Here is a 179,102-nt window from a genome sequence, read left to right as displayed (position 1 = left end):
CGACGACGCCACAGCGCACTCGCAGGACGACCCCCGATCAGCCGACTGCGACCAACCTGATGACCGAGTACAGCTAGCCCGTGGGCGCGATTGCTGCCGCCAGCTGTTGCGGCAGGTAGTTGAGCATCAGTGGTGCCAGGCCCATGAACGGCGTGCCGAAGACGGTCACGGGAGACGGCTGAGTAGAAATGGGGCTGGTGAGGGCTACCGTCCCCGTAAGAGGGTGGGGCGGAACAAGAATGCCGTCGAAGGGCAGGTGCAGGACGATCTGCGCGGTAAAGCTGATCGGAGGAAGTGGCGACGGCAGTGCATAAAACACCGGCACCGGAACCGTCATATCCACGACGGTTTCGCCATTGAGGAAGCCGTTGGCCACGACGGCGGGAGCGTTGACGAGTGCGCCGAGGGCCCCCACGCCGTCGCCGGCCAACAGCGCCTGCTGGACCGCCGTCGCGGCGTCCGCCATCCCACCCAGCGTCGCGAGTGGCGCACCGGCCATGGCGTAGGTGATGACCAACGGTAACCCGAAGAAGGCGCTGAGCGATCCGGTCGGAGGGTTCGCTACCTGTAAGACAGCGGTCGCCGAAATGCTCGGAATAGTAAGGGTATTGAGCACGTTAGTGAAATTCTGCGCCATCTGCCGAGGGATGGACGGGGGCATCAGATTGGTGAAATACTGCGCCTCTTGCCCCGGGATATTCGCGAGGGTGAACAGGTTCCCCAGTGGGCCAAGCAGGGTCGGATTCACCGTGGCGTTCACCGTGGGGGGGATAACAGACACGAGACTGATCGATGGCGTCCCCGGGTTGACTCCTGTGACAAGGAGATTCGCGAACGCCTGGGCGACGTCCTGCACCGCGCCGAAGTAATCGCCAGCCAGGACGGCCTGCAGGGCCACCTGCAGCTGCGCGCCGAACGCGGGCAGGCCGGCCCAGACCCCGGTGGCCGCGGCGTAGAGGTTGGTGGCGAATTCCTGGGCGAAGCCGAGCTGCGTGGTGATGAATTGCTGGATATAGAAGGCCGGGTTGAAGGCCAGGAGTTGCTGGATGCCGGACTGGATGGCCGCCGGCAGGTTGGCCAGGAAGGCGGGGAAGTTCTCGAGGGTGTTGGTGAGCGCCGTCGCGATCTGCTGCCAATAACCCAGCTGGTTGACCAGGACCTGCCGCAGGAGCGGGAACGGGTCGGCGGACCAGGCGGTGAAGAGGCTTTGCAGGTTCGCCGACGTATTGACGATCAGTTGGCCATACGCGCCCCCGGGGACGGCGGCGGCCAGGCCGGACGCAGCGGTTCCCGTGGACAGGCCGGTCGCCAGCAGGCCCTGCTGGGCGTTGGCGAGCTCGGTGCTCAGGTAGGCCGCCGCGCCGCCGTTGAGCAGGCCGACGAACTCGTCCTGGAACGCCACCGCTTGGGCGCCGAGGGCCTGGAATTCGCGGCCGAACCTGCCGAACACCTCCGAGACTGCGATCGACACCTCGTCGGAGGCCGCGGCGGCGACCCCGGTCGTGGGGGCCGCGGCGGCGGCGGTGGCCTCAACGAGGTTGGTGCCGATGCCCGACAGGCGCTCGGCTGCGGCCGTCACTAGCTCCGGTTCTGTGATCACGAACGACACGGCCGTCTCCCCTCGCGTCGGGCCAACCCCGTCATGCCGGGCAAATCCGAGCGTACTGTGACCGGGGCCACACGTGGTCCGAAACGACCCGATAGGTCTAGGTGGCGGAGGGGTGGCTCGGCAGCGAGAAGTGCTCGGGCGGCACGTCGGGGCCGCTCGGGGATTGCGTGGACAGCGGCGTCGTGATGCCGTCGACGACCGAGGTGACGTTGCCGGTGAGCCGCTCGTAGTTGAGGGTCCCGTGCTGGAAATTCTGCGTAATCTGCAGGGGCTCTTGGATTTCCGCGCTGGTCGGCAGCCCGAGCGGCCCGCGTTCGTAGCTCAGCGAGGCCCAAGCGTCGTAGATGGCCCCGGTCACCGGCTGCGGGCCGATCTCGGGCGACCAGTACATCGCGCCCTTCGCGAAGGTGGCAAAGCGGGCGTCGCCGTCCGCGCTGTCTTCCGGAGAGGTGGGTGCGCCCAGGACGCTGTTCATCCCGCCCATCGCCAGCCAATGGTCATAGATCGCCCCGCCCTTCAGCGCGTTGATCAGCTCCTCGGGCGGATCGTTGAAATGCGATGCGATGTCCCGGATTTCGTCCATCAGGGCGTAGGCGGCGTTGCCGGGACAGTCGGTGTTGCCGACGTCGCGGTGGGTGAAGATGGTGGGCAGGTTGGCGATGGTGCCGGCGGCGAAGGTGGTGTAGTGGCTGCCGGCGGACTCCAGCGCCACCGTGCCCTTGGGGTCGACGCCGTCCATGCCCAGCCGCCACCCGAGCAGACGGCCCAGGGTCCGCAGCTGGATGGGCGTGGGCGGCACGTCGTCGAAGTTCCCGATCATCGCCACGCCCCAGGTGTTGCGGTTGAAGCCGCCGGTGTGAAAGGCCTCGACGGCCTTGGTGAGGCCCCCGGCGCTGCCCTCGAACACCTGGCCGTACTTGTCGACCAGCGCGTTGTACGCGATGTCGCACCAGCCCAAAGTCTTGCTGTGGTAGGTGTAGATCGCCTTGACGATCCCGGCCGATTCCAGCGGGGAGTAGTCGTTGCTGCCGGCGGTGTGGTGGACGACGGCGGCGCGAATCCCGTTGTCGTACTGGGGACTACCACAGCGCAGCGATTCGTCGGCGCCCCACTCCGCGCGGCTGATGATCGGGGGCGGCTGCCCCGGCATCATGACCCCGGTCGGGGGCGTCCAGTGCGTCCGGGACGGCGTTTGCGGCGGGGAGATGAGGATCGCGGAGATGTTCTGCCCGAAGGGCTGTTCCCTGCTGACCGGCTTGTACCCCAGGCCCTCGGGGGCCGTCGCGGTGCCCGGCTGCGTCACCGGCGCATCGAGGGGGCGGGTGACCGCGATCTGGACGGTCGTGGTGGTGCCCACGAACACCGGGTCGGTGCTGCGCGGCCCCTCGGTCGGCTCGGCCGGGCGGGCCGATACGGCCGCGGCGTCGTCGCCCACCGGCGCGGCGTCGGGAGCCGCCGTCTCGTACTCGGTCTGATACCAGGGTCCCCACGAACCGTCGGGGCGCTTGGCGCGCACCCGGGTGGACGTGCCCGCCAGGTCGCCCGTGAGCGCGACCAATGAAAACGGCGTGCCCTGGCTGAGCTCGCGAACCGTGACCCCGCCCCCGAGCCCGATCAGCGGCTGCTCGGCGAGCTGGGTGTCCTGGCTCCGCGGCGGCTCCGCCGCGCGGCGGTCGTGCGTCGCGTCGCCCACCCACGAGACGATGACGACGGTCGCCGCGATGGCGGTGAGCAACATCGTTGGCGCACGACTGCGGGACGACACCAGCTGATGTTACGTGTGTTTCTGGTGTTATTTATGAGGCGACACGATGCTGACGCCGAAAAGTCCACGAAAACCTGTTCGACGGCACCGCAGAGGGGCTCTGCGGTGCCGTCAGGGGACAGGTTCCTCCCGGTTGTGTGGGGTTCTAGTGGGGCAGAACCGGCGCGGCGGCACCGGTCAGGGCGCCGGTAGCACCCGCGGCGGCGGGTAGCGCCCCCGCGGCGGCCGGCAGCGCACCGGCGGCGGCACCCGGCAGGGCGCCCGCGGCACCCGGCACGGCGCCCGCGGCACCCGCGGCGGCCGGCAGCGCACCCGCGGCAGCACCCGGCAGGGCGCCCGCGGCACCCGGCAGGGCACCCGCGGCACCCGGCAGGGCGCCCGCGGCGGCCGGCAGCGCACCGGCGGCAGCGCCCGGCAGGGCCTTGGCCGCGCCCGGCAGCGCACCGGCGGCGCCCGGCAGCGCACCGGCGGCGGCCGGCAACGCGGCACCCGGCGCACCACCGGCGGCACCCTGCTGGACACCCTGCATGATGGCCGGCATCACCAGGCCCTTGAGCAGGTCGATGGCCTGGCTGGCGCCCAACTGGTTGGCGGCCTGCATCAGGTCGTTGACCAGGCCACCACCGCCCGAGCTGCCCCCGGTGCCCCCGGTGCCCCCGGACGCGATCGGCGAGGCGCCGCCCAGCGTGGACGGGTCACCGAGGATCGGGTAGGTGCCACCGGCGCCCGGGTCCAACCCGGTCGTCGAGTCGATCGGCACCTCACTGGGCGACAGGGTGGGACTGCCGACGCCGGGGGTGACGCCGGCCGGGCTGGTCAGCGCCGGGTTGAGCCCCGCGGCCGGCGTCGTGGGCACCGCACCGGGCGTGGTGACGCCGGGCGTGGTGGGCGGCAATCCCGGGTTCGACAAAGCCGGGCTCGTCAGGCCCGGGCTGGTCAGCGCCGGACTGGTCAAGCCCGGACTGGCAAGACCGGGGCTGGTGAGGCCCGGGCTGGTCAAACCCGGGCTGGTGAGCCCCGAGGTGCCCAGGCCCGGACTGGCCAGGCCCGGGGTGCTCGCCCCGGTGGCCCCGGTCCCGCTCAGGGCGGGCACGGGCGGCAAGTTGATCCCGAACTGCGACAGGCCCTGCGACAGCGCGCCCATCAGTTCGCCGGGCAGGTCGGACATCACCGCGGCCTTCTTGAACTCGTGGTGCTCGGCCGGCTTGCTGTCGGCGGTGGATTCGTAGACAAGGAAGTATGCGCAAGGACTCGCCACTGCCACGGCGGCGACCGCGCTCATGGCTGTCGAAAGCTTGCGTCGGCGTCGGTTCGGCACGGAAGTCTCCTCAAATCTGGACAACTATTGAAACTGCGTTGTGTCGGCGCGCCCCTTCCGTCCTATCCGGCATGAAGCACACAGAGTCGATGGTACGAGTGGGATTGCTGTGACTAGAGTGCTGATATTGAATCGTGAGGTAATTGCGACTCCGACTGTGACCGGGGCGGCGAGGCCCCGAAAGTCGTTGTCATTTGGGTTAACCCGCACCGCATGGCCTCGCCAAATGGGTTAGACCGGCGCGGTCGGATACCCTAAGCAACCGATGACCGCTCGTTTCGATCTTTTTGTCGTCGGTTCCGGATTCTTCGGCCTGACCATCGCCGAGCGCGTGGCTACCCAACTCGGAAAGCGCGTGCTCGTCGTCGAACGGCGCCCGCACATCGGGGGCAACGCGTATTCCGAGGCCGAGCCGCAGACCGGCATCGAAGTGCACAAGTACGGCGCGCACCTGTTCCACACCTCTAATAAGAGGGTCTGGGACTACGTCCGCCAGTTCACCGAGTTCACCGACTACCGCCACCGGGTGTTCGCGATGCACAACGGCCAGGCCTACCAGTTCCCGATGGGGCTGGGCCTGGTGTCGCAGTTCTTCGGCCGGTACTTCACCCCGGACGAAGCGCGGCAGCTCATCGCCGAGCAGGCCGCCGAGATCAACACCGCCGACGCGCAAAACCTGGAGGAGAAGGCGATCTCGCTGATCGGACGGCCGCTCTACGAGGCGTTCGTCAAGGGCTACACCGCCAAGCAGTGGCAGACCGACCCCAAGGAACTGCCGGCGTCCAACATCACCCGGCTGCCGGTGCGCTACACCTTCGACAACCGGTACTTCAGCGACACCTACGAGGGCCTGCCGGTCGACGGCTACACGGCCTGGCTGAAGCGGATGGCCGCCGACGACCGCATCGAGGTCAGGCTCGACACCGACTGGTTCGACGTGCGGGACCAGCTGCGCGCGGACAGCCCCGACGCGCCCGTCGTGTACACCGGCCCGCTGGACCGTTACTTCGACTACGCCGACGGCCGGCTCGGATGGCGCACCCTGGACTTCGAGGTGGAAGTCCTCCCCATCGGGGACTTTCAGGGCACGCCGGTGATGAACTACAACGATCCCGAGGTGCCCTTCACCCGGATCCACGAGTTCCGGCACTTCCACACCGAGCGGGACTATCCGACCGACAAGACCGTGATCATGCGCGAGTACTCCCGGTTCGCCGAGGACGACGACGAGCCCTACTACCCGATCAACACCGAGGCCGACCGCGCCCTGGTGGCGGCGTACCGGGCCCGGGCGAAGTCCGAGACCGCGTCGTCGAAGGTGCTGTTCGGCGGGCGGCTCGGCACCTACCAATATCTGGATATGCACATGGCGATTGCCAGCGCACTGAACATGTACGACAACGTCCTCGCGCCGCACCTGCGCGACGGCAAAGACCTAGTGGAGGAAGGTGCGGGGGGATGACCGCTGTGAGCCTGCTTTCCCGAATCATCTTGCCGCGTCCGGGTGAACCGCTCGACGTCCGCAAGCTGTACCTCGAGGAGTCGACGACCAACGCGCGGCGCGCGCACGCCACCTCGCGGACGTCGCTGGAGATCGGCGCGGAGTCCGAGGTCTCGTTCGCGACGTACTTCAACGCGTTCCCCGCCAGCTACTGGCGGCGCTGGTCGATCTGCCAGTCAGTGGTGCTGCGCGTCGAGTTGACCGGGTCCGGCCGCGTCGACGTCTACCGGACCAAGGCCACTGGGGCCCGCATCTTCGTCGAGGGCCGCGAATTCGCCGGCACCGACGACCAGCCCAGCAAGGTTCAAGTGGTCGAGATCGAGGTGGCGCTCAAGCCGTTCGAGGACGGCGGCTGGATCTGGTTCGACATCACCACCGACAGCAAGGTCACCCTCGTCGGCGGCGGCTGGTATGCGACCGAGCCCGCCCCGGGCACGGCCAACATCGCGGTGGGGATTCCCACGTTCAACCGTCCCTCCGACTGTGTCAACGCGCTGAGCACGCTCACCGCAGACCCGTTGGTGGACGAGGTGATTGGGGCGGTCATCGTCCCCGACCAAGGCGTCCGCAAGGTGCGCGATCACCCCGACTTCCCCGACGCGGCCGCCCGGCTGGGCAATCGGCTGTCCATCCACGACCAGCCCAACCTCGGCGGCTCCGGGGGCTACAGCCGGGTGATGTACGAGGCGCTGAAAAACACGGATTGCCAACAGATCCTGTTCATGGACGACGACATCCGCATCGAGCCGGACTCCATCCTGCGGGTGCTGGCGATGCACCGCTTCGCCAAGAGCCCGATGCTGGTGGGCGGCCAGATGCTCAACCTGCAGGAGCCGTCGCACCTGCACATCATGGGCGAGATCGTGGACCGGACGAACTTCATGTGGACCTCCGCGCCGCACGCCGAGTACGACCACGACTTCGCCGAATATCCGTTGAACGACAACAACGATCGAAGCAAGCTGCTGCACCGCCGCATCGACGTCGACTACAACGGCTGGTGGACGTGCATGATCCCGCGGCAGGTCGCCGAGGAGCTCGGGCAGCCGCTGCCGCTGTTCATCAAATGGGACGACGCCGACTACGGCCTGCGGGCTGCCGAGCGCGGCTACCCGACCGTCACGCTGCCCGGCGCGGCGATCTGGCACATGGCCTGGAGCGACAAGGACGACGCCATCGACTGGCAGGCCTACTTCCACCTGCGCAACCGGCTGGTGGTCGCGGCCATGCACTGGGACGGCGACGTGACCGGGCTGGTCCGCAGCCACCTCAAGGCGACGCTCAAACATCTTGCCTGCCTTGAGTATTCGACGGTGGCCATCCAGAACAAGGCGATCGACGACTTCCTGGCCGGCCCCGAGCACATCTTCTCCATCCTGGAAAGCGCGCTGCCGCAGGTGCACCGTCTGCGCAAGGAGTACCCGGACGCCGTCGTGCTGCCGGCGGCGAGCGAACTGCCGCAGCCGATGCATCGAAGCAGGGCGATGAAGCCACCGGTGAACCCGGTCTCCATCGGTTACCGGTTGTCCCGCGGCATTTTTCACAACATGACCAAGGCCGACCCGGCGGCCCACGTGCGCCCGGAGTACAACGTGCCCACGCAGGACGCGCGCTGGTTCCGGCTGTGCACCGTCGACGGCGTGACGGTGACGACCGCCGATGGGTGCGGGGTCGTCTACCGGCAACGCGACCGCGGCAAGATGATCTCGCTGCTGCTCAAGTCGCTGCGCCGGCAGCGCCAGCTGCTGAGCCGGTTCGACGAGATGCGCCGGGTGTACCGGGAGGCGTTGCCCGTGCTGTCGAGCAAGCAGAAGTGGGAAGCGGCGTTGCTGCCGCCGCACAACGAGCCCAAACATGGCTGAAACGGCCGCTCCGCGCGGCGAAGTGGCCGCGCTGGTGGCCGTCCAGTCGGCACTGGCCGATCGTCCCGGCGTGCTGACCGTGGCGCGGGGGCTGTCGCATTTCGGGGAGCACAGCATCGGCTGGCTGGCCGTCGCGGTGCTCGGCGCGGTCCTGATGCCGAGTCGTCGCCGCGATTGGCTGACGGTGGGGGCCGGCGCGTTCGCCGCGCACGCCGCCGCCGTGTTGGTCAAGCGGGTGGTGCGCCGCCAACGGCCGCATGATCCGGCCGTCGCGGTCAACGTCGGCACCCCCAGCCGGCTGAGCTTTCCCTCCGCGCACGCCACCTCCACCACCGCCGCGGCCATCCTGATGGGCCGGGTCACCGGGCTGCCGCTGCCCGCGGTCCTGGTACCGCCGATGGCGCTGTCGCGGATACTGCTGGGCGTGCACTATCCCAGCGACGTGGCTTTCGGCGTCGCCCTGGGCGCCGCCGTCGCGGGGATCGCGGGGCGAGCGGGAGAGGTGTGTGCCCAATGAGCGAAGACGTGGTGATCGGACCGCCGTCGAACCTGATCGTCGGGGTGATCAAGGCGATCCGGCCGCGGCAATGGGTGAAGAACGTGCTGGTCCTGGCCGCGCCGTTGAGCGCGGCGGGCCGCGGCCACCGCTACGAGTACGGCCAGCTCGGGCTTCAGATGGCGGTCGCCTTCGTGGTGTTCAGCCTGGCGGCCTCGGCGGTGTACCTGATCAACGACGTGCGCGACGTCGAGGCCGACCGCGAACACCCCACCAAACGATTCCGCCCCATCGCCGCCGGCGTGGTGCCCGAATGGCTGGCCTACACCCTGGCCGTCGTGCTCGCGGTCGCATCGCTCGGCCTGGCCTGGTGGCTGACGCCGAACCTGGCGCTGGTGATGGCGGTCTACATCGCGATTCAGCTGGCCTATTGCTTCGGCCTCAAGCACCAGGCCGTGATGGACATCTGCATCGTGTCCTCGGGGTTCCTGTTGCGGGCCATCGCCGGGGGCGCGGCCGCCGAAACCCGGCTGTCGCAATGGTTTTTGCTGATCATGGCGTTCGGGTCGCTGTTCATGGCCGCCGGCAAGCGCTACGCCGAGCTGCAGCTGGCCGAGCGCACCGGCGCGGCGATCCGCAAGGCGCTGGAGAGCTATACGGGCACCTACCTGCGCTTCATCTGGACGATGTCGGCGACCGCCGTGGTGCTGTGCTACGGGCTGTGGGCCTTCGAGCGCGACCACGGTTCGGCCGGCTGGTTCTCGGTGTCGATGGTCCCCTTCACCATCGCGATCCTGCGCTACGCGGTCGACGTCGACGGCGGGCTCGCGGGGGAGCCCGAGGACATTGCGTTGCGTGACCGGGTGTTGCAGCTGCTGGCGCTGGCCTGGATCGCGACAGTTGGGGCCGCCGTTGCCTTCGGCTAGCCCCCAGCTGAAGGCGTTGGGGGCGGGGGTGCTGCGCCGGCGGCCGGTGATCAGGCGGGCCGGCCGCCCGCCGTTCCCCTACGTCACCATGGTGCGGGTCAGCCTGTGGATCAGCGTGGTGGTGGTTGCCGCGCTGTTCGCCTGGGGCGCCTGGCAGCGACGCTGGATCGCCGACGACGGGCTGATCGTGCTGCGCACCGTGCGCAATTTGCTGGCCGGCAATGGCCCGGTCTTCAACGCCGGCGAGCGGGTCGAGGCGAACACCTCCACCGCATGGACCTACCTGATGTACGTGGGCAGCTGGGTCGGCGGGCCGATGCGGATGGAGTACGTGGCGCTGGCGCTGGCCCTGACGCTTTCGGTGCTCGGCGTGGCCTTGTTGATGCTGGGCGCAGGCCGCCTGTACGCCCCCAGCCTGCGGGGCCGCAGGGCGATCATGCTGCCGGCCGGGGCGCTGGTCTACATCGCGCTGCCGCCGGCGCGTGACTTTGCCACCTCCGGCCTGGAGAGCGGCCTGACGCTGGCCTATCTCGGGCTGCTGTGGTGGATGATGGTGTGCTGGGCGCAGCCGGTGCGGGGGCGCGCGGAGGGCCGGGTGTTCATCGGCGCGCTGGCCTTCGTCGCGGGCTTCAGCGTCCTCGTCCGGCCCGACCTGGCGCTGATGGGCGGGCTGGCGCTGATCATGATGCTCATCGCCGCGCGCACCTGGCGGCGCCGCGTGCTGATCGTGGTGGCCGGCGGCTTCCTGCCGGTGGCGTACGAGATCTTCCGGATGGGCTACTACGGGCTGCTGGTGCCCGGGACGGCCCTGGCCAAGGACGCGGCCGGCGACAAGTGGTCGCAGGGAATGATCTACCTCTCGAACTTCAACGGTCCGTACGCGGTCTGGGTACCGGTGGTGCTGCTGTTGGCGCTCGGTGCGCTGCTGGTGGTGGCGCGTCGCCGCCCGTCGTTCCTTCGCCCCGCGCTGGCGCCCGACTACGGCCGGGTGGCGCGGGCGGTGCAGAGCCCGCCGGCGGTCGTCGCCTTCGTCGTCGTCAGCGGCCTGCTGCAGGGCTTGTACTGGATCCGGCAGGGCGGCGATTTCATGCACGCCAGGGTGCTGCTGGCGCCCCTGTTTTGTTTGCTGGCACCCGTGGCCGTGATTCCGGTGCCGATCCCCGACGGCGCGGATTACTCGCGGGAGACGGGTAACTGGGTGGCCGGCGCCGCCGCCGCGCTGTGGCTCGGAATCGCCGGCTGGTCGCTGTGGGCAGCAAACTCCCCCGGGATGGGCGACGACGCCACCCACGTCACCTACTCGGGAATCGTCGACGAGCGCCGCTTCTACGCGCAGGCCACCGGGCACGCGCACCCGCTGACCGCCGCGGACTACCTGGACTACCCGCGGATGGCCGCCGTGCTGACCGCCCTCGACAACACCCCGGACGGGGCGCTGTTGCTGCCGTCCGGCAACTACATCCAGTGGGACCTGGTGCCGATGCTCCAGCCCGCGCCCGGTGACCCCAACGCGCCGCAAAAGCCGCAGCATGCGGTGTTTTTCACCAACCTCGGGATGCTCGGCATGAACGTCGGCCTCGACGTCAGGGTGATCGACCAGATCGGTCTGGCAAACCCACTGGCCCAGCACACCGAGCGGCTGAAGCACGGCCGGATCGGGCACGACAAGAACCTTTTCCCGGACTGGGTGATCGCCGACGGCCCCTGGGTCAAGTTGTATCCCGGCATTCCGGGCTATTTGGACGTGAATTGGGTTGCGCAGGCGGTGGCGGCCCTGAAATGCCCTGAGACCCAGGCGGTGCTCAGCTCGGTGCGAGCGCCAATGACCTTGCACCGCTTCGTCTCCAACGTCGTGCACTCGTTCGAGTTCACCAAGTACCGAATCGATCGCGTTCCGCTCTACGAGCTCGCGCGGTGCGGGCTGCCGGTGCCGGAGGCAATTCCGCCGCCTCCGCGGGAGTAGGTCAGGCGGACCGAAATTTTTTTCTGCGGGTGCCGAATTCGGCTCCGCCGGCGTGTCCGAGGACATTGCCAGCAATCTCACATCTGTGCTCTCACCAGTGCGCACCCGCGGCCAAGCACATGCGGAAACGCGATTCTCCATGTCGGTGTTTGGCCCCAAAATCGTTGGGTAGGAGCGCCAAATCGCGGTTTGCCCGAGCGGCTCGATGAGAGGGGATGCGCCCGGGTGTGGTTGACTACACGAGCACTGCTGCGCCCGACGCGTATGCAGTCGGACCCAATTCGGGGATGCGTCCAATCGGAGAAATGCGCCGAAAGGCCGAAAGAAGGATGAGGAAGCAAGGATGACGCTTGTCGACAGGTTTCGCGGCGCCGTGGCGGGTATGCCACGACGGCTCGTGGTGGGGGCCGTTGGCGCGGCCCTGCTCTCGGGTCTGATTGGCGCCGTGGGGGGCTCGGCGACCGCCGGGGCGTTCTCGCGCCCGGGTCTGCCGGTGGAGTACCTGCAGGTTCCCTCGGCCGCAATGGGCCGCGACATCAAGGTTCAGTTCCAGGGCGGCGGGGCCAACGCGCCGGCGCTCTACCTGCTCGACGGCATGCGCGCGCAGGACGACTTCAACGGCTGGGACATCAACACCCCGGCGTTCGAGTGGTACAACCAGTCGGGCATCGCCACGGTCATGCCGGTCGGCGGCCAGTCCAGCTTCTACTCCGACTGGTACAAGCCCGCCTGCGGTAAGGCCGGCTGCACCACCTACAAGTGGGAGACCTTCCTGACCAGCGAGCTGCCGTCGTACCTGGCCTCCAACAAGCAGGTCAAGCCGACCGGCAGCGCTGCCGTCGGTCTGTCGATGGCCGGTTCGTCGGCGCTGATCCTGGCCGCCTACCACCCGAACCAGTTCGTTTACGCCGGCTCGCTGTCGGCGCTGCTGGACCCGTCGCAAGGCATGGGCCCGTCGCTGATCGGCCTGGCCATGGGCGACGCGGGCGGCTACAAGAAGGACGACATGTGGGGCCCGTCCAGCGACCCGGCCTGGCAGCGCAACGACCCGTCGCTGCAGGTTGGCAAGCTCGTCGCCAACAACACCCGCATCTGGATCTACTGCGGTAACGGCAAGCCGTCCGACCTCGGTGGCGACAACCTGCCGGCCAAGTTCCTCGAGGGCTTCGTGCGGACTTCGAACCTGAAGTTCCAGGACGCCTACAACCAGGCGGGTGGCCACAACGCGGTGTTCAACTTCGACGCCAACGGCACGCACGACTGGCCGTACTGGGGCGCGCAGCTGCAGGCGATGAAGCCTGACCTGCAGTCCACGCTGGGCGCCACCCCCGGCGCCGGCCCGGCTACCGCCGCGGCCGCCGGCAACCAGGGCACCGGCACCGGCACCTAAACACCACGGCAATGCGACTGGCGGCGGGCACCTTTCGGGGTTCCCGCCGCTAGTTGTTTGCGGCCGGTGTGATCTGTTTCACTACCCGCGGGACGGGACGCTGGCGTCGCTGGCTAATGTGCAGACAGCGACTAGACGATGGAGGGTGGACATGAGGGTCGTGCGGGGTCTGGCAACGTTGCTGATGGGCATGGTTCTGGCCCTCGGGGTGGGGGGTCCCCTCGGGAAGGCCCGCGCGGCGGGCTACGAGACCCTGATGGTGCCGTCGGCGGCGATGGGCCGCGACATCCCGGTGGCCTTCCTGGCCGGCGGCCCGCACATGGTGGTGCTGCTGGACGCGTTCGACGCCGCCCCCGACGTCAGCAACTGGGTCACCGCCGGCAACGCGATGAACACGCTGGCCGGCAAGGGCATTTCCGTCGCGGCGCCCGCGGGCGGCGCCTACAGCATGTACACGAACTGGGAGAACGACGGCAGCAAGCAGTGGGACACCTTCCTGTCCAGCGAGCTGCCCAACTGGCTGGCCGCCAACAAGGGCCTGGCGCCCGGCGGCCACGCCGCCGTCGGCGCCTCCCAGGGCGGCTACGCGGCGATGGCGCTCGCATGCTTCCACCCCGACCGCTACGGCTTCGCCGGCTCCCTGTCCGGGTTCCTCTACCCGTCGAACACCACCACCAACGGTTCGATCCTGGCCGGCCTGCAGCAGTTCGGCGGCGTCGACGGCAACGGCATGTGGGGCGCCCCGCAGCTGGGCCGGTGGAAGTGGCATGACCCCTGGGTGCACGCCGCGCTGCTGGCGCAGAACAACACCCGCGTGTGGGTGTGGAGCCCGACCACGGACGCGGCCAGCGACCCCGCCGCCATGATCGGCCAGGCCGCCGAGGCGATGGGCAACAGCCGGATGTTCTACCAGCAGTACCGCAGCAACGGCGGGCACAACGGCCACTTCGACTTCCCCGGCGGCGGCGACAACGGCTGGGGCTCGTGGGCCGGGCAGCTGGGCGCCATGTCGGGCGACATCGTGGGAGCAATCCGCTAGTCCGGACGCCGGTACCGTGTAGGGAGCGCAGCGGAGGGCGGCACGGCCGCTTTCCTGGTACCGAGCTGCGATCGACCGACTCTGCAGCAGGAGAACATGACCACGAGCGCGCGGCGTAAACGCCACCGGACCCTCGCCTGGATCGCCGCGCTTGCGGTGGCCGGCGTCGTGTTGTTGGTCATCGTGGCCGTGGTGATGCTGCTGCGCGGCCCCAAGACACCGCCCAGCGCGGTGCCGCCCGGCGTCCTGCCGCCGAGCTCCACGACCACGCACCCGCACAAGCCGCGGCCCGCTTCCCAGGACGCGTCGTGCCCGGACGTGCAGTTGATCAACGTCCCGGGCACCTGGGAGTCGGCCCCGCAGGACGATCCGCTGAACCCGGCGCAATTCCCGAATGCGTTGCTGCACAAGGTGACCGCGGACATCGCCCAGCAGTTCCCCTCCTCCAGGGTGCAGACGTTCACCACCCCCTACACCGCGCAGTTCCACAATCCGCTGAGCGGCGACACGCAGATGTCGTACAACGAGAGCCGTGCGGAAGGCACCCGCGCGACCGTCCAGGCGATGACCGACATGAACAACAAGTGCCCGCTGACCAGCTACGTGCTGATGGGGTTTTCGCAGGGCGCGGTGATCGTCGGCGACATCGCCAGCGACATCGGCAACGGCCGCGGGCCCGTCGATGACGACCTGGTGCTGGGTGTGACGTTGATCGCCGACGGTCGCCGCCAGGACGGGGTCGGCAACGACATCGGGCCCAACCCGCCCGGCGAGGGCGCCGAGATCACCCTGCACGAGGTGCCGGTGCTGTCGGGCCTCGGGCTGACCATGACCGGCGCCCGGCCGGGCGGCTTCGGCGCGCTGAATGCCAAGACGAACGAGATCTGCGCGCCGGGCGACCTCATCTGCGCCGCGCCGAACGAGGCGTTCAGCGTGGCCAAGCTGCCCGACACCCTGAACACCCTGGCCGGCGGGGCCGGGCAACCCGTCCACGCGCTGTACGCCACCACCCAGTTCTGGAATCTGGACGGGGCGCCGGCGACGGATTGGACGCTGAATTGGGCGCGCGGGCTGATCGAAAACGCGCCACATCCCAAACATGGGTGACACCCCCGCGACCTAGGCGAATCCGTGACGCGATCGGCGGTACCTTGTGATTTGGTCTGCCGCGAGGCGGCACTTAACATTAAGAGAAAATTAAGAGCAATTAGAGCTTCGTTGCGGCCGCAAGGACCGGCGCTCCCGGGCGCGGGCCGTTCTAAGCCGGCTCGTGTATAGAGGACCCGTCGGCGCGGCCGGCACCAAAGTGGTCGGCCACGCCGACCGACACAGGTTGTGACAGGAGAGGGCGGCATGGCGTACCACAACCCGTTCATCGTGAATGGAAAAATCAGGTTCCCGGACAACACGAACCTGGTTCGTCACGTTGAGAAGTGGGCGAAGGTTCGCGGCGACAAGCTGGCCTACCGGTTCGTCGACTTCTCCACCGAGCGGGACGGTGAATACCGCGACATCTCGTGGGCCGAATTCAGCGCCCGTAACCGCGCCGTCGGCGCCCGCCTGCAACAGGTCACCCAGCCCGGTGACCGCATCGCCATCCTGTGCCCGCAGAACCTCAACTACCTGATCGCGTTCTTCGGGGCGCTGTACTCCGGCCGGATCGCCGTGCCGCTGTTCGACCCGAGCGAGCCGGGTCACGTCGGCCGGCTGCACGCCGTCCTGGACGACTGCACGCCCTCGACGATTCTGACCACCACCGAGGCCGCCGAGGGCGTCCGCAAGTTCATCCGCGCCCGCGCGGCCAAGGAACGGCCGCGCGTCATCGCCGTCGACGCGGTGCCCAACGAGGTCGCGTCGACCTGGCAGGAGCCCGAGGCGGACGAGACCACCATCGCCTACCTGCAGTACACCTCCGGTTCCACCCGCACCCCGACGGGCGTGGAGATCACCCACCTGAACCTGCCCACCAACGTGCTGCAGGTGCTCAACGGCCTCGAGGGCAAGGAGGGCGACCGCGGGCTGTCCTGGTTGCCGTTCTTCCACGACATGGGCCTGATCACCGCGCTGCTGTCGCCGGTGCTCGGCCACAACTTCACCTTCATGACCCCGGCCGCGTTCGTGCGCCGTCCCGGGCGCTGGATCCGGGAGATGGCGCGCAAGCCTGACGACGCCCCGGACTGCGAGGTCTTCACCGTCGCGCCGAACTTCGCCTTCGAGCACGCCGCAATGCGCGGCGTCCCGAAGGAGGGCGAGCCGCCGCTGGACCTGAGCAACGTCAAGGGCATCCTCAACGGCAGCGAGCCGGTGTCGCCGGCGTCGATGCGCAAGTTCTACGAGGCGTTCGCGCCCTACGGCCTGCGCGAGACAGCCATCAAGCCGTCCTACGGCCTGGCCGAGGCGACGCTGTTCGTCTCCACCACCCCGATGGACGAGGCGCCCCGGGTCATCCACGTCGACCGCGACGCGATGAACAACCAGCGCTTCGTGGAGGTCCCGGCCGACGCGCCGAACGCCGTCGCCCAGGTGTCCGCGGGTGTCATCGGCGTCGACGAGTGGGCGGTGATCGTCGACCCCGACACGGCCAGCGAGCTGCCCGACGGTCAGGTCGGTGAGATCTGGCTGCATGGCAACAACCTGGGGATCGGCTACTGGGGCAAGGAGGAAGAGACCAACCACACCTTCCGCAACATCCTGAAGTCCCGCATCAGCGAGTCACACGCCGAGGGCGCCCCCGACGACGGGTTGTGGGTGCGCACCGGCGACTACGGCACCTATCACGACGGCCACCTCTATATTGTCGGCCGCATCAAGGACCTGGTCATCATCGATGGCCGCAACCACTACCCGCAGGACCTCGAGTACTCGGCGCAGGAAGCCAGCCGCGCGCTGCGGACCGGCTACGTGGCGGCCTTCTCCGTGCCGGCCAACCAGCTGCCGCAGGAGGTCTTCGACAACCCGCACGCCGGCCTCAAGTACGACGCGGAGGACAGCTCGGAGCAGCTGGTGATCGTCGCCGAGCGCGCCGCCGGCACGCACAAGCTCGACTACCAGCCCATTGCCGACGACATCCGGGCGGCCATCGCCGTGCGGCACGGGGTGACCGTGCGCGACCTGCTGCTGGTGCAGGCCGGCACCATTCCGCGTACCTCCAGCGGCAAGATCGGCCGGCGCGCCTGCCGCGCCGCCTACCTCGACGGAAGCTTGCGCAGCGGCATCGGTTCCCCGACCGCCTTCGCCGGCGCTAACGACTGAACCAGGAACCATGGCTGATATAGACGATCCCCAGGACCAGCAGGAGAACCTGCCCGCCAAGAAGACCGAGCTGCGCGCCGGCGACGATGCAGAGCGGAGCGATGAGGAGGAGCGGCGCAAGTTGACGGTCCCCGAGATGCGCGAGTGGCTGCGCAACTACGTGGCCAAGGCCACCGGGCAGTCGCCCGATTCGATCGACGAGTCGGTGCCGATGGTCGAGCTGGGCCTGTCGTCGCGCGACGCCGTGGCGATGGCCGCCGACATCGAGGACATGACCGGTGTCACCCTGTCGGTCGCGGTGGCGTTCCAGCATCCGACCATCGAATCGCTGGCGACGCGCATCATCGAGGGCGAACCCGAACGGCCCGACGACGACGTCGAGATCGTTGACTGGTCGCGCAAGGGGCCCGCGGAGCGCGTCGACATCGCGATCGTCGGCCTGTCCACTCGGCTGCCCGGCGACATGAACAGCCCCGAGGAAACCTGGCAGGCGCTGATCGAGGGCCGCGACGCCATCACCGACCTGCCCGAGGGCCGCTGGGAGGAATTCCTGGAGGAGCCGCGGCTGGCCGAGCGGGTCGCCAAGGCCCGCACCCGCGGCGGCTACCTGAAGGACATCAAGGGCTTCGACTCCGAGTTCTTCGCGATCGCCAAGACCGAGGCCGACAACATCGACCCGCAGCAGCGGATGGCGCTGGAGCTGACCTGGGAGGCGCTCGAGCACGCGCGCATCCCGGCGTCGAGCCTGCGCGGCGAGGCGGTCGGCGTGTACGTCGGCGTCTCCAACCACGACTACGGCTTCTTGGCCATCTCCGACCCGACCGTCGCGCACCCGTACGCGATCACCGGCAACTCGCCGTCGATCATCGCGAACCGGGTGTCCTACTTCTACGACTTCCGCGGGCCTTCGGTCGCGATCGACACCGCGTGCTCGAGCTCGCTGGTGGCGATCCACCAGGCCGTGCAGGCGCTGCGCAACGGCGAGGCCGATGTTGCGGTGGCCGGCGGCGTGAACGCGCTGATCACGCCCGCGGTGACGCTGGGCTTCGACGAGATCGGCGCGGTGCTGGCCCCCGACGGCCGGATCAAGTCGTTCTCCTCCGACGCCGACGGCTACACCCGCTCGGAGGGCGCCGGCATGCTGGTGCTCAAGCGGGTCGACGACGCGCGCCGCGACGGCGACCAGATCCTGGCCGTGATCGCCGGCACCGCCGTCAACCACGACGGCCGGTCCAACGGCCTGATCGCGCCGAACCAGGACGCGCAGGCCGACGTGCTGCGCCGGGCCTACAAGGACGCCGGCATCGACCCGCGGACCGTCGACTACATCGAGGCGCACGGCACGGGTACCGTCCTCGGTGACCCGATCGAGGCCGAGGCGCTGGGCCGGGTCATCGGCAGGGGCCGTCCGGCCGACCGTCCGGCGCTGCTGGGCGCGGTGAAAACCAATGTGGGGCACATGGAGTCGGCCGCCGGCGCGGCCAGCATGGCCAAGGTGGTGCTGGCGCTGCAGCACGACAAGCTGCCGCCGTCCCTCAACTTCGCGGGCCCCAGCCCGTACATCGACTTCGACGCGATGCGCCTGAAAGTCATTGACAAGGCGACCGATTGGCCGCGCTACGGCGGCTACGCGCTGGCCGGGGTGTCGAGCTTCGGCTTCGGCGGCGCCAACGCGCACGTGGTGGTGCGCGAGGTCCTGCCCCGCGACGTGGTCGAAAAGGAGCCGGAGCCCCAGGCCGAGGCCAAGGCGGCCACCGAAGCGGCCGAAACACCTACGTTCGAGGCGCATTCGCTGCGGTTCGACGACTTCGGCAACATCATCCCCGACGCCTCCGCGGCGGCCGAGGAGGACGAGCCAGACCTCCCCGAGATCACCGAAGAGGCACTGAGCCTCAAGGAGGCCGCGCTGGAAGAGCTTGCGGCGCAAGAGCTTCCGCCGCCGGTCATCCCGCTCGTCATCTCGGCGTTCCTGACGTCGCGGAAGAAGGCCGCGGCCGCCGAGCTCGCGGACTGGATGGAAAGCCCCGAGGGCCAGGCGTCGTCGCTGGAATCGATCGGGCGGTCCCTGTCTCGCCGCAACCATGGTCGCTCGCGCGCGGTGGTGCTGGCGCACGACCACGAGGAGGCCATCAAGGGCCTGCGCGCGATCGCCGAGGGCAAGCAGCGGCCGAACGTGTTCAGCGTCGACGGGCCGGTGAGCAACGGACCGGTGTGGGTGCTGGCCGGCTTCGGTGCGCAGCACCGCAAGATGGGCAAGAGCCTGTATCTGCGCAACGACGTCTTCGCGCAGTGGATCGAAAAGGTCGACGCGCTGGTCCAGGACGAGCTCGGCTACTCGGTGCTCGAGCTGATCCTCGACGACTCGCAGGACTACGGCATCGAGACCACCCAGGTCACCATCTTCGCGATCCAGATCGCGCTGGGCGAGCTGCTCAAGCATCACGGCGCCAAGCCCGCCGCGGTGGTCGGACAGTCGCTGGGCGAGGCCGCGTCCGCCTACTTCGCCGGCGGCCTGTCGCTGCGCGACGCCACCCGGGCCATCTGCTCCCGCTCCCATCTGATGGGCGAGGGCGAGGCGATGCTGTTCGGCGAGTACATCCGGCTGATGGCGCTGGTGGAGTACTCCGCCGAGGAGATCAAGACGGTGTTCTCCGACTTCCCCGACCTGGAGGTGTGCGTCTACGCCGCGCCCACGCAGACGGTCATCGGCGGCCCGCCCGAGCAGGTGGACGCGATCATCGCCCGCGCGGAATCCGAGGGCAAGTTCGCCCGCAAGTTCCAGACCAAGGGCGCCAGCCACACCTCGCAGATGGACCCGCTGCTGGGCGAGCTCGCCGCGGAACTGCAGGGCATCAAGCCGATGAGCCCGACGTGCGGGATCTACTCGACCGTGCACGAGGGCAGCTACATCAAGCCCGGCGCCGAGCCCATCCACGACGTCGACTACTGGAAGAAGGGGCTGCGCCACAGCGTCTACTTCACCCACGGCATCCGCAACGCCGTCGACAGCGGACACACCACCTTCGTCGAGCTGGCCCCCAACCCGGTGGCGCTGATGCAGGTGGGTCTGACGACGGCGGACGCCGGCCTGCACGACGCCCAGTTGATCCCGACGCTGGCGCGCAAGCAGGACGAGGTCGAGTCGATCGTCTCGACCCTGGCGCAGCTGTACGTCTATGGGCATGACCTGGATCCCCGGACGCTGTTCACGCGCGCGGCGGGCCCCCAGGATTACGCGAACATCCCGCCGACCCGGTTCAAGCGCAAGGAGCACTGGCTGGACGTGCACGTCGCCACCAGCAGCGGCTCGGTGCTCATGCCCGGCAACCACGTCGCGCTGCCGGACGGCCGCCACGTCTGGGAGTACGCGCCGAAGGGCTTGACGGACCTCGCGGCGCTGGTGAAAGCCGCTGCGGCCGAGGTCCTTCCGGACGCGCAGCTGACCGCCGCGGAGGAGCGGGCCAAGCCGGGGGAGGGCTCCCGGCTGGTGACCACGCTGACCCGGCATCCCGGCGGCGCGTCGGTTCAAGTGCACGCGCGCATCGACGAGTCGTTCACGCTGGTGTACGACGCGCTGGTGACCCGGGGCGGCGCCGAGTCGGTGCTGCCGGCGGCGGTGGGCGCCGGCACCGCGATCGCGGCTCCGTCCAACGGGGCGGCGGCAGTGGAGGCTCCGGCCGACGGCCCGGAGGAGGAGGCCCTCGGCGACAGCCTGACCAACCGGTACATGCCGGCCGGCTTCACCAAGTGGTCACCGGACTCCGGCGAGACGATCGCCGACCGGCTGGGCGCGATCGTCGGCGCCGCCATGGGCTACGAGCCCGAGGACCTGCCGTGGGAGGTGCCGCTGATCGAGCTGGGCCTCGACTCGCTGATGGCGGTGCGGATCAAGAACCGCGTCGAGTACGACTTCGACCTCCCGCCCATCCAGTTGACGGCCGTGCGCGACGCCAACCTCTACGCCGTCGAGAAGCTGATCGAGTACGCGGTCGAGCACCGCGACGAGGTCGAGCAGCTGGCCGAGCACCAGAAGACGCAGACGGCGGAGGAAATCGCGAGGGAGCAGGCCGAATTGCTCAGCGGCGCCACGCCCGCGTCGGTGGCGGCGCCGGCCCCCGACCCGCAGGCCGAGCCGGAGACGCAAGCGCCACCGGCCTCCGACGTTCCGATCCCGCCGCCGCCGACGAACCCGTCGGGCCCCGGTGTGAACGGGGGACAGCCGACGGTGTCCGGGGTGGCCGAAGCGCTCAACCAGGAGGCGGTCGCCAAGGCGCTGAACTCCGACGTGCCACCGCGTGACGCCTCCGAGCGGGTCACCTTCGCCACGTGGGCGATCGTGACCGGCAAGTCGCCGGGCGGCATCTTCAACCCGCTGCCCAAGCTGGACGCCGACACGGCCGCCAAGATGGCGGAACGACTGTCGGAGCGCGCCGAGGGTCCGATCTCCGCCGAGGACGTGCTGACGTCGCAGAACATCGAGGCGCTGGCGGAGAAGGTGCGCGAGCACCTGGAGGCCGGGGTGGTCGACGGGTTCGTCCGCACGCTGCGGGCGCGCCCGGAGGGCAGCGCGAAGCCGCCGGTTTTCGTGTTCCACCCGGCGGGCGGCTCGACGGTCGTCTACGAGCCGCTGCTCAACCGGCTGCCGGCCGACACCCCGATGTACGGCCTGGAGCGGGTCGAGGGGTCGATCGAAGAGCGCGCGGCGCAGTACGTTCCGAAGCTGATCGAGATCCAGGGCGACGGGCCGTACATTCTCGCCGGCTGGTCGCTCGGCGGCGTGCTGGCCTACGCCTGCGCGATCGGCCTCAAGCGGCTGGGCAAGGATGTCGAATGGGTCGGGTTGATCGACGCTGTCCGCCCCGGCGAGGAGATCCCGCAGACCAAGGAGGAGATCCGCAAGCGCTGGGACCGCTACGCCCGGTTCGCCGAGAAGACGTTCAATGTCACCATCCCGGAGATTCCCTACGAGCATCTCGAGCAGCTCGACGACGCGGGCCAGGTGGAGTTCGTGTTGGAGGCGGTCAAAGCGAGCGGCGTGCAGATCCCGGGCGGGATCATCGAGCACCAGCGCACGTCGTACCTGGACAATCGGGCGATCGATACCGCCCAGATCCAGCCGTACGACGGGCACGTCACGCTCTACATGGCCGATCGCTACCATGACGACGCGATCATGTTCGAACCGCGCTACGCCACCCGCAAGCCGGATGGCGGCTGGGGCGAGCACGTGACCGACCTCGAGGTCGTGCCGGTCGGTGGCGAGCACATCCAGGTCATCGACGAGCCGATCATCGCCAAGGTGGGCGCGCACATGACCCAGGCGCTGAACGGGATCGCTGCTAAAACCAGCCAGAGAAGTTAGGTGGGCGAGTAGTGACCGAAACCGTGCCGGCTCCCGTTCAGCACACCACCGCGGAAAAGCTGGCCGAGCTGCACGCTCGCCTCGAGCTGGCCAAGGAGCCCGGCGGCGAGAAGGCCGCCGCCAAGCGGGACAAGAAGGGCATCCCGAGCGCCCGCGCTCGCGTGCACGCGCTCGTCGATCCGGGCAGCTTCTTCGAGATCGGCGCGCTGGCCAAGACGCCGAACGACCCGAACGCGCTCTACGGCGACGGGTGCGTCACGGGTCACGCCATGATCGACGGCCGGCCGGTCGGGGTGTTCTCCCACGACCAGACGGTGTTCCAGGGCACCGTCGGTGAGATGTTCGGCCGCAAGGTCGCGCGGTTGATGGAGTGGTGCGCGATGGTCGGGTGCCCGATCATCGGCATCCAGGACTCCGGTGGCGCCCGGATCCAGGACGCGGTGACCTCGCTGGCGTGGTACGCCGAGCTGGGCCGTCGCCACGAGGCGCTGTCCGGGCTGGTGCCGCAGATCTCCCTCATCTTCGGCAAATGCGCCGGGGGAGCGGTGTATTCGCCGATCCAGGATGATCTCCTCGTCTCGGTGCGCGACCAGGGCTACTTCTTCGTCACCGGGCCCGACGTGATCCGGGAGGTCACCGGCGAGGAGGTCACCCTCGACGAGCTCGGTGGCTCCGACGCCCAGGCCCGCTACGGCAACATCCACCAGGTGGTCGACTCCGAGGCGGAGGCGTTCCAGTACGTCCGCGACTACCTGTCGTTCCTGCCGTCCAACTGCTTCGACAAGCCGCCGATCGTCAACCCCGGGCTGGAGCCGGAAATCACCCCGACCGATCTGGAACTCGACGCCATCGTGCCGGACTCCGACAACGCGGCCTACGACATGCACGAGATCCTGCTGCGCATCTTCGACGACGGCGACTTCCTCGACGTCGCCGCGCAGCACGGGCCCGCCATCATCACCGGATACGCGCGCGTCGACGGCCACCCCGTGGGCGTGATCGCCAACCAGCCCATGCACATGTCGGGGGCGATCGACAACGAGGCGTCCGACAAGGCGGCGCGGTTCATCCGGTTCTGCGACGCGTTCAACATCCCGCTGGTCTTCGTGGTGGACACGCCCGGGTTCCTGCCGGGGGCCGAGGAGGAAAAGCGCGGCATCATCAAGCGCGGCGGCCGCTTCCTCTACTCGGTCGTGGAGGCCGACGTGCCGAAGGTGACGATCACCATCCGCAAGTCCTACGGCGGCGCGTACGCCGTGATGGGGTCGCGGCAGCTGACCGCCGACTTCAACTTCGCGTGGCCCACGGCGCGGATCGCGGTGATCGGCGCCGAGGGTGCCGCGCAGTTGCTGATGAAGCGGTTCCCCGACCCGACCACCCCCGAGGCGCAACAGATCAAGAAGGACTTCATCGAGGGCTACAACCTCAACATGGCGATCCCGTGGACCGCCGCCGAGCGCGGCTTCATCGACGCGGTCATCGACCCGCACGAGACGCGGCTGCTGCTGCGCAAGTCGATGCACCTGTTGCGGGACAAGCAGCTGTGGTTCCGCGTCGCCCGCAAGCACGGCCTGATCCCGGTCTAGTTCCTACCGCGAGCAGACGCAAAATCGCACTTTTCATCCCGAAATCGTGCGATTCTGCGTCTGCGCGCCGGTGAACGCGCCGTCGACCAGCTCGTCGAACCGCTCCAGCGCCTCGTCGGAGTCGGCGTCGATGCCGCGCAACGGGCCCCGGTCGGCGAGGTAGCGCAGCGCGTAGAGCCGCGCGACGAGCGCCTTGCGTTCCCCGCCGCCGGTCTCCCGCTCCCACGCGGCCTGCTCGGTGAGCAGCGCACCCGCGTAGACGTCGCCCATGAACTGCGCCAGCGGGAACAGCCGCGCCTCGGCCACCCCGCCGCCGAGCTTGCCCCACGCGGTGATCGCCGCGTCGAGGTCCTCGATGCGGCTCGCGACCAGGCGAGTGGTCTCGTCGTCATCGGAGACCGAGACGGCGTCGCGCAGCCGCGCCAGCAGCGCCTCGTGCGCGGCGGCCCGCTCGATGCCGCGCCGCACGTCGAGGCACAGGATGTTGTCGGGGCCCTCCCAGATGGTGTTGACCTGCGCGTCGCGGAGCAGCCGGGCCACCGGCCACGTCTCGATATAGCCGTTGCCGCCGTGGATTTCGATGGCGTCCGACGCCGCGGTGATCCCGAGCCGGCACACCTTCAGCTTGGTCACGGGCACGGCGATGCGCTGGCGCACGCCGCGCGGCTGGCGGTGGTTGGTGGCGCCGGTGCCGTCGAAGACCAGCGCGAGCGCCGCCTCGACGTCGACGATCATCTCCGCGAGCTTGCGCCGCATCAGCGGCTTGTCGATGAGCGCCCCGCCGAACGCGTGGCGCTGCCGGGCGTAGCACAGCGACTCGACCAGGGCGCGGCGGGCGTTGCCGAGCCCGAACTGGGCGATGCCGAGCCGCGCGGCGTTGGTCAGCTCCATCATCCGGCCGAGCCCCTTGCCGTCGGCCGGGCCCGCATCCGCGCCGGGTTCGCCGGACAGCAGGAACGCCTCGGCGTCGACGAACTCGACCTCGCCGGAGGCCACCGAGCGGGTGCCGAGCTTGTCCTTGAGCCGGCGCACCCGCACGCCGTTGCGCGAACCGTCGCGGCGGTCGCGCAGCACGAGGAAGTTGGCGACGCCGCGGGACGAGTCCGGCGCCCCCTCGGGCTTGGCCAGCACCACGAACGCCTCTCCCGCGCAGTTGGAGGCGAACCACTTGAACCCGTTCAGCAGCCACGCGTCCCCGGCCCGCGTCGCCGTCGTCTCGAGCGCACCCAAATCCGAGCCACCGGTGCGTTCGGTCAGCAGCTGGGCCGTCTCGCCCGCCCATTCGCCGGAGGCGAACTTCGCCAGCACGTGCTCGGCCACGTCGGGCGGCGCGTAGGCGGACACCAGCGACTGCACCATGCCGCCGCCGGTGCCCAGCGCGCAGCCCATCCCGATGTCGGCCTGGTTGAGCAGGTAGTTCGACGCGAACAGCGCCAGGCCCGAGCTCACCTGGGCGCCCCGCGCCGCGTCGCGCAGGGCCTGCTGCGCGTCGAGCACCGCGCGCTTGGACTGCGTGAACGACTCCGGCATGACGACGCGGCTGACGTCGTGTCCCCACCGGTCGTAGCGCTCCAGCCGGGGCGGGTTGCGGTCGGTCTCCTCGGCCCACCGCGCCACCGGGCCGCCCATCAGGTCACCGATGCGGGCCAGATGCGGCTCCAGCACGGCCAATTCGTCGGGCTGCAGGTAGTAGGCCATGGTGAACTGCAAGCTGGGATCGGTCAGGTACCAGTTGAGCCCCACCGCTCCGCGGTAGTTGTCGGTTTCGTAGCGCTGCGATTTCTCCGGCGTCGAAAAGGGCAGCCGGTCGGCGGGCTCCAGGTCATACGCGCTCATGCCGCGACGGTATTACAGCCCCCGCACGCAGGCCGGTCCCGCCACGAAAATCAGCCGGAAATTACCGATCCGGACCTCGTCGCCGTTGGCCAGCACCGCCGAGTCGACGGGTGCCCGGTTGAGGTAGGTCTTGTTCAGGCTGCCGAGGTCGACGACGTGGAATTTGCCGTTCTCCCTTCGGAACTCGGCGTGCCGGCGGCTGACGGTGATGTCATCCAGGAAGATGTCGCTGGCCGGATGCCGACCCGCGGACATGACGGGGCGGTCCAACTGGAACTGCGAGCCGGCGTTGGGTCCCCGCTTCACGATGAGCATGCCTTGCCCGCTGCCCAGCGTCTCCATCTCCTCCAGCGCCGCCTCGGCGACCGCCGCCGACGCGTCGAACTCGTCGGCGTGCAACGCCGAGGTCATCTTGCCGGTGGCGTCCTCGCGCACGGGCTCCATTACGCGGCTCGGCGAAGATCCGGGGTGGCTTCTGGCGCTTGGGATTCCGGGCGGTGCGGAGCCGGCACCCAGCCGACGTAGGTCAGGTACAGCCCGACCAGCGCGAAGGCCACGCAGGCCGCGATCCACCACGCTTGCGCACCGACCATGCCGTTGGCCGCCGAGACGAAGGTCTGGGGAAACGCGAACAGCAGTAGCCCGCGCAGCACGATCAGCCAGCCCAGCAGCGACACGATGATGGCCGCGGTGCCGCGCCAATACGGGTGTGCGGCGACGACGAAGAGGCCGAACAGCAGGATGAAGGCGCCGCTCACCCACGTCCACAGCGAGTTCGCCTCGAACTGCGACAGCAGCGTCTGCATGTCGGAGGCGCGGGCCACCGCCGTGGCGTCGGCGATGACCAGAAACGGTCCGAGCGCTCGGGCGAACACCCGCGTCCGCTCCCGAGCCTGTGGTGAAGCGTCCATTGCCGTGCCTCCGTTCCGACCTCCTGTATCGGAACATCGCGCGCCGGCGCCGAGCTAGGGACCGAAGTCCCGTCCGCTCGGGGCGTTCGTCCCCGGTGGCTCGTCGGTTATGCCGGCACCAGGAATTCGGACGTGTAGAACTCGGCTGGATTTTGCGAGTTCGGGTTTGCGCGCTCGACAATCACCCAGACGCCCGTGGTGCCTTGTCGAAGGCTGTCTTGAACGGTCACCGTGGCGTTGCCGGCCCCGTCGGTGTCCATTCCGGTAAACGCGGTGCCGGGGTCGCCGGGACCGCAGGTGGCCGACGAGGGGCGCGGTTCCTGGATAAGGCCGACGTCGTAATGGGTGCCCGGCGCGTTGGGGATCGTCATGTGCACCTGCGCGACGGCCCGCGATCCCGAGGTGCTGATGAGCGCGGAACCGGACCCCAGCGCCGCCCGCGGGATCCAGGCCGCCTCGTTCACCCTGCTGAAATCGCAGCGGCGCAGGTCAGTGTCGAGAACCACCGTGGTGCCGCCCTGTCCGGCGGCGTCGGCGATGGCGAAAGTAGCCGCCGGCGAGATGGCCACGGCGAGCGCCGCGACGGAGGTACCTAAGCGTGTCAGCGTGTGCATCGGGCCACCTTTTAACGCAAGTGTTAGTTACCCCACAGGGGAAATAGGTATTGACCCGCAGTTCGACGAATTAAACATTCCGCGCGTAATTACTCGAACGTCAATTTCCGGCAATTATTCGACGGATGACAAATTGATGGCACGGGATATTCAAACCCGTTGCAATAGCGCTATTTCGCGTTAGCTACGGCTTGATTCGGATCTCGCCCGGCGACCACAAGCCGCTGCGGGTCGCGGTGCCCAGATCGAGCTGCGCGGGCCGGGCGTCGGCGATGGTGTCGAACTTACGCAACGAGCCCCAGTCGCGGCCCCAGTCGCGGGACAGATAGGTAGACATCACGTGCGCACGCAGCAAAAGGTCGGTGATGCCCAGCAAGCCGCCGTTGACGCCGTCCTCCCAGGTGTCGGTGTCCTGCTTCTTGGCGTTGTAGTCCGGCGTGATGCGGAACTTCGGGATCTCGGTGACCCCGTTGACGTGCAGCATCGGCTGCTGGCACGGGAAGGCCAGGCCGACGGCCCAGTCCAGGAGCACCGGCTGCGACGAGCCGACGTACTCCTGCAGCGAGCGCAGCTCCGGCACCCGCGGCGGGGTCACCGCGATCCAGTCCTCCGGCGTCAGAGACAGGTCCTCGGCCACCAGCCGCACCGCGACCGCGTCCGGGGGGATCTGGGACCGGGCGAAGCGCAGGTTGCGCCACACCTTCGGCTGCTCCCCGTACAGGTCGTAGGGCACCAGCCGCCCGGCCGGCAGCACGTCACCGCCGGGACCGCGCCTGCCGTATTCGAGGACGACCGTCTGCCCCGAGGTGTGGCCGTGCAGCACGCTGTTGCCCGTGATGGTGCCGGCGGCGGTCACCACCACCAGCGGATGCCCGTCGTCGGGCTTGGGCAGCTGATACCACGCCGACGTCAGCTTGCTCTGCTGTTGCGGGCCGGTGGTGTAGCTGCCGGCCACCGGGACACGATCGGGATCCAGTCCGTAGGGCAGCGGCGCCAGCGACCCGTTGACGCCGGGCGCCGTCAGCTTGGTCGGCCCATACCAGTCGTAGTCGGTGCCCGGTTGCGGCACCGCCGTCTCGCGGACCGCCTCGGCCAGGGTGCGCTCCGGTATCCCGTTGGGCGAGAAGCCCATCGGGTTCACCCCGCCCAGTGGGCCCAGCGGTCCGAAATTGTCGGGTAGCGGCGCCATGAAGCCGGCGTTGCTGTCGGGCTCGACGAGAACGTCGTCGGCCAGCGCGCAGCCACCGGCGAATTCCCGCACGTTCGACCAGCCGTTGGAGTAGGTGGGGTACTGCCGCACGATCCCGGCGACCATCGAGGCGACGAACACCAGCGCCATGAACCCGGCCGCGAGCGGCACCGGCGCCCCCGTCACCGCGCGAGCCAGCCGGCCCTCGCCGCGATCCCGCGGCGCGAAGTGCAGCCAGGTCGCCCAGAGCGCGGCGATCACGAAGAGAGCGAAAAAGACTGTGCTGACGGTGATTCCGGCGAGCTTCGGCATGGCGCTGTTGAACGGCACACCGTAGCTGGACACGTACCACCAGCCGTTGAAGGTGGCGAAACACAGCGCCAGCACGAACAACACCGCCGCCGCGAACGCCATGCGGTTGCGCGACCAGCGCAGCACCTCGTGCGACACCAGCACCGTGGTCAGCGCGCACATGGCCGCGCCCACCGCGGCGAACAGCCCGAAGTGGTGCACCCACTTGGTCGGCGTGAACATCAGGAAGAACATGGTCGCGAAGATGACGCCCATCAGCCGCCACGCCGGCCCGCGGGCCACGCCGGGAATCCGCTTGCGCCGCAACATGATGAACACGGCGGTGAACAGGCACAGCGCGGTGATCAGGAAGCCGAATCGCCGCGACACCGCGCCGTCGACGGTGGGCAGGAACAGGTAGTAGTAGCGCAGGTTCTCGGTGTACCACGCCTGGCTGGGACCGATCGCGGTGCGAATCCTGGTGGCTTCCAGCACCGTTGACAGGGTCTGGTCCGCGAAGACGACGGTGAGGACCACGAAACCGGCCGCCAGCATCGGGGCGACCAGCGGCCAGGTGCCGACCAGGCGGTGCCGATGGACCAGGATTCGCACGATCGGGCGGCCACCGGCGATCAGTGCGGCCACCGCGATGAGGCCGGTGGGCTGCACGGCCAGCGTGAACGCGGCGGTGATGACCGCCAGCGCCGCCGGGGTCAGGCGGCTGTATCGCATCGACCGCTCGATCAGCACGTAGGTGACCAGCGAACCGAGCGCGATGATCGGCTCGGGGCGCAGGCCGTTGTTGAACGGCATCCACGCGGTCAGCAGGACCATGCCGGCGGCCCAGTTAGCGGCGGCGCTGGAGGTCACCGCCGGCCCCAACCGGGGCAGGACCTCCCGCGACAGCAGCAGCCAGCACACCAGCCCGGCGACCAGATCGGGCAGCCGCATCCACAGGCTGTGGTCGCTGACGTGGGTCATCAGCGCCAGCAGGTTGTAGTACCAGCCGAACGGGTCCTCCGGGCTGCCGAACCAGCGGAAGTAGTTGGACATGTAGCCGGCGCGGTCGGCGACGCGGGCCATGCCCAGGATGTAGCCGTCGTCGGAGGAATTCGCGCCGATCAGGTGCCACAGCAAGAAGCCGAATATCACCGCGGCGTCGACCAGGGTGAACTTGCGCCAGTTCTGCGGGATCCAGCGGCGCAAGCGCCGGCCGTCCAGCTGATCGAGCCGCCACAAGGCGACCAGCGCCACGATGGTCGACAGGATCGCCAGCACCATCGCCGCCAGCTTGAGCGTCGTCGGCGTGGTGGAGAACCGGGTGTCGATGGTCGCCGAGAACCGCAGCCCCGCCGGCGCCGGGCCGGTCAGGTCGGTGAACACGCCCACGATCTGCGGCCGCAGGTTGGGGTCGGCGAAACCGCCGCCCACCGGCTTGCCCGCCGGGTCGGTCAGCCCGACGAAGTGGGCGAAGGTGCCGGCGCGGGTGGAGGTGATGTCGATGCGCTGGCAATTCGGGGAGGCCGCCTGGTCGCGGGGCACGCTGGCGATCACCACGTTGCGGTCGGTGACGTCGACGCGCTGGCTGCTGGCGACGACGAACAACGCGTTGAGGGCGGCGTCCTTGCCTTTCTTGGGCGCGGTGCTGAGCACCACCCCGCCGTCGGGTGGCAGCCCGGCCACCACGGAGCACGGCACGCTCGCCGTCACGTCGACCGGCGTCAGAGAGATCAACGGCGCGGTGACGCTGTTCAGTTGGCCGTTCTGCGGCCAGTTCAGCATCGCGGTGGTCTGCACGACCGGCAGCAGCGGCGTCGCGACCGACAAGACGAAACCGAGCAACCCCGCGATCGTCGCGACCCAGCGCGTCACGCGCACGCTGTCGCGGGCCTCGCCCCGCGCGGCGGCCGCCTGCTGTTCGTGGTTGATGACGCTCACGGCAGCGCCCTGATCGGTCCCTGCCGGCTCCAGCCGCGCACGGTGACCGCACCCTGTTCGACGACGGCGGGCGGCGCCTGGTCGGCCGGCACCAGCGGGAAGTACTGCTCGACCGATCCCCAGTCGCGGTACCAGTCGCCCCGCAGGTACGTCGAGATCGTCGAGGTCCGCAGCATCGCCTGGGTGAACAGGAACGGGCCGCCGGCCTCGCCGGCCTCCCACCCGTTCGACGACGCCGCCGTCTGTTTGTGGTCGGGCAGGATCCGGTACTGCGGAAGTTCGGCGACGCCGAGGTGTTCGGAGAACGGCCGCTGGCACGGGAAGTTGGCCGCGGTGGCGATGTCCATCAGCACCGGCGTGCGCGACCCGATCAGCTGCTGCAGGCTCTGCAGCACCGGGACGCGCGGCGGCGTGAACGCGAACCACTGCTCGGAACTCAGGTTCGGGTCGTAGGCGACGATGCGTGCCACGTTTGCCTCCGGCGGCGCCCAGGTCAGCGGGAACCGCAGGTTGCGCCACGCCGGTTCGGGCCCGATGTCGATCGGCTGCACCTCCGCGAGCGGCTGGGTGGAGCCGTCGGGGCGCGCGACGCCCCACTGCAGTTTGAGCTGTTGCCCGTAGGTGAAGGTGCCATCCTCTTTATACGACCAGATGGCGCCGGCGGCCGAAACCACCACCAGCGGCCGGTCCGGCGTGCGGGGCGGCAGCTGGTACCAGGCCGACGTCGCGGTGGCGGCCAGCGAATTCTCGCCGTAGCTGCCCATCACCGGCGTGCGGGCCGGGTCGAGGCCGAACGGCAGCGCGGCGTGCGACCCGTTCACCCCAACCGGGCCGCGCCCGCCGGCGGTGCCCGCGGAGTCGCTCATGGTGGCGTTGGGCTTGTTGGGCGACGCGTCGGAGTTCACCACGCCCGGCTTGGTGACCACCGGGTAGGACCTCAGGTCGTCGCCGACGCCGTCGGGTTTGAACCCGACCGGGTTGACGCCGCCCAGCGGGCCCGCGGGCCCGTACTGCTGTCCCGGAACCGGTTGCAGCAGGCCGGCGTTGGGGTCCGGCTCGGCTAGCACGTCGTCGCCCATCGCGCAGCTGGCCGGTGAGAGGCCGCTGGTGATCGCGGCCAGGTTGGCCTTGGCGGTGGTGTAGAGCGGGTAGCGGAAGACGGCGCCCTTGGCCAGCGAGCCGACCTCGCCGAGCACCATGATCGTCGCCACGACCAGCAGCGGGGTGGAGGCCAGCACGCGGTTGCGCCGGTTGTCCTTGACCTCGGTGTGCCCGGCGTAGTCCATCCGGAAGTGCTGCCAGCCGGCGAGCAGGCCGGTGATGATCGACAGCGTCAGGAACATCGACGTCACCGGGTGGCTGGCGATGACGGGTTGGATGTCGTACCACGGCACCCCGTAGTTGCCGACGTAGAACCAGCCGTTGATGCCCGAGGTCGCCCACGCCAGCACGAACAGCAGCGCGGTGACGTACAGCGTCAGGTTGCGGCGGCTGTGCAGCCCGATCCGGGCGAACGCGAACGCGGTGACCGCGCCCAGGGCGCCGGCCAGCCCGGCGAACGCGCCGAACTGCACGGCCCACTTCGTCGGCGTGAACGTCAGCAGCAGCAGGCCGACCGCGGTGGTGCCGATCAGCCGCCACGCCGGGCCGCTGGCCAGCCCGGGTACCCCGCCGCGCCGCAGCAGCACGACCAGCATGCCGAACAGGCACAGCAGCAGCACCAGCACCGCGAACCGCCGCGCCATCGAGCCGTCCGGGTTCGATTCCACCGTGAGGAAGTAGTAGCGCAGGAAGTCCTGGTACCAGGCGATGGTCGGGCCGACCTTGTATTTGATGCGCGCCGACTCCGCGACCGTGGCCAGCGTCTCGCTGCGGAACACCACCACCAGGATCAGCGCGAACGACGCGGCCAGCACCGCCAGCGGCGCGAGTAGCCCGTCGGTCGCCCGGCGGCGACGGATCCCCTGGGCGACGGCGCGGGCCCCGGTCAGCAGCGCGGCGACGGCGATCAACCCCTGCGGGGCCAGGGCCGCCGAGAGCATCGCGACGAAGATCGCGACCGCGGCGGGGGCGATCGCGCGCAGGGCGATCGCGCGTTCCACCAGCATCCAGGTCACCACGACCCCCAGCGCTATCAGCGGCTCGGGTCGCAGGCCGTTGTTGAAGGGCAGCCAGGCGGCGACGAACACCGCGCCCGCGGTGAGCACCGCGACCCGGTTGCCGCCCAGGCCGCCGCGACCGGGGCCCAGCCTGCGCAGCATGCAGTGGCCGATGATGAGCCAGCACGCGATGCCGGCCAGCAGGGCCGGGATCCGCATCCATACGCCCGCCGTGCTCACCGACGCGAACTTGGCGAGCACCGCGAGGTACCAGTCGAACGGCGCGTCGGTGGTGCCGAAGAAGCGGTAGTAGTTCGCGACGTAGCCGGCCTTGGGCGCGACCCGGGCGATGGTCAGGTTGTAGCCGTCGTCCGACGACGTCGCGCCGATCACGTGCCAGATCAGCAGCGTCCCGATCACCCCGACGTCGGCGATCCACGTCGCGGCGCCGGCGCGCGGCCACGAGGGCTTGCGGACTCGCGCGCCGCGGCTGCGCCGATCCAGCACCGCCATGGCGGCGATGGCCACCAGGACCGCCAGCGTGCCCACGGCCATCACCACCGCCTTCAGCGCGGTGGGCGCCGTGATGAACCGGGTGTCGACGTCCACGCGGGCCGAAAGTCCGGGCTGCGCGGGCACTTTCAGGTCGGTGAAGATCCCGCCAACCTGCGGCTTCTTCTCCGACGGCAGGACGCCGGAGGCGCCGGGGATGCCGACGAAGTCCGCGCCCGCCGCGCCGGCGTCGGCCCACAGGTGCAGGACGCTGCAGGCGCCGGCCGCCACCGCCGAGCGCTGCGCGACCGCGGCCACGGTGTCGCGGAACGCGACGACGACCACATCCTTGTCGGCCCGCACGAACAGGCCGTTCTTGCCGGTGTCCACGCCGCCGGCGGGCAGCGTGGACACCACCAGCCCGCCGGCCGGGGGCAACGTGGCCATCGCCGGGCACGGGATGGAGATGTCCAGGGCGCGGGGGGCGCCGGACACCAGCGGGGCGGTGAGCTGGGCGACGTGCCCGTCCGTGGTGCCCTGGGGCCACAGCACGGTCGCGGTGGTCTGCCGCACCGGAAGCAGGGGAACGACGAGGCACAACAGCAGACCGACGAGTCCCGCGACGACGGCGATCAACCGTGGGATGCGCGGCGATCGCTCATTACGGTCGTGGGGCACGAGGCTCGATGGTAAGGGACGGGGCTGAGTGACTTGAGGACGCAGGGCCGCCTCGGCGGCGCGGTGATTTGCCGCGACCCGCGCACGAAATAAACTCAGACCCCGGAGCGGCCCCGATGACCCAGGAGGCTGGCGGCGCGATGACGAATGCAGGTCTCGGGTTCGGTGTCTTGGGACCGTTGCTGATGACCAGCCACGGGGTGCGGGTCCCGGTGGGCGCGCCGAAGCAGCGCGCGGTGCTGGCGATGCTGTTGATCAACCGCAACCGGCCGGTGTCCGTCGACTCGCTGATCAACGCGGTGTGGGACGAAGACCCGGTGCCCGCCGCGCGCACCAGCATCCAGGCGCACGTGTCGAACCTGCGCCGGCTGCTGCGCAGCGCCGGCGTCGACCCCTACCAGGTGCTGGCGAGCGCGCCGCCCGGGTATCAGCTCAGCGTCGCCGACGCCGACTGCGACCTGGGGCGCTTCAGCGCCGCGAAGGCCGCCGGCAACCAGGCCGCCGCGGCGGGACGCTTCGACGAGGCCAGCCGGCACTTCTCGCTGGCGCTGGGCGAGTGGCGCGGGCCGGTGCTCGACGACCTGCGCGACTTCGCGTTCGTCGACGCCTTTGCGACCGCGTTGATGGAAGAGAAGGTCGCCACCCACACCGCGCGCGCCGAGGCCGAGATCGCGTGCGGGCGGGCCGGCGAGGTGATCGCCGAGCTCGAGGCGCTCACCGCCGAGCATCCGTACCGCGAACCGCTGTGGGCGCAGCTGATCACCGCCTATTACGTCACCGAGCGTCAGTCCGACGCGCTCGGCGCCTACCGGCGGCTCAAGACGGCCCTGGCCGAGGGGCTCGGCATCGACCCGGGCCGCACCGTCAGTGCCCTGCACGAGCGGATCCTGCGCCAGGAGCCGTTGGGCCTGAAACGGGCCGAACTGACCACGCACAAGCGCGGCGTCTACCGGCAGGAGCCCTCCACCGCGGGGATCCAGCTGGCCGGGCCGGCGCTCGCCGGGCTGCGCGACCAGACCGGGCGGCTGCACACGCTCACGGGCGCGATCACCCGGATCGGACGCTTCACCGACAACGACGTCGTCCTGGACGACACGGACGTCAGCCGCCACCACGCCGTCATCACCGACACCGGAACCGGCTTCATGATGACCGATCTGCGGTCCACCAACGGGGTGGAGGTGCAGGGCCAGCGCATTCGTGGCAGCGCCGCGCTGGCCGACGGCGACCGCATCCGCATCGGCGGCCACGAGTTCACCTTCGAAATGCGCTCGGGCTGAGGCTATTTCGTAAGCCGCTTGGCAAGCGTGGGCAGGCCCGGACCGTCGAGGTCCGCCAGGGCCGCCGGCCGGCCCGTCATCGCCATCAGCAGCGCCTCGCCGGGGCCGGTGACCTCGGGCCCGCGGCCGTGTTCCCAGTCGATGTCGTTGGCGCGCAGGCGAAGTCCCCGGATCCGGCGCCCGGCGCCGAGCCTGGGGTTGCCGGGTACCAGGCCCAGCACCCGCTGTAGCCGGTCCTCGGGGACGGCTCGCGGCCGGCCGAGCGAGCGCCGGATGTCCTGGTGGTGGATGGTGCCGTCGACCAGCGCGATCATGCCGCCGAAGCCCGCGGTCAGTCCCTTCGGCGTGAGGTGGTCGCGCAGAAATGCCAGCAGCTGCTGGGGGGTGAGCGCGGCGAACTCGTCGACGCCCACCTCGTTGGCGCGCACCACCCAGCCCTTCGCGAACCGCCGCAGCAGCCCCGCGGCGCCCAGTTCCTCGTAGCTGATCACATGCGCCACAACGTCTTTGACGGTCCACTTCGAGCACAGGGTGAGTGCCGCCCAGTCCTGCGGGCTCAGGGTGGTCAGAAAGTCGGCGAGGTCGGCCCGCTCGGCGCGCGCCATCGTCATCAGCGTCTCGGTCATGGCTGGGTCCCGACGCTGAGCAGGCGCGCATACCGATCGAGATACAGCGGCCAGCCCGCGTCCCCGTCGACGCCGTCGGCGACCGACTCCCAGCCCGTGCCGTGCCGGTCCAGATGGCGGTGTTCGAGCTCGACGCGGGTGCGGCCTTCCGACTCGGCGGTGAAGCGGACCTCGACCTCGCTGGCTTTGGACGGATCGGCCTCCAGCTGCCAGGTCGGGCCGATGTCCCACGTGAACGTCACGCGGTGGGGCGGCTCATAGACCAAGACCCGCGCCCAACGGCACTCGCTGCCGTCGACGCCGCGGTCGTAGATGTGCCCGCCCACCCGCGGCTCGAACACGGTCTCGGTGATCGGAACGGCAAGCAGGTTGTGCTCGCGCGGCTTGAAGTCGCCGAAGCGCTCGGTGAAGACGGCGAACGCTCGCTCGATCGGTGCATTGACGACGACGTGGTGCGCGATGTTCGGTGTCCGCGTCATGTCGGTTCTCCCTCCCTCTCCTCGACGGTTTTCGCATAGGCGGCCAGTGCCTGGGCCCAGAACCGGTCGAGTTCGGCGCGCAGCGCCTCGAGGCCGGTCGGGTCGAGCTGATAGACGCGCCGCGTGCCGGCGGCACGGTCCCGGACCAGCCGGGCGGACTTGAGGACCTTGAGGTGCTGCGACACGGCGGGCCTGCTGACCGGCAGATCGCGGGCCAGCTCCCCGACGGCCGCCGGGCCCTGCGCCAGGCGCTCCACGATCGAGCGCCGGGTCCCGTCGGCCAGCGCCAGCCAGGCGTCGCCGACCGCTTGGTAAGTGGTCACGAACCGTAAGTCTAGGCTTACTGAAGCACCGCAGCAAGGCCGCTTGGCGGCCCGGACGCGTCAGGCTACCCTGACAAGGTGAGTCTTCCCGACGCGTGGGAGCAGGCCCAACGCGCTTGGCTCCGGCTTGCCGCGCGCAGCGGGCGCCCCAGCGGCGACGGCCTGGACGCGCTGTCTGACATCGGCGTGGTGCGCCGCATGTTGGACCAGGCCGAGCTGGCCGCGGTGCGGACCGCCCGGCGGGCCGGAAAGTCCTGGGCCGAGATCGCCACGGAATTGGGTGTCACGCGCCAATCCGCGTGGGAACGCTGGCGAGACCTCGACGACTCCCCGCGCGGTGCCGAGACGGCGGTTGGCGACGCGGCCGCCGAGGCGGTGAAGATGCGCGTGCGCGAGGCGCCCTGGTCCGCGCGGGTAACCGTGCCCAATGTCGTCGGGCTCGAGTGGACGGCGGCTCGTGAGGCGCTCAACGACAAGGGTCTGATCGCCATGAACGCCCAACCGGACTTCCCCTCGGCGCCCGGGGACGGCGCCTGGATCGTCACCGATCAGAGTCCCGAGTCCGGCGCGCGGGTCAAATCGGGCTCCGCGGTCCGGCTGTGGCTCAACGGTGACGGAGGTGCGGGCGTCCGCGAACCACGCCGTCCGCGACCCACGCCCGTATCGGCGCGGGAGATGCGGCCCGAGCCTCGCGACCAGGCGGTGGGTTAGACCGCGCCGCAAGAATTTCGCAATCGGCGCGCGCCACACTCCGAGGATGAGCGCCCATCGCTACGCGCAGCGGCTTCTCGCCGGGGGCCTAGTGTCCGGCATCCTCGCGGTGGCCGGGCTCGGCCTGTCCGCGGGCACCGCCCAGGCCAGGCCCCGGGGACCGTATCAATGGTGCCCGGGCCAACAGCTGCCGGAGACCGACGTGGTCTGGGACATGAACGTCTGCCACACCTGGTACTGGGTCGACTACGGATTCCAGGCCAACCGCGGTCATTTCGTCTACGAGGGCGACACCCCGCCGCCAGACTTGGGCTGCATCCCCGGGCTGTGCCTGCCGGGCCTGTGACGACGACAGAAGGAAAAGCCATGAGCACTTTGAAGCGGATGATGGCCGCCGCCGTGCTGTCGACCGGCGTGGCGATGGCCGGCCTCGGCGCCGCCCCCGGGATCGCACACGCCGATGCCTGGGCGGAAGGGCCCCATCAATGGTGTCCGGGACAACCCCTGCCGCAGGCCGACATCCAGTGGGACATGGGCTTCTGCCACACCTGGTACCTGCTCGTGGGCGGCCCGAAGGGCAACGTCGGTGGCCGCTGGAACACCATCTGGGACGGCGCCAATCCGCCGGCGCCGGTCCGAAAGCCGCCGGGAAACTGTGGCCTGTTCTGGTGCCCTGAGCCGCCGGGAAGCTGACGGACGACGCTAGGTCCGGCGAAGCGGGCCCGGGTTCCACAGGCCGCTGCGCGTCGCGAGCCCCAGCTGCAGTTCGGCGGGCTGGGCGTTGGGGTAGTACGGCGTCAATCGTTGCAGCGAGCCCCAATCGCGGGACCAGTCGTCCTTCAGATACGTCGCAATCGTGGTCGCCTTCACCAACAGCTCGGTGACGCCCAGCGGGCCGCCGCCGTTGTTGTCCATCACCGGCGAGTTCGCCTCGGCGCCGAATCGGTCCGGCAGGATCCGCCACTTCGGCGTCTCGTCGACGCCGTTTTGATGGCCGAAGGGTCGCTGGCAGGGGAACGCGAGGCCGACGAGCCAGTCCAGGAACACCGGGTCCGACGAGCCCACCACGTCCTGCAGCGTGCGCAGCTGCGGGATCCGCGGGGGCGTCAGCGCGATCCAGTGCTGCGGCGCCAGGTCTTCGTCGTCGGCGACCAGCCGGATCTGGGTGGCCGCAGTGGGGATCGCGGACAGCGCCAGTCGCAGGTTGCGCCAGGCGGGCGACGCGCCGACGTCGGCCAGTTGGAACGACCCGCCGGGGTGTCCGCCGGCCGCCTGGTCGTCGGTGGCCCACTGCACCTGGACCTCGCGGGGGTCGAAGCGGCCGGCCGCGCTGACCACCAGCAGCGGCCCCGCCTTGTCGCGGGCGGGCAGCCGGTACCAGCCCGACCGCAGATGGGCGGGCAGCTGGATGCCCGACCGCCAGCTGCCGAGCACCGGCGTCCGCGCCGGGTCGAGGTTGTAGGGCAGCTGGGCCGCCGAGCCGTTGATTCCCGGCGCGGGGGTGGTGCCGCCCTCGGTGCCGGCCTCCGCGCCGGTGATCAGCTTGTCGTCGTTCACGAAACTGCGGTCGCCGGGCCGTTCCATCACCGGGTCGGCGCGGACGTCGGCGGGAATACCGTTGGGGGTGAACGCTTCCGACAGGCCCGCGCCCAGCGCGTCGGCCACCGAGGCGCTCACGGGTGCCAGCATGCCGGCGTTGGGGTCCTGCTCCACCAGTACGTCCTCGGCCAGGCCGCAGGACTTGCCCGCCAGCGCCTCGAGGTTGGAGCGGCCCACCGTCCACGCGGGGTACTGGTCGGTCATCGCCAGGGTCAGCGACGCCACCTCGAAAACCACCAGGATCCACGTCGCAATTGCCAACGGGGACTGGACAATTCCGGCGATACGCGCGCCCAGGCGGGTCTTGGGTGCGCCGTTGTCGGGATCGACGAAATGGAACCACGCCGCCAGCAGCAGCACCAGCAGGGTCAGCCCGAGCAGCGCGGTGGCGAACGCGTAATGCCAGGCCGGGAACGAATTCGACCAGGGCACACCGAAATTGGAGACGTACCACCAGCCGTTGACGCTGGCGAACGACAACGCCACCAGGAACAGCACCACGGCGGCGAACACGGTGCGGTTGCGCCGTGACCGCATCGCCAATGCCGTCACCGCGACCGCGGCGAGCGCGCCGAGCGGCCCCGCGAGGCCGGCGAACACCCCGAAGTGGTGGGTCCATTTGGTCGGCGTGAACATCATCGCGATGAACGAGATGATGGTGATGCCGGCGATGCGCCGGCTCGGCCCGGCGGCGGTGCCCGGAATCTTGCCCTTGCGCAACGACATTGCGACGGTGATCCCGAGCGCCAACACCAGCGCCAGCACCGCGAAGCGGCGGGCGACGGACCCGTCGGGGCTGGCCATGAACAGCCGCTCGTAGCGGAGGTGCTCGTCGAACCAGCTGAGGCTGGGCCCGACGGCGCGCTTGAGAGCGGTGGCCTGGATCTCGCCGGCCAGCGTCTGGTCGCGGAAGATCAGGATCGCGGTGACCGTGACCGCGGCCAGCAGCGGCGCCACCAATGGCAGCGCACCGAACAGTTTGGATCTGCGGTGCAGGATCGTCCGCAGCGGCCCGATCGCGACCAGCAGCGCGCCGATCGAGGCGATGCCCGTCGGCCCGGAGAACAGGGTCAGCGCGCCGATGATGCAGGCGATGGCCACCGGCAGCAGCCGGCTGGTGGCCACCGCGCGTTCCACCGAGCACCAGGTCAGCAAGATGCCCAGGGCGATGATCGGCTCGGGGCGCAACCCGTTGTCGAGCGGCAGCCAGACCGCGAGGAACATGCCCGCCGCGGTCCACGCCGCGGCCCGGTTCCGCTTGACGGCGTCGCCCAGCCGGGGCATCACTTCGCGGCTGATCACCCACCAGCACGTCAGCGCCATCGCCAGGGTGGGCAGCCGCATCCAGATGCTGGTGGTGCTGACGTGGGCCCACACGGCCAGTAGGTCGTAGTACCAGCCGAACGGGGCCTCGGGGGTGCCGAACCAGCGGTAGTAGTTGGCCATGTAGCCGGCGTGCTCGGAGACCCGGGCCATGGTCAGGATGTAGCCGTCGTCGGAGGTGTTGGCGCCGACGAAATGCCACCACACCAGCACGGCGATGACGAGGGCGTCCAGGCCGCCGACGGACCACCAGCGCGCCGGCAGGAAGCGGCGGTGCCGGGTCCCGTCGGCGGTGTCCAGCACGTGCAGGGCGACGAGGGCGAGGGCGGTCAGGACCACCCCGAGGATCATCGCCGCCATCTTCAGCGTGGTGGGGCTGCTGCTGTAGCGGGTGTCGACGGTCGCCGAGAAGCTCAGGCCCGGCGGGGCGGGCCCGCTCAGGTCGGTGAAGACGCCGACGATCTGCGGCCGGAAGTCGTAGCCGCTCTTCTCCCCGCGCAGCGGCGCGCCGGGATGCTCGGCGTTGGGGCCCTGCGTCAGGCCGACGAATTCGGCGGTGACCCGATCGGCGTGCGCGGTGAAGGTCAGCCGCTGGCAGGCCGGGCTGAGCACCTCGCTCAACGGTGCGGTGACCACCGCGACGTTGCGCACCACCAGCACCAGGTAGTCGTTGGCGCGCTGGATGAGCAGGCCGCGGTCGACGGCCTTGGGGGCCTGCTTGGGCACCGTGGACAACAGCACGGTCTTGCCCGCGTTCTGCGGTCCTGCCAGCCCGGCGGCGGCCTGGCAGGGCACGGAGACGTTCAAATCGGTGGCGACGTAGCCGATCAGCGGGGCGTCGACGCTGTTGAAGGTGCCGTTCTGCGGCCAGTTGAGCTGGGCGGTGGTCTGGTTGACGGGCAGCAGCGGCGTGAGGATCGCCAGCAGGGCGCCGAGCAGGCCGGCGACGATAGCAACCACCCGAGCGATCCGGTGGTTACCTCCCGCGTCGTCCACGGGGGTAGATGGTAGTTCCAGCCGCTACGCCGTCGGCTTGCGGATGGCCAGCACGAACGGCCCGGCGCTGTCGACGACGAAGCGGGGATCGGCGAACAGGGCCGCCGGGAGATCGACGGTGTACCGCCGAACGTTGGGCTGGTTGGGGTACACGTCCTGCGCCAGCCGCAGTGTGTAGTTGCTGTTCGCCCCGCGGCGCATGAGGAAAACCGTCGGCGGGGGCCACGGGGAGGTGTCCAGCGCGTGGATGAACTCGTCGGCGGTCTTGAGCTTGGACCACTTCTCGATCTGGGCGGCGCGCAGGTCGAACTGCGCCAGCGGGTTGGCGTAGTGCGACGTCAGCCCCTGGAAGCCCCAGTACGGGTAGTAGGACAGGAAGCTGTAGTCGGCCGTCATCACGACGGTCTGGTCGCGCGGCTTGCCGGTCACCTTTTGGATGGCGGCGTCGATGACGGAGTAGAACTTTTCGGAACTTGGCGGCCGCCGGTCGCCGCGCTGGCCGTGGCCGTCGGTGTCCGTGTAGGCGATGGTCAGGTCCGGGCGGAGCACGTCGGGGATGTCCTGGCTGAACGCGATCGCCCCGGCCAGCCCGATCGCGGCGGCAACCGGCACGATCGCGCGGCCGCGCGGGGCCAGCGCCGCGACGGCCTCCATGAAGCCGAACACCCCGGCGGCCACCAGCAGCACGCTCAGCGTCGGCTGCAGCCGGAAGGACAGCAGCGTGGTCCGCGCCAGCGTGGTCAGCATCGACAACAGCGACCACAGGTACACGGCGAGCACGCCGATGGCCAGGGCCCCCGCCCGCACCGAGGTGGCCGCCCGGACCACCAGCCAGAGCGTGCCCAGCATGCAGAGCGCCCCCAGCAGCGAGAACTGCAGCATGGGGAAGGTCAGCTCGGCGCCGTCGGCCGGCAGGTAATGAAAGGCGCTGCCGCTGTTGCTGACCGGGCTGCGGGCCGCACGCAGCACGAACGGCAGCCAGGTGATGCACGCGAGGGCCGCCGCGATGACGGCGATGAGGGCCAATCGGCGCAGCGGGTCGAGCGCCGCCCGCAAGCCGTCGCGCCGCCAGCGCGCGCCGGCCAGCAGCAGCGCCATCAGCGTGACCGCGAACGCGCTGAAGGCCAGCAGCAGGGAGTACCAGGTGGCCGCCCAGCCGAGGAACAGCCCGGCGCCGACCACCGCGGCCCAACCGCCGCGCCCGCCGGCCCGCAGTCCCGACCACGTCAGCACCATCGCCGGCGGCAGCAGCACCGTGATCATCGCGGCGTACGGCTCCGGCGAGCTGTAGGCCAGCGTGACCGCCGCGGTCGCGGTGGTGACGATCAGCGCGTATTCGAAGCGGATCAGCCGCCACCACAGCACCAGGGCGACGGCGACCGCGATGGTGATCGAGGTGATCGCCCACGGCTTGTACATCTCCCAGGCCGGCGTGCCCGTCAGCGCCGCGACCCGACCGCCGATCCAGAACCAGCCGGGCGGGTAGAAGGTCGGCAGCCCGAGGTAGGTCATGTCGTGCAGGGCGGGGCTGTCCGCCAGGCGGGTCAGGTATTCGGTGCGGAACTGCTGGTCGACGGAGATGCCGAACAGATACAGCTTGGTGGCGCCCAGCGGCATGCCCAGGGTCACGACGGTGAACGCGGACAGGAACACCAGCCCGCCCAGCCGGGCCAGGACGCGACGCCCCGTGCGCCACAGCCAGCCAACCGCGACGAGCCCGGCCAGGCAGCCGACCTGCCCGACGGTGGTCAGCGCGTGCAGCTGGTTCGACGACGGAAAGGCCGGCCATTGCACGCCGGCGATCGCGATCAGCGATGGCACCGCCACGATCACGGCGACCGCCACCCCCGCGGCCATCTGGCCCAGGGTGGCCAGCGCGTTGCGCACGCTCAGATCGGCAGCTTGCGGAAGATCCTCCGCGGGATGTGTCGCAACACCATCATCACGTAACGGAATGCTGCTGGCGCCCAAACCAATTCCTTACCTTGTGCCGCCGCGGTCACCGCGAGGTTGGCGACGTACTCCTTGTCGACGGTGAGCGGCGCCTCCTTGGCGCCCGTCGCCTGCCAGTGCGCGATCGTCGTCGACGTGCGAACCTGGCCGGGCCTGATCACCAGGACCCGAACGCCGAACTCGCGCAGCGCTTCCCCGAGTCCGAGGTAGAAGCCGTCGAGGCCGGCCTTGGTGGAGCCGTACACGAAGTTGGACCGCCGCACCCGCTCCCCGGCCGCGCTGCTCATCGCGATGATCTGGCCGAACCCCTGGGCGCGCATCTTCTCGCCCAGCAGCACACCCACGGAAACCGCTGCGGTGTAGTTGATCTCGGCGGCGAGCACGGCCTTGCGCTGGTTCTGCCACAGCTCTTCGGCGTCCCCGAGTATGCCGAACGCCACGATCGCGACGTCGACATCGCCGCCGGCGAAGGCCTGGTCGATGACGGCCGGATGCGTGTCGGTCTTGGTGCCGTCGAAGTCGATCCATTCGACCGACTTGGCGCCGGCCGCGGTCATCGCGGCGACGGCGTCGGCCTTGCGCGGATGGTCGGGCAAGTCCGCCAGCACGATTCGCGCGTGCGCGTTTTGCAGGTAGCGCTCGCAGATGGCCAGCCCTATCTCGGAGGTGCCCCCGAGCAGCAGGATGGTCTGCGGGTTTCCCACGGCGTCCAGCACCATTTAGAGCAGCTCCAAGCGTCGGGCCATGTCGGAGGCGAACACCCCCGTCGGATCCACCTTGCGGCGCACGGCGATCCACTCGTCGATGCGCGGATACATGGCGTGGAAGGTTTCGGCGTTCGTGCGCGAATCCTTGGCGGTGTAGACCCGGCCGCCGAATTCCAGTACGCGGCGGTCGAGTTCGTTGAGGAACTCGTTGAGCCCCGGCTTGATGGGGAAGTCGACGCACACGTTCCAGCCCGGAATGGGAAAGCTCAGCGGGGCCTGATTGCCCGGGCCGAACAGCTTGAACACATTGAGAAACGAGTAGTGCCGGGACTTTTGGATGTCGCGGATGATGCCCTTGAACTCCTCGACCGCGGTGGTGGGCACGACGAATTGGTACTGGCCGAAACCGGCGGGGCCGTAGGCGCGGTTCCATTCCCCGAACATGTCCAGGGGGTGGTAGAACTGCGTGAGGTTCTGCACCTTGCCGCGATAGGTTCCGGATTTCCGGTACCACAGTTCGCCGATCGGCCCGAACGTGTACTTGTTGGCCAATCCGTTCGGGAAGACGTCCGGGAACGTAAGTAACTGCGGCGCATCGAATTTCAGCGGATTGCGCTGCAGCTTCTTGGGCAGTTGATCCAGCTTCGCCAGCGAGCCGCGCGAAATCGCCGCCCGGCCCAGTTTCGGTGGCGCGCTGATCGCGTCGAACCACGCGCTGGAATAGGTGTAGTCGGACTCGCTGCCGTCGCTGTGAAACGCGATGGTTTCCTCCAGGCCGGCGGTGACGTCGCCGTCGGCGATGAAGTACGCGGTCTCCGTCGGCGTCATCTCGACGGTGGCCCGCAGGATGATCCCGGTGAGGCCGTTGCCCCCGACCGTGGCCCAGAACAGCTCGGAGTCCGCACCGGTCGGGGTGAGGTGGCGGACCTGGCCGTCGGCGGTCAGCAGGTCCATGCTGCGGACGTGGTTGCCGAAGCTGCCGGCGCTGTGGTGGTTCTTGCCATGGATGTCGCAGGCGATCGCGCCGCCGATGGTGACCTGGCGGGTGCCGGGCAGCACCGGCACCCACAGGCCGAAGGGCAGCGCGGCCTTCATCAGCTGGTCGAGGTTGACCCCGGCATCGAGGTCGGCCAGCCCGGTGTCGGCGCTGATGGTGTGAATGGTGTCCAGCTCGGTCATGTCGATCACCAGACCGCCGCCGTTTTGCGCGTTGTCGCCGTAGGACCGGCCCAGCCCGCGGGCGATCACGCCGCGCCCGCCCGCGTCGGCCGCGTTGGCCACGGCTTTGGCGATCTCGTCGGCGTCCGGCGTGGAAAGCACGGTCGCCGCCGACGGCGCGGTACGCCCCCAGCCCGCGAGCCGCTTGGTGGTGAACATCGTCAAAGAGGGTACCGCCTGGTTCGGCGACGATGCGGGACGCTTGCGTCCCGCTGAGAAGGCGGACAATCCGATCTGGCCAGGTCGGTCAGCGGATGCGGAAGATAACGGCTCGCTGCACGATGAAGTTGATCACCGTCGCGGTGCCCTGCGCGATCACGAACGCGACGGGTATCGCCCAGCTTCGGTAGTGCAGAAGCGCGAGGCTGAGGTGGTTGAGGCCGACCTGCACCGAGAAGGTGATGGCGTAGAGGACCATGACCGCGACGAACCGCGCGGTGCTGGGCGCGGCCTGAAACGTCCACCGGCGGTTGATCAGGTAGGCGGTGATGGTGCCGACGATGAAACTCGTCGCCTTGGCCAGGTCCACCTGCACGCCCACCACCTTGTAGAGCACCAGGTAGAGGCTGAAGTCGACGATCCCGGCCAGACCGCCGGTGACGACGAAACGCATCACCTGTGTCGTCAGACCCAGGTGTGGACGCGCGGGAACGGCGCCAGGTTCTGGGGGGATCATTGCGGCGAGTCTATCGGGACCGCCGCCGCCGGCATGGGCGAGTTAGCGGGGCAGCTTCACCGAGATCAGCTCGACCTGGTTCTCGCCCTGCGGGGTCGTGTACGTCACCGTGTCGCCCGCCTTGTGCCCGGCGAGGGCCTGGCCCAGGGGGCTGCGGGCGGTCAACGTCTCTGCCTCGCGGCCGACGGGGGTCTCCTCGACGATGGAGATCACGTGCATCGTGACGACCTCACCGTCGGGGAATCGCAATGTCACCTCGGTCCCGCCGGGCAGCGTCTCCGAGTCCTCCGAGGGCGTCGGGCCGCTGCGCAGGCGCCGGTCCAGCTCGTTGATCCGGTCGGCGAGGACGACGAGCTCGTCCGCGCGCTGGATCGCCTCGGCCGCGTCGCCGTGGTCACCGACCATGCCACGGTCGTTTTTGACCTCGACCTCGAGGCGATCGCGCCGCTGCTTGAGCCGGTCCAGCTCCGCGGCGAGGTTTTCCCGCGCCGCGTCCACCGCCGACTTGGCTTTTTTGCTCACGTCAGTCGACCCGATCCTGTCTGCCGTCACCTGCTGACCTGTAGCGCTACAGTGTTGCACCACCGTCAGGCAGCCGCCACCTTACGCGCACGCAAACTTTGTTGTTTTACACATACCCAGTAGGACGCCGCGTTACGCCCACCCTCCAGCGGTCACCGGTCCCGCGATGAGGGTGACCACATTGTTGCGGCTTTCCCGCGCCTCGATGCGCGACACCCACACCCGGCCGCCGGTCGCCAGCGCGACGATGCGCTCGGCCGTCTCGAACGCCCAGGCCGCCGAGCCCTCCATGCCGGTGTTCTCCATGATCCGCAGGTCGACGACGCCACGCTCGGCCAGCAGTTCGAACAGGTCGCGCTGCGGGTCGTCCTCCGCGATCAGCGTGGTGTGGTCGAACTGGTAGCGCAGTGCGGAGCGGATTTCGCCGACGGCGCCGACGTCCACCACCAGGCCGGTACCGAGTTCGGTTTGGGCACAAGCGAACTCGATTTCGAACGTGCGCTCGCAGCCGTGCAGGAAGAAGCGCTTCCCCGGATTGGCCCACGAGCGATGGCAGCAGGGCAGCTCGCCGAAGTGCTTGCGCATGTGGTATCGCGCGGTGCGGCCGTTCGGTGCGTCGGCGCGGTGCATGGTGGCGACGTAGACGTCGTCCTCGAAAGCGATGTGACTCATGCCGGCAGCGTCGGGCCGGCGCCTTGACGGATCCTTGAAGGATTCTTGGCACCGCTTCAACTAACGCTGGAAAGAGCAGGATCCCATCGGGTTTGGTGCTGCACTCATGCCGGGTCGGCGAGGGATTGAGCCGAGCACCCGATTACGGCGTCCCCGAACACATGAAGGGGAAACCGCAAGGTGGCTTCTGCATGGCCTCCGGCGGCGGTGCATCGGGTCCATCCCATGTCGTGGGCCCCACGTTTCCGTGCCCGTAGTAGACGCTCCACCAGGTGTGGCAGACGTTCTTGTCCCAGTTAACTCCCGCGCCCGAGAACGGGCATCCCGAGCCGGGCCCTTGGGGATGTCCGTCCTTCTGGCCCGGACAGCATGTCCACGGCCCAAAGTAGGGCTCGGCTTGGGCGGTGGCGGCTCCCCCGCCCACAAGCGCCAGGGTGATGCCGCCTGACAGCAGCGCTCCACCGAGCATCCTCTTCACGGTGCGATAGTGCGACACGGTTGCCTCACTCCCTTTACGAGACGACGCCGACGATCAGTATCGGCCCACGCTGGAACCGTCGGATCGGTAATTGTCTACTCGAAACCATTACATTGCGGCGGTTTGCTACCGATCCCAACAAACGGCAATTCTCATTCCGGCGCCGGTCTGTCGGAGCCGGGCTACACCCAGTACGGCACCCGGGCGCGGTATTGCCGCATCGCGAAGGCGGCCAGCACCCAGCCGACGGCCGTGAGCACCAGGACCACCACCCAGTGCCGCAGCTCCTGGTGGCCGCCCAGCAACGGGGTCCGAACGATGTCGAGGTAGTGCAGCAGCGGGTTGAGCTCGATGATGCTCGCCCAGCGCCCCGCGCCCTGCGCCCGCAGCGTCTCGTCGTTCCAGATGATCGGCGTCATGTAGAACAGCAACTGCACGACCGAGAACAGCAGGGGACCGATGTCGCGGTAGCGGGTCGCCAGGATGCCGAAACACAGTGACACCCAAATGGAATTGAGCACGATCAACCCCAGCGCCGGGATGACCGAGAGATCGGCCCACGACCACGGCTTGGGGAAGATGATCGCGACGACGACGTAGATGGCGATGTTGTGCGCGAACAGGATCATCTGCCGCCACACCAGCCGGTAGACGTGCACGCTCAGCGGCGTCGGCAGCTGCTTGATCAGCCCCTCGTTGGCGACGAACACCTCGGCACCCTCGAGGATGGCGGCGTTGATCATGTTCCAGATGATCAGCCCGAGCGTGACGTAGGGCAGGTGCACCGCCAGATCGAGGTGGAAAAGCTTGGAGTACAACGCGCCCAGCGCGACGGCGGTGGTGCCGGTGGCGATGGTGATCCAGAACGGTCCCAGCACCGAACGGCGGTAGCGCTGCTTGATGTCCTGCCAGCCCAGGTGCAGCCACAGCTCGTGCCGGCGGAAGCCGTCGAGCAGGTCGCTGCGGGCGCGGGCAAAGGTGCGCGACTGCGCCGCCGCGTCGATGAATGTCATGCCGACCCTCCCGGCTTCCCGAAGCGCTCGCGACGACCCAAGCGCCGCAACCGAATCCACTCGACCAGCCCCTTGGCGTCGCGGCGGGTCACCAGAAAGAACCAGCCGAACCGGACCCACTCCTGGAACAGGAGCTTGCGCAGGCCGGGTTGCGCCATCAGGTAGCCGCGGTTGCGGTAGGTGAAGAATCGCTTGGCGGCGTCGTCGGGGTACTGGGTGTGCATCCGGCCGCCCAGGATCGGCTTGAACTCGTCGGATCCGCACGGGTGCAGGTAGACCGCGTCCAGGCAGGTGCCGAACGGCAGGCCGGACCGAACCAGCCGGCGGTGCATCTCCACCTCGTCGCCGCGAATGAACAGCCGCAGGTCCGGAACGCCGATCGCCTCCAGCGTCGACGCCCGGAACAGCGCGCCGTTGAACAACGACGCGATGCCGCGCAGCAGATCCTGGCCCTCCTCGGTGCGCAATTCGCTTGCGCGCCTGCGCCATACCAGGCCGCGCCGCAGCGGGAACGCGAGCCGCTGGGGGTCGTCGGCATTGCACACCATCGGCGACACCTCGGCCAGGCCGTACTTCTCGGCGCAGGCCAGCAGCGTTGCCAGGACGCGCGAGTCCTGCGGGCGTCCGTCGTCGTCGGCCAGCCACACCCAGTCGGCGCCCTGCGCCAGCGCGTGCAACATGCCGAGCGCGAAACCTCCCGCGCCGCCCAGGTTTCGGCGCGAGCCAAGGTAGGTCGTCGGAATCGGTTGTCCGGCCACCAGATCCCGGACCCGGCCACCGTCCGCGAGGCCGTCGTTGTCGACCACGATCAGGTGATCGGGCAGCCGGCTTTGCGTGCTGAGCACGTCCAGCGACTTGGCCAGCTCGTCGGGGCGCCGGTGGGTGACCACGACGGCGAAGACGGTGTCGGTCACGGCTGTCCGGCGGTCTCGGCCAGCACCTCGCGCACGTGCCGGGCCGCGTCCTCGCCCTCGTAGGCGCGCACCACGTCCTCGATGCCGCCGGTCATGCGGACGACGCCGTGGTCGATCCACATCGCGGTCTTGCAGAGCCGGGCCAGAAATTCGTTGGAATGGCTGGCGAAGACCAGGATTCCGGAGCGCTCCACCAGCTTCTGCAATCGGGTCTGGGCCTTCTTCAGGAAGTCGGCGTCGACGGCGCCGATGCCCTCGTCGAGCAGCAGGATCTCGGGGTCGATGCTGGTGACCACGCCCATCGCCAGCCGGACCCGCATCCCGGTGGAGTAGGTGCGCAGCGGCATCGACAGGTAATCGCCCAGCTCGGTGAACTCGGCGATCTCGTCGACCTTGGACACCATTTGCTTGCGGGTCTGCCCCAGGAACAGCCCCCGGATGATGATGTTCTCGTAGCCGGAGATCTCGGGGTCCATGCCGACGCCGAGGTCGAAGACCGGCGCGACCCGGCCGGTGACCTTCGCCCACCCGCGGGTGGGCTCGTAGATGCCCGAAAGGAGCCGCAGCAGAGTCGATTTCCCGGCCCCGTTGTGACCGACGAGCCCGACCCGGTCGCCCAGCTCGAGCGTCATCGTGATGTCACGCAGCGCCTCGATGACGACGACGTTGGAGTTGTTGCGACCGATCGTGCCGCCCGCCTTGCCCAGGAAAGCCTTCTTCAGCGAGCGCGACTTGGCGTCGAAGATGGGAAATTCGACCCACGCGTCGCGCGTCTCGATGTGAGGCCCCGGCACCGTCGGCTGCTTACAGGTACTGACCGTGTCCGGAGCCGCCGCCCGGCTTGCCGATGCCCGGGGGCAGCGCGCCCTGGCGCATCTGCTCCAGCTGCGCGCGCGCGGCCATCTGCTGTGCGAACAGCGCCGTCTGGATGCCGTGGAACAGGCCTTCCAGCCAGCCGACCAGCTGCGCCTGAGCGATGCGCAATTCGGCATCCGAGGGCGCGACGTCCTCGCTGAACGGCAGGGTGAGCCGGTCGAGCTCCTCGCGCAGCTCCGGCGCCAGGCCCTCTTCGAGCTCGCGGATGCTCGTCGCGTGGATGTCGCGCAGCCGGTTGCGGCTGGCCTCGTCCAGCGGCGCCGCGCGCACCTCCTCGAGCAGTTGCTTGATCATGGTGCCGATGCGCATCACCTTCGCCGGCTGCTCGACCAGGTCGGTCAGGGAGCGCTCGTCGGAGTCGTCCTCCGCGTCACGCAGCGCCATGACCCGCGGGTCGACGCCGCCTATGACCTCGATGCCGTCGGCGTCGGGGCCGTCGTTGCCGTTAGTCAATCCATTCACCATCCTCGTCGGGGACTTTAAGGGTGCGGCGCCGCGGCGTCTGGGCGCCACTCGTAGATTCGAGCCCCACCGTTGTCGTAGATCATCGTCCACGACGTCGATTTATCCAGAGACACTAGCCCGTCAGGCGTGGCAAACCCTCTGACGTTGGGCGTGCTAGTCAAGATGTACCTGATATTGAGCGCTTTAATCGCCTCGACGACCTTCGGATCGGATTCGCCTTTGCGCGCCGAGGTCCAGAAGATGTAGCGGTAGTAGCCCGGCCCGGTCTGCTGCGGGAAGTCGTAGTGCGTCCACAGCGGGTGCAGGTCGGCCACCGCGTACATCCACGTGGTGCCGTCGACGTTCGAGTCGCCGATCAGCGTGTCGCGGGCGCCGGGCAGGGTGGCCAGGTAGGCCATCGCCATCAGGTCGCGCTGGTCGATCATCACCGAGTCGTATTTGTCGCCGAACAGCACGATGTGCCGGTAGAGGTAGTGCCGGGCGGTGAGCACGGTGGCCAACAGAAGAAGGACCGCCGTGGCGGCGGTCCAGACCGGGGAACGCAACTGTTTGAACCGGCCGGTGACAAGCCTGGCCGCCCCGACCACCACCGCGACGATCGCGAACAGCGCGATGGCCGCCATCGGCGTCACGAGCATGGTCACCACCGCCGTCAGGCGCCGCGGGTCGTTGTAGAAGAACTGGCTGAACTCCTCGATGGCGCGACCGACGGGGTTGCGAAACGGCGCCCCCGAGTAGATCGTCGCCACGGTCAGCACCAGCCAGACGGCCGGCGGCCACCAGATCCGCTTGTACAGCAGGATCGCCATGCCCAGGTAGATCAGCACCAGCAGGCCGTACTGGGTGGGGAAGTCGTTCAGGTGGCGGGTGTGCAGCAGCAGCGCGTCGATGATGCCCTGCTTGACGCTCTTGAAGCTGGGGAACGCGTGCCCGGCGATGATGTCGGCCTGCCGAAGCACCCCGAGGAACTGCGGGGCCAGGATCAGGCCCGTCGGCACCGCGACGGCGGCGAGGGTCAGCGCGTCGGCGAGGCGGCCGCGCACCGGATGCCACACGGCGTCCAGCAGCCACCAGGCCAACAGGAACAGGATGACGATAAACCCGCCGGTCAGGTGCACCGACAAGATGCCCACCAGCGCCAGCACGGCCGCCGGAACGCGGTCGCGGTGCCGCAACGTCGAGGCGATCAGGACGAACGTCGGGATCGCGACGCCGTAGGCGGCCAGGTTGGGCATCGCCGCGACGCCGAACTCGACGTAGGGGACCGAGGTGAACGACGCCGACAGCGCCGCGGCGGTGGCCGAGACGGCCGCCGTGCGCCACTGACCGCCGATCGGGCGCAGCAGGAACCAGGTGAGCGTGGCGGCGCTGGACGGAAACAGCCACACCGACGCGGCCAGCGAGGTCACGGTGTAGCCGGTGGTGGGCGCCGCCCCGGTGAGTTGGCAGTAGATCGCGGTCAGGGCGTGGAAGACGGACGGGTAGTACAGCGGCTGGTGCGTCTCGACGTTGCGCAGCTCGCCCATGTGCGTGGACGACGCCTGGCCGGTGTCGAGGATGTAGCGCACCTCGTTGGCGTGCCAGGCCGCGTCCCAGGTGCTGGGGATCGACTGCCAGTGCGTGAGCCCGCGGTAACCCGCCCACATGATCAGCGCGGCGCCCAGTAGCACGCCGGCGGCCACCAGCGCCGCCGGCCAGCCCCCGATTCCGCGGGCCTCGGCTTCGGCGTCGCGGTAGCGGGCCAGCAGCAGCTGCAAACCCGTCGCCGCCAGGCACACCACCACGAGCGTGGCCAGCGCAGTCCAACCGTTCCAAGGGATTCCGAGCGCACCGAAGGGGATAATCGCCAGCGCCACAACGCCATAGGTCAGCGCCGGGCCAACCGCGATGGCCACCGGCCAAGTTAGCTGGGTGATGCGCGCGACGATCACACCCGGTGCGATCTGCAAGAACAGTGCGATCAGCGTTCCGGTCCACAGGCCCACTCGACTAGTATGGCTGCCCGGGTGACCCGGCTTGCCAATGCCTGAGGGGCACCCGCTACCGTCACAATTTTCGCGGAATTGCGAAGCTCTAAGGTGGCTGGCATGGCTTACGACGTCGCCCGGGTGCGCGGACTGCATCCCTCACTGGGTGACGGGTGGGTGCATTTCGACGCGCCCGCCGGCATGCTCATCCCGGATTCCGTCGCGACCACGGTGTCCACGGCGTTCAGACGGTCGAGCGCCACCACCTCCGGCGCGCACCCGTCCGCGCGGCGCAGCGCCGCGGTGCTCGACGCGGCGCGGGCCGCGGTGGCCGACTTGTTCAACGCCGACCCGGCGGGCGTCGTGCTGGGCGCCGATCGCGCCATCCTGTTGTCGTCGCTGGCCGAAGCGTCGTCCTCGCGGGCCGGCCTGGGCTACGAGGTGGTCGTCAGCCGGCTCGACGACGAGGCCAACATCGCCCCGTGGCTGCGGGCCGCCCACCGCTACGGCGCCAAGGTGAAGTGGGCCGAGATCGACATCGAGACCGGCGAGCTGCCGACGTGGCAGTGGGAGAGCCTGATCGGGAAGTCGACCCGGCTGGTCGCCGTCTCGACGGCGTCGGCGACGCTGGGCACCGTCACCGACCTGCGGGCGATGACCAAGCTGGTGCACGACGTCGGCGGCCTGGTGGTGGTCGACCACTCCGCGGCCGCTCCGTACCGGTTGCTCGACGTCAAGGAGACCGACGCCGACGTGGTGGCGGTGAACGCCCTCGCCTGGGGCGGGCCGCCGGTCGGGGCGCTGGTGTTCCGCGACCCGGGACTGATCGGCACGTTCGGCACCGTCTCGACCGACCCCAACGCGACCGGGCCGGCCCGCCTCGAGCTCGGCGCCCACCAGTTCGGTCTGCTGGCCGGCGTGGTGGCCAGCGTCGAGTACCTGGCGGCACTCGACGAGTCCGCGCGCGGCACCCGCCGCGAACGCCTGTCGGTGTCGACCCAGTCCGCCACCGCGTACCTCAACCGGGTGTTCGACTACCTGATGGTGTCGCTGCGGTCGCTGCCGCTGGTGATGGTCATCGGACGGCCCGAGGCGCGGATCCCGGTCGTCAGCTTCGCCCTGCAGGACGTCCCGGCCGAACGCGTCGTGCAGCGCTTGGCGGACAACGGAATCCTGGCCATCACCAACGAGAGCTCACGCGCGCTCGACGTGCTGGGCGTCAACGACGTGGGCGGCGCCGTCACCGTCGGGCTGGCGCACTACTCGACGACGGCCGAGGTCGACCAGCTGGTGCGCGCGCTGGCGTCGCTGGGCTGAGCGCGCCGCTAGACGGTCAGCACGATCTTTCCGGTCACCTTGCTGTCGACCAGCTGTCGGTGCGCGTCACCGGCCTGCTGGATGGGCATGCGGGCGCCGATGATCGGCCGCACCCGGCCCTCGGCGATCAGCGGCCACACCGATGTCCGCACCGCCTGGACGATCTCGGTCTTGCTGTTCGGCCCGGTCACCGGCCGGGCGCGCAGCGTGGTGCCGATGACCCGCGCCCGCTTGGCCAGCAGCTTGCCGATGTTGAGCTCGCCCTTCAGGCCGCCCTGCATGCCGATGATGACCAGCTGCCCGTCGGTGGCCAGGGCGTCGATGTTGCGGTCCAGGTAGGCCGCCCCCATGATGTCGAGGATCACGTCGGCGCCGCCGCTGTCCCGTACCCGCGCGACGAAGTCCTCGTCGCGGTAGTTGATGGTGATCTCGGCGCCCAGCTCGCGGCAGAATTCGAGCTTCTCCGCCGACCCGGCGGTGACGGCCACCCGCGCGCCCAGTGCCGTCGCGACCTGGATCGCGTGGCTGCCGATGCCGCTACCGCCGCCGTGCACCAGCAACACCTGGCCCTTGCCCAGATGGGCGGTCATCACCAGGTTCGACCACACCGTGCACGCCACCTCCGGCAACCCGGCGGCGTCGACGAGGTCCACCCCCTCGGGAACGGGCAGCACCTGGCCGGCGGGCACGGCGACGTATTCGGCGTAGCCCCCGCCGGCTAGCAAGGCGCAAACCTCTTGTCCCGCAGACCAATCCGCGACGCCCTCGCCCGCGTCGGCGACGACCCCCGACACCTCCATGCCGATGATGTCGCTGGCGCCGGGCGGCGGCGGGTACTTGCCGGCGGCCTGCAGCACGTCGGCGCGGTTGACGCCGGCCGCGGCCACCTTGATCAGCACCTCGCCGGGGCCGGCGGCGGCGTCGGGCACTTCTTGCCAGGACAGTTGATCGGAGGATTCGGCGACGATCGCGCGCATGACGGCGACGTTACTAGTCACCGTTACCCTTATCAGCGGTGGCGTGGCAGAGCGGCCTAATGCACTCGCCTTGAAAGCGAGAGACGGCTAAAACCGTCCGGGGGTTCAAATCCCTCCGCCACCGCCAACCGAGTCAGTGCAGGGTCGGCGCGTAGCGCAGCACGGCGCCGACGCCGTCGGCCGGCGCGACGCGCTCGCCGGCGTGCAGCAGCGACGCCCCGACGGATATCGCGAACAGCGGCAGCGCCTCGTCGGCCCGCAGCGTCTTGGCGGGCGCGGCGCCCTGCTCGGACAGCACGTTCTCGTTCGGCGCGATCGTCGTCAGGCCCTCGTCGGCGACGACGGTGGCGTCGCCGAGATCCCCGACGATCAGCGTCTCGACCGCGCCCTGGCGCAGCGCCGAGCAGACAGCGTCGAGACCCTCGGCGGCCAGCCCGGATTGGCGGCCGAGCTCGGCGGTGAAGCGCTCGGCGGCGGCGTCGATCGTGCGCAGTTGGCGGTTGACGAACTCGGCCTCGATGGCGTCCTCGACCTCGCCGAAATCGTGGCCGCTGTGCCGCGCCCCGACCTCGAGCGCCACCGCGCGATCCCGCAACCGCTCGGGCAACGTGCTCAGCAAGTCCGAGCGCGACCGCACCTCGCCGACGACGAAGATCACGTCGATGCCCTTGTCGTCGACGAGCTCGCCGACGCGGTCGGCGACGGCGCGCACGTTCTTGCGGGCGGCCTCGTCGCTGCGGAGCTGCGGGTCGCCGTATCCGGCGGTCTCCGCTCCGGCGGCGTGGTGCACCGGCTGGCCGCCACCATCGACGGTTTCCGAGCGCAGCGTGCCGCCGATGTGCGTGGTGATGTCGGCGCCGCTGTGGTCGACAACCACCAGGAGGTAGTCGGGGTGATCGAAGCTGTACTCGAGAATCGGTACCAGATAAGGCAATTCGGACACGCGGACGATGGTGGTCGCGGCGGGCCGTGCCAGATGCTCGTTGATCACCACGCCGTCGGCGCTGGCGACCACCGCGCGGCCGCTTCGGCCGATCGGCGGCCGCAGGTTGAGCACCGCGTCCCCGATGGCGTCGACGACGGCCCGGTCGGCGCCCTGGTTTTCGAGCCCTTCGCGTACCGCCCGCCACTTCAGCTCGAGCTGAGCCTCGGCGTCGTGCGTGTCATGCGAGTCGTCGAAGTAGACCGACGCGAACGGGGCGGGCGCGTCCAGCAGCCTACGGAAGCGGTCTGAATCCATGCGTAGTTGGTTGCCCCGCCAGTCGGGAGGCAAACACTAGTAGCTTCGATCGCCCTCGCTGCTGTCGAAGAAGTGCCAGTCGCCGTCGTGTTCGACTTCCATGCGCCAGCCAAGTTCGTTGCCCTCGACCGCGTCGTCGGCGAACCACGCGTGCGCCTTGTCGGCGCTGTCGATGTCCTTGGTCGCGACGACGTCGCCCTTCGGGTTGAGCACTCGGTAGGTAGCCATGTCGGCAGTGTTCCCACCGCCGGGCGGGCTCAACCGGTCGGAATCTCGGCGGCGATCGTGTCCATCAGGGCCGTGTAGCGGCGGATTTCGGGATCACGGCCGGGCTTGCCGCTGCTGATCACGCCGGCTGCCAGGCTGCGCTCCGGGTCGGCCCAGATCGCGATGTTGGCCAGGCCCAGGTTGCCGAACGCCTTCGGCGCGTTGCGCCCGAACGGCCCGAAGCGCTTGGTGCCCAGCATGTATCCGGTGCCCCAGCGGGCCGGCTGCAGGCCGACGGCGAAATCCGGCCGCAGCCGCCGGCACTCCTGGACCGCGCCATACATCCGCTCCGGGCTGATGATCCGCACCCCGTCGAGTTCCCCACCGCGGCGCCACATTTCGGCGAAGCGCGACAACTCGTCGGCCGTCGAGATGGTGTTCGACGAGGGCACCACGGTGGACAGGAACGCCGGGCTGTTGGTGTAGGGGATGATCTCGTGCACGGTGCCGCCGATCGCCTTGCGGAAGATCGCCGCGATCACGGGCGGCAGGGGCTTCCCCGTGGGGTGGCTCGGCGCCACCAACGGAATGTCCTCCTTGGCGACGCCGAAGTTGGTCCACCGGAAGCCCAGCGGGTCGAGGATCTCGGTGGCCAGGATTTCGCGGATGTCCTTACCGGTGGCGGCGTAGACGATTTCGCGCATCAGCGGGCCCCAGGTCAGCGCGTGGTAGATGTGCACCAGGCCCGGCCGGTACAGCGGCCGCAGCTTGCCGAGCTGTTCCTGCGCGTACTCGTGGTCGTCCGCCCGGCGCAGGTCCGGCTTGGGTCCGGTGGGGAACGGGACGCCCGCGCTGTGCGTGAGCACGTGCCGGATCGTGGTGCGGTGCTTGCCGTGGCTGGTGTAGCTGGGGATGTACTCGCACACCCGGTCGTCGAGCGAGAAGTGCCCCTGCTCGACGAGCATGTGCACGACCGTCGCGGTGATGCCTTTGGCCGCCGAGTACACGCAGAACGGTGTGTCGGTGGTGACCGGCTTCTTCTCGGCGTCCGGCGGGTCGGTGGGCGCATTGCCCCAGCCGTGGCCGATCGCGCGGTTCAGCACGACGCGGCCGCGGTGCCGGATGGCCACCTGGATGGCGGGATGGAAGCCCGCCTCATACCAGTGCCGGGTGGCCCGCCAGATGCGTTCGACGGCCGCGCTGTCGATCTGGGAGTGGTCCTCGTCGCCGATCGCCGTCACGGCGTCCAGGTCGGCCGGGACGCGGATTCTGCCGTCGGGAGTCACTTCAGCGAGGGTAGCGGAGCCGCGCGCGCTACTCCCCGGTGAACTGCGGCGGGCGCTTGGCGAACGTCGCCGAGATGCCCTCGGTCAGGTCCTTGGACGGCAGGAACGCCGCGTTCCAGGCGGCGACGTAGCGCAGGCTCTCCGACACCGCCGCGATGCGCTGCTGGTCGAGGACGTCCTTGATGCCGTTGACCGTCAGCGGCGGGTTGGCCGCGATCTCGGCGGCGGTGGCATGGGCGGCGGCCAGCGTGGCGTCGGCGTCGGGGTAGACGTCGTTGACGAGGCCGATCTTCTCGGCGCGGGCCGCGTCGATGTCCTTGCCGGTCAGCGCCAGTTCCCGCAGGTGTCCGTCGTTCAAGATCAGCGGCAGGCGGGCGAGGCTGCCGACGTCGGCGACGATGGCGAGCTTGACCTCCCGCACGGAGAACTTGGCGTCGGCGCTGGCGTAGCGAATGTCCACCGCGGAGATCAGGTCGACGCCGCCGCCGATGCACCAGCCGTGCACCGACGCGATGGTAGGCGTCCGGCAGTCGGCGATGGCCGTGATCGCGCCCTGCATGCGCTTGACCTCGCGGTGGAATTCCGCGCGCGGCCCGGCCAGCGCGTCGCCGGACAGCAGCGGGGCGAACGACCCACCCATCGCGGGCACGTCCAGGCCGTAGCTGAAGTTCTTGCCCGATCCGGTGATGACGATCGCCCGCACGTCGCGGTCGGCGTCCAGCGCAGCGAACACGTCCGGCATCTCCGACCAGAACGCCGGCCCCATCGCGTTGCCCTTGCCCGGCCCGATCAGCGTCACCTGCGCAACGTGGTCCTTCGTTTCGACGGTGACGGATTCGTATGTTTCGCCCATCGGCAGACCGTAGCGTGGCAAACATGGCTCCCGACTTGCGACCCGGACCTCATTCCCCGCCCACCGACGAACTGCACAGCGCCGAGGACACGCTCGGCGTGTTGCAGCGCGTGCTGCACCCGATCGCCGCCGACGACCTCACCCGGCAGACGCCGTGCAGCGAGTTCGACGTCGAGCAGCTGACCGCTCACCTGCTGAAATCGATCGCCGGGCTCGGCGGCATGGTGGGCGCGGAACTGCCGGAGCGCGACGACGGCGATTCGGTGGAGCGGCAGATCATCGCCGCGGCCCGGCCGGCCCTGGACGCCTGGCACCGGCGCGGCCTGGACGGCACCGTGCCGTTCGGCAAGAGCGAGCTGCCGGCGAAGAGCGCGTGTGGCATCTTTTCGATCGAATTCCTGGTCCACGCTTGGGATTACGCCGCCGCGGTCGGGCACCGGCTCGACGCGCCCCAACCGCTGTCGGAGTACGTGCTGGGCTTGGCGCGCCAGATCATCAGGCCGGAACTGCGCGGCGGCGCCGGGTTCGAGGACCCGGTCGAGGTGCCCGCCGACGCCGGCGCCCTCGAGCAGCTGGTCGCGTTCACCGGCCGCGACCCGGCGCAGCGCTAGCCTCGCGACGGTTCACGCGCCATTGAGTGTGCGATGAGGGCTTCGTCAGTGCGTTCAGGGCGCAATTCGGCCCGGAATCCCGCCCTGGGCTCACACGGAAAGCCGTAGCCGCACACTCAAAGCCGTAGACGCACTCTCAAGCGGGAGGGCCTACACCCGCTCGAGGTAGAAGTAGTAATACCGGCCGTTATCGAGCACGCCCTTGCCGTTCATGATGCCCATCACGGCGTCGTCGTCGATCTTCTTGAAGTGATCGTGCACGGGCTGGCCGTCATAGACCATCGTGGCGGTGATCTCGCCGCGGAAGTCCTCCAGCCACAGGCTGGCCTCGCCCTTGCCCATGGCCTTGTTGGAGAACTTGTTCCCGTCGGCGTCCAGGCAGACCAGCGGCTGCACGTCGGCGGCCGAGGTGAACGTCTTGCCGAACCAGCCCGCCTTCTCCAGCTGACCGTTCATCTTGTGGCCGGTGCGGAACTCGCCGCCCTTCCACTCGCCGATCATGCCCTCGATGGTCGCCGGCTCCAGCGTCGCCCAGAAGTCGTCCAGCTCGGCGTCGGCGATGCTGTCGGCGCGCTCCTTGAACTCGGTGAACGTCTTGCGGGCCAAGCTCATTGGTTCTCCTTGATCCAGTCGCGGGCAAACGCCAGCAGGGCGTCGTTCTCCTCGGGTGCCCCGACGGTGATCCGGACGCCGTCCGGCGCGAACGGCCGGACCACGATGCGCGCGTCGGCGGCCCGCGTCACGAAGTCGGAGGTGCGGGCACCCAGCGGCAGCCACACGAAGTTGGCCTGCGACGGCGGCAGGGCGTACCCGGCGTCGCGCAAGCCGGCGGAAACCCGGGAGCGCTCGGCGACCACCGCGTCGGTGCGGGACAGCAGCTCCTCGGCCGCGTCCAGCGAGGCGATGGCGGCGGCCTGCGAGATGCTGGTCACGGCGAACGGCACGTAGACCTGGTCCAGCGCCGTGATCAGGTCGGGGTGGCCGACGGCATAGCCGACGCGCAGGCCCGCCAGCCCGTATGCCTTCGAAAAGGTTCGCAGCACAACGACATTGCCGCGGGCGCGGGCCAGCTCCAAGCTGTTGGGCGCCATGCCGTCGCGGATGTACTCGACGTAGGCCTCGTCGATGGCGATCAGGATGTGCGGCGGCACGGCCTCGACGAACCGGGCCAGGGCGTCGGGGTCGACGACCGTGGACGTCGGATTGTTGGGGTTGCAGACGAAGATCAACCGCGTCCGGTCGGTGACCGCGGCCAGCATCGCGTAGAGGTCGAAAGTGTGGTCTGCCAGCGGCACCTTGACCGCGACGGCGCCGGCGACCTGCACCATGGGCGGGTACAGCTCGAAACTGTGCCACCCCATCACCACCTCGTCGCCGGCCGAGGCGCTGATCTGGATGAGCTGCTGGCACAAACTCACCGAGCCGCAACTCACCGCGACCTGCTCGGGCGCGAAGTCCGCACCGAGATGTTTCGCCAGCGCCGCCTTGAGCAGCAGGTTGGCGCTGTCGGGGTAGCGGTGCACCGTGTCGGTGGCCCGTTCGATGGCCGCGCGGACGCTGGGCAGCGGGCCGTGCACCGTCTCGTTGCTGGCCAGCTTGATCGAACCCGGCACCGTTTTACCGGGTACGTAGACCGGAAGCCCGGACAGCTCGGGTCGCAGGCGGGCGGTCACTTCGACAGCATATGTCGGCGCTGTGTACGCTATGCCTCCGGCGGTTCGGGGACACCTGGAGGGGTTCGGGTACCCTCAGGAAGTTCGATGGAGGCGTGCCAGAGCGGCCGAATGGGGCTCACTGCTAATGAGTTGTCCCCCTCAAAGGGGACCGGAGGTTCAAATCCTCTCGCCTCCGCGGAGTCCTTTCGGGGGCGAGACAATTGAAGACAGGCGCCCGTAGCTCAACGGATAGAGCATCTGACTACGGATCAGAAGGTTAGGGGTTCGAATCCCTTCGGGCGCGCTCATATCCGGCCTAGTTCAAATCGTTAAGACGGAGTTGGTTGTGGCCGCGGATATTCGGCTATAACCTCCGGCCCATGATGACGATCAGCAGTGCGGAAACGATGGGTATCGGTGGCGGCGCGGGCGGTGGGCGCTTCGGTGGCGGCGCCGGTGGCGGCCGCTTCGGCGGTGGCGCGGGCGGCGGCCGCATGGGCGGTGGCGCCGGCGGTGGCCGTTTCGGTGGCGGCGCCGGCGGCGGGCGCTAGCCTCTTACAACCTTCCGGCTCGGGACGGGCGAGTCCAAGGCCCGTCCCGAGCTGAAGTATGTCTGCCCGCCTAGGTGATCGGGCCCGCCGGCCCGCCGTCATCGGCATCGCCCAGCAGATCGAGTTGCATCCACGCGACGTCGTGCCAGCTGCCGTGCTTCCATTCGACCCGGCGGTACAGGCCGGCTTCGGTGAACCCGAAGGATCGATGAAAACCGTTGCTGGCCGGGTTGGGTTGGGTGATGCCGGCGATGGCCCGCCGGTAGCCGCGCTCGGCGAGCCGGCGCAGCAGTTGCGTGTACAGCGCGCGGCCGCCGCCGGCGCGGTGGTGCTCGGCGTCGACGTAGATCCCGGTCTGCGCCGCCCATCGGTAGGAGGCCACGCGATAAAGGGCGTGTCCGTAGGCGTAGCCGATGACCCGGCCGTCGTGTTCGAGGACGAGCCATTCGTGGGTCTCGCGAGCCGCGGCGATCCGCCCGGCCATCTCGTCGACGGTCGGGACTTCGAGCTCCCAGCTGATCGCCGTGTCCAGGACGTAGGGGCGGTATATCGCCACGCAGGCCGGCGCGTCCTGTGGGCCGGCCGGACGGACCAGGCCGATGCTCGGTTGCATGTCGGCTGCCCTGGCCCCTACACCGGCGTCCAGTCGTCCCAGAACTCGGAGAAGTCGAGAGTCGTCTTCGGGATCGGGGCGGCGCGGATGATCTCGCGGAAGTGATCCTGCCATCCCCACCACAGGCAGATGATGAAGACGTACTGGTACCAGCTCAGCTGGTAGCCATCCGGGATGGCCGAACCCTTGTTCTCCGGCGAGAAAACCGCGACCGCCAACAGGCCGATCGCGGCCGAGGCGGGAAGCTGGACTTTTCCGGTGCGCCAGATTTGCACGCCCGCGGGGCGGGGGCCATAGGGCGTCAGCTCGAACCCCTCGGGCAACTCGTCGTCGTGGCCGTGGTTCCAGCGATGAACGCCGTACAGGACGTCGGCGATGTCGGGACGGCCGTCGGGCAGATCCGACTTCACCGCGATGGGGAAGCGGCTGCGCTCGAAGTCGATCGCCGGGGCCGCCATCGCACCGAAGATGTCCAGCGAATCGCGGATGGTGCGCTTGAACCGGGTGGCGATCCCGACCTGCGCATAGCGCTTATTCGCGGTGGCATCGACGGCGTTGCAGGCGTGGACCATCGCCGTGTCCCACTCGCGCCGCTCCCAGTGGTCGAGTGAGCGCCTGACCGAGTCCCCGACATCCACGCATGGAGGCTATCCGCACAGCCCCGCTATGTCTGCACTATGGGCGCGGCTGGAACGGTCGCCGCGGGGGAACCGTCACGGTCTGGGTGACGGTGCTGGTTTCGGTGCTCGGTGACACCGTGACCGTGCTGGGCGGGACGGTCGTGGTCGCCGTGTCCGTGGGCGTGTCGGTGCTCGGCGGCGGCGCCGTCTCGGTGACGGTCTGCGTCGGCGCGCCCCCGCCGCCGCCGTGGTGCCGAGGCGTCTCCGCCGTCGTGGTCGGCGCCGGCGTGGTGGTGACGGGCGTCGTGGTCGTGGTGGTGCTCGGAGCCTTCGGCGCGGGGGAGCCGGCCACCAGGTTGACCACCGCGTACGCGGCGAGACCGAGCACGATCACCGCGAGCGCGCCGGCGGCGACCAGCGCCGCCGGGCGGCGATACCAGGGCGTCGGCGGCTCGGGCGGCTGCGGCGCCGGTTCGTCGTAGTAGCCGCCGTATGCGGCCTGGGTGGGCTCGGAGTAGAAGTCGGGATTCTCGCGGTACGGCACGGGGGGAGATGTTAGTGGGTCAGGGTTGCGTGTCGATAAGCGTCAGCGCCCGCTCGAACAAATGCACCGTGGCGGCGTGCAGTTGGTCGCCGACCTCCTTTTCCGCCTTGCCCGCGCACGCCCGCGCCAGCGTGCCCTCGATCACGATGCCGAGCTTGAAGCAGGCCAACACCGTGTACCAGGTGATGTGCGACAGGTCGCGGGTGGTGTTGGCGGCGTACCGCTGGAACAGGTCATCGGTGCTGGCCAGGCCGTCCTGCCCGCCGAGGGCGTGGCCGAACACGCTGGACCCGTCGGGCTGGCGCCACGTGGCAAGCAGCCAGCCCAGGTCCAGCAGGGGGTCGCCGATCGTGCACATCTCCCAGTCGACGATCGCGACGACCTCCGGGCCGGTGCGCGAAAACATGACGTTGGCGGCGTGGTAGTCGCCGTGCATGATCCCGGGCGTCCACGTCGTCGGGCGGCGGCGCTGCAACCAGGCCGACACTTGCTCGATGCCCGGGATCTCCGGCCCGGGGTAGCCGTCGTACTCGCTGTAGGAGTCCAGTTCCGAAAGCCAGCGCGGCACCTGGCGCTCCAAAAAGCCCTCCGGCTTGCCGAAATCCGCCAGACCCACCGCGACGTGGTCGACGGCACCCAACTTCGCCAGGGCGTCGGCCATCGACAGCCCCATCCCGAACCGCACCTTCGGGTCGCCCGCGTGCAAGGGCGGCAACCCCTCGCCGGCGTTGAAGCCGTCGACCGGTTCCATCAGGTAGAAGACCGCGTCGCCGAGCACGGCGGGGTCGTCGCAGGTGGCGATCAGGTGCGGATGCGGCACGTCGGAGCCGGCCAACGCCGCAAGGACTTTGGTTTCCCGCAGGATGACGCTGTTGCTGCGCGGCCGCAGATGTCGTGGCCCGCGCCGCAGCACGTAGGGCCGGCCGGCCCGGGTGAACCGCAGCATGACGTTTTGCGTTCCGCCGGTGATGGTGGCGACGTCCTCGAGCGGTCCCTCGCCGAGCCCCTGGTCGGACATCCATCCCGCTACGGCGTCGAGGTCGACGGTCATGCAAAGCAGCCTAGGTCACCCGCCACGGGCGGCGGGTCGCGCCGGAGGCTGGAACAATAGTGTGCGGAACTAACGGACTTCGGGCTTGAAGGGGATGGCGATGCCGCGTACCGACAACGATTCCTGGGACATCACTCAAAGCGTGGGAGCCACCGCGCTGGGCGTCGCCGCGGCGCGTGCCGCCGAGACCGAGAGCGCGAACCCACTCATCAACGACCCCTTCGCGCGGGTGTTCGTGGATGCCGCGGGCCAGGGGATGTGGAGCATCTACGCGGACCCCAAGCTGCTGGCCAAGGCGGTGGAGCTGGAGCCGGACGTGCGGGCGCGGATACAACTGATGATCGACTTCATGGCAACGCGCACAGCGTTTTTCGACGAGTTCTTTCTCGGCGCGGCCGACGCCGGCGTCCGGCAGGTGGTGATTCTGGCTGCCGGGCTGGACGCCCGCACCTGGCGACTGCCCTGGCCGGACGGCACGGTCGTCTACGAGCTGGACCAGCCCAAGGTGCTGGAATTCAAGTCCAACACGCTGCGCGAACATGGCGCGGACCCGAAGGCGCGGCTGGTCAACGTGCCGATCGATCTGCGCCAGGATTGGCCGAAAGCGCTGCGGGACGCGGGTTTTGACTCCTCGCGGCCGGCGGTCTGGTCGGCCGAGGGGCTGGTCCGTTACCTGCCGGCACAGGCACAGGACCTACTGTTCGAGCGCATCCACTCGCTGAGCGCCCCAGGCAGCTGGCTGGCGTCAAACGTGCCGGGCGCGGGATTCACCGACCCCGACTTGGTCCGGCGCCAGCGCGAGGACATGCAGCGCATGCGCGCGGCGGCCGCCAGGCTGGTCGACACCGAGGTCACCGACTTCGACGACCTCTGGTATCCCGAGGAACGCACACCCGTCGACGGCTGGTTGCGCGAGCACGGCTGGGACGTGGCGACGGCGACGTTTGCCGAGTTGATGGCCCGCTACGGTCGCAGCATTCCGGAGGGTACCGGGCACGTGATGCCGCCGACGCTGTATGTCTCGGCGCAGCGGCAGGCGTGAAAGCCGCGGCGGCGCAGCCGATTAGCCCGACGAAGTCGCCCGCATCGCCTCCACGTCCTGCTTGATCGCAGCGATCGCGTCGACCGGCGTGAGGTCCTGCCCTTCGCTGTTTTGACCGAGCTGCGGCCAGCCCGCGCCGTCCGGCCCGCGCAGCTGGTCCCAGATGTCGCGGACCTTGCTCAGCAGCTCGGCTTGCTCGGCGTCGGTGAGTGCCATCAACCATCCTCCGTTCGCACTGATGCCGCAGGCGGCGGCAAACTCTTCCGGTGTCAGACCGTCGGCGGAGTTCATGTCGCAGTTTCCGAAGGGTGGACACCCCTGCGGCAGGTTCGGGCTGAAACCCGTGCCGTCGGTGTACTGGTGCGCGACCTGGCCGGGCAGGTCCGGGTCGGAGCCGTACCCGGCGCCGATGACCCGCAAGCCGTCGGGCCGGGTCCGCCACATGTTGAAGAAGTCATAGGCGTTGGCGTAACCGATGATTCGCGCGGGATCGCCGGCGTAGTCGGACAGGTTCCAGTACAGACTGTTGATCCAGCTCGAACCGTCGCCGGGCGGATTGCCGCCCGACTCCACGTCGAGCATCAAGGCGACCCGCGGATGCAGGCCGCCGCCGGCGTCGATCATCGAGCGCACCGTGTTGGCGTTGTCCAACCAATTCGGGCGGACATAGGTGTAGACGATTCCAAACGTCAGGCGCCCGCTGTCCAAGGCCGTGCGCATCCACGCGTAGTTGGCCGCGAAGTTGTGATCCTGATAGGTGCCGTCACTGGCGCGGATCGAAAGCACCCGGTAGGGATACGAATCATTCACGGGCACTTGAAATTCGGAGACGTCAGCGAACAGGGTGTCAGTCACCGCACATCAATCCCCCTTTACCGCAACGCCACTCGCCATGCTACAGATCCGGGCGGTAATGTCGCGGCCATGGGTGATCGGCCCGCCCGGGTGAGCGACGTGCATCGGATCGCCGCGTCGATGCCCCACGTCAAGCGGTTGGAAGGCCCGAAGGGCAACCCGATCTATCAGGTGGGCGGCAAGTCGTTCGTCTTCTTCCGCACTCCCCAGCCCGACGCGACCGACCCGGACACCGGCGAACGCTACGCCGACGTGATCATGCTCTGGGTGGAGTCGGACAGCGACAAGCTCGCGCTCACGCAGGATCCCGCGTCGCCGTTCTTCACCACCAGCCATTTCGACGGACACCCCTCGGTGCTGGTGCGGGCCAGCCGACTCGCCGAGATTACGACGACGGAACTGGCCGAGTTGATTCAAGACGCGTGGCTTTCCCGCGCATCGAAGAAGCGAGCCGAAGCCTGGCTCACGGGGGGCAACATCGGCCAGGTTTAGACATAAGTCGAACGGGTAACGCTAGGCGCACGGGAATTTTCTCGAACACAATGGAGGTCACCATGCGTGGACGCGGAGTGATCGGCGCGATTGTCCTGGTGTGGCTGCTCATCGGAGTTTTCGCGGCGTTCCAGCGCGACTACTTCAAGGGTGATTCAACAAACTGTGTCACTGCGGGAAATATCGCGTTGACAGTAATTGCCGGGCCGTTGAACTATGCGGGTGTTAATCCGAAAGTCAAGGATTGCAAAGTTCCGCAGCCCAGCTCAATGTCCAGCAGCCTAGTACCCCTCATGTAAAGGAAATTGTCATGATCATCCTCGGCATCGTCTTGCTTGTTCTTGGATTCATCTTCGGCATCCATTTGTTATGGGTGCTCGGCATCATCCTGCTCGTCATCGGCGCGGTCCTGTGGATCCTGGGTTCTGTCGGCCGCCCGGTCGCCGGCAGGCGGTATTGGTATTAGCCCACGGCCCGGCTACCGGATCGCGTGACCGCCCGGCGGTCACGCGATCTTTTCACAGGACACGCATAGGAACGCCATAGCGTCGGCTCAGTCCGCCGCGGATACTGGACCCTGTGACACAGTCGCGAGCGTCCGTAGAGCGGGTAGTCATGTGTCGAGCCGACGGCAATCCGATCAATGTCCTCGTCGTTGACGACGAAGCGGTGTTGGCCGAAATGGTGTCCATGGCACTGCGGTACGAGGGCTGGAACATTTCCACCGCCGGCGACGGGTCCTCGGCCATCGCCTCGGCGAGGGCGCAACGGCCCGATGTGGTCGTTCTCGACGTCATGCTCCCGGACATGAGCGGGCTGGACGTGCTGCACAAGCTCCGCGAGGAGAACCCCCAGCTGCCGGTGCTGTTGCTGACGGCCAAGGATGCTGTGGAAGACCGCATCGCCGGGCTGACCGCGGGCGGCGACGACTACGTGACCAAGCCGTTCAGCATCGAAGAGGTGGTGCTGCGGTTGCGGGCGCTGCTCCGGCGTACCGGCGTCACGACGGTCGACAGCGGGGCACAGCTGGTGGTCGGCGACTTGGTGCTGGACGAGGACAGTCACGAGGTCACGCGCGCCGGCGAGCCAATCTCCTTGACCTCCACCGAGTTCGAGCTGCTGCGCTTCATGATGCGCAACTCCAAGCGCGTGCTGAGCAAGGCGCAGATCCTGGACCGGGTGTGGAGCTACGACTTCGGCGGCCGATCCAACATCGTCGAGCTCTACATCTCCTACCTGCGCAAGAAGATTGACAACGGTCGCGAACCCATGATCCACACGCTGCGCGGCGCGGGCTATGTCCTCAAGCCAGCCCGCTAGGACGCGGCGGGTCTGGTCACTTCGGCTCCGGCTGTTGGTCGGGCAGATCGTCGTTCTCGCCGTCGTGTGCGTCGGCATCACCGCGGCCACCGAGCTGGCATTGTTGCACCACCTGGTGGCGCAGCTCGACGGGCAGCTCGCCGGGGCTTCCTATCGGTCGGCACTGATGTATCCGGAGCCGAAACGTCCCGGCTGGCGCCATGAGTCGCACTTCTATTACCCGCGGCCGGGCCCCGGTCCGCGGTTCCTCGATGCCCCGGGCCAGCCCGCCGGGATGGTCGCCGCGGTGATCAGCAACGGCAAGACGGTCGACGCCGGATACCTGACCAGCGCCGGTTCGCGGGCCGCGCTGACGCCGGCCGCGCAAACGCAACTGGAACACATTGCCAACAGCCGCAACGCCGTAACGCTCGACCTCGACGGGCTCGGTCGCTACCGCGTCGTCGCCGCCCCGAGCCGCAGCGGCGCGGACATCATTGTCACCGGCCTGTCGATGTCGAACGTCGACGCCACCATGATGCGGATGCTGGTCATCCTCGGGATCGTCACAGTGATCGCACTGGTGGCCGCGACCACCGCCGGCGTCGTGATCATCAGGCGGGCCCTGGCGCCGCTGCGCCGCGTCGCGCAAACCGCGAGCAAGGTGGCGGACTTGCCGTTGGACCGCGGCGAGGTCGAGCTGCCGGTGCGGGTCGCCGAGTCCGACGCCAATCCGGCCACCGAGGTGGGTCAGCTCGGGTCCGCGCTGAACAGGATGCTCGACCACATCGCCGCCGCGCTGTCGGCGCGGCAGGCCAGCGAGACCCGGGTTCGCCAGTTCGTCGCGGACGCCAGTCACGAGTTGCGCACGCCGCTCGCGGCCATCCGCGGCTACACCGAGCTCACCCAGCGCATGGGCGACGATCGCGAGGCGGTGGCGCACGCGATGAGCCGGGTGGCGTCGGAGACCGAGCGGATCACGCGCCTCGTCGAGGACCTACTGCTGCTGGCCCGGCTGGACTCCGGCCGGCCGCTGGAACGCGAACCGGTCGACCTGACGCGGCTGGCGGTCGACGCCGTCAGCGACGCGCACGTGGCCGGGCCGGATCATCAGTGGGAGCTCGACCTGCCCGAGGAACCCGTCGTCGTCACCGGCGATGCGGCGCGGCTGCACCAGGTCTTGACGAACCTGCTCGCCAACGCCCGCGTTCACACCGCCGCGGGCACCGTCGTCACGACGAAGTTGACCACCGAGCCGGCGCACACCCTGCTGCAGGTCATCGACAACGGCCCCGGCATCCCGGCGGCGCTGCAGTCGGAGGTCTTCGAGCGGTTTGCGCGCGGCGACTCCTCGCGCTCCCGAAAGGGCGGCAGCACCGGGCTGGGCCTGGCGATCGTCTCGGCAGTCGTCAAGGCGCACAACGGGACCATCTCGGTCAGCAGCGCGCCGGGCCACACCGAGTTCACGGTGCGGTTGCCACTCAACGGGTGGCAACCGCCCGCAGAGTCATCGAACTGAGGCGGGCTAAGAGCAGCTCGCGTCGATCTCGAACGGCTTGTTCACCGGTTGCATCGGGTTGGCCATGTCGACTCCCGTGGCGGTGCCGGTGATTTTGTAGGTGTTGCCGTCCTTGGTCGCGGAAGCGTTGCCCTGACCGCCCTGCGCGTACTGCAGGGTCACACCGTTGACGTTGCCGAGCTGGACTGCCTTCACACCGGGCGGGTTGGCATCGGTGAGCACGACGCTGATCCCGGTGTTGCTGCCACCGACCGCGATGTTCACGTTGCCGGCGGCCTTGGTGCAGACGGTGCTGCCCTGGACGTTCTGGTCCTTGCCGTCGATGATGACCTTCGTCGTGCCGCCGGTGCTCGCCGTGACGCCGCCACCGGTGACCGTAGTTCCCTTGTTGCTCGAACATCCCGCAATACCCGCGGCGAGAATTGCCGCTCCGGCCGCCACGACAGTCAGTCCACGCTTCACCTGTTCTCCTTTGCCCGATCGTTGCGGTCCTCGGCATTGAGAACCGTCAAGGCAGTATGCGGGTTTGCCGAGCCGCATAGAAGGGGTTCAGGGAAAATTCTTTTGACCGGCCAGATGTCTTCTTTGCGTTCGTTCCCGGGACGGCGCATTAATGGCAATGTATTGGCGGTGGAACACAAACCCCCAACCGCCGTCATTGAGTCGGCCCATGGCAGGCATTCCCTGCCAGTGGATGACACACGGGACTTCGACGACGCCGATCGCGGGTTCATCGCCGCGCTGTCGCCGTGCGTCATCAAGGCGGCCGACGGCAGGGTGGTGTGGGACAACGACGCCTACTCGTTCCTCGATGGGCCCGCGCCGACGTCCGTGCACCCCAGCCTGTGGCGCCAGTCGACCCTGGCCGCCAAGCAAGGGCTCTACGAAGTGGTCCCGGGCATCTATCAGGTCCGCGGCTTCGACATCTCGAACGTCACCTTCGTCGAGGGCGACACCGGCGTCATCGTCATCGATCCGCTGATCTCCACCGAGGTGGCCGCGGCGGCGCTGGCCCTGTATCGCGCGCACCGCGGCGGTGATCGCCCCGTCGTCGCGGTGATCTACACCCATAGCCACGTCGACCATTTCGGCGGCGTACTCGGCGTGACGTCCCAGACCGACGTGGACAGCGGAGCGGTCGCGGTGCTGGCGCCGGACGGCTTCGTCGAGCATGCCGTCCAGGAGAACGTCTACGCGGGCCCGGCCATGACGCGCAGGGCCACCTACATGTACGGGACCCTGCTGCCGCGTGGGCCGTTCGGCCAGGTGGGCTGCGGTCTCGGCCAGGCCCCCTCCACGGGCGAGGTGGCCGTCATCGTGCCGACCGTCGACATCCGCGAGACCGGGGAGACCCACACGATCGACGGCGTGGAGATGGAATTCCAGATGGCGCCCGGCACCGAGGCGCCCGCCGAAATGCACTTCTATTTCCCGCGTTTCCGCGCTCTTTGCATGGCCGAGAACGCCACCCATAACCTGCACAACCTGCTGACGCTGCGCGGCGCGCTGGTGCGTGACCCGCACGCCTGGTCCGGCTACCTCACCGAGGCCATCGACACCTTTGCCGACCGCGCCGACGTGGTGTTCGCCTCGCACCACTGGCCGACGTGGGGGCGCGACCGCATCGTCGAATTCCTTTCCCTGCAACGGGATATGTACGCTTACCTGCACGACCAGACCCTGCGCCTGCTCAACAAGGGCTATACCGGCGCCGAGATCGCCGAGATGTTCCAGATGCCGCCCGCGCTGGAACGGGCCTGGCACACGCACGGCTACTACGGGTCGGTCAGCCACAACGTGAAGGCCGTCTACCAGCGCTACATGGGCTGGTTCGACGGCAACCCCGGCCGGCTGTGGCCCCATCCGCCCGAGGCCCTCGCCCCGCGCTACGTCGACGCGATGGGCGGCATCGACCGGGTCGTCGACCTCGCCCGGGCGGCGTTCGACTCCGGTGACTTCCGTTGGGCGGCAACGCTGCTCGATCACGCGGTCTTCACCGACAGCGATCACGCCCCGGCCCGGGCGCTGTACGCCGACACGCTGGAGCAGCTGGCCTACGGCGCGGAGAACGCCGTGTGGCGCAACTTCTTCATCAGCGGAGCAACCGAACTGCGGGACGGCAATTTCGGCACCGCCGTGACCGCGGCGTCGGCCTCGATGCTCAACCAGCTGACGCCCGAGCAGATCTTCGACAGCTTCGCCCTGCGGGTCGACGGGCCGCGCAGCTGGGACCTCGACATTGCGCTGGACATCTCGTTCGCCGACCTGGCCGCCAATTATCGGCTCACCCTGCGTAACGGGGTGCTCGTTTATCGGAAGGTGACGGCCGACCCGGCGACGGCGTCCGTTACCGTCAAGCTGGACAAGAAGTTTCGGTTGCTGACGGCGGCGATGGGCGACTTCGCCTCGCCGGGGCTCGACATTTCCGGGGACCAGGCGGCGCTGCAGGCGTTCTTGGGTGTGCTCGACGAGCCGGACCAGAACTTCAACATCATCACGCCGTAGCGGCTATGGCCGATCAGGCCACGTCGATGACGACCTTGCCGAGCACCTTGCGCTCGGCGACGTGCCGCAACGCCGCCGCCGTTTCGGACAGCGGGAACCGCGCGCCGATGTGGGGCCGGATGGTGCCGGCGGCGAACATCTGCGACAGCTCGGACATGTCGCGCGCGGCGTCGTCGGGCCGGTCGCCCATGAACGTGCGGATCTCCATGCCGCGGATGGTGATTCCTTTGAGCAGGACCAGGTTCAGCGGGATGGACGGGATGCTGCCCGAGGCGTAGCCGAGGGTGATGAACGTTCCGCCCCGGGCCAGGCCCCGCAGCGCGGGCTCCGCGTAGGATCCGCCGACGGGATCGAGGACCACGCGCGCGGCGTCGCCGGTGAGCTCGCGGATGCGCGCTTTGAGGTCTTCGTGGTCGTAGTCGACGGTGGCCTGCGCGCCACGCCGCCGGCACAGCTCGAGCTTTTCCGGGCTGGACGCCGCGGCGAGGACCCGGGCCTTCATCGCGACCGCCAGATCGACGGCGGCCAGCCCCACACCACCGGCGGCGCCCAGGATCACCACCCAATCGCCTTGCGCCACTTCGGCGATCGACCGCAGCGCGTGATACGCCGTTCGATACGTGACGCCGAACGCGGCGGCCGAGGCGAAGTCGGCGCCGTCGGGAATGGGCGCCACCGCGCCGGCATCGAGCAGCGCCTGCTCCGCGAACGCCCCGGTCGGCGTGGTCGCGGACACCCGCTGGCCGCGCCGATACGGGGTGCCGTCACCGACGTCCACCACTTCGCCGGCGAGCTCGCTGCCCGGGATGAACGGCACCGGGATCTTGACCTGATACTTGCCGGCTATCAGCAGCACATCGGGGAAGTTGACCGCCGCGGCGTGCACGCGGACCACGAGCTGCCCGGGGCCGGGCACGGGGTCCGGGACGTCCTCGATCACCAGGTCCTCCGGCGAGCCATAGGAGCGGCAGACGGCGGCGCGCATCATCGGACGCCCAGTCCGCGGAGGCAGAATCCCACCAGATGTGCGATGTCGTCCGGCTGGGGCCGGTCGGCGGATCCGACGTATCGGCGCATGGCCGCGGCGGTGCAGCAGAACACCGCTTCGACATCGCGTTCGACATCGGTGCTACCCAGCGCCGCAACGGGTTCGACGAGCAGATCGCGCAGCGGCCGCAGCATCTCCTGGTCGGTCGCCGGCCGGCTGGTGGGAGACATCTGCCCGGCCGCCGCGCGGCTCATGCTGATCAGATGGGGGTCGGCGACCTGCGCCAGCGTGCCTTCGATCCAGCGCGCCACTTTGTCCTGCGGCTGGGGCTCCTTGGCCATCTGGTGTTGCAGGTATGACACGACGATGGCCACGCCGCGTTCCATCACCGCGAGAATGAGGTCGTCCTTGCCGGCGAAATACCGATAGAACGCCTTGTTCGACGAGCCGGCCTCCGCGACGATGTCGCTGACGCGCGGCGCCTCGGGAGCGACCCGCTCCATGACGCGCACCGCGGCGGCCAGGATGCGTTCGACCTCCTCGGTTGCCTCCCGCTGGCGGTCGTCGAGGGCCCGCTCGACCGCCGCGACGACCCGGCTATTGGTCAACGAGCTCACCGTATTTGGCGCGGGCCGCCTCGCGCCGGACATCCAGCATCTCGCTGGGCCAGTCCCCGTCCTCGGCCTCGTAGCCCTTGAGCAGCATTCGCGCGAGGTTGACCTTGTGCGCTTCGGTGGGGCCGTCGGCCAGCCCGAGCGCGATGCCGCCGAGCAGCACATTGACCAGGGGCAGTTGGTCGGTGAGTCCGATGGCGCCGTGCACCTGAATGGCGCGCAGCGCAATCGATTTCAGCACCTGTGACGCCAGGATCTTGCAGGCGGCGATCTCGGCGCGCGCGGCGCGCTCGTCGCCGTTGTCGATGAGCCAGGCGGCGTGTAGCACGGTCAGCCGGAAGGGGATCAATTCGGTATAGGAGTCGGCGACGAACTCCTGCACCAGCTGCTTGTCGGCCAGCGAGCTGCCCTGGGTGAAGCGGCTTTTCGCGCGCCGCGACATCATGTCCACGGCGCGCTGCGCCATCCCGATCGAGCGCATCGCGTGGTGCAGCCGCCCGCCGGCCAGGCGGGTCTGCAAGATCAGGAAGCCCTGACCGGCTTCGCCGAGCAGCGCGTCGGATCCCACCCGCACCCCGTCGTAGTGCACCAGGGAATGCCCGGGCTCGTGCGGGTCCGCGCCGACGAGGTGGTGGTTGGCTTCTATGTTCAGCCCGGGGGTTCCGGCGGGGACCAGGAACGTCGAGGCGCCCTGATGCACGGGCACGTCGGGGTCGGTGATCGCCACCACGATGAAGAATGAGGCGACGGAGGCGTTGGAGGAGAAGTACTTTCGCCCGGTGATGATCCAGTCGTCGCCGTCGCGGACCGCTCGGGTGGTGAAGACCCGGGGGTCGGCGCCGCCCTGCGGCTCGGTCATCGAGAAGCACGAAAAGATTTCCCCGGACAGCAGGCCGGCCAGGTAGCGGTCCTTCTGCTCCTGGGTTCCGAAGCGCGCGATGATCTCCGCGTTGCCGGTGTCGGGTGCCTGGGTCCCGAACACGATTGGCGCCCAAGGGCTTCGGCCGAGGATTTCGTTGATCAACGTCAGCTTGACCGCCCCGAAGCCCTGACCGCCCAGCTCGGGACCCAAATGCGGTGCCCACAGGCCGTTGTCGCGAACCTGCTGCTTCAGCGGATCGACGATGCGGCGCCGCTCGTCGTTGAGTGGCAGGAACTCACAGCCCGGAAACAGCACCTCGAGGGGTTCCACCTCCTCGCGGACGAATTCTCGGATCCAGTCCAGCTTCTTCTCGAACTCCGGTTCGGTGGAAAAGTCCCAAGGCATTCGATACTCCTAAGTGTTCATTGGTGACGACCCGCGGCGCCCGGCTTTGCCGCGCTTGCGATCGCCACGGCTGTCAGGGGATCCCGCCGTCGGCGCGCAGGATCGAGCCGGTGGTGAAACTGGACGCGTCGGACGCCAAAAACAGCGCGGCGCCGACGATTTCGCGCGGGTCGCCGGCGCGTTGCAGCGCCAGGTGGCCGAACGGTTTGCCCTCGGCGCGGTCGAGGTTCCAGGCCTTGCTGACGTCGGTGAGAAACGGCCCCGCCATCAGCGTGTTCACCCGCACGGCCGGCCCGAACGCCTTCGCCAGCGCCTCGGTCATGGCGTTGAGCCCGGCCTTGGCCGCGGCGTAGGGCACGATGTCGGGTGCCGGGCGCAGCGATCCGGCGGTACTCACATTGATGATGGATCCGTGACCGGCCGCCACCATCCGCTCGCCCACCAACGCCGACAACCGGAACGGCCCCTTGAGGTTCAGGTTGAGCACCGCGTCGAACAGCTTCTCGGTGACATCGGTCAGCTTGTCGTACAACGGCGACATGCCGGCGTTGTTGATCAACGTGTCCACCTTGCCGAACCGCTCATAGGTCGCGTCGACCAGGCCATCGAGTTGATCCCACCGCCCCACGTGCACCTGGTAGGGCATGGCGGAACGGCCGGTCTCGGCCTCGATCTCCTTCGCGGTGGCCACACAGTTGTCCATGTTGCGGCTGGCGATCACCACGTCGGCGCCGCAGTGCGCGACGCCGAACGCCATCTCGCGGCCCAGGCCACGGCTGCCGCCGGTGATCAGGACCACCCGGTCGCTGAGGTCGAAAAGCTGTTCGGCATAGGCCATTTCAGCGGCCTCCCGACGGCAGGGACCGCGCCAGCTCGGCCGCGGTGGCGATCAGCCGCGGGATCATCGCCCCGAAGGTGTCCTGGATCTGGGGGTCCACCTTCCCGGTGCGCACGCCGGCCGCATAGGTCTTCTCCAGCACGATTCCCAGTTTCCAGTTCGCCAGCACCAGGTAGTAGTCGATGTTCTCGGTGGAAAGCCCACTGACTTCCTCGTAGCGCGCGAGCAATTCGCTGCGCGTCGGCATGCCTTGCATGTCCAAGTAGAACCCGTCGGTGCTCGGCTCCTCGCCGTCGTAGCCCAGCAGCGCCCACGCGAGATCCAGCAGCGGATCGCCGACCGTCGTCATCTCCCAGTCCACGATCGCCGCCAGCCGCGCCGGCTCGCCGTGCGCGAACATCACGTTGGCGAACTGGTAGTCGCCGTGCATGATGCCCGGCCGATAGCTCGCGGGCCGGTTGTTGCGCAGCCAGTCGGCCGCCTCGTCCAGACCGGGCAGCTCGCGCACCTTGTAGGCGTCGAGGAATTTCAGCCAGCGGTCGACCTGGCGTTCGTGGAATCCGTCCGGCCGGCCGAAGCCTTCGAGCCCCTGCGCGCGCCAGTCCACCCGGCCGAGCTTGGCGGCGCCCTCGACGAGTTGGAACGCCAGCCCGCGGCGCGCGCTCAGGTCGGTGTCGAACGGCGCCTGCCACCCGCCGTCCATCGGGCTCCACCCGTCGATCGCCTGCATCACGTAGAACGGCATGCCCAGCACGTCGCCGGTGTCGTCGGCGGCGACCAGCGCCGCGTGGGGGACGTCGGTGCCCGACAGCACGCGGACCAGACGGATTTCCCGCAGCAGGCCGTCGATGCGGGCCGCATCGGCGCGGGCGCCGGGCATCCGGAGGACCATGCGCTGTCCGCCCCGCTCGACCAGGTAGAGGGTGTTCTGCGAACCGCCCTTCAGCGGTTCCAGCACCGGTTGCTCGCCGCCGCCCGGTGCGTCGTTGGCATCGAGCCAACGGGCCAGAACGCCCGCGTCCAGTTGGGATTCGCTGACACTCGTCATACGCTGCACACCCCGCTCTCCGCGCAGAGAATAGCATTCTCCGTGGTCGGCGGGAAGTGCCGCCGGCTTCACTCTTCGGGCTTGTGCGCGCTGAGCAGGAACCCCGGCGCCATGAAGTGGCCTTCGTCGTCGCGCTCGATGTCCGGCGACAAGACCTGGACGGATGCGAGGGCGACCGCGTTGCCGTACAGCTTCGCGGGGCGGACGTCGTCGACGCGCCAGAGCTGGGAGACGGCGTCGCGCAACTCGTTTTCGGTGAAGCCGCGCGGGCCGGGCCCGTCGCTCTGGCCGAGCGCCCCGGTGGCGAAGGCGAGGATGTACAGCGCGGCCCCCGGCGCGGCGGCACGAAAGATCGACTGCAGGTAGTCCTGGCGCCGCTCGGGAGGCAGCGCGTGGAACAGTCCGCTGTCCAGGATGGTCGAGAAGCGCCCTTCGGAACCGGGTGGGTAACCGCGGAAGCTGGTGACGTCGGCCTGTGCGAAGGTCGCCGTCGTCAGCCCGCGTTCGGCCGCCGCCGCGGTCGCGGCCGCGATAGCGGTGGCGCTGGCGTCCAGGCCGACGACCGTGTAGCCGCGCGCCGCGAGCGCCAGCGACAGCTCGGCATGGCCGCAACCGGAATCCAGGACATCGCCGCGGATCCTGCCTTGGTCGATCAGGACCGCCAGCTCGGGCTGCGGCCGGCCTATGCTCCACGGCGGCGGTGCCTCCCGCCGGTAGGCGGCGTCCCAATCGATGCCCGGCTGGGTCATCTCTCCTCCTCGTGAGGCGCGATGAGAAACTGGCGCTGCCCACAATCCGACGACGGGAACGAAGATGCAAGTGCTGCTGGTCCGCCACGCGTTACCGCTGCGCAGCGAACACGGCGAGGGCTCTGATCCGAACCTGTCCGAGGAGGGGCTTGCTCAGGTCAAGAGGCTGCCCGACGCGCTCGCCAGGTTTCCGATATCGCGCGTGGTGAGCAGCCCCCAGCGGCGCGCCATCCAGACCGCCGAGCCCGTGGCGGCGGCCCGCGCGCTCAGCGTCGAAATCGACCCCAGGTTCGCCGAATACGACCGCGACCTTCCCGTCTACATCCCCGTCGAGCAGATCAAGGCGGAACGACCCGAGGAGTGGGCGCGCCTGGCCCGGGGGCACCTGCCGAGCGCGGTCGACGAGGACGCATTCCGGGCGCGCGTCCGCGCGGCGGTCGACGACCTGGTCACCGCCGCCGATCCCGAGGACACCGTCGCGGTGTTCAGCCATGGCGGCGTGATCAACGTGCTGCTGCACGAGATCCTCGGGACGACCCGGTTGTTGTCCTTCCCCGTCGACTACGCGTCGGTGACCCGGCTGCTGTTCTCGCGGACCGGCGAGGCGACGGTGGCGTCGGTCAACACCACCGAGCACGTGTGGGACCTGCTGCCGAGAAACCAGCGGTGGTGAACTTGGTCGACACCGGCGGTGGTAAACAATTTCGAGTGACTGCAACTGACCGACTCGACGGGCTCGACCTGGCCTCGCTGGACCGGTACCTGCGCTCGCTCGGGATCGGCCGCGACGGCGAGCTGCGGGGCGAGTTCATCTCCGGCGGCCGTTCGAACCTGACGTTCCGGGTGTACGACGACGCGACGAGCTGGCTGGTCCGGCGTCCGCCGCTGCACGGGCTTACGCCGTCGGCGCACGATATGGCCCGCGAATACAGGGTGGTCGCCGCCCTGCAGGACACGCCCGTCCCGGTCGCGCGCACGATCGCGCTGTGCGAGGACGACTCGGTGCTGGGCGCGCCGTTCCAGGTCGTCGAATTCGTTGCCGGGCAGGTGGTGCGCCGCCGCGCGCAACTCGAAGCGTTCAGCCACACCGTGATCGACGCCTGCGTGGACTCCCTGATCCGGGTGCTCGTCGATCTGCACAGCGTCGACCCGAACGCGGTGGGGCTGGCCGACTTTGGCAAGCCCAGCGGTTACCTGGAGCGGCAGGTGCGGCGGTGGGGCTCGCAGTGGGAGCTGGTGCGCCTGCCCGACGACCACCGCGACGCCGACGTCGAGCGGCTGCATTCGGGCTTGCGGCAATCAATTCCGCAGCAGAGCCGGACCTCGATCGTGCACGGCGACTACCGGATCGACAACACCATCCTGGATGCCGACGATCCGGCGACGGTGCGCGCCGTCGTGGACTGGGAGATGTCGACCCTGGGCGACCCGCTGTCCGACGCGGCGCTGATGTGCGTTTACCGCGACCCGGCGCTGGACCTGATCGTCAACGCCCAAGCCGCCTGGACGTCACCGCTGTTGCCCACGGCCGACGAGCTGGCGGACCGCTACTCGCTGGCGGCCGGGCTGCCGCTGGCGCATTGGGAGTTCTACATGGCGCTGGCCTACTTCAAGCTCGCCATCATCGCCGCCGGCATCGACTTCCGCCGGCGGATGTCGGACCTGGCCAGCGGAACGGAGTCCGAACACACGCCCGAGGTCGTCGCGCCCCTGATCTCGCGCGGTTTGGCCGAGCTCGCCAAGCTCCCCGGCTAGACCGGCCGCGTGGCCGCCGCGTGGTGCTTCTTCGCGGCGCGGCGCAGCTGAAGGATCCGCGCGGTGCCGGCCGCGACGGTGATCAGACCGCCGACCACCGCCGCGAGCAGGATCGCGACGCCCAGCGGCAGGCTCCAGCGCCAGCCGAAGAACGCGAACGCCGCCGAATCCGTGTTCTGAGCTATGAAGATCAGCAGCAGGATCAGGATCAGGAAGCCGATAATCAGGGACGTCCATAAAGCGCCGGCGCGAGTGAAGCCGACGGCCGGCTCCTTGGCTGCCGGAGCAGGCGGTGGCGGTGGAGGCGGTGGAGGCGTGGCATCGGATTGGCCGCTCATACTTTCATCTTTGTCCCATCCTGGGCAGATTGAAACAAATCCACCCAAAACACCACCCGCGACCTGCGCTCGGGAGAGCCGCGCCGCGGCGCTTCTGCCGTTAGTGTCGGCGTTATGACGATGCTGCCCCGCGCCCGCCGCGCGACCTTCCGGGCGGCGGTGTGGCTGGCCACGGTAGGCCTGATCGCGGCCTGCAGCAATTCCGATCCGCTGGGGGCGGAGACCCGCAGCCCCAAATCCATCGTGGTCGGCTCCGGCGATTTCCCGGAATCTCAGATCGTCGCCGAAATCTACGCACAGGCGCTGCAGGCCAACGGTTTTGAAATCGGGCGCCGAATGGGCATCGGCAGCCGGGAGACCTATATCCCTGCGCTGAAGGATCATTCCATCGATCTGGTGCCGGAGTACATCGGCAACCTGCTGTTGTACTTCGCGCCCAACTCCACGGCGACCATGCTCGACGATGTCGAGTTGGAGTTGTACAAGCAGCTTCCCGGTGACCTGTCGATTCTCACGCCGTCGCCGGCCTCGGACACCGACACGGTCACCGTCACCCCCGGCACCGCCCGGGACTGGAATTTGAAGACGATCGGCGACCTGGCCGCCCACTCGCCCGACGTGCGGTTCGGAGCGCCCTCGGCGTTCGAGAACCGGCCCTCGGGCCTTCCGGGCCTGCGCCAGAAGTACGGGCTCAACATCAGCCCGGGCAATTTCATCGCGATCAACGACGGCGGCGGCGCGGTGACCGTGCGCGCGTTGCTGGAAGGCAGGGTGACGGCCGCGAACATCTTCAGCACGTCACCGGCGATCCTGCAGGAACACCTGGTGGCGCTCGACGATCCGGAGCACAACTTCTTGGCCGGCAACATTGTGCCGCTGGTGAATTCGCAGAAGAAGTCGGATTTGCTCAAAAACGTGCTCGACGCGGTCTCGGCGAAGCTCACCACCACCGGCGTGGCGGGGCTGAACGCCGCGGTGTCCGGCAACTCGGGAGTCGATCCGGACCAGGCTGCACGAAACTGGGTGCAGTTCAACGGATTCGCCCATCCGATCGGCCAACGGCGTTGATCGTCTTCGACAACGTCAGCAAGGTATTCGCCGACGGGACCGCCGCCGTGGACCGCCTGAGCCTGGCGGTCCCCAACGGCAAATTGACCGTCTTCGTCGGTTCCTCGGGCAGCGGCAAGACCACGGCGCTGCGGATGATCAACCGGATGATCGAGCCGACCTCCGGCACCATCACCGTCGACGGGGCGAACGTCAAAGCGGTCAACCCGGTGCGGCTGCGCCTCGGGATCGGCTACGTCATACAGCACGCCGGTCTGATGCCCCACCAGCGTGTAATCGACAATGTCGCAACCGTTCCGGTGCTGAAGGGTCAGCCTCGCCGGGCCGCCCGCAAAGCCGCGTACGAGGTGCTCGAACGCGTCGGCCTGGACGCCAAGATCGCCACCCGCTACCCGGCCCAGCTGTCCGGCGGTGAGCAACAACGCGTTGGTGTGGCACGCGCGCTCGCAGCCGACCCGCCCATCCTGCTGATGGACGAGCCGTTCTCCGCCGTCGACCCGGTGGTGCGGCACGAGCTGCAGAACGAAATACTGCGGCTGCAAAGCGAATTGCACAAGACCATCGTCTTCGTCACGCACGACATCGACGAGGCGCTCAGGCTGGGCGAGCGGGTCGCCGTGTTCAAAGCGGGCGTACTGCAGCAGTACGACGAAGCCGCGCAGCTCCTTTCGCGCCCGGCCAACGAATTCGTGGCGAGGTTCATCGGCCTGGGCCGCGGCTATCGGTGGCTGCAGCTCATGGACGCGGCGGGGTTGCCCCTGCGTGACATCGAGCGCGTCGCCGCCGGCAGCCTGCGCGAGACCGGCCTTCCCGACGGCTGGGCGGTGGTGGTCGACGACGCGGGCGCGCCGGTGGGCTGGATCGACGCCGACGGCCTGAGCAAGCATCGCGCGGGCGCGCCGTTGCCCGACAGCATGAGCGGCGTCGGCTCGCTGTTCCGGCCGGACGGCAACCTCAGCCACGCCCTCGACGCGGCGCTGTCGTCGCCGTCGGGCGTCGGTGTCGCCGTGGACGACGGAGGCAAGGTCATCGGCGGCGTGCTGGCCGCCGACGTGCTGGCCGCGGTAGAAGCCCGCCGGGGGAGCTAACGATGCACTACCTACTCACCCACCTCGACGACGCCTGGGCCCTGACCGTGGTGCACCTGCGGCTGTCGTTGGTGCCGGTGCTGATCGGGTTGGCCATCGCGGTCCCGCTGGGCGTCGCGGTGCAGCGCGTGCCGATCGCGCGGCGGCTCACGACCGCAACCGCCGCCGTCGTGTTCACCGTTCCGTCGCTGGCACTGTTCGTGGTCTTGCCGATGATCATCGGAACCCGGATCCTCGACGAGGCCAACGTCATGGTCGCGCTGACCGCCTATACCGCCGCGCTGCTGGTGCGGGCGGTCCTCGAGGCGCTGGACGCGGTGCCGGCCCAGGTGCGCGACGCCGCAGCCGCGGTGGGCTACCCGACGCTCAGGCGGATGCTGAAAGTGGAACTGCCGCTGTCTATTCCGGTGTTGGTCGCCGGGTTGCGTGTGGTCGTGGTGACCAACATAGCGATGGTCTCGGTCGGCTCGGTGATCGGCATCGGCGGCCTGGGCACCTGGTTCACCGAGGGCTACCAGACCAACAAGAGCGACCAGATCGTCGCCGGGATCGTCGCGCTGTTCGTGCTGGCGACGGTCATCGACGCGCTCATTGTGGTGGCCGGCCGGCTCGCCACGCCGTGGGAGCGCGCAGGGCGGATCCCCCGGCGCCGCCCGGTGGTGGCCCCGGTCGTGGGCGGTGCGCGATGAACTTCGTGCAGCAGGCGCTGTCCTACCTGCTGACCGCCGAAAACTGGACCGGTCCGGTCGGGCTGGCGGCGCGCATCGCGGAGCATCTGGAATACACCGCCGTCGCGGTGGCCGCGTCCGCGGTGATCGCCGTCCCGATCGGGCTGATCATCGGCCACACGGGTCGCGGGACGCTCCTGGTGGTGGGCGCGGTGAACGGCCTGCGGGCGTTGCCGACGCTGGGCGTGCTGCTGCTCGGGGTGCTGCTGTTCGGGCTGGGCCTCGGGCCGCCGCTGGTCGCCCTGATGCTGCTCGGCGTGCCCTCGCTGCTGGCCGGCACCTACGCGGGCGTCGCCAACGTCGAGCCGACAGTGGTCGACGCCGCCCGCGCCATGGGCATGACGGAGACCCGGGTGCTGCTGCGCGTCGAGATACCCAACGCGCTGCCGCTGATCCTGGGCGGGCTGCGCAACGCGACGCTGCAGGTGGTCGCCACCGCGACGGTGGCCGCCTATGCCAGTCTCGGTGGGCTGGGCCGATACCTGATCGACGGGATCAAGGAGCGCCAATTCCAGCTCGCGCTGGTCGGTGCGCTGATGGTGGCCGCGCTGGCGCTGATCCTCGACGGCCTGCTCGCGCTGGCGGTGTGGGCGTCGGCGCCCGGCACCGGGCGGCTGCGTGGCCGGTCAGGCCGGGGTGCCCGGCGGCGCGACCACGTGACGCCCGCCGCACTTGGGGGCAAACCCGCCGCCGCCGAAGCACACGTCCTACGGTAGAAGCGTGAACGCAGCCCCCTCTGACCCAGCCCGGCGCGTGTGGCAGGCGATGTTGACCTGGCGCGCGCAGGACGTATCCCGCATGGAATCGGTGCGAATCCAAGTGTCCGGCAAGCGGATCCGGGCGAATGGGCGCATCGTGGCCGCCGCCACCGCGACCAACCCGGCGTTCGGCGCCTACTACGACGTGCAGACCGACGAGACCGGCGCCACCAAGCGGCTCGGGCTGACCGTGACACTGGCCGAGCGGGAACGCGTGCTCTCCATCGCCCGCGACGAGGAAAACATGTGGCTGGTCACCGATCACCAGGGCGAGCGGCGCGCCGGCTACAACGGTGCGCTCGACGTCGACGTGGTGTTCAGCCCGTTTTTCAACGCGCTGCCCATCCGGCGCCTCGGGCTGCACGAACGGGCGGACATGGTGACGTTGCCGATGGTCTACGTGAACGTGCCCGACATGTCCGTCACCGCGGCGACGGTGAGCTACACCAGCGAGGGAAGCCTCGAGGGGATCAAGTTGCGCTCCCCGGTCGCCGATACCTCGGTGAGCGCCGATGAAGAGGGATTCATCGTGGACTATCCCGGCTTGGCAGAGCGGATCTGATCACCCCGCCGGCCCGCCCCGCGGCGGCCAGTTCTTCGCGCCAATTCTCCTCGCCGACGACGACGGTGAAGATGTCGGAGCGCGGAAAGCTGTCGTAACGCGTCCGGGCGGCGTGGCCCGCGTCGATGAGGTCGGCCAGCGAGTTGTGGCTGGCCAGCGACTCGCGGGCGCGGACGAGTAGCTCGATCACCTGGTCGACTGCCGGCAGCAGCTGCGCGGAATTGCCCTCACACATCGCCCGCACCAGGTCCGGTGCCGTGCCCGCCACCCGGGTGCCGTCGCGGAAGGAGCCGGCCGCCAGCGCGAACGCCAGCGGCACCTCTCCGGCGGTGACGGCGAGCGCCTCGGCGAGCAGGTGCGGCAGATGGGAGATGGCGGCCGCCGCGGCGTCGTGCTCGTCCGATTTGGCCGGCACCACCAGCGCGCCGCAGTCCAGCGCGAGCTGCGCCACCATCGACCAGATGCGGGGGTCCACGTGGTCGTCGACGCTGACCACCCACGGCGCCCTGGTGAACAACCCGGCATAGCCCGCGGCCCAACCCGAATCCGCGGTGCCCGTCATGGGGTGACCGCCGACGAAACGCTCCAGCAAGCCCGCCGCGGCAACCTCGTCGAGCACCGCGCTTTTGACGCTCGTGACATCCGTCAGCGGGCAGCGAGGTGCCAGCTCGCTGATGTGGGCGAGCATGCCCGCCAGCGCCGGCATCGGCACGGCCAGGACGATCAGCGCGCCGGCATCGGCGGCGCGCGTCAGGGTGTGGGTGAGATCGGTGCTGGCGTCGAAGCCGTCGGCGGTGGCGGCGTGCGCGCCCTCCACCGAGCGGTTGTAGCCGAACACCTCGCGGCCGGCCGCGTTGGCGGCCCGCATGATTGAACCGCCGATGAGGCCCAGCCCGAGCACGCAAATGGGTGTTTCAGACCGAGGGTGAGCCACAGTTCAAGGTTGGCACAGTCAGCGCTGCGTCTGGTCAGAGGGCCTGGTCAGCGACTAGCGTAGGCGCCCATGGGAGCACAGCGGGCCTCCGCGCAAGGCCCGTCCGCGGACACGCCGGACGGCTTCGGCGTCGCGGTCGTGCGCGAAGAGGGTAAATGGCGCTGTTATGCCATGTCTCCCAAGGCGCTGACGAGCCTCAAGACAGCCGAGACCGAGCTGCGTGAGCTGCGCAGCTCCGGCGCGGTCTTCGGGCTCCTCGACGTCGACGACGAATTCTTCGTCATCGTTCGCCCGGGTCCGTCGGGGACCAGACTGCTGCTCTCGGATGCCACCGCCGCGCTGGACTACGACATCGCCGCCGAAGCGCTGGATAACCTCGACGCCGACATCGACCCCGAGGACCTCGAGGACGCGGACCCGTTCGAGGAGGGCGACCTGGGGCTGCTGTCCGACGTCGGGCTGCCCGAGGCGGTGCTGGGCGTCATCCTCGACGAGAGCGACCTCTACGCCGACGAGCAACTCGGCCGCATCGCCCGCGAGATGGGCTTCGCCGACGAGCTGTCGGCGGTGATCGACCGCCTCGGTCGGTGATCGGAGGCGCGCGGCGGTGGGGGCACCTCCCGCTTGCGGGGGACCGGGCGAGGCGGGTCGCCGCCATCAGGATCGGTCGGTGATCGCGAGCGCGGCGGAGCCGGGCGAAGCGGGTCGCCGCCATCAGGATCGGTCGGTGATCGCGAGCGACGAAGAGCTGATCCGCGCCGCACTGTCGGTCGCCGCGACGGCCGGCCCCCGCGACGTGCCGATCGGCGCGGTGGTCGTCGGCGCCGACGGGACCGAACTGGCCCGGGCGGTGAATGCCCGTGAGGCCCTTGGTGATCCGACCGCGCACGCCGAAATCCTCGCGATGCGGGCCGCGGCGCAGGTGCTCGGCGACGGGTGGCGGCTGGAGGGCGCCACCCTCGCGGTGACCGTCGAACCGTGCACCATGTGCGCGGGCGCGTTGGTCCTGGCCCGCGTCGCGCGGCTGGTGTTCGGGGCGTGGGAGCCCAAGACGGGAGCGGTCGGATCGCTGTGGGACGTGGTCCGCGACCGTCGGCTCAACCACCGCCCGGAGGTGCGCGGCGGTGTTCTCGCGCGGGAATGCGCGGCGCCGCTGGAGGACTTCTTCGCCCGCCAGCGATTGGGGTGAGCGGCCACCGGTTGGGTAAGCTGCCTGGCGGTGGCGTGTCCGAGCGGCCTAAGGAGCACGCCTCGAAAGCGTGTGACGGCTAAAACCGTCCGAGGGTTCAAATCCCTCCGCCACCGCCAAAACTTCCGCGAGAGATCGCGGGTAAGCCGTCGTCACGGCCACACCGAGCCGAACGCGACGGCGTCGTTCACGCCGCGCTAGACGGCGTAGTTGTGCACCCCATATCCGCCGAGCCGCCCTGTCGGGCGCCTTCGATCGGCCACGTCTCTGGCTACTTCTGCGTTAATTTCCGAGGACAGGTACGTGTGTACCAAAAAAGCGTTGCGCGATCGATACCGAACCGCTACCTTTGCATCGGGGGGATACAGCTCACAGACACGGGCACATGTGGCGCAGATCCCAGCATCGGGGAGGCCGGCCGCAAATTGCGGCCGAGACGAAGGGATAGCTCGTTGCCAGGAACTGAAGCGGCCTTGCGGCCGCGCAATCTTGTGCCCGTAGCCAGCGCTCCGCGTGCCGCGGAAGCGGGCGACCGCGCGTGGGTCACGAAGGCGCTGTGTCGGGAAACCGATCCCGAAGAGCTGTTTGTGCGGGGAGCCGCCCAGCGTAGGGCCGCCGTGATCTGCCGGCACTGCCCGGTGATGCAGCAGTGCGCCGCCGAGGCGCTCGACAACAAGGTCGAGTTCGGGATCTGGGGCGGCATGACCGAGCGGCAGCGCCGGGCCCTGCTCAAGCAGCACCCCGAGGTCGTGTCGTGGTCGGATTTCTTTGAACGGCGCAAGGCCCGCTCGGCCATATAACAGCCCCCGCGAACCCGAAAACGGCGTTTTCGCCTTCCCTATTACTAAATTGTTACAGCGTCCGGCTCGCATGAGTGTTCACGTCGGGCCGCCGCTGGTGAGGCCGCGCGCCGCCTGAAACTCGCTGTCCCGGAAGGGCCGGCCATCGGGTTGCAGCAGGTCGTGAAACCACACCTTCGGCGGTGCCGCGTACGGGTGGTCCCAGGAATCCCACGGGAAGTAGGTCTGGGTCTTGCCCGCCACCAGACCCCAGTTGAAGGCGCCGACATTGCGTCGCTTCGCGACGGGCAGGATCGACTCGATGGTGCTGCCCTGTGGCCGGGCCATGTACTCGGTGCAGATGATCGGTCGGCCCAGCGGCGCAAGCTCGGCGATCCGCGACTCGAAGCCCGCGGGCTCGGCATAGGAGTGAAAGGTGATCACGTCGGCGTTGTTGAGCTGAATGTCGCTGATCGCGTTGGCCCCGCCATGTTCGCCCTGATCGGCACCGCGCCACACGCCGCTCGTCAACGGCTGGCTGGGGTCGACCGCGCGGGCCCACCGGAACACCTGCGGCAGCAGATCGGCGACCAGCTCCAGCTTGTCTTTGCGCTCCACCTTTTGATACACGCGCGCGGGGTTGTCGGGCTCGTTCCACATGTCCCACCCCAAAACCCGGTTGTCACTGCGGAATTGGGTCAGCACGCTCGTCACGTAGTCGTGCAGGACACGGGTGTAGGTGGGGTCGCCGAGGCGTTCGGCGCCCGGGCTCTGCACCCAACCCGAGTTGTGCACGCCGGGCCTCGGCGCCCGTTGCGGACCCAGCTTGGGGAACGGGTCCCAGCACGAATCGAAGAAGACGAACAGCGGCCTGATGCCGTGGCTGGCCGCGACGCTGACGAACTGCGCGAGGCGGTTGTGGAAGCCGCGGGCGTCCTGCGCCCACAGCTGATCGTGCAGAAAGACCCGCACGCTGTTGAAGCCGTATGCCCGCGCCCAGCCCAGCTCGGTATTGATGCGTCGCAGGTCGTAGGTGCCCGGTTGAAACATCTCGAGCTGATTGATGGCGTTCGACGGGATGTAGTTCGCGCCGACGAGCCATCCCTGCGCCTGATACCAGCGGTTGGCACGGTCGGGCGACCACCGCATCACCTCACCGGAGGAGCGGGGCGCCGGCTCCGCCGAGGCGCGGGGCGCGTGGGCCAACGCCGTGCCCGCCGCCAGCAGCAAGGGGATCTTGAGGGCCGTTCGACGGTGCACGAACTGACGATAAATTTCAACGGCCCAGGTCCCCGGTATTTGGCCAGCGAGTCGCCGGGGCGCTTATCGGCGCTTCGTGAATTGTTATCTCGTTGTGACCTAGGGGCATTCACGCGGCTGGGCCGGGGCGCGTTGTGGCCCTTCGGGTGCCGCCCCGGCGGGCGCCAAGAACGTTGTGCGCCTAGTGAAAACGGGTGCGCTCAGATGCCGAATGACTGCGGCGACCACTCGTCTACGACAAGGGGTAACGAGATCACCGAGTCGCCGCACGAAACGTCGAGCACCCAGCGGCCGTCAAAGGGCAGCCGCGTCTCGATCGGAAAGAAGGCGAAACCCGGAAATTCCCCGACCGAGGCTTGCGGCGCTTCGAACGACGCGTGCTGCGTGGCGTCAAGCCCCGGTGGCTTGATTTCCACCTCGATCCGCCGTCCCGAATCGTCGCCGTCGGGCAGCGTCAGCACCACCAGGACAACGCGCGCCACCCGGTCGGGACCGACCGTGAATTTGGACAGCACGCCGCCTTGCACGTTCAGCTTGTTGTCGACCGTCGCGGCCGCCTCCGCCAGGAAAGCCCCGGTAAGCATCACAGGCAGAAGGTACCGCGTAGCAGGGCCGATTGGGTACCGGATGGTGTTTCCGGAACGGATGGAAAAAGATCCTTCAAACTTCGTGCCGGGGAGCGCGATACTAATCGCGTGCCTGATCGCAATGTGCTCGGCGGTCCGCTGGAACCGTGCGGCACGGAACCACTTACCGGTTACTACCGCGACGGCTGCTGCTCGACCGGTTCGGAGGACCTCGGCCGGCACACGATCTGCGCGGTGATGACCGCAGAATTCCTGGAACACCAGCGTTCCATCGGCAACGACCTGCTGACGCCGGTCCCCGAGCTCCGCTTCCCCGGGCTGCTCCCCGGCGACCGGTGGTGTGTCACCGCGCTGAACTGGCTCCGGGCCCATCACGACGGGTGCGCCGCGCCCGTGGTGCTGGCGTCCACCCACGAGCGCACGCTCGAGGTGGTCCCCCTGGAGGCGCTGCAGGAGCACAAGGTCGACGTCCCCGACGACCTGGCTAACCTGTAGCACTCCCGGCCCGCTGCGGTAGCTTCGACGCAGTCGAGGTCGAGGAGGCGGGCGCGTGGGTCATGCGGTCGGCGACGTGGATGACATCGACTTCGACGATCTGACGTCGCCCCGGCTGACCGATGTCCAGCGTCAAATTCTGGAATTCACCGAAGCGAGGCGAGTCGAGTTCGACATCGAGGCGATGCTGTCCGAAGCGGTCGAGCAGGCCGGCGCCGACGATCTCGACGACACCGACGGGTTTGGCCGGCGGCTGGCCGCGCACGTCGCGGCGATCGAGGCCGACGAAGGCCTGACCCAGCTGACCCGCTCGTCGTTGCGGCAGCGTGTGGTTCGCCTGCTGCGCAACCGGCTGTCGCTGGTCGAGCTCATCAAGCGCTACCCCGAAATCGAGTCGATCGAAATCGAGAAACCGTTCATCGTGGTCGGGATGCCGCGATCCGGCACCACGCACCTGGTGAACCTCATCGCCGCCGACCCGCGCCGGCGCGCGCTGCCCTACTGGGAGAGCCAGGACCCGATCCCCGCGCGCGGCCAGGGGCCCGACATCTCCGGGGTCGACCCGCGCTACGCGCGGGCGAAGTCCGAGCACGACGCGCTCATGGCCAGCGCACCGGTGGTGGCCGCCATGCATGACCGGTTTCCCGAGGCGATCGAGGAGGAGGTCGAACTTCTCGACCTCGACCTGGCCGCCTACGTCCTGGAATGGCATGCGCGCGTGCCGGATTGGCGCGACTACTACCTGGCGCTCGACCAACACCGCCACTACGCGTACCTGAAGAAAGTTCTGCAGGCGCTGACCTTCCTGCGCGGTCCGCGGACCTGGGTGCTCAAGAGCCCGCAGCACTGCGAGCAGCTCGGCCCGCTGATGGCGACCTTCCCCGACGCGACGATCGCCTTCACCCATCGTGACCCGGTCGCGGTGGTGCAGTCGGCGATCACGATGATGGCCTACTCCGATCGGTTGCGCCGCACCAGCATCGATCCGGGCTGGCTGCTGGACTACTGGAGCGACCGGGTGCACCGGCTGCTGGGCGCGTGCGTGCGCGACCGCGACCTCGTCCCGGCCGAACGCAGCATCGACATCAGCTTCCACCACCTGGGCGGCAACGAAATGCCGCTGCTCGAGCAGCTGTACCAGCGCGGCGGCGTCGAGCTCACACCGAAGGTGCGGGGGCGCCTGCAGCAGTATGTGGAGGGCAACCCGCGGGGCAAGCACGGCCGCATCCGCTACGACCTGCCGCGGCACTTCGGCATCTCACCCGACGAACTGCGTGGGCGCTTCCGCTTCTACTTCGACAGGTTCGACGTCCACCCCGAATGAAGGAGACATCCGCGATGGAACCGGTCTATCGCAGCAGACCCGGCGCCGATGCCATGCGGCCGGCGGCCGCCGAAAAGGCCGACCAGATAGCGCCCGGACTGTGGTGCTCGCCGGGCCTGTCCAACGCCTACCTGCTGACCACCGCCGACGGTCGGGTCATCGTCAACACCGGGATGGGCTTCGAGGGGCCGGTGCATCGCGCCAACTTCGACGCCGTCGACCCCTCCCCGGTGCGCTACATCATCTTCACGCAGGGCCACGTCGACCACGTCGGCGGCCTGGACAGCGTGCGCGACCCCGATACGACGGTTGTCGCGCAAGCGAACTGGACCATGTGGCGCGACGACAACGAGCGCCTGATCCCGTACCGCGCCGCCCGCAGCGCATTCGCCTTCAAGGACAAGCTGGCGACGGGCATCCAGGCCATTCAGCGCCGCCTCGGTACGACGCGGCTGGCCGGCCAGAGCGTGCCCGTCGTCGACCTCGAATTCGAGGACACCCTCACCCTGGAGGTCGGCGGCCGCCGGATGGAGCTGATCTCAGTGCCCGGCGGCGAGACCACCGACTCGCTGGTGGTATGGCTTCCCGACGAACGGATCTGCCTGTGCGGGAACACCTTTGGCCCGGTGTTCGGGCATATCCCCAACCTCGTGACGATGCGCGGTGACCGCTACCGGGACGCCCTGACCGCGATCGCCTCGGTCGAGCGGGTGCGCGACCTGGAGCCCGAACTGTTGGTGACCGGACACTTCGACCCGATCGCCGGGCGGGAGCGCATCAGCGCCGAACTGACCCGGCTGCGGGACGCGATCCAGTACATCCACGACCAGACCGTCGCCGGGATGAACAACGGCAAGGACGTCCGGACCCTGATGCGCGAGATCTCCTTGCCCCCCGAGTACGAAGTGGGCCAGGGCTACGGCAAGGTCGCCTGGGACGTGCGCGCCATCTGGGAGAACTACTCGGGCTGGTTTCATCACCGGTCGACCACGGAGCTCTACCCCGTCGGCTTCGACGCCGTCGCCGCCGACGTGGTGGAGCTGGCCGGCGCCGACGCGCTGGTGGACAGAGCGCGCACGCACCTCGACGCGGGCCGGGCGCTGCACGCCATCCACCTCGCCGAGCTCGTGGCATCCGAGCACGCGGGCGCGCGCGAAGTGTTGCGGCGGGCGCATGAAACGTTGCTCGCCGACAGCACCAACTTCTGGGAAAGCGCCTGGCTCACAGACCAATTAGCGAGGAACTCATGACGGCGCGGGTCAGCTTCGACTTCACCGGGACGGCGGTGCTGATCACCGGCGGCACCAGCGGCATCGGACACGCCACCGCGACGCTGTTCCGGGACGCCGGTGCCTCGGTCGCCATCACCGGAACCAAGCCGACGACCGCCGACTACGAGGCCGACCTGTCCGGCATGGCCTACCACCAGTTGCAGATCACCGACGAGAGGTCGATAGACGCGCTCGCGCAGAAGTTCACCCACCTCGACGTCCTCGTCAACAACGCCGGCGCGAATTTCCCTGGCGGCCTTGACGAGTCGCAGCCCGACGGCTTCGACGCCTCGGTCGCGCTCAACCTGACCGGACCGTACCGGCTCACGGTGGCGCTGTACGGGGCGTTGAAGTCGTCGACCGCGGCCGGGGGTGCCAGCGTGGTCAACCTGGCATCGATGTCCGCGCTGCGCGCAGTGCCGCTGGTTCCCGGCTACGGCGCCGCGAAGGCCGGGATCGTCTGCATCACGCGGAATCTCGCGGTCAAGTGGGCGCGCAAGGGCATCCGGGTGAACGCGGTGGCGCCGGGCACCATCGACACCCCGATGACCGCCCCGATGCACGGGGCGGCCGAACTGGTGGAATCCGAGTTGGCGCACATTCCGTTGCATCGCTTCGGATCCGCCGGGGAGATCGCGCCCACGATCGCGTTTCTGTGCACCGAGCAGAGCGGCTACACCAGTGGCGCGCTGTTCGTCGTGGACGGCGCGTCCGACTGCGTCTGAAAGCAAAGGAGCCCCATGACATTCCCCTTGCGGCCGGAGGACTTCTACCACACCGGCATCGTCGTGCCCGACCTCGACGCGGCGATGGCCAGGCTGAGCGCGCTGGCCGGCTACCGGTGGATCAATCCGATGAGCTACACGCTGCCCTTTCGCACCACCGCGGGTGTCCGCGAACTGACCTCGACGATCGTCTACTCCCTGCAGTACCCACACGTCGAACTCGTGCAAGAGGTTCCCGGCAGTCCGTGGACGGCCGCGCCGGGCAACGCCGTCCATCACCTCGGCTACTTCAGCGACGACCTGGCGCGGAGCGCCGAGGCGCTGGAGGCCAACGGCTTCTCCTTGGAGATGACCGCCGATACGCCGGGGTCCGATCTCGCGCTGTTCGCCTACTACACGGACGCTTCCGGCACCCGCATCGAGATCGTCGACCGCGCCCTTTTCCCCGACTTCCCCGCATTCCTGCAGTCGATGGCCGGCTGACCGGAGGTATGACGTGCTGTTGACCGTGCTGCGCTTCAATTTTGCCTCACCCCAAGGTGATCCGCGTGTGCAGAGCGAATTGCTCTCCGCCGCGCTGGAACTGGCGCAGTGGGGCGAGTCCCACGGGATCACCTCCATCAGCGTCGACGAGCATCACGCGACCGGGCACGGGTGGAGCTGCAACCCAATCATGGCGGCGTCGATGTTCCTGGCGCGCACCACGACGCTGATCGCCAGCGTGGACTGCGCGCTGGGACCGCTGTGGAACCCGGTGCGGCTGGCCGAGGACATCGCGCTCGTCGACAACATGAGCCGCGGCCGGCTGCACACCACGGTGGGCCTGGGCTACCGGACGGTCGAATATGACTCGCTCGGCGTCGATTTCGCCCGGCGCGGCGCGCTGATGGACGCCCTCGTCGAGCGGATGCTGTCCGTCTGGTCCGGGGTCGACTCCGACGCGGGGGTCTGCACCGGTACCTGGACGCGGCCGCACCCGCCGCTGTACGTCGGAGGCGGTTCGCGCGCCACCGCGCGGCGCGCGGCGCGTTTCCGGCTGCCACTCAGCCTGGCCGACCACCTGCCCGAGATCGCCGCCTACTATCGCGAGCTGTGTGCCGAGGCCGGCATCAAGCCCCTCATCCTGATGCCCGGCCCGATCAACCGCGGGATGATCTACCTGCACGAGGATCCGGACCGGGCCTGGGCGGAACTCGGCGACCACATCCTTTGGGAGGCGGTCACTTACGGCGGATGGTCGGCCCAGGAGCGTTCGCTCATGCACCTTCCCGGTGTGCAGACCCTGGACGAGGTCAAGGCGTCGGGGCGGTACCGGTTCCTGACCCCCGACCAGCTCATCGCCGAAGTGCGCGAATCCCCGCAGTACGGGCCGCTCGTCCTGCATCCGCTGGTCGGCGGGATGCCGGTCGACGAGGCGTGGAAGTCGGTTCAGCTGCTCACCGACAAGGTCCTGCCCGCGCTGGGCTGATTACGCCCGCGGATAGCGGGTACGCGTCCGTGCGCAAGCGAAATCGGCAAGTGGGGGATTCGATGAAATCTGGAGTTCGCAGGGTAATCGCACTGCTCGGCGGCGCCGCCGTCGTCGGCCTGGGGGTCGGCTGCGGCGTTGCGGCCGCGGAAATTTCGGCGGCCGACGCGCCCGCCGCACCGCCGGTGCCCACGTCGTCCAGCCCCGCGCCGCCACCGCCGCCCGCGCCCCGGGTGCCGTACGGGGACGGCGGCGCGGCGAACCCCGCGCCCGGCGGCGGCGGTGCCGCAGGCGGTGCGGGCGGCGGTGCCGGCGGAGGAGCCGGCGGTGGTGGCGGATAGGCCGCCGCTGTCACGAAGCCAGGCCGGTCAGGTCGGGTCGGCCGCCGAGGCGCTGCACCGTCGAGCTGGCGGCCGCGGCGGCGCGCCGACCCGCCTGACGAGGGCCGGCGCCGCCCCGTAGTGCGGCGATGAGGCCGGCCACAAAGGCGTCGCCGGCTCCGGTGGGATCCACGACGTCCACGTCGGCGAATTCGAAAAGTTCGCGGTCGCCGTCCCAGACCAGGAGGTCGCCGACATCCGGAACGGCGATCGCGACCAATTCCGGTCCGCACGACAGCAATTCGTGGCCCAGCGAGGCCGCGTCGTCGACGGTGCTGACGGCCCGGCCGGCGATGAGGGCGGCCTCCTTGGCGTCGGCGCGCAGCACGTCGGTCGACGCGAGCAGATCGGCGCGAACGTCGGGAGCCGGCACGCCGTCGGCGACCACTCGCAGTCCGCGGTGTCGGGCACGTCGCGCGGCCTCGAGCGCGGTGGCGGGCGGCTGCTGCAGCTGAATGGAGACGGTGTCGGCGGCGCCCCACAACGGGGCCGCGGCGTCGAGGTCCGCCACTTGAACCAGCGAGGTGTCCGGCACGTCTTCCACCAGCATGCGTTCGGGTGGCCGCCCGACGATGTCGATGAGCAGCGCCGTCGTGCCGCGGCGCGCCACCCCGGAGACGTCGATGCCGTCATCCTCGGCCTGCCGCAGCACCGATGTCCCGGCCGTGTCGTCGCCCACCACGCCGATCAGCGCGACCGGTACCCCGAGCTGCGCGAGGCCGACCGCCTGGTTGGCGCCCTTGCCGCCGAGCAACTCGCCGCGCCGCAGGACCGTGGTGGACTCGCCGGCCGCCGGCGGCCCGTCGGTGTGCAAGACCAGGTCCCGTCCGATTTGACCGATGACCACAACGCTCATGCTGAGAAGCGTTGCCATATCGCCTTCACCCAAACCGCTTTCGCTTCGCGGACAGCGCCGGGCGACCGGTTTCGATGTGGCGGTAGCGGCAACCCTGTCCGGCACGGTCCAACCAACAGATCGATGGGAGGCTCCGCATGCGAGCGGCAGTGCTGGAAGCGGCGGGCGAGGTCCCGACGGTGCGAGACTTCGATGAGCCCGACGGCGAAGTCGTCGACGTGATTCTTGCCGGCTGTAATCCGGTGGACCTCATCCTCGCTTCGGGAAAAATGGGGCAACCGACGACGCCCGCGGTGGTCGGCCAGGAGGGCATCGGAACGCGGGACGGGCAACGGGTGTATTTCAATTCCCCGCCGGATCCGTTCGGGTCGTGGGCGCAGCGTTGCCGCGTCGACCCGGCGAAAACCTTCCCGGTACCCGACGGACTTGATGACGCCGTCGCCGTGGCGTGCGGCATCGCGGGCCTGGCGGCATGGCTGCCGCTGACCCGGCACGCCGACGTATCCCACGGGGAGACGGTGCTGGTGCTCGGCGCAACCGGGGTGGTGGGCCGCATCGCGGTCCAGGCGGCCAAGCTATTGGGTGCCGGCCGTGTGGTGGCCGCGGGCCGCAACCCCGAGTCGCTCGAGCAGGCGCGCGAGCTGGGCGCCGACGCAACGGTCCGGCTGGGCGGGGACGACGACGCCGCGGCCCTGCGTGGCGAGGCCGGCGACGGCTACGACGTGGTCATCGATCCCGTCTACGGCAAACCATTCCTGGCGGCGCTCGACGCCACCGCCAGCGGCGCGACACTGATCACCATCGGAGAGAGCGCCGGCCCAACGGCGGAGGTGCCGTTCCGGTCGCTGCAGGCCCGCACCCACGTCGGCCACTACAACAACGCCATGGGGGCGGAGGTATTGCGCGCGGGATACGAGGAGATCACCCGGCATGCCGCCGAGGGGCGGATTCGCATCGACACGCATCGGTTCCCACTCGAGGACGCGGCGCAGGCGTGGCGGGAACAACAGTCAGGACCCCACGTCAAGATCGCCGTGGCGCCGTGATGGACCGCTACCCGCGGTTCGACACCATGCCGATCGGTACCCGGTGGCGGGCCGGGTCGGCCGGCAAGACGCGCGCCGACACCGACCCGTGGACCGGGGAAACCTTGACGGAGATCCCCCAGGCCAACGCCGACGACCTCGACGAGGCCTACCAGGCCGCGGCCGCGGCCCAGGCCAAATGGGCCGCGCGGCCACCGGCTGAGCGCGCCAGCGTCATGCGCGCGGCCGCCGACGTGATGACCCGGCGCAAAGAGGAGATCGCCGACTGGCTGGTCCACGAGACCGGTGGCACCGTCGCCAAATCCGAATTGGAGTGGAGCATGGTGCGGTCGGTGCTGTGGGAGGCGGCCGCGATGCCGCACCATGTCGAAGGCAAGATCATGCCCTCCGACATCCCGGGCAAAGAAAGCCGCGTGTATCGCCGGCCGGCCGGCGTGGTCGCCGTCATTTCCCCGTGGAATTTTCCGATGCAGCTGTCCAATCGGTCGGTGGCTCCTGCGCTCGCGGTGGGCAACGCGGTGGTGCTGAAACCGGCCGGCGACACTCCCGTCACCGGCGGCCTGTTACTGGCCCGCATCTTCGAAGAGGCCGGCTTGCCAACCGGATTGCTGTCGGTGCTGATCGGCTCCGGATCCGACATCGGTGACGCGATAGTGGCGCATCCCACGCCGAAAGTGGTGTCGTTCACCGGCTCGACCCAGGTGGGCGAGGGAATCGGTCAGAAGGCCGCGCTCAAACGCACGGCCCTGGAACTGGGTGGCAACGGTCCGGCGGTCATTCTCGACGACGCCGACCTCGACACGGCCGTCGACGCGTCGATCTTCGGCTCGTTCTTTCACCAGGGCCAGATCTGCATGATCGCGAATCGGCTCATCGTCGACACCAGCGTCTACGACAAGTTCGTGGATCGTTTTGTGGCCCGGGCCCGGGGGTTGCGGGTCGGCGACCCGTCCGACCCGGACACGCAGCTCGGGCCGATCATCAACGAATCCCAGCTGGAATCCATCCAGGACAAGCTCCGGCGCGCCCAAGACGAAGGCGCCGAATTGCTCTGCGGCGGTGAGCCGGTCGGCCCGACTGGACTTGGCCTGCCGCCGCATGTGCTCACGGCAACCAACGATGCGGCGACGGCGCGCGAAGAGGTGTTCGGTCCGGTGATGACCGTGATCCGGGCCGACGACGAAGCCGACGCGCTGCGGTTGGCAAATGACACCCCGTACGGCCTGTCGTCGGCAGTGTTCACCAGGGATTTGGAGCGCGGGGTGCGGTTCGCGCGTCGGATCGAAGCCGGGATGACACACGTCAATGATTCGCCCGTCAACGACGACGCCAACACGGCGTTCGGTGGTGAAAAGGCCTCGGGCGTTGGGCGTTTCGGCGGGATGTGGGCGGTTGACGAGTTCACCACCGAGCACTGGATATCGATTCAGCACGAGCCGCGCCAGTACGCGATCTAACCCGGGCCGGCCTGCGCGGCTTGTGACCGTGTGGTTCGATCAGCACGAACGACAAACGGTCGCACGCCGACCGGCGCGGCAACCACAACGACAGGATAAAAGTGACACGACGATTCGGTGGGATCTTCGTGGTCCCGTTCCTGGCGGCGCTGGCGATGCTGCTCGCGCCGTCCGCCTGGGCCGACACCTACACCGACCAGGTGGTGGACCGGTTCAATGCGCAGACGCATGTGGTGGCCGACGCCGCGGGCCGGCCGCCGCTCGAAAACGCCGACCAGCTGAACCAGCAGATCCTCACCAGCCGGTGGGCGTGGAGCCCCACTCCGCCGGTGTGGGTTGCCGCGGTGGCGCCCGACCAGACCGGTGTGACAACGCCGGACGCCATCCATAACGTGATCCTGGGCCGCGACCCGGGGTTCCGCGGCGTGATCCTGGTCATCGACGCCAAGGGCTACCACGTGCGCGCCTACAACGTGCCGCGGGTGATCGCGGACAGCGTGGACCCGTTCCTGGGCCAGTCGGCCAAGGAGCACCGCAACGACCCCTTCCGCGCGACCAGCGATTTCGTCAGCAAGCTGTCCGGTATCACTGTCGGGTCGGGTAGCACGGTGACGACCTCTCCCGTCGGCGGTGCCAGGCACACCGGTCTGGCTCCCCTGTGGACGGCGCTGATCGTCATCGGCGTCGCCCTGGCGATCGTCGGCCTGATCTGGTTCGCGGTGAGTCGAAGCCGCAAGCGCCGCAAGGACAACGAGGCCCGCGAGTGGATCAAGGGGCAGATGATCGCGGCCGAATCCGAGGTCGCCGACCTCGACAACGCCGTAATCGCCAACGCCGACACCGACGTCAGCGCCGAGGCGCTGAAGGCCAACGCCAGCCTGGGCGACGCCCGAAAGGCTTACCAGGCGGGCGATTACACCGCGGCGCGGGCGCACCTGCGGGCCGTGCAGGCCACCGTGAACAAGGCGAACCGCAAGCTGAACCCGGGGCCCAACGTCTCCGCCGTGACATCGGTGCCGGACCAGGACCGCAAGCAGGCCACGGTGCGGGCGAAGAACCCGGACACCGGGGAGTACGTGACGATCAACAACAACAACTACAGCACCACGCCGCAGCCCGGCTACCCGCATTACTACCCCGGGGGCATGTACAACGGGATGTTTTTCTACCCCGGCTACTACCCGTACGCGTTCTGGGGGGCGGGCTGGGGTTGGGCACTGGCCGATGTCCTGTTGATCGACGCCATGCTCGACGACCACTGGGGCGGCAGTTACGACCGGGGCTTCGACGCCGGATGGGACTCGGCGATGGCGAATCAGAGCTTTGACAGCGCCCCCAGCGGCGGCTACGACAGCCAGCAGGGCGACACCGGCTTCGACGGCAGCTACCAATACTCGGGCGGCGGCGACACGGGGTTCGGCGGCAACGACTCGGGCGGCGGCTATGACTCTGGCGGCGGATTCGACTTCGGCGGCTCGGATTTCGGCGGCGGATTCGACTCCGGCGGCTCGGACTTCGGCGGCGGGTTCGACTCCGGCGGGGGAGACAGCAGCTTCTAGAAGGCGGAGATCCCGTCGCGGTGCGGGTGCAGCGCGCCCACCGGTGACGTCAGCGGGAGATGCAGTGCGTCAACGATTCCCGGCTCGGCCTCGCAGACCCAGGGGATGGCATTGACCGCGCGCATGCCGGTCGCCAGTAGGCCGTGGTCGTTGTGGCTGTCGCCGGGCCGGTGCCCGACTTCGAATTCGGCGTCGAAGCTCGGCTCACCGTCGATGACGACGCGCCAGATGCCATCGGTTCCGCCGGTTCGGCCCTTGGGCCAGTCGGGGGCGAGGTCGTCGGCGATGCGGTCGACGTGCTCGATGGTGATGACGTCGACACCGTCGACCACCCCGATGCAGCGCGCCCGGGTGGCGCCGACGGTCCCCGCCTCGACAAGTCCGAACGCGGTGGGAATGTCGCGCGGCGTCGCCTGAAACTCACATGTCTCGCGGATGTCATCGAGCTGCACCCCCAGCGCGTCGGCCACCATGGTGACGGCGGCGCCCCAGCCCCAGCGCAGGACGCCCGGCATCATCAGGCCGCCCCGGTAGTCCAGCGGCTGGCCGAAGCCGAACAGCTCGCGCATGTCGTATTCGGCCGGGTACTCGGAGTAGTTGGTGATTTCGATGCCGCGCACCGAATAAACCTTGTGCGACATCGACATCAGCGCGATCGGGAACAGGTCGGCGCCGAAACCGGGCTCGATGCCGCTGGAGAATAACGAGCTGCGGCCGGCGTCGGCGGCGCCACGGATCGCGTCGGTCACCTTGGCGGGCAGCGAGCCGCGCGGGTACACCAGCCCCGGTATCGCGGTCGTCACCACGTTCTTGCCGGCGGCCAGGATTCGGCACAGGTCGCCGATCGCTTCCTTCATCCGGGGTGGCGCCGGCGCCGCGTAGACGACACAGTCCGCTTCCCCGCCGAGGATCGCCGACTCGTCCTGGGTGGCGAGAACGCCGACGGGGTCGATGCCGGCGAGGTCGCCGGCGTCCTTGCCGTTCTTGTTGTCCGAGTGCACCCACACCCCGACGAGATCGAGATTGGGGCGGTCGGTGACGGTGCGGATCGCGTACTTCCCGACGCCGCCGGTGGCCCACACCGCAACTTTGTAGGTGTCCTTCACGAGATCGGCTTCCTTTTCCAGTGGCTGCCCTTGACCGCTTCGAGGGCCTCGGTGACGTAGAGATCCAGCGTTCGCGGGGTCCCCGATTGGCGCACCCATTGCTGGAACGCGAAATCGGCTGCCGCGAAGGCGAGTTGGACCAGCAGGCCGGGGCGGATGTCGTCCCCGGGGTGGGCACCCATGCGTTCGCCCACCAGCTTGGCGGCGCGTTCTTTGTCGGCGGGCGTGTGGATGGTGGCCTTGTCGAGCAGGCCGGGAGCGACCAGCAGAGCTTCCCGCCACTCCTCGACGTCGGCTTGGTCGAACGAGCGGATCCGCGCGACGATGGCGTTGATCAGCGCGACATCCGGCGACTCCCTGGGGGGCCGCTGTTCGAGCAGGTTGACGATGGCGGCGCCGCCGTGCCGCACGGGAGCCAGGAGCAAATCCTCCTTCGTCGGCACGTGACGGAAGAACGTTCGCGCGGAAACGCCTGCGGCCGAGGCGATCTCCTCGGTGGTCACGGCGTCGTAGCCGCGCTCGATGAACAGCCGGAACGCCGCGCGCCGGATCTCGGCGCGGATCTGCGCGCGCTGCCGATCCCGCAGCGACCCCTCGGTCATCGGAAACAGCCGATGCCGCCGTCGACGTGAATGGTCTGCCCGGTGATGAACGTCGCATCGGTGCCGAGCAGGAATGCCACCAGCGCTCCGACGTCGGTGCGGACGTCTCCGATGCGCTTCATCGGCACGCGCCCCACCGCCTTGGCGTAGTCGTTGGGCGCGAACTGCTTCCACAGCTTGACGCCGTCGGACTCGGCGAACGGGCAGATGACGTTGACCCGGATGTTGTCGCGGCCCCACTCCAGCGCGGCGACCTTCGACAACCCGCGGATGGCCTCCTTGGCCGCGGCGTAACCGCCCCACCGGGGTTCTCCGCCGGTGCCCGTCCCCGAACCGAGGTTGACGATCGACCCGCCGCCGGCCGCAACCATCACCGGATGCGCGGCCTGCATGAGCAGGAAGGTCGCGCGGGGGCCCACGTCGTAGCCGAGAGCCAGGTCTTCGGTGGTGACATCGACGAACGGCTTGGGCTCGTTGGTGGCGATCGCGTTGTTCACCAGCCCGTGCACGGCGCCGAAGGCGTCGACGGCGGCGGCCACGATGCGCGGGGCGTTGCCGGGGTCGCGCAGGTCGGCGACCAACGTCTCCACCGGGCCCGCGGCTTTCAGCTCGGCGGCGGTGGCGCTCAGGACGTCGGCCTGAATGTCGACCAGCAGCACCGACGCGCCGCGCTCGAGCAGCGCCGCCGCGATGCCCTTGCCGACGCCCTGCGCGGCACCGGTGATGATCGCGACGTGGCCGCGCATCGAGGACGGGTGGCTGTAGGTCATTGTGCGGGCCCGATGTGCAGTGGCACGCCCCGGTGCATCTCGTAGGTGCTGCGCGCCCCGTTGGGCAGCTCGATGAACTCCACCGGAGTCCCGTCCGGGTCCTTGACGAAAAACATTCGTACCCCGCCGATTTCGAACGGGTCCTGGTCGGGTGTGTAGCCGGCGGCGCCGAGGCGGCGGTGGGTGTCATCGAGGTCGCGAACGGACAGCGAAACGTTGTGGATGCCGGTGACGGCACGGCGGGCCGAATGCTCGGCGCCGGGGTTGGCCCCGAGCGACAGCAACTCGACCATCAGCCCACCCAGCAGGCCGCCGACCACCCGGCCCTCCTGTTTCCTCTTCGCGTGCAACACCGCATCGAAGGGCTCGCCGGAGATCAGCGTCTCGAAGACGACGTCCATGCCGAGCGCGTCGCGGTAGAACGCCAGCGCGCGGTCCATGTCGGTCACCCCGATCACGAGGTGGCAGAACGACACATCGCCCAGGACGGTCATGGTGCGGCCGCCAGGTCGGGGGCCGGGCGGCCCGCGAACAACGGCAGCTGGAGGTAGGTCTTGATGCCGGGTTCGGCGGCGCAGACGTCGGGGATGGCGTTGACGCAGTGGTTGGCCGTGGCGACCACGCCCGGGTTCTTCACCAGCCCTTCGGCGATCGTCTCGGGTTGCAGACCCTTGAAGGTGAGGCTCACGGTCGGGTCACCGGTGATCTCCACCTCGAAGCGTTCGCCCCGCCCGCCGAAATTCCAGGCCGGCTCCAGGTCTTGCTCACCCATCAGCCAGTTCACCGCGGCGGTGATGACCGGTTCGCCGTCCACCAGGGCCTGCCAGCGGAAGCGGCGCGCGGCCACCGTTCCCGTGGTGATCGGGAAGGGGGCGTAGTCGATGTCGGCGGTCGCCACCGCGACGTCCTGGATGGTCCGGATGTTCGGCTCGATGCGAAAACCCATGTGATCGGCGATCATTCGGACCGACTGCTTGAAGCCCGCCTCGAGCAGGCTGGCCATGGGGCCTTGCATCGCCTCCTCGGGCGTGCCGCCGAACCCCATGATGTGGCGCACGACATCGGGGGCGTTGTAGGTCCGGATGTCGGAGAACTCCTCGGCGCGCACGTGCGTGACCGCCGACGACAGCGACGACACCATGAGCGGGAACCGTTCGGTGATGCCCCCGGGGTGGATCCCCGAACCGTGCAGGGTCACCCCGCCCTCGAGCGCGGCGTCGGCGACGGCCTTGTGGTGCGGGTTGCCCGGGTCGGGGTACACCCAGCCGACCGGGGTGACGACGTTCTTGCCGGACCGCAAGATCGCGATGACCTCCTCGTCGTTGGGGACCAGCGGGCTGTACATGACGCAGTCCGCGTCGAGGGCCAGCAGCTCGTCGACGTTGGTGGTCGCGGTGACGCCGAGCGGGGACGCGCCGATGATGTCCCCGACGTCGACGCCGTCCTTGCTCGCGCTGTGCACCCAGCAGCCAACCAGCTCCAGCTGCGGATGATTCAGCACGCACGCGATGGCAGCTTTGCCGACACCTCCTGTGGCCCATTGGATGACGCGGATGTTCATGTGGCCTCCTGAGTGCACGCCTTTACACGCCAACGACTGAGATGGCACAGTATGACCCGCTGACAGTCACTGTCAATGACGCACAGGAAGGCCTGACGATGGGCGCCCTCGACGGCAAGATCGCGATCGTCACCGGAACCAGCCGCGGCGTGGGCGTGGGCATCGCCCACGAATTGCTGCGCGCGGGTGCCACGGTCATCGGCTGCTCGCGCTCGCCGCTGGCGGCCATCCCGGGTGTCGAACCCGACTGGGCGGCCCGCGCGCACCAAAAGGTCTGCGATCAAGGCGATTACCGTTCGATCGACTCCTTCGTCGCCGGCGTCGTGTCCGCCCACGGACGCATCGACATCCTGGTGAACAACGCCGGCGGCACGGTGCCGGCGCCGCACGCCGAAAGCATTCCCGAACTCGTGCAGCGCATCCAGGGCGCGCCGCCCAGCGACGACGACTATGAGCGCACGGCGCTGTTTCACGCATACGCGGTGCAGATGAACCTCATCAGCCCGCTGTGGTTCGCGATCCGCGCCTACCGGCAGATGAGCACCCAGGACGGGACGGGCTGCATCATCAACATCTCCAGCGGCGCCGGGCACCCGGCCGGGTCTCCCACCCTGGTCTCCTATGGGGCGGCCAAGAGCGGGCTCAACCAGCTGACCCGGTCGCTGGCCGAGGAGTGGGGGCCCAGGGTCCGGGTCAACTGCGTCGCGCTGGGCCCGACGATGACGGAGAACTTCCGGTCGTTCGTCCTGCCGAAAGACGATCCGACCGGCGAGAAGTACTTCGCCGCCGTCCCGCTGCGCCGGGCGGGGGAGCCGGCGGAGGTGGGCCGGGTCTGTGTCTTTCTGGCGAGCGGACAAGCTGACTTCGTCAACGGCACCACCATCGAATGCGACGGCGGCATGCTGCCCGGCGTGCTGTACGACGCGGGCCTGAAGACCATCACGGACCTGCTCTAGCGCCGCCATTCGCTCGTCCACCGAAACCGCCCGCGTCGATGAACGACGGTGCTACCTTCCCGGTAGTCAATGGCTCGCGGAGGCACCGTGCATCGGATAGTGGTTGCGGCAAACTGGGCCGCCCCAGTGCTCGTCGCGGTTGGCTGCTGGACGGGGACGCCTCCGGCCGCCGCCGACAATCCCGCCTGCAGCCAGGCCTGGTGCTCGTTCTTGTCCCCGTCCCGCAACATCAGCTGCGAGATGGACTACCACCGCAACGGCATTCCCGACGAGACCTACTGCCAGTCCAACTCGCCGCCGCAGTCCGTGCGGCTGTCGACCGACGGGACCTTCAAGAGCTGCTCGGGGGAGTCCTGCCTCGGCAACCCGGGCGAGGGCACGCCCGCCCTGGCCTACGGTCAAACCGCTTCGATGGGTCCCTTCAGCTGCCGCTCGGAAGAAAGCGGCGTCACCTGCAAGGTGGCCTCGGGGCGCGGGTTCACCATTTCGAACGCGGGGATCGTGCCGGTGGGGTAGCAGCCCCGCGACCGCGCCCTGTCCCGAAACGTCAACAGCCGAACCGATGCGAGGAGACTGCCATGGGCACGTCGCTGGAGCCGACCCCCGAACAGTTCGCCGCGCTGGCGGCGCGGCCGTCCGACGCCCCGGTGGTGATGGTCAACCTGTTGAAGTTCAAGACCCCGGGCGGCCTGGAGTCCTACCTGCAGTACGGGCAAGAGGTGGTGCCGCACCTGCAACGGGTCGGCGCCACCCTCCGGTACGCGGGCGCGGCGCCGAGCAATGTCATCGGTGACGGCGAACGCCCGTGGTGGGACGCGATTCTCATCGTCGAGTACCCGACCCCGCAGGCCTTCATCGACATGGTGACCACACCGGAGTACGCCAAGGTCCACGAGCACCGGGCCGCCGGCCTGGAACGCGGCGACCTCATCGCCACGTCGGCATGGTCGATGGCCTAGCGCGGACGACCCCGCCGGCGCGGCGGTGATGTTCTCAGAGCGCTTCGCGTCGCACGCGGTTCGCGGTCTAATTGGTGGATGGAACCGATGATGCCCACCGACGCGGTCTTCTTGCTGGGGGAATCGCGTGAACACCCCATGCATGTCGGGGGCTTGCAGTTATACGAGCCCCCACCGGGGGCCGGTCCGGAGTTCGTCCGGGAATTCACCGACGCCCTGATCGCCAGCGGCGAATTCCAGCCGACATTCCGCAAGCACCCCGCCACGATCCTGGGCGGGATCACCCCGATGGCGTGGGCCTACGACGACGAGGTCGACGTCGACTACCACGTGCGGCGCTCGGCGCTGGCGTCACCGGGCCGGGTCCGCGAGCTGCTGGAGCTGACCTCCAGGCTGCACACCAGCCTGCTGGATCGCCACCGCCCGCTGTGGGAACTGTACGTGGTGGAGGGGCTGAAGGACGGCCGGTTCGCGATGTACTGCAAGATGCATCACGCGCTGATCGACGGTGTCTCCGCGCAGAAGCTGATGCAGCGCTCGTTGTCGAATGACCCCGAGGACACCGAGATTCGTGCACCGTGGAGCCTGCCGGTGCGAAAGCGCAAGCCCAGCCCCACTTCCCGGTTGGGATCGCTGGTCAGGACGGCGGGATCCGTTGCGGCGCTTGGTCCCTCGACCGTATCGCTGGCCCGCGCCGCGCTGCTGGAGCAGCAGCTGACGCTGCCCTTCGGCGCCCCGCGCACCATGTTCAACGTCAAGATCGGGGGCGCGCGCCGGTGCGCCGCGCAGTCCTGGTCGGTGGACCGCATCAAGACCGTCAAGCGGGCCGCGGGCGTGACGCTCAACGACGTCGTCCTGGCCATGTGCTCGGGCGCGCTGCGCTACTACCTGCTCGAGCAGGACGCGCTGCCGGACACGCCCCTGGTCGCGATGGTCCCGGTGAGCCTGCGCCGCGAGGACGAGGCGGACGCCGGCGGCAACCTCGTCGGGGCGATCCTGTGCAACCTGGCCACCGACGCCGACGATCCGGCGCAGCGGCTACAGGCCGTCAGCGAGTCGATGCGCAACAACAAAAAGGTGTTCTCCGAGTTGCCCCGCGTCCAGGCGCTGGCGCTCTCGGCGATGAACATGGGCTCGCTGGCCCTGGCGGCCGTTCCGGGTTGGGTGAACTCCACGTCGCCCCCCTTCAACCTCGTCATATCGAACGTGCCGGGGCCCCAGGAGCAGCTGTATTGCGGCGGTGCGCGGCTCGACGGCAACTACCCGTTGTCCGCCATCCTGGACGGGCAGGCGCTCAACATCACCCTGGTCAGCAACGCCGGCAACCTGGACTTCGGTCTGGTCGGCTGCCGTCGCAGCGTGCCGCACCTGCAGCGCCTGCTCGCGCACCTCGAGTCGTCGCTCAAGGATCTGGAACAGGCCGTCGGAGTCTGACCGTCGATGCCGAAGCTCAGCGCGGGCGTGCTGGTGTACCGCCGCGTCGACGGCGTCGTCGAAGTCCTGATCGCGCATCCGGGCGGCCCGTTCTGGGCCCGCAAAGACGACGGCGCCTGGTCGATTCCCAAGGGCGAGTACGCCGACGGGGAGGACCCCTGGGAGGTCGCGGGCCGCGAATTTCAGGAGGAGTTGGGGCTGCCGCTGCCCGCCGGGCGGCGGATCGACTTCGGCGCGCTGAAACAGCCCAGCGGCAAGGTGATCACCGCCTTCGCCATCGAGGCCGATGTCGACGTCACCGACGCGCACAGCAACACCTTCGAGCTGGAGTGGCCGAAGGGCTCGGGCCGGATGCGCGAGTTTCCCGAGGTCGACCGGGCGGGCTGGTTTACCGTGGCGCGGGCACGCGCGAAGCTGCTCAAGGGTCAGCGACCGTTTCTCGATCGATTGATGGCCCATCCGGCGCTCGCCGGCCTGGACGAAGGGACCTGACATGGAAATGCTGCGCACCCCCGACGACCGGTTCGACGACGTGCCCGACTTCCCTTACGCGCCAAGGTATTGCGAGATATCGGACGGCGACGGCGGGACGTTGCGAGTCGCTTGGGTGGAGGACGGCCCGCAAGGCGCCGCCCCGGTTCTGATGCTGCACGGCGAGCCGTCGTGGTCCTACCTGTACCGCAAGATGATTCCGATCCTGGCCGCCGCCGGGCATCGCGTCATCTGCCCCGACCTGGTCGGGTTCGGCCGCTCGGACAAGCCGACCCGCCGCGAGGACCACAGCTACGCGCGCCATGTCGAATGGATGCGCGCCGTCGCGTTCGACGTCCTCGACCTTCACGACGTGACCCTGGTGGGCCAGGACTGGGGCGGGCTCATCGGCTTGCGGCTGGCCGCCGGGCATCCCGAGCGGTTCGCTCGCCTGGTCGTCGCCAACACCGGGCTGCCGAACGGCGAGCAGCCGATGGCCGAGGATTGGTGGCGCTTCCGCAAGGCCATCGCCATCGCGCCGGACCTCAACATCGGCTGGTTCGTGCAGGGTGGGTGTCTGCGGCAGATGAGCCAGCAGGCGCTCGAGGGTTACAACGCGCCGTTTCCCGATGATTCGTACTGCGTCGGGCCGCGGGCCATGCCCGGCCTGGTGCCCATTTCTCCGGACGACCCGGCCGCGGCGGCCAACAAGGCGGCGTGGGCCAAGCTGTCCGTGAGCCCGACGCCGATGCTGGTCGTGTTCAGCGACGGCGACCCCATCACCGGGCCGATGGCCGCGATCTTCCAGCGCGAGATGCGCGGCGCCCAGGGCATCGACCACCCGACGATCCGCGGCGCCGGGCACTTCCTGCAGGAGGACGCGGGCGAGGAACTGGCCAACCACATCGTGGAGTTTCTGCGGCGCTGAGCCGCCCGGCGGTGCGGGCAGAATGTGAGCATGACGACCGCCGCCCAAGCCGAATCGCAGGGGTTGCTGCTGCAACTGCTCGACCCGGCCCGTCGCGCCGATCCGTATCCGCTCCTGGCGCAGTTTCGCGAGCGCGGTCCGCTGCACCTTCCGCAGTCCAACCTCACCGTGTTCTCGGCGTACCGAGACTGCGACGAGGTGTTGCGGCATCCGTCGTCGAGCAGCAGCAACATGAAGTCGACGGTCGTGAAGCGACAGCTCGAGGCCGGTTTGGTGCAGCCCCGGTCGTTCCCGCCGGGATTTTTGTTCCTCGATCCACCCGATCACACGCGGCTGCGCAAGCTGGTCGCCAAGGCCTTCTCGCCGAAGGTGGTGAGCGCGCTCGAGCCCGAAATCATCGCGCTGGTCGACGGACTGCTTGACCGGATCGCCGAGAAGGGCGAGTTCGACGTCGTGGAGGATTTCGCGTATCCGCTGCCCGTTGCGGTGATCTGCCGGCTGCTCGGTGTGCCGCTCGAGGACGAGCCGCAATTCAGCAAGGCGTCGGCGGTGCTGGCGCAGGCCCTCGACCCGTTCTCCACGATCACCGGCGTCCCGCCGGACGTGGCGAACGAGCGAATGCAGGCGGTGCGGGGGCTACGCGGCTATCTGCACGACTTGATCGAACGGCGCCGGTCCGAGCCGGGCGACGACCTGTTGTCGGGCCTGGTGGCGGTGGAGGAGTCCGGCGACCAGTTGACCGAGGACGAAATCGTCTCCACCTGCAATCTGCTGTTGATCGCCGGACATGAGACCACGGTGAACCTGATCGGCAACGCGATCTTGGCCATGCTGCAGGACCCCGTGCACTGGGCGGCGCTGGGCGCCGACGCGGGCCGCGCTCCGGCGATCGTGGAGGAAACCCTGCGTTACGACCCACCCGTGCAACTGGCCGGTCGAGTCGCCGCCGAGGACATCACGATCGGAGACGTCGACGTGCCGGCGGGCGACATCATGATGGTCCTGCTCGCCGCGGCCCAGCGTGATCCCGCGGAGTTCGACCGGCCCGACAGCTTCGACCCCGATCGGGGGACCCTGCGGCACTTGGGGTTTGGCCGCGGAATCCACTATTGCCTGGGCGCACCGCTGGCGCGGCTGGAGGCCGGTGCGGCCCTGTCGGCGGTGACGGCACGCTTCCCACAGGCACGCCTGGCCGGCGAACCGCATTACAAGGCAAACGTCACGCTGCGCGGTTTGTCGGAGCTGATGGTCACCGTTTAGCGGGTCGCCGCCATCGGAGCGCGATCAGTCGCGCTCCCACGGCGCGGTTTCGTCCATCTTCTTGTAGTACTTCGCCAGATGGCTTTTGACGCGGCCGACGTCAGACTTGGGCAAGTCGATACCGCCGCGGGCCCCGTCCATGATCGCGCCCGCAATCATCACTCCCCGCGGCACCGCTTTGAGTTCGCCGCCGATCACGTCGGCGAACAGCAGCTTGTAGGAGGTGAAGTTGTCCTTCTTGCCGCTGTCGTACCAGATGTGGGCGTCGCGATATTTCTGGTTCGGCTTGTCCTGGGCGCCGGCCCATTTGCGCACCCGCTTTTCGGCGGCGGCGCCGTCCCACCGGCGGCCACGGTCGGCCAGCGGCAGATCCTTAAACGCTGTTACGGACATCTCTTCCGCGTGCCCGCTGCAAGCCGCGGATAAACGCTGCCTAAGCCTCGGCGTCGGCGGTGTCAGCGGATTCGGCGGCCGGGGCGGCCTCGGCCAACGCGATCGAAACCGGTACAGGGGTGGCCATCTCGATCTTTCCCTGCGGGTCGTAATAGGCGCCGATGGTGTACTCGCCTTCGGCCTCGACCGGGAAGCTCAGGTTTTCGGTGAAGCACCGGTACTTGGACGGTCTGTCCCCGTCGTCCGGCCAGTGCCACGACGCGTGGAGGCGGCCGCATGGTGCTCCCGTGGGGTCTTTGCACACGACGTGCAGTTCCGCGTCGTAGTCACCGCCGGAGCGCGCGTGGACCACGAGGACGATCGGAATAATTGCCTGCAAAGGGATTTGGTCGACGCGATACCACGTCGTGGGTATGCCGGTGGCATAGATCGCGCCGTTATCGTCCAGCGCGGCAGTGCCGGCCACGAATAGCGCGGCGATATTCAGCATCACGACAGCTTAATTCCGCAAGAATTTCGCAAGTGATCGGCGGTAGCTTTCAGTCCGGCGAACTGAAGTTGGGACCGGTAGCGCTGCGGGCGATGTCGAATTGCATCGCACGCGGCCCAAAAGGGCCCCACCATCGGAAAGGACAACGATGAGCAGCGTTCGTTCCATGACACGACGAATCACGCGGGCGGCGACGACTGCGTTGGTGGCCGGCGGCCTCGGTGTGGCCGGCTTAGGCCTGACCGTCGGCACGGCCGAAGCGCACCCCGGTCCCATGCCGCTGAACGCCTGGCCCGGCTGCCCGAACGACCACCCGCAGGGGCCCTGCCACTGGTGCCCGGGCGACCCCCCTGTGCAGACGGGCAATCTTCGCGTGGACCCAGTGCGTTGGGACGCGAATGTCTGCCACACGTACTGGTACGTGTACCCCGGGCAGGGCAACGTCGCCAACATGATCTTCGAGGGCGACGCCCCACCACCGCCGCCTCCGCCCGCGCCGCCGGGCCTGATCAACAGGGACAACTGCCAGCAGATCCTCGGGATCTTCTGCCCGCACGCCTGATCGGGCCGCGCCCTCAGCTGGGCCCGAGGCCGGGCACGATGTCGCCGAGGCGGAACGTCACCGGCTGCTCGAGCTGCGCGTAGGTGCACGAGCGGGGGTCGCGGTCGGGGCGCCACCGGCTGAACTGGGCGGTGTGCCGGAACCGCGGACCTTCCATGTGGTCGTAGCGGACCTCGACCACCCGCTCGGGTCGTAGCGGCACGAACGAGAGATCCTTGCCGGCGTTCCAGCGGGAGAATTCGTTCTTGCGAGGCGTCCGCTCGCCGGCCTCGTGCGCGGCCCAGCTCCAGGGGTGGCCCTCGAAAGTCGTCACCAGCGGCTGCAATTCGGCGAACAGGCGCCGCCGTTCGGCCATCGGCAAGGCGCCGATCACACCGACCGATGCAAGCTGGCCGTCCTCGGTGTAGAGCCCGAGCAGCAGCGAGCCGATCGCGTCGCCGCCCGACTTGTGCACCCGATAGCCGGCGACGACGCAGTCGGCGGTCCGCTCGTGCTTGATCTTGAACATCACCCGCTTGTCCGGCTGGTACGTGACGGTCAGCGGCTTGGCGATGACGCCGTCGAGTCCGGCGCCCTCGAACTCGGAGAACCATCGCTGGGCGGTCTCGAGGTCGGTGGTCGCGGGCGTGAGATGGATCGACGGACCGGAGCGTGCCAGGGCGTCGACGAGCGCGGCCCGCCGCTCGCTGAACGGGCGCCCGGTGTAGTCGTCGTCGCCGAGCGCCAGCAGGTCGAAGGCGATGAAGGAGGCCGGCGTCTTCTCGGCCAGCATCCGCACCCGCGAATCGGCCGGGTGGATCCGCTGCTGCAGCGCTTCGAAGTCCAGGCCGTGGTCGGTCGCGACGACGATCTCGCCGTCGATCACGCAGCGCTGTGGTAGCTCCGCGCGCATCGCCGCGACCAGCTCGGGAAAGTAGCGGGTCATCGGGCGCTCGTTGCGGCTGCCCAGCTCGACCTCGTCACCGTCGCGGAAGCAGATGGACCTGAACCCGTCCCATTTGGGCTCGTAGGACGCATCCGGCGGCATCGACCGCACCGGTTTGGCCAGCATCGGCGACACCGGCGGCATGACAGGCAAGTGCATGAGGTCATTGTGCTGGAATCGTCATGTGGCTGTTCCAGCGGAGGAAATCGACGTCGACGGCGTCGCGGTGCGCGTGACCAACCCCGACAAGGTCTATTTCCCCGCGCTGGGGTCGAACGGGACCAAGCGGCGGCTGGTGGAGTACTACCTGGCCGTGGCCCCCGGCCCGATGCTCACCGCGCTGCGCGACCGGCCCACCCATTTGCAGCGCTTCCCGGACGGCATCGACGGCGAGGAGATCTACCAGAAGCGGGTGCCGCAGCACCATCCCGACTACCTGGAGACCTGCCGGGTGACGTTCCCGTCGGGACGCACCGCCGACGCGCTGAAGGTGACCCATCCGTCCGCGATCGTGTGGGCGGCGCAGATGGGCACGGTCACGCTGCACCCGTGGCAGGTGCGCTGCCCGGACGTCGACCACCCCGACGAGTTGCGCATCGACCTGGATCCGCAGCCCGGCACCGGTTTTCAGCAGGCGCGCTCGGTGGCCGTCGACGTGCTGCGGCCGCTGCTCGACGAACTCGGCCTGGTCGGCTACCCGAAGACCTCCGGAGGCCGCGGCGTGCACGTGTTCCTGCGCATCGCCACCGATTGGGGCTTCGTCGAGGTGCGCCGGGCGGGCATCGCGCTCGCGCGCGAGGTGGAGCGACGCGCGCCCGATGCGGTGACCACGTCGTGGTGGAAGGAGGAGCGCGGGGAGCGGATCTTCATCGACTTCAACCAGAACGCCCGGGACCGCACCATGGCCTCGCCGTATTCGGTGCGGCGCACGCCGATCGCGACGGTGTCGACGCCGCTTACGTGGGACGAGCTGGCCGGCGCCGATCCCGACGACTACACCATGGCGACCGTGCCCGAATTTCTGCAGCGCCGGGACGATCCGTGGGCCGGCATCGACGACGTGGCCCAGTCGATCGCGCCGTTGCTGGAGATGGCCGAGGCCGACGAGCAGCGGGGTCTGGGTGACATGCCATACCCGCCGAACTACCCCAAGATGCCGGGGGAGCCGAAACGGGTGCAGCCTAGCAGAGACACCGATCGGAAGAGAGAGGACGAGCAGGCGTAGCGGACGCTCAGTTGTGATCGGCCGATACCGTTGCGCCCGAACGGGTTTGACGCCGGAGGCGACGACGAGCGCTGACGACGACGATCAGCGGCCAGAGCATCTCCGCCGTGGCGGCCGCGCGTTCACTCAGCCCTAATTGGATACCGCGCCACGCGTCGTAACCCATCCAGAGCAGCATTCCCACGAGAACGGCGGACACGAAAACCGACCGGCGAACGCGCCGCGTCCAACTTATCGGCCGGATTGTTGGGACCATGAGCAATGGCCAGATGGCCAAAAGGGTCGCGGCCAAACCGGTCGCCGCCACGTGAGCGGTGGCGGTACCGAGTCGATCGGGAAGCGCGGCGACCGCCAGACCACAGCACCCCGCTAGCGCCAGGGCGATGCGAGGGAGCAAGGGCAACACACGCAGCCCAACGGCGGTGACTATCTGGCACCCCGCGCTGATGGCCAAGCCTGCGGTCATGATCCATTCGCCGCGTCCGTCGGCGGCCAGCGTGCTGAGCGTCTGACTGATCGGGTCGTACGACTCAATGCGCACCGATCTCGCGATGCTGGCACTCCCCAGGAGAACGATCGGCGCCGATGCCGCCGACATGACAGTCCACCAAGGCACCGACGACCGCGTTGCCATGACGCCTGGGTACCCGGGCGGGTGCCCGTCATGCTCGGCATGCCGTCGACCGAGAAACAGGGACATCGAACGGTCGAATTCGCGTCGAGCATGGTTGCCCGCTGACGAAACGGCTATCCGGGTCCTATGACCATCGTGTGATGGCCGAGAAATTGCGGGGAGAACTGCACATGGGCATCGGAATTTCGGTAGCGGGGCTGAGCAAGTCGTTCGGGTCTTCCCGAGTCTGGGAAGACGTCACGATGGACATCCCTGCGGGCGAGGTCAGCGGGTTGATCGGTCCGTCGGGAACCGGCAAGTCGGTGTTTTTGAAGTCCTTGATCGGACTGTTGGAACCGGAGCGCGGCTCGATCGTCATCGACGGCCGGGACATCGTCAAGAGCACGGCCAGAGAGCTTTACGACATCCGCAGGCTCTTCGGTGTCATGTTTCAGGACGGCGCATTGTTCGGCTCGATGAACTTGTACGACAACACCGCGTTCCCCTTGCGCGAGCACACCAAGAAGAAGGAGAGCGAGATCCGCGACATTGTCATGGAAAAGCTCGAGTTGGTGGGCCTCGGTGGCGACGAAAACAAAATGCCCGGCGAAATCTCGGGGGGCATGAAAAAGCGCGCCGGGCTGGCCCGCTCGCTGGTGCTCGACCCGCAGATCATCCTCTGCGACGAGCCCGACTCAGGCCTGGACCCGGTGCGCACCGCCTACCTCTGCCAACTGCTCATCGACATCAATGCGCAAACAGACGCGACCATCCTGATCGTGACGCACAACATCAACGTCGCCCGTACGGTTCCGGACAACATCGGCATGCTGTTCCGTCGCAGGCTGGTGATGTTCGGGCCCCGCGAAGTGCTGCTGACCAGCGACGAGCCGGTGGTGGGTCAGTTCCTCAACGGGCGCCGGATCGGCCCGATCGGCATGTCCGAGGAGAAGGACGAGGCGACGATGGCCGAGGAGCAGGCCATGGTCGACGCCGGCCAGCACGCCGGAGGCGTCGAGGACGTCGAGGGAGTGCCGCCACAGGTCGTCGCCACGCCGGGCATGCCGGAGCGCAAGGCCGTGGAGCGCCGGAGGGCTCGAGTGCGCGAGATGCTGCACACGCTGCCCCCGAAGGCGCAAAAGGCGATTCAGGAGGATCTGCAGGGCGCTGACGGTGATCGCTTCGCGCGACGCTGAGCAAGCGGCCCCGGAAGACGGTCAGCTCAGCAAAGACTCCGGTGTTTCCCACCGGACGCCGTCGAATCGTCCGAAATCGCTGTCGTAACTGACGATTCGTGCCCGGTGCTCAATCGCCAAAGCGGCCAGGTGGGCGTCGTTGACGAGATTGCCTCCCGCGCCGACTTGCGGCAGCAGCCCGGAAAGCACATCGCCGTGGCGCGGAGTGGGCGTCACGATGACGGAGCCGGGTGCGTTACACCAATCGACCACCTGGGCCATTGCCGCGTCGGCGGCCAGGGGCGACGGGAACAGCCCGTGCCGGGTCGTCAATCGCACAAAGGCAAGCAGCGGCACCCACGCCAGGCCGACGGTGTCACCGCCGGACAGCGCACCGTCGAGCCAGCGGCGTGATGCCTCGTGGTGGTCTGCGGCAGTGTTGACGGCATAAAGCAGGACATTGGCGTCGACGATCCTCATGCGCCGCGGCGCTGTCGCCTGATCAGTTCCTCGTCCTCGAGTTCGCCGGCGATCTGCAGGGCTCGGTCCAGGTTCACCAACGGCACGCCCAGGTCGGCTGTGCGCGTTTCGAAGACCGCGGGAGCCGGTCGCCGTTGCGCACCTTGGCGGATGGCGTCATTGAGCGCCTGCTTGAACGATATTTGGCGTTCACGCATCAGGCGCCTGATGACCACGAGCGTGTCGTCATCCAGTGTCACCGTGGTCCGCATCCTGACAGCATAGCGTCATACTTTTTGATGCTCTGCTGTCAAGGCGCCAGAATCCGCGTTGAAAGCGCCGGGCAATCCCGGTTTGCGCGAAATCGCTGATGTTTGCCGGAAGTGGGGCGGCAGGCGTGAGCGGTGGCTATGCTGCCGCGGGCTGCGGAACGAATTCCGGTTGCGCGGACGCGTTCCGCGCGTTCGCCAATTGGCCGGCGAGCAGCCCTATGAGCATGCCCGCCACACCCGCGACCGTCGTCTCCGCCGATGAGCCCGACAGTACGAAGTAGCCGAACGCGGCACCCCCGATAAGCAATCCGACGCGCGCGGGGGTCCAGTGGGCCGCCGACGGCAGGCGATACGACAAGCCGGTGCCGAGCAGCAGCGCAAGGACGTGCCCGACGGCGGTGAAGTCGGCGCCCGAGGCGGCCATCAACGCGATGCCCAGCCACCATCCGACCCACACGTGGCGCCAGCGCGACGGGATGGACGCCGTCAAGGCGCCCAGCACGCACACCGCGCCGTAACTGACGCCGACGTCGCTCGCCCGCGCAATGGAGAACGGCAGCCATCCCGCCTTGAGCGCGACGACCAGCCCCGCCGCGACGAGCAACGTGGCGCCGACATGACCGACCGTGAACGCGATCACCAAACCCTTGCCGCGCCAGATCAATTCGCCCAAAGCCAGCAGGCACGCCAGCCACGGCAGCCAAAGACAGATCTCCCCGCCGTCCTCGACGAACGCGCTACCCACCAGCGTGCTCAGGTGGCCATGTGCCAGATTGTGCAAGTTGGTGCTCATGCGGCTCACCGCAACCTCTCGCGCATGCGGGCCGAGCGCGTTCAACGCGACCGAGATCGCTGCCAGCAGGACCGCGTAAACCGCCGTGATACGCACCGAGGCCGCGCGGGACAACACCCGCGCGGCCCAGCTCTCGGTTCTTCCACGAACGGCTATGGCGTACATCGTGATTCGCCTTCGTCCGAGTGGCCCGACCAGCCGCGGTCCCGGGCGAGCAGATCGGCGATGGTCTCGCGGCGCACCAGCTCGTGGGCCCTGCCGTTGGCGGCGGCGACCAGCGGCGGGCGACCGACCAGGCTGCAGCTGGATCCCATCGAGTAGTGGTAGGCGCCGGTGCAGGCCACCGCCAGCAGGTCGCCGGGATGGATGTCGGCCGACAGCTGGACATCGCTGGCGATCTCGTCGCCGGCCTCGCAGTGACGGCCCACCACCGTCACGGGCGCGGTGTCGGCGGACGAACGTCGATTGGCCAGTGCCACGGTGTATTTCGCGTCGGCGCCCGCCACGCGCGGATTGTCGCTCATGCCGCCGTCCACCGCGACGAAGGTGCGTCCGTCGCTCTGGCGTTTGACGGCGACCACCCGGTACAGGGTGATCCCGGCGCGGGCCGCGATCGCGCGGCCCGGCTGGATCACGATCCGGGGCCGGGGATAACCGTATTTGGTGCACGCGGATTGGAGCGTGGCGTCGATGACCGCGCCCAATGCCCGCGGGTCGAGCTCGGGGTCTCCGGACCGATAGGGGACCGCGTGCCCGCCACCGAGATTGAGTTCGTCCAGCACGATCCCGTGGCGGTCCCGCACCTGGGCCATCAAGGCGATCACCTGCCTGATCGCCTCGCCGTACAACCCGACACCGGCGAGCTGCGACCCCAGCTGGCAGTGCAGCCCGACCAGGTCGAGCCACGGCTGATCCAAGACGCGCTTCACCGCGCCGTAAGCCTGCCCACCCGCCAACGCAAAGCCGAACTTCTGGTCGAGCACCCCGGCGCTCACCGCGCCGGCGTCAATGTCGGGAATCACCCGGATCAGCACGCGTTGGCGACGGCGCACCCGCCCGGCCAGCAGCGCGATCTCGTTGGGTGTGTCGATCACGATTCGCCCGACCCCCGCGGCGACCGCGTCGTCCAGCTCGCCGGCGGTCTTGACGTTGCCGCTGAGGATGATCCTCGACGGCGGCACCTCGCCGGTGAGCGCGGTGGCCAGCTCGCCTCCCGAACACACGTCCATGCCCGCGCCTTCGTCGGCGGCCCACCCGGCCACGGCCGCGCTCAGCAGCGCGCGACCGGCGTAAATCACTTCGGCCCCGGGAAGCGCCGCGCGGTAATTGCGGATGCGGGCGCGGAAATCTTCCTCATCGACGACGTAGGACGGGGTGCCGAACGAGGCGGCCAGCTCGGTGGCGGCGACCCCGCCGACGCTCAACCGGCCCATCCCGTCGACGTAGCTGCTCAGCGGCCAGATCGCCCGGTCGAGGTGCGAATGCACCTCGTGCCGCGGCGACGAAACCAGCTCGAACAGCGTCATAGATCCACGGTGCAGGCGCCCGGCGGGATCCGCCTCGTTCTTAACGAAGCTTTCACACCGGTGTGATTAATCTTCACAGATCCATAACGGTGGGCCGCGTCGCCCGCGGGCCGGCTACGCGAAATAGGCCGACGGGATGAAAGGGACGTCATCGGGCGCGGCGCGACGGGCCGCCAGCAACGCGCGGGCGGCGTCACCGATGGGAATACGCAGCGCAAGTTGCGGCTTCTCGGCGGCGTCGGCAACCTCGGCGGCGACCTGCTCCGGGGTGATGATCCCGGCGCGCGCGCCGCCGCCGGCAAGAATCGCGGCGTACGGGTCGCCGGGCAGCGTGTAGGTGGTCACGTCGTCGAGGGCGCCGGAGCTCACGGCGCCGGGTTCCAGCAGGGCGGCCTGGACACCGAACGGTGCGACCTCGATGGCGAGCGCCTCAACCAGGGCTTCCAGCGCCCATTTCGTCGACGCGTACGCCGCGCCGGGTGGCAGCACGACCCGCCCGACGACGCTGGACATGAACATCAGCTTCCCGTCGCCGCGGGCGCGCATCTGCGGCAGGACCGCCTGGGCGACGCGGATGGCGCCGACGGTGTTGAGGTTGAGCAGGCGCTGCAGCTCGGCCAGCGGGGTGGCCTCCACCGAGGCGTACACGATCTCAGCGGCGTTGGAGATAAGGACGTCGATCTGGCCGGCGGCCGCGACTGCGGCCGCCACGCTCGCATCGTCAGTGACGTCGAGTGCCAGCCGCTCGCTGACGTCGAGGTCGGCGAGCGTGCGCGGGTCACGGGCGGTGGCCACGACGCGATGCCCGCGATGGGCGAACTCGGCGGCGATGGCGCGGCCGATGCCGCGGCTGGCTCCGGTGATCAGAACGGATGGCATGGCAGGTCCTTTCAGGAATGGTTTCCGTTGGTGCTGGGAGGCTTTGCGTTACTTGGTAAATCGAAGACCAGCAGAGTGCTGGTCGCGGTCGCCACGAGCTTGCCCGACGCGTCGGTGACTTCCGCTTCGGCGAACCCGATCCGGGATCCCGCTTTCACCACGGTTCCGACCGCGGTCAGGATTCCGCTGCCCGTGGTCACCGCTCTGAGGTAGTTGACCTTGATTTCGACCGACGTATAGCCGACGCCCTCGGGCAGGGTGGTCTGCATCGCACAGGCGGCCGCGGTATCCAGCAGGGTGCACACCGCGCCGCCATGCACCACGCCCAGCGGGTTGTACATCGACGCATCCGGTGCGCAGGAAAACTCGATGCGGCCGTTTTGCACGTCCTCGAGGCGCATCCGCAGCAGCTCGGCGATCGGTGAGGGCGGCAGCTGCCCGTCGGCGACCGCCTGCCAGTACGCAAGGCCGGACATCGACGCGGCCGCGGCCTGCGTTGTGACCGGGTCGCGCCAGGTGACCAGTCGCGACTGCTCGACGCCCCAGCCCGCCGCAATCTCCATGCGCCCGCCTTCAAAACCGATCGGTTTACCCAACGCATCCGAACTTAGCGCTGCTTTCACGCTTTGTAAACCGATCGGTGTATGATCAAAATGTGAACGACGCCACAACCTCGATGCGCCCGACGGGCGGGCGCGGGGCCCGCGAGCGCATCGAGCGCGCCGCGGAGCGGCTCTTCTACCGCAACGGAATCCACGCGACCGGCGTCGAACTCATCGCCCAAGAGGCCAACGTCTCCAAGCGCACGCTCTATCAGCACTTCGCCAGCAAGAACGACCTCGTGGACAGCTACCTGCGCGGCTTTCAGTCCCGCGGCGGCTCGCCCAACGAGCGGCGGCTGGAGGACGCCGCCATGTCCCCGCGCGAGCGGCTCTTGGCGATCTTCGAAATGCAGCCTCGAGAAGTGTTGCGCGGCTGCCCGTTTCACAATGCGGCCGTGGAATCCGCCGGAGCCCTGCGGAGCGCGGACGAGATCGTGCGCGCGCACAAGCAGGAATTCACCCGCCGCCTCATCGCCGTGGCGGAGCAGGCCGGTGCCGCCGATCCGCATCAGCTCGGCCAGCAACTGGCCGTGCTGTTCGAGGGCGCCGCGGCGATGGCGACGTCGCTGAACGACACCGCGCCCGTGGTCCACGCCCGGGCCGCCGCGGCGACGCTGATCGATGCCGCGCTGCGCCCTTGACTAGCGCCTCCCGGTGCTGCTACATATGGCGTGCGCCCAAATTTGGGCGATCGCCCAAAAATCGGGATCGAGGTGGCAATGGGCCGGATGGACGGCAAGGTCGCGTTCGTGACCGGCGCCGCGCGCGGGCAGGGCAGGAGTCACGTCGTACGGCTCGCGCAGGAGGGCGCCGACATCATCGCCGTCGACATCTGCCGGAAGTTCGAGGCTTCGCCGGCCGACGGCGCGACGCCCGAAGACCTCGACGAGACCGCGGGCCTGGTGAAAAACGCCGGCGGCCGCGTCGTCACCGCCGAGGTCGATGTTCGCGATTTCGACGCGTTGCGGGCAGCCGTCGACAGCGGGGTCGAACAGCTGGGGCGCCTGGACGTGATCGTCGCGAACGCCGGCATCGGGACGATGGCGGGAAAGCTGCACAAGACCGACGAGTCGCTGTGGCAGGAGATGATCGACGTCAACCTCAGCGGTGTCTGGAAGACGGTGAAGGCCGGCGTTCCGCACATCCTCGACGGCGGCCGCGGCGGCTCCATCGTCCTGACGTCCTCGGTGGCCGGCTTGAAGGCCTATTCCCACATGGGTCACTACGTGGCGGCCAAGCACGGCGTGATCGGGCTGATGCGTTCGTTTGCGGTCGAATTGGGCCAGCGCATGATCAGGGTCAACGCCGTCCTTCCGACGCACGTGAACTCGCCGCTGCTGATGAACGAGGCCACCTATCGCGCCTTCCGGCCGGAGCTGGAGAACCCCGGTCCGGACGACCTCGCGCCGGTGTGCCAGACCTTCCACTACCTGCCGATCCCGTGGGTGACCCCCGAAGACATCACCAACGCCGTGCTGTTTCTGGCCTCCGACGAAGCGCGCTACATCACCGGCGTCGCGCTGCCCGTGGATGCCGGCAGCTGCCTGAAGTAGTAAGGAAACATCGATGACCGTCACCAGCGACACCGACGTCTACTACGACCCCTACGACACCGGCATCATCGCCGACCCGTATCCGACCTATGCGCGGCTGCGCGAAGAGGCGCCGCTCTACTACAACGAGCGGTACGACTTCTGGGCCATATCAAGGCATTCCGACGTCGAGCGCGCCTTGGCCAACTGGGAGGTGTTCTCCAATCGCCGCAGCGACATCCTCGAGTTGATTCAGTCGAAATTCGACATGCCCGGCGGCGTGATGATGTTCCAGGATCCGCCCGAGCACACCAGGCTCCGCGGCCTGATGTCGCGGGTGTTCACCCCGCGCCGGATGGCCGAGCTCGAAGACCAGATCCGCCGGTACTGCGTGCGGTGCCTCGATCCGCTCGTCGGGTCGGGGGGCTTCGACATCATCGCCGAACTCGCGTCGATGATGCCGATGCGGGTGATCGGGATGCTGCTGGGAATCCCCGAGTCCGAACAGGTTTCGGTCCGCGACGCCAATGACGCCAACCTGCGCACCAAGCCGGGCACACCGATGAAGGTCGCCGACGCCGACTCCATCGCCGACGGCCGCATCTACGCCGACTACGTCGAATGGCGGTCCAAGAACCCCTCCGACGACCTGATGACCCAGCTGCTCAACGTCGAGTTCGACGACGACAACGGGGTGCACCGAAAGCTGACGCGCAAAGAGGTGCTGCATTACACCCAGGTGGTCGCGGGCGCCGGAAACGAGACCACCGGACGGCTGATCGGCTGGCTGGCCAAGGTGCTCGCCGAGCACCCGGATCAGCGGCGCGAGGTCTACCAAGACCGGTCGCTGCTGACCCGGACCGTCGACGAGACGCTGCGGTTCGAACCCACCGGACCCCACGTCGCCCGTTGGATGGCAAAGGATTTCGAGTGCTACGGCAGGACGGTTCCCGCCGGCAGCGCCATGCTGCTGCTGTTCGGCGCGGCCAATCGCGACCACCGTCGCTATGCCGACCCCGATACGTTCAACATCCGCCGCGACAACATCTCGCACATCACCTTCGGCAAGGGCGTGCATTACTGCCTCGGGGCCAACCTGGCTCGGCTCGAGGGTCGCGTCGCCCTCGACGAGATCCTCAACCGCTGGCCGGAGTGGGACATCGATTACGACACGGCGCAATTGGCGTCAACGTCGACGGTCCGCGGCTGGGAGCACCTGCGGGTCGTGCTGCCCTAGTGCTGCCCTAGGTCGGGTCAATCCCGCCGCTTGGTCGGCATCTCGAACCGGTCCAGGAACCGGTTGACCAGCGCGACGGCCTCGTCATGGCCGCCCTTGGTGCCGAGCGTCTGCTCGAGGATCAGGGTGCGCCCGACCGCGGCGATGACCACCGCGATGCCCGCGGGCGGGAATTCGCTTGTGTCCAGGCCGTGCTCGCGGACGATGAAGTTGAGCGCGGTGATCTGCATCTCCCGCCACCGGTCCTGCCACGCGGAGATCTCCGCCCGGATCTCCTTGCGGTGGTTGGCAAGCCCCATGAACTCCAGCAGCAGCCGGGCGTCCTTGGGTTCGACGAGCGTCTCCCAGAAGGCGTGCAGGGGCTTCTCGGAGGCCAGCGCCTCGCGCTGGCGTTCCAGGTAGGTGGCGGCGCCCCGGCGGAAGACGTCCAGATACAGCTCGTCCATCGTCGGGAAGTAGTAGTGCACCAACGCCGGTTTGACCCCGGCTTCGGCGGCGACCCGCCGCGATGTGGCCGCGGCGTAACCCTCCTCGACCATGATTCGACTCGTCGCGTCGATCAGCATGTCCCGCGTGGTGGACTCCCTGGCCATCAACGGACCCTAAATTGGGCGATCGCCAAAAATCAACCGCCCGCCGCAACCGGAGCGGCCGCACTTGACCCTCGTCGCGCGGGGGTGATAGGCAGTGTCAAGCCCGATGCTGGGCGGTCGCTCAGGAAGGTGGGTGCGCGTGAAGACTGCGGTGGTGACCGGCGGCGCGTCCGGGATCGGCCGGGCCGTCGCGGAGCGATTGCGCAGCGACGGATTTCGGGTGGCGGTCATCGACCTGTCGCCCACCGACGACGGGTTCGGCTACGTCGCGGACGTGACCGATCGCGCGCAGGTCGAAGCCGCCATGTCGGCGATCCGGGACGCGCTCGGCCCGATCCTGGTGCTGGTCAACGCGGCCGGCGTCGAAGGCTTCAAGAAATTCCTGGGCATGTCCTTCGAGGAATGGTCGAAGGTGATCGACGTCAACCTCAACGGCGTGTTCCACACGATTCAGGCCGCCCTGCCCGACATGGTCGAGGCGGGTTGGGGCCGCATCGTCAACATTTCGTCGTCCAGCACGCATTCGGGGCAGCCGTTCATGGCCCACTACGTGGCGGCCAAGTCCGCGGTGAACGGCCTCACGAAATCGCTGGCCCTCGAATACGGGCCGAGCGGAATTACCGTGAACGCGGTTCCGCCGGGGTTCATCGACACGCCGATGCTGCGCGCCGCCGAGCGCCGGCAGCTGCTGGGCGGCACGGTGGAGGACCACATCGCGCGCACGCCGGTGCGCCGGGTGGGCAGGCCGGAGGACATCGCCGCCGCGTGCGCGTTCTTCGCCTCCGAGGAGGCCGGCTACATCACCGGCCAGATCCTCGGCGTCAACGGCGGGCGCAACACCTGAGGGTTAGGAAGTCGCGCCCGCGGGGAACTGTTCTGCCGTGCCTCTCCGCTTCCAGGACGTCATCTCGTCCAAGTACCTACTGTTGACCACGTTCACCAAGGACGGCCGTCCCAAGCCGACACCGATCTGGGGAGTGCCGGACGGCGACAAGCTGCTGGTCATCACCGATGACGGGTCGTGGAAGGTCAGGCGGATCAAGAACACGCCCCGGGTGACGATCGCCCGCAGCGCGGCGCTGGGCAAGCCCAAGAGCGAACCGGTCGAAGGGATCGCCCGGGTACTGCCGAAGTCCGAGACTCGGCGGGTCTACAACGCCGTGCTGAAGCGGTACTGGTACCACGCGTGGTGGTTCTACGCCCACTCGATCGTGCGGGGCGGCATCGACAAGGTGCACGTGGGGCTGGAGATCACGCCGGCTGAATAGCGTCGCTGCGGGGGTCGATGAGGATCTTCGCGTGCGCCTCGGGATCGCCGAGCGCGTCGAACGCGGCCTCGACGCCGCCCAGCCCGACCGTCCCGGTGATCAGTGGCGCGACGTTGACCTTGCCGTCGGCCAGCATGTGCAGCGTGTCGCGGAACTCCGGCGGGGTGTAGCCGAGCACGAACCGAAGGTCGATCTCCTTGTTGATCGCCATCGCCGGCCGGAGCTGGTCCGAGCCCATGCAGACCCCGACCACGACGACGCGCGAGAACAGCGGCGCGCTCGCGATGATGCCGTCGATAATCCCTGGGACACCGACGCATTCGAAGATGACGGGGTGCTTGGGCGTCGCGGCGCCGGCGGCCTCGGCGGCGCGCCAGATGTGCCACCAGGGCAGCCGCAGGCGCTGCAGCTTCTCGATCGTGCCGACCGCCAAGTCGAACGCCTCGACGACGCCCTTCAAGTGTTTACGGCTCGCGTCCGTCGTGTAGGGCGAGTCCTGCGCGGGATCGACGACGACGTCGGCCCCGCAGGCGGTGGCCAGCGCGCGCCGACCCGGTGCGAAGTCGCTGGCGACCACGGTGCGCACGCCGTGCGCCTTGAGCATGCAGATCACCGCGAGACCGATTGGCCCGCAACCGATCACGATGGCGACGTCACCCTTTCCGACCTCGCCGCGCCGGACCGCGTGCCAGCCGACGGCCATCGGCTCGGTGAGGGCGGCCACCTCGGGGGTCAGCCCGTTGGGCACGGGAATGGCCAGCGACTGCTCGACGAGGAGTTGCTCGGCATAGGCGCCCGGCGCCATCGTCGACAGGCCGATGCCGTGCACCTCCTTGCCGCGGCGCAGCAGCGGCAGGGCGACAACACGCGTTCCGGGCCGCGGGGCCTTGCGTGTGCCGGGGCCGTAATCGACTACCTCGCCACAGAATTCGTGCCCGAAAACGACCGACTGATTCGACCGCATGAACGCGTCGTACCCCGATTCGACCATCACGTCGGCGAGTTCGTCGCAGTGGTGGCGCGCATGCAGGTCCGACCCGCAGATGCCGCACCTGAGGACCTCGATCAGCAGCTGGCCCTTCGCCGGGGTGGGGGTCGGCGTGTCGACCACTTCGAGCTTCGCGTTGGTGCAGGTGACGGACTTCATCCTTCGGATCGTCCTCGCGCCCCCGCGAAAGTGCAACTGGCAACACGTGTCCCGAGAGCGGGCGCCCGTAGTTGCACTTTCACGGTTCAGCTGTCCGCGGCCCGCAGGGCCGCGAAGGTGTCGGCGACGGTTTCCTTCGGGTCGCGATAGGTGATGCCGAGTTCCCGCTCGCTGGGCGAATCATCCGACGCCGGCATCTGCGTGTAGTACTGCATGCCCGCGGATGTGAAAGGCGTGTCGAACGGCAGGAACCGGCCCGCCCGGTCCATGACGGCCCCGGCCACGCGCAGCGCGGTGTCCGGGATGGGAACCGCGACCATCGGGGTCCCGGCGACCTCGCCGAGCATCGTCGCGAGCTCGGCCGCGGGGACGCGATGCCCGCCCGCGGTGTAGCGGCGCGGCCCGCGCCCGGGCTCCAGGAGCGCCGCATGCAACGCGGCCAGGTCGCGGGCGTCGACGATCAACCAGGCCGCGCTGCGCCCCGGGATCGCGTGCATCTGCACCGCCGCCTTGACGCCCTCGCCGGCCTCGCCGAACTGGTTTCCGACCGGCGGGCCGAGCACCATGCCGGGATAGGTGATGTTCACCGGCGCGCCGGCGTCCTGCAGTCCGCGCGCATAGATTTCGACCTGCGCCTTGGACGTGCCGTATCCGTCCGCCCCGCCGACGACCGGCAGGTCCGCGGTCAGCGTCTCCAAGCCCGGATGAAACAGCGCGGTGAAGCTGGACACGTGAATGATCGGGTCCAGGCCCAGCTCGACTGACTGGCCGAGGACGTTCTGCGCGCCCTGCATGTTCGTGGTCAGCATCTCGTTGGTCTGCCGGGGGTCGACGGCCACCAGGGCGGCGCTGTGCACGACGGCGTCGCAGCCGCGCAGGGCCTCCCGCACCGACACGCGATCGGTGATGTCCCCGACGGCGAAGTCCGAGACGTCGACGCCCAGCTTGGCCACCGAGGTGTGCAGCCGATCGGGGTTGCGCACCAGGAACCGGATGGAGTGCCCGGCGTCGGCGATTGCCTTGGCGGTCCACCCGCCCACGAATCCCGTCCCGCCCGTGACCAGAACGTGCATGGTGCGATTCTGCACGGCGCTACAAATGGCTTGCGGCGTAGGTCGCGGCTTGGGCCGTCATCCCGTTCAGCGGATAGGACATATGCGCGAAGGCGTCGTTGCCGTCACCGCAGATCCCGTCGCCCGGCGCGCACAACTCCAGCGTCTTGGGCTGATACAGCGGGCCGATGGTGATCACCGGTGCGCCGTACTTCTGCAGCCACGGGCCCGACGGCGTCCCGAACAGCGTGACCGCCGCGACGTGGTTCGCGATCTCCGGTGGCATCGGCGGGGGCACCGCGGAAGCCGGTACGCCCGCCGGCACGGCGGCCGAGGTGGTGAAACCGGCCACCGCGGCGCCCTGCGAATACCCGCCCAGCACTTCCTTGGTGTTCGGGCAGTTTTTCGCCATCGACTCGATGTGGGTACCGGCGTCGCGGATGCCGTCGATGACGGTCGCCGGGAAACCGGGGTTGGAGAAGTCGGTGCTCGCGGGGTAGTTGACCGCATACACGCCGAGCGATCGGGTGCCGAGCTGCTCGCGCAGCGCGTCGACGAAAGACCCGCCGACGCCCCCGACACCGGGTGGTTCGCCCGAGCCGCGCGCGAACACCACCTCGACATCGGGACACGGATCCGCGGACGCGGCGGGGGCGGGCGTGCCGAACAGCGCGAAGGCGGCCGCCACCGCCGTCGCTGCCAGGGGTGTCGTGTATCGGCGCATGTTCGTAGGCCTTCGCATCATCGTGTCCTTTTACCCATATTCGGCGCCAAGTGCGGTATGGACGGGCGATCGACAAGGAAAGACCAGCGGGCCGTCGGCCGTCACCGGCAGACCCGCTGGTCAGCGATCACTTACTTCTTGAACGCGTCCTTCACCTTTTCGCCGGCGTCCTTCAGGCTCGACTTCGCCTGATCGGCGCGGCCCTCGTCCCGGGTCTCGGGGTCACCGCTGGCCCGGCCGATCGCCTCCTTGGCCCGGCCGCCGAGATCCTCGATCTTGTTCTTCATCTTGTCTGCGCCACTCATGCTGCTGTGACTACCCATCGTTGGGCGATCTTGAAACTGCAGCTCGCCGTGGCTGTCATCATGGAGTGCGTGGGCACCGCAATCGTGGTGGCGATCGTCGCGACGCTGATGTTGCTGGGCATCGGCATGGTGGTCAATCAGCTGCTTCGGCTCAGAAAGTGGCTGAACGCCCAGCCTCCCGAGAAACCGCCCGGCGAACAGGCCGACCACCCCCTGGAGTGAGTGGTGTCCGGGGCTTTTCCCAGCTGATAGCTTGATTCGCGTGATGGCCTCTCGTCGCGGATCGGCCCTGCTGGTGACCGACGACGGCTTGCCACGCGGCGTGTCCGGGGCCGCCGACCCGCACTTCGCCAACGTGATCGGGATCTTCGCGCGGCTGTTCCCCGGCCGCCGGTTCGGCGGGGGAGCGCTGACCGTCTACATCGACGGCGTGCCCGTCGTCGACGTCTGGACGGGCTGGTCCGACCGCGCCGGCACCGAGCGCTGGACCGCCGACACCGGCGCGATGGTGTTCTCGGCGACCAAGGGCGTCGCGTCGACCGTGATTCACCGCCTGGCCGACCGGGGCCTGCTGTCCTACGACGATCCCGTCGCCGACTACTGGCCCGAATTCGCGGCCAACGGCAAGGCCGACATCACCGTCCGCGACGTCCTGCGGCACCGATCCGGTTTGTCGCACCTGCGGGGCGTCAGCAAGGCGGAGCTGATGGACCACCTCCTGATGGAGGAGAAGCTGGCCGCCGCACCCGTCGACCATCTGCGCGGCGTGCAGGCGTATCACGCGCTCACCTACGGATGGCTGCTCTCCGGCATCGCCCGGGCGGTGACGGGCAAGGGCATGCGCGAGCTGATCCGCCAGGAGATCGCGCGTCCGCTCAACACCGACGGTCTGCACCTCGGACGTCCCCCCGAAGGGTCGCCGACGAGACCGGCGCAGATTCTGTTGCCGCAGGGCCGACTGCGCGCCCCGGTGTTCAATTTCGTCGTGCCGAAACTGGCGGGCCTGCCGTTCTCCGGCGCGCTCGGAGCGATGTACTTCCCGGGTGTCATCTCGCTTATCAAGGGCGACACCGGATTTCTCGACGGCGAGGTGCCAGCGGCCAACGGCGTGGTGACCGGCCGCGGCCTGGCCAAGATGTACGCCGTGCTGGCCAACGGCGGCCGGATCGACGGCAAGAAATACCTGTCCGAACAGTTGGCACGCGGCCTGACGGGTGAACCGCGACGCAAGTGGCCCGACGCAAACATGGTGGTGCCCATGCCATTTCACCTGGGCTACCACGAGTCGCCGGTGCCCGGCCTGCTCAAGGGTTTCGGTCACGTGGGCTTGGGCGGAACCCTCGGCTGGGCGGACCCGGAATCCGGCAGCGCGTTCGGGTTCGTCCACAACCGGCTGCTGACGCCGTTGCTGTTCGACATGGGATCGTTCGCCGGTTTGGCCAGCCCGTTGCGCAACGCCATCGCGGCCGCCCGCCACCAGGGCCCGCTCGAGGTGCCGCAGCTGGGCGCGACCTACGCCAAGCCCGCTCGGCGTCGGGCGGCAACGGCGACGGCGGCGTCGGGCGACGGTTAGACCTTCGCGAAACCCCGGGGAAGGGTGAGCGGCAGGTCGGCGTACGTGACGATGCCGGGCGGGGCGGCGACGACGGCCGGGATCGCGTTGATGACGGGCAACGCCGTCATGATGTGTCCGAGCGCCATGAAGTCGGCGATGGTCTCGGCCTGGAAGTACGGCGGCGGCAGGAAGCCGACCTTGGTGGTCACCGTCGGCTGCCCGTCGATCTGGATGACCCAGCCATCCTGCTCGATCTTCCAATCGGGCTCGAGCGTCTGCCCCTTGCGCCACCGCACGTTGAGGTCGATCAGGGTCTTGCCGTTGACGATGCCCTGCCAGCTGATGTAGACGCCGGCGACGCATCCCGCGGCGATCGTCCAGGAGGCCATCTCGAGATCGGCTGTGGTCTGGGCGAATTCGGCCACGCAACGCACCTCGTCGAGCTCGACGCCGAGCGCGTCGGCCACCAGCAGCACGGCCTCGCCGAAAATGGCGGTGCCCTTTCGGGCCATCTCCTGCAAGTCCGGGTGGTTGATCGGCTGGCCGAAGCCCACCGGCTTCTCGGTGTCCGGCGAGTCGTAGAACGTGGTGTCGGCCGCCTCGATCACGCTGACCTTGTCGATCCTGTTGCACACCATCGCCGAGACGATGGCCAACAGCTCGGCGAAGCCCGGGCTGACGCCGGAGCCGAACATCGTCGAGCCGCCCTTCTGGCAGGCTTCGACGATGCGGTCGCGGCCCTCGCCCAGATTGGTCCCAGTGATGAAGGAGGCCGTCGTCACCACGTTGACGCCCGCGGACAGGATGCGGACCAGCTCGTCCACGTCGATCCACATCGGGTTGTAGACGACGCAGTCCGGCTTCAGGGCGAGCAGCGCGTCGACGTCGTTGGTGGCGGCCACGCCCAGCGGCGCAATGCCGACGAGCTCACCGGCGTCACGGCCGGCCTTAGCCTCTGACCAGGCATAACAGCCCACAAGTTCGAGCGTGGGGTTGTCCGCGATGGATTGCAGCGAGCTCTTGCCGACGTTCCCGGTGGTCCACTGAACGACGCGATAGTTGTTTGGCACTCGCTCAGCATAGGGAATGAGGCCCGGCCGGGCGACAGGGAGTTTCGCGGCCCGCGGGCGGCCTCAGTAATCCGATTCCGCAGCCAGGATCTCGGCCAGGAAAGCGTCGTTCGACGGCTGGTCCAGCCGCGCCCGCGCCCAGCGGCGGACCCTGTCCCGGGTGTCGCGCGTCTCGATCCCGTCGGACACCTCGGCGCCGACGATCACCGACGTCACCGACCAATCGTGGTCCCAGGCAGCCGATTCCGTCACCGGCCGCCGCTCGCCGTCGACCAGTGGGAGAGTGGCATCGCCGTCGGCGTCCAGGGCGCCGCTGCCGCTGATGGACCCCGACCGCAGCTGCACCGCGATGCCGGTGGCCGGGCCGGGCCCGATCACGCCCGCCCGCACGACAGCGACCACCTCGGCGCCGGCCACCTCGACGCTCCAGTCGACGGTGTTCTCGCTCGCGTCGAAGATCCCGGGCGGCACCGCGCTCCAGCTGACGGACGCGGCGCCGCGGGCGATCGGGGCCGCGCCCCGCGGGCCCGCGCCGGTGCCGGCGGCCAGCGCGTAGTCATCCCGACGCCCGGCCGGCCGGGCCAGCTCGCCGGCCGGCGCCATGCCCGAATCATCCAGCAGCGCGTGCAATTGCGCCCATCCCGCGCCGTCGACGCCCACCTCCTCGGCCAGCCCGGCGCCGGCCCGCACCAAATCGAGGACCCGCGGATCGCCACCCCGGGCGTGGCTGGACAGGGCCAGGGCGTGCGGCGCCAGCAGCTCCTCCACGTCCGAGTCCAGGGTGTCGTCGGTGAAGAAGCCCTGCGCACCGGAGGTCAGCAGCGCGACCTCCACGTCGAGCAGCGCTCGGTCGAGCCCGGCGATGCCGTCCAGGCGGCTGGCGGGCCACCACCGCCGCAACCAATGGCCCACGGCCAGCCGCCGCAGCGGGGCGAGGGATCCGGGCACGATCTCGACGCCGGCGAGCTCGATGCCGTGCGGTTGATCGGCCGCGACGTCGACCGCCGACACGAGGGCGACGTGCCCGGACTCGCCCAGGACGCGCCACAGCCAGTCGGCGCGCGACAAATCGGTGAAGGCGATTCGGGTTCCGGCATCGTCTGCGGGATCGTCGATCAGCCAGGACAGCACCGCGCCACTGACCTCCAGCACCGCGGTCAGCGGCGTCTCGGCGGGTGCGGCACCCGTCGTCCACAGCCCGGAATCGGCGACCAATCTCATCCGGCCACCTGCAATTCCAGCATCGCCTTGATCCGTTGCCGGTGATCCAGGCTCACCGACCGCGCGACGCCCTCCAGCAGTGACCGCACCTCGTCGACGTCATCGCAGGGCTCCTGCCAGACGTCGCGGCCGTGCAGCCGCGCCCAGAGCCGGCTCAGGTAGGGCTGCGCATAGGCGGCGAGGTCGTCGACCACCTGCCGTTGCCGGGGATGGATCGGGCCGCCCTCGGCGAGGTAGCGCCGCGCGTGCAGCACGTAGGCCTCCTTGCGCAGCCGGGCCTGGATCTGCGCGGCCAACGCGTAGCGGCTGGAGACCGACGGGTCCAGGGGCGCGAGCTCGACCGCCACCTCGATGCCGGCCACCAGCGTGGCCTGCTTGTCCTCGGACAACAGCCCCCAGGGCGCGGATGCCCGGTCCACTTCCTCCTCGCACAGCAGCGGGATGTCGGGCAGCGCGTCGCGGTCCATGGCGCGCCGCAGCGTCGCGCGCACCCGATCCACCACGCTGCGATCCAGCGGGCGATCGCTGTCGGATTCACCGGCGATTCGGGGCTGCCGTTGTGGCTCAACCGAACTCAAGCCGAGCTCGACGATGGACCACGGCAGCTCGGCGCCGTCCAGCCGGGCCAGCGCTCCCAGGTTGTACGGGGTCGCGTCGGAGATCACGGCCGACCACACACGCTGCCGGGCCGCCGCGGCCCGATGGCCGTGGGCGGGTCCGAGCACCGTGCCGAGTTCGGCCAGGAACGGGCCGGTTTCCGGTGGTGCGGCGCGCACGTCACGCCAGCTGCGGTCGAGCTGCTCGGCGAGCCTGCCGACGACGTCGGGGCTGGCCACGTATTGGCGCAACACCTCGATCGCGGTGCGGTCGCGGCCCTGGTGGATATCGGTGAGTACGGCGGCAGCGGTCTCCCGATCTTGCGGCGCCGGTGCGCCTTTCGTCACCGCGAGCTCGAAGCAGACCGGGAAATACAGTTCCTGGGCGTTGCCGGTGCGTATCCGCTGCCTGCGGCGCTCGAGCTTGAGGGTGTCGAACCACGATGCCGCGTAACGCAGTTCGCGCCCGCTGCCGACGATCAGGTCGTGCATCGCGGCGGCGGTTTCCGGTGGGACGACGGGGGCCGAGTACTGGGGATTGGCGCGTAGCCGCAGCACCAACGGGTCGAGGATGCGTTTGACGGTGCGGCTCAAGGGGCCGCCGTCGTCGCTGCTGAGCACCTCGACGCCGGGGCCGATCGCGCGCCACGCGGCCTCGATCACCGACCGGCGCGGGTGGCCCACGGCGACGTCGGTCGCGACCTGCGAATCCGCGCTCATCTGGACAGGATAGGGGGTTGCGGAAAATATCGGCAGCCGAAAAGTTGGGTTCGGTAGCCGCCCGGCGGTTGGAGCCTGGTGGCATGAAGAAGCTCATCATGCTGCTGGACCGGTTCCAATTCGCTCGGCGCCGGGTTCCCGCCGGACCCGCCGTCGCGGTCGGCACCGTGCGCGACGTCGGCGACGAGCGCCAGATCTTCATCGAGGTGGTCGCCGTTTCCGGCGAGACCTTCATCGGGAAACTGGCGGGCGGCGCGGGCGATCCGGATGTGTCGATGCTGCGGCCCGGGCTCGTCGTGCTGGTGGCGTTCGATCCCGCTGCCCGCGAGGAGCTTTCGCTGCCGGACGACGTGCTGGCCGTCCACGCCGCCTGGCCGGCGTCGGTCTGAGCGCTATCGCGCCCCGTCCACCGCGAAAGTGACCAGGGCGCCCCAATACAGCGGGCTGGCGGTGACGTCGCCCTCCCGCCAGCGCCGCATCTGGGCACGCTGCCAGCGATTCACCGCGCACCCCGCGTCGGCGCCGTCGTGCGCGTCGTCAACGGCCACAACGACATCGGCCATCGGATCGGCCGCTTGGCCGCCGCCGAACCGTCGATAGGCCGCGGAGGTGGGCAGCGACCACAGGGTGGCGGTCACCAGCTCGGCGCCACCGAGAATCATCGCCGCCACCAGACCGGTGGCTTCGTCGAATTGGTAGTCGCCGCCTGAGCCGCAAGCCAGCAGGGCGACCCGCGGCGGGATCGGCAGTTGCAGCGACATCAGGTCCGAGGCGGTCAGGGGGCGGTGATCGCCGATCGCCTCGGCATCTCCGGCGATCCCGGCCGAGCAGGCCAGGTGCAGCGCGGCCTGGTCGGCCCGGCCGTGCGCCGAACTGGCGTGGCCGACGTACACGAGCCGGCTCGGTGCCTGCGCCAGCTGCTTGGCCAGCCAGAGGCGGTCGGCGTCCTGGCGGCGGAACAGCTCGACCGAGTCGGCGACCTCGGGCAGCACGGCGCGGCGTTGCAGTAGCGCGCCGAAGTGTTGCGCCAGCGGCGTTTCCGGCGACGGCCTGCCGAGCACCGAGCCGAGCGCGGAGTCGGGGCGCTGCCCGGGCACCCGGGGGTCGAGCACCAGCACCGGCGCGGCGCCGCGCCTGGCGTCCCAGCCGGCCGGCGCCCGCGGCGAGTGAACGATGTTGGGCGGCACCGCCATCAGGACGTCGACCAGTTCCATCAGCCGGTGGCCGTCGGTGTGGTCGCCGATGTCCGCTAGCTGCCACGGGATTCGGGCGGCGACTCGCCCGCTGCGGGTGATGGCGTCCTGGCGGGCGCGCACCAGCTCTTCCTTGCTGGGGCCCGATTTCGGCACGGCCAGCAGCCCCCAGGGCACGCGCGCCAATCGGGCGCTGGGCGAGACGAACAACACCGCCCGCGGCGATGCCGCGCACTGCGCCAACAGCTCCCACCCTGCCGACCCGATCAGCAGCACCCCGAGGATGTAGGCCACCGTGAGTTCGGCTTCCGGCGTCGCGAACGGACCATTGGTCAGCGCCCGCTCGATGGCGTCGGGGCGACTCTCGTCGCCGAGGGGCTCGGGGAGGGCTTGAGTCAACTCCTGCAACGCCGCGAGCAGAATCGGTTCCTCCACAACCCAATTGACGGTCTTGGCGGGCTGCCCGACGACCCGCAGACTGCCGTAGGTGGCGATCCCGACGTCGGCGAAGCGCAGTACCAGAGTCAGCCGGTCCGAATCGCTCATGGCCAGGTCGACCAGGCCGGCTCGGCGGCGGTGACGGCGCGGCCGTAGCGCTGCCGCGCCAGGTCGCGGTAGTGGCTCATGATCGGGGGGCTGTCGGGCTGCATCTGCAGCGGCGGCAAGGGGCCGAGCCGCGTCAGCGAGCCGCCGGCGCGCGGCGTCGCCGGGCCGGCCGCGGCCAATGCCACCTCCGCGTCGGTGTCGAGGACGACGGTCGCGGTGGCCGTCGAGGCCCATTCGCCGATTCTGGGCCGCTCCAAATCCGTGTCGAAAGTGCCGCGCGCGCTGTGGTATTCGACCAACTCGCTGATCAGTTGGGTGTTCTCCCACTCCCACGCGACGGCGAAGGCGCCGGCCAGGATGGGCGCCGAAATGCTGGCGGCCCAGCGTGATCTCGCGTCGGCGTCGGCAATCGAATACCGCACCGAGTCGACCGCGAGCGCGGCCGGGACCTTGAGCTCGGCGGCCTGTTCGAGTTTTTTCATCCCGCGCCAGTACTGCGGGGTGCCGACCTCGCCGTGCAGGATGCCGAGCCCCTCGGCCTGCCGCGCCTCGGTTTCCTGCAGCGTCTCGTCCGGGTCGCCCGAACTGTCGAAACCGAGGTCGGCCAAGGCATCCGCGCGCCACACCGTGCCGAGATGGCTGTCGAGCTGGGCGTACTGCAGCCAGCTGCTGCGGGGTGAGGAGTCGAGTAGCTCCCGGGCCTGGGCGATCAGCTCGACCGCGTCGGCGAAGCGGCTCCAGAAGATGGCAATCCAGCTGCGCTGCAACAAGATGCGGTGCAGGTGCAAGGGCTTGCCCAGTTCACGCCAGTGCCGCTCGGCATGCGCCCAGCACTCGTCGGCGGCTTCCAGCGCGCCCGAGCCGAGCCGGGTGAACCCCAGATACAGCCAGCACCGCGCGAGGTCGTGCGCCCGGTCGTATCGGGCGATGACGGGCTGGGCCTCGGCGGCCAGTTGCTCGGTGGTCGCGTGGTCGCCCATCGACCAGCTGGCCGCCGCGCGCTCCAATTTCGTTCGGGCGCTCGCCAATTCCCATCCCCGCACCTCCGCCCTCGCCCCCGCGCGGCGCAACCAGGGCTCGGCCTCGGCCAACCGGCCGGTCTCCACGCAGAATCTGCCGTACGCGGTGCCGACAGCGATCAGGAGGTGATCGGCCAGCTCGCCGCCGTCTCGGAGGCTTTCCACGCCGTCAAGCGCCTCTTCCCAAAGCGGGACCGATTGCACATGCAGGTCGTCGTCGCAGAGCGCCGAGGCGCACAAGACTTGCGCGTGGGCGCGCAGGTAGGTGTGTTCGCCGGCCAGGTCGCCGAAGTCGGACCCGGTGTCGCCCAACGCGCTCAGCGCCGACGCGGCGCCCTCGTGGTCGCCGACGGCCGCGGCCAGGCCGGCCTCCAAAAACAGCGCCCGCCGCGAGTATCGGCAGATGAGGTGCGCCACCTCGGCGCCGGACAGGCTTACCTGCGCCGCGGCGTCCGGCATCGTTCCGGCGGCGATCCCCGAATAGATGGCCAAACACTCGCGGATGCGCCGGATGGACTCGCGCACCCCGTCGTTCGTCCCGCGCGCGAGGTAGATCTCGCCAAGCTGCGCAAGGACTTCCAGCATCAGATCGTCACGGTCTTCGCGCTCGATCTGCGGCACCAGCGACAACAGCAGATCCCCCGCGCGCGTCTCGTCGGCGGCATACGCCAGCCGGCGGGCGTTCGCCAATTCGACGGGGATCGACACGGCTGCATCATAAGTCCGCCGTCGCGGGCATGGCGAGGTTCCGGAGCGGCGGGCGCGTGAGTGAGGGGTCGCCCGCCGCCCCGGAGTTCGATCGATCAACCGCAGGTCACCTTGATGTTGAAGTCCTTGGTGATCAGGCCGGCCATCGGGTTCTTCATGTCGGCGCCTTGGGCCTGACCGGTGATGGTGTAGGTCTTGCCGTCCACCGCCACGTTGGCCGAACCGACCTTGGCGCCCATGCCGTTGCTGACCGACAGGGCGCTGCCGTCGACGAATAGGGCCAGCGACTCGACCTTGGGGGTGGCCTCGTCGGTCATCACCACGGCCAGCGCCTGCTGGGCGCCCGAGTTGCCGCTGCCGATGTCGATCTTGCCGCCGGTCCTGACGCAGGTCACCGAGGACGGGTTCAGGCCGGCCAGGTCGGTGCCCCCCACCTTGACCTGCGCGTTGGTGCCGGCGGGGGCGGCGCTGGGCGCCGTGCTCGATGCCGGGGCGGCCGTGTGGCCGCCGCTCGAGCAGCCCACCAGCGCCGACGCGACGCCGAGGGTTCCAATCGCTCCCGCGATAAGACGATTCACAGGTTTTCCTTCCTTCATGCGCCGCCCCATTGGCGCCGCCATGTGCGCAAGTACAGGCGTGGCGGGCCGCTACCGATCCCAATTTCGCGCCCGGGCCGGTAGGCTGCCTCGACACGGCCCATGAAGGGAGACGCGCGATGGCGAGCGTGAAATGGCTGGAAAAGCCTGAAGCGCATGACTTCCCGGCGGCGGCCGACTACCTCGCCTTGCTCGCGGAGCCCGGTATCGCCAACCAGTTGGCGGAAAAGCTGAAGGCCGGAATCGTCAGCCACAAGAAGGCGAAGGACATCCTCCGGGCGGCGCAGCTCAGGCTGCTGCCCGACGACAATCCCCACGTCGCCGCGGACCTTTCCAAGATCAAGAAGGGGCAAGCGCTGTCCCCGATCCTGCTGGTGCGCGGCGACTTCACCAGGGGCGTGCCGTTGCAGATCGCCGACGGCTACCACCGGGTGTGCGCCAGTTACCACACCGACGAGAACACCGACATCCCCGTCGTTATCGTCTCATCGTGATCGAGATCGAAGCCGCCGGCGCGGTCCAGGTACTGACCCTGTCCTCCGGGCGCGTCAACGCCCAGGACGTCGAGCTGCTCAAAGAGCTGACGGACGCGCTGGGCGAGCTGCAGCACTCCGGGGCGGGAGCGCTCGTCATCACCGGGGCCGGGCGCGCGTTCAGCGCAGGTGTCGACCTCAACCGGGTGGTCGACGGCGGCACCGACTACACCGACCGGCTGATCCCGGCTCTGTCCGAGGCGTTCGAGGCGATGTTCTGCTATCCCGGCCCGACGGTGGCCGCGATCAACGGTGCCGCCATCGCGGGTGGCTGCGTGCTGGCGTGCGCCTGCGATCGCAGGCTGATCAGCCCCGAGGCGCAGATCGGGGCGTCCGAGGTGCGCGTCGGGGTGCCGTTTCCGGTCGCCGCGCTCGAGGTGATGCGCTACGCGTGCGGGGACCGCGCCGAGGACGTGTTGCTGGGCGGGCGCGTGTACCGCGGTGACGAGGCCATCGCCAACGGGCTCGTCCATCGGGTGGTCGCCGACGACCTCGTCGGGGCGGCCGTGGCGGAGGCCGCCGACCTCGGTGGCATCCCTGCCGACGCCTATCGCCATACCAAAGTGCAGCTGCGGGCACCCGCCCTGGCGCGGATGCGCGAGGGCGCCCTCGTCGACAGCGAGGTCACCCAGCTGTGGGGCGCCGAGGAGACGCAGCGGCGCATCGCCGCCTACGTGGAAAGCCTCAAGCGCCGCTGACGCCGTGGGCGGAGGTCACTCGTCGACCGCGACGCCGCCTCGGGTGCGCCGGCGCCGCATCCGGTGGGAGCCCTTGCCGGTCGGGCGGCGGTTCTGCAGCCCACCCTTGACCTCTTCGGTCTCCTGCGCGTCCGGCGCCTCCTCGGAAGCTTCGGCCGTTGCCACAGGATCTTCGACCGGCTTTTCGACCGGCTCCCCGGCCGGGGCTTCCTCGCTTGTTTCGGCTTCCGGGGCCTCTTCGGTCTCTTCGGCCTCTTCGGCCTTGGGCTCGGCGCCCTCCTCGGCGAGTTCTTCCGTCGCCTCGTCGGTCTCGTCGCCCTTCTTGCCGCGCAGGCCTCGCTTCTTGCGCTTCTCCTTCTTCGGCTTGATCGGCTTCGGCGGTGGCGGCGGCAACTCGGCGATGAACGACAGATAAAACGCGAAGATGCCGAGCACGCCGATCGCGGCGGCGGCGCCGTAAATGGCGAACAGCCACCGGCCGGCCGCGTCGAGGCTGAGCCAGATCTCGCCGATCGCCGTGCCGATGATCAGCACGCCGGCCAGCACGTGGGCCACGATCGACCACAGCCTGATGGTCAGGGCCAGCTGCGGGGTGCCCAACTCCGGCTTGCGGGTCCGCAACTGGGTGAAAACCACCGGCAGCGCGGCCAGGGCGATCAGCGCCCCCGTCACGATGCGCAGCGTCGTCCCCACCGAATGCGTGATGTCGCCCATCAGCTCAGGCCAGCGGGGCAGCACGAAAAAGAAGTAGAGGACGCCGGCAGCGATCGAAAACGTCGCGTGCCACGGTATGGCGACCTTGCGCCCCATACGCCTCCTCATGCTGCTGGTAAGCCCAGGCCAGCCTAAAGGCCGGTCAAAGCGATTCCAAACAACCCCCGTGTGTGGTCGCGCCTCATCGGGTGCGACGGTGGCGGAGGATGCGGGATTTGAACCCGCGAGGGCTATTAACCCAACCCGCGTTCCAGGCGAGCGCCATAGGCCACTAGGCGAATCCTCCGTGGGCCATGGTAACCGAGGGTGTCATGGCCGCCGTTAATCGCTTCCGGCCAGGTACTAGACTCGCCGAAGGACCCCGCGCGGCGTCTATCCTGTGAACTCCCCCAGGGCCGGAAGGCAGCAAGGGTCAATGGGCTCTGTCGGGTGCGCGGGGTCCCCTATGTTGGATGACTGGCGACCCGCTTCGCCCGGCTCCGCCGCGCTTGCGATCGCCAGTGGTTCGATGAGTGACCCCACCCCGGTTGGACGGTGAAAGGGCCCGCAATAGCTATGGTGTCGTTCCATTCCCTCAGCCCTGACGAGCTGACGGCGGTGCACGCGCGCAACCAGCAGGATTACGCGGAGTTGCAGGGCAAGAAGCTGGCGTTGGATCTGACCCGCGGCAAGCCTTCGCCCGAGCAGCTCGACCTGTCCAACCAGCTGCTGAGCCTCCCCGGCGACGATTTCCGCGATTCCGAGGGCACCGACACCCGCAACTACGGCGGCCTGCACGGCCTGCCGGAACTGCGGGCCATCTTCGGGGAGCTGCTCGGGATCCCGGTGCAAAACCTGATCGCCGGCAACAACTCCAGCCTGGAGCTGATGCACGACCTCGTCGCCTTCTCGATGCTGTACGGCGGGGTGGACTCGCCGCGGCCCTGGAAGGACGAGCCGGCCGTCAAGTTCCTGTGCCCGGTCCCCGGCTACGACCGCCACTTCGCCATCACCGAGACGATGGGCATCGAGATGATCGCGGTCCCGATGCTGCAGGACGGGCCGGACGTCGACCTCATCGAGGAGTTGGTCGCCGTCGATCCCGCGATCAAGGGCATGTGGGCGGTACCGGTGTTCGCCAACCCCACCGGCATCACCTACTCCTGGAAGGCGGTGCGCCGGCTCGTGCAGATGCGGACGGCGGCGCCGGACTTCCGGCTGTTCTGGGACAACGCTTACGCGGTGCACACCCTCACGCACGACTTCCTCCGCCAGGTCGACGTGCTGGGGCTCGCGGCCACGGCCGGCAACCCCAACCGCCCCTACGTCTTCGCGTCCACCTCGAAGATCACCTTCGCCGGCTCCGGGGTCAGCTTCCTGGGCGGGTCGCTGGGCAACATCGCCTGGTACCTGCAATACGCGGGAAAGAAGTCGATCGGCCCGGACAAGGTCAACCAGCTGCGGCACCTGCGCTTCTTCGGCGACGCCGACGGGGTGCGCCTGCAGATGCAGCGTCACCAGCAGATCCTGGCGCCCAAGTTCGCGCTGGCGCTCGAGATTCTGGACAACCGGCTGAGCGACTCCAAGATCGCCTCGTGGACCGAACCCAAGGGCGGCTACTTCATCAGCCTCGACGTGCTGCCCGGCACCGCGCGGCGGACCGTGGCGCTGGCCAAGGATGCCGGCATCGCGGTGACCGAGGCGGGCGCGTCGTTCCCGTATCGGAAAGATCCGGACGACAAGAACATTCGGATCGCGCCCACCTTCCCGTCGTTGCCGGACCTACGCGACGCGGTCGACGGGCTCGCGACCTGTGCGCTGCTGGCGGCCACGGAGTCGATGCTGGTTTCCTCCGCGTCGGGTGTGAGCTGACGGCGACGACACGCCGGGCGAGCCGACCGCTGCTTCACACTCAAAAGCCGGGGATGCACACTCGACGCCCGCCGGGCTCTAGTCACCGCGCGCCGGTAGCCTGCTGACCGTGGCCCTCTACCGCAAGTATCGACCGGCAACCTTCGCCGAGGTGGTGGGGCAGGAGCACGTCACCGAGCCGCTGTCGATCGCCCTGGAGGCCGGCCGGATCAACCACGCCTACCTGTTTTCCGGGCCGCGCGGCTGCGGCAAGACGTCGTCGGCGCGCATCCTGGCCCGGTCGCTGAACTGCGCGCAGGGGCCGACGGCCACCCCGTGCGGCGTGTGCGAGTCCTGCACGGCGCTGGCGCCCAACGCGCCCGGCAGCATCGACGTGGTGGAGCTCGACGCCGCCAGCCACGGCGGCGTGGACGACACGCGCGAGCTGCGGGACCGCGCCTTCTACGCGCCCGCCCAGTCGCGCTACCGGGTGTTCATCGTCGACGAGGCGCACATGGTGACCACCGCGGGGTTCAACGCGCTGCTCAAGATCGTCGAGGAGCCGCCCGAGCACCTCATCTTCATCTTCGCCACCACCGAGCCGGAGAAGGTGTTGCCGACCATCCGGTCGCGCACCCACCACTACCCGTTCCGGCTGCTGCCGCCCAAGACCATGCGGGCGCTGATCGGGCGGATCTGCGAGCAGGAGGACGTCGTCGTCGACGACGCGGTGTACCCGCTGGTGATCCGGGCGGGCGGCGGTTCGCCGCGCGACACGCTCTCGGTCCTGGATCAGCTGCTGGCCGGCGCCGAGGGCAACCACGTGACCTACCAGCGCGCGCTGGGGCTGCTCGGCGCCACCGACGTCGCGCTGATCGACGACGCCGTGGATGCCCTCGCCGCGTCGGATGCCGCCGCGTTGTTCGGCGCGGTCGAATCGGTGATCGACGCCGGCCACGACCCGCGGCGCTTCGCCACCGACCTGCTGGAGCGGTTCCGGGATCTCATTGTGCTGCAATCGGTTCCGGATGCCGTGAGCCGCGGCGTGGTGGACGCGCCCGAGGACGTGCTGGACCGGATGCGCGAGCAGGCGGCGCGGATCGGCCCCGCGACCCTGACCCGCTACGCCGAGGTCGTGCAGGCCGGGCTCGGGGAGATGCGCGGTGCGACGGCGCCGCGGCTGCTGCTCGAGGTGGTGTGCGCGCGGCTGCTGTTGCCGTCGGCCAGCGACGCCGAGTCGGCGCTGCTGCAGCGCGTCGAGCGGATCGAGACCCGGCTGGGCGTGTCCCTGCCCGCCTCCGAGAGCCCCGCGCCGCCCCGGCCCGCGGCGACCTTCGTCAGGCCGCGCAAGGAGGCCGCTGCGCCCGTCGCCAGGCCCGAGCCGAAACCCGAGCCGAAATCCGAGCCGAAGCCGACGCCGGCGCCGGCGCCCGAACCGGCCCCGCCACCGCCCGCGCCCGAGCCCGAATCACCCGCTGCCCCAGGCGAACTCAACGCGGCCGCGCTGCGATCGATGTGGCCGACGGTGCGTGACAAGGTGCGCCAGCGCAGCCGCACCACCGAGGTGATGCTGGCGGGCGCCACGGTGCGGGCGGTGGAGGGCGACACGCTGGTGCTCACCCACGCGTCGGCTCCGCTGGCCAAGCGTCTCTGCGAGCAGCGCAACGCCGACGTCATCGCCGACGCGCTCAAAGACGCGCTGGGGGTGAGCTGGCGGGTGCGGTGCGAGGTCGGCGCCGGCGAGCCGGCCGCGAGCGCCCCGGCGCCCGCCCGGCAGGAAGCGCCGATCGACGAGCCGGCCGAGGCGGATTCGGCGCAGCGCGACGAAGAGGAACACATGCTCGCCGAGGCCGGCCGCAGCGAGTCCTCGGCGCCGCGACGCGACCCCGAGGAGGTCGCACTCGAGCTGCTGCAGAACGAGCTGGGGGCCCGCCGGATCGACGGGGGCTAGCGGCGGGCTAGGGCTGCCACCACGGCCGCAGCGGCAGGCCGTCGTCGCCGCGCGCGGCGACGTTGGCCGCCAGCACGTGATGCAGCTGAAGGTTGTTCTGCTCGAAGGCCACCCGGGACGCCGCCATGTAGAGGCCCCATACCTTGGCCGTCGCCAGGCCGACCTCCTCGACCGCTTCGTCCCAGTGCTCGACGAGGTTGCGGCACCAGTCGCGCAGCGTCATCGCGTAGTGATGCCGGAAGTTCTCCTCGTGCAGCACCTCCAGGCCGGCGTCCTGGGCCTCGGTGACGATGCGGCCCGAGCCGGTGAGCTCACCGTCCGGGAAGACGTAGCGGTCGGTGAACCCGCCGGCGAACGACGTCGACTTGTTGTCGTGGCGGGTGATGCAGTGGTTGAGCAGCAGGCCGCCGGTGCGCAGCTTGGACTTCAGGAAACCGAAGTAAGTGGGGTAGTTCTTGACGCCGATGTGCTCGGTCAGGCCGATCGAGGAGACGGCGTCGAACTCCGCCTCGGTGACGTCGCGGTAGTCGGAGTGGCGCACCTCGGCCAGGTCCGCAAGGCCTTCGGCATCGATCGCCTGTTGCGCCCATTTCGCCTGCTCGGCCGACAGCGTGGCGCCGATCGCGCGGACGCCGTGCCGCGCCGCGTAGCGCACCATGCCTCCCCAGCCGCAGCCGACGTCGAGCAGCCGGTCGCCCGGCTGCAGGCGCAGCTTGTCGAAGATCAGCCGGTACTTGTTCTCCTGGGCCTCTTCCAGCGTCGCGTCGGCGTGCGGGTAGACCGCGCAGGTGTAGGTCATCGACGGGCCCAGCACCCACTCGTAGAACGTGTTGGAGACGTCGTAGTGGTGGTGGATGGCCTCGGCGTCCCGGGTCTTGCTGTGCATGACGCCGGCCGCGACCCGCCGCCACCGCGGCGGCGCCTCCTCCGGCGGCGGGGCGACGGGCAGCAGGTGCTCGAAGCCCATGGAGCGGACGACGTTGGCCAGCGTCCGCGCCGACGGCCGCTTGAAGTTGACGCGGTCGGTCAGCGTCTTGAGCAACTGGTACGGATCGCCGGGATGCACGCCGTACGTCTGCAGGTCACCCGACACGTAGGCGCGGGCCAGGCCGAGTTCGCCGGGGGCGGTGGCCAAATAGGTGGCACCGCGGGGGGAACACAGGTCCAGGCCCAGCTCCGCGTCCTCGCTGCCGGCGGTGCTGCCGTCGTACGCGGTGAACTTCAGCGGGTGCCGCCCGGTCGCGGCGAACAGCTCCAGGATCTCCGCCATGCTGAGCTTCCCGGTGGTGGTGTGGTTGGGCTCTTTTGTCGTCGTCATCGCCGTTGCACCGCCTTTGCGTACAGGTCCAAGAGACGCGAATCGGGGTCATAGGTTTTCTTGACCGTCTTGTAAGCCTCCCCGCCGTAGAGCTCGTCAAACTCCTCGCGGGTGTAAAAGGAGTCGGAATACAGCGACTTGTGCCCGTCCAGCTCGCTCACCTTCGCCTCGATCGCCCGATTGGTGGCGCCTTCGGTCGAGCCGGCCGGCACCGACGACCAGAAGCCGATGTTGACGTAGGTGTGGTCCGGGCGGATCGGGTACAGCGGCCAGCCGTCGTGATCGCGGAGCCGCAGCGGGCACAACCAGATCGGCGTGATGGGCACGTTGGCGGCGAACCACTCCAAGAACTCGCAGGTCCGTTCCACCGGCACCTCGACGTCCTGCACCACCCGCTCGCGCGGCGGGCGGCCATTGCGCTTCTCGATGCGGTCGGCGATGCCGAAACGCTGGTCCAGGGCCACGAGCTTCCAATAGAAGCTGCTGCGCCGGTAGCGGCGGGGCCACCAGCGTCGCACCCGCGGGTTCTGGGCGCCGAATGCGCGGGAGCACCAGAACCAGTCGGTGTCCCAGCGCCAGAGGTAGTCGTGAATGGTCAGCCGGTCGTCCTTGGTGGCCTGTTGAGTTGTGTTCGAGCCGGCCGCGTCATGCCGAATCGATTGGTAGTAAATGTTTTTCCCGGTGTAATCGCTGACCTGTCCCGGGGTGGCGGTCCGGCGGCCCACGCAGAGGTAGCTTTCGTCGGGGCTGAAGACCACGCCGTCCAGGTAGTCCACCGGGGTCCCGCCCTGCCCGCCGGTGTCGATGATGCGTTCCATCGCCGCGACCAGATCGGGCAGCGAGCGGAATCGGATATGCCGCAGCGCCACGAACGGTGCGACGGGCTCCAGCTCGATGCGCAGCCTGGTCGAATACCCCAGGGTGCCATAGGAATTGGGAAACGCGCGAAACAGGTCCGGGTGCTGGGTGCGCGACGCGGTCAGCAGTTCGCCTGCGCCGGTGAGGATGTCCATCTCCAGCACCGATTCGTGGGGCAGGCCGTTGCGAAAGGACGCCGACTCGATGCCCAAGCCGCTGACCGCACCGCCGAGGGTGATGGTCTTCAGCTGCGGAACCACCAGTGGCGAAAGGCCATACGGCAGGGTCGCGGCCACCAGGTCCTCATACGTGCACATGCCGGCCACGTCGGCGGTGCGGGTATCTGGATCGACCGACAAAACGCCGGTTAAACCGGAGGTGTCCAACCCGCGCGCATCGCGTTTGGCGCGGGCGCGGAACAGATTTGAGGTGGGCTTAGCCAGTCGGACGGCGGACGTCGCGGGGATGGATCGATAACTCGCCATCAACCGGTCGACGCCCGCTGCGTGAGCCGAGAGTGCAGATCCAGGGACAGGCACCACATATACCCTAGTCTTCGGAAACAGCCCGTGCACCCGCGCGCGGGGGGATCGCAGGACATCGAAAAGAGGAGTCGCGCCTGATGGGCCAGGTGAGCGCAGCCAGCACGATCTTGATCAACGTCGAGCCCGGGGCAACCCTGGCCGCGGTCGCGGACTACCAGAAGATGCGGCCAAAGATCCTGTCCCCGCAGTACAGCGAGTACCAGGTGCTGCAGGGCGGGCAGGGGGCGGGCACCGTCGCCAAATGGAAGCTGCAGGCCACCAAGTCACGGGTTCGCGACGTGCAGGTGAACGTTGATGTGGCCGGCCACACCGTGATCGAAAAGGACGCGAACTCGTCCATGATCACCAATTGGACGGTGGCTCCCGCCGGGCCGGGGTCCAGCGTCACGGTGAAGACCAGCTGGACGGGCGCGGGCGGCGTCAAGGGCTTCTTCGAGAAGACCTTTGCGCCCTTGGGGCTGAAGAGGATTCAGGGCGAGGTGCTGGCCAACCTCAAGAAGGAACTGGAAAGCTAGCGCGCCTGGCCCTGGGTGGCCAGGAAGCCCGCGACGCCACGGACGAGCGCGTCGGCGTATTTCTGGCGGCCCTCGGGTGACTCCATCAGCGCCGAGTCCACGGGATTCTTCATGTTGCCGCACTCGACCAGGATCGACGGATACTGCGCCAGGTTCAGACCGGCGAGGTCGGAGCGCCCGTACAACCCGTCCTGGCCGATGTAGTTCGCGGGCGGAATGCCCGACGCCTGCATCTGGTCGCGCATGATGCGGGCGTACTGCACCGAGGGCCCGGCCTGCGCCTGGTTAAGCGGCGGCGCCGAGTAGTTGACGTGGAAGCCGCGCCCCGACGGCGGGCCGCCGTCGGCGTGAATGCTCAGGACCGCGTTGGGGTGCAACGCGTTGGCCATGTTGGCCCGCTCGTCGACGCAGGGCCCCAGGCCGGTGTCGTTGCCGCGCGACATGGCTGTGCGGACGCCCAGCGCGTTCAGCTCGGCGCGCACCCGCAGGGCGGTATCCCAGGTGAACGTGTGCTCCCCGTACCCGGTGTTGGTCGACGTCCCGCTGGCCTGGCAGTCCTTCGTGCCGCCGCGCCCGGTCGGCACCTGGCGGGAGATGGACGCGTCGTTGGAGCCGTTGTGGCCGGGGTCGATGAAAACGACCATGCCGGCGATGTTGGAGGGAACTGCCGCCGCCGTTGGCATGACCGCCGTCGAGGCGGCAACCAGCACACCGATCACCAGTTTGATTCCGACACGCTTGCTCACTCGTAGGTCCACGGCGCAAAGGTAACCTCGCGCGGTCTACGCTGGGTGTTTCGAATCGCCCGGCACCCACAGGCGAAACCAACTCGAGACCAAGATGCGAGGGGATTGTCATGCAACCCGGAGGCGACATGTCGCAACTGCTTGCCCAGGCGCAGCAGATGCAGCAAAAGCTACTGGAGGCCCAGCACCAGCTCGCCAACGCCGAGATACACGGTGAGGCCGGTGGGGGCTTGGTCAAGGTCGTCGTCAAAGGCAGCGGCGAGGTGATCGGTGTGGAGATCGACCCCAAGGTCGTCGACCCCAGCGGCATCGAGACCCTGCAGGACCTGATCGTCGGCGCCATGCGCGACGCTTCGGGGCAGGTCACCAAGATGGCGCAGGAGCGGCTCGGGGCCCTGGCCGGTGGGATGGGCGCCCAGCCGGCCCAGCCGCCGGCGCCGCCGCCGACTCAGATGCCGGGGCTGTGACGCTGCACCGACATGTTTGAGGGACCTGTCCAGGATCTGATCGACGAGCTCGGCAAGTTGCCGGGCATCGGGCCCAAGAGCGCGCAGCGCATCGCGTTCCACCTGTTGTCGGTCGAACCGCCGGAGATCGACCGGCTGACCGCGGTGTTGGGGAAGGTCCGCGAGGGCGTGCGGTTCTGCGCGGTCTGCGGCAACGTCTCCGACGACGAGCGCTGCAGAATTTGTTCTGACACCCGTCGAGATGCGTCTGTGGTCTGCGTGGTCGAGGAGCCGAAGGACATCCAGGCCGTCGAGCGCACCCGCGAATTCCGCGGCCGCTACCACGTGCTGGGCGGCGCGCTGGATCCGCTTTCCGGCGTCGGTCCCGAGCAGCTGCGCATCCGCGAGCTGCTGACCCGCATCGGTGAGCGGGTCGACGACGTCGACATCACCGAGGTGATCATCGCCACCGACCCCAACACCGAGGGGGAGGCGACGGCCACCTACCTCGTCCGGATGCTGCGCGACATCCCCGGCCTGACCGTGACGCGGATCGCCTCCGGGCTACCGATGGGCGGTGACTTGGAGTTCGCCGACGAGCTGACGCTGGGCCGCGCGCTCACCGGCCGCCGGGCCATGGTCTGACGCCTTTCTCTGCGCCGAGCCGGTAATTTCGCCGGCCGCTACTCGCACTTCTTCTGCGGATTTACAGGCTCGACGAATCGAAGCGTGCACCGTCCGTCAGCTGGTCACGACGGCGAAGCTGTCGCTGGTCCGCCACGCCGCTTCGAAGGTGGCGATGGAAACCTGTTCATCGCGCCCGGCCGCGATGCCGCTGTCGTTGAGGTGCACCACGTTGGCCGCGGTGTCGACGCCGATGACGACGACGAAGTGGTTTTCCTGGCTACGGTCGCCGCCCTTGTTCCAGAGGATCCTGTCGTTGATCCCGACGATCACCTTGCGCCCCTGATCCAGGTCCTGCGCGACGGCGTCGAGGTTGGGGTGGACCGCGTTTGCCGGCACGCCATAATGCGCCAGCAGCACGGGCAGGTCCGAGTTCTTGGTGTTGCTCCCGGGCCGGTAAATCGGGCCGGGATGGCTGACGCTGGGGATGTTCCCCGCCGCGGCGGTGATCTCGTCCTCGGTGGGTTCGTGGCCGGTGACCTGGCCGACGACGTCGGCCACCGCCATCTCCCCGCAGTCGCGGTCCTGCTGCTGGTAGCGCCAGTAGGGCGCCGCGGCCGCCGGGTTGCCGTGCATCCCCTCGTGGCGGGGGACGGGTGCGCCCGGGGCCGCGTCGGCCCTCGCGGCGAACGCGACCATCGAGCCGCCGGCCGCGCTCAAGACTGCCGCGAGCCCGACGACGCGGGCGGCCTTGGCGACGATGGTTCGGGGGTTGGTCATGGGATTCCTTTTCTCGGTCGCTGGGACGAGAAAAGGCTGGGCGGCGCGGCTCGATGAATCCTTGAAGGAAACTTGGAGCGCAGCTAGGCCGCGCTAGCGGGCCGCCAGGCGCTCGCGGCGCAGCAGGTCCACCTCGGGCAGCTGCAGCGGCGCCAGGTCGCCGACCACCTTGCCGAGCAACAGGTCGGCCAGCTCGGGGTTGCGGGCCAGGCACGGCCCGTGCATGTAGGTCGCGACCACGCTGCCCTGCACCGCGCCGTCGAAGCCGTCACCGGCCCGGTTGCCCGCGCCCTTGACGACCGCGCCCAGCGGCGTCGCCGCCGGCCCCAAAACGGTGCCGCCCCGGTGGTTCTCGAAGCCGGTGAGCCGCTGCGTCAGGCCGGCCAGCAGCGGCTTGCTGACCAGCTCGCCGATCGTGCGTGCGTCCTGCGGCGACGTGGTCGCGTCGAGCATGCCGACGCCCTCGACCCGTTCCCCCGACGACGTCGCATACCAGTGCCCCAGCACCTGCACCGCCGCGCAGATGGCCAGCACCGGCGCGCCCCGCTCGGCCGCGCGCTGCAGGCCCGGATAGCGAAGAAGGTGCCGCGTGGCCAGCCGCTGCGCGTAGTCCTCGGCCCCGCCCAGCGTGTAGAGGTCCAGCGACTCGGGCACCGGGTCGGCCAGCGTGATCTCGACGATCTCGGCGTCGATGCCGCGCAACCGCAGCCGTTGGCGCAGCACCAGGGCGTTGCCGCCGTCGCCGTAGGTGCCCATCACGTCGGGCAGGACCAGCCCGATCCGCACGGTGGAGTCAGCCATGGCGGGCCAACGCTCGTTGCAGCTGCAGGAAGGCGGTGTAGTTGGCGACGACCTCCACCCGCCCCGGCGGGCAGGACGCGATGGCCGCGACGGTGTCGTGCACCAGCGTGTGTTCGACGCCCGCGTATCCCAGGCGCACGGCCAGGTCGGTGCCGCGTTCGCCCGCCGCCACGACGGCCGTCTCCTCGAAGTGCTCGAAGCGCACGTCCCACAGCCACGACAGGTCCTCGCCGTCGGGCACCTGCCCGTTGACCGAGATGACGACCCCGGCCGCGTGCTTGTCGACCATCGACAGCGCCTCCTGCCAGCCGGCGGGGTTCTTGGCCAGCAGGATGCGCGCCTCGTGGTCGCCGACGCGGACGCTGCGGTAGCGCCCGGCGACCTCGTCGACGTTCGATACCGCCGCCACCGCTTTCGAGGGCTCGGCGCCCAGCGCGACGGCGGCGGCCACGGCCTGGGCGGCGTTGCCCCGGTTCACCGCGCCCGGCAGCGCCAACCGCACGGGCAGGGCCAGCCCGTCGGGCCCGTACAGCGTCTCGTCGTCGAACCACCACTGCGGGCTGGGCCGCTTGAAATCGGCGCCGGTCGAATACCAGTGCCCCTGATCGCGGACGATGACCTCGCCGCTGCGCGGGCAGCTGACCGAGTCGTTCGCCCACGCGCCGCCCGCGGCCACCCACACCACGTTGGGGCTGTCGTAGGCCGCGGAGGTCATCAGCACGTCGTCGCAGTTGGCGACGACGACCGCGTTCGGGTGACGCGCCAGGCCGGCCCGCAGGGTGCGTTCGATCACGTTGATCTCCCCGACCCGGTCCAGCTGGTCACGCGACAGGTTGAGCAGCACGATGACGCTGGGCTCGACGGCGTCGGCGACATGCGGCACGTGCATCTCGTCGACCTCGAGGGCCGCCAGCCCGGCCTCGCGGTCGGCGGCCAGCGCGGCGACCAGGCCGGCGTCCATGTTGGCGCCCTCGGCGTTGGTCGCCACCCGCCCCAGCGTCGCGAGCGCGGCCGCCGTCATTCGCGTGGTCGTCGACTTGCCGTTGGTGCCCGTGACGACGACGGTGCGGCGCCCGGCCCCGAGCTGGCGCAGCACCGAGCGGTCCAGCGTCATGGCGACCAGGCCGCCGATCATGGCGCCTGCCCCGCGTCCGGTCACCCGCGACGCCCAGCGCGCGCTCGCTCCCGCGGCGAGGGCCAGGCGTGCGCGGGTGGTGATCACCCGCGCAGTTTATTAGGGCGATCGCAAGCGCGGCGCTGCGCGCCGGGCGCGGCGGGTCGCCCTCATCGGATCTAGGGCGATCGCAAGCGCGGCGCTGCGCGCCGGGCGCTGCGGGTCGCCCGCGTGGATTCAGGGCCGACACGACAGCTCAGCGACCGGGCGATGTCGGTCGCGCGTGCCATGCTCAGGTCATGAACCGGGTGTCCTGGGGGCGGCCGGCCAACGAGCCGGGCGGGGGTTGGGCGGTCATCGACGTCGAGACCTCGGGCTTTCGACCAGGTCAGGCGCGGATCATCAGCGTCGCCGCGCTCGGGCTCGATGCCGAGGGCCGGGTCGAGCAGTCGGTGGTCAGCCTGCTCAATCCCGGGGTGGACCCGGGCCCGACCCACGTGCACGGCCTGACCGCCGCGATGCTCGAGGACCAGCCGCAGTTCGGCGACATCGTCGGCGACCTGGTCGAGGTGCTGCGCGGCCGGACGCTGGTGGCCCACAACGTCGCCTTCGACTACGCGTTTTTGGCCGCGGAGGCCGAGCTCGCCGAGGCCGAGCTGCCCGTCGACAACGTGATGTGCACGGTCGAGCTGGCGCGGCGGCTGGACCTCGGGGTCGAGAACCTGCGGCTGGAGACCCTCGCGGCGCATTGGGGCGTGGTGCAGGAGCGCCCGCACGACGCCTTCGACGACGCGCTGGTGCTGACCGGCGTGCTGGAGTCGGCGCTGGAGCGGGCGCGCGAGCGCGACGTCTGGCTGCCGGTGCACCCGGTGACCCGGCGGCAATGGCCGAACGGCCGGGTGACCCACGACGAGCTGCGCCCGCTGAAGGTGCTGGCCTCGCGGATGCCCTGCCCCTACCTCAACCCGGGGCCCTTCGTGCGGGGCAGGCCGCTGGTCCAGGGCATGCGGGTCGCGCTGGCGGCGGAGGTGCGGCGCACCCACGAGGAACTCGTCGAGCGGATCTTGTACGCCGGGCTCGCCTACAGCGACGTCGTGGACGGCGAGACCTCGCTGGTGGTCTGCAACGACGCCGCCCCCGAACAGGGCAAGGGCTATCACGCCCTGCAGCTCGGGGTGCCGGTGCTGTCCGACGCGCAATTCATGGAGGGCGTCGGCGCCGTCGCCGGCGGCACCAGCATGGAGGAATTCACCGACGTCACCGCGGCCGACGCGCAGCTGGCCCTGTTCTAAACCCTTGCCATCACTACGCCCGTAGTAGTACCGTCGTCGCCATGGCAACCACTACAGGTGTAGTACATAGGCGTTGGTGGGCGGCGTACCGCCGGCACGGCTACTTTTTCCGCGCGGCCGCCATGCTGACCATTTCGCTCGGCGTGCTGATCCACCTGTACCGGGTGGTCTTCGGGGACGCCCTCACGCTGAAGTACGCGATGACGCTGACGACCGACCGGATCCTGCTGGTCCCGATGACGTATGCGGCCGTCACCGGCATCCTCGTCTACCGGCGCGTGCGGTTCGCCAACAAGCCGCATCGGGCGTTCTTCACGGCCTCGCTGGTGTACATCGCCGGCAGCGTGCCGCTGCACGTCTACTGCTCGTATGTGACCGAGGATCTTTCGCTCTACATGTGGTTCGGCCGGTGGTTCAGCTACCTGCTGCTGATCGCGGTGTATCCGGCCTTCCTGACGATGTTCGGCCGGCTGCGCTACAAAGACTGATGCCGCCCAATCCGGAACGCCGTGCGCAGATGCTGGACGCCGCGATCGGCATCCTGGCCGACACCGGCGTCGGGGGCCTGACGCATCGCCAGGTCGACGAGCGGGCGGACCTGCCGGCGGGCACCACCTCGAACTACTTCCGCACCCGGCAGGCCTTGCTCGAAGCCACCGCGTCGCGCACCGTCGACCTGCATTGGCAGCGCGTCGAGGCGTTGCGGGCCTCGATCGGTTCGCTGACCCGCGACGGCGTCAAAGCGCTGCTGATCCGGCTGATCTCCGATCCGGACGCGCAGGCTCGCCGCTACACGCTGGCCCGGTTCGAGTTGTTCATGGAGGGCACGCGGCGGCCCGAGCTGCGGCCGCTGCTGATGCAGTTGCAGGCCGCGGCGGTGAAGTCCGCCACGCTGATCTTTGAGGCCGCGGGCCTCGCCCCGGAGCCGCAACTGCTGGAGGAGCTCAGCCGCCTGCTCAACGGCTACGTGTTCAGCAAGCTGACGATGCCCATCGATGACGACCCGGCGGGGCTGGTCGATCGGCTGCTGAGCGCGTTCGTCGAGGACTAGCGGGAAGCCCGGTTCACCGCCGACACCACGGCCCGCAGCGACGCGGTGGTGATCGACGGCGCGATGCCGACGCCCCACACCGTCCTGCCGGCGACCGAAGCCTCCACATACGCGGCCGCCTGAGCGTCGTCACCCGAGCTCATCGCGTGTTCGGAGTAGTCCAGCACGGCGACGTCGAAGCCGACGGTCCCCAGCGCGTGGACGAAGGCGGCGAGCGGGCCGTTGCCGGTGCCGCTGATCTCGGTCTCGACGCCGTCGATCTTGACGGTGGCCTCGATCGTCGTCGCGCCGCCGTCTTCGTCGGAGGCGTCGACGCGCTGCTTGATCCGCTCCAGCGGCCGCACCGGAACCAGGTACTCCTCGGAGAACGCCTCCCACATCTCCTTCGGCGAGACCTCGCCACCCTCGCCGTCGGTGATCTTCTGGATCACCTGGGAGAACTCGATCTGCAGCCGCCGCGGCAGCGCCAGGCCGTGGTCGGCCTTCATGATGTAGGCCACCCCGCCCTTGCCGGACTGCGAATTGACCCGGATCACCGCCTCGTAGGTGCGCCCGACGTCCTTGGGATCGATCGGCAGATAGGGCACCTGCCAGAGCATGTCGTCGACGTCGGTGTCGGCCTCGTCGGCGGCGATCTTCATCTGGTCCAGGCCCTTGTTGATGGCGTCCTGGTGGCTGCCGGAGAACGCCGTGTAGACCAGGTCGCCGCCGTAGGGGTGGCGCTCGGGCACCGGCAGCTGGTTGCAGTACTCCACGGTGCGGCGGATCTCGTCGATGTTGGAGAAGTCGATCTGCGGGTCCACGCCGCGGGAGAACAGGTTCAGCCCCAGCGTCACCAGGCACACGTTGCCGGTGCGCTCCCCGTTGCCGAACAGGCAGCCCTCGATCCGGTCCGCGCCCGCCTGGTAGCCCAATTCGGCTGCGGCGACGGCGGTTCCGCGGTCGTTGTGCGGATGCAGGCTCAGGATCACCGACTCCCGGTTGGCCAGGTTGCGGCTCATCCACTCGATCGAATCGGCGTAGACGTTCGGGGTGGCCATCTCCACGGTGGCGGGCAGGTTGAAGATGATCGGGTTGTCCGGCGTGGGCTGGATGATCTCGCCGACGGCGTCGCACACCTGCTTGGCGTACTCGAGTTCGGTGCCCGTGTAGGACTCCGGCGAGTATTCGAAGCGCCACTGCGTCCCGGGGTGCTTGGCGGCCTCCTCGACACACTTGCGCGCGCCGTCGGTCGCGATGGCCTGCACCGCGGCCCGGTCGGCGCGGAACACGACGCGGCGCTGCAGGATCGACGTGGAGTTGTAGAAGTGCACGATGGCCCGCGGCGCGCCCTCACACGCCTCGAAGGTGCGCTCGATCAGCTCCGGCCGGCACTGGGTCAGCACCTGGATCGTCACGTCGTCGGGGATGGCGCCCTCGGTGATGATCGCGCGGACGAAATCGAAGTCGGTCTGGCTGGCCGACGGGAATCCGACCTCGATCTCCTTGTAGCCCATGCGCACCAGCAGGTCGAACATGCGCCGCTTGCGGGCCGGGCTCATCGGGTCTATCAGCGCCTGGTTGCCGTCGCGCAGGTCCACCGCGCACCACAGCGGGGCGCGGGTGAGGACCCGGTCGGGCCAGGTGCGGTCGGCCAGCCGGATGGGCTCGACCTCTTCGGCGAAGGGCCGGTACCGGTTGATCGGCATCGACGATCCGCGCTGGGGATTCCACGAGGGCTGGCCGGGCCCCGGCGGGCCGGCGGGTTTGACGATGGTGCGTGCCGACTTGTAGACGTCGGGCGAATCAGGATTGGTCACGGTAGTTGCTCCGGGGTTTGGAAGGAACCTCAGACCGGCGCATCGCGAACTCCCGCGACGGGAGGCCGGTCTGGATCAGACCCCGTCGCGGCGTCCGAGGAGGAGCACCCGCTGCACGGTGTGCACTCTACCGCGATCTGCGCCGTGAGGGAAAACAGGCATCGAGTGTGCGGTGCCGGCTTTGCGTGTGCACTCAGGGCGAGAAAATCGCGAAAGTCTCGCCCTGAGCTCACACTCAAAGCCCAGCGCGCACAGGCATCGGCCGGAAAACCCAGATGCGCAGGCACGTATTCTGTTGTGGACTTGACGCGCAATCGGCGCAGAGACTCCGGAAGACAGGAACGAACAACAGTGGCGCTCGTCGTGCAGAAGTACGGCGGATCATCCGTGGCGGATGCCGACCGGATCCGCCGCGTCGCGGAGCGCATCGTCGCGACCAAGAAGCAGGGCAACGACGTCGTCGTGGTCGTGTCCGCGATGGGCGACACCACCGACGACCTGATGGACCTCGCCCAGCAGGTCTGCCCGGCCCCGCCGCCGCGGGAGCTCGACATGCTGCTGACCGCCGGTGAACGCATCTCCAACGCGCTGGTCGCCATGGCGATCGAATCGCTCGGCGCGCAGGCCCGCTCGTTCACCGGTTCGCAGGCCGGCGTGATCACCACCGGCACCCACGGCAACGCCAAGATCATCGAGGTCACCCCGGGCCGGCTGCGGACCGCCCTCGACGAGGGCCGCATCGTGCTGGTCGCCGGTTTCCAGGGGGTCAGCCAGGACACCCGGGACGTCACCACGCTCGGCCGCGGCGGCTCGGACACCACTGCGGTGGCCCTGGCCGCGGCGCTCGGCGCCGACGTCTGCGAGATCTACACCGACGTGGACGGCATCTTCAGCGCGGACCCCAGGATCGTGCACAACGCCCGCCGGCTGGACACCGTCACGTTCGAGGAGATGCTCGAGATGGCGGCGTGCGGCGCCAAGGTGCTGATGCTGCGCTGCGTCGAATACGCTCGCCGCTACGACATTCCCGTGCACGTCCGGTCGTCGTATTCGGACAAGCCGGGCACCATCGTCAAGGGATCGATCAAGGACATCGCCATGGAAGACCCCATCCTCACCGGAGTCGCGCACGACCGCAGCGAAGCCAAGGTGACCATCGTCGGGATCCCCGACATCCCGGGCTATGCCGCCCGGGTGTTCCGGGCCGTCGCCGACGCCGACGTCAACATCGACATGGTGCTGCAGAACGTGTCCAAGGTCGAGGACGGCAAGACCGACATCACCTTCACCTGCTCGCGCGACAGCGGACCCACCGCGGTGGAGAAGCTCGACGCGCTGCGCGACGAGATCGGGTTCACCCAGTTGCTCTACGACGACCACATCGGCAAGGTGTCGCTGATCGGGGCGGGCATGCGCAGCCACCCGGGCGTCACCGCGACGTTCTGTGAGGCGCTGGCCACCGTGGGCGTCAACATCGAGCTGATCTCCACCTCCGAGATCCGGATCTCGGTGCTGTGCCGCGACACCGAACTAGACAAGGCCGTCGTGGCGTTGCACGAAGCATTCGGGCTCGGCGGCGAGGAGTCGGCGACGGTGTATGCGGGGACGGGCAGATAAATGGTTGCGATTGGGGTAGTGGGGGCCACCGGTCAGGTGGGCCAGGTGATGCGCGCGCTGCTCGAGGAGCGTGACTTCCCCGCGACGACGGTCCGGTTCTTCGCTTCCGCCCGCTCGCAGGGCCGCAAGCTGCCCTTCCGCGGCCAGGAGATCGAGGTCGAGGACGCCGCGACCGCGGACCCGACCGGGCTGGACCTGGCGGTGTTCTCGGCCGGCAAGACGATGTCGCTGGTACAGGCGCCGCGGTTCGCCGCCGCCGGCGTGACGGTGATCGACAACTCGTCGGCGTGGCGCAAGGACCCCGACGTGCCGCTGGTGGTGTCGGAGGTCAACTTCGCCCGCGACGCCGCCAACCGCCCGAAGGGCATCATCGCCAACCCGAACTGCACGACCATGGCCGCGATGCCGGTGCTCAAGGTGCTGCACGACGAGGCGCAACTGCAGCGCCTGGTGGTGTCCAGCTATCAGGCGGTTTCCGGTAGCGGTCTGGCCGGCGTCGACGAATTGGCCACCCAGGTGCGCGCCGTCATCGACGGCGCCGAGCAGCTGGTGTACGACGGCGGCGCCTGCGACTTTCCGGCGCCCAAGACCTACGTGGCACCCATCGCGTTCAACGTCCTGCCGCTGGCGGGGTCGCTGGTCGACGACGGTTCCGGCGAGACCGACGAGGACCAGAAGCTGCGCTTCGAGAGCCGCAAGATCCTCGGCATCCCCGACCTGTTGGTCAGCGGCACCTGTGTGCGGGTGCCGGTGTTCACCGGGCACTCGTTGTCGATCAACGCCGAGTTCGCCCGGCCGCTCTCACCGGAGCGGGCCCGTGAGCTGCTCGAGGGCGCCCCGGGCGTCAAGGTGGTCGACGTGCCGACGCCGCTGGCCGCCGCCGGCGTCGACGAATCGCTCGTCGGGCGCATCCGGCGCGACCCGGGCGTGCCCGACGGGCGCGGCCTGGCCCTGTTCGTCTCGGGGGACAACCTGCGCAAGGGGGCCGCGCTGAACACCATCCAGATCGCCGAGTTACTCGCCGCCCAGTTGTGAACCCGCGGGTGAGTTCCGCGACGCGGTTCTCCCTGGTTGCGGCCGCTTTCCTGGTGCCGCAGTGCTTTTGGCCGGCGCGCGCCGATCCGCCGGCGCCGGCGCCGGAGCCGATCCTGCAGCCGCTGGCGCCGGGCCAGGTGGTGCGCATCGGGCCGACCGCCGGCACCGGAACCCCCACCGGGGACTACGGCATCGGCGCGACGGACTTGTGCGAGTTCGTCGAGTTCCCCGCCGAGTTGCTGCAGGTCTGCGGCGACAGCTTCGCCGGCCAGGGCGTCGGCTTCGGCGGCTGGTATTCGCCGATCGCGTTGCACGTCGACACCGCGTCGGTCGACGACCCCGCCGGGGTGCGCTACACCGGCGTCACCGGGATCAACAAGCCGCTGCTGGCCGACCCCACGCCGCCCGGGGATTCCCAGCTGCCCGCCGGGGTGGTGCAGATCAACCGGCGCAACTACCTGATGGTGACCACGACGAAGAACCTGGAGCCGCAGAACTCGCGGTTGGTGATGGCGGAACCGGCGCGCGGCGGCTGGCAGACGGTAGCGGGATCCCGCCGCGACGGCTCCTACCAGGGCGGGCGGCAGTCGCAGATCAGCGGCTACTACGACCCGATCCCCACCGCGGACTCGCCGGGCGGGTGGGTGTACATCGTGGCCAACAGCTTCACGCGCCGTGAGCCGGTGCTGCTGTACCGGGCCACGCCGCAGACGTTCATCGACCGGTCGCGCTGGCAGGGCTGGGCGCCCGGGCCCGGCGGAGGGTGGGGCAAGCCGCCCGCGCCGTTGTGGCCCGATCAGGTGGGCGAGATGTCCATCCGGCAGATCGATGGCAAGGCGGTGCTGTCCTACTTCAATGCCAGCACCGGCAACATGGAGGTCCGGGTGGCCGACGACCCGACCTCGCTGGGCACCGCGCCCGTGACGACCGTGGTGCAGCACGACGAGTGGCCCGATCCCGCCGAGAGCCTGCCGCCGCCGTACGACAACCGGCTCGCACAGCCGTACGGCGGGTACATCTCACCGGGCTCGACCCTGGATGAGCTGCGGATCTTCGTCAGCCAATGGGACACCCGGACCCGGGCGACCGCGCCGTACCGGGTCATCCAGTTCGCGGTCAACCCGTTCAAGCCCTAGTCGGAGGCGGTTTTTGACCCCTCAGTTCGCAGTTGGTCCGCAGTGGCTCCGAGCGACGCTGCGATCAGTTCTCCGGCGGCCTTGCGGGTCCGGTCGTTCGCGTCCGGCCAGAGGTGGCTGTAGGTGGTCAGCGTGATCGCGGCGGAGGAGTGGCCGAGCGCCCGCTGCACCGTCACGACGTCACACCCTGCCCGGATCAACCCGGATGCGTAGAAGTGCCGCAGATCGTGCAGTCGGTGCTCGATACCGGCCGCTTCGCGGGCGGTGCGCCACGATCGCGCGACGGTCGCCGCGTGGGCGGGCGTCTTTACGTCACGGTTGCCGGGGAACAGCCAGCGATCAGGATCGTCGCCGTCTCGGTACAGCCGCACGTGCTCTGAAAGCATGGTGACCAGCTGATCGGGGATGTACATGGTGCGTTCCGACCCGTATTTGGGAGCCCGGATCTCCATCTGGCCGTCGTCGGTCCACTGCACCTGCCGACGCACGTGAATTTCCCTGCGCAGAAAATCCACATCGGACACCTTCAGCGCGGACGCCTCACCCCGGCGCAACCCGGCGAACGCGCACACCGCGAACAGGGCCGCGTATTCGTCCGCACTGGAGCGCAGGACTAAGCCGACCTGCTCCGCGGTGGGGATGATCATCGCCGCAGTCGCTTTGCGTACCCGCGGCAGTCGTACCCGATCAGTCACATCACGGCTCAAGTACCGATCGCGCACCGCTGCCCGAAGCACGGCGCGGACGTTGCCAAACCGGGTACGGATGGTCGTCGGTTCCAGCTCCTTGTCCTGCATCGCCTTCACCCACGCCTCGACGTGGGAGACACGCAGGTCGGCCATTGCCGTACCGCCGAACGTCACCGAGTTCACGGCCAGATCCATCGCGTGCCGCGTGCCGGACACCCACACCTGACGCTTGGACCACTCCGCGTAGAAAGAGGCGAACGTGACCTTGCCCAGCCGCGGGTCAACATACGAGCCGGTAATCTGCGCCGCGACGACGGTATCGAGCCACGCCTGCGCGTCCGCCTTTCGTTCGAAGGCTTTGGTGTGCTCGTGGCATGCGTCGTCGACGTACCGGGCCATCCACCGCATTCCCTTGCCGTGCCTGGCGCTGGGAACCCTTTGCCTGTGCCCGTGCTCGTCGCGAACGGTCTTGGTCCAACGGTCTTCGACGCCGGCCCTACGGTTGCGCTTCATTCCTTGTCTTGTAACTTCCTCTTGGGCTTCTTGCCCGAAAGGGCACTAGCCCAACTGGCCTCGATGTCCTCAATGAAATGTTCGACGAGTTCGTTCAGCCCGTCGCCTGCTGCTTCTAGGTTGCCGAGTACCGAACGAACAAGTCCGGCCAGGGCGTCGTAGCGCTCGTAATCCGGCGGAATGTCTTCCATCCGGTCCCGAAGTGACTGGGCTGTCCGCTCAAGCCCTGTGCGGGAGAGAAAGACAGTGTCGCTCAGCGCTTCAAGCAAATACTCCAGATCACGTTTGTTATTGGTGTTGCGGCCCAGCAGGGAGTCAACAGAGACCTCAAACACGTCGGCGATGCCTACCGCCTCGTTGATCCGCACCGAACGGTCACCGGCCTCGATCTTTGCGACAGTGCTCGGGTGCATCGGTTGGATGCCCCTGTCCGACAACATCTTTGCCGTTTCGGCTTGCGACCACCCCCGGTTCTCCCTCAGGGCTCGCAACCTCTTCCCAAAATGCGAGTCGCCCCACTTCTGGCTTCCCATTTTCGCAAACTTTCTATTCTGGTTTGACCAGCGCGACAAGCGCGGTTCACACTGATCATATTCCCCAAACCGGGGGCATGACGAAATGGGAAGGAGGTCACTGTGGACAGGGAGCTTGTCAGCGCGGTCGACCTAGAGAAGCTCACCGGTACCCGGGCGAGCACTTGGCGCTATTGGGCGAGCATGGGCACCGGGCCAGCGTCGTTCAAGCTCGGTCGCCGCCGAGTCTGGAAGAAGTCGTTGGTGCTCGCCTGGCTCGCCGAGCAAGAGGCGGCCACCGTTCCGGGCGGTGTTCAGCAATGACGGACCATCACATCCGCCTCGGCTTGGAATGCCAGCACCGCATTCAGGACTTCGGAGTGAGAGCCGATGACCGCATCGAGCAGCTGACCGACGGGCGCTGGGGGGCGGGAGGCGACGATGACGCTGCCGCATGAGAAAGAAGGTGGCTCCGACACTGCCGCGGAGACCACCCAAAAGGACACGATTCCTGGAAACAGAGTCGCGCGGTTGTTGGGGTTCGTCAGCTCATGCCCGCCCAATGGCGACAGCAAGGAGCTGGTCACGGGCAGCGGCGAAAATACAGAGGGACACGATGAGGACAGTCCCTCGGAGCCGGTCGACGGCGCCGAGCTGCTTGACGAACTTGAGGGGTGGCTTGGCCGGTTCATCTCGGTTGTCTTCGACGGCGATCTGGCGCTACTGGCGCTCTGGACGGTGCACACCCACCTTGCCGCCGAGCTGTACACCACGCCCCGGCTGAGGATCGACTCGACTGTTCCGGCAAGCGGCAAGACCACGGTGCTGGACCACCTCTCGCGCCTTTGCCACCGCCCGGTGCAGGCCGCCACTCTGTCGTCGCCTGCGCTGTTGCCTCGGCTACTCGCGAACGAGGTTCGGACCGTCTTATTAGACGAGGTGGACCGATCGCTCCGGCCAGACAGACCTGGCGTTGAGGACCTCCTTGCGGTCATCAACAGCGGGTATCGGGTTGGCGGAGGCCGACCGGTCCTGGTACCCGCCGACGGGGGCGGTTGGGAGGCCAAGGAACTTCCGACGTTCGCACCCGTTGCGATGGCAGGCAACGCGCCAAACCTGCCCGACGACACGCGCTCGCGGGAGATTCGTATCCTCCTGATGCCCGACCTAAGCGGGGTGATCGAGGATTCCGATTGGGAGTTCATCCAAGACGAGGCCAAAGCGCTGCACGACAAGATCGCGGCCTTCGCCCGCCAGGTGAAAGATCAAATCTCTGGCATGGGCGTGGACCTGCCGCCCAACTGCATTGCCCGCCAAAAGGAGAAGTGGCGCCCGCTGAAGCGGGTGGCGGTGGCAGCTGGCGGCCGCTGGCCCAGGGTCACCGATTCGCTCATTGCGCGCGGTCTTGCCGAGGACGAAGCCGAAAGGGAGGCGGGGTTGCGAACCCTGCCCCCGGGCATGGTGCTACTGCGCGACCTTTATGCGATCTGGCCCGACCATGACGGGCTGGTGTCCACGAACGATCTTGTCACAACGCTGATCGCCCACAACCCCGACTATTGGGGTGTGCAATCCGCCTACAAGAAGGCCCTCACCGGACACCGGTTCGGGAAGTTAGCATTTCAGGCGGCTAAAGCAACCTCGCAGCGGCCTGGTGGCCGTGGGCCACGGGGCTTCTTTCGCTCCCAGTTCGAGGCGGCGTGGGGTCGGCTCGGCATCAACCAAGCCGCCCTTTGTGCAAGTGGTGCGAACGGCGGGACCGGTGCAAGCGGAACAGAAGATGCCGAGGACGTGGATTCACACCGGCTGCACCGCTTGAACTGCTCGCACCGCTTGGAACGGGAGGGCGAAGTTGAGCCGGTGCAACGTGCCGGTGATACGCCACAATTCGAACCCGAGGCTCTCACCGCCAAGCATTCACCGCCCGCGCCCACCGATCACCCGTCCGGATTGCCGCCTCGTGTCCAGCAAGCCCTGGAAAACGCGCGGCGCAAAGTTGTGACCTCTGAATCGGCCGGTATCGACGAGGAGGCGACGTCCCCGCTGCAATGCCGCGGATGTCCGCGCAAAGTGGACAAGCTGACCACCGACGGGGACTGCATCCGCTGCTTCGCCAAGGACCACTGCATCTGTGGCACACCGGATGCCCGGGCACCAGGGTGCCCCAAGTGTGGCCCGCTATTCGTTGCGGCCGTACAGGGTCTGTACCGAACCCTCGAATCGAGGAACTAATAGATGGCAAAAATTTTGCGGGTTACAGGGCGCTACGCTTCCGCTGGTGCGGGCTCCGTGATGACGTGCAGGTAGGTGATCCCGCCCTGATTCACGCAATCCTGGGCGAGCTCGAAAACCTGCTGATGGAACTCGGCGTCAGGGGCGGCGGCATCGATCGTTGATCGCACCGGCGTGAAGGTCGATAGGGGCGTCGAGACCCCGTCGTAGGTGTAACCTTGCCCGTCGACCGTCAATACGCGGAGAGCCTGTTCGCCGGTCCACTCGACTCCTACGCATACGTCGTACTCCCCGTAGTTCAGCGCCGCCGCAGTTGCACGGATCAGCGCAGTGAAGTCCGCAACGGCGGCCTCGATCCCTCTGGCCTCTACCTCCCAGCCTTCGAAGTAGCCGTTTGCGCTCTTCCGGTGACCACCAATGGCGGCCGCCAATGTGACCGATCCGTCGTGGTGCGACGCCACCCACGCCTCTCGCCACCGCGAACTGTCGCCTGCGGCGCTGTTTGGCGCGATCCACCGCCGCAGGCCGGGGCGCGGGTTGAGCTGGTCCACATTCTCGATCGGATGAATGCCACTGCGAGTCGAGTACGTCAGTGTGATCGCGGCTGCGTGCTTGAAGATCTCCCGCGCTTGGTCGCGCGTCGACCGGCCGAGCGTACCTGGGATGCGTGGGTGTGCGACGGCGATCAGCCACGCGCGGTTCGCAGAGTCACGACCGGCCGCCGTCTCCGCGTACAACGACTCGATGGCCTCGTTGGATCGGCGCTGTTCATCGAACCGCGCTCGATACATGGTTTCGATCTGCCGCTCTTGCATCCACACAGTATCTGCGTTGTTCCGGATCGGTGCGCCGAAGAAGTCGTTCCGATAGATCAGGTGCGGGCGGTCAACGCTCGCGGGCACGACCACCGCGACCGCACGTGGGTTAGTGCCGAGCCGGTAGATCTCTAGCCCGGAGACCGGCGGCTTGATCGCGGTGATCGCAGCGCTTCGGAATGCGCGCTCATGCCCCTCTGAAAAGTTCCCCGTGTCCTTGCGGCGAGTTGCGGCCTTCTGGTCCTCCTCGACGCCGTACACGATCATGCCGCCGCCACTGTTCGCCATCGCGGCGATGTCCTTCGGAACGTCGGTCTGAGGAAGTCCCTTCATGGGAGGGAGCGCCGACTTCCAGTCGAGGTCATCCGTCTCCATCACACCCGCATCGACTGCTGCGTCAAGGATCTCGTCGGTCAGCTTGCTGGGCGGTAGACCCAGGCTGCGGTGCAGTGGGGTGAAGGTCACGGCATAAGCGTAGGCAGGGGCAACTGCATTAATTCGGTACGCCTGGGGGTGAGTTAGGAACCGTCGCCCCTCCGCGGTCTAACCCCGATGGGGCGGACCATTGATGTGGTCGACCGCCCGCGGCTCTCCGCACGCGGAGGAGGACGACCTGGCCGGAAGCGGGCATCACACCGCTTCATGCGCGGTCCGGGCTGATAACCCGGGAGACGGTGGAGCCAGAACTGCTGCAGTCGGTGGAGCGCCGAGACTGTGTTACCGGCCGGGATGTCGCCCGCCGCCGGTAACTTCCGTCACCATGGCCCATTCACCGATCTCCTCGCCACCCTCGCCGTGGACCCATCGGGGGCGGGGCAGGTAATTCGAACACATCTGCAGCTGGTATCTGAGGAACGACCCGGAGTACCGGACCACCGTTCGCCGAGTCTGGCTATGGGACGACTGGCCGGGCCGGTGGGGTTGCTCGGCCGTGTGAGCGCCCGTGCTCGTACCACGTGTGCCCCGACTTATCTCGGCGGGCACAGATCCAAGACCGCACGGGCTACCACCGCCGAAGCCGACCACATCGACCAGCCCTGCATCCTCAGGTTGTGGGCTTCGATCCCGGCGTTGGCCCCGTTGTCGATGTCGTAGCAGACGATGTGCCCGGTGCTCACCAGCGCACTATCGGACTTGTCGTGCACCCCCTCGGCGTGCAAGTTGCTGAGGTATCGCTGCTCGGCCGCGCTGTAGACGACCAAGTTAGATTGCTCCTGCTTGGCCGGAGTGGGCGCCCACGGTTTCAGGACCCACGCCAGAAAAGCAACAAAGGCGGCTACCCAGATAACGGCCGCGACGGCTACCAAAGCCCACCACTTTCGGTTCATTCCGGTAGGTCGATTTTGGCCACCAGGTACTCGCTCGGGTGGTCCTCGTAGAAGGTCGCGTTGAGTTCGGAGAACAGTTCGTGCGCCAGCCGCGGGCCGGCCGGAGCCGCGGCCTTCGGCTTGCAGGACTTACTCCGGTTACGCGTCATCGGCGCAGCTTAGGGCGGACCACCGACAGGGCAACCTAATCGCCCTCAAGCACCGGTTCCGGTTGTTCCCCGAATCGGCGACGCCAGAGATCTCCCACCTCGTCTGCGAACTGAATGTCGGCCCGCACTTCGCCGCCATCCGCGACGTACAGCACGCTGGCGGGCTGGCCCGCGGGAACGACCCGCGGGAATCGATCGACCATTTGCTGCTGCAGGCCTCGCAGAACCGCCGAAAACTGCGGCGAGCCAACAAGATAGTTGGCCATCATCGGGCCATACGAACCGAGCTGCCCGAGCTGTGAAAGCCGACCACCGAACCCCATGCCCTGCGGCAGTCCCGAGTAAATCGATTGGGCATGTTGCCCGGCGGCGCCCAGTGCCCCGCTGAGCCCCTGAGCGAACAGCTCGCGTGCGAGGTCCTCTATCGAGAAGTTCCCCTTGGCGGGCAGGCATCTGCCCGTCGAACGGTTGTGGGACTCGTCGACGAGATAGACCTCGACCTCGAGGTCCGTGATAGGTCCGGTGGTGCCGTTGTTGACCGTGACCTTCCACAGGTTGTGCCCGATCGGGACCCTCTCGGCCGAGACGGTGACCGCGCGGATGCGGCCGCCACTGTTGCCAGCCGCGGCTCCCGCGCCGATCGTGACGTGCGTGATGTTGTCGCGGCCGACGTTGACGTTCCGCTGGGTCGAGGTGAAGGTCTGCGCGGAAGCAAGCTCGCTGACTACTGCTCCCGCGCCACCGGAGGGTGAGGCGGCTCCTGAGGGCCGCGGGCCGACACACCGCTGACTCGCAGCGAGCCGTCCGCGGTGATGTCCTCGCCGACGACTCCGCTCCCGCCCTCGACCGCGACGTCGGTGATCTCGATGTCGCCGCCGACAGAAGCGCGCCGCAACACCACGCCCACCGTCGCCGGCGCGTGGGGCTCCTGCTCCTCGACCAAGGCCAGCAGGGTCTGCGCGAGGCCGCGAAGTTCCTCGTCATCGTTGGCGCCGGCCGCGGCGAGCTTCTTGGCCAGAAGAGCGCGTCGCAGCTCTTCCTCCGGCTCCTGCTCAAGGCCGGTGACCTCGGCGGCCACCGAGCCGTACCTACTCGTCAGCCAGCTTTTCAGCGCGGTGTACGCATCGGTGATCGCCTCCTTGGCCGTTTTGCGCACGCCATCAGACGCTCCGATCGCGACCGCCGCCGCAATCATCGTGACCGGCTCCATCTACCACCTCCGACTCGTCGGCCCGCCTTGCACGCTGGACCCGTATTCAACCTAACCCGCAACACCGACACCTCCCGGATTAGAACAGTGGTGTCACCAACCTCCCTACGGACCAGCACTTCCTGGTCACCGTCACCGTGCCCGAGGGCCGCAGCCGAGCTACGTGCGGTGCGACGGGTGGACCCGAGCCGCAGCAACCTGTGCAAGTTCCTCCGCGGACAGCAGGTAGTCGTCCGGGTCGAACCCCCGGTTGCGGCTGTCGAGGATGCGGCGGTATTCGGCGAGCATCCGCATATAGATGTCGAGCATCCGGCGGTGGGAGTTTCCGCTGTCATTGTTGTCCAGCTGCGGCCGCAGTTCGCTCCAGCGGCCATCAGCCATCAGGTACTCGACGTAGCTGGCCATGTGGTGCTCGAGCCCGTCGTTGTGGTCGAAGCCCCGGAACTCCAGCCCGTAGGCCGTGTCCTCGTCGACGGTGGTCCCTTGCTTTTCCAGACGCCGGATGCTGAAGGTGATCGAGCGGAACATGTCGAGGATGTCCAGTACGCGCCCGCAGTCGCGCTTGGACAGTTCAGGGCGGAACCCGGCAACTTCGTACCAGTACTCCTCGGTGAAGCCCGCCTCGATCACGCGCGCACGCCCCAGCTGATCCTCCGCCTTCCCGTCAACGTCGTTGGAGTCCTCGGGCAGGACACGCGCGAGGATGCGGTGCAGCAGCGAGAGCACCTGCCGGTCGGCGATCCGCATGGTTTCCGGTGCCGGCAGGTCACCGTGCCTCTCCGGCGGCTGGTGTACGGGGACGACCGCGGCCATGATCAGATCGCGGGCGTATTCGCTCAGCGTGACGCCCTCGGCGGCGGCCAGCTCCTTGAGTTGATCGCGGATCCGGTCTTCCACGCGGACGTTCAGGACGGCCATACCACTTTCCTTCGTACTTGTGTATGACGGTAATTGTAGCACCGTCATACACTATTTCGATGTGATGCATCCAGCCTGGTCGCTGCCACCCGGCCCCAACTTGCCGACGGACTTGATCGGCGCCGTCGCGACGCCGGCCGCGGCACGCGGAATTGAGCTTGCCCGGGAGACGCTCGGCGCACTCATGACGCTCGCCGCTCCCAATTTCGACGACGCGCAGGACCATCTCCGGTCGCTCTAGCCCCAGCTACACCAGCCGCGGGCGCGGTGTCACCGGTGAGGTGCGGTAGCCCTCGGCGACGCGATGCAACCGCCACCACGGATCAGAAGTCCTGGTCGACCCGTCGCAGGATGTTCGCCAGCATGACCACTGAGTCGGCGGTGATGCCCGCCTCCCTCCGCGTCGGCGACGTGGAGTGCTTGACGCCATGCGCCAGCTCGATCACCTTGTTCGCGACAGCGCGAATCGCCTCGTTGTCCTTGCCAGCCAACGAATCCTCGACGTACCGGCTGAGGCGCTGCTTCGTCTTGTCCACAGGCGGTTCGGCCTCGCCGTCGCGGAGATGCACGCGGGGGTCGTAGACCGTGCGGCTCAGCGCCTCCAGCACCGCGACGGATCGGTTGCCCACGTCGCGGTAGTCCTGCGTCGTGGTGGCCGTCCGGAACCGCCGACGCAGCTCTGCCAGCTCCTCGTCCACCTTCGGCCAGCCGGTCTTGGTGTGCGGTGACACCGCCTCGGCGAGCACGGCGCGAAACTGGGCTTCCTCCTGTCGATCCAGCTCGAGTTGCACTGGGCCGAAGAAGGTCTCAAGCAAGTCGCGGCGCGCCTGCCAGGAACCGGAGCAGCCGTCCTTCAACCAGTACGACCGGAAGGTGGCAAAGTTGCGCCACGGCAAGTCCAAGTTGATCCCGACGCGGCTGAGCGTCGCACTCAGGGCGCGTTGCGCGAGCCCGATCTGCACCTCGTCGAGGCGCGTGCCGCCGGAGGTTCCGTAGGCCTCCAACTCCTCCCAGACGAGCTTGGTCAGGGCGATGGCGGCGTCGAGATCGTCGACGCTGGTCACAGGGCCGGCGCGCAGCTGGCCCAACAGGTCCTCACGCAGCACGGTGGTGGTTCCACCCCAAGTCCCGGGCGCGGGGGTCTCGGCAAAGAAGTCGTCTTGCTTCACGGGCGCGAGGCTACCGGCGGCCAGGGACAGCCCACCGCACTCGAGGCCAGCCAAAACCGGACTTTCTGCATGAGATTTCATCACCGTCACCACGGGGCCATCTGCTGCCCCTCAACCCACCCGCCGAGATTGCGCTTGGGGTAAGCGACGGATTTCTGCACAGATGTCACCGACTTCGCATATCGTCCCACGTCGTGGGCAAGTTCAAGGACGTTAGCGGGCAGTGCCTGAGTAAACGCGGCTTCGTTATGAGTACGGGCGTGGCCAATGTTGGCGCGATTGCGCTAGCTGTCGCGGTCATTTCGGCCGAGTAGACACAGGCCCGACTGAAACGTCAACACGAAATGGTCGAGGCGCCGACCCGAAACGTCGAGCCAGCGACGCTTTATCCCGCTGGGTTGCTTCACCTTGGCCGCTTGGCGGAGCAGCTGACTACCGCCGGCCCGAGCGCTGGTCGGAACCTGCGGGTTGTGGTGACTGTCCCGACGCTTCGACTGGCCGGCGTGATGGCCGCGCTCGGCTCCGCGTGTGCGCACGTCGATTGCTTTGATTGCGAGCACTTGAAGCTTGAGCGCGGTGTGCAAGTGGCGGGCTGGTGCTCGGGGCGGCTCACGGACAAGCGACTCGACGAAGTGAGTGACGACGAGCTGAGGTTCGGTGGACTCCGCCTGCGCGGCAACCGAGACAGCGTCCACCGACTGCCCGCGGGGTTCCCGCATCGGCCCGACACAAGGTTGCCGGACAACGCTCGGGTCGAGGTCGCGGAAGCGCTTGATTGCGCACAGGGTGTTGCCGGGCAGCGGCTGTCGGCCGCCAGCGCCCACCCCGTCGTCGTCGCCGGCGAGCCGGGGTCGTTCCGCGCAGACGTCGACCTTATGTTCCCGTCGGGCACTTCGTCTCGCCTTCGTGGTCGGTTGTTCGCCGGGCTGCAGTTGCAAGGCTGGTTCCGGTACCCGGTGCTGGTGATGGGCGCAATTCCCGATCGCGAGGAAGTGCCGTGGGCTGCGGCGCTACGCCCGCGCCTTGTCGTCATCATCGGGTCGGCCGGGTGGGTCGCTAGTTCGCGGCGTAACTGGCCGGAGGTGCCAATGCTTGTGCTGCTCTCGCGGCGCAGATCCGCGGCGGCCGATGCCGCGGCGGGTCTGCAGGCGTCTGGATGGGCCGCGCCAGCCGTGTTACCCGCCGCACTCAGTGCGCTGCTGGCTCCGACGGCAGGGCTAGAGGTGCTGTCTCTGACGGAGCCGGAGGCGGCCGCCGCTGACGAGGACTTGTGGTGACGACGCTGGGGGAGTGGTTAACGACGTGGCGGACGTCGGAGCACCCGTCGATCAGGATTGCGCGCGTGCAGTGGCGGGAGCTGGAACAGGTTACGGTCTCTGGCGGCTTGCTGCGGCAGTTCGTCGAGACCTCTTCGGTGGCGGCGGACGTTCTGGCGGCACTCTTCAGGGTCCGGCGCGTGCTCACGGCCACGCCGTTGCCGCCGACCGACCCGGTCGCCGGTCTCACAGACACCCTCGGGGTCGTGGAGCGGTTCCTCGCGGAGCGGCCAGACCACACGCTCTGTGAGCGGCTGCGGGTCCTTAGTGATGCGCTGTATGCGCTCGCGGGCTCGTCCTCGCCGATCTCCGCTCAGGTAGAGGACGTGCTGTGCGAGTACGGCGCAACTCCCGAGGGCCAGCCCGAGGTGATCCTGGTGGTGCCGCGCCCGCAGTGGCTTGAGCCGATCAGCGCCTGGTTGGCCAGCAAGGAGCTGAACAGTGTGGACATCGCCTGTCCCGCAGACCTGCGAAGAGCGCCGGTCACGCATCAGGCGGCCATTCTCGTCGGGCACCCGGCGACGGCTTTCTCGTCGCCGTTCAGAGCGGCCGACGTGACAATGCGAGAACTGGGCTGGCTCCTGACGGCACCCGTCGCCCCCGAGGTGCGGGTTGTGCTTACGGCCGACGCTCCGCGGCTGCGCACCGACGACCTGTGGCTGTTGCCTTCCGCAGCCCGGCCCCAGCTAGCCCTGCACGACGACGGGCCACAGCGTCGTGAGCCGGCCCTACACGGCTGGCTGCATGGGCGCGAGGCATCGGCGGCGGCGCAACGAGCCCGACGCCCTGCCGCAACCGCGACCGAGGACATGGCGGAAGCAGTTGAGGTGCAGGTGGCGTCAGGGCACGCCGTGTTCTTCCATCCGGAAATGGGGCCTCGGCCTCACGTAGTGGCCGTCGACGACGAGACCGGTGCGGTGGCGTTGTCCGCCGTGTCGCTGGCCACGGTGGCCAGAGGCGTGGTGCTCGCGGTGCGTGTTGGTGCTGCGCCGCATGCACAGCTGGTGGCGCGGGCGGACGCTTGGCTTGAGCGGCGGCGGGGCTGGTCGCCAGGTCGCATCCTCGAAGTCCGTGGCTACGTCGCCAAGTTGAAGACGGCGCTGCGGTCCGCGCTCGCGGCTCACGGGCATGCGGTGCTGCGCCGCGAGCTGGCACAAACACTCAGCGATGATTACGCGCGAGTGCTGCTGCGCAATCCATTGGACGAGTCGTATATCGCGCCGCTGCGCCAGCACGGGTTCGACGCCCTCGTCAGGACGATCGGCGCGTCGGAGCTCCTGGGCAGATTCGGGGACCTGACCGCAGTGCGTACCGCTCATCACCAAGCCGGGGAAGAGATCCGCCGGGACCTTCTTGCGTTGCTCGGCGACCGCACGTGGGTGGCCGACATCGATGAGGACGGGTGGGCGGTGCTGCACGCCGGCGACCTCGGGTCACTGCTGCTCGCCGTGGTTACAGCCCGACTCGACGAGCCCGTTGCGGTTCCGCGCACGTGGCTCGGCGTCCCGATCAACGAGGCGGGCCGGCGCGTCACCGCGCTGACGGCAACAACGGGTTGCGCATGACGCCGGAGGAGACAAGAGACCTTGTAATCGACGCCGTCCGCCGCGACCTGCTCGGCCCGCTGGCCGACGCCGATGGCACTTACCCCGGCGCCGCACCCGTCGGCTTGGCGCCCGGGCAGAACATCGACCGGCCCAGAGACCTGAACCGGCTGTTTGTCAGCGAAGACGGCGGGGAGATCCTCGTCGGGCCTCCTACGGCGCAGTACATCGTCGGCGCTTTGTACCCGGTGCTGCGTCTAGAGGAAGAACGGGACCTCGACGCCGAGCAGGCGCCGTCGATGCCCACTGTGGAGGAGACCGGTGACGACGCTGCCGACGTTGCGCCGCGGCCCGCGACGCCCGCTCCCGAGGGGGCAGGCGGGGACGCCGACGATGACGAAGCCGTGCTGGAAGACGTGCCGTGGGACCGGCCCGGGCGGCCGTCTTCGTTCGGGCTTTCGTTCGTCGTCGCCGAGGAGACGGCGACGCTGATGCTGCGCGTCGACGGTGCGCGATACGAGCCTTTCCCATTCAGCTTCATGGGCTCGTCGCGCACCGGATGGCACCGGATACCGGTACACGCCGAGGTCACGGTGTCGCTGGGCGGCGATGGTGCGCACGTCAGCTCTCATCAATCGGTCATCGTCGAGCCGCTGCGTCTCGAGGTGGGTGTCCACGCACGCGCGGCGGTCAATGGTCGGCGGATCATCACCTGCTACTTGGTGAACCGGACGGTGGCCAATGGGGTCAAGCTCGCTCAGCGGGTGCTGTTCACGGCACGGCTCACCGCGGCGGTGCCGAAGGCGCAGCTCGTCGACTACCCAGACCAGGACGCGGACACAACGTCCGAGGCGGCGAGCCTGCGGCTGCTCTACGCGCACGCACCGGTACGCGCCGTGGGGCATGGCGTTGACGCCGTCGTGACGTGTCTCGGCGATGTCGCTTTAGTGAGCACGGAATCGCTGCCGGTTGCCGCGGTTCGCGGCACCACCCCGAACATCGCCGACGAGGACGGTTCCCTCGCGGTTGACATGGACGCGCTCGGCCGGTGGGACCCCAATGCGGTGGCGACCGTTGAACGGATGATCATCAGCTACCGCCACTGGATCAGCGACTTGGCACAGGCCGCAGCGAAGCTGACGGGGCCGGCGCGCGGCACCGCCGAGGCGCACGTGCTGGCCTGCGGGGCGTTCGCGGACGATATCGCCGCTGGCTGGGCGCTGGCCGCGTCCGGGCCTGTGCACGAGTGCCTACGGTGGACGTCATCGGCGATGGCGCAGCAGCGGCGCAGCTACGCGGCGGCGACCCGTGCGGTGAGTTTGACCGACGGGGCCGTCACGGTCGCTGGTACTGAACCGGGCAGCGTCGGCCGCGCCGAATGGCGGCCGTTCCAGCTGGCATTCCTATTGGCCAATCTCGCGCAAGTCGTCGACCCGCAGCATCGCCGGCGCGGGGTGGTCGATGTCATCTGGATGCCCACGGGCGGCGGCAAGACTGAGGCGTATTTGGCGCTGGCGGCCTTCGCGATGCTTTCCCGACGTCGGAGTGACCCTACAGCCGGTGGAACGGCGGTGATCATGCGCTATACGCTGCGCCTGCTCACCGCACAGCAGCTGCAGCGTGCCGCGTCGCTGCTGTGCGCACTGGAGACGCTCCGGCTCGCCAACCCATCGGCGTTGGGCCGAGAGCGGTTCTCGATCGGGGCATGGCTGGGCCGGGCCAGTACCCCCAACTGGCGCAGGGACGCGCTGCGGGACCTTCGCCGTCTCGCTATGGGGCGACGCGGCGCGACGCGGCCGTTTTTGTTGTCGCGCTGCCCGGCATGCGCGGCTGCGCTCGGCGACGTCGTTGACGGACGGGTGCTTGGTTACGGCGTCCAGTCAACCCCCGCCGGTGACCGGATGCAGGCGTCGTGCCCCAACCCGGCATGTGCGTTTCACCTCGCCAACAACAGGCAGGGACTGCCGGTCTACGAGGTCGACGAGGACATCTACATCAAGCCGCCGACCTTTGTCGTCGCGACCGTCGACAAGTTCGCGCAACTCGCGTGGAACGAGCGCGCCCGCGCGCTGTTCGGTCTGGACGGCAACGGGTCGCGAGCACGACCCGCACCGGCACTGGTCATCCAAGACGAGCTGCACCTGATCTCCGGGCCGCTGGGAAGCCTCGTCGGGTTATACGAGTCCGCGATCGACCAGCTGTGTCGGCACGACGGGGGCTGTCGACCGCACGTGGTGGCCGCGACCGCCACCACGCGCGCCTATGCGCGGCAGGCGGCCGCGCTGTATGCCTGTCCTGCCGACGAGGTGCGGCTCGTGCCGCCGCCTGGGCTGACGGTCAACGACAGCTTCTTCGCCCGGCTCGACACGGCGAGCGCACCACGGACCTTTCTCGGCGTGTGCGCCACCGGCGCGGCGAAGTTCGCGCACGTGCAGATGCGCGTCCTGGCGAGCCTGGCCCACGCCGCGTCCGCCCTCGAGCAACAGAGCGCACCAGTCGACCCGTACTGGACCAACATCGTGTTCTTCGGGGCCCTTCGCGACCTTGGGCAGGCGAAGGCGCTCATCTCGACGGACCTGCGCGCCTATGCGTGGCGTCTCGTGCGGGCCACCGGCATTCGCAGCGGCGCACGCCGCAGCGGCGGAGAGCGCCGTGCCATTCGGTCCCTCACCGATGTGGAGCTGACCAGCGCGTCCAGCAACGCCGCGAGCGAGGCCCTGGAAGCACTATCCAGACCCCGAGACCAGTCGGGAGCCATCGACCTCGCGCTAGCCACAAGTGTCATCGAGGTCGGAGTCGACATTGACCGACTCGGGCTGCTCACGATCGTGCGCCAACCGAAAACCGCCGCGCAATACATCCAGGTCGCTGGCCGCGTCGGCCGTGACCCCCACAAGGGGCCGGGTCTCGTGGTTGTCCTGCTCAACCCACTGACTGGCCGCGACGTGAGCCACTACGAACGGTTCACAGCGGTGCACGAGCGCTTGTACGCAGCCGTGGAACCGGCGAGCGTCACGCCGTTCACCGACGCCGCGCTCGAGCGCGGGTTGCGTGGCGCCTTGGCGTCCATCGTCCGGCAGGTTCGCACTCAGGGCGCCGACCGCGTGCTACTTGACGACATCGCGCTCGTCGGAGCTGCCGCACAAGGCATCGGCGAGCGAGCGACCCAGCTCGTGGGCGCCGACGCGACGGCCCGCGTCGACGCACTGGCCGGCGCTGCGCTCAACGAAGTGCAGACCGCAGTCGAGGAGCAGCTCGGGTGGGGTGTGGCGGGACGGCCCGGGGTGCAATTCTTGCGACCCCTGGAGGACCCGGCACCGATCGAGACCGCAAGCTGGCCGGTGCTGACATCGCTACGCAGCGTCGATGCCGACGCGGCCCTGCGCATCGATGAAGACTGGCTTCCCGCCCGCGTCGGCACAACTGACGAGACCAAGCCGGTCCCCGCGGCCGTCGACACGCCAGCCGTGGGCGACGATGGGGAGGCGTGGTGAGCCGCCAGCTGTTCGTCACCCCCGTACGCCGCATGCATCTGATCGCGCCATTCGGTCCCGGGTCTGTGCTGCTCACCCGTAACCGCGTCAGCGCAATCGTGTGCGCGCCAGCGACGTGGCTGCGTTCGCTACCGTCGCGTCCACCAGGATCCGTCCCGGTCCTCGATGAACTCACGATCACCGACCGGCACCTGCAGGCGGCGACCGGCGTCGCGCGGTTCGTGATGCCATGGCCCGCCAGCGACAACCCCTCGCGCGATACCGATTGGCTCGTGCCGGCGGCGCGCTTCCCTCTCACAGAGGCATGCAGCAACCCGCAGTGCCAGCGGCTTGTTCGGCGCGACCCGGCGGACGCGAACGAAGGCCGCTGCGATGCCTGCGCGTCATCGTCCGCGCGGCGCGGCAGGTGGCCGACATTCCAGACCGCGCTCGTTTTATCGTGCCCCGCTGGCCACCTCGATGACGTGGACTGGGCCGCGTGGCTGCACGATCAGAACGGGCCGGCCTGCTCGCAGCATGACGTGCGGTACCGCGTGGCTGGAGCCGCAGACCGTCCGCTGCTGATGTGCAACAGCTGCAACCGACGTATTCCGTTCGACCCGGACATTGACTTCCAGTGCACCGGCGCGCGCCCGTGGCTACCGCATGCCGGGGCCGAGCCTTGTACCGGCCGCGCCAGACCGATCGAGCGGACGTCGAGGACCTCGTATTACCCCGAGCAGCTGTCCAGTCTCACCATCCCGGTCGCTGGCGCCGACAACCCGGCGCTGCTGCACGCCCTTACCGACAACGCGACCTTGCGCACCCTGCAGCAGCTTGCTCGCACCCCGGAAATCGTCAGGAGCATCACCGTGGTCGCGACCCGTCTCGGCATCCGCACCGACGCCCGGGAGGTCACACGCCATCTTGACGCGCTGCAGCAAGACCAAGTCACCGGCCCGAGCCGCACTGAGGAGTTGACCGCGCTGCTGTCCGCGGACCACCCCCGGCGCGCGACCGGGGCGCTACCCGACCTCGTCGTCGAGCCACAAGACATCAACAAGTATCGCAACAGCAGCTTCGGCAGGTTGCTGTCCGCTATCAGCCTCGTGCCGCGTTTGCGCGAGACGCGCATCCTGGCCGGCTTCAGCCGCATCGAACCCTTGCCGGTGGACCCGGAGAGCGGTTACGCCCAGCTGTGGGGGAAGCCGCGCCCGGCCGCGTTCGCGCAGCAATCCGACGACGACTGGCTGCCCGGCTACCAGGTCTTCGGCGAAGGCTTATTGTGTGTGCTCGACCCGGCCGCGGTTGGCGCGTGGGTCGGGGGGGCTGGCAGGGACGCGCGGCTTGTGAGCGCGGCCGGCCCCGCGCTCGGACTGAACGAACCCGCGCAGCCGTTGCCTTGGCTTCTCGCGCACACGCTCGCCCACTTGGTCATGCGTGCCGCGGCACCGCACGCAGGGTATCCGCTGCCAGCTTTACGGGAGCGGATCTTCGCCGTCGACAACCGCACGGCGTTCCTCGTCTACACGGCGGCCGGAGACGCACACGGAACCTTGGGTGGTCTCGTCGAGCTCGGCCAGCCGCAGCGCCTGCGCGAGATCTTCGACGCCGCAGTCGCTGCCGTGGCCTGGTGCGCCACCGACCCCGTCTGCATAGAAGACGCGCTGGGACCGCGCGGCCGCGGGTCCACGCCCGGCGCCTGCCACCACTGCCTGCTGGTTCCTGAGACCTCCTGCGAGGCGTTCAACCGCGGCTTGGACCGGGCCGCCCTCATCGGTCACGGCACTACGCGCGGCTTCCTTAAATAGGGCGCTCGACACCGTGCCGACTTCCCGCGCCGGGCCGGCCACATCTAATCTCCGACATCGCCAAATGCTTCTACCGAGTCGTCGCCAAGGAGACCGTGAACATGCGGGGCCCGGTTGGTCTGAGCCTGCCCTACCTTGTGTCGCCAGCCCGCGCCCGCTCGTGACCCCGATCCCTTGCCACGCGGAAGGTCATTTCTAAAGATTTGGAACTCAATGCGCCCACGACGGTGAGCGGAGGATCGGCACAGGTCGCCGAGTCCGATTTCCTAGTGTCGCAACGCGAGTCCGACTTCCTCAGGGTCTGACATCGAACTAAATGTCGCGCACCGGTAGTTCATTGTGGGCATGAGCACCGCCGCGTACCTCCGGGTGTCCACCGGGCAGCAGTCCGTCGACCAGCAGCACGACGCCATCGCCGCTGCGGGAATCACGCCCGACCGGATCTTCAGCGACACCGCCTCCGGGCGCGCTGGCAGCAACCGGCCCGGCTGGAGCGAATGCATGGACTGGCTCCGCGAAGGCGACCACCTCGTCGTCGTCGCCGTGGACCGGCTCGGACGATCCGTTCGGGAAGTCGCCACCGCCCTGCACGAACTGACCACTCGCGGTGTCCACGTGCGGTCGCTGCGCGAGGGGGTGGACACCGGCACTCCCACGGGACGTGCCGTCACCAGCATCATGGCCACCATCGCGGAGCTGGAACTCGAACTCGGCAAGCAGCGCCGCGCCGCCTCCCGCGAGGCTCGGCTTGCCCGCGGCTTGGCCGCCACCAAACCCATGAAGCTTGACGCGGCCCAGCAGAAGCGACTCCTCCGCCTGTACCAGCAGGGTGAACCGGTGAGTGAGTTGACCTCCATGTTCGGAATCAGTCGGAGCACGGTGTTCAGGACCCTGAAGATCTTGAAGCAGCATGAACCGGTGTCAACCGGTTCGACAAACAATCGTGCCGTCAGGACGAAAACTTGATACACCCTGGCTGGACTGCTAAGCCACCGGAGTAGGTCACAGGGCCATACCAGTAGGGTGCCTCCCCCATGGCGCCCCCCATATCTTTCATAAGTGCGCACTCGACCGTGGGTGAAGCGTAGTAATGCACCGCTATAACGACCACCTCGCCTGCTTGGAAACTATTAAGGCGGCTAGCGCCTAGGTCGTTAACGATGTTTCGGGAAAGGTTCTTGAATCCGGCATAGGTGGGGTTGGCAGTCATATCGGTCGCGATCGCCTTCCCCAAGGCGATCGCACTATCAGGCGAGGAGTATGGGATCGGCGTATCGGCCTGTTGCGGACAGCAAATCCCTCCATGGTGCAGCTGGGCGAGATACTGCCTGTCGGTGCTCGTATAGGGGTCTGCGCTTGCGGCTGGTGAGAGCAGCAGTAAGAGCGCTGCGACTCCGACGGCCAGCAGCTCTTGCAGTCGGCTGATGCGGATCGCCATGAAGTCAGCTCCTTTACGCAAAAGCCTCGTTGCCCGGTCTCATGCTGAATTGATTCGTCGGTTCACCGGCTTCTATGGCCGTCGCAACGTGGCCTTGCCCAGTGACCGTTCAGCTACCCGCCCCCGAGATTCTGGCCGGCCTCGTGGCGCAGAGTGGTCATTTTGGGTATCTGTGAAGCGGCTCTTGAGGCACGTTGGAATTCTCCGGTCAACGGTAGAACGACCTTGACAAATCAGGGCCCGCATAGACTACCTACAACTGCCACCGGCGTCTGTGGGATCCCAGTGCCAGCCTGGTGGACAGCCACCAGGGGGTGGGGCGGATTTCGGGCCGGTGATCGGGGTTTGCGGCATATCGGCTGGCCCACCCGAACTACAATCAGCGACCCGCCCTATCGCGGTGTACGTGCAATGAATCGGCGCGGGTGTGTCCGGGTAGCCACTGAACGGCGTCTGCCCGGGATCTGGTGAACCCCCAGCGCCGGTGCACACCTCACGCCAGTGATACGCGGGAGAGTAGCAGTCGGCGTGTGCTGCGGGGGCGAAGAAACCAGCCGCCGGTAGTACAGCTGCGGCGGCGAGCGCCGCTATTAACAGTTTCACTGTTGGCCTTACCTCTTGGGGCAGCTAAATGAATGCGCTTGTGGTTTGCCGAATAGCAATGGCCTCTGGGTCAGTTCCACAACCCTGGGCAAAATCGAGGGTCGACACTGTTGCACGGGGGGTAGTGTCCATTGGGCGGCGGCGGTGGCTCTGGTGGGTAGCACCCCATTTGGTATGGCCAGGTCGACGACGGCTTGGCCACCCAGTTCGCAGGGCATCCATGGGGGGCAAGGGGCTCCAGCGATACCGGCGCTCCGACCAATGCCAACGTGACAGCGACGGCGGCGACGGTGTTCAGCATCATTTGGCCACTTCGATTCTTTCCACGTCGCGGCGCCCGGAGGAGCGATAGCCCGAATATCCTAAATTGGGATATTAGCAGGAGCGCGGTCCGCTGGCCGGGTGGAAAAGTCCATCTATTCCGCGCAATACCAGCAACTTTGTGCGTTGCTGCGGGAGTTGCGCCGGGAAGCTGGACTCACCCAGGTCGACGTCGCCGAGCGGCTAGACGTACCTCAATCGTTCGTCAGCAAGTACGAGTCGGGCGAACGCCGACTGGATGTCATCGAACTCCACCACGTCGCCGCGGCCATCGGCACAACGCTCGAGGCCATTGTGGAACGTTTGGCCTGAGGCCCGACTCCCGACCTCCGGTTCTCGGCTCGAATCAGCCAGGGACGCCTCGCTTCCCGGCTCGGTACTGTTGATTACGGCCAAGAGATTCGCCCGCACGCCTCCGAACGTGGGCGAACGGCAACCGCGCCACCCGGCACGGTGCCCTTCGGAGAAGGCCGGGGCTGGCAGTCAACGCTGCCGGTCAAAGACGGGAGCATCAAGATGCACGAAGAGCCGTACCGGCACTACTGGCGGGCCCTGTACCCCGAATACGCCAGCACTGGTTCGACAGCTCACTGGTACGGAAAGTGGAAGACGTCCATGATGTGCATGGGACTGTTCGGCGAACGTCAGCAGGCGCGGCACGAGTGGATCGCGACTGGCCCGCGGCGCGGGCGCGAAGATTCGCACGTGACCGTGGTCGTCACCCACCACGCTTCGTCGGTGCGGTCGCTGACCGTGAAAGCGTGCCTCACTTGCCCCTGGGTGTCGAGGGACCTCGACGAAGAGCACCGCTAGAGCGCTAAGCAGCTCCCCGACATCGGCGCGTCCGGCGAAGGTCACCAGTACACGAGTCTTGGCTTCCCACTATTAGGCCGACCCTGATGCGTCGTACTTGCTGGCCGAATATTTGAAAAAGTTTGATGACTGCGCGCGCTTTGCCGACGCAAAACCCACGCTCACACCTCTAGTTCCCCGATTTTCCGGTGCCTTAATGCCCGCCCGGCGCTCGTACCTCTACTTGACGTGCATTGTTCACAGACGCTGAATCTTCGTCTGATCGCCACGCCAATTGCGCATCAGCTCGCGGCGTTCATCCAGCAGGGCGTCGGCCATGTCACCGACGGCAGCGGGCCACCTCGCTTCGATCTTGGAGCCGAGGGTCTCGATATCGCGCGCGGACGGTGAGGATTGGACAACGCCAGGCGGCATTTCACCTGTGCGATAAGCAAGGCTGCCGATCCCTTCACGGCCGCTTCGCCAGAGTTCCATGAAAGCGTGAACAGCCGTCGATCCAGGCAGCCAGCTCGGGGTCGA

At 68.7% G+C, this 179,102-nt stretch carries 180 protein-coding genes, 5 tRNA genes, 1 other RNA gene, 1 pseudogene and 1 riboswitch (1 of these 188 cut by a window edge); of the genes and pseudogenes, 92 read left to right on the top strand and 95 right to left on the bottom strand.

Annotated features, from left to right (window positions below):
• Window positions 1-73: 73 nt before the first annotated feature.
• The 3 genes and pseudogenes from AWB89_RS02340 to AWB89_RS02330 form a co-directional block, all read right to left on the bottom strand.
• Window positions 74-1,609 (bottom strand): PE family protein, encoded by a 1,536-nt coding sequence (locus tag AWB89_RS02340; RefSeq protein ID WP_085171366.1) that lies wholly within the window; start codon window positions 1,607-1,609, stop codon window positions 74-76.
• Between the two features lie 97 nt (window positions 1,610-1,706).
• Entirely contained in the window at window positions 1,707-3,374 is a 1,668-nt protein-coding gene (locus AWB89_RS02335; protein WP_193791355.1) for an LGFP repeat-containing protein, read from the bottom strand.
• A gap of 454 nt (window positions 3,375-3,828) precedes the next feature.
• Window positions 3,829-4,692: pseudogene (locus AWB89_RS02330) on the bottom strand (PirG); the annotation flags it as partial.
• 265 nt (window positions 4,693-4,957) lie between these two features.
• Between AWB89_RS02330 and glf the strand changes: the two are divergent.
• The 11 genes from glf (at window position 4,958) to AWB89_RS02275 (ending at window position 24,069) form a co-directional block, all read left to right on the top strand.
• Window positions 4,958-6,154 carry a UDP-galactopyranose mutase gene (glf, locus tag AWB89_RS02325; protein ID WP_085095232.1) on the top strand — a complete coding sequence of 399 codons (1,197 nt, stop codon included), beginning with the start codon at window positions 4,958-4,960 and terminating at the stop codon, window positions 6,152-6,154.
• Window positions 6,151-8,055, top strand: a complete 1,905-nt coding sequence (locus tag AWB89_RS02320; RefSeq protein WP_085171364.1) for a glycosyltransferase — start codon at window positions 6,151-6,153, stop codon at window positions 8,053-8,055. Before glf ends, AWB89_RS02320 begins: the two co-directional genes overlap by 4 nt.
• Window positions 8,048-8,572 (top strand): phosphatase PAP2 family protein, encoded by a 525-nt coding sequence (locus AWB89_RS02315; RefSeq protein WP_085095228.1) that lies wholly within the window; start codon window positions 8,048-8,050, stop codon window positions 8,570-8,572. The genes AWB89_RS02320 and AWB89_RS02315 overlap by 8 nt, the downstream gene beginning before the upstream one ends.
• Window positions 8,569-9,477, top strand: coding sequence for a decaprenyl-phosphate phosphoribosyltransferase (locus AWB89_RS02310; protein WP_085171363.1), 909 nt, complete (start codon window positions 8,569-8,571; stop codon window positions 9,475-9,477). The genes AWB89_RS02315 and AWB89_RS02310 overlap by 4 nt, the downstream gene beginning before the upstream one ends.
• On the top strand, window positions 9,464-11,440 hold the full coding sequence (gene aftB / locus AWB89_RS02305) for a terminal beta-(1->2)-arabinofuranosyltransferase (protein ID WP_276073376.1): 1,977 nt from the start codon (window positions 9,464-9,466) through the stop codon (window positions 11,438-11,440). The genes AWB89_RS02310 and aftB overlap by 14 nt, the downstream gene beginning before the upstream one ends.
• A gap of 343 nt (window positions 11,441-11,783) precedes the next feature.
• A complete protein-coding gene (ag85A, locus tag AWB89_RS02300; RefSeq protein ID WP_085095222.1) occupies window positions 11,784-12,830 on the top strand; it encodes a diacylglycerol acyltransferase/mycolyltransferase Ag85A in 1,047 nt (348 codons plus the stop codon).
• A gap of 160 nt (window positions 12,831-12,990) precedes the next feature.
• Window positions 12,991-13,869, top strand: coding sequence for an alpha/beta hydrolase-fold protein (locus tag AWB89_RS02295; RefSeq protein WP_372515193.1), 879 nt, complete (start codon window positions 12,991-12,993; stop codon window positions 13,867-13,869).
• Between the two features lie 96 nt (window positions 13,870-13,965).
• Complete coding sequence (culp6, locus tag AWB89_RS02290; RefSeq protein WP_085171361.1) at window positions 13,966-14,976, top strand: carboxylesterase Culp6; 1,011 nt, start codon at window positions 13,966-13,968, stop codon at window positions 14,974-14,976.
• Window positions 14,977-15,222: 246 nt separating this feature from the next.
• Window positions 15,223-17,121 (top strand): long-chain-fatty-acid--AMP ligase FadD32, encoded by a 1,899-nt coding sequence (gene fadD32 / locus AWB89_RS02285; protein ID WP_085095218.1) that lies wholly within the window; start codon window positions 15,223-15,225, stop codon window positions 17,119-17,121.
• A gap of 10 nt (window positions 17,122-17,131) precedes the next feature.
• A complete protein-coding gene (gene pks13 / locus AWB89_RS02280) occupies window positions 17,132-22,483 on the top strand; it encodes a polyketide synthase Pks13 (protein ID WP_085171360.1) in 5,352 nt (1,783 codons plus the stop codon).
• A gap of 11 nt (window positions 22,484-22,494) precedes the next feature.
• Complete coding sequence (locus tag AWB89_RS02275) at window positions 22,495-24,069, top strand: acyl-CoA carboxylase subunit beta (RefSeq protein WP_085095214.1); 1,575 nt, start codon at window positions 22,495-22,497, stop codon at window positions 24,067-24,069.
• Between the two features lie 33 nt (window positions 24,070-24,102).
• Here the strand turns inward: AWB89_RS02275 and AWB89_RS02270 are convergent, their stop codons facing one another.
• From AWB89_RS02270 to AWB89_RS02245, 6 genes are all read right to left on the bottom strand, one after another.
• The gene (locus AWB89_RS02270; protein ID WP_085171359.1) at window positions 24,103-25,905 is read right to left on the bottom strand and encodes an acyl-CoA dehydrogenase family protein; all 1,803 of its coding nucleotides are present in this window, start codon (window positions 25,903-25,905) and stop codon (window positions 24,103-24,105) included.
• A 12-nt stretch (window positions 25,906-25,917) separates the two neighbouring features.
• Window positions 25,918-26,349 carry an FHA domain-containing protein gene (locus tag AWB89_RS02265; protein ID WP_085171358.1) on the bottom strand — a complete coding sequence of 144 codons (432 nt, stop codon included), beginning with the start codon at window positions 26,347-26,349 and terminating at the stop codon, window positions 25,918-25,920.
• The gene (locus tag AWB89_RS02260; RefSeq protein WP_085095206.1) at window positions 26,349-26,816 is read right to left on the bottom strand and encodes a hypothetical protein; all 468 of its coding nucleotides are present in this window, start codon (window positions 26,814-26,816) and stop codon (window positions 26,349-26,351) included. Before AWB89_RS02260 ends, AWB89_RS02265 begins: the two co-directional genes overlap by 1 nt.
• Before the next feature lie 107 nt (window positions 26,817-26,923).
• The gene (locus AWB89_RS02255) at window positions 26,924-27,430 is read right to left on the bottom strand and encodes a hypothetical protein (protein WP_085171357.1); all 507 of its coding nucleotides are present in this window, start codon (window positions 27,428-27,430) and stop codon (window positions 26,924-26,926) included.
• A gap of 184 nt (window positions 27,431-27,614) precedes the next feature.
• Window positions 27,615-30,848: an arabinosyltransferase domain-containing protein gene (locus AWB89_RS02250; protein WP_085171356.1), complete on the bottom strand. Its 3,234-nt coding sequence runs from the start codon at window positions 30,846-30,848 to the stop codon at window positions 27,615-27,617.
• The gene (locus AWB89_RS02245) at window positions 30,845-34,117 is read right to left on the bottom strand and encodes an arabinosyltransferase domain-containing protein (RefSeq protein WP_085171355.1); all 3,273 of its coding nucleotides are present in this window, start codon (window positions 34,115-34,117) and stop codon (window positions 30,845-30,847) included. Before AWB89_RS02245 ends, AWB89_RS02250 begins: the two co-directional genes overlap by 4 nt.
• Window positions 34,118-34,257: 140 nt before the next feature.
• Here AWB89_RS02245 and AWB89_RS02240 point away from each other — a divergent pair, with 140 nt between their 5' ends.
• On the top strand, window positions 34,258-35,397 hold the full coding sequence (locus AWB89_RS02240; RefSeq protein ID WP_085095308.1) for a BTAD domain-containing putative transcriptional regulator: 1,140 nt from the start codon (window positions 34,258-34,260) through the stop codon (window positions 35,395-35,397).
• 2 nt (window positions 35,398-35,399) lie between these two features.
• Here the strand turns inward: AWB89_RS02240 and AWB89_RS02235 are convergent, their stop codons facing one another.
• Genes AWB89_RS02235 through AWB89_RS02225 form a run of 3 tightly spaced genes read right to left on the bottom strand, consistent with a single transcriptional unit; the run spans window position 35,400 to window position 36,825 of the window.
• A complete protein-coding gene (locus AWB89_RS02235; RefSeq protein ID WP_085171354.1) occupies window positions 35,400-36,023 on the bottom strand; it encodes a maleylpyruvate isomerase family mycothiol-dependent enzyme in 624 nt (207 codons plus the stop codon).
• Entirely contained in the window at window positions 36,020-36,502 is a 483-nt protein-coding gene (locus AWB89_RS02230) for an SRPBCC family protein (RefSeq protein ID WP_085171353.1), read from the bottom strand. Before AWB89_RS02230 ends, AWB89_RS02235 begins: the two co-directional genes overlap by 4 nt.
• The gene (locus AWB89_RS02225) at window positions 36,499-36,825 is read right to left on the bottom strand and encodes an ArsR/SmtB family transcription factor (protein ID WP_085171352.1); all 327 of its coding nucleotides are present in this window, start codon (window positions 36,823-36,825) and stop codon (window positions 36,499-36,501) included. The genes AWB89_RS02230 and AWB89_RS02225 overlap by 4 nt, the downstream gene beginning before the upstream one ends.
• Window positions 36,826-36,903: 78 nt before the next feature.
• Here AWB89_RS02225 and AWB89_RS02220 point away from each other — a divergent pair, with 78 nt between their 5' ends.
• The 3 genes from AWB89_RS02220 to AWB89_RS02210 are packed head-to-tail and all read left to right on the top strand — an operon-like array spanning window position 36,904 to window position 38,229.
• On the top strand, window positions 36,904-37,536 hold the full coding sequence (locus tag AWB89_RS02220; RefSeq protein WP_085171351.1) for a PASTA domain-containing protein: 633 nt from the start codon (window positions 36,904-36,906) through the stop codon (window positions 37,534-37,536).
• Window positions 37,537-37,582: 46 nt separating this feature from the next.
• Window positions 37,583-37,882 carry a hypothetical protein gene (locus tag AWB89_RS02215; RefSeq protein ID WP_085171350.1) on the top strand — a complete coding sequence of 100 codons (300 nt, stop codon included), beginning with the start codon at window positions 37,583-37,585 and terminating at the stop codon, window positions 37,880-37,882.
• Window positions 37,883-37,902: 20 nt separating this feature from the next.
• Complete coding sequence (locus AWB89_RS02210; RefSeq protein WP_085171349.1) at window positions 37,903-38,229, top strand: hypothetical protein; 327 nt, start codon at window positions 37,903-37,905, stop codon at window positions 38,227-38,229.
• A 9-nt stretch (window positions 38,230-38,238) separates the two neighbouring features.
• Here the strand turns inward: AWB89_RS02210 and AWB89_RS02205 are convergent, their stop codons facing one another.
• The 12 genes from AWB89_RS02205 to AWB89_RS02150 form a co-directional block, all read right to left on the bottom strand.
• Window positions 38,239-41,475, bottom strand: a complete 3,237-nt coding sequence (locus tag AWB89_RS02205) for an arabinosyltransferase domain-containing protein (protein WP_142282416.1) — start codon at window positions 41,473-41,475, stop codon at window positions 38,239-38,241.
• A 3-nt stretch (window positions 41,476-41,478) separates the two neighbouring features.
• Complete coding sequence (locus AWB89_RS02200) at window positions 41,479-43,311, bottom strand: galactan 5-O-arabinofuranosyltransferase (RefSeq protein ID WP_142282422.1); 1,833 nt, start codon at window positions 43,309-43,311, stop codon at window positions 41,479-41,481.
• A 32-nt stretch (window positions 43,312-43,343) separates the two neighbouring features.
• A complete protein-coding gene (locus AWB89_RS02195; protein ID WP_085095184.1) occupies window positions 43,344-44,126 on the bottom strand; it encodes a decaprenylphospho-beta-D-erythro-pentofuranosid-2-ulose 2-reductase in 783 nt (260 codons plus the stop codon).
• The gene (locus tag AWB89_RS02190; protein WP_085171346.1) at window positions 44,127-45,491 is read right to left on the bottom strand and encodes a decaprenylphosphoryl-beta-D-ribose oxidase; all 1,365 of its coding nucleotides are present in this window, start codon (window positions 45,489-45,491) and stop codon (window positions 44,127-44,129) included.
• An 88-nt stretch (window positions 45,492-45,579) separates the two neighbouring features.
• Window positions 45,580-45,945, bottom strand: a complete 366-nt coding sequence (locus AWB89_RS02185) for a GtrA family protein (RefSeq protein WP_139830569.1) — start codon at window positions 45,943-45,945, stop codon at window positions 45,580-45,582.
• Between the two features lie 105 nt (window positions 45,946-46,050).
• The gene (locus tag AWB89_RS02180) at window positions 46,051-46,530 is read right to left on the bottom strand and encodes a GreA/GreB family elongation factor (protein ID WP_085095178.1); all 480 of its coding nucleotides are present in this window, start codon (window positions 46,528-46,530) and stop codon (window positions 46,051-46,053) included.
• A gap of 132 nt (window positions 46,531-46,662) precedes the next feature.
• A complete protein-coding gene (locus tag AWB89_RS02175; RefSeq protein WP_085095176.1) occupies window positions 46,663-47,202 on the bottom strand; it encodes a 6-carboxytetrahydropterin synthase in 540 nt (179 codons plus the stop codon).
• A 660-nt stretch (window positions 47,203-47,862) separates the two neighbouring features.
• Window positions 47,863-48,693: a galactan export ABC transporter permease subunit Wzm/RfbD gene (gene wzm / locus AWB89_RS02170; protein WP_085171345.1), complete on the bottom strand. Its 831-nt coding sequence runs from the start codon at window positions 48,691-48,693 to the stop codon at window positions 47,863-47,865.
• On the bottom strand, window positions 48,690-49,607 hold the full coding sequence (glfT1, locus tag AWB89_RS02165) for a galactofuranosyltransferase GlfT1 (RefSeq protein ID WP_085095172.1): 918 nt from the start codon (window positions 49,605-49,607) through the stop codon (window positions 48,690-48,692). Before glfT1 ends, wzm begins: the two co-directional genes overlap by 4 nt.
• Window positions 49,604-50,401 carry a galactan export ABC transporter ATP-binding subunit Wzt/RfbE gene (gene wzt, locus AWB89_RS02160; protein ID WP_085095170.1) on the bottom strand — a complete coding sequence of 266 codons (798 nt, stop codon included), beginning with the start codon at window positions 50,399-50,401 and terminating at the stop codon, window positions 49,604-49,606. The genes glfT1 and wzt overlap by 4 nt, the downstream gene beginning before the upstream one ends.
• Before the next feature lie 10 nt (window positions 50,402-50,411).
• Entirely contained in the window at window positions 50,412-50,948 is a 537-nt protein-coding gene (locus AWB89_RS02155) for a bacterial proteasome activator family protein (RefSeq protein ID WP_139830559.1), read from the bottom strand.
• 14 nt (window positions 50,949-50,962) lie between these two features.
• Entirely contained in the window at window positions 50,963-52,933 is a 1,971-nt protein-coding gene (locus AWB89_RS02150; RefSeq protein WP_085171344.1) for a DUF6541 family protein, read from the bottom strand.
• A gap of 102 nt (window positions 52,934-53,035) precedes the next feature.
• Between AWB89_RS02150 and AWB89_RS02145 the strand changes: the two genes are divergently transcribed.
• Window positions 53,036-54,232, top strand: a complete 1,197-nt coding sequence (locus AWB89_RS02145; RefSeq protein WP_085171343.1) for a cysteine desulfurase-like protein — start codon at window positions 53,036-53,038, stop codon at window positions 54,230-54,232.
• 8 nt (window positions 54,233-54,240) lie between these two features.
• Here the strand turns inward: AWB89_RS02145 and AWB89_RS02140 are convergent, their stop codons facing one another.
• Window positions 54,241-55,209: an NAD(P)H-quinone oxidoreductase gene (locus tag AWB89_RS02140; protein WP_085171342.1), complete on the bottom strand. Its 969-nt coding sequence runs from the start codon at window positions 55,207-55,209 to the stop codon at window positions 54,241-54,243.
• A gap of 37 nt (window positions 55,210-55,246) precedes the next feature.
• On the opposite strand from AWB89_RS02140, the gene AWB89_RS02135 reads away from it, so the two are divergent.
• Window positions 55,247-55,336: transfer RNA gene (locus tag AWB89_RS02135), tRNA-Ser, on the top strand.
• A gap of 6 nt (window positions 55,337-55,342) precedes the next feature.
• Here AWB89_RS02135 and AWB89_RS02130 read toward each other — a convergent pair.
• The 4 genes from AWB89_RS02130 to AWB89_RS02115 are packed head-to-tail and all read right to left on the bottom strand — an operon-like array spanning window position 55,343 to window position 58,795.
• Window positions 55,343-56,449 (bottom strand): Rv2629 family ribosome hibernation factor, encoded by a 1,107-nt coding sequence (locus AWB89_RS02130; protein ID WP_085171341.1) that lies wholly within the window; start codon window positions 56,447-56,449, stop codon window positions 55,343-55,345.
• Between the two features lie 36 nt (window positions 56,450-56,485).
• Complete coding sequence (locus AWB89_RS02125; RefSeq protein WP_067872217.1) at window positions 56,486-56,677, bottom strand: hypothetical protein; 192 nt, start codon at window positions 56,675-56,677, stop codon at window positions 56,486-56,488.
• Between the two features lie 29 nt (window positions 56,678-56,706).
• Window positions 56,707-57,942 (bottom strand): lipase LipE, encoded by a 1,236-nt coding sequence (lipE, locus tag AWB89_RS02120; protein WP_085171340.1) that lies wholly within the window; start codon window positions 57,940-57,942, stop codon window positions 56,707-56,709.
• A 28-nt stretch (window positions 57,943-57,970) separates the two neighbouring features.
• The gene (locus tag AWB89_RS02115; RefSeq protein ID WP_085095158.1) at window positions 57,971-58,795 is read right to left on the bottom strand and encodes a crotonase/enoyl-CoA hydratase family protein; all 825 of its coding nucleotides are present in this window, start codon (window positions 58,793-58,795) and stop codon (window positions 57,971-57,973) included.
• Between the two features lie 23 nt (window positions 58,796-58,818).
• On the opposite strand from AWB89_RS02115, the gene AWB89_RS02110 reads away from it, so the two are divergent.
• Window positions 58,819-59,406 carry a TIGR03086 family metal-binding protein gene (locus AWB89_RS02110; RefSeq protein WP_174627799.1) on the top strand — a complete coding sequence of 196 codons (588 nt, stop codon included), beginning with the start codon at window positions 58,819-58,821 and terminating at the stop codon, window positions 59,404-59,406.
• A 150-nt stretch (window positions 59,407-59,556) separates the two neighbouring features.
• Here the strand turns inward: AWB89_RS02110 and AWB89_RS02105 are convergent, their stop codons facing one another.
• Window positions 59,557-60,018: a DUF4334 domain-containing protein gene (locus tag AWB89_RS02105; protein WP_085095154.1), complete on the bottom strand. Its 462-nt coding sequence runs from the start codon at window positions 60,016-60,018 to the stop codon at window positions 59,557-59,559.
• The gene (locus AWB89_RS02100) at window positions 60,015-61,079 is read right to left on the bottom strand and encodes a pyridoxal phosphate-dependent aminotransferase (protein ID WP_085171338.1); all 1,065 of its coding nucleotides are present in this window, start codon (window positions 61,077-61,079) and stop codon (window positions 60,015-60,017) included. Before AWB89_RS02100 ends, AWB89_RS02105 begins: the two co-directional genes overlap by 4 nt.
• An 89-nt stretch (window positions 61,080-61,168) precedes the next feature.
• Between AWB89_RS02100 and AWB89_RS02095 the strand changes: the two genes are divergently transcribed.
• From AWB89_RS02095 to AWB89_RS02085, 3 genes are all read left to right on the top strand, one after another.
• A tRNA-Ser gene (locus AWB89_RS02095) sits at window positions 61,169-61,257 on the top strand.
• A 35-nt stretch (window positions 61,258-61,292) separates the two neighbouring features.
• Window positions 61,293-61,365, top strand: a tRNA-Arg gene (locus tag AWB89_RS02090).
• Between the two features lie 76 nt (window positions 61,366-61,441).
• A complete protein-coding gene (locus AWB89_RS02085) occupies window positions 61,442-61,612 on the top strand; it encodes a hypothetical protein (protein WP_193791114.1) in 171 nt (56 codons plus the stop codon).
• A gap of 70 nt (window positions 61,613-61,682) precedes the next feature.
• On the opposite strand, the gene AWB89_RS02080 is transcribed toward AWB89_RS02085, so the two are convergent.
• Genes AWB89_RS02080 through AWB89_RS02065 form a run of 4 tightly spaced genes read right to left on the bottom strand, consistent with a single transcriptional unit; the run spans window position 61,683 to window position 64,440 of the window.
• The gene (locus AWB89_RS02080) at window positions 61,683-62,225 is read right to left on the bottom strand and encodes a GNAT family N-acetyltransferase (protein ID WP_085171337.1); all 543 of its coding nucleotides are present in this window, start codon (window positions 62,223-62,225) and stop codon (window positions 61,683-61,685) included.
• A 17-nt stretch (window positions 62,226-62,242) separates the two neighbouring features.
• Window positions 62,243-62,863, bottom strand: coding sequence for a hypothetical protein (locus tag AWB89_RS02075; protein WP_085095147.1), 621 nt, complete (start codon window positions 62,861-62,863; stop codon window positions 62,243-62,245).
• A gap of 37 nt (window positions 62,864-62,900) precedes the next feature.
• Window positions 62,901-63,389: a hypothetical protein gene (locus tag AWB89_RS02070; RefSeq protein WP_085171336.1), complete on the bottom strand. Its 489-nt coding sequence runs from the start codon at window positions 63,387-63,389 to the stop codon at window positions 62,901-62,903.
• 19 nt (window positions 63,390-63,408) lie between these two features.
• Entirely contained in the window at window positions 63,409-64,440 is a 1,032-nt protein-coding gene (locus AWB89_RS02065; RefSeq protein WP_085171335.1) for a phosphotransferase family protein, read from the bottom strand.
• Between the two features lie 100 nt (window positions 64,441-64,540).
• On the opposite strand from AWB89_RS02065, the gene AWB89_RS02060 reads away from it, so the two are divergent.
• Entirely contained in the window at window positions 64,541-65,482 is a 942-nt protein-coding gene (locus tag AWB89_RS02060; protein ID WP_085171379.1) for a class I SAM-dependent methyltransferase, read from the top strand.
• 21 nt (window positions 65,483-65,503) lie between these two features.
• Here AWB89_RS02060 and AWB89_RS02055 read toward each other — a convergent pair whose 3' ends face one another.
• Entirely contained in the window at window positions 65,504-66,337 is an 834-nt protein-coding gene (locus AWB89_RS02055; RefSeq protein WP_085171334.1) for a hypothetical protein, read from the bottom strand.
• Between the two features lie 69 nt (window positions 66,338-66,406).
• Here AWB89_RS02055 and AWB89_RS02050 point away from each other — a divergent pair, with 69 nt between their 5' ends.
• The 5 genes from AWB89_RS02050 (at window position 66,407) to AWB89_RS02035 (ending at window position 69,647) form a co-directional block, all read left to right on the top strand.
• Complete coding sequence (locus AWB89_RS02050) at window positions 66,407-66,829, top strand: MmcQ/YjbR family DNA-binding protein (protein WP_085171333.1); 423 nt, start codon at window positions 66,407-66,409, stop codon at window positions 66,827-66,829.
• Window positions 66,830-66,879: 50 nt separating this feature from the next.
• On the top strand, window positions 66,880-67,128 hold the full coding sequence (locus AWB89_RS02045; RefSeq protein ID WP_085095137.1) for a hypothetical protein: 249 nt from the start codon (window positions 66,880-66,882) through the stop codon (window positions 67,126-67,128).
• 11 nt (window positions 67,129-67,139) lie between these two features.
• Window positions 67,140-67,295 (top strand): DUF6131 family protein, encoded by a 156-nt coding sequence (locus AWB89_RS27450; protein ID WP_169716574.1) that lies wholly within the window; start codon window positions 67,140-67,142, stop codon window positions 67,293-67,295.
• Window positions 67,296-67,444: 149 nt separating this feature from the next.
• Entirely contained in the window at window positions 67,445-68,149 is a 705-nt protein-coding gene (tcrX, locus tag AWB89_RS02040) for a two-component system response regulator TcrX (protein WP_077100757.1), read from the top strand.
• Window positions 68,127-69,647, top strand: a complete 1,521-nt coding sequence (locus AWB89_RS02035) for a sensor histidine kinase (RefSeq protein WP_085171332.1) — start codon at window positions 68,127-68,129, stop codon at window positions 69,645-69,647. Before tcrX ends, AWB89_RS02035 begins: the two co-directional genes overlap by 23 nt.
• 6 nt (window positions 69,648-69,653) lie before the next feature.
• Here AWB89_RS02035 and AWB89_RS02030 read toward each other — a convergent pair whose 3' ends face one another.
• Window positions 69,654-70,109, bottom strand: a complete 456-nt coding sequence (locus AWB89_RS02030) for a lipoprotein LpqH (RefSeq protein ID WP_085095133.1) — start codon at window positions 70,107-70,109, stop codon at window positions 69,654-69,656.
• A 162-nt stretch (window positions 70,110-70,271) separates the two neighbouring features.
• Here AWB89_RS02030 and AWB89_RS02025 point away from each other — a divergent pair, with 162 nt between their 5' ends.
• On the top strand, window positions 70,272-72,152 hold the full coding sequence (locus tag AWB89_RS02025) for an alkyl/aryl-sulfatase (RefSeq protein WP_162293291.1): 1,881 nt from the start codon (window positions 70,272-70,274) through the stop codon (window positions 72,150-72,152).
• A gap of 13 nt (window positions 72,153-72,165) precedes the next feature.
• Here AWB89_RS02025 and AWB89_RS02020 read toward each other — a convergent pair whose 3' ends face one another.
• From AWB89_RS02020 to AWB89_RS01995, 6 genes are all read right to left on the bottom strand, one after another.
• Window positions 72,166-73,137: an NADPH:quinone oxidoreductase family protein gene (locus AWB89_RS02020; protein WP_085171331.1), complete on the bottom strand. Its 972-nt coding sequence runs from the start codon at window positions 73,135-73,137 to the stop codon at window positions 72,166-72,168.
• The gene (locus AWB89_RS02015) at window positions 73,137-73,757 is read right to left on the bottom strand and encodes a TetR/AcrR family transcriptional regulator (protein ID WP_085171330.1); all 621 of its coding nucleotides are present in this window, start codon (window positions 73,755-73,757) and stop codon (window positions 73,137-73,139) included. The genes AWB89_RS02020 and AWB89_RS02015 overlap by 1 nt, the downstream gene beginning before the upstream one ends.
• A complete protein-coding gene (locus AWB89_RS02010; protein ID WP_085171329.1) occupies window positions 73,738-75,021 on the bottom strand; it encodes an acyl-CoA dehydrogenase family protein in 1,284 nt (427 codons plus the stop codon). Before AWB89_RS02010 ends, AWB89_RS02015 begins: the two co-directional genes overlap by 20 nt.
• Window positions 75,022-75,094: 73 nt before the next feature.
• Window positions 75,095-75,859, bottom strand: coding sequence for an SDR family NAD(P)-dependent oxidoreductase (locus AWB89_RS02005; protein WP_085171328.1), 765 nt, complete (start codon window positions 75,857-75,859; stop codon window positions 75,095-75,097).
• Window position 75,860: 1 nt separating this feature from the next.
• Window positions 75,861-76,907 carry a phosphotransferase family protein gene (locus AWB89_RS02000; protein ID WP_085171327.1) on the bottom strand — a complete coding sequence of 349 codons (1,047 nt, stop codon included), beginning with the start codon at window positions 76,905-76,907 and terminating at the stop codon, window positions 75,861-75,863.
• A 68-nt stretch (window positions 76,908-76,975) separates the two neighbouring features.
• Window positions 76,976-77,656 carry a class I SAM-dependent methyltransferase gene (locus tag AWB89_RS01995; protein ID WP_085171326.1) on the bottom strand — a complete coding sequence of 227 codons (681 nt, stop codon included), beginning with the start codon at window positions 77,654-77,656 and terminating at the stop codon, window positions 76,976-76,978.
• A gap of 64 nt (window positions 77,657-77,720) precedes the next feature.
• Here AWB89_RS01995 and AWB89_RS01990 point away from each other — a divergent pair, with 64 nt between their 5' ends.
• Both AWB89_RS01990 and AWB89_RS01985 read left to right on the top strand, forming a co-directional pair.
• Window positions 77,721-78,329 carry a histidine phosphatase family protein gene (locus tag AWB89_RS01990; protein ID WP_085171325.1) on the top strand — a complete coding sequence of 203 codons (609 nt, stop codon included), beginning with the start codon at window positions 77,721-77,723 and terminating at the stop codon, window positions 78,327-78,329.
• Window positions 78,330-78,364: 35 nt separating this feature from the next.
• On the top strand, window positions 78,365-79,411 hold the full coding sequence (locus tag AWB89_RS01985; protein WP_085171377.1) for a phosphotransferase family protein: 1,047 nt from the start codon (window positions 78,365-78,367) through the stop codon (window positions 79,409-79,411).
• Here the strand turns inward: AWB89_RS01985 and AWB89_RS01980 are convergent.
• Window positions 79,408-79,749 (bottom strand): LapA family protein, encoded by a 342-nt coding sequence (locus AWB89_RS01980; protein ID WP_085095116.1) that lies wholly within the window; start codon window positions 79,747-79,749, stop codon window positions 79,408-79,410. The genes AWB89_RS01985 and AWB89_RS01980 overlap by 4 nt on opposite strands.
• 114 nt (window positions 79,750-79,863) lie before the next feature.
• On the opposite strand from AWB89_RS01980, the gene AWB89_RS01975 reads away from it, so the two are divergent.
• The 5 genes from AWB89_RS01975 to AWB89_RS01955 are packed head-to-tail and all read left to right on the top strand — an operon-like array spanning window position 79,864 to window position 83,953.
• Window positions 79,864-80,817, top strand: coding sequence for an ABC transporter substrate-binding protein (locus tag AWB89_RS01975; RefSeq protein WP_085095114.1), 954 nt, complete (start codon window positions 79,864-79,866; stop codon window positions 80,815-80,817).
• Window positions 80,814-81,905 (top strand): ABC transporter ATP-binding protein, encoded by a 1,092-nt coding sequence (locus AWB89_RS01970; protein ID WP_085171324.1) that lies wholly within the window; start codon window positions 80,814-80,816, stop codon window positions 81,903-81,905. The genes AWB89_RS01975 and AWB89_RS01970 overlap by 4 nt, the downstream gene beginning before the upstream one ends.
• 2 nt (window positions 81,906-81,907) lie before the next feature.
• Window positions 81,908-82,594 carry an ABC transporter permease gene (locus AWB89_RS01965; protein ID WP_085171323.1) on the top strand — a complete coding sequence of 229 codons (687 nt, stop codon included), beginning with the start codon at window positions 81,908-81,910 and terminating at the stop codon, window positions 82,592-82,594.
• Window positions 82,591-83,349: an ABC transporter permease gene (locus AWB89_RS01960; RefSeq protein WP_085171322.1), complete on the top strand. Its 759-nt coding sequence runs from the start codon at window positions 82,591-82,593 to the stop codon at window positions 83,347-83,349. Before AWB89_RS01965 ends, AWB89_RS01960 begins: the two co-directional genes overlap by 4 nt.
• A gap of 4 nt (window positions 83,350-83,353) precedes the next feature.
• Window positions 83,354-83,953: a putative glycolipid-binding domain-containing protein gene (locus tag AWB89_RS01955; RefSeq protein WP_139830558.1), complete on the top strand. Its 600-nt coding sequence runs from the start codon at window positions 83,354-83,356 to the stop codon at window positions 83,951-83,953.
• Here the strand turns inward: AWB89_RS01955 and AWB89_RS01950 are convergent.
• Window positions 83,916-84,860 carry a prephenate dehydrogenase gene (locus tag AWB89_RS01950; protein WP_085171376.1) on the bottom strand — a complete coding sequence of 315 codons (945 nt, stop codon included), beginning with the start codon at window positions 84,858-84,860 and terminating at the stop codon, window positions 83,916-83,918. The genes AWB89_RS01955 and AWB89_RS01950 overlap by 38 nt on opposite strands.
• A 96-nt stretch (window positions 84,861-84,956) precedes the next feature.
• On the opposite strand from AWB89_RS01950, the gene AWB89_RS01945 reads away from it, so the two are divergent.
• The 4 genes from AWB89_RS01945 to AWB89_RS01930 all read left to right on the top strand — a co-directional run bounded on the left by AWB89_RS01945 (window position 84,957) and on the right by AWB89_RS01930 (window position 86,876).
• Window positions 84,957-85,478 (top strand): tRNA adenosine deaminase-associated protein, encoded by a 522-nt coding sequence (locus AWB89_RS01945; RefSeq protein WP_085095107.1) that lies wholly within the window; start codon window positions 84,957-84,959, stop codon window positions 85,476-85,478.
• 139 nt (window positions 85,479-85,617) lie between these two features.
• Complete coding sequence (locus AWB89_RS01940) at window positions 85,618-86,076, top strand: nucleoside deaminase (RefSeq protein ID WP_085095301.1); 459 nt, start codon at window positions 85,618-85,620, stop codon at window positions 86,074-86,076.
• A gap of 29 nt (window positions 86,077-86,105) precedes the next feature.
• A tRNA-Ser gene (locus tag AWB89_RS01935) sits at window positions 86,106-86,195 on the top strand.
• Window positions 86,196-86,549: 354 nt separating this feature from the next.
• Entirely contained in the window at window positions 86,550-86,876 is a 327-nt protein-coding gene (locus AWB89_RS01930) for a WhiB family transcriptional regulator (RefSeq protein WP_276073460.1), read from the top strand.
• A gap of 78 nt (window positions 86,877-86,954) precedes the next feature.
• On the opposite strand, the gene AWB89_RS01925 is transcribed toward AWB89_RS01930, so the two are convergent.
• Both AWB89_RS01925 and AWB89_RS01920 read right to left on the bottom strand, forming a co-directional pair.
• Complete coding sequence (locus AWB89_RS01925; protein WP_085171320.1) at window positions 86,955-88,115, bottom strand: glycoside hydrolase 5 family protein; 1,161 nt, start codon at window positions 88,113-88,115, stop codon at window positions 86,955-86,957.
• Window positions 88,116-88,315: 200 nt separating this feature from the next.
• On the bottom strand, window positions 88,316-88,699 hold the full coding sequence (locus tag AWB89_RS01920) for a hypothetical protein (protein ID WP_193791356.1): 384 nt from the start codon (window positions 88,697-88,699) through the stop codon (window positions 88,316-88,318).
• Window positions 88,700-88,810: 111 nt separating this feature from the next.
• On the opposite strand from AWB89_RS01920, the gene AWB89_RS01915 reads away from it, so the two are divergent.
• The 7 genes from AWB89_RS01915 (at window position 88,811) to AWB89_RS26850 (ending at window position 94,326) form a co-directional block, all read left to right on the top strand.
• Window positions 88,811-89,197: a DUF2237 family protein gene (locus AWB89_RS01915; protein ID WP_066967387.1), complete on the top strand. Its 387-nt coding sequence runs from the start codon at window positions 88,811-88,813 to the stop codon at window positions 89,195-89,197.
• A gap of 55 nt (window positions 89,198-89,252) precedes the next feature.
• Entirely contained in the window at window positions 89,253-90,521 is a 1,269-nt protein-coding gene (locus AWB89_RS01910) for a sulfotransferase family protein (protein WP_085171318.1), read from the top strand.
• Window positions 90,522-90,535: 14 nt separating this feature from the next.
• Window positions 90,536-91,771, top strand: coding sequence for an MBL fold metallo-hydrolase (locus tag AWB89_RS01905; RefSeq protein WP_085171375.1), 1,236 nt, complete (start codon window positions 90,536-90,538; stop codon window positions 91,769-91,771).
• Window positions 91,768-92,517, top strand: coding sequence for an SDR family NAD(P)-dependent oxidoreductase (locus AWB89_RS01900; protein ID WP_085171317.1), 750 nt, complete (start codon window positions 91,768-91,770; stop codon window positions 92,515-92,517). Before AWB89_RS01905 ends, AWB89_RS01900 begins: the two co-directional genes overlap by 4 nt.
• A gap of 15 nt (window positions 92,518-92,532) precedes the next feature.
• A complete protein-coding gene (locus tag AWB89_RS01895; RefSeq protein WP_085171316.1) occupies window positions 92,533-93,000 on the top strand; it encodes a VOC family protein in 468 nt (155 codons plus the stop codon).
• A 13-nt stretch (window positions 93,001-93,013) separates the two neighbouring features.
• Window positions 93,014-93,985, top strand: coding sequence for an LLM class flavin-dependent oxidoreductase (locus tag AWB89_RS01890; RefSeq protein ID WP_085171315.1), 972 nt, complete (start codon window positions 93,014-93,016; stop codon window positions 93,983-93,985).
• 62 nt (window positions 93,986-94,047) lie between these two features.
• Entirely contained in the window at window positions 94,048-94,326 is a 279-nt protein-coding gene (locus tag AWB89_RS26850) for a hypothetical protein (protein WP_139830557.1), read from the top strand.
• A gap of 10 nt (window positions 94,327-94,336) precedes the next feature.
• Here AWB89_RS26850 and AWB89_RS01880 read toward each other — a convergent pair whose 3' ends face one another.
• Window positions 94,337-95,221, bottom strand: a complete 885-nt coding sequence (locus tag AWB89_RS01880; protein WP_085171313.1) for a PfkB family carbohydrate kinase — start codon at window positions 95,219-95,221, stop codon at window positions 94,337-94,339.
• A 137-nt stretch (window positions 95,222-95,358) separates the two neighbouring features.
• Here AWB89_RS01880 and AWB89_RS01875 point away from each other — a divergent pair, with 137 nt between their 5' ends.
• The 3 genes from AWB89_RS01875 to AWB89_RS01865 all read left to right on the top strand — a co-directional run bounded on the left by AWB89_RS01875 (window position 95,359) and on the right by AWB89_RS01865 (window position 99,283).
• Entirely contained in the window at window positions 95,359-96,267 is a 909-nt protein-coding gene (locus AWB89_RS01875) for a quinone oxidoreductase family protein (RefSeq protein WP_085171312.1), read from the top strand.
• Window positions 96,267-97,724, top strand: coding sequence for an aldehyde dehydrogenase family protein (locus AWB89_RS01870; RefSeq protein ID WP_085171311.1), 1,458 nt, complete (start codon window positions 96,267-96,269; stop codon window positions 97,722-97,724). Before AWB89_RS01875 ends, AWB89_RS01870 begins: the two co-directional genes overlap by 1 nt.
• A gap of 101 nt (window positions 97,725-97,825) precedes the next feature.
• Window positions 97,826-99,283 carry a tetratricopeptide repeat protein gene (locus AWB89_RS01865; RefSeq protein WP_085171310.1) on the top strand — a complete coding sequence of 486 codons (1,458 nt, stop codon included), beginning with the start codon at window positions 97,826-97,828 and terminating at the stop codon, window positions 99,281-99,283.
• On the opposite strand, the gene AWB89_RS01860 is transcribed toward AWB89_RS01865, so the two are convergent.
• From AWB89_RS01860 to AWB89_RS01840, 5 genes are read right to left on the bottom strand one after another with little or no spacing between them, the layout of a single operon-like run.
• On the bottom strand, window positions 99,280-100,389 hold the full coding sequence (locus AWB89_RS01860) for an NAD(P)H-dependent amine dehydrogenase family protein (RefSeq protein WP_085171309.1): 1,110 nt from the start codon (window positions 100,387-100,389) through the stop codon (window positions 99,280-99,282). The two genes, AWB89_RS01865 and AWB89_RS01860, sit on opposite strands and share 4 nt — an antisense overlap.
• A complete protein-coding gene (locus AWB89_RS01855; RefSeq protein ID WP_085171308.1) occupies window positions 100,386-100,991 on the bottom strand; it encodes a TetR/AcrR family transcriptional regulator in 606 nt (201 codons plus the stop codon). Before AWB89_RS01855 ends, AWB89_RS01860 begins: the two co-directional genes overlap by 4 nt.
• Window positions 100,988-101,761, bottom strand: a complete 774-nt coding sequence (locus tag AWB89_RS01850; protein WP_085171307.1) for an SDR family NAD(P)-dependent oxidoreductase — start codon at window positions 101,759-101,761, stop codon at window positions 100,988-100,990. Before AWB89_RS01850 ends, AWB89_RS01855 begins: the two co-directional genes overlap by 4 nt.
• On the bottom strand, window positions 101,758-102,255 hold the full coding sequence (locus AWB89_RS01845; RefSeq protein ID WP_085171306.1) for a VOC family protein: 498 nt from the start codon (window positions 102,253-102,255) through the stop codon (window positions 101,758-101,760). The genes AWB89_RS01850 and AWB89_RS01845 overlap by 4 nt, the downstream gene beginning before the upstream one ends.
• A complete protein-coding gene (locus tag AWB89_RS01840; protein ID WP_085171305.1) occupies window positions 102,252-103,322 on the bottom strand; it encodes an NAD(P)H-dependent amine dehydrogenase family protein in 1,071 nt (356 codons plus the stop codon). The genes AWB89_RS01845 and AWB89_RS01840 overlap by 4 nt, the downstream gene beginning before the upstream one ends.
• 98 nt (window positions 103,323-103,420) lie before the next feature.
• On the opposite strand from AWB89_RS01840, the gene AWB89_RS01835 reads away from it, so the two are divergent.
• The 7 genes from AWB89_RS01835 to AWB89_RS01805 all read left to right on the top strand — a co-directional run bounded on the left by AWB89_RS01835 (window position 103,421) and on the right by AWB89_RS01805 (window position 109,330).
• The gene (locus AWB89_RS01835) at window positions 103,421-104,278 is read left to right on the top strand and encodes an SDR family NAD(P)-dependent oxidoreductase (RefSeq protein ID WP_085095075.1); all 858 of its coding nucleotides are present in this window, start codon (window positions 103,421-103,423) and stop codon (window positions 104,276-104,278) included.
• Between the two features lie 126 nt (window positions 104,279-104,404).
• On the top strand, window positions 104,405-104,794 hold the full coding sequence (locus AWB89_RS01830) for a hypothetical protein (RefSeq protein ID WP_241520400.1): 390 nt from the start codon (window positions 104,405-104,407) through the stop codon (window positions 104,792-104,794).
• Window positions 104,795-104,856: 62 nt separating this feature from the next.
• Window positions 104,857-105,237, top strand: a complete 381-nt coding sequence (locus tag AWB89_RS01825; RefSeq protein WP_085171303.1) for a DUF1330 domain-containing protein — start codon at window positions 104,857-104,859, stop codon at window positions 105,235-105,237.
• Between the two features lie 78 nt (window positions 105,238-105,315).
• On the top strand, window positions 105,316-106,671 hold the full coding sequence (locus AWB89_RS01820; RefSeq protein ID WP_085171302.1) for a WS/DGAT/MGAT family O-acyltransferase: 1,356 nt from the start codon (window positions 105,316-105,318) through the stop codon (window positions 106,669-106,671).
• 6 nt (window positions 106,672-106,677) lie between these two features.
• Window positions 106,678-107,163, top strand: a complete 486-nt coding sequence (locus AWB89_RS01815) for an NUDIX hydrolase (protein WP_085171301.1) — start codon at window positions 106,678-106,680, stop codon at window positions 107,161-107,163.
• Window position 107,164: 1 nt separating this feature from the next.
• Window positions 107,165-108,070, top strand: coding sequence for a haloalkane dehalogenase (locus AWB89_RS01810; protein ID WP_085171300.1), 906 nt, complete (start codon window positions 107,165-107,167; stop codon window positions 108,068-108,070).
• A 30-nt stretch (window positions 108,071-108,100) separates the two neighbouring features.
• Window positions 108,101-109,330, top strand: coding sequence for a cytochrome P450 (locus tag AWB89_RS01805; RefSeq protein ID WP_085171299.1), 1,230 nt, complete (start codon window positions 108,101-108,103; stop codon window positions 109,328-109,330).
• 24 nt (window positions 109,331-109,354) lie between these two features.
• On the opposite strand, the gene AWB89_RS01800 is transcribed toward AWB89_RS01805, so the two are convergent.
• A complete protein-coding gene (locus AWB89_RS01800) occupies window positions 109,355-109,723 on the bottom strand; it encodes a hypothetical protein (RefSeq protein WP_085095062.1) in 369 nt (122 codons plus the stop codon).
• Window positions 109,724-109,763: 40 nt separating this feature from the next.
• Complete coding sequence (locus AWB89_RS01795; protein WP_139830555.1) at window positions 109,764-110,213, bottom strand: hypothetical protein; 450 nt, start codon at window positions 110,211-110,213, stop codon at window positions 109,764-109,766.
• Window positions 110,214-110,379: 166 nt separating this feature from the next.
• On the opposite strand from AWB89_RS01795, the gene AWB89_RS01790 reads away from it, so the two are divergent.
• Window positions 110,380-110,775, top strand: a complete 396-nt coding sequence (locus AWB89_RS01790; RefSeq protein ID WP_241519283.1) for a hypothetical protein — start codon at window positions 110,380-110,382, stop codon at window positions 110,773-110,775.
• A 13-nt stretch (window positions 110,776-110,788) separates the two neighbouring features.
• On the opposite strand, the gene AWB89_RS01785 is transcribed toward AWB89_RS01790, so the two are convergent.
• The gene (locus AWB89_RS01785; protein ID WP_085171298.1) at window positions 110,789-111,859 is read right to left on the bottom strand and encodes an ATP-dependent DNA ligase; all 1,071 of its coding nucleotides are present in this window, start codon (window positions 111,857-111,859) and stop codon (window positions 110,789-110,791) included.
• Between the two features lie 25 nt (window positions 111,860-111,884).
• Between AWB89_RS01785 and ligD the strand changes: the two genes are divergently transcribed.
• Complete coding sequence (gene ligD / locus AWB89_RS01780) at window positions 111,885-112,925, top strand: non-homologous end-joining DNA ligase (protein ID WP_139830554.1); 1,041 nt, start codon at window positions 111,885-111,887, stop codon at window positions 112,923-112,925.
• Between the two features lie 7 nt (window positions 112,926-112,932).
• On the opposite strand, the gene AWB89_RS01775 is transcribed toward ligD, so the two are convergent.
• On the bottom strand, window positions 112,933-113,523 hold the full coding sequence (locus AWB89_RS01775; protein ID WP_158089797.1) for a DUF998 domain-containing protein: 591 nt from the start codon (window positions 113,521-113,523) through the stop codon (window positions 112,933-112,935).
• Window positions 113,524-113,729: 206 nt separating this feature from the next.
• Here AWB89_RS01775 and AWB89_RS01770 point away from each other — a divergent pair, with 206 nt between their 5' ends.
• A complete protein-coding gene (locus AWB89_RS01770) occupies window positions 113,730-114,734 on the top strand; it encodes an ABC transporter ATP-binding protein (protein ID WP_085171374.1) in 1,005 nt (334 codons plus the stop codon).
• A 21-nt stretch (window positions 114,735-114,755) separates the two neighbouring features.
• On the opposite strand, the gene AWB89_RS01765 is transcribed toward AWB89_RS01770, so the two are convergent.
• The 6 genes from AWB89_RS01765 to AWB89_RS01740 all read right to left on the bottom strand — a co-directional run bounded on the left by AWB89_RS01765 (window position 114,756) and on the right by AWB89_RS01740 (window position 119,205).
• Complete coding sequence (locus AWB89_RS01765) at window positions 114,756-115,193, bottom strand: type II toxin-antitoxin system VapC family toxin (protein WP_085171296.1); 438 nt, start codon at window positions 115,191-115,193, stop codon at window positions 114,756-114,758.
• Window positions 115,190-115,444, bottom strand: a complete 255-nt coding sequence (locus tag AWB89_RS01760) for an antitoxin (protein ID WP_085095048.1) — start codon at window positions 115,442-115,444, stop codon at window positions 115,190-115,192. The genes AWB89_RS01765 and AWB89_RS01760 overlap by 4 nt, the downstream gene beginning before the upstream one ends.
• A 136-nt stretch (window positions 115,445-115,580) precedes the next feature.
• Window positions 115,581-116,402, bottom strand: coding sequence for a rhomboid-like protein (locus AWB89_RS01755; RefSeq protein ID WP_308206574.1), 822 nt, complete (start codon window positions 116,400-116,402; stop codon window positions 115,581-115,583).
• Complete coding sequence (lysA, locus tag AWB89_RS01750) at window positions 116,390-117,763, bottom strand: diaminopimelate decarboxylase (protein WP_085171294.1); 1,374 nt, start codon at window positions 117,761-117,763, stop codon at window positions 116,390-116,392. Before lysA ends, AWB89_RS01755 begins: the two co-directional genes overlap by 13 nt.
• A 114-nt stretch (window positions 117,764-117,877) precedes the next feature.
• Window positions 117,878-118,642: an SDR family NAD(P)-dependent oxidoreductase gene (locus AWB89_RS01745; RefSeq protein ID WP_085171293.1), complete on the bottom strand. Its 765-nt coding sequence runs from the start codon at window positions 118,640-118,642 to the stop codon at window positions 117,878-117,880.
• 11 nt (window positions 118,643-118,653) lie between these two features.
• The gene (locus AWB89_RS01740) at window positions 118,654-119,205 is read right to left on the bottom strand and encodes a PaaI family thioesterase (protein WP_085171292.1); all 552 of its coding nucleotides are present in this window, start codon (window positions 119,203-119,205) and stop codon (window positions 118,654-118,656) included.
• Between the two features lie 113 nt (window positions 119,206-119,318).
• Between AWB89_RS01740 and AWB89_RS01735 the strand changes: the two genes are divergently transcribed.
• From AWB89_RS01735 to AWB89_RS01725, 3 genes are all read left to right on the top strand, one after another.
• Window positions 119,319-119,885 carry a TetR/AcrR family transcriptional regulator gene (locus AWB89_RS01735; protein ID WP_085171373.1) on the top strand — a complete coding sequence of 189 codons (567 nt, stop codon included), beginning with the start codon at window positions 119,319-119,321 and terminating at the stop codon, window positions 119,883-119,885.
• A gap of 78 nt (window positions 119,886-119,963) precedes the next feature.
• On the top strand, window positions 119,964-120,797 hold the full coding sequence (locus AWB89_RS01730) for a mycofactocin-coupled SDR family oxidoreductase (protein WP_085171291.1): 834 nt from the start codon (window positions 119,964-119,966) through the stop codon (window positions 120,795-120,797).
• Between the two features lie 13 nt (window positions 120,798-120,810).
• On the top strand, window positions 120,811-122,013 hold the full coding sequence (locus tag AWB89_RS01725) for a cytochrome P450 (RefSeq protein WP_085171290.1): 1,203 nt from the start codon (window positions 120,811-120,813) through the stop codon (window positions 122,011-122,013).
• A gap of 17 nt (window positions 122,014-122,030) precedes the next feature.
• Here the strand turns inward: AWB89_RS01725 and AWB89_RS01720 are convergent, their stop codons facing one another.
• Window positions 122,031-122,579, bottom strand: coding sequence for a TetR/AcrR family transcriptional regulator (locus AWB89_RS01720; protein WP_142282420.1), 549 nt, complete (start codon window positions 122,577-122,579; stop codon window positions 122,031-122,033).
• A gap of 166 nt (window positions 122,580-122,745) precedes the next feature.
• On the opposite strand from AWB89_RS01720, the gene AWB89_RS01715 reads away from it, so the two are divergent.
• Window positions 122,746-123,450 (top strand): SDR family NAD(P)-dependent oxidoreductase, encoded by a 705-nt coding sequence (locus AWB89_RS01715; RefSeq protein WP_085171288.1) that lies wholly within the window; start codon window positions 122,746-122,748, stop codon window positions 123,448-123,450.
• A gap of 37 nt (window positions 123,451-123,487) precedes the next feature.
• The gene (locus tag AWB89_RS01710; RefSeq protein WP_085171287.1) at window positions 123,488-123,874 is read left to right on the top strand and encodes a PPOX class F420-dependent oxidoreductase; all 387 of its coding nucleotides are present in this window, start codon (window positions 123,488-123,490) and stop codon (window positions 123,872-123,874) included.
• On the opposite strand, the gene AWB89_RS01705 is transcribed toward AWB89_RS01710, so the two are convergent.
• From AWB89_RS01705 to AWB89_RS01690, 4 genes are all read right to left on the bottom strand, one after another.
• A complete protein-coding gene (locus AWB89_RS01705) occupies window positions 123,858-125,021 on the bottom strand; it encodes a zinc-binding dehydrogenase (protein ID WP_085171286.1) in 1,164 nt (387 codons plus the stop codon). The two genes, AWB89_RS01710 and AWB89_RS01705, sit on opposite strands and share 17 nt — an antisense overlap.
• 86 nt (window positions 125,022-125,107) lie before the next feature.
• A complete protein-coding gene (locus AWB89_RS01700; RefSeq protein WP_085171285.1) occupies window positions 125,108-126,094 on the bottom strand; it encodes an SDR family NAD(P)-dependent oxidoreductase in 987 nt (328 codons plus the stop codon).
• A 19-nt stretch (window positions 126,095-126,113) separates the two neighbouring features.
• Window positions 126,114-126,815, bottom strand: coding sequence for a cutinase family protein (locus tag AWB89_RS01695; protein WP_085171372.1), 702 nt, complete (start codon window positions 126,813-126,815; stop codon window positions 126,114-126,116).
• A gap of 113 nt (window positions 126,816-126,928) precedes the next feature.
• Window positions 126,929-127,102, bottom strand: a complete 174-nt coding sequence (locus tag AWB89_RS01690; protein ID WP_085095025.1) for a CsbD family protein — start codon at window positions 127,100-127,102, stop codon at window positions 126,929-126,931.
• A gap of 69 nt (window positions 127,103-127,171) precedes the next feature.
• On the opposite strand from AWB89_RS01690, the gene AWB89_RS27235 reads away from it, so the two are divergent.
• Complete coding sequence (locus tag AWB89_RS27235; protein ID WP_162293290.1) at window positions 127,172-127,324, top strand: hypothetical protein; 153 nt, start codon at window positions 127,172-127,174, stop codon at window positions 127,322-127,324.
• Between the two features lie 43 nt (window positions 127,325-127,367).
• Window positions 127,368-128,675: an esterase/beta-lactamase LipL gene (gene lipL, locus AWB89_RS01680; protein WP_085171284.1), complete on the top strand. Its 1,308-nt coding sequence runs from the start codon at window positions 127,368-127,370 to the stop codon at window positions 128,673-128,675.
• Here lipL and AWB89_RS01675 read toward each other — a convergent pair.
• From AWB89_RS01675 to AWB89_RS01665, 3 genes are all read right to left on the bottom strand, one after another.
• Window positions 128,672-129,727, bottom strand: a complete 1,056-nt coding sequence (locus AWB89_RS01675) for an NAD(P)H-dependent amine dehydrogenase family protein (protein ID WP_085095017.1) — start codon at window positions 129,725-129,727, stop codon at window positions 128,672-128,674. The genes lipL and AWB89_RS01675 overlap by 4 nt on opposite strands.
• Before the next feature lie 63 nt (window positions 129,728-129,790).
• Window positions 129,791-130,948, bottom strand: a complete 1,158-nt coding sequence (locus tag AWB89_RS01670) for a hypothetical protein (protein ID WP_085171283.1) — start codon at window positions 130,946-130,948, stop codon at window positions 129,791-129,793.
• Entirely contained in the window at window positions 130,945-132,264 is a 1,320-nt protein-coding gene (locus tag AWB89_RS01665; RefSeq protein WP_085171282.1) for a hypothetical protein, read from the bottom strand. The genes AWB89_RS01670 and AWB89_RS01665 overlap by 4 nt, the downstream gene beginning before the upstream one ends.
• 44 nt (window positions 132,265-132,308) lie before the next feature.
• Between AWB89_RS01665 and AWB89_RS01660 the strand changes: the two genes are divergently transcribed.
• On the top strand, window positions 132,309-132,653 hold the full coding sequence (locus tag AWB89_RS01660) for a hypothetical protein (protein ID WP_085171281.1): 345 nt from the start codon (window positions 132,309-132,311) through the stop codon (window positions 132,651-132,653).
• A gap of 3 nt (window positions 132,654-132,656) precedes the next feature.
• Here AWB89_RS01660 and AWB89_RS01655 read toward each other — a convergent pair whose 3' ends face one another.
• From AWB89_RS01655 to AWB89_RS01645, 3 genes are all read right to left on the bottom strand, one after another.
• Entirely contained in the window at window positions 132,657-134,003 is a 1,347-nt protein-coding gene (locus AWB89_RS01655) for a CHAT domain-containing protein (RefSeq protein ID WP_085095009.1), read from the bottom strand.
• Window positions 134,000-135,730 carry a hypothetical protein gene (locus AWB89_RS01650; RefSeq protein ID WP_085171280.1) on the bottom strand — a complete coding sequence of 577 codons (1,731 nt, stop codon included), beginning with the start codon at window positions 135,728-135,730 and terminating at the stop codon, window positions 134,000-134,002. The genes AWB89_RS01655 and AWB89_RS01650 overlap by 4 nt, the downstream gene beginning before the upstream one ends.
• Window positions 135,731-135,825: 95 nt before the next feature.
• Window positions 135,826-136,308 (bottom strand): lipoprotein LpqH, encoded by a 483-nt coding sequence (locus tag AWB89_RS01645; RefSeq protein WP_085095005.1) that lies wholly within the window; start codon window positions 136,306-136,308, stop codon window positions 135,826-135,828.
• 137 nt (window positions 136,309-136,445) lie between these two features.
• On the opposite strand from AWB89_RS01645, the gene AWB89_RS01640 reads away from it, so the two are divergent.
• Both AWB89_RS01640 and AWB89_RS01635 read left to right on the top strand, forming a co-directional pair.
• Window positions 136,446-136,820 (top strand): hypothetical protein, encoded by a 375-nt coding sequence (locus AWB89_RS01640; RefSeq protein WP_085095003.1) that lies wholly within the window; start codon window positions 136,446-136,448, stop codon window positions 136,818-136,820.
• The gene (locus AWB89_RS01635) at window positions 136,817-137,557 is read left to right on the top strand and encodes an enoyl-CoA hydratase/isomerase family protein (RefSeq protein WP_085095001.1); all 741 of its coding nucleotides are present in this window, start codon (window positions 136,817-136,819) and stop codon (window positions 137,555-137,557) included. The genes AWB89_RS01640 and AWB89_RS01635 overlap by 4 nt, the downstream gene beginning before the upstream one ends.
• A 15-nt stretch (window positions 137,558-137,572) precedes the next feature.
• On the opposite strand, the gene lucA is transcribed toward AWB89_RS01635, so the two are convergent.
• Entirely contained in the window at window positions 137,573-138,367 is a 795-nt protein-coding gene (gene lucA / locus AWB89_RS01630) for a lipid uptake coordinator LucA (RefSeq protein WP_085171279.1), read from the bottom strand.
• Window positions 138,368-138,468: 101 nt separating this feature from the next.
• Window positions 138,469-138,557, bottom strand: a tRNA-Ser gene (locus AWB89_RS01625).
• Between the two features lie 66 nt (window positions 138,558-138,623).
• Here AWB89_RS01625 and ffs point away from each other — a divergent pair.
• The 3 genes from ffs to AWB89_RS01610 all read left to right on the top strand — a co-directional run bounded on the left by ffs (window position 138,624) and on the right by AWB89_RS01610 (window position 142,052).
• Window positions 138,624-138,720: signal recognition particle sRNA small type (gene ffs / locus AWB89_RS01620), an RNA gene on the top strand.
• A gap of 109 nt (window positions 138,721-138,829) precedes the next feature.
• Window positions 138,830-140,122, top strand: a complete 1,293-nt coding sequence (locus AWB89_RS01615) for an aspartate aminotransferase type Ic (RefSeq protein ID WP_142282411.1) — start codon at window positions 138,830-138,832, stop codon at window positions 140,120-140,122.
• Window positions 140,123-140,231: 109 nt separating this feature from the next.
• The gene (locus tag AWB89_RS01610) at window positions 140,232-142,052 is read left to right on the top strand and encodes a DNA polymerase III subunits gamma/tau (RefSeq protein ID WP_085171277.1); all 1,821 of its coding nucleotides are present in this window, start codon (window positions 140,232-140,234) and stop codon (window positions 142,050-142,052) included.
• Between the two features lie 7 nt (window positions 142,053-142,059).
• Here the strand turns inward: AWB89_RS01610 and AWB89_RS01605 are convergent, their stop codons facing one another.
• Window positions 142,060-143,370: a class I SAM-dependent methyltransferase gene (locus AWB89_RS01605; protein ID WP_193791354.1), complete on the bottom strand. Its 1,311-nt coding sequence runs from the start codon at window positions 143,368-143,370 to the stop codon at window positions 142,060-142,062.
• Entirely contained in the window at window positions 143,367-144,770 is a 1,404-nt protein-coding gene (locus AWB89_RS01600; RefSeq protein ID WP_085171276.1) for an FAD-binding oxidoreductase, read from the bottom strand. The genes AWB89_RS01605 and AWB89_RS01600 overlap by 4 nt, the downstream gene beginning before the upstream one ends.
• Before the next feature lie 80 nt (window positions 144,771-144,850).
• On the opposite strand from AWB89_RS01600, the gene AWB89_RS01595 reads away from it, so the two are divergent.
• Entirely contained in the window at window positions 144,851-145,288 is a 438-nt protein-coding gene (locus AWB89_RS01595) for an SRPBCC family protein (RefSeq protein ID WP_085094992.1), read from the top strand.
• Here the strand turns inward: AWB89_RS01595 and AWB89_RS01590 are convergent.
• The gene (locus AWB89_RS01590; protein WP_193791111.1) at window positions 145,285-146,046 is read right to left on the bottom strand and encodes an Rv3717 family N-acetylmuramoyl-L-alanine amidase; all 762 of its coding nucleotides are present in this window, start codon (window positions 146,044-146,046) and stop codon (window positions 145,285-145,287) included. The two genes, AWB89_RS01595 and AWB89_RS01590, sit on opposite strands and share 4 nt — an antisense overlap.
• Before the next feature lie 98 nt (window positions 146,047-146,144).
• Between AWB89_RS01590 and AWB89_RS01585 the strand changes: the two genes are divergently transcribed.
• Together AWB89_RS01585 and recR are read left to right on the top strand one after the other, a co-directional pair.
• The gene (locus tag AWB89_RS01585; RefSeq protein WP_085171275.1) at window positions 146,145-146,501 is read left to right on the top strand and encodes a YbaB/EbfC family nucleoid-associated protein; all 357 of its coding nucleotides are present in this window, start codon (window positions 146,145-146,147) and stop codon (window positions 146,499-146,501) included.
• 12 nt (window positions 146,502-146,513) lie between these two features.
• Complete coding sequence (gene recR / locus AWB89_RS01580; RefSeq protein WP_085094988.1) at window positions 146,514-147,125, top strand: recombination mediator RecR; 612 nt, start codon at window positions 146,514-146,516, stop codon at window positions 147,123-147,125.
• Between the two features lie 96 nt (window positions 147,126-147,221).
• Here the strand turns inward: recR and AWB89_RS01575 are convergent, their stop codons facing one another.
• The 3 genes from AWB89_RS01575 to AWB89_RS01565 all read right to left on the bottom strand — a co-directional run bounded on the left by AWB89_RS01575 (window position 147,222) and on the right by AWB89_RS01565 (window position 149,907).
• Window positions 147,222-147,884: a C39 family peptidase gene (locus tag AWB89_RS01575; RefSeq protein ID WP_085171274.1), complete on the bottom strand. Its 663-nt coding sequence runs from the start codon at window positions 147,882-147,884 to the stop codon at window positions 147,222-147,224.
• A 93-nt stretch (window positions 147,885-147,977) separates the two neighbouring features.
• Entirely contained in the window at window positions 147,978-148,685 is a 708-nt protein-coding gene (locus AWB89_RS01570) for a type 1 glutamine amidotransferase (protein WP_085171273.1), read from the bottom strand.
• Window positions 148,678-149,907, bottom strand: a complete 1,230-nt coding sequence (locus AWB89_RS01565) for a Mur ligase family protein (RefSeq protein WP_085171272.1) — start codon at window positions 149,905-149,907, stop codon at window positions 148,678-148,680. The genes AWB89_RS01570 and AWB89_RS01565 overlap by 8 nt, the downstream gene beginning before the upstream one ends.
• A 191-nt stretch (window positions 149,908-150,098) precedes the next feature.
• Between AWB89_RS01565 and AWB89_RS01555 the strand changes: the two genes are divergently transcribed.
• From AWB89_RS01555 to AWB89_RS01545, 3 genes are read left to right on the top strand one after another with little or no spacing between them, the layout of a single operon-like run.
• Window positions 150,099-151,091, top strand: a complete 993-nt coding sequence (locus AWB89_RS01555; protein ID WP_085171271.1) for a DEDDh family exonuclease — start codon at window positions 150,099-150,101, stop codon at window positions 151,089-151,091.
• A 41-nt stretch (window positions 151,092-151,132) separates the two neighbouring features.
• Complete coding sequence (locus AWB89_RS01550; RefSeq protein ID WP_085171270.1) at window positions 151,133-151,579, top strand: hypothetical protein; 447 nt, start codon at window positions 151,133-151,135, stop codon at window positions 151,577-151,579.
• On the top strand, window positions 151,579-152,142 hold the full coding sequence (locus AWB89_RS01545) for a TetR/AcrR family transcriptional regulator (RefSeq protein ID WP_085171269.1): 564 nt from the start codon (window positions 151,579-151,581) through the stop codon (window positions 152,140-152,142). Before AWB89_RS01550 ends, AWB89_RS01545 begins: the two co-directional genes overlap by 1 nt.
• On the opposite strand, the gene leuA is transcribed toward AWB89_RS01545, so the two are convergent.
• Window positions 152,139-153,941: a 2-isopropylmalate synthase gene (gene leuA, locus AWB89_RS01540; RefSeq protein ID WP_085171268.1), complete on the bottom strand. Its 1,803-nt coding sequence runs from the start codon at window positions 153,939-153,941 to the stop codon at window positions 152,139-152,141. The genes AWB89_RS01545 and leuA overlap by 4 nt on opposite strands.
• 351 nt (window positions 153,942-154,292) lie before the next feature.
• Between leuA and AWB89_RS01535 the strand changes: the two genes are divergently transcribed.
• From AWB89_RS01535 to AWB89_RS01525, 3 genes are read left to right on the top strand one after another with little or no spacing between them, the layout of a single operon-like run.
• The gene (locus AWB89_RS01535) at window positions 154,293-155,558 is read left to right on the top strand and encodes an aspartate kinase (protein WP_085094973.1); all 1,266 of its coding nucleotides are present in this window, start codon (window positions 154,293-154,295) and stop codon (window positions 155,556-155,558) included.
• Window positions 155,559-156,593 carry an aspartate-semialdehyde dehydrogenase gene (locus AWB89_RS01530; protein WP_085171267.1) on the top strand — a complete coding sequence of 345 codons (1,035 nt, stop codon included), beginning with the start codon at window positions 155,559-155,561 and terminating at the stop codon, window positions 156,591-156,593.
• An 8-nt stretch (window positions 156,594-156,601) separates the two neighbouring features.
• A complete protein-coding gene (locus AWB89_RS01525; RefSeq protein ID WP_193791352.1) occupies window positions 156,602-157,729 on the top strand; it encodes a DUF4185 domain-containing protein in 1,128 nt (375 codons plus the stop codon).
• On the opposite strand, the gene AWB89_RS01520 is transcribed toward AWB89_RS01525, so the two are convergent.
• Window positions 157,726-158,817: a tyrosine-type recombinase/integrase gene (locus AWB89_RS01520; RefSeq protein WP_206601239.1), complete on the bottom strand. Its 1,092-nt coding sequence runs from the start codon at window positions 158,815-158,817 to the stop codon at window positions 157,726-157,728. The two genes, AWB89_RS01525 and AWB89_RS01520, sit on opposite strands and share 4 nt — an antisense overlap.
• 110 nt (window positions 158,818-158,927) lie before the next feature.
• Window positions 158,928-159,464: a helix-turn-helix domain-containing protein gene (locus tag AWB89_RS01515; protein ID WP_085171264.1), complete on the bottom strand. Its 537-nt coding sequence runs from the start codon at window positions 159,462-159,464 to the stop codon at window positions 158,928-158,930.
• 102 nt (window positions 159,465-159,566) lie between these two features.
• On the opposite strand from AWB89_RS01515, the gene AWB89_RS01510 reads away from it, so the two are divergent.
• Window positions 159,567-159,767 carry a helix-turn-helix transcriptional regulator gene (locus AWB89_RS01510; RefSeq protein WP_085171263.1) on the top strand — a complete coding sequence of 67 codons (201 nt, stop codon included), beginning with the start codon at window positions 159,567-159,569 and terminating at the stop codon, window positions 159,765-159,767.
• Between the two features lie 117 nt (window positions 159,768-159,884).
• Window positions 159,885-161,675, top strand: a complete 1,791-nt coding sequence (locus AWB89_RS01505) for a DUF3631 domain-containing protein (protein WP_085171262.1) — start codon at window positions 159,885-159,887, stop codon at window positions 161,673-161,675.
• Window positions 161,676-161,707: 32 nt separating this feature from the next.
• Here AWB89_RS01505 and AWB89_RS01500 read toward each other — a convergent pair whose 3' ends face one another.
• Window positions 161,708-162,955: an AlbA family DNA-binding domain-containing protein gene (locus AWB89_RS01500; RefSeq protein ID WP_085171261.1), complete on the bottom strand. Its 1,248-nt coding sequence runs from the start codon at window positions 162,953-162,955 to the stop codon at window positions 161,708-161,710.
• A gap of 367 nt (window positions 162,956-163,322) precedes the next feature.
• Here AWB89_RS01500 and AWB89_RS28420 point away from each other — a divergent pair, with 367 nt between their 5' ends.
• Window positions 163,323-163,427: a restriction endonuclease gene (locus AWB89_RS28420; protein ID WP_420914887.1), complete on the top strand. Its 105-nt coding sequence runs from the start codon at window positions 163,323-163,325 to the stop codon at window positions 163,425-163,427.
• A 31-nt stretch (window positions 163,428-163,458) separates the two neighbouring features.
• Here AWB89_RS28420 and AWB89_RS01495 read toward each other — a convergent pair whose 3' ends face one another.
• From AWB89_RS01495 to AWB89_RS01480, 5 genes are all read right to left on the bottom strand, one after another.
• Window positions 163,459-163,692: a DUF732 domain-containing protein gene (locus tag AWB89_RS01495; RefSeq protein ID WP_241520399.1), complete on the bottom strand. Its 234-nt coding sequence runs from the start codon at window positions 163,690-163,692 to the stop codon at window positions 163,459-163,461.
• 122 nt (window positions 163,693-163,814) lie between these two features.
• Window positions 163,815-163,967, bottom strand: a complete 153-nt coding sequence (locus tag AWB89_RS27230; RefSeq protein WP_158089795.1) for a hypothetical protein — start codon at window positions 163,965-163,967, stop codon at window positions 163,815-163,817.
• 35 nt (window positions 163,968-164,002) lie between these two features.
• The gene (locus AWB89_RS27810; RefSeq protein WP_241520398.1) at window positions 164,003-164,236 is read right to left on the bottom strand and encodes a hypothetical protein; all 234 of its coding nucleotides are present in this window, start codon (window positions 164,234-164,236) and stop codon (window positions 164,003-164,005) included.
• Between the two features lie 455 nt (window positions 164,237-164,691).
• A complete protein-coding gene (locus AWB89_RS01485; protein ID WP_085171258.1) occupies window positions 164,692-165,177 on the bottom strand; it encodes a hypothetical protein in 486 nt (161 codons plus the stop codon).
• Window positions 165,178-165,336: 159 nt separating this feature from the next.
• The gene (locus AWB89_RS01480; RefSeq protein WP_085171257.1) at window positions 165,337-166,095 is read right to left on the bottom strand and encodes a YfbU family protein; all 759 of its coding nucleotides are present in this window, start codon (window positions 166,093-166,095) and stop codon (window positions 165,337-165,339) included.
• 61 nt (window positions 166,096-166,156) lie between these two features.
• Between AWB89_RS01480 and AWB89_RS26840 the strand changes: the two genes are divergently transcribed.
• Window positions 166,157-166,336 (top strand): hypothetical protein, encoded by a 180-nt coding sequence (locus tag AWB89_RS26840; RefSeq protein WP_142282410.1) that lies wholly within the window; start codon window positions 166,157-166,159, stop codon window positions 166,334-166,336.
• Between the two features lie 82 nt (window positions 166,337-166,418).
• On the opposite strand, the gene AWB89_RS01475 is transcribed toward AWB89_RS26840, so the two are convergent.
• Window positions 166,419-167,264: a hypothetical protein gene (locus tag AWB89_RS01475; RefSeq protein WP_085171256.1), complete on the bottom strand. Its 846-nt coding sequence runs from the start codon at window positions 167,262-167,264 to the stop codon at window positions 166,419-166,421.
• Window positions 167,265-167,680: 416 nt separating this feature from the next.
• On the opposite strand from AWB89_RS01475, the gene AWB89_RS01470 reads away from it, so the two are divergent.
• The 5 genes from AWB89_RS01470 to AWB89_RS01450 all read left to right on the top strand — a co-directional run bounded on the left by AWB89_RS01470 (window position 167,681) and on the right by AWB89_RS01450 (window position 176,374).
• Window positions 167,681-168,541, top strand: coding sequence for a hypothetical protein (locus AWB89_RS01470; RefSeq protein ID WP_142282409.1), 861 nt, complete (start codon window positions 167,681-167,683; stop codon window positions 168,539-168,541).
• A complete protein-coding gene (locus AWB89_RS01465) occupies window positions 168,538-170,145 on the top strand; it encodes a hypothetical protein (protein ID WP_142282408.1) in 1,608 nt (535 codons plus the stop codon). Before AWB89_RS01470 ends, AWB89_RS01465 begins: the two co-directional genes overlap by 4 nt.
• Window positions 170,142-173,618 carry a helicase-related protein gene (locus AWB89_RS01460; protein WP_085171253.1) on the top strand — a complete coding sequence of 1,159 codons (3,477 nt, stop codon included), beginning with the start codon at window positions 170,142-170,144 and terminating at the stop codon, window positions 173,616-173,618. The genes AWB89_RS01465 and AWB89_RS01460 overlap by 4 nt, the downstream gene beginning before the upstream one ends.
• Complete coding sequence (gene drmB, locus AWB89_RS01455) at window positions 173,615-175,408, top strand: DrmB family protein (RefSeq protein ID WP_142282407.1); 1,794 nt, start codon at window positions 173,615-173,617, stop codon at window positions 175,406-175,408. Before AWB89_RS01460 ends, drmB begins: the two co-directional genes overlap by 4 nt.
• A gap of 345 nt (window positions 175,409-175,753) precedes the next feature.
• Entirely contained in the window at window positions 175,754-176,374 is a 621-nt protein-coding gene (locus AWB89_RS01450; RefSeq protein WP_085171251.1) for a recombinase family protein, read from the top strand.
• Here the strand turns inward: AWB89_RS01450 and AWB89_RS01445 are convergent.
• On the bottom strand, window positions 176,358-176,846 hold the full coding sequence (locus AWB89_RS01445; protein ID WP_085171250.1) for a DUF732 domain-containing protein: 489 nt from the start codon (window positions 176,844-176,846) through the stop codon (window positions 176,358-176,360). The genes AWB89_RS01450 and AWB89_RS01445 overlap by 17 nt on opposite strands.
• Window positions 176,847-177,851: 1,005 nt before the next feature.
• On the opposite strand from AWB89_RS01445, the gene AWB89_RS01440 reads away from it, so the two are divergent.
• Together AWB89_RS01440 and AWB89_RS01435 are read left to right on the top strand one after the other, a co-directional pair.
• Window positions 177,852-178,082 carry a helix-turn-helix domain-containing protein gene (locus tag AWB89_RS01440; protein WP_085171249.1) on the top strand — a complete coding sequence of 77 codons (231 nt, stop codon included), beginning with the start codon at window positions 177,852-177,854 and terminating at the stop codon, window positions 178,080-178,082.
• A 78-nt stretch (window positions 178,083-178,160) separates the two neighbouring features.
• Window positions 178,161-178,279: riboswitch (SAM riboswitch) on the top strand.
• Between the two features lie 7 nt (window positions 178,280-178,286).
• Window positions 178,287-178,583, top strand: a complete 297-nt coding sequence (locus AWB89_RS01435; protein WP_142282405.1) for a hypothetical protein — start codon at window positions 178,287-178,289, stop codon at window positions 178,581-178,583.
• Between the two features lie 237 nt (window positions 178,584-178,820).
• On the opposite strand, the gene AWB89_RS26835 is transcribed toward AWB89_RS01435, so the two are convergent.
• The gene (locus AWB89_RS26835) at window positions 178,821-179,057 is read right to left on the bottom strand and encodes a hypothetical protein (RefSeq protein ID WP_142282404.1); all 237 of its coding nucleotides are present in this window, start codon (window positions 179,055-179,057) and stop codon (window positions 178,821-178,823) included.
• On the bottom strand, window positions 179,032-179,102 hold the end of the coding sequence (locus tag AWB89_RS01430; protein ID WP_142282403.1) for an Abi family protein. It continues 604 nt past the right edge of the window; 71 of the gene's 675 nt are visible here — the last part of the coding sequence; its start codon lies off the right edge, out of view; its stop codon occupies window positions 179,032-179,034. Before AWB89_RS01430 ends, AWB89_RS26835 begins: the two co-directional genes overlap by 26 nt.

Source organism: Mycobacterium paraense (assembly GCF_002101815.1).
Taxonomy (GTDB): Bacteria; Actinomycetota; Actinomycetes; order Mycobacteriales; family Mycobacteriaceae; genus Mycobacterium; species Mycobacterium paraense.
Note: the sequence above shows the minus strand (reverse complement) of the source record. Positions and strands in the feature narration are given on the sequence as shown.

What these genes read in the sequence shown, in the direction of transcription:
- glf (WP_085095232.1), top strand. Translation starts at nt 4,958, where the DNA reads ATGACCGCTCGTTTCGATCTTTTTGTCGTCGGTTCCGGATTCTTCGGC.
- AWB89_RS02320 (WP_085171364.1), top strand. Translation starts at nt 6,151, where the DNA reads ATGACCGCTGTGAGCCTGCTTTCCCGAATCATCTTGCCGCGTCCGGGT.
- AWB89_RS02315 (WP_085095228.1), top strand. Translation starts at nt 8,048, where the DNA reads ATGGCTGAAACGGCCGCTCCGCGCGGCGAAGTGGCCGCGCTGGTGGCC.
- AWB89_RS02310 (WP_085171363.1), top strand. Translation starts at nt 8,569, where the DNA reads ATGAGCGAAGACGTGGTGATCGGACCGCCGTCGAACCTGATCGTCGGG.
- ag85A (WP_085095222.1), top strand. Translation starts at nt 11,784, where the DNA reads ATGACGCTTGTCGACAGGTTTCGCGGCGCCGTGGCGGGTATGCCACGA.
- culp6 (WP_085171361.1), top strand. Translation starts at nt 13,966, where the DNA reads ATGACCACGAGCGCGCGGCGTAAACGCCACCGGACCCTCGCCTGGATC.
- fadD32 (WP_085095218.1), top strand. Translation starts at nt 15,223, where the DNA reads ATGGCGTACCACAACCCGTTCATCGTGAATGGAAAAATCAGGTTCCCG.
- pks13 (WP_085171360.1), top strand. Translation starts at nt 17,132, where the DNA reads ATGGCTGATATAGACGATCCCCAGGACCAGCAGGAGAACCTGCCCGCC.
- AWB89_RS02270 (WP_085171359.1), bottom strand. Translation starts at nt 25,905, where the DNA reads ATGAGCGCGTATGACCTGGAGCCCGCCGACCGGCTGCCCTTTTCGACG.
- AWB89_RS02265 (WP_085171358.1), bottom strand. Translation starts at nt 26,349, where the DNA reads ATGGAGCCCGTGCGCGAGGACGCCACCGGCAAGATGACCTCGGCGTTG.
- AWB89_RS02260 (WP_085095206.1), bottom strand. Translation starts at nt 26,816, where the DNA reads ATGGACGCTTCACCACAGGCTCGGGAGCGGACGCGGGTGTTCGCCCGA.
- AWB89_RS02255 (WP_085171357.1), bottom strand. Translation starts at nt 27,430, where the DNA reads ATGCACACGCTGACACGCTTAGGTACCTCCGTCGCGGCGCTCGCCGTG.
- AWB89_RS02240 (WP_085095308.1), top strand. Translation starts at nt 34,258, where the DNA reads ATGACGAATGCAGGTCTCGGGTTCGGTGTCTTGGGACCGTTGCTGATG.
- AWB89_RS02235 (WP_085171354.1), bottom strand. Translation starts at nt 36,023, where the DNA reads ATGACCGAGACGCTGATGACGATGGCGCGCGCCGAGCGGGCCGACCTC.
- AWB89_RS02230 (WP_085171353.1), bottom strand. Translation starts at nt 36,502, where the DNA reads ATGACGCGGACACCGAACATCGCGCACCACGTCGTCGTCAATGCACCG.
- AWB89_RS02215 (WP_085171350.1), top strand. Translation starts at nt 37,583, where the DNA reads ATGAGCGCCCATCGCTACGCGCAGCGGCTTCTCGCCGGGGGCCTAGTG.
- AWB89_RS02210 (WP_085171349.1), top strand. Translation starts at nt 37,903, where the DNA reads ATGAGCACTTTGAAGCGGATGATGGCCGCCGCCGTGCTGTCGACCGGC.
- AWB89_RS02200 (WP_142282422.1), bottom strand. Translation starts at nt 43,311, where the DNA reads ATGGCCGCGGGGGTGGCGGTCGCCGTGATCGTGGCGGTGCCATCGCTG.
- AWB89_RS02195 (WP_085095184.1), bottom strand. Translation starts at nt 44,126, where the DNA reads ATGGTGCTGGACGCCGTGGGAAACCCGCAGACCATCCTGCTGCTCGGG.
- AWB89_RS02190 (WP_085171346.1), bottom strand. Translation starts at nt 45,491, where the DNA reads ATGTTCACCACCAAGCGGCTCGCGGGCTGGGGGCGTACCGCGCCGTCG.
- AWB89_RS02185 (WP_139830569.1), bottom strand. Translation starts at nt 45,945, where the DNA reads ATGCGTTTCGTCGTCACCGGCGGTCTGGCCGGGATCGTCGACTTCAGC.
- AWB89_RS02175 (WP_085095176.1), bottom strand. Translation starts at nt 47,202, where the DNA reads ATGAGTCACATCGCTTTCGAGGACGACGTCTACGTCGCCACCATGCAC.
- wzm (WP_085171345.1), bottom strand. Translation starts at nt 48,693, where the DNA reads ATGACATTCATCGACGCGGCGGCGCAGTCGCGCACCTTTGCCCGCGCC.
- AWB89_RS02155 (WP_139830559.1), bottom strand. Translation starts at nt 50,948, where the DNA reads ATGGTGAATGGATTGACTAACGGCAACGACGGCCCCGACGCCGACGGC.
- AWB89_RS02145 (WP_085171343.1), top strand. Translation starts at nt 53,036, where the DNA reads ATGGCTTACGACGTCGCCCGGGTGCGCGGACTGCATCCCTCACTGGGT.
- AWB89_RS02140 (WP_085171342.1), bottom strand. Translation starts at nt 55,209, where the DNA reads ATGCGCGCGATCGTCGCCGAATCCTCCGATCAACTGTCCTGGCAAGAA.
- AWB89_RS02130 (WP_085171341.1), bottom strand. Translation starts at nt 56,449, where the DNA reads ATGGATTCAGACCGCTTCCGTAGGCTGCTGGACGCGCCCGCCCCGTTC.
- AWB89_RS02125 (WP_067872217.1), bottom strand. Translation starts at nt 56,677, where the DNA reads ATGGCTACCTACCGAGTGCTCAACCCGAAGGGCGACGTCGTCGCGACC.
- AWB89_RS02115 (WP_085095158.1), bottom strand. Translation starts at nt 58,795, where the DNA reads ATGGGCGAAACATACGAATCCGTCACCGTCGAAACGAAGGACCACGTT.
- AWB89_RS02110 (WP_174627799.1), top strand. Translation starts at nt 58,819, where the DNA reads ATGGCTCCCGACTTGCGACCCGGACCTCATTCCCCGCCCACCGACGAA.
- AWB89_RS02105 (WP_085095154.1), bottom strand. Translation starts at nt 60,018, where the DNA reads ATGAGCTTGGCCCGCAAGACGTTCACCGAGTTCAAGGAGCGCGCCGAC.
- AWB89_RS02085 (WP_193791114.1), top strand. Translation starts at nt 61,442, where the DNA reads ATGATGACGATCAGCAGTGCGGAAACGATGGGTATCGGTGGCGGCGCG.
- AWB89_RS02080 (WP_085171337.1), bottom strand. Translation starts at nt 62,225, where the DNA reads ATGCAACCGAGCATCGGCCTGGTCCGTCCGGCCGGCCCACAGGACGCG.
- AWB89_RS02065 (WP_085171335.1), bottom strand. Translation starts at nt 64,440, where the DNA reads ATGACCGTCGACCTCGACGCCGTAGCGGGATGGATGTCCGACCAGGGG.
- AWB89_RS02060 (WP_085171379.1), top strand. Translation starts at nt 64,541, where the DNA reads ATGCCGCGTACCGACAACGATTCCTGGGACATCACTCAAAGCGTGGGA.
- AWB89_RS02050 (WP_085171333.1), top strand. Translation starts at nt 66,407, where the DNA reads ATGGGTGATCGGCCCGCCCGGGTGAGCGACGTGCATCGGATCGCCGCG.
- AWB89_RS02045 (WP_085095137.1), top strand. Translation starts at nt 66,880, where the DNA reads ATGGAGGTCACCATGCGTGGACGCGGAGTGATCGGCGCGATTGTCCTG.
- AWB89_RS27450 (WP_169716574.1), top strand. Translation starts at nt 67,140, where the DNA reads ATGATCATCCTCGGCATCGTCTTGCTTGTTCTTGGATTCATCTTCGGC.
- tcrX (WP_077100757.1), top strand. Translation starts at nt 67,445, where the DNA reads ATGTGTCGAGCCGACGGCAATCCGATCAATGTCCTCGTCGTTGACGAC.
- AWB89_RS02035 (WP_085171332.1), top strand. Translation starts at nt 68,127, where the DNA reads ATGTCCTCAAGCCAGCCCGCTAGGACGCGGCGGGTCTGGTCACTTCGG.
- AWB89_RS02020 (WP_085171331.1), bottom strand. Translation starts at nt 73,137, where the DNA reads ATGCGCGCCGCCGTCTGCCGCTCCTATGGCTCGCCGGAGGACCTGGTG.
- AWB89_RS02010 (WP_085171329.1), bottom strand. Translation starts at nt 75,021, where the DNA reads ATGCCTTGGGACTTTTCCACCGAACCGGAGTTCGAGAAGAAGCTGGAC.
- AWB89_RS02005 (WP_085171328.1), bottom strand. Translation starts at nt 75,859, where the DNA reads ATGGCCTATGCCGAACAGCTTTTCGACCTCAGCGACCGGGTGGTCCTG.
- AWB89_RS02000 (WP_085171327.1), bottom strand. Translation starts at nt 76,907, where the DNA reads ATGACGAGTGTCAGCGAATCCCAACTGGACGCGGGCGTTCTGGCCCGT.
- AWB89_RS01995 (WP_085171326.1), bottom strand. Translation starts at nt 77,656, where the DNA reads ATGACCCAGCCGGGCATCGATTGGGACGCCGCCTACCGGCGGGAGGCA.
- AWB89_RS01990 (WP_085171325.1), top strand. Translation starts at nt 77,721, where the DNA reads ATGCAAGTGCTGCTGGTCCGCCACGCGTTACCGCTGCGCAGCGAACAC.
- AWB89_RS01980 (WP_085095116.1), bottom strand. Translation starts at nt 79,749, where the DNA reads ATGAGCGGCCAATCCGATGCCACGCCTCCACCGCCTCCACCGCCACCG.
- AWB89_RS01975 (WP_085095114.1), top strand. Translation starts at nt 79,864, where the DNA reads ATGACGATGCTGCCCCGCGCCCGCCGCGCGACCTTCCGGGCGGCGGTG.
- AWB89_RS01965 (WP_085171323.1), top strand. Translation starts at nt 81,908, where the DNA reads ATGCACTACCTACTCACCCACCTCGACGACGCCTGGGCCCTGACCGTG.
- AWB89_RS01960 (WP_085171322.1), top strand. Translation starts at nt 82,591, where the DNA reads ATGAACTTCGTGCAGCAGGCGCTGTCCTACCTGCTGACCGCCGAAAAC.
- AWB89_RS01945 (WP_085095107.1), top strand. Translation starts at nt 84,957, where the DNA reads ATGGGAGCACAGCGGGCCTCCGCGCAAGGCCCGTCCGCGGACACGCCG.
- AWB89_RS01920 (WP_193791356.1), bottom strand. Translation starts at nt 88,699, where the DNA reads ATGCTTACCGGGGCTTTCCTGGCGGAGGCGGCCGCGACGGTCGACAAC.
- AWB89_RS01905 (WP_085171375.1), top strand. Translation starts at nt 90,536, where the DNA reads ATGGAACCGGTCTATCGCAGCAGACCCGGCGCCGATGCCATGCGGCCG.
- AWB89_RS01900 (WP_085171317.1), top strand. Translation starts at nt 91,768, where the DNA reads ATGACGGCGCGGGTCAGCTTCGACTTCACCGGGACGGCGGTGCTGATC.
- AWB89_RS01895 (WP_085171316.1), top strand. Translation starts at nt 92,533, where the DNA reads ATGACATTCCCCTTGCGGCCGGAGGACTTCTACCACACCGGCATCGTC.
- AWB89_RS26850 (WP_139830557.1), top strand. Translation starts at nt 94,048, where the DNA reads ATGAAATCTGGAGTTCGCAGGGTAATCGCACTGCTCGGCGGCGCCGCC.
- AWB89_RS01880 (WP_085171313.1), bottom strand. Translation starts at nt 95,221, where the DNA reads ATGAGCGTTGTGGTCATCGGTCAAATCGGACGGGACCTGGTCTTGCAC.
- AWB89_RS01875 (WP_085171312.1), top strand. Translation starts at nt 95,359, where the DNA reads ATGCGAGCGGCAGTGCTGGAAGCGGCGGGCGAGGTCCCGACGGTGCGA.
- AWB89_RS01870 (WP_085171311.1), top strand. Translation starts at nt 96,267, where the DNA reads ATGGACCGCTACCCGCGGTTCGACACCATGCCGATCGGTACCCGGTGG.
- AWB89_RS01855 (WP_085171308.1), bottom strand. Translation starts at nt 100,991, where the DNA reads ATGACCGAGGGGTCGCTGCGGGATCGGCAGCGCGCGCAGATCCGCGCC.
- AWB89_RS01850 (WP_085171307.1), bottom strand. Translation starts at nt 101,761, where the DNA reads ATGACCTACAGCCACCCGTCCTCGATGCGCGGCCACGTCGCGATCATC.
- AWB89_RS01845 (WP_085171306.1), bottom strand. Translation starts at nt 102,255, where the DNA reads ATGACCGTCCTGGGCGATGTGTCGTTCTGCCACCTCGTGATCGGGGTG.
- AWB89_RS01840 (WP_085171305.1), bottom strand. Translation starts at nt 103,322, where the DNA reads ATGAACATCCGCGTCATCCAATGGGCCACAGGAGGTGTCGGCAAAGCT.
- AWB89_RS01835 (WP_085095075.1), top strand. Translation starts at nt 103,421, where the DNA reads ATGGGCGCCCTCGACGGCAAGATCGCGATCGTCACCGGAACCAGCCGC.
- AWB89_RS01825 (WP_085171303.1), top strand. Translation starts at nt 104,857, where the DNA reads ATGGGCACGTCGCTGGAGCCGACCCCCGAACAGTTCGCCGCGCTGGCG.
- AWB89_RS01820 (WP_085171302.1), top strand. Translation starts at nt 105,316, where the DNA reads ATGGAACCGATGATGCCCACCGACGCGGTCTTCTTGCTGGGGGAATCG.
- AWB89_RS01815 (WP_085171301.1), top strand. Translation starts at nt 106,678, where the DNA reads ATGCCGAAGCTCAGCGCGGGCGTGCTGGTGTACCGCCGCGTCGACGGC.
- AWB89_RS01810 (WP_085171300.1), top strand. Translation starts at nt 107,165, where the DNA reads ATGGAAATGCTGCGCACCCCCGACGACCGGTTCGACGACGTGCCCGAC.
- AWB89_RS01805 (WP_085171299.1), top strand. Translation starts at nt 108,101, where the DNA reads ATGACGACCGCCGCCCAAGCCGAATCGCAGGGGTTGCTGCTGCAACTG.
- AWB89_RS01800 (WP_085095062.1), bottom strand. Translation starts at nt 109,723, where the DNA reads ATGTCCGTAACAGCGTTTAAGGATCTGCCGCTGGCCGACCGTGGCCGC.
- AWB89_RS01795 (WP_139830555.1), bottom strand. Translation starts at nt 110,213, where the DNA reads ATGCTGAATATCGCCGCGCTATTCGTGGCCGGCACTGCCGCGCTGGAC.
- AWB89_RS01790 (WP_241519283.1), top strand. Translation starts at nt 110,380, where the DNA reads ATGACACGACGAATCACGCGGGCGGCGACGACTGCGTTGGTGGCCGGC.
- AWB89_RS01785 (WP_085171298.1), bottom strand. Translation starts at nt 111,859, where the DNA reads ATGCACTTGCCTGTCATGCCGCCGGTGTCGCCGATGCTGGCCAAACCG.
- AWB89_RS01775 (WP_158089797.1), bottom strand. Translation starts at nt 113,523, where the DNA reads ATGTCGGCGGCATCGGCGCCGATCGTTCTCCTGGGGAGTGCCAGCATC.
- AWB89_RS01770 (WP_085171374.1), top strand. Translation starts at nt 113,730, where the DNA reads ATGGGCATCGGAATTTCGGTAGCGGGGCTGAGCAAGTCGTTCGGGTCT.
- AWB89_RS01765 (WP_085171296.1), bottom strand. Translation starts at nt 115,193, where the DNA reads ATGAGGATCGTCGACGCCAATGTCCTGCTTTATGCCGTCAACACTGCC.
- AWB89_RS01760 (WP_085095048.1), bottom strand. Translation starts at nt 115,444, where the DNA reads ATGCGGACCACGGTGACACTGGATGACGACACGCTCGTGGTCATCAGG.
- AWB89_RS01755 (WP_308206574.1), bottom strand. Translation starts at nt 116,402, where the DNA reads ATGTACGCCATAGCCGTTCGTGGAAGAACCGAGAGCTGGGCCGCGCGG.
- lysA (WP_085171294.1), bottom strand. Translation starts at nt 117,763, where the DNA reads ATGACGCTGTTCGAGCTGGTTTCGTCGCCGCGGCACGAGGTGCATTCG.
- AWB89_RS01745 (WP_085171293.1), bottom strand. Translation starts at nt 118,642, where the DNA reads ATGCCATCCGTTCTGATCACCGGAGCCAGCCGCGGCATCGGCCGCGCC.
- AWB89_RS01740 (WP_085171292.1), bottom strand. Translation starts at nt 119,205, where the DNA reads ATGGAGATTGCGGCGGGCTGGGGCGTCGAGCAGTCGCGACTGGTCACC.
- AWB89_RS01735 (WP_085171373.1), top strand. Translation starts at nt 119,319, where the DNA reads ATGCGCCCGACGGGCGGGCGCGGGGCCCGCGAGCGCATCGAGCGCGCC.
- AWB89_RS01730 (WP_085171291.1), top strand. Translation starts at nt 119,964, where the DNA reads ATGGGCCGGATGGACGGCAAGGTCGCGTTCGTGACCGGCGCCGCGCGC.
- AWB89_RS01725 (WP_085171290.1), top strand. Translation starts at nt 120,811, where the DNA reads ATGACCGTCACCAGCGACACCGACGTCTACTACGACCCCTACGACACC.
- AWB89_RS01720 (WP_142282420.1), bottom strand. Translation starts at nt 122,579, where the DNA reads ATGCTGATCGACGCGACGAGTCGAATCATGGTCGAGGAGGGTTACGCC.
- AWB89_RS01705 (WP_085171286.1), bottom strand. Translation starts at nt 125,021, where the DNA reads ATGAAGTCCGTCACCTGCACCAACGCGAAGCTCGAAGTGGTCGACACG.
- AWB89_RS01700 (WP_085171285.1), bottom strand. Translation starts at nt 126,094, where the DNA reads ATGCACGTTCTGGTCACGGGCGGGACGGGATTCGTGGGCGGGTGGACC.
- AWB89_RS01695 (WP_085171372.1), bottom strand. Translation starts at nt 126,815, where the DNA reads ATGCGAAGGCCTACGAACATGCGCCGATACACGACACCCCTGGCAGCG.
- AWB89_RS01690 (WP_085095025.1), bottom strand. Translation starts at nt 127,102, where the DNA reads ATGAGTGGCGCAGACAAGATGAAGAACAAGATCGAGGATCTCGGCGGC.
- lipL (WP_085171284.1), top strand. Translation starts at nt 127,368, where the DNA reads ATGGCCTCTCGTCGCGGATCGGCCCTGCTGGTGACCGACGACGGCTTG.
- AWB89_RS01670 (WP_085171283.1), bottom strand. Translation starts at nt 130,948, where the DNA reads ATGAGATTGGTCGCCGATTCCGGGCTGTGGACGACGGGTGCCGCACCC.
- AWB89_RS01665 (WP_085171282.1), bottom strand. Translation starts at nt 132,264, where the DNA reads ATGAGCGCGGATTCGCAGGTCGCGACCGACGTCGCCGTGGGCCACCCG.
- AWB89_RS01655 (WP_085095009.1), bottom strand. Translation starts at nt 134,003, where the DNA reads ATGAGCGATTCGGACCGGCTGACTCTGGTACTGCGCTTCGCCGACGTC.
- AWB89_RS01640 (WP_085095003.1), top strand. Translation starts at nt 136,446, where the DNA reads ATGGCGAGCGTGAAATGGCTGGAAAAGCCTGAAGCGCATGACTTCCCG.
- lucA (WP_085171279.1), bottom strand. Translation starts at nt 138,367, where the DNA reads ATGGGGCGCAAGGTCGCCATACCGTGGCACGCGACGTTTTCGATCGCT.
- AWB89_RS01605 (WP_193791354.1), bottom strand. Translation starts at nt 143,370, where the DNA reads ATGACGACGACAAAAGAGCCCAACCACACCACCACCGGGAAGCTCAGC.
- AWB89_RS01595 (WP_085094992.1), top strand. Translation starts at nt 144,851, where the DNA reads ATGGGCCAGGTGAGCGCAGCCAGCACGATCTTGATCAACGTCGAGCCC.
- AWB89_RS01585 (WP_085171275.1), top strand. Translation starts at nt 146,145, where the DNA reads ATGCAACCCGGAGGCGACATGTCGCAACTGCTTGCCCAGGCGCAGCAG.
- recR (WP_085094988.1), top strand. Translation starts at nt 146,514, where the DNA reads ATGTTTGAGGGACCTGTCCAGGATCTGATCGACGAGCTCGGCAAGTTG.
- AWB89_RS01575 (WP_085171274.1), bottom strand. Translation starts at nt 147,884, where the DNA reads ATGACCAACCCCCGAACCATCGTCGCCAAGGCCGCCCGCGTCGTCGGG.
- AWB89_RS01570 (WP_085171273.1), bottom strand. Translation starts at nt 148,685, where the DNA reads ATGGCTGACTCCACCGTGCGGATCGGGCTGGTCCTGCCCGACGTGATG.
- AWB89_RS01555 (WP_085171271.1), top strand. Translation starts at nt 150,099, where the DNA reads ATGAACCGGGTGTCCTGGGGGCGGCCGGCCAACGAGCCGGGCGGGGGT.
- AWB89_RS01550 (WP_085171270.1), top strand. Translation starts at nt 151,133, where the DNA reads ATGGCAACCACTACAGGTGTAGTACATAGGCGTTGGTGGGCGGCGTAC.
- AWB89_RS01545 (WP_085171269.1), top strand. Translation starts at nt 151,579, where the DNA reads ATGCCGCCCAATCCGGAACGCCGTGCGCAGATGCTGGACGCCGCGATC.
- AWB89_RS01530 (WP_085171267.1), top strand. Translation starts at nt 155,559, where the DNA reads ATGGTTGCGATTGGGGTAGTGGGGGCCACCGGTCAGGTGGGCCAGGTG.
- AWB89_RS01520 (WP_206601239.1), bottom strand. Translation starts at nt 158,817, where the DNA reads ATGGCCCGGTACGTCGACGACGCATGCCACGAGCACACCAAAGCCTTC.
- AWB89_RS01515 (WP_085171264.1), bottom strand. Translation starts at nt 159,464, where the DNA reads ATGGGAAGCCAGAAGTGGGGCGACTCGCATTTTGGGAAGAGGTTGCGA.
- AWB89_RS01505 (WP_085171262.1), top strand. Translation starts at nt 159,885, where the DNA reads ATGACGCTGCCGCATGAGAAAGAAGGTGGCTCCGACACTGCCGCGGAG.
- AWB89_RS27230 (WP_158089795.1), bottom strand. Translation starts at nt 163,967, where the DNA reads ATGACGCGTAACCGGAGTAAGTCCTGCAAGCCGAAGGCCGCGGCTCCG.
- AWB89_RS27810 (WP_241520398.1), bottom strand. Translation starts at nt 164,236, where the DNA reads ATGATGGCCAACTATCTTGTTGGCTCGCCGCAGTTTTCGGCGGTTCTG.
- AWB89_RS01485 (WP_085171258.1), bottom strand. Translation starts at nt 165,177, where the DNA reads ATGGAGCCGGTCACGATGATTGCGGCGGCGGTCGCGATCGGAGCGTCT.
- AWB89_RS01480 (WP_085171257.1), bottom strand. Translation starts at nt 166,095, where the DNA reads ATGGCCGTCCTGAACGTCCGCGTGGAAGACCGGATCCGCGATCAACTC.
- AWB89_RS01460 (WP_085171253.1), top strand. Translation starts at nt 170,142, where the DNA reads ATGACGCCGGAGGAGACAAGAGACCTTGTAATCGACGCCGTCCGCCGC.
- AWB89_RS01450 (WP_085171251.1), top strand. Translation starts at nt 175,754, where the DNA reads ATGAGCACCGCCGCGTACCTCCGGGTGTCCACCGGGCAGCAGTCCGTC.
- AWB89_RS01445 (WP_085171250.1), bottom strand. Translation starts at nt 176,846, where the DNA reads ATGGCGATCCGCATCAGCCGACTGCAAGAGCTGCTGGCCGTCGGAGTC.
- AWB89_RS01435 (WP_142282405.1), top strand. Translation starts at nt 178,287, where the DNA reads ATGCACGAAGAGCCGTACCGGCACTACTGGCGGGCCCTGTACCCCGAA.
- AWB89_RS26835 (WP_142282404.1), bottom strand. Translation starts at nt 179,057, where the DNA reads ATGGAACTCTGGCGAAGCGGCCGTGAAGGGATCGGCAGCCTTGCTTAT.